The organism is Paenibacillus filicis, assembly GCF_038070315.1.
GTDB lineage: Bacteria > Bacillota > Bacilli > Paenibacillales > NBRC-103111 > Paenibacillus_G > Paenibacillus_G filicis.
In genome coordinates, this window is sequence record NZ_JBBPCC010000003.1 from 57,672 (window position 1) to 288,357 (window position 230,686).

At 53.3% G+C, this 230,686-nt stretch carries 218 protein-coding genes, 2 pseudogenes and 2 riboswitches (2 of these 222 only partly in view); of the genes and pseudogenes, 61 read left to right on the plus strand and 159 right to left on the minus strand.

Annotation, left to right across the window (positions count from 1 at the left end):
- On the plus strand, positions 1-188 hold the end of the coding sequence (locus WMW72_RS06570) for a LysR family transcriptional regulator (RefSeq protein ID WP_341414639.1). Its footprint begins 712 nt before the window's first position; only the last 188 of its 900 coding nucleotides appear in the window; the start codon falls outside the window, past its left edge; the stop codon is at positions 186-188.
- A 204-nt stretch (positions 189-392) separates the two neighbouring features.
- Here WMW72_RS06570 and WMW72_RS06575 read toward each other — a convergent pair whose 3' ends face one another.
- The 11 genes from WMW72_RS06575 to WMW72_RS06625 form a co-directional block, all read right to left on the minus strand.
- Positions 393-5,849 (minus strand): glycerophosphodiester phosphodiesterase family protein, encoded by a 5,457-nt coding sequence (locus WMW72_RS06575; protein ID WP_341414640.1) that lies wholly within the window; start codon positions 5,847-5,849, stop codon positions 393-395.
- A 233-nt stretch (positions 5,850-6,082) separates the two neighbouring features.
- Positions 6,083-6,649, minus strand: a complete 567-nt coding sequence (locus WMW72_RS06580) for a glycerol-3-phosphate responsive antiterminator (RefSeq protein ID WP_341414641.1) — start codon at positions 6,647-6,649, stop codon at positions 6,083-6,085.
- Positions 6,650-6,803: 154 nt separating this feature from the next.
- Complete coding sequence (locus WMW72_RS06585; protein WP_341414642.1) at positions 6,804-7,238, minus strand: DoxX family protein; 435 nt, start codon at positions 7,236-7,238, stop codon at positions 6,804-6,806.
- 2 nt (positions 7,239-7,240) lie between these two features.
- Positions 7,241-7,846, minus strand: coding sequence for a TetR/AcrR family transcriptional regulator (locus WMW72_RS06590; protein WP_341414643.1), 606 nt, complete (start codon positions 7,844-7,846; stop codon positions 7,241-7,243).
- A gap of 180 nt (positions 7,847-8,026) precedes the next feature.
- A complete protein-coding gene (locus WMW72_RS06595) occupies positions 8,027-9,676 on the minus strand; it encodes a b(o/a)3-type cytochrome-c oxidase subunit 1 (protein WP_341414644.1) in 1,650 nt (549 codons plus the stop codon).
- Positions 9,677-9,712: 36 nt separating this feature from the next.
- Positions 9,713-10,183: a cytochrome c oxidase subunit II gene (locus WMW72_RS06600; RefSeq protein WP_341414645.1), complete on the minus strand. Its 471-nt coding sequence runs from the start codon at positions 10,181-10,183 to the stop codon at positions 9,713-9,715.
- Between the two features lie 38 nt (positions 10,184-10,221).
- Positions 10,222-10,383, minus strand: coding sequence for a cytochrome c oxidase subunit 2A (locus WMW72_RS06605; protein WP_341414646.1), 162 nt, complete (start codon positions 10,381-10,383; stop codon positions 10,222-10,224).
- A 272-nt stretch (positions 10,384-10,655) separates the two neighbouring features.
- The gene (gene tenA, locus WMW72_RS06610; protein WP_341414647.1) at positions 10,656-11,333 is read right to left on the minus strand and encodes a thiaminase II; all 678 of its coding nucleotides are present in this window, start codon (positions 11,331-11,333) and stop codon (positions 10,656-10,658) included.
- Between the two features lie 110 nt (positions 11,334-11,443).
- Complete coding sequence (locus tag WMW72_RS06615) at positions 11,444-12,262, minus strand: energy-coupling factor transporter transmembrane component T family protein (protein ID WP_341414648.1); 819 nt, start codon at positions 12,260-12,262, stop codon at positions 11,444-11,446.
- Positions 12,228-13,772 carry an ABC transporter ATP-binding protein gene (locus tag WMW72_RS06620; protein ID WP_341414898.1) on the minus strand — a complete coding sequence of 515 codons (1,545 nt, stop codon included), beginning with the start codon at positions 13,770-13,772 and terminating at the stop codon, positions 12,228-12,230. The genes WMW72_RS06615 and WMW72_RS06620 overlap by 35 nt, the downstream gene beginning before the upstream one ends.
- A 22-nt stretch (positions 13,773-13,794) precedes the next feature.
- On the minus strand, positions 13,795-14,376 hold the full coding sequence (locus tag WMW72_RS06625; protein ID WP_341414649.1) for an ECF transporter S component: 582 nt from the start codon (positions 14,374-14,376) through the stop codon (positions 13,795-13,797).
- A 132-nt stretch (positions 14,377-14,508) separates the two neighbouring features.
- A riboswitch (TPP riboswitch) is annotated at positions 14,509-14,614 on the minus strand.
- A gap of 183 nt (positions 14,615-14,797) precedes the next feature.
- Here WMW72_RS06625 and WMW72_RS06630 point away from each other — a divergent pair.
- From WMW72_RS06630 to WMW72_RS06640, 3 genes are all read left to right on the plus strand, one after another.
- Positions 14,798-15,004 carry a hypothetical protein gene (locus tag WMW72_RS06630; protein ID WP_341414650.1) on the plus strand — a complete coding sequence of 69 codons (207 nt, stop codon included), beginning with the start codon at positions 14,798-14,800 and terminating at the stop codon, positions 15,002-15,004.
- 173 nt (positions 15,005-15,177) lie between these two features.
- A complete protein-coding gene (gene asd, locus WMW72_RS06635) occupies positions 15,178-15,978 on the plus strand; it encodes an archaetidylserine decarboxylase (protein ID WP_341414651.1) in 801 nt (266 codons plus the stop codon).
- Positions 15,979-16,145: 167 nt separating this feature from the next.
- Entirely contained in the window at positions 16,146-17,399 is a 1,254-nt protein-coding gene (locus tag WMW72_RS06640) for an MFS transporter (protein ID WP_341414652.1), read from the plus strand.
- Between the two features lie 171 nt (positions 17,400-17,570).
- Here the strand turns inward: WMW72_RS06640 and WMW72_RS06645 are convergent, their stop codons facing one another.
- From WMW72_RS06645 to pdxR, 4 genes are all read right to left on the minus strand, one after another.
- Positions 17,571-18,446, minus strand: a complete 876-nt coding sequence (locus WMW72_RS06645; protein ID WP_341414653.1) for a tetratricopeptide repeat protein — start codon at positions 18,444-18,446, stop codon at positions 17,571-17,573.
- Positions 18,447-18,538: 92 nt separating this feature from the next.
- Positions 18,539-18,991, minus strand: a complete 453-nt coding sequence (locus WMW72_RS06650; protein WP_423227521.1) for a Uma2 family endonuclease — start codon at positions 18,989-18,991, stop codon at positions 18,539-18,541.
- 209 nt (positions 18,992-19,200) lie between these two features.
- Positions 19,201-19,383, minus strand: coding sequence for a hypothetical protein (locus WMW72_RS06655; RefSeq protein WP_341414654.1), 183 nt, complete (start codon positions 19,381-19,383; stop codon positions 19,201-19,203).
- Positions 19,383-20,834, minus strand: coding sequence for a MocR-like pyridoxine biosynthesis transcription factor PdxR (gene pdxR, locus WMW72_RS06660; RefSeq protein WP_341414655.1), 1,452 nt, complete (start codon positions 20,832-20,834; stop codon positions 19,383-19,385). The genes WMW72_RS06655 and pdxR overlap by 1 nt, the downstream gene beginning before the upstream one ends.
- A gap of 147 nt (positions 20,835-20,981) precedes the next feature.
- Here pdxR and WMW72_RS06665 point away from each other — a divergent pair, with 147 nt between their 5' ends.
- Both WMW72_RS06665 and WMW72_RS06670 read left to right on the plus strand, forming a co-directional pair.
- Complete coding sequence (locus tag WMW72_RS06665; RefSeq protein WP_341414656.1) at positions 20,982-21,482, plus strand: GNAT family N-acetyltransferase; 501 nt, start codon at positions 20,982-20,984, stop codon at positions 21,480-21,482.
- Positions 21,470-22,087 carry a pyridoxamine 5'-phosphate oxidase family protein gene (locus WMW72_RS06670; protein WP_341414657.1) on the plus strand — a complete coding sequence of 206 codons (618 nt, stop codon included), beginning with the start codon at positions 21,470-21,472 and terminating at the stop codon, positions 22,085-22,087. The genes WMW72_RS06665 and WMW72_RS06670 overlap by 13 nt, the downstream gene beginning before the upstream one ends.
- Before the next feature lie 381 nt (positions 22,088-22,468).
- On the opposite strand, the gene WMW72_RS06675 is transcribed toward WMW72_RS06670, so the two are convergent.
- Positions 22,469-24,187 (minus strand): ABC transporter ATP-binding protein, encoded by a 1,719-nt coding sequence (locus WMW72_RS06675; RefSeq protein ID WP_341414658.1) that lies wholly within the window; start codon positions 24,185-24,187, stop codon positions 22,469-22,471.
- 390 nt (positions 24,188-24,577) lie between these two features.
- Here WMW72_RS06675 and WMW72_RS06680 point away from each other — a divergent pair, with 390 nt between their 5' ends.
- Entirely contained in the window at positions 24,578-25,090 is a 513-nt protein-coding gene (locus WMW72_RS06680) for a hypothetical protein (protein ID WP_341414659.1), read from the plus strand.
- A gap of 57 nt (positions 25,091-25,147) precedes the next feature.
- On the opposite strand, the gene WMW72_RS06685 is transcribed toward WMW72_RS06680, so the two are convergent.
- The 5 genes from WMW72_RS06685 to WMW72_RS06705 form a co-directional block, all read right to left on the minus strand.
- The gene (locus tag WMW72_RS06685; RefSeq protein WP_341414660.1) at positions 25,148-26,029 is read right to left on the minus strand and encodes a response regulator; all 882 of its coding nucleotides are present in this window, start codon (positions 26,027-26,029) and stop codon (positions 25,148-25,150) included.
- A gap of 198 nt (positions 26,030-26,227) precedes the next feature.
- Positions 26,228-28,060, minus strand: coding sequence for a cache domain-containing sensor histidine kinase (locus WMW72_RS06690; protein ID WP_341414661.1), 1,833 nt, complete (start codon positions 28,058-28,060; stop codon positions 26,228-26,230).
- Positions 28,061-28,215: 155 nt separating this feature from the next.
- Positions 28,216-29,001, minus strand: coding sequence for a carbohydrate ABC transporter permease (locus WMW72_RS06695; protein ID WP_341414900.1), 786 nt, complete (start codon positions 28,999-29,001; stop codon positions 28,216-28,218).
- 127 nt (positions 29,002-29,128) lie between these two features.
- Positions 29,129-29,998 (minus strand): carbohydrate ABC transporter permease, encoded by an 870-nt coding sequence (locus tag WMW72_RS06700; RefSeq protein WP_341414662.1) that lies wholly within the window; start codon positions 29,996-29,998, stop codon positions 29,129-29,131.
- A 100-nt stretch (positions 29,999-30,098) separates the two neighbouring features.
- Positions 30,099-31,430 carry an ABC transporter substrate-binding protein gene (locus WMW72_RS06705; protein ID WP_341414663.1) on the minus strand — a complete coding sequence of 444 codons (1,332 nt, stop codon included), beginning with the start codon at positions 31,428-31,430 and terminating at the stop codon, positions 30,099-30,101.
- Positions 31,431-31,674: 244 nt separating this feature from the next.
- On the opposite strand from WMW72_RS06705, the gene glsA reads away from it, so the two are divergent.
- The gene (gene glsA / locus WMW72_RS06710) at positions 31,675-32,616 is read left to right on the plus strand and encodes a glutaminase A (protein ID WP_423227525.1); all 942 of its coding nucleotides are present in this window, start codon (positions 31,675-31,677) and stop codon (positions 32,614-32,616) included.
- 82 nt (positions 32,617-32,698) lie between these two features.
- On the opposite strand, the gene WMW72_RS06715 is transcribed toward glsA, so the two are convergent.
- From WMW72_RS06715 to kduI, 10 genes are all read right to left on the minus strand, one after another.
- Positions 32,699-34,126, minus strand: coding sequence for an NAD(P)-binding domain-containing protein (locus tag WMW72_RS06715; RefSeq protein WP_341414901.1), 1,428 nt, complete (start codon positions 34,124-34,126; stop codon positions 32,699-32,701).
- 46 nt (positions 34,127-34,172) lie between these two features.
- Positions 34,173-35,417, minus strand: a complete 1,245-nt coding sequence (locus WMW72_RS06720; protein ID WP_341414665.1) for a pyridoxal-phosphate-dependent aminotransferase family protein — start codon at positions 35,415-35,417, stop codon at positions 34,173-34,175.
- Complete coding sequence (locus WMW72_RS06725; RefSeq protein WP_341414666.1) at positions 35,414-36,709, minus strand: Zn-dependent hydrolase; 1,296 nt, start codon at positions 36,707-36,709, stop codon at positions 35,414-35,416. The genes WMW72_RS06720 and WMW72_RS06725 overlap by 4 nt, the downstream gene beginning before the upstream one ends.
- Positions 36,706-38,097 carry an allantoinase gene (locus WMW72_RS06730; protein ID WP_341414667.1) on the minus strand — a complete coding sequence of 464 codons (1,392 nt, stop codon included), beginning with the start codon at positions 38,095-38,097 and terminating at the stop codon, positions 36,706-36,708. Before WMW72_RS06730 ends, WMW72_RS06725 begins: the two co-directional genes overlap by 4 nt.
- Positions 38,098-38,133: 36 nt before the next feature.
- Positions 38,134-38,511: a hydroxyisourate hydrolase gene (gene uraH, locus WMW72_RS06735; RefSeq protein WP_341414668.1), complete on the minus strand. Its 378-nt coding sequence runs from the start codon at positions 38,509-38,511 to the stop codon at positions 38,134-38,136.
- Entirely contained in the window at positions 38,508-39,035 is a 528-nt protein-coding gene (gene uraD / locus WMW72_RS06740) for a 2-oxo-4-hydroxy-4-carboxy-5-ureidoimidazoline decarboxylase (protein WP_341414669.1), read from the minus strand. The genes uraH and uraD overlap by 4 nt, the downstream gene beginning before the upstream one ends.
- Positions 39,036-39,071: 36 nt before the next feature.
- Complete coding sequence (locus tag WMW72_RS06745; RefSeq protein ID WP_341414670.1) at positions 39,072-40,121, minus strand: Rieske 2Fe-2S domain-containing protein; 1,050 nt, start codon at positions 40,119-40,121, stop codon at positions 39,072-39,074.
- A gap of 37 nt (positions 40,122-40,158) precedes the next feature.
- Positions 40,159-41,172, minus strand: coding sequence for an aromatic ring-hydroxylating dioxygenase subunit alpha (locus WMW72_RS06750; RefSeq protein ID WP_341414671.1), 1,014 nt, complete (start codon positions 41,170-41,172; stop codon positions 40,159-40,161).
- Between the two features lie 328 nt (positions 41,173-41,500).
- On the minus strand, positions 41,501-41,836 hold the full coding sequence (locus WMW72_RS06755) for a Na-translocating system protein MpsC family protein (RefSeq protein ID WP_341414672.1): 336 nt from the start codon (positions 41,834-41,836) through the stop codon (positions 41,501-41,503).
- 224 nt (positions 41,837-42,060) lie between these two features.
- Positions 42,061-42,894 (minus strand): 5-dehydro-4-deoxy-D-glucuronate isomerase, encoded by an 834-nt coding sequence (kduI, locus tag WMW72_RS06760; RefSeq protein ID WP_341414673.1) that lies wholly within the window; start codon positions 42,892-42,894, stop codon positions 42,061-42,063.
- A 362-nt stretch (positions 42,895-43,256) separates the two neighbouring features.
- Between kduI and WMW72_RS06765 the strand changes: the two genes are divergently transcribed.
- Positions 43,257-44,564, plus strand: coding sequence for an aminotransferase class I/II-fold pyridoxal phosphate-dependent enzyme (locus WMW72_RS06765; RefSeq protein WP_341414674.1), 1,308 nt, complete (start codon positions 43,257-43,259; stop codon positions 44,562-44,564).
- A 246-nt stretch (positions 44,565-44,810) separates the two neighbouring features.
- Here the strand turns inward: WMW72_RS06765 and WMW72_RS06770 are convergent, their stop codons facing one another.
- The 7 genes from WMW72_RS06770 to WMW72_RS06800 all read right to left on the minus strand — a co-directional run bounded on the left by WMW72_RS06770 (position 44,811) and on the right by WMW72_RS06800 (position 51,363).
- Entirely contained in the window at positions 44,811-45,332 is a 522-nt protein-coding gene (locus tag WMW72_RS06770; protein ID WP_341414675.1) for a hypothetical protein, read from the minus strand.
- A gap of 148 nt (positions 45,333-45,480) precedes the next feature.
- The gene (locus WMW72_RS06775) at positions 45,481-45,996 is read right to left on the minus strand and encodes a hypothetical protein (RefSeq protein ID WP_341414676.1); all 516 of its coding nucleotides are present in this window, start codon (positions 45,994-45,996) and stop codon (positions 45,481-45,483) included.
- A gap of 42 nt (positions 45,997-46,038) precedes the next feature.
- Positions 46,039-48,174, minus strand: coding sequence for an ABC transporter transmembrane domain-containing protein (locus tag WMW72_RS06780; protein WP_341414902.1), 2,136 nt, complete (start codon positions 48,172-48,174; stop codon positions 46,039-46,041).
- A 117-nt stretch (positions 48,175-48,291) separates the two neighbouring features.
- On the minus strand, positions 48,292-48,951 hold the full coding sequence (locus WMW72_RS06785) for a response regulator (protein WP_341414677.1): 660 nt from the start codon (positions 48,949-48,951) through the stop codon (positions 48,292-48,294).
- Entirely contained in the window at positions 48,914-50,185 is a 1,272-nt protein-coding gene (locus WMW72_RS06790; RefSeq protein WP_341414678.1) for a sensor histidine kinase, read from the minus strand. The genes WMW72_RS06785 and WMW72_RS06790 overlap by 38 nt, the downstream gene beginning before the upstream one ends.
- Before the next feature lie 62 nt (positions 50,186-50,247).
- Complete coding sequence (locus WMW72_RS06795; RefSeq protein WP_341414679.1) at positions 50,248-50,691, minus strand: CcdC protein domain-containing protein; 444 nt, start codon at positions 50,689-50,691, stop codon at positions 50,248-50,250.
- Between the two features lie 90 nt (positions 50,692-50,781).
- Positions 50,782-51,363: a TetR/AcrR family transcriptional regulator gene (locus WMW72_RS06800; protein WP_341414680.1), complete on the minus strand. Its 582-nt coding sequence runs from the start codon at positions 51,361-51,363 to the stop codon at positions 50,782-50,784.
- A gap of 362 nt (positions 51,364-51,725) precedes the next feature.
- Between WMW72_RS06800 and WMW72_RS06805 the strand changes: the two genes are divergently transcribed.
- Positions 51,726-52,883 carry an MFS transporter gene (locus tag WMW72_RS06805; protein WP_341414903.1) on the plus strand — a complete coding sequence of 386 codons (1,158 nt, stop codon included), beginning with the start codon at positions 51,726-51,728 and terminating at the stop codon, positions 52,881-52,883.
- Between the two features lie 140 nt (positions 52,884-53,023).
- Positions 53,024-53,911, plus strand: a complete 888-nt coding sequence (locus tag WMW72_RS06810) for an alpha/beta hydrolase (RefSeq protein WP_341414681.1) — start codon at positions 53,024-53,026, stop codon at positions 53,909-53,911.
- Positions 53,912-54,057: 146 nt separating this feature from the next.
- Here the strand turns inward: WMW72_RS06810 and WMW72_RS06815 are convergent, their stop codons facing one another.
- Together WMW72_RS06815 and WMW72_RS06820 are read right to left on the minus strand one after the other, a co-directional pair.
- Positions 54,058-54,618, minus strand: coding sequence for a sugar O-acetyltransferase (locus WMW72_RS06815; RefSeq protein ID WP_341414682.1), 561 nt, complete (start codon positions 54,616-54,618; stop codon positions 54,058-54,060).
- A 12-nt stretch (positions 54,619-54,630) separates the two neighbouring features.
- Complete coding sequence (locus tag WMW72_RS06820; RefSeq protein WP_341414683.1) at positions 54,631-55,227, minus strand: DUF1349 domain-containing protein; 597 nt, start codon at positions 55,225-55,227, stop codon at positions 54,631-54,633.
- A 352-nt stretch (positions 55,228-55,579) separates the two neighbouring features.
- Between WMW72_RS06820 and WMW72_RS06825 the strand changes: the two genes are divergently transcribed.
- A complete protein-coding gene (locus tag WMW72_RS06825; protein WP_341414684.1) occupies positions 55,580-56,683 on the plus strand; it encodes a LacI family DNA-binding transcriptional regulator in 1,104 nt (367 codons plus the stop codon).
- Positions 56,684-56,709: 26 nt separating this feature from the next.
- Here the strand turns inward: WMW72_RS06825 and WMW72_RS06830 are convergent, their stop codons facing one another.
- From WMW72_RS06830 to WMW72_RS06855, 6 genes are all read right to left on the minus strand, one after another.
- A complete protein-coding gene (locus WMW72_RS06830; protein WP_341414685.1) occupies positions 56,710-58,218 on the minus strand; it encodes an ABC transporter substrate-binding protein in 1,509 nt (502 codons plus the stop codon).
- A gap of 135 nt (positions 58,219-58,353) precedes the next feature.
- The gene (locus tag WMW72_RS06835) at positions 58,354-59,565 is read right to left on the minus strand and encodes an MFS transporter (RefSeq protein ID WP_341414904.1); all 1,212 of its coding nucleotides are present in this window, start codon (positions 59,563-59,565) and stop codon (positions 58,354-58,356) included.
- Between the two features lie 37 nt (positions 59,566-59,602).
- Positions 59,603-60,733, minus strand: coding sequence for a Gfo/Idh/MocA family protein (locus WMW72_RS06840; protein WP_341414686.1), 1,131 nt, complete (start codon positions 60,731-60,733; stop codon positions 59,603-59,605).
- Positions 60,734-60,753: 20 nt separating this feature from the next.
- Positions 60,754-61,557, minus strand: coding sequence for a sugar phosphate isomerase/epimerase family protein (locus tag WMW72_RS06845; RefSeq protein ID WP_341414687.1), 804 nt, complete (start codon positions 61,555-61,557; stop codon positions 60,754-60,756).
- A 104-nt stretch (positions 61,558-61,661) separates the two neighbouring features.
- Positions 61,662-62,546, minus strand: a complete 885-nt coding sequence (locus WMW72_RS06850) for a carbohydrate ABC transporter permease (RefSeq protein WP_341414688.1) — start codon at positions 62,544-62,546, stop codon at positions 61,662-61,664.
- A 13-nt stretch (positions 62,547-62,559) separates the two neighbouring features.
- Complete coding sequence (locus WMW72_RS06855; protein ID WP_341414689.1) at positions 62,560-63,492, minus strand: ABC transporter permease; 933 nt, start codon at positions 63,490-63,492, stop codon at positions 62,560-62,562.
- Between the two features lie 552 nt (positions 63,493-64,044).
- Here WMW72_RS06855 and WMW72_RS06860 point away from each other — a divergent pair.
- The 3 genes from WMW72_RS06860 (at position 64,045) to WMW72_RS06870 (ending at position 66,749) form a co-directional block, all read left to right on the plus strand.
- Complete coding sequence (locus WMW72_RS06860) at positions 64,045-65,169, plus strand: ROK family transcriptional regulator (protein ID WP_341414690.1); 1,125 nt, start codon at positions 64,045-64,047, stop codon at positions 65,167-65,169.
- A gap of 128 nt (positions 65,170-65,297) precedes the next feature.
- The gene (locus tag WMW72_RS06865) at positions 65,298-65,909 is read left to right on the plus strand and encodes a TetR/AcrR family transcriptional regulator (RefSeq protein WP_341414691.1); all 612 of its coding nucleotides are present in this window, start codon (positions 65,298-65,300) and stop codon (positions 65,907-65,909) included.
- Between the two features lie 78 nt (positions 65,910-65,987).
- Positions 65,988-66,749, plus strand: a complete 762-nt coding sequence (locus tag WMW72_RS06870; protein WP_341414692.1) for a CPBP family glutamic-type intramembrane protease — start codon at positions 65,988-65,990, stop codon at positions 66,747-66,749.
- Between the two features lie 34 nt (positions 66,750-66,783).
- On the opposite strand, the gene WMW72_RS06875 is transcribed toward WMW72_RS06870, so the two are convergent.
- From WMW72_RS06875 to WMW72_RS06920, 10 genes are all read right to left on the minus strand, one after another.
- The gene (locus WMW72_RS06875) at positions 66,784-67,614 is read right to left on the minus strand and encodes a hypothetical protein (RefSeq protein WP_341414693.1); all 831 of its coding nucleotides are present in this window, start codon (positions 67,612-67,614) and stop codon (positions 66,784-66,786) included.
- A gap of 174 nt (positions 67,615-67,788) precedes the next feature.
- Entirely contained in the window at positions 67,789-68,340 is a 552-nt protein-coding gene (locus tag WMW72_RS06880) for a GNAT family N-acetyltransferase (protein ID WP_341414694.1), read from the minus strand.
- A gap of 130 nt (positions 68,341-68,470) precedes the next feature.
- Positions 68,471-69,010: a hypothetical protein gene (locus WMW72_RS06885; RefSeq protein WP_341414695.1), complete on the minus strand. Its 540-nt coding sequence runs from the start codon at positions 69,008-69,010 to the stop codon at positions 68,471-68,473.
- 12 nt (positions 69,011-69,022) lie between these two features.
- Complete coding sequence (locus WMW72_RS06890; protein ID WP_341414696.1) at positions 69,023-69,541, minus strand: GNAT family N-acetyltransferase; 519 nt, start codon at positions 69,539-69,541, stop codon at positions 69,023-69,025.
- Positions 69,542-69,673: 132 nt separating this feature from the next.
- On the minus strand, positions 69,674-70,180 hold the full coding sequence (locus tag WMW72_RS06895; protein ID WP_341414697.1) for a DUF1361 domain-containing protein: 507 nt from the start codon (positions 70,178-70,180) through the stop codon (positions 69,674-69,676).
- A 158-nt stretch (positions 70,181-70,338) separates the two neighbouring features.
- Complete coding sequence (locus WMW72_RS06900; protein ID WP_341414698.1) at positions 70,339-70,800, minus strand: NUDIX hydrolase; 462 nt, start codon at positions 70,798-70,800, stop codon at positions 70,339-70,341.
- A 166-nt stretch (positions 70,801-70,966) separates the two neighbouring features.
- Complete coding sequence (locus WMW72_RS06905) at positions 70,967-72,274, minus strand: aminotransferase class I/II-fold pyridoxal phosphate-dependent enzyme (protein WP_341414699.1); 1,308 nt, start codon at positions 72,272-72,274, stop codon at positions 70,967-70,969.
- A gap of 61 nt (positions 72,275-72,335) precedes the next feature.
- The gene (locus WMW72_RS06910; RefSeq protein ID WP_341414700.1) at positions 72,336-73,184 is read right to left on the minus strand and encodes a carbohydrate ABC transporter permease; all 849 of its coding nucleotides are present in this window, start codon (positions 73,182-73,184) and stop codon (positions 72,336-72,338) included.
- A gap of 16 nt (positions 73,185-73,200) precedes the next feature.
- Positions 73,201-74,061 (minus strand): carbohydrate ABC transporter permease, encoded by an 861-nt coding sequence (locus WMW72_RS06915; protein ID WP_341414701.1) that lies wholly within the window; start codon positions 74,059-74,061, stop codon positions 73,201-73,203.
- A gap of 66 nt (positions 74,062-74,127) precedes the next feature.
- Positions 74,128-75,462, minus strand: a complete 1,335-nt coding sequence (locus WMW72_RS06920) for a sugar ABC transporter substrate-binding protein (protein ID WP_341414702.1) — start codon at positions 75,460-75,462, stop codon at positions 74,128-74,130.
- Positions 75,463-75,610: 148 nt separating this feature from the next.
- Here WMW72_RS06920 and WMW72_RS06925 point away from each other — a divergent pair, with 148 nt between their 5' ends.
- Positions 75,611-76,531, plus strand: a complete 921-nt coding sequence (locus WMW72_RS06925) for a LysR family transcriptional regulator (RefSeq protein WP_341414703.1) — start codon at positions 75,611-75,613, stop codon at positions 76,529-76,531.
- 14 nt (positions 76,532-76,545) lie between these two features.
- Positions 76,546-77,508 carry a nucleoside hydrolase gene (locus tag WMW72_RS06930; RefSeq protein ID WP_341414704.1) on the plus strand — a complete coding sequence of 321 codons (963 nt, stop codon included), beginning with the start codon at positions 76,546-76,548 and terminating at the stop codon, positions 77,506-77,508.
- A gap of 127 nt (positions 77,509-77,635) precedes the next feature.
- Here WMW72_RS06930 and WMW72_RS06935 read toward each other — a convergent pair whose 3' ends face one another.
- The 5 genes from WMW72_RS06935 to WMW72_RS06955 all read right to left on the minus strand — a co-directional run bounded on the left by WMW72_RS06935 (position 77,636) and on the right by WMW72_RS06955 (position 85,830).
- Positions 77,636-78,253: an HD domain-containing protein gene (locus WMW72_RS06935; RefSeq protein WP_341414705.1), complete on the minus strand. Its 618-nt coding sequence runs from the start codon at positions 78,251-78,253 to the stop codon at positions 77,636-77,638.
- A gap of 173 nt (positions 78,254-78,426) precedes the next feature.
- Complete coding sequence (locus WMW72_RS06940) at positions 78,427-79,005, minus strand: hypothetical protein (RefSeq protein WP_341414706.1); 579 nt, start codon at positions 79,003-79,005, stop codon at positions 78,427-78,429.
- 226 nt (positions 79,006-79,231) lie between these two features.
- Positions 79,232-80,197 carry a LacI family DNA-binding transcriptional regulator gene (locus WMW72_RS06945; RefSeq protein ID WP_341414707.1) on the minus strand — a complete coding sequence of 322 codons (966 nt, stop codon included), beginning with the start codon at positions 80,195-80,197 and terminating at the stop codon, positions 79,232-79,234.
- Between the two features lie 98 nt (positions 80,198-80,295).
- The gene (locus tag WMW72_RS06950) at positions 80,296-83,640 is read right to left on the minus strand and encodes a GH36-type glycosyl hydrolase domain-containing protein (protein ID WP_341414708.1); all 3,345 of its coding nucleotides are present in this window, start codon (positions 83,638-83,640) and stop codon (positions 80,296-80,298) included.
- Positions 83,641-83,664: 24 nt separating this feature from the next.
- Positions 83,665-85,830, minus strand: a complete 2,166-nt coding sequence (locus tag WMW72_RS06955) for a glycoside hydrolase family 3 N-terminal domain-containing protein (RefSeq protein ID WP_341414709.1) — start codon at positions 85,828-85,830, stop codon at positions 83,665-83,667.
- Positions 85,831-86,239: 409 nt separating this feature from the next.
- On the opposite strand from WMW72_RS06955, the gene WMW72_RS06960 reads away from it, so the two are divergent.
- The 3 genes from WMW72_RS06960 to WMW72_RS06970 all read left to right on the plus strand — a co-directional run bounded on the left by WMW72_RS06960 (position 86,240) and on the right by WMW72_RS06970 (position 89,360).
- A complete protein-coding gene (locus WMW72_RS06960; RefSeq protein WP_341414710.1) occupies positions 86,240-87,499 on the plus strand; it encodes a sugar ABC transporter substrate-binding protein in 1,260 nt (419 codons plus the stop codon).
- A 94-nt stretch (positions 87,500-87,593) separates the two neighbouring features.
- Positions 87,594-88,481 carry a carbohydrate ABC transporter permease gene (locus WMW72_RS06965; RefSeq protein ID WP_341414711.1) on the plus strand — a complete coding sequence of 296 codons (888 nt, stop codon included), beginning with the start codon at positions 87,594-87,596 and terminating at the stop codon, positions 88,479-88,481.
- Between the two features lie 21 nt (positions 88,482-88,502).
- The gene (locus WMW72_RS06970; RefSeq protein ID WP_341414712.1) at positions 88,503-89,360 is read left to right on the plus strand and encodes a carbohydrate ABC transporter permease; all 858 of its coding nucleotides are present in this window, start codon (positions 88,503-88,505) and stop codon (positions 89,358-89,360) included.
- A 130-nt stretch (positions 89,361-89,490) separates the two neighbouring features.
- On the opposite strand, the gene WMW72_RS06975 is transcribed toward WMW72_RS06970, so the two are convergent.
- From WMW72_RS06975 to WMW72_RS07000, 6 genes are all read right to left on the minus strand, one after another.
- Entirely contained in the window at positions 89,491-90,021 is a 531-nt protein-coding gene (locus WMW72_RS06975) for a GrpB family protein (protein WP_341414713.1), read from the minus strand.
- 178 nt (positions 90,022-90,199) lie between these two features.
- On the minus strand, positions 90,200-90,763 hold the full coding sequence (locus WMW72_RS06980) for a GNAT family N-acetyltransferase (RefSeq protein ID WP_341414714.1): 564 nt from the start codon (positions 90,761-90,763) through the stop codon (positions 90,200-90,202).
- Between the two features lie 327 nt (positions 90,764-91,090).
- Positions 91,091-92,650: an extracellular solute-binding protein gene (locus tag WMW72_RS06985; RefSeq protein WP_341414715.1), complete on the minus strand. Its 1,560-nt coding sequence runs from the start codon at positions 92,648-92,650 to the stop codon at positions 91,091-91,093.
- Between the two features lie 63 nt (positions 92,651-92,713).
- Positions 92,714-93,628: a carbohydrate ABC transporter permease gene (locus WMW72_RS06990; RefSeq protein WP_341414716.1), complete on the minus strand. Its 915-nt coding sequence runs from the start codon at positions 93,626-93,628 to the stop codon at positions 92,714-92,716.
- Positions 93,629-94,573, minus strand: coding sequence for an ABC transporter permease (locus WMW72_RS06995; RefSeq protein WP_341414717.1), 945 nt, complete (start codon positions 94,571-94,573; stop codon positions 93,629-93,631).
- A gap of 92 nt (positions 94,574-94,665) precedes the next feature.
- Positions 94,666-97,428, minus strand: a complete 2,763-nt coding sequence (locus WMW72_RS07000) for an alpha-mannosidase (RefSeq protein ID WP_341414718.1) — start codon at positions 97,426-97,428, stop codon at positions 94,666-94,668.
- A 222-nt stretch (positions 97,429-97,650) separates the two neighbouring features.
- Here WMW72_RS07000 and WMW72_RS07005 point away from each other — a divergent pair, with 222 nt between their 5' ends.
- On the plus strand, positions 97,651-98,721 hold the full coding sequence (locus tag WMW72_RS07005) for a LacI family DNA-binding transcriptional regulator (protein ID WP_341414905.1): 1,071 nt from the start codon (positions 97,651-97,653) through the stop codon (positions 98,719-98,721).
- Between the two features lie 74 nt (positions 98,722-98,795).
- On the opposite strand, the gene WMW72_RS07010 is transcribed toward WMW72_RS07005, so the two are convergent.
- The 16 genes from WMW72_RS07010 to WMW72_RS07085 form a co-directional block, all read right to left on the minus strand.
- Positions 98,796-99,734: a cation diffusion facilitator family transporter gene (locus WMW72_RS07010; protein WP_341414719.1), complete on the minus strand. Its 939-nt coding sequence runs from the start codon at positions 99,732-99,734 to the stop codon at positions 98,796-98,798.
- 224 nt (positions 99,735-99,958) lie between these two features.
- The gene (locus WMW72_RS07015; protein ID WP_341414720.1) at positions 99,959-101,194 is read right to left on the minus strand and encodes an ATP-binding protein; all 1,236 of its coding nucleotides are present in this window, start codon (positions 101,192-101,194) and stop codon (positions 99,959-99,961) included.
- Positions 101,195-101,326: 132 nt separating this feature from the next.
- Positions 101,327-101,878, minus strand: a complete 552-nt coding sequence (locus WMW72_RS07020; protein WP_341414721.1) for a TlpA family protein disulfide reductase — start codon at positions 101,876-101,878, stop codon at positions 101,327-101,329.
- Positions 101,879-101,896: 18 nt separating this feature from the next.
- Positions 101,897-102,619 carry a cytochrome c biogenesis CcdA family protein gene (locus tag WMW72_RS07025; protein WP_341414722.1) on the minus strand — a complete coding sequence of 241 codons (723 nt, stop codon included), beginning with the start codon at positions 102,617-102,619 and terminating at the stop codon, positions 101,897-101,899.
- Positions 102,612-103,109 (minus strand): hypothetical protein, encoded by a 498-nt coding sequence (locus WMW72_RS07030; protein WP_341414723.1) that lies wholly within the window; start codon positions 103,107-103,109, stop codon positions 102,612-102,614. Before WMW72_RS07030 ends, WMW72_RS07025 begins: the two co-directional genes overlap by 8 nt.
- A 154-nt stretch (positions 103,110-103,263) precedes the next feature.
- Positions 103,264-104,349, minus strand: coding sequence for a sensor histidine kinase (locus WMW72_RS07035; RefSeq protein ID WP_341414724.1), 1,086 nt, complete (start codon positions 104,347-104,349; stop codon positions 103,264-103,266).
- Positions 104,336-105,019 (minus strand): response regulator transcription factor, encoded by a 684-nt coding sequence (locus WMW72_RS07040; RefSeq protein WP_341414725.1) that lies wholly within the window; start codon positions 105,017-105,019, stop codon positions 104,336-104,338. The genes WMW72_RS07035 and WMW72_RS07040 overlap by 14 nt, the downstream gene beginning before the upstream one ends.
- Before the next feature lie 172 nt (positions 105,020-105,191).
- Entirely contained in the window at positions 105,192-105,608 is a 417-nt protein-coding gene (locus WMW72_RS07045) for an HIT family protein (protein ID WP_341414726.1), read from the minus strand.
- A 175-nt stretch (positions 105,609-105,783) separates the two neighbouring features.
- Complete coding sequence (locus WMW72_RS07050; protein WP_341414727.1) at positions 105,784-106,419, minus strand: histidine phosphatase family protein; 636 nt, start codon at positions 106,417-106,419, stop codon at positions 105,784-105,786.
- Positions 106,416-106,952, minus strand: coding sequence for a GNAT family N-acetyltransferase (locus WMW72_RS07055; protein ID WP_341414728.1), 537 nt, complete (start codon positions 106,950-106,952; stop codon positions 106,416-106,418). The genes WMW72_RS07050 and WMW72_RS07055 overlap by 4 nt, the downstream gene beginning before the upstream one ends.
- A gap of 83 nt (positions 106,953-107,035) precedes the next feature.
- The gene (locus tag WMW72_RS07060) at positions 107,036-107,539 is read right to left on the minus strand and encodes a dihydrofolate reductase (protein WP_341414729.1); all 504 of its coding nucleotides are present in this window, start codon (positions 107,537-107,539) and stop codon (positions 107,036-107,038) included.
- 4 nt (positions 107,540-107,543) lie between these two features.
- The gene (locus tag WMW72_RS07065; protein WP_341414730.1) at positions 107,544-108,077 is read right to left on the minus strand and encodes a histidine phosphatase family protein; all 534 of its coding nucleotides are present in this window, start codon (positions 108,075-108,077) and stop codon (positions 107,544-107,546) included.
- Positions 108,078-108,096: 19 nt separating this feature from the next.
- Complete coding sequence (locus WMW72_RS07070) at positions 108,097-108,957, minus strand: aminoglycoside phosphotransferase family protein (protein ID WP_341414906.1); 861 nt, start codon at positions 108,955-108,957, stop codon at positions 108,097-108,099.
- 117 nt (positions 108,958-109,074) lie between these two features.
- The gene (locus WMW72_RS07075) at positions 109,075-109,533 is read right to left on the minus strand and encodes a GNAT family N-acetyltransferase (protein ID WP_341414731.1); all 459 of its coding nucleotides are present in this window, start codon (positions 109,531-109,533) and stop codon (positions 109,075-109,077) included.
- A 212-nt stretch (positions 109,534-109,745) separates the two neighbouring features.
- Positions 109,746-110,684, minus strand: coding sequence for a hypothetical protein (locus tag WMW72_RS07080; protein ID WP_341414732.1), 939 nt, complete (start codon positions 110,682-110,684; stop codon positions 109,746-109,748).
- A 61-nt stretch (positions 110,685-110,745) separates the two neighbouring features.
- Complete coding sequence (locus WMW72_RS07085) at positions 110,746-111,606, minus strand: DMT family transporter (RefSeq protein WP_341414733.1); 861 nt, start codon at positions 111,604-111,606, stop codon at positions 110,746-110,748.
- Between the two features lie 134 nt (positions 111,607-111,740).
- Between WMW72_RS07085 and WMW72_RS07090 the strand changes: the two genes are divergently transcribed.
- Positions 111,741-112,193, plus strand: a complete 453-nt coding sequence (locus tag WMW72_RS07090) for a MarR family winged helix-turn-helix transcriptional regulator (RefSeq protein WP_341414734.1) — start codon at positions 111,741-111,743, stop codon at positions 112,191-112,193.
- Between the two features lie 123 nt (positions 112,194-112,316).
- Here WMW72_RS07090 and WMW72_RS07095 read toward each other — a convergent pair whose 3' ends face one another.
- On the minus strand, positions 112,317-113,081 hold the full coding sequence (locus WMW72_RS07095) for a phytanoyl-CoA dioxygenase family protein (RefSeq protein WP_341414735.1): 765 nt from the start codon (positions 113,079-113,081) through the stop codon (positions 112,317-112,319).
- Between the two features lie 126 nt (positions 113,082-113,207).
- Between WMW72_RS07095 and WMW72_RS07100 the strand changes: the two genes are divergently transcribed.
- The 3 genes from WMW72_RS07100 (at position 113,208) to WMW72_RS07110 (ending at position 115,328) form a co-directional block, all read left to right on the plus strand.
- Positions 113,208-114,080: a helix-turn-helix domain-containing protein gene (locus tag WMW72_RS07100; RefSeq protein ID WP_341414736.1), complete on the plus strand. Its 873-nt coding sequence runs from the start codon at positions 113,208-113,210 to the stop codon at positions 114,078-114,080.
- Positions 114,081-114,260: 180 nt separating this feature from the next.
- Complete coding sequence (locus tag WMW72_RS07105) at positions 114,261-114,698, plus strand: hypothetical protein (RefSeq protein WP_341414737.1); 438 nt, start codon at positions 114,261-114,263, stop codon at positions 114,696-114,698.
- A gap of 165 nt (positions 114,699-114,863) precedes the next feature.
- Positions 114,864-115,328: a cysteine hydrolase family protein gene (locus WMW72_RS07110; RefSeq protein WP_341414738.1), complete on the plus strand. Its 465-nt coding sequence runs from the start codon at positions 114,864-114,866 to the stop codon at positions 115,326-115,328.
- Positions 115,329-115,456: 128 nt separating this feature from the next.
- Here WMW72_RS07110 and WMW72_RS07115 read toward each other — a convergent pair whose 3' ends face one another.
- Entirely contained in the window at positions 115,457-116,338 is an 882-nt protein-coding gene (locus WMW72_RS07115) for a helix-turn-helix transcriptional regulator (protein ID WP_341414739.1), read from the minus strand.
- A 180-nt stretch (positions 116,339-116,518) separates the two neighbouring features.
- Between WMW72_RS07115 and WMW72_RS07120 the strand changes: the two genes are divergently transcribed.
- From WMW72_RS07120 to WMW72_RS07130, 3 genes are all read left to right on the plus strand, one after another.
- Positions 116,519-117,643, plus strand: a complete 1,125-nt coding sequence (locus WMW72_RS07120; protein ID WP_341414740.1) for an amidohydrolase family protein — start codon at positions 116,519-116,521, stop codon at positions 117,641-117,643.
- 2 nt (positions 117,644-117,645) lie between these two features.
- Complete coding sequence (locus tag WMW72_RS07125; protein ID WP_341414741.1) at positions 117,646-118,017, plus strand: Rieske (2Fe-2S) protein; 372 nt, start codon at positions 117,646-117,648, stop codon at positions 118,015-118,017.
- 405 nt (positions 118,018-118,422) lie between these two features.
- Positions 118,423-118,866: a cell wall hydrolase gene (locus WMW72_RS07130; protein ID WP_341414742.1), complete on the plus strand. Its 444-nt coding sequence runs from the start codon at positions 118,423-118,425 to the stop codon at positions 118,864-118,866.
- Between the two features lie 524 nt (positions 118,867-119,390).
- Here WMW72_RS07130 and WMW72_RS07135 read toward each other — a convergent pair.
- From WMW72_RS07135 to WMW72_RS07145, 3 genes are all read right to left on the minus strand, one after another.
- The gene (locus WMW72_RS07135) at positions 119,391-119,891 is read right to left on the minus strand and encodes a sigma-70 RNA polymerase sigma factor region 4 domain-containing protein (RefSeq protein ID WP_341414743.1); all 501 of its coding nucleotides are present in this window, start codon (positions 119,889-119,891) and stop codon (positions 119,391-119,393) included.
- Entirely contained in the window at positions 119,891-120,328 is a 438-nt protein-coding gene (locus WMW72_RS07140) for a hypothetical protein (RefSeq protein ID WP_341414744.1), read from the minus strand. The genes WMW72_RS07135 and WMW72_RS07140 overlap by 1 nt, the downstream gene beginning before the upstream one ends.
- A gap of 195 nt (positions 120,329-120,523) precedes the next feature.
- Positions 120,524-120,793: a hypothetical protein gene (locus tag WMW72_RS07145; protein ID WP_341414745.1), complete on the minus strand. Its 270-nt coding sequence runs from the start codon at positions 120,791-120,793 to the stop codon at positions 120,524-120,526.
- 173 nt (positions 120,794-120,966) lie between these two features.
- On the opposite strand from WMW72_RS07145, the gene WMW72_RS07150 reads away from it, so the two are divergent.
- The 8 genes from WMW72_RS07150 to WMW72_RS07185 all read left to right on the plus strand — a co-directional run bounded on the left by WMW72_RS07150 (position 120,967) and on the right by WMW72_RS07185 (position 130,742).
- On the plus strand, positions 120,967-121,869 hold the full coding sequence (locus tag WMW72_RS07150) for an aldo/keto reductase (protein WP_341414746.1): 903 nt from the start codon (positions 120,967-120,969) through the stop codon (positions 121,867-121,869).
- 147 nt (positions 121,870-122,016) lie between these two features.
- Positions 122,017-123,840 (plus strand): sensor histidine kinase, encoded by a 1,824-nt coding sequence (locus tag WMW72_RS07155; RefSeq protein ID WP_341414747.1) that lies wholly within the window; start codon positions 122,017-122,019, stop codon positions 123,838-123,840.
- Positions 123,818-125,458, plus strand: a complete 1,641-nt coding sequence (locus tag WMW72_RS07160; RefSeq protein WP_341414748.1) for a response regulator transcription factor — start codon at positions 123,818-123,820, stop codon at positions 125,456-125,458. Before WMW72_RS07155 ends, WMW72_RS07160 begins: the two co-directional genes overlap by 23 nt.
- 100 nt (positions 125,459-125,558) lie before the next feature.
- Positions 125,559-126,950 carry an ABC transporter substrate-binding protein gene (locus WMW72_RS07165; RefSeq protein WP_341414749.1) on the plus strand — a complete coding sequence of 464 codons (1,392 nt, stop codon included), beginning with the start codon at positions 125,559-125,561 and terminating at the stop codon, positions 126,948-126,950.
- A 33-nt stretch (positions 126,951-126,983) separates the two neighbouring features.
- Positions 126,984-127,922 carry a carbohydrate ABC transporter permease gene (locus tag WMW72_RS07170; protein WP_341414750.1) on the plus strand — a complete coding sequence of 313 codons (939 nt, stop codon included), beginning with the start codon at positions 126,984-126,986 and terminating at the stop codon, positions 127,920-127,922.
- Between the two features lie 64 nt (positions 127,923-127,986).
- Complete coding sequence (locus WMW72_RS07175; RefSeq protein ID WP_341414751.1) at positions 127,987-128,829, plus strand: carbohydrate ABC transporter permease; 843 nt, start codon at positions 127,987-127,989, stop codon at positions 128,827-128,829.
- 41 nt (positions 128,830-128,870) lie between these two features.
- Positions 128,871-129,809 carry a dihydrodipicolinate synthase family protein gene (locus tag WMW72_RS07180; protein ID WP_341414752.1) on the plus strand — a complete coding sequence of 313 codons (939 nt, stop codon included), beginning with the start codon at positions 128,871-128,873 and terminating at the stop codon, positions 129,807-129,809.
- Between the two features lie 15 nt (positions 129,810-129,824).
- Entirely contained in the window at positions 129,825-130,742 is a 918-nt protein-coding gene (locus tag WMW72_RS07185; RefSeq protein WP_341414753.1) for a dihydrodipicolinate synthase family protein, read from the plus strand.
- A gap of 381 nt (positions 130,743-131,123) precedes the next feature.
- Here WMW72_RS07185 and WMW72_RS07190 read toward each other — a convergent pair whose 3' ends face one another.
- From WMW72_RS07190 to WMW72_RS07230, 9 genes are all read right to left on the minus strand, one after another.
- Positions 131,124-131,522: an HIT family protein gene (locus WMW72_RS07190; protein ID WP_341414754.1), complete on the minus strand. Its 399-nt coding sequence runs from the start codon at positions 131,520-131,522 to the stop codon at positions 131,124-131,126.
- Positions 131,523-131,673: 151 nt separating this feature from the next.
- Positions 131,674-132,033: a RidA family protein gene (locus tag WMW72_RS07195; RefSeq protein ID WP_341414755.1), complete on the minus strand. Its 360-nt coding sequence runs from the start codon at positions 132,031-132,033 to the stop codon at positions 131,674-131,676.
- A gap of 172 nt (positions 132,034-132,205) precedes the next feature.
- On the minus strand, positions 132,206-132,652 hold the full coding sequence (locus WMW72_RS07200; protein ID WP_341414756.1) for a GyrI-like domain-containing protein: 447 nt from the start codon (positions 132,650-132,652) through the stop codon (positions 132,206-132,208).
- Between the two features lie 5 nt (positions 132,653-132,657).
- On the minus strand, positions 132,658-133,056 hold the full coding sequence (locus WMW72_RS07205) for a VOC family protein (protein ID WP_341414757.1): 399 nt from the start codon (positions 133,054-133,056) through the stop codon (positions 132,658-132,660).
- Between the two features lie 234 nt (positions 133,057-133,290).
- Positions 133,291-133,818 (minus strand): GyrI-like domain-containing protein, encoded by a 528-nt coding sequence (locus WMW72_RS07210; RefSeq protein ID WP_341414758.1) that lies wholly within the window; start codon positions 133,816-133,818, stop codon positions 133,291-133,293.
- Positions 133,819-134,022: 204 nt separating this feature from the next.
- The gene (locus WMW72_RS07215; protein ID WP_341414759.1) at positions 134,023-134,778 is read right to left on the minus strand and encodes a VOC family protein; all 756 of its coding nucleotides are present in this window, start codon (positions 134,776-134,778) and stop codon (positions 134,023-134,025) included.
- Between the two features lie 66 nt (positions 134,779-134,844).
- On the minus strand, positions 134,845-136,395 hold the full coding sequence (locus WMW72_RS07220) for an RNA polymerase sigma factor (protein WP_341414760.1): 1,551 nt from the start codon (positions 136,393-136,395) through the stop codon (positions 134,845-134,847).
- Between the two features lie 284 nt (positions 136,396-136,679).
- Entirely contained in the window at positions 136,680-137,453 is a 774-nt protein-coding gene (locus WMW72_RS07225; protein ID WP_341414761.1) for a magnesium transporter, read from the minus strand.
- Positions 137,454-137,497: 44 nt separating this feature from the next.
- Positions 137,498-138,202, minus strand: coding sequence for an MgtC/SapB family protein (locus WMW72_RS07230; protein WP_341414907.1), 705 nt, complete (start codon positions 138,200-138,202; stop codon positions 137,498-137,500).
- Positions 138,203-138,692: 490 nt separating this feature from the next.
- A riboswitch (M-box (ykoK) riboswitch) is annotated at positions 138,693-138,864 on the plus strand.
- Between the two features lie 370 nt (positions 138,865-139,234).
- On the opposite strand from WMW72_RS07230, the gene mgtA reads away from it, so the two are divergent.
- A complete protein-coding gene (gene mgtA, locus WMW72_RS07235) occupies positions 139,235-141,880 on the plus strand; it encodes a magnesium-translocating P-type ATPase (RefSeq protein WP_341414762.1) in 2,646 nt (881 codons plus the stop codon).
- Positions 141,881-141,946: 66 nt separating this feature from the next.
- Here the strand turns inward: mgtA and WMW72_RS07240 are convergent, their stop codons facing one another.
- From WMW72_RS07240 to WMW72_RS07285, 10 genes and pseudogenes are all read right to left on the minus strand, one after another.
- A complete protein-coding gene (locus tag WMW72_RS07240) occupies positions 141,947-142,639 on the minus strand; it encodes a YjjG family noncanonical pyrimidine nucleotidase (RefSeq protein WP_341414763.1) in 693 nt (230 codons plus the stop codon).
- A 56-nt stretch (positions 142,640-142,695) separates the two neighbouring features.
- Positions 142,696-143,394 carry a hypothetical protein gene (locus tag WMW72_RS07245; RefSeq protein WP_341414764.1) on the minus strand — a complete coding sequence of 233 codons (699 nt, stop codon included), beginning with the start codon at positions 143,392-143,394 and terminating at the stop codon, positions 142,696-142,698.
- 69 nt (positions 143,395-143,463) lie between these two features.
- Positions 143,464-144,108, minus strand: a complete 645-nt coding sequence (locus tag WMW72_RS07250) for a cysteine hydrolase family protein (RefSeq protein ID WP_341414765.1) — start codon at positions 144,106-144,108, stop codon at positions 143,464-143,466.
- A gap of 27 nt (positions 144,109-144,135) precedes the next feature.
- Complete coding sequence (locus WMW72_RS07255; protein ID WP_341414908.1) at positions 144,136-144,666, minus strand: O-acetyl-ADP-ribose deacetylase; 531 nt, start codon at positions 144,664-144,666, stop codon at positions 144,136-144,138.
- 61 nt (positions 144,667-144,727) lie between these two features.
- On the minus strand, positions 144,728-145,183 hold the full coding sequence (locus WMW72_RS07260; RefSeq protein ID WP_341414766.1) for an NUDIX hydrolase: 456 nt from the start codon (positions 145,181-145,183) through the stop codon (positions 144,728-144,730).
- Between the two features lie 50 nt (positions 145,184-145,233).
- Positions 145,234-145,680 carry a hypothetical protein gene (locus tag WMW72_RS07265; protein ID WP_341414767.1) on the minus strand — a complete coding sequence of 149 codons (447 nt, stop codon included), beginning with the start codon at positions 145,678-145,680 and terminating at the stop codon, positions 145,234-145,236.
- Between the two features lie 13 nt (positions 145,681-145,693).
- Positions 145,694-146,161: a hypothetical protein gene (locus tag WMW72_RS07270; RefSeq protein ID WP_341414768.1), complete on the minus strand. Its 468-nt coding sequence runs from the start codon at positions 146,159-146,161 to the stop codon at positions 145,694-145,696.
- A 501-nt stretch (positions 146,162-146,662) separates the two neighbouring features.
- Positions 146,663-147,010 (minus strand): annotated as a pseudogene (locus WMW72_RS07275) (helix-turn-helix transcriptional regulator); the annotation flags it as partial.
- A 115-nt stretch (positions 147,011-147,125) separates the two neighbouring features.
- Positions 147,126-147,560 carry an NUDIX hydrolase gene (locus WMW72_RS07280; RefSeq protein ID WP_341414769.1) on the minus strand — a complete coding sequence of 145 codons (435 nt, stop codon included), beginning with the start codon at positions 147,558-147,560 and terminating at the stop codon, positions 147,126-147,128.
- Positions 147,561-148,493: 933 nt separating this feature from the next.
- Positions 148,494-149,216: a DUF1266 domain-containing protein gene (locus WMW72_RS07285; RefSeq protein WP_341414770.1), complete on the minus strand. Its 723-nt coding sequence runs from the start codon at positions 149,214-149,216 to the stop codon at positions 148,494-148,496.
- A gap of 753 nt (positions 149,217-149,969) precedes the next feature.
- Here WMW72_RS07285 and WMW72_RS07290 point away from each other — a divergent pair.
- Positions 149,970-150,203 (plus strand): annotated as a pseudogene (locus tag WMW72_RS07290) (aminoglycoside phosphotransferase family protein); the annotation flags it as partial.
- On the opposite strand, the gene WMW72_RS07295 reads toward WMW72_RS07290, so the two are convergent.
- The 4 genes from WMW72_RS07295 to WMW72_RS07310 all read right to left on the minus strand — a co-directional run bounded on the left by WMW72_RS07295 (position 150,156) and on the right by WMW72_RS07310 (position 153,100).
- Complete coding sequence (locus WMW72_RS07295) at positions 150,156-150,560, minus strand: GyrI-like domain-containing protein (protein ID WP_341414771.1); 405 nt, start codon at positions 150,558-150,560, stop codon at positions 150,156-150,158. The pseudogene WMW72_RS07290 and the gene WMW72_RS07295 sit on opposite strands and share 48 nt — an antisense overlap.
- Before the next feature lie 2 nt (positions 150,561-150,562).
- Positions 150,563-151,576 (minus strand): hypothetical protein, encoded by a 1,014-nt coding sequence (locus WMW72_RS07300; protein WP_341414772.1) that lies wholly within the window; start codon positions 151,574-151,576, stop codon positions 150,563-150,565.
- Between the two features lie 28 nt (positions 151,577-151,604).
- On the minus strand, positions 151,605-152,417 hold the full coding sequence (locus WMW72_RS07305) for an RNA polymerase sigma factor (protein WP_341414773.1): 813 nt from the start codon (positions 152,415-152,417) through the stop codon (positions 151,605-151,607).
- A gap of 176 nt (positions 152,418-152,593) precedes the next feature.
- Positions 152,594-153,100, minus strand: coding sequence for a P-loop NTPase family protein (locus tag WMW72_RS07310; RefSeq protein WP_341414774.1), 507 nt, complete (start codon positions 153,098-153,100; stop codon positions 152,594-152,596).
- A gap of 266 nt (positions 153,101-153,366) precedes the next feature.
- On the opposite strand from WMW72_RS07310, the gene WMW72_RS07315 reads away from it, so the two are divergent.
- Genes WMW72_RS07315 through WMW72_RS07325 form a run of 3 tightly spaced genes read left to right on the plus strand, consistent with a single transcriptional unit; the run spans position 153,367 to position 156,667 of the window.
- Positions 153,367-154,242, plus strand: a complete 876-nt coding sequence (locus tag WMW72_RS07315) for an ABC transporter ATP-binding protein (RefSeq protein WP_341414775.1) — start codon at positions 153,367-153,369, stop codon at positions 154,240-154,242.
- Positions 154,239-155,870, plus strand: a complete 1,632-nt coding sequence (locus tag WMW72_RS07320) for a hypothetical protein (RefSeq protein ID WP_341414776.1) — start codon at positions 154,239-154,241, stop codon at positions 155,868-155,870. Before WMW72_RS07315 ends, WMW72_RS07320 begins: the two co-directional genes overlap by 4 nt.
- Positions 155,867-156,667, plus strand: coding sequence for a DUF4097 family beta strand repeat-containing protein (locus WMW72_RS07325; RefSeq protein WP_341414777.1), 801 nt, complete (start codon positions 155,867-155,869; stop codon positions 156,665-156,667). Before WMW72_RS07320 ends, WMW72_RS07325 begins: the two co-directional genes overlap by 4 nt.
- Here the strand turns inward: WMW72_RS07325 and WMW72_RS07330 are convergent.
- From WMW72_RS07330 to WMW72_RS07360, 7 genes are read right to left on the minus strand one after another with little or no spacing between them, the layout of a single operon-like run.
- On the minus strand, positions 156,655-157,770 hold the full coding sequence (locus WMW72_RS07330) for an ATP-binding protein (protein WP_341414778.1): 1,116 nt from the start codon (positions 157,768-157,770) through the stop codon (positions 156,655-156,657). The genes WMW72_RS07325 and WMW72_RS07330 overlap by 13 nt on opposite strands.
- A complete protein-coding gene (locus WMW72_RS07335) occupies positions 157,767-158,501 on the minus strand; it encodes a response regulator transcription factor (protein ID WP_341414779.1) in 735 nt (244 codons plus the stop codon). Before WMW72_RS07335 ends, WMW72_RS07330 begins: the two co-directional genes overlap by 4 nt.
- Before the next feature lie 35 nt (positions 158,502-158,536).
- Positions 158,537-159,139 carry a stalk domain-containing protein gene (locus WMW72_RS07340; protein WP_341414780.1) on the minus strand — a complete coding sequence of 201 codons (603 nt, stop codon included), beginning with the start codon at positions 159,137-159,139 and terminating at the stop codon, positions 158,537-158,539.
- Between the two features lie 17 nt (positions 159,140-159,156).
- The gene (locus tag WMW72_RS07345) at positions 159,157-159,780 is read right to left on the minus strand and encodes a hypothetical protein (protein WP_341414781.1); all 624 of its coding nucleotides are present in this window, start codon (positions 159,778-159,780) and stop codon (positions 159,157-159,159) included.
- 1 nt (position 159,781) lies between these two features.
- Complete coding sequence (locus WMW72_RS07350) at positions 159,782-160,462, minus strand: hypothetical protein (protein WP_341414782.1); 681 nt, start codon at positions 160,460-160,462, stop codon at positions 159,782-159,784.
- A gap of 55 nt (positions 160,463-160,517) precedes the next feature.
- Positions 160,518-160,982, minus strand: a complete 465-nt coding sequence (locus tag WMW72_RS07355) for an NUDIX domain-containing protein (protein ID WP_341414783.1) — start codon at positions 160,980-160,982, stop codon at positions 160,518-160,520.
- 15 nt (positions 160,983-160,997) lie between these two features.
- A complete protein-coding gene (locus WMW72_RS07360) occupies positions 160,998-161,822 on the minus strand; it encodes an aminoglycoside adenylyltransferase domain-containing protein (protein ID WP_341414784.1) in 825 nt (274 codons plus the stop codon).
- An 83-nt stretch (positions 161,823-161,905) separates the two neighbouring features.
- Between WMW72_RS07360 and WMW72_RS07365 the strand changes: the two genes are divergently transcribed.
- On the plus strand, positions 161,906-162,322 hold the full coding sequence (locus WMW72_RS07365) for a GNAT family N-acetyltransferase (protein ID WP_341414785.1): 417 nt from the start codon (positions 161,906-161,908) through the stop codon (positions 162,320-162,322).
- A gap of 42 nt (positions 162,323-162,364) precedes the next feature.
- Here the strand turns inward: WMW72_RS07365 and WMW72_RS07370 are convergent, their stop codons facing one another.
- From WMW72_RS07370 to WMW72_RS07385, 4 genes are all read right to left on the minus strand, one after another.
- The gene (locus tag WMW72_RS07370; RefSeq protein WP_341414786.1) at positions 162,365-162,817 is read right to left on the minus strand and encodes a GNAT family N-acetyltransferase; all 453 of its coding nucleotides are present in this window, start codon (positions 162,815-162,817) and stop codon (positions 162,365-162,367) included.
- A 496-nt stretch (positions 162,818-163,313) separates the two neighbouring features.
- A complete protein-coding gene (locus tag WMW72_RS07375; RefSeq protein ID WP_341414787.1) occupies positions 163,314-164,288 on the minus strand; it encodes a cation diffusion facilitator family transporter in 975 nt (324 codons plus the stop codon).
- A gap of 331 nt (positions 164,289-164,619) precedes the next feature.
- Positions 164,620-164,817 (minus strand): HAD hydrolase-like protein, encoded by a 198-nt coding sequence (locus WMW72_RS07380; RefSeq protein ID WP_341414788.1) that lies wholly within the window; start codon positions 164,815-164,817, stop codon positions 164,620-164,622.
- Positions 164,817-165,044 carry an HAD hydrolase-like protein gene (locus WMW72_RS07385; protein WP_341414789.1) on the minus strand — a complete coding sequence of 76 codons (228 nt, stop codon included), beginning with the start codon at positions 165,042-165,044 and terminating at the stop codon, positions 164,817-164,819. The genes WMW72_RS07380 and WMW72_RS07385 overlap by 1 nt, the downstream gene beginning before the upstream one ends.
- 401 nt (positions 165,045-165,445) lie before the next feature.
- On the opposite strand from WMW72_RS07385, the gene WMW72_RS07390 reads away from it, so the two are divergent.
- Positions 165,446-165,910, plus strand: coding sequence for an RrF2 family transcriptional regulator (locus WMW72_RS07390; RefSeq protein ID WP_341414790.1), 465 nt, complete (start codon positions 165,446-165,448; stop codon positions 165,908-165,910).
- Positions 165,911-166,437: 527 nt separating this feature from the next.
- Here WMW72_RS07390 and WMW72_RS07395 read toward each other — a convergent pair.
- The 7 genes from WMW72_RS07395 to WMW72_RS07425 form a co-directional block, all read right to left on the minus strand.
- Complete coding sequence (locus WMW72_RS07395) at positions 166,438-166,965, minus strand: nucleoside deaminase (protein WP_341414791.1); 528 nt, start codon at positions 166,963-166,965, stop codon at positions 166,438-166,440.
- Between the two features lie 125 nt (positions 166,966-167,090).
- A complete protein-coding gene (locus tag WMW72_RS07400) occupies positions 167,091-167,546 on the minus strand; it encodes a hypothetical protein (protein ID WP_341414792.1) in 456 nt (151 codons plus the stop codon).
- 34 nt (positions 167,547-167,580) lie between these two features.
- A complete protein-coding gene (locus WMW72_RS07405) occupies positions 167,581-168,564 on the minus strand; it encodes an ABC transporter ATP-binding protein (protein WP_341414793.1) in 984 nt (327 codons plus the stop codon).
- On the minus strand, positions 168,548-169,564 hold the full coding sequence (locus tag WMW72_RS07410; protein WP_341414794.1) for an ABC transporter ATP-binding protein: 1,017 nt from the start codon (positions 169,562-169,564) through the stop codon (positions 168,548-168,550). The genes WMW72_RS07405 and WMW72_RS07410 overlap by 17 nt, the downstream gene beginning before the upstream one ends.
- Before the next feature lie 33 nt (positions 169,565-169,597).
- The gene (locus WMW72_RS07415; protein ID WP_341414795.1) at positions 169,598-170,491 is read right to left on the minus strand and encodes an ABC transporter permease; all 894 of its coding nucleotides are present in this window, start codon (positions 170,489-170,491) and stop codon (positions 169,598-169,600) included.
- A gap of 41 nt (positions 170,492-170,532) precedes the next feature.
- Entirely contained in the window at positions 170,533-171,489 is a 957-nt protein-coding gene (locus tag WMW72_RS07420) for an ABC transporter permease (protein ID WP_341414909.1), read from the minus strand.
- 132 nt (positions 171,490-171,621) lie between these two features.
- Positions 171,622-173,205 (minus strand): ABC transporter substrate-binding protein, encoded by a 1,584-nt coding sequence (locus tag WMW72_RS07425; RefSeq protein ID WP_341414796.1) that lies wholly within the window; start codon positions 173,203-173,205, stop codon positions 171,622-171,624.
- Positions 173,206-173,424: 219 nt separating this feature from the next.
- Between WMW72_RS07425 and WMW72_RS07430 the strand changes: the two genes are divergently transcribed.
- The 4 genes from WMW72_RS07430 to WMW72_RS07445 are packed head-to-tail and all read left to right on the plus strand — an operon-like array spanning position 173,425 to position 178,718.
- The gene (locus tag WMW72_RS07430; RefSeq protein ID WP_341414797.1) at positions 173,425-174,972 is read left to right on the plus strand and encodes a carboxypeptidase M32; all 1,548 of its coding nucleotides are present in this window, start codon (positions 173,425-173,427) and stop codon (positions 174,970-174,972) included.
- Between the two features lie 2 nt (positions 174,973-174,974).
- Entirely contained in the window at positions 174,975-176,219 is a 1,245-nt protein-coding gene (locus WMW72_RS07435) for a M20 metallopeptidase family protein (protein WP_341414798.1), read from the plus strand.
- A complete protein-coding gene (locus WMW72_RS07440) occupies positions 176,176-177,966 on the plus strand; it encodes a M28 family peptidase (RefSeq protein ID WP_341414799.1) in 1,791 nt (596 codons plus the stop codon). The genes WMW72_RS07435 and WMW72_RS07440 overlap by 44 nt, the downstream gene beginning before the upstream one ends.
- Complete coding sequence (locus tag WMW72_RS07445) at positions 177,963-178,718, plus strand: SDR family NAD(P)-dependent oxidoreductase (protein WP_341414800.1); 756 nt, start codon at positions 177,963-177,965, stop codon at positions 178,716-178,718. Before WMW72_RS07440 ends, WMW72_RS07445 begins: the two co-directional genes overlap by 4 nt.
- A 121-nt stretch (positions 178,719-178,839) precedes the next feature.
- On the opposite strand, the gene WMW72_RS07450 is transcribed toward WMW72_RS07445, so the two are convergent.
- The 8 genes from WMW72_RS07450 to WMW72_RS07485 form a co-directional block, all read right to left on the minus strand.
- Positions 178,840-179,745: a LysR family transcriptional regulator gene (locus WMW72_RS07450; protein WP_341414801.1), complete on the minus strand. Its 906-nt coding sequence runs from the start codon at positions 179,743-179,745 to the stop codon at positions 178,840-178,842.
- A gap of 260 nt (positions 179,746-180,005) precedes the next feature.
- Positions 180,006-180,935 (minus strand): SPFH domain-containing protein, encoded by a 930-nt coding sequence (locus tag WMW72_RS07455; protein WP_341414802.1) that lies wholly within the window; start codon positions 180,933-180,935, stop codon positions 180,006-180,008.
- The gene (locus WMW72_RS07460; protein WP_341414803.1) at positions 180,936-181,370 is read right to left on the minus strand and encodes an NfeD family protein; all 435 of its coding nucleotides are present in this window, start codon (positions 181,368-181,370) and stop codon (positions 180,936-180,938) included.
- Positions 181,371-181,616: 246 nt separating this feature from the next.
- On the minus strand, positions 181,617-181,784 hold the full coding sequence (locus WMW72_RS07465; RefSeq protein ID WP_341414804.1) for a hypothetical protein: 168 nt from the start codon (positions 181,782-181,784) through the stop codon (positions 181,617-181,619).
- Between the two features lie 76 nt (positions 181,785-181,860).
- A complete protein-coding gene (gene ilvA, locus WMW72_RS07470; protein WP_341414805.1) occupies positions 181,861-183,114 on the minus strand; it encodes a threonine ammonia-lyase IlvA in 1,254 nt (417 codons plus the stop codon).
- Positions 183,115-183,264: 150 nt separating this feature from the next.
- On the minus strand, positions 183,265-184,506 hold the full coding sequence (locus WMW72_RS07475) for an S-layer homology domain-containing protein (RefSeq protein WP_341414806.1): 1,242 nt from the start codon (positions 184,504-184,506) through the stop codon (positions 183,265-183,267).
- Between the two features lie 245 nt (positions 184,507-184,751).
- Positions 184,752-191,159: an Ig-like domain-containing protein gene (locus WMW72_RS07480; protein ID WP_341414807.1), complete on the minus strand. Its 6,408-nt coding sequence runs from the start codon at positions 191,157-191,159 to the stop codon at positions 184,752-184,754.
- 12 nt (positions 191,160-191,171) lie between these two features.
- Positions 191,172-194,681, minus strand: a complete 3,510-nt coding sequence (locus tag WMW72_RS07485) for an S-layer homology domain-containing protein (protein ID WP_341414808.1) — start codon at positions 194,679-194,681, stop codon at positions 191,172-191,174.
- A gap of 228 nt (positions 194,682-194,909) precedes the next feature.
- On the opposite strand from WMW72_RS07485, the gene WMW72_RS07490 reads away from it, so the two are divergent.
- The 3 genes from WMW72_RS07490 to WMW72_RS07500 all read left to right on the plus strand — a co-directional run bounded on the left by WMW72_RS07490 (position 194,910) and on the right by WMW72_RS07500 (position 198,673).
- Positions 194,910-196,526, plus strand: coding sequence for an FAD-dependent oxidoreductase (locus tag WMW72_RS07490; RefSeq protein WP_341414809.1), 1,617 nt, complete (start codon positions 194,910-194,912; stop codon positions 196,524-196,526).
- A 150-nt stretch (positions 196,527-196,676) separates the two neighbouring features.
- Positions 196,677-197,105, plus strand: coding sequence for a MarR family winged helix-turn-helix transcriptional regulator (locus tag WMW72_RS07495; RefSeq protein ID WP_341414810.1), 429 nt, complete (start codon positions 196,677-196,679; stop codon positions 197,103-197,105).
- 50 nt (positions 197,106-197,155) lie between these two features.
- Complete coding sequence (locus WMW72_RS07500) at positions 197,156-198,673, plus strand: DHA2 family efflux MFS transporter permease subunit (RefSeq protein WP_341414811.1); 1,518 nt, start codon at positions 197,156-197,158, stop codon at positions 198,671-198,673.
- Between the two features lie 91 nt (positions 198,674-198,764).
- On the opposite strand, the gene WMW72_RS07505 is transcribed toward WMW72_RS07500, so the two are convergent.
- Both WMW72_RS07505 and WMW72_RS07510 read right to left on the minus strand, forming a co-directional pair.
- Entirely contained in the window at positions 198,765-199,301 is a 537-nt protein-coding gene (locus tag WMW72_RS07505) for a hypothetical protein (protein ID WP_341414812.1), read from the minus strand.
- Positions 199,302-199,325: 24 nt separating this feature from the next.
- Positions 199,326-200,840 (minus strand): DEAD/DEAH box helicase, encoded by a 1,515-nt coding sequence (locus WMW72_RS07510; RefSeq protein WP_341414813.1) that lies wholly within the window; start codon positions 200,838-200,840, stop codon positions 199,326-199,328.
- Positions 200,841-200,999: 159 nt separating this feature from the next.
- Here WMW72_RS07510 and WMW72_RS07515 point away from each other — a divergent pair, with 159 nt between their 5' ends.
- The gene (locus WMW72_RS07515; protein WP_341414814.1) at positions 201,000-201,647 is read left to right on the plus strand and encodes an MOSC domain-containing protein; all 648 of its coding nucleotides are present in this window, start codon (positions 201,000-201,002) and stop codon (positions 201,645-201,647) included.
- Positions 201,648-201,672: 25 nt separating this feature from the next.
- Here the strand turns inward: WMW72_RS07515 and WMW72_RS07520 are convergent, their stop codons facing one another.
- Positions 201,673-202,521 carry an alpha/beta hydrolase family protein gene (locus WMW72_RS07520; RefSeq protein WP_341414815.1) on the minus strand — a complete coding sequence of 283 codons (849 nt, stop codon included), beginning with the start codon at positions 202,519-202,521 and terminating at the stop codon, positions 201,673-201,675.
- Between the two features lie 85 nt (positions 202,522-202,606).
- Between WMW72_RS07520 and WMW72_RS07525 the strand changes: the two genes are divergently transcribed.
- Entirely contained in the window at positions 202,607-202,867 is a 261-nt protein-coding gene (locus tag WMW72_RS07525) for a DUF2573 family protein (protein WP_341414816.1), read from the plus strand.
- A gap of 20 nt (positions 202,868-202,887) precedes the next feature.
- Here WMW72_RS07525 and WMW72_RS07530 read toward each other — a convergent pair whose 3' ends face one another.
- The 5 genes from WMW72_RS07530 to WMW72_RS07550 form a co-directional block, all read right to left on the minus strand.
- Complete coding sequence (locus WMW72_RS07530) at positions 202,888-203,664, minus strand: SDR family NAD(P)-dependent oxidoreductase (RefSeq protein WP_341414817.1); 777 nt, start codon at positions 203,662-203,664, stop codon at positions 202,888-202,890.
- 96 nt (positions 203,665-203,760) lie between these two features.
- On the minus strand, positions 203,761-204,219 hold the full coding sequence (locus tag WMW72_RS07535; RefSeq protein ID WP_341414818.1) for a chemotaxis protein CheX: 459 nt from the start codon (positions 204,217-204,219) through the stop codon (positions 203,761-203,763).
- Between the two features lie 128 nt (positions 204,220-204,347).
- Positions 204,348-205,184, minus strand: a complete 837-nt coding sequence (locus tag WMW72_RS07540; protein ID WP_341414819.1) for a VanW family protein — start codon at positions 205,182-205,184, stop codon at positions 204,348-204,350.
- Positions 205,159-205,605 carry an NUDIX hydrolase gene (locus WMW72_RS07545; RefSeq protein ID WP_341414820.1) on the minus strand — a complete coding sequence of 149 codons (447 nt, stop codon included), beginning with the start codon at positions 205,603-205,605 and terminating at the stop codon, positions 205,159-205,161. The genes WMW72_RS07540 and WMW72_RS07545 overlap by 26 nt, the downstream gene beginning before the upstream one ends.
- Before the next feature lie 34 nt (positions 205,606-205,639).
- Positions 205,640-206,947: a serpin family protein gene (locus tag WMW72_RS07550; protein ID WP_341414821.1), complete on the minus strand. Its 1,308-nt coding sequence runs from the start codon at positions 206,945-206,947 to the stop codon at positions 205,640-205,642.
- 311 nt (positions 206,948-207,258) lie between these two features.
- On the opposite strand from WMW72_RS07550, the gene WMW72_RS07555 reads away from it, so the two are divergent.
- Positions 207,259-208,206 (plus strand): transposase, encoded by a 948-nt coding sequence (locus WMW72_RS07555; RefSeq protein ID WP_341414822.1) that lies wholly within the window; start codon positions 207,259-207,261, stop codon positions 208,204-208,206.
- 45 nt (positions 208,207-208,251) lie between these two features.
- Here the strand turns inward: WMW72_RS07555 and WMW72_RS07560 are convergent, their stop codons facing one another.
- From WMW72_RS07560 to WMW72_RS07570, 3 genes are all read right to left on the minus strand, one after another.
- Entirely contained in the window at positions 208,252-208,440 is a 189-nt protein-coding gene (locus tag WMW72_RS07560) for a hypothetical protein (RefSeq protein ID WP_341414823.1), read from the minus strand.
- A gap of 131 nt (positions 208,441-208,571) precedes the next feature.
- Positions 208,572-208,754, minus strand: a complete 183-nt coding sequence (locus tag WMW72_RS07565) for a hypothetical protein (RefSeq protein WP_341414824.1) — start codon at positions 208,752-208,754, stop codon at positions 208,572-208,574.
- Between the two features lie 222 nt (positions 208,755-208,976).
- Positions 208,977-209,471, minus strand: a complete 495-nt coding sequence (locus WMW72_RS07570) for a cysteine dioxygenase (RefSeq protein ID WP_341414825.1) — start codon at positions 209,469-209,471, stop codon at positions 208,977-208,979.
- Positions 209,472-209,695: 224 nt separating this feature from the next.
- Here WMW72_RS07570 and WMW72_RS07575 point away from each other — a divergent pair, with 224 nt between their 5' ends.
- From WMW72_RS07575 to WMW72_RS07595, 5 genes are all read left to right on the plus strand, one after another.
- Positions 209,696-210,388 (plus strand): response regulator transcription factor, encoded by a 693-nt coding sequence (locus tag WMW72_RS07575; protein ID WP_341414826.1) that lies wholly within the window; start codon positions 209,696-209,698, stop codon positions 210,386-210,388.
- Entirely contained in the window at positions 210,381-212,204 is a 1,824-nt protein-coding gene (locus tag WMW72_RS07580) for a sensor histidine kinase (protein ID WP_341414827.1), read from the plus strand. Before WMW72_RS07575 ends, WMW72_RS07580 begins: the two co-directional genes overlap by 8 nt.
- Positions 212,205-212,224: 20 nt before the next feature.
- A complete protein-coding gene (locus tag WMW72_RS07585) occupies positions 212,225-213,016 on the plus strand; it encodes an HAD-IIA family hydrolase (RefSeq protein ID WP_341414828.1) in 792 nt (263 codons plus the stop codon).
- A 140-nt stretch (positions 213,017-213,156) separates the two neighbouring features.
- Positions 213,157-213,588: a MarR family winged helix-turn-helix transcriptional regulator gene (locus WMW72_RS07590; protein ID WP_341414829.1), complete on the plus strand. Its 432-nt coding sequence runs from the start codon at positions 213,157-213,159 to the stop codon at positions 213,586-213,588.
- Between the two features lie 50 nt (positions 213,589-213,638).
- The gene (locus WMW72_RS07595; RefSeq protein WP_341414830.1) at positions 213,639-215,264 is read left to right on the plus strand and encodes an MDR family MFS transporter; all 1,626 of its coding nucleotides are present in this window, start codon (positions 213,639-213,641) and stop codon (positions 215,262-215,264) included.
- A 98-nt stretch (positions 215,265-215,362) separates the two neighbouring features.
- Here WMW72_RS07595 and WMW72_RS07600 read toward each other — a convergent pair whose 3' ends face one another.
- A complete protein-coding gene (locus tag WMW72_RS07600; RefSeq protein WP_341414910.1) occupies positions 215,363-216,223 on the minus strand; it encodes a helix-turn-helix transcriptional regulator in 861 nt (286 codons plus the stop codon).
- 159 nt (positions 216,224-216,382) lie between these two features.
- On the opposite strand from WMW72_RS07600, the gene fabF reads away from it, so the two are divergent.
- Positions 216,383-217,621, plus strand: coding sequence for a beta-ketoacyl-ACP synthase II (gene fabF, locus WMW72_RS07605; RefSeq protein WP_341414831.1), 1,239 nt, complete (start codon positions 216,383-216,385; stop codon positions 217,619-217,621).
- Between the two features lie 68 nt (positions 217,622-217,689).
- Here the strand turns inward: fabF and WMW72_RS07610 are convergent, their stop codons facing one another.
- Positions 217,690-218,253: a PadR family transcriptional regulator gene (locus tag WMW72_RS07610; protein ID WP_341414832.1), complete on the minus strand. Its 564-nt coding sequence runs from the start codon at positions 218,251-218,253 to the stop codon at positions 217,690-217,692.
- 15 nt (positions 218,254-218,268) lie between these two features.
- Positions 218,269-219,831 (minus strand): MDR family MFS transporter, encoded by a 1,563-nt coding sequence (locus WMW72_RS07615; protein WP_341414833.1) that lies wholly within the window; start codon positions 219,829-219,831, stop codon positions 218,269-218,271.
- 177 nt (positions 219,832-220,008) lie between these two features.
- On the opposite strand from WMW72_RS07615, the gene WMW72_RS07620 reads away from it, so the two are divergent.
- Together WMW72_RS07620 and WMW72_RS07625 are read left to right on the plus strand one after the other, a co-directional pair.
- Positions 220,009-220,911, plus strand: a complete 903-nt coding sequence (locus WMW72_RS07620; protein ID WP_341414834.1) for a LysR family transcriptional regulator — start codon at positions 220,009-220,011, stop codon at positions 220,909-220,911.
- Between the two features lie 9 nt (positions 220,912-220,920).
- Entirely contained in the window at positions 220,921-221,727 is an 807-nt protein-coding gene (locus tag WMW72_RS07625) for a histidinol-phosphatase (RefSeq protein ID WP_341414835.1), read from the plus strand.
- A 165-nt stretch (positions 221,728-221,892) separates the two neighbouring features.
- Here WMW72_RS07625 and WMW72_RS07630 read toward each other — a convergent pair whose 3' ends face one another.
- From WMW72_RS07630 to WMW72_RS07665, 8 genes are all read right to left on the minus strand, one after another.
- The gene (locus tag WMW72_RS07630; protein ID WP_341414836.1) at positions 221,893-222,414 is read right to left on the minus strand and encodes a hypothetical protein; all 522 of its coding nucleotides are present in this window, start codon (positions 222,412-222,414) and stop codon (positions 221,893-221,895) included.
- Between the two features lie 147 nt (positions 222,415-222,561).
- On the minus strand, positions 222,562-224,196 hold the full coding sequence (gene nagZ, locus WMW72_RS07635; protein WP_341414837.1) for a beta-N-acetylhexosaminidase: 1,635 nt from the start codon (positions 224,194-224,196) through the stop codon (positions 222,562-222,564).
- Between the two features lie 4 nt (positions 224,197-224,200).
- On the minus strand, positions 224,201-225,829 hold the full coding sequence (locus WMW72_RS07640; RefSeq protein WP_341414838.1) for a response regulator: 1,629 nt from the start codon (positions 225,827-225,829) through the stop codon (positions 224,201-224,203).
- A 6-nt stretch (positions 225,830-225,835) separates the two neighbouring features.
- Entirely contained in the window at positions 225,836-227,638 is a 1,803-nt protein-coding gene (locus WMW72_RS07645) for a sensor histidine kinase (protein ID WP_341414839.1), read from the minus strand.
- The gene (locus WMW72_RS07650) at positions 227,635-228,981 is read right to left on the minus strand and encodes an extracellular solute-binding protein (RefSeq protein WP_341414840.1); all 1,347 of its coding nucleotides are present in this window, start codon (positions 228,979-228,981) and stop codon (positions 227,635-227,637) included. Before WMW72_RS07650 ends, WMW72_RS07645 begins: the two co-directional genes overlap by 4 nt.
- A 280-nt stretch (positions 228,982-229,261) precedes the next feature.
- The gene (cyoD, locus tag WMW72_RS07655; RefSeq protein ID WP_341414841.1) at positions 229,262-229,621 is read right to left on the minus strand and encodes a cytochrome o ubiquinol oxidase subunit IV; all 360 of its coding nucleotides are present in this window, start codon (positions 229,619-229,621) and stop codon (positions 229,262-229,264) included.
- Position 229,622: 1 nt separating this feature from the next.
- Complete coding sequence (cyoC, locus tag WMW72_RS07660) at positions 229,623-230,240, minus strand: cytochrome o ubiquinol oxidase subunit III (RefSeq protein WP_341414842.1); 618 nt, start codon at positions 230,238-230,240, stop codon at positions 229,623-229,625.
- Positions 230,240-230,686, minus strand: the 3' portion of a protein-coding gene (locus tag WMW72_RS07665; protein WP_341414843.1) for a cbb3-type cytochrome c oxidase subunit I. 1,548 nt of this gene lie beyond the right edge of the window; only the last 447 of its 1,995 coding nucleotides appear in the window; the start codon falls outside the window, past its right edge — the gene reads right to left on this strand; its stop codon occupies positions 230,240-230,242. Before WMW72_RS07665 ends, cyoC begins: the two co-directional genes overlap by 1 nt.

The following is a 230,686-nucleotide window of genomic DNA, read 5'->3' on the forward strand; positions in this document are numbered from 1 at the left end:
CCGTACTTCCGAAAACCCCGGGGCTAATGCTGGAGGGACTGGTCTGGATTCCAGTCTTGGAAGAGGGCTGGTTCTGGGAAGTCGGCCTGACCTGGAGAAAAGACCGCTACATGTCGCCCGCGGCCAAGCGGTTTGTCGAGTATGTCGGGCATTCTTCTTCGGCTCGCATAGCTGAAACTCTTTCCTGAGGATCACTTCCAACCACCTAGAGTTTCTTTTCATCATTAGTTATTCCCTGCAAGCCCGTTCTCAAAAACAGTCTTGGCCTGCAAATATACACCCTATCTCATTCCATGCAGCATTGGCCTCTATATAGAATGAATCATTGCATTTTCAAAGGATGCAAAAGACGGTCTAGGGCAAGCCCCAGACCGTCCAACGTGTACGAATTCTTACTGAATAAAACCAGCCTTGCTCAAGAAACGCTTGATCATCACCGCAGCTTGGGCGCGGGTAGCCTGACCCTGCGGCATCAGCTCGGAATCAGTCATACCGTTCATCAAGCCTGCTTCGATGGCAGCAGCCACCTCGGCCTTAGCCCAGATCAGCTTGCCCGCATCGCGGTAAGCACCCAGGTTCTTCTCCTGCTGGGCAGCGGAAACCGATGTCCCTGCGCCTGCGTAAGAGAGGGCGCGCATAATCATCGCGGCCTGCTCCTCGCGCGTGATAGATTGCTCCGGACGGAAGGTCCCGTCCTCATAGCCGCCGATAAGCCCTGCACCAGCCGCAGTCGTCACATCAGACGCGTACCAGGCAGTCTTGGCGACGTCGCTAAATTCACTCTTCGCCGCAGCTGAACTCAAGCCCAGCGCGCGGATGAGCAGCGCCGCAAATTCCGCACGGCTGACCGAACGGTCGCCGTCAAAGCGGTCTTGGCTAACCCCATCGACAACCAGCTTGCTTGCCAGCAGCTCGACATCGGCTTTCGCCCAATGTTCTGCCAGATCGTTAAAGCTCTTCTCATGCTGGATAACGGTATACACGCTGTTTCCGTTGCGCTTCATAATTGCCGTCATTCCACCATTCTTGGCTGCAAAGACGGTCGGAACAAAGCGGAATTGTCCCGTTTCTGGAATGAATTGAACACCAGTCGCTTTGTTCGCATCCACCGATTTGTTCAGAGTTATTTCACGCGTCACATACGCCTGGCCGAATGGAATACTTACGGCTCGGCCGTCTTGACCCACTGCCTTCACATCAAACTCTACAGCGTCAGCCACTTGGCTTGCGCCCAGTCGGGTGGCAGCGCCTCGGATAGCCGTTTGCTCGCTACTGTTCAGTGTCTCTATGGACACGCGAATCGTAAGCTCAGAAGGCTTGACATTCAACTGACTAGCCAGAGCTTCAGGATTAATCAGAGAGAGCGGAAGTTGATAAGATGCGCCATTGCCGATCATCGTAAGGATGCGGCCGCTGTTCTTGCTTGTTTCCAGCAACGCCGCGGACGGGATGTCCACTTGCGTCCCGGTCAGCTTCACCTCGACCTTGGCGTCAGACTTGAGGGCGCTCTGCAGCGCAGCCGCATCTATTTTACCATCCTTAGCCTCAATACTTACTGTTCCGGAAGCTGGAGTTGGCTGATTCCCGTTGTTGGAACCATTCGTATGGTTGGATTCGCCTGAATTTCCATTGCCTGAATCCCCATCGCCGCCATTGTCGCCCGGTACATCGGAACCGGCTACTTCCACGGTCACCGGCTGCGAATAGATATCATACTTGTTCGCAGCATCGATCGTCGTCGTATACCGCATTAGAACATGCGCCGTTCCCGGCTTTTTAGCCGTAATCTTGGCACCGTCTACACTCACCACATCTTGTCCGTCCAGCAGAACCAATTGCGGGGTTTCCATCGCCTTGCGGCCCTCCGCATAGCGGTATACCTCAGCCGTAACCGTCAGGTTTTCATCGGCTTTCAGCTTGTAGCTGTTCTGGCCTGGCTTAATTTCCGCCGCCCAGTCGGAAGCCCACAACGCGAAATCCGTCGTAATCCCATAAGCCCCCAGCTTGAAGAATCGGTAAAAGTCGTTTTTGCTGTTGAACGTCCATGGCGAGATAATAATACCGCGGTGCTTCGCCGCTTCCATGAATTTCGGACCGAGATCCGTGTAGCTCGTATTGAACGTCGCATTCAGCGGCTGCAGAAGTCTTAGCGTCTCGCGCAGCGAACGGCTGACGTTCTTTTCACTCGCGTATCCGCTTGTCAGCAACCCGACAGGCATCTCCGGCATCTGGGCCGCCAAACGCTTCAATTGGTTGACGTCAAAGGACATCGCGTTGACATCCGCCTCGGCGTTCATCTTCTTCAGCAGGTCGACAAAGGCGCCAACCGCGGCCGGGGTAGATGTTTTGATCTCTGCCATGACCATCTTGTTCTTGGACTGAGCCAGCTCGATCTGCTCATCCAGCGTCGGAATCGGCAGGCTTCCATACTTGCTCTTATGTGTCTTATTGGCGTCGAGCTTTCTCAGCTCTTCAAAGGTGTAATCCTCTACCAGTCCGGTTCCGTTCGTCGTGCCGTTCAGTGTAGAATCATGCACGATAACTAATCGCCCGTCCTTGGATAAAAAGATGTCATTCTCAATAAAGTCCCCGCCGGCTTCAAGACCCAGCTGATTGCTCACAATCGTATTTTCCGGAGCGCCATCCATCGTGCCGCCTGCAGGCATTCCACGGTGCGCGATAATATAAGGCTTGCGAACGAGCGTTGTTTCGTTATCGTAGACACGATAGGCCGCTGCCAGCGCAGCCGGAGAGTCGGTGATGATGCCGTTGCTTCCCGCCGTAATCTGGCTGTGCAGCGTCAGATTTTTATTAGCGGAATCCGAAGCATCCTTGGTCCAGACGACGAGTGCGCGCTGCTGCAGGTAGGCTACGTGTTCACGAGTAGCTGCCGACTGCGGCAGCAGCGCAATTTTGGCCAGACTGAGGGTCGTTTCCCTGCGGATGTCGAGCAGACTTTCCCGGGTCAACTGCGTGCGGCCGCTGAAATCGACAACCCCGCGAATGATTGGGTAGGCCGTTCTTGCCTTCTTGACCAGTTGCCCCTGATCCGAGATGATGAAGGCATCCTCAAGTCCACGGTTCTTCAATTCTTCTACCAAACGCTCTACGGTAGTCTCGTCGGACACATAGAACGCAGGGATCATCCGGTTGGCCAGTGTAGTCAGCACCGAGTCTACCGAGCCGATTTCCTTCTGCCCCGAGGCATCCGTCACCTTGAGCTCGCGGTTGACATGCAGGATTACCGTCGCCGGCAGGACCGCACCAGTCAGACCAGCCAGTGCTTCCGTGCTGGTGATGTCGGTGATGATCGAAGGCGCCATCGAAATTCGGGTTTCTGGCTCCGTCACCTGCACGAACCGGTCGGAAGCCAACGGAGGCAGATCATCCTGCTGCAGCGTAACGCGAATATTGTCTACCTTGGTCCTGCTGCCATTGGCTTGAAGCCCGATCCGGCCTTTGGCATACGACGTTGCCGCATCGGTATCGACCATCAGCTTGTCCCCGATAAAATGCTGAGCCCGGTCGCCTTTGACTTTCACCATATAGTGGTACATCTTGCCGGAGTCGATCACTTCGCTGTACGAGCCCCGGTCCATGACGTTCCAGGCATTGGTCGGTGTACGCTCGGCAAATTCCACGCCGTTGGCCGCCGTCGCATCCTTCCTGACCGCCATCTGGTAGTAAGGATAATCGTTGTTCTGAATCCGGTACATCAGAGAGTTCCAGCGGGCCGCATCATTGGTTGCGAGATGGGTGACGTCCGCTTCGATCTTGTAGTCGCCGAAGCGTCCGAGATACTCAGGCAGCAGCACCCGGGAAGGGTTGTCCGGCGAAGTGAGCGCGCTCAGCTCGAAGGCTCCGGATTTCACGACAGCCGCACCGGGAGTCGTCCCTTCCTTCCTAGTCCAGCCCGGAGGCAGTGTTCCATCTGTTAAGCTGTTGAAGTTTTCTTCGTACAGCACATAGTCCCGGTCTTCGGGCTGCTTAACCACAACGAGCAGACTGACGGTCGCGTCATCCTTCTTCCCTGTGACGGTGTAGACGCCCTTATGCGCAGCTTTCAGAATCCCGCTGTCAAGGCTAACGTCAGCATTGGCAGAGGTCCATGTAAGCTGGTCCCCCTTCAGCGTGCTGGAGGTAAAATCGCTGAACTCCGCATCGAAAGACAGAGCGCTCAGTGGCTGCGGCTTGCCGGATTCTGCCAGCACATACCCTGCTTTATGCTGAAGGGACAACACCTTCGCTCCGACAGCGGATGGCGTTACGATCACTTCCTGCGCATACGTCAGGTTGGCATACACGGCTTTGACCATTGACGTTCCCGCCTTCAGCGGGACGAGCTTGTTGTTCACGATCTTCAGCACATTGGAGTCGGAAGAGTACAGCTTCATGCGTTCGCCATATACGGCATCGGTGATGCCGTCTGAGTAGTAGACACTACCCGTGACGGAAATACTGCCGCTCAAAGCTTCCACTGTGGACGGAAGTGTCATGTTAAGGCGATCCGCCGTAATCCGCGTCACCTTCAGATTATCGAAGGATACCTTGCTTTGGTCAGCCTGGAAGCCGATCTTGCCTCTCTCGAGCAGATTGGCGTCGAAGCTCTTGTCGATCAGCAGCGTGTAAGCCGATGCTTCCTTGGCTTTGATGTATTCCTTGACATTATTGTCGAACACTCTGACCTTCATCGTGTAGTCCTTGCCTAGCGCCAGCGGCTGGGAATCCCCGCTCGCGATGACGTTCCAGGCGTTGTCCGGGGTTCGGTAGGCAACCTCGAACTTGCCGTTTTGGCGGATCGCCATCTGGTTGTACGGCTGCTTGCCGTTCGAAGCGCCCCGGAACATCAAGGAGGCCCATCGGCCCGAATCGAATACAGATTCGAACCTTACATCCGCCTCGATCGTATAGTTATCCCACTGTACGGGCGCGGTAACCCGGGCTTGCTTCCCAGAGGCTTTGCCATCGAAGAGCATCCGACCACCGTATGTATCCTGGACGACCGTGAACGGCTGGCTTCCGGCATTCACATCGGATATCCACCCGTAAGGGAGAGAGCCGGCCGGATACGCGTCGAAATTCTCTTCGAGCAGCACCGGATTAACAGAGCCGGCAACGGGATTGTTATCCACCAGCCGAATATCCCCATAACCCGTCGTATCGTTCCAGAAGGAAGTGGAGTTGTAGGCACTCCAAAAGCTGTTTCTTTGCTTGGACGGCGTAGCCGCATCGTAACGGTCCGTCACGCCGATATTAAAGCCGAACTGCTCCTGCAGCACCGGGTCAATGCTCAGCATATCCCATGGAATCGCGACCTCCAGAGCCCAGCCGGTAGCCGTCTTGTCGATGGCGCGTAATATTTTCTTCTGATCCTTGGAGCTCTGTCCGTTGGCTGCGGCTCCGAAGTTGAACAACGGGGTCTTGGAGTCAGGCTGGTAGACGAACCCTAACTGCAAATCACCAGCCGCAAATGGTGCCGAATGATGACCTGTCGCGTCGAAGAACAGGTTGATATTATCTTGATCGAACCAATACCCCTTATCAGGATTATAAATAAGCGTATCGTCCTCAGCCTTCACGCCGACATACAGGTACTGGTTGTCCCACAGCATGCCGAACCTGGCATCCTTAAACGGGCCATCCCCGGTGCGGTTTGTCAGCGGCTGATCGATGCTCCAGACGGAATCATCGAGCTTGCCGTCAATGACAGGGGCGTTTAGCGTCTTGCGTGCCTCCAGCAACGGCCTTGCGGCAGCGGCAGCGGCTTGTTCGGGAGCACCGATGGGCAATATCCCGCTAACTAAGGAAGCGATAGTTAGCCAACAAGCGAATTTCGAACGAGTTTTCATGAATCACGGTTCCTTCCGTCTCATTTTTCCGGAGAAAAGCACAAAAAAACCCTCTATCCAGCAAACGGAAGCGGCGCGCCAAATCAGCTCTTCCATTTGTTGCATAAAGGGTGTTCTCCTCGTCTCCAACCCTTGGCTATTCAATTGTCCTTGCATATCCTACTTTATCAGGCCTTTGTTAACGGAGCGTCATGCCGATATGAAGGCTTTGTAAATATATCCATTCGCCGTCCTCAAGACCACAGCTGCCGGTTGCCCATCGAGACGGCACTGGCTCCGGCCTGCAGCGCAATGTCGATCTCGCTGTGCTCCTGGATCAGCCCGCCCGCAATAATCGGCAGTGCCGTACGCTCGCGAAGCTGCGTGATGACCCGGGGAATCAGTCCCGGCATGATCTCCACGGCATCCGGCTCACTCTGCTCGATGTTATGTATGCCCTGCTCCAGAGCCGACGTGTCGATCAAGAACAAACGCTGAACGGCAAGCAGCCCGTTCTTCTTGGCGTGCTTCACAAAATGGCTCTTGGTCGAAATGATGCCCGTCGGCCGCAGCCGCTCCGCGATATATTTCATCACGATCGGATCGCCGCTTAGCCCGCCTATGAAATCGACATGCAGAAATACCTTCTTCCCTGCACGAAGCACCTGCCCCACATAATTCTCCGAGGTTAGCAGATCCCCAATCAGCAAGAAAATAACCGGGCAATCGCTGCGGCACGCTACCAGCAGATCCTCCTGCTTGCGAACAGCCGGGATAATCCGGGCCGGTCCCCAATAATCATGCAAATTCTGACTCAACATTATGTCCCCCTCAGGACGACCTCGCCGTTCCGGCAGCAAGCTCGCTCCTCCGAAAATTTCCTTATTCTGCTTCATCATAGCAAAGCATTGTTTGTGGAATGTTAAGCGCGGTTTTTTTCTCAGGGGAAGCCAGACGCCGCCTGCTGCGACCTCCTTATCCGGCCAACCAGACGGCAGCGAGGAACAACAGCTGCATCAGGGTCCGCGGAATCAGGCGTGGGGTCAGCGCTCCCGCAATTGTCAGCCGCTCGCGGGCAGCGCGTACGTTGGCCGGGAACATCAGGATCAGCAGAATCACCAGCAGAACAGATGCGAGGCTTGACGTTGCCGGCAGCAGGATGCCGACAGCTCCGGCAAGCTCCAGCAGACCCGTCAAGGTCACGAGCAGCTCCGGCTGCGGCAGGGACGGGGGCACCATCCTCACCAAATCGGGCCGTCTCCGGCCCCAGTGAGCGGAGGCGGTGAGCAGGAACATCACGGCTACCGCGCCCTGCAGCGAGGTATGCCAGTCATTCATATAGGTCCACCCGGCGAGGCCTAGCAGACGGAATACCAGGAAGGATGCGATTAATGCGATCAAGGGTGCCACGGTCAGTCTCCTTTCCCCTCAGGGGCCAGCATCGTCTGAATAAAATCCGAGAAGTCCACAGCTCTGAATGTGTGGGAGCCGGAAGGGATCATGGAGCGGGTCCGCAGGCCAAAGGAAATGAGCACAAACAGCTCCGCCGCCCAGCCGGCCCTGACCGTGTCAGGGATGACGCCGTGCTGCTGTCCGGTCTCAATCCATGTCCGGGACAGCCTGACCCAGTACTCATAGAAGGCCTGGAGCGATGCGGCGACGGGCGGCTGCCCGCTCTTGCCGAGCAGGTACATGAGCATTTTATTCGTCATCTCCTCCGGGTCCTCCAGCTGTGCCAAGCCTTGCGTGATCGCTTGAAACGGACCTTGGAAATTGTTCGTTTCCATGTCCACCCGCTCCATAAATCTGTCGTTCACTTCCTCCAGATGCTTGTTCAGGACCAGCGCGAAGAGCTCCTCCATGCTGTTTACATAATGAAAGACCGCGCCGGTCGACAAGCCGGATGCTCGGGTAATGTCCTTCATCCTGATTTCGTCGCAGCTCTTCGTCCCCAGCAGCGTATGCACCGTAGCAATCAATAGGCGTATCGTTTCTTTCCTTCGCTCTTCTTGCTTCATGCAGCGCCTCCTGTCTAGCAGATAGATGCTCCAATTATACAAACCGATAGTCGGTTTGTAAATGAGTTTATCTGTTTGCTTGCAGCTCTGCATGCTGCCGCTTCCGCCCACCCGCTATATAATAGAAAAAACATGCAAACCGTCCGAATGACGGCCTGCATGTTAGGTTGTCTACCCCACTTACCACGTCCTGAACCCCTTGGCTCCAATTCCTGCGTCATTAATAATATCCATCACCGGGATCGAGTAAGCCACCAGGATGAGCACGACCAGTACACTCACCCAGACGCCCCACCGCTCGAAGATCGCAGGGGCCTTCTCCGCCTGCTCGCTGACCTCGGCGATCGGGTATTCCGTCTCGCCCTTCGGTGCGCTCATCAGCATGCAGATGTTGACGATCATCAGCACGACGGCGAAGAACAGAATTACGCCGCCAATCGCCATCGCTACATTATAAGGCATCCACAGAATCGTATCCGGGTGATCCTGATAAGTGGTGAACGATGTCCGCCGTGGAGAACCCAGCAAGCCGAGCGTATGCATCGAGCCGGACATGAAGAACATGCCAACCAGCCACAGGATCGTCTGGATGATGCCCAGCCTATTCATCAGCGGGGTCATCGCCCGGCCCAGCATGGACGGGATGAGCCAGTACGTGATGCCGAAGAAGGTCAGCGCCACGCTGGTCGCCACAGTCAGGTGGAAGTGCCCCGTAACCCACAGCGTATTATGCACGATCGCGTTGAGCTCGTGACTCGCATTGATCAAGCCGCCTGCGCCTGCCGGGATGAAGATCAGCATCCCCATGAACGGGGCGAAGAAGCGGACATCCTTCCACGGAAGCTTCTTAAACCAGCCGAACAACCCCTTGGCTCCGACGGAACGGCCATGCATCTCGAAGGTCGCGAACAGCGAGAATGCGGTCATCAGAGATGGAATGACGACCATGAAGGTCAGCACGACCTGGACGAACTTCCAGACATTCGAGATACCCGGCTCCATCAGCTGATGGTGGAAGCCGACCGGGATGGAGAACAGCAGGAACATGATGAATGACAGGCGGGCCAGCGCGTCGCTGAACATTTTGCCGCCGATGACCTTCGGAATGACCACGTACCAGCACATGTAGGCAGGCAGCAGCCAGAAGTAGACGAGCGGATGGCCGAAATACCAGAAGAGCGTCCGCGACAGCGTCACATTGACCGTCTCCACCCAGCCGAATGACCAGGGGATAAGCTGGAACAGCACCTCGATGGCTACGCCTAGCGTCGCGATGATCCACATCAGCATCGTGACCACCGCCATGAAGGTGAACAGCGGTGTCGTTTGACCCGGATTCGTCCGTTTCCAGTAACGGTAGTTCAGAAATACCCCGATGCCGCTCATCCAGCTCCCGACGACGACGAACACCAGCGATACGTAGAACCAGGGGTCCGCCTTGAGCGGAGCGTAGAACGTATACAGTACGGTCGCTTTATTGAGCAGGATGAGCACGGTAGCCAGCAGCGTACCGAACGTCATCAGTGCGAAGCCGAGCCATCCCAGATTGCGCGCGATCGGCAGCAGCCGTCCGCCGAGGGTCCGGGCGACGCCGGAGTAAATAAAGCCGATGATGAAATACGTCGTAAAGATCAGCGCCATCAGCACGCCATGCGCCGTCAGCAGCTGGTAGTAGCCGATCCCCATCGGCAGCGTCACCATGCCCCCGCGAACCAGACCCTGCAGCACGCCGGCGACGCCGCCCATGAACAAGGCGAAGAACGCGAACAGAATATGGGCCAGCACCAGCGACGCATCGCGCCGGTCAAAGCTTTGGATTTCCTTTAGCATCAGTCGTACACCCTTTCCGGTTCCGATGGCTTCCGCCTATTTCACGATGATTTTCATCATCATCACTTCATGTGCCGCTCCGCAATATTCGTTACAGAGCACCAGGTACTCACCCGGCTTGTCGAACGTATAAGTCATGTGGTTCACTTCGCCCGGAATGACCATCATATTGATCGTCGTCCCGTTGACCTGCATCCCGTGCACGACATCCTGGCTGGTCACGCTGAAGTGAACCTTGGCACCGAGCGGAATTTCCAGCTTATCCGGCGTAAAGCCGAACGCGAAGGCGATCAGGTTCGCCTCGTACTCCTTCTCCCCGACCTGCTTGAGCCCCGGCTTATCGAACGGCGGCGTCTCCGCCAGTCTTGACGGGTCCACGGTATGCCGGTGCCCGCCCGGCGGCTCCATCCCCAGTGAGAACGCGCCTACGCCCACCACGGACAGGAACACGATCAGCATGGAAACGCCAAAGATCAGCCAATATTTTTCTAAGCGGTGAATATGCATGCGCTTGTCAACTCCTCCGACCCATCGGTTTCATCGTTCTAACCCCTCGCCAAAAACAACAGAAATACGCCTACCCAGCTGATCACCAGAAACAGTCCCAGCAGCATGACCGAAGCGAAAGCTCCCTTCAGCACCGGCTCGTTCCGGGTTTCTTGGGCCGGTTTTTCGACGTGCCGTTCCGTATCTTGCAGCTTTGCCATCGTTTACTCCTCCCCCTTCGTAAGGGCTAGTGCTTGATGTCCTCATTGTAGGGGGAGCGGGCCGGCCGGCTCTATGATGTGGATCACACCGATTGTGAAGGAGTCGTGAACAAGCGCACAGTCGTGGTGTTGCACCGACAAACGTCCACTGCGAATAATTGGCATATTCTTGCGCGCAAAAAAGGGCCGCTCCGTCTACCGGAACAGCCCCGCTCGCTTATCGTTTCTTATCGTATGAACTTATGATGACTTAGGATGATGCCTCTGGCTGCCTATAGTACCGGCCAAGCTTCCTTTCTATACGCCATATCCCAGAACATGTACTCGTACCGGCTGCTGAGGATAAAATGCTGGCGCATCCGCGCCCGGTCGGCTTCCCCCGCCTGTGCCGCCAGTTCGTTCAGGCGGTTGATCTGCTCCTCCACCAGCACGCGGAACCAATCGCCGCCGTATGCCGCGATCCACTCGCGGTAGATCGGCTCCTCCGGCGTGCAGTGCTGCAGCTGTTCGCCGATCTCGTAGTACAGCCAGTAGCAGGGCAGGATCGCGGCGATGATGTCGCCCAGCGAGCCGCTGTAGGCGGCGCGCAGCATATGGGAGCTGTAGGCATAGGAGGTCGGGGCCGGCTCGAACGCCTCCCGCTCTTCCTCCGTGATGCCGAGCAGCTTGGAGAACTTCTCGTGCAGCGATAGCTCAGCCTCATAAGTGCTCTGGGCATGAACCGCCATCCGGCTTACCGTCGGCAGGTCATGCGCCTTGGCCGCTCCGAGCGCCTGTACCCGGGCGAACTGGGACAAATAGTAGGCGTCATTGAGCACGTAATGCCGGAAGCTGTCGAGCGGCAGCGTGCCGTCTGCGATCCCTTGCACGAACGGATGGCGGAAGCTGGCCTCCCAGCTGTCCCGTACCGCTTCTCTCAGCTCTGCCGAAAAGGTTGTCGCTGTAATCATAAGAAAACTCCTCCTTAGAATAAGTATTGATCATGGTATGAGTCAAGCTTGCCCATTGAATGAAGCCTAGTGAAGCTTTCATCCGGCGTAGTCTTATGCCCAAGCCAGCTCTAGCGAACATCCGTGATGCTAAAATGCGGCAGCTGCGCAGCGAACCACCAGGCGCAGGCCCAGATGCCCAGCAGCACCGCTGCGAGCAAGGCGTCGCTGGCCGACCAGCCGACGCGGTAGTAGTAGGTCCGCGCAGCCGACGCGGCAAAGCGCTTGGCTTCCATGGCCACGGCGATGCGCTGGGCGCGCCGGATGCTCTGCGCCAGCAGCGGGATCGCATACCGCTGGACCGATTGGGCGAAGCCACGCAGCCCGCGAGGCGTCTTCACGCCGCGGACGAGGTAGGCCGCGCGCAGGGTCCTGTATTCCGCCGCAGACAAGCCGATCAGGCGGATGGCCGCCATGAAGCTGTAGGCGTACTTGGCCGGCAGCTTCAGCTGCTGCATCAGCGAGTAGAACAGCAGCACCGGGTTCGTCGTGAGCGCCAGCAGCAAACCGACAAGCGCCGTATCGACCGTCTTGAGGCCCAGGTGCATGCCGCGGAAGAAGCTCTCCTCGGTGATATGAACCGGTCCATAACGGAACCAGGTCGTCTCTCCCGTCCCGAACAGCACCATGGACGCGCCTGACGATACGAACAACAGGATGAACGGCAACAGGATGAGCAGCAGACGCCGGGTCGGCTGCCCGCTGGACGTGAACAGCAGCACGGTGTACATCCACGTGACATGGATCAATATATTGATGTTATGCGTAAACAGCACGACCAGGAAGGCGGCTATCGACAGCAGCAGCTTGAAGCTCGGATTCACCCGGTGCAGCCAGGTGGTTCGTCCGGTCAGCTTATCCAGCATGGCGGCCAGCTCCTTCTGCTGCATGCAGCGCATCCTCATGGTCCTGGAGCAATCCGCTGCTCAAGGCCCACCCCTCGGCATCCGCGGTAAGGAGGCCGTTCTTGACCTCCCACACTCGCGTAGCGAAGCGCCGGACGATGTCCTCATCATGCGTCACCATCACGATGGTCATCTTGTCATGCTGCCTCCAGGCCTCCAGCTTCTCCAGCAAGGCAAACGTATTCGCCGCATCCTGGCCGAATGTCGGCTCATCAAGCAGCAGCAGCCGCTGCGCCTTTACCGTGGCCGCCGCCACCGACAAGCGGCGCTTCTGGCCCAGCGACAGCTGATAAGGATGCTGTCCGCGCTGCGCAGCCAGCCCGAAGCTGTCCAGCAGCTCGGCCGTCCTCGCCAGCACCGCCTCTTCCGGCTCGCCGTCCCTCCGGAAATTATAGGCCACTTCCTCGAACACGCTGCTTCCTATAAATTGCAGCTCCGGGTTCTGGAACACGTAAGCCGCCTTGCGGACGACATCGTCCAGTCCCTGGACTTGTTTTCCTTCGAGCCAATATTCCCCCTTGGTGGGAATCAGCTGCATCAGGGACGATAGCAGCGTGCTTTTACCCGCTCCATTCTCTCCGACGACGGCGATCCATTCTCCGGGCCATATGCTGGCATGGGAAGCCTCCAGCTTCTTCTCCTTGCCGTGATAGCCGGTGAACGCCTTCAGCGAAACAAGCGGCTCTCCCGTCCGCTCGGGTGGAAGTCCGGCCGTAGCAGGCAGACGGTAGAGGAGCTCTCCACCCTCTGCCCGCAAGCTTCCATCTGCATAATCTTCCCAGACGCCCGGATACCAGATGCCGAAGCTCTGCAGGTCACGCCTATGCTCCCGGAATACCCGGTCTGGCTCTCCATCCGCGATGATGCATCCGGACGCATCGAACAGCACCACCCGATCCACGAAATCTACGATTTCATCAATCTTATGCTCCACGATGAGCACTGTCTTGTCCGAAGTTATCCGCTTAACCGTATCCCAAATCTCTCGGGTGCCTTCCGGGTCAAGCAGCGATGACGGCTCATCCAGAAACCACACATCGGGCTCCAGAGCCAGCAGCGAAGCCATCGCGAGCCGCTGCTTCATGCCGCCGGACAGCGAAGCGATCGGCGCATGACGCAAGTCCTTGCCGAGACCGACCCGCTCCAGTAGCTGGTCAATCCGCTCATCCATCTCCCCGCGGGCGACGCACAGATTTTCCAGCACGAATGCTAGCTCCTCGTCGACATAAGGCATGCAGAACTGCGCATCCGGGTCCTGGAATAAATACCCCCAGGAGTCGGGCCGCCCGGCATCCTCCGACTTCATCGGTATCTCGATGACCGACGGAATGAGTCCCGCCAGCACCTGCAGCAGGGTCGACTTGCCGCAGCCGCTCGGACCGAGCAGCAGCACCTTCTCCCCCGGCCGCACCGCCAGCGACAGCCTATCGAACCATAATCCTGAGCTTCCGGGAAATTTTAACCGCAGCCCGGTTATCCACACGGAGGCTTCCATCATCCGCTCCGCCATCTCCGGCTTACTTGCCGAGCGCATCCAGATCATCCTGACTGACGGGCCGGACGAGCTGCGTCACACCGGTCTTCTCCAGCGCCTTGACCAGCCCGTAGGCCAGGGTACCGCAGATCAGGAAGGCCCCGACGAACCGGTACAGCACATATTGAACGACGAGCCATGGCGAGTATTCCATTAAATAATTGCCGAAGATATCCATCACGAGTGCGCCCAGTCCCGACGCGATGCCCGCGAGACCGGCGACAACCAGCGAATGATTGCGGTAGCGGAAGGCCGCGAATGTCAGCTCCGCGCATAATCCCTGCACGATGCCGTAAGTCAGCGAGGCTACGCTATAGTGGGACCCTAGCAGCATCTCGAACAAGGCAGCAGCAACCTCAGCGAGCAGGGCAACTCCAGGCTTGCGGATAATGAGGAAAGCGACCGTCGCCGCCATGTACCACATGCCGTAAATCAACTGTTCCAGCGGAATGCCCGGCACCTTGAACACATTGTACACATCGCCCCATACCCGGTATATAATCCCGAATACGACGGCAATCACGATCGTGACCAGAATATCGGTCAGCTTCAAACCTTTTGACATCTTGTCGCTCATCTCCTTTGTTTGTCTATGGGGCTTGCCGCAGCATCGCGGTCCTCTTCCAGCGGATTATGCCAAAAAAGCCGCCTCCCGGATCGGAAGCGGCTTGTGAGCACAAGTGAACGTACTGGTTCTTATCTACGCTCTCCACTTCCCTACGCTGGCATCACCCAGATCAGGTTCAGAGGGTCTAGGATCTAGCGATCCAATCTCAGCCGGTTAGGCTCCCCTAGTGACATAAACATAGTAACATGAATACAATAAATGTCAATATCATGTTTTCTTAATCAAAAATTTACTAAAAATTCCTAGTGTTATCGGATAATGTCTGATAAGATAACTTTATTCCCAGTTGAAGGAAATCGATCATTATATGAATATGAAAGCGTTATCTTCATGGACGATGCCGAGGGGGGCCCATGATATGCAAGAAATGATTCCAAGCGAGTTACCGATTCCAGAAATCATACCTGTATCCGTCAGGCTAGTGGCCGATTGCCGGTTCTGCACCTATGTTCAGTATGACCCGCATGCCAGGACTCCTGTACACTGTACCAAGTGGTCGGGAGCCCTCAGTCCGATCCAGGTGAATTTGAATGCGTGCATGACCTGCGGGGAATACAAAAAGTAGAAGAAATGGGGCAATGTGACGAAAATCAGCGGTCTACATCCAATGAAGGCTCCTTCCAGGAGCCTTTCCGCTTTTTTGCCTGCGTTTTGCGGTTGCTTTGTCCTTCGTTCTGTGTCAAGATAATCGGTAGGTTCTAACAATGATTATGTAGAAATAGGTGACATCCGACCCTTATGAAGATAACGTTTTTTCGGCTCCTAACTGAGCTTTCGTCGCGCAAAAGCGTATCCCGCATCACGGGAGCCTTTGCCAAGTCCCGCGCCAGCCGCGCCTTTATTCCCCAGTTTGCCAAGACATACGGCATCCGGATCGAGGACGCGGAGAAAGCGGTTCAGGAATATGCCTCGCTCAATGATTTTTTTACCCGCCGTCTGAAGCCCGGCTTGCGTCCGATTGACCGGTCGAGCGGAATTGTCGTCAGCCCCGTCGATGCGATGATCACCGGGATGGGCCAGATTCGGGAAGGCACGATGCTGAATGTGAAGGGACAGGACTACACGGTTGAGGAGCTGCTTAATTTCAGTCCCCGCCGTATCAATTATACGAACGGGTTCTTTTACGTCCTATACCTGAGCCCGACGGATTACCACCGCATTCATACGCCGGTGGCCGGAGAAATCATCGAGAAGGAGCATGTGCCTGGCAAGGTGTACCCGGTCAATGACTTCGGTCTAAAGCATATGCGTCGTGTGCTTAGCCGCAACGAGCGTCTGATCACGTACATGCAGCACGGAGCCGGTGAAATCGCGGTTGTAAAAGTCGGAGCACTCAATGTGAGCTCGATTCAATATGTCTCCCCTCTGCCGAACAAGGTAGAAGCGGGCGATGAACTCGCTTACTTCGAATTCGGGTCTACCGTCGTACTGCTTCTGGAGAACGGCACCTATGAAGGCCGCTCCGATCTGAACGTCGGCAGCAAGGTGAGAATGGGCGAGGCGCTCGGTGCTTTGACACGCCATTCAATGGGCACTTAGCCTAGTTATACAAGATTCATAGCTGCACCATCGATCCCGCTTTGGGACAGCAGTACGCTTGGAAGAGGCAGGCGGGCGACAGCCCTCCTGCTTCTGGCATTCCGGGCGATTTTTCTCATGCTCAGACCTCTCGGTTCTCGTGCATACCTAGGAAGGAGTCAGACCGCATGAACGTTTCCGCCGGAGCAGCAGGCCGCCCGGCCTCGCCTCAGACCACGAAGACCGATGTGAAGCCGACCGTCTTTCGCATTCTGCTCTTAATCAGTCTAGTCCATCTGTTCAATGACACGATTCAAGCCGTCATTCCTGCCATCCTGCCGATCCTGAAGGATACGATGCAGCTCAACTTTACCCAGTCCGGCATTATCGTCTTCGCGCTCAACATGACGGCCTCCGTCATGCAGCCGCTCGTCGGACTGTACTCGGACCGCAAGCCAAGACCTTATATGCTGCCAATCGGGATGGGCTTTACCTGCATCGGCGTACTGGGACTCGCGATCGCTCCAAATTACTGGCTCGTGCTCCTCTCCGTGCTGATGGTCGGCATCGGCTCCGCGATCTTCCACCCGGAAGGCTCTCGGGTAGCCTATATGGCCGGAGGCAGCCGCCGGGGACTGGCGCAGTCGATCTTCCAGGTCGGCGGCAACTCGGGACAATCGCTCGCCTCCATCATGACGGCGCTCGTCTTTGTCCCGTTCGGACAGTTCGGCGCGATCTGGTTCACCGCTGTAGCTGCCATCGGTATCGTCGTACAGCTAGCGATCTCACGCTGGTACAGCGGTTATCTGGCCGCCAACCCGCCCGCTGCCCGCAAGAGCGGCGCCCGGGCGATGGACCCGAGCCGCAAGCGGCAGATCAGCTTCGCCGTCTGCATGCTGATCTTCCTCGTGTTCGCCCGTTCCTGGTACCAAGCCGGCATCACGATTTATTTCCCGTTCGAGCTGATGGAGAAGTTCGCCATGACGCTGGAGCATGCACAGATTTACATCTTCCTGTTCGCTGCAGCCGGGGCTGTGGGTACCTTCATGGGCGGGCCGCTGTCTGACAAGTTCGGGCGCCGGAATATCATCTTCTTCTCCATGCTGGGCTCCGCTCCGCTGGCGATGGTGCTGCCATATGCCAATGAATTCTGGTCTTATATCATTTTGCTGATTAACGGCTTTATTATCTTGTCCAGCTTCTCCGTGACCGTCGTCTATGCGCAGGAGCTGATTCCGGGCAAAATCGGCACCGTCTCCGGTCTCATTACCGGTCTGGCCTTTGGCCTCGGAGCACTCGGTGCCGTGGCGCTCGGTGGACTGGCCGATACCTTCCATCTACAAGCTGTGATGGGCTGGGTCAGCTTCCTGCCGCTGATCGGACTGCTGACGTTCTTCCTTCCATCCGACCGTAAGCTGAAGGAATGGTCCAGAGAAGTTTAATCATCGCGACCGGGCACTGTCCGGCACGAAGCAAGGGGACCATCCGATTGTCCAGACGGTCCCCTTACTTTCTAGCTCTCCGAACATGACGCGGCTGATATTCATGGGTATAAGAAGATCCATGACTTGCTTCTCTTCTCTCCCATAGCCCGAAGGAACCGAAAGCTCTTCTCAGCCTCTATCAATCGACGACTCTCCCGCAAGCGGTCCTTCATCCCTGGATTCATGGTCCGGGTCCGCTTGTTTCAACTGCTCCTCCAGCCGCTCCAGATCGGCGCGGGTCAGCGGAGTTACAAGCGCCAGATCGCGGCTGATGGCCTTCTCGCTCTGCTCGCGCGCCTCCTCCAGCCGCCCGAGCTTCTGCAGCGTAAGCGCGTAGAAATAATACGATTCCGCATGCTTGGGGGACTTGTCCATCACCTTGGCGTACATATCGGCGGCTTCCTCCACCCGGCCCAGCAAGTAATAGTTCTGCGCCAGGTTGTCCAGAATCGTGACATCATTGTCGTTGAATTCATACGCCTCCTGGTTCAAGACGAGAGCTTCCTCCAAATCCCCATTCAGTACCTTGAAATAACCCAGGTTCCCGTAGGCCAGCGTGTTCTTGTACTCGCCCATCACTTCCTCCATCAGAGCGAGAGACTCGCTGTGCCGGCCCTGGAGCCAGTAGGCCGTGGACAAGTTAATTCTCGCCTGCATCAGGATCTCGCGGGGAGGCGACAGGCGCTGTATCTCCTGAAACACCCGCTCCGCCTCCTCTGGCTTGCCGGCCTTCATCAGCAGAAATCCGTAGCCGATCCGGTGCTGCGGAACGACCCGCTTGAACCCGTTAGCCTTCTCCAGTAGCTCCAGCGCCTTGGCCTGATCGCCCTTCATATAAGCCATGTTGCCCCGCTGGGCATACAGCGCAGAGCGGTTTAGAAACACAAATACCCCGATCGATACGACGACGACACCCGTCCCAAGCGCCCAATGGAGCTTGAAGAGAAGCACCACGACGATGACAACGGCAGCAATTTTGAGTAAATTTTTAACAATGGGCGGCATGCGCTTCCCTCCTTCAAGTTCATGTTCCCATTATACTCAAGCAGCGGGGGAAGAAGCCACTCTGCTGACGCGGCATTGTCCAGAGCTGCTCCTTATTCCAGACTGAACAGCGTGTTGATCGGAATCTGCAGGTCTTTAAATAGAATCGATTGAATCGTTTCCTGCTCCATATATAAATGACGAATACTGTAGCTTCCGTCCTTCAGTGTATTCACATAAACCGTCCGATTTCCCGGATCGACGATCCAATACTCCTGTACCCCATAGCTTTGATACAAGTTGAATTTTTCGTTAAAATCCTTCAATGCCGTGGAGGGTGACAGCACTTCGATGATTAACGCCGGAGCACCCTGGCAGCCATTTTTCGATAGTTGGTCCTTCGAACAAATCACAGAGAGATCAGGCTGCGTGATATGATCGGGCGAATCATATTCTTCGCTTTCGCTAAAAAATATATCGAACGGAGCCACAAACACCAAGCAATGTCGATTCTGAAAAAACGTCCGAAGGGCAACATGCAGCTCTCCTACAATGAACTGATGCATAGCGGTCGGTGCAGGCGACATATTGTAGGCTTTGCCATCAATTAATTCCCATGTTCCACCCCATAATTAACATGATTTATATGGTCTGGTCTGTTCTAATAGTATTTCAAAGTTAGGCTTGGTTACGTGCTCCATGTAGTTGGAGTCCACTGGAATCCAAACAAGACCAAATTTATAGTAGAATGAAATCTCTGCACTTGTTGTTGCCGTTAAAAACACGGAAAAAGCCGCCCCGGCTGCTGCCCGCACTGCGGCCCGGACGGCCTCAAGATAACTATTTCTTCATAAATTCTAGCCTGCAGCAGGCGGTTGAGCAACCGCATCTCCAGCTCAAAACTAAATCCTGCTGCATCGGCAAATCCGGAAACGGCGCCGCGAACTGAAAGCCTCATTAACCACCGTTCAAAATCCGGCTCATCCGCCCTACCCCGTCCTTCATCTCCTCTTCCGTCAGATCGGAGAAATGAAAGTAAGCCCCCCGCCGTCCGCTGCGGGTGTCATGCCCGGTAGGAGCCATATCAGCCCAGAGAACCCCTGCCTCGTGACAGGCGGACCGATAGGACAGATAATCCTCCTCGCTCCCCTTCCACCAGCCGAACAAGTGCAAGCCCGCATCGCTCGGCACCCAGTCAAAGCCCGCGGATAATTCCGTCTGCAGCAAGTCCGCCAACTGGCTGAACTTGCGTCCATAGCTGCGCTTCATGCGGCGCAGATGCCGTTCGTAGCCTCCGCTGGCCATGAATTCGGCCAGCGCCCGCTGCTCCAGCACGTTGGCCGCGTATGGCTCATACAAGGCCTGGGCACGGACGAACGGCTCCACCAGCGAGTCGGGCAGCACCACATAACCGATCCGCAGCGAAGGCGGCATCGTCTTCGTGAAGCTGCCCACATAGACGACCCGCCCGTCGCGATCCAGCGCCTTCAGCGGCTCGATGCTCCGCCCCCGGTGGCGGAATTCGCTGTCGTAGTCGTCCTCGACGATGACTGCACGCTCCCGGACGGCCCAGGCCAGCAGCGCTTGGCGCCGCTCCAGGCTGAGCACCGCCCCCGTGGGAAACTGCCGCGATGGCGTGACGAAGAGCGCCCGAGCATCCCATGCGGCAGGTATAATCCCGTACTCATCTAAAGCCGCTTCAACCACGGTGCCTCCCGCCGTGCTGATCGCCCGGCGAATTCCCGAGTAGCCCGGCGATTCGGCAACTGCCGATTCCCCCGGATTCAGCACCAGCTGCGCGATCAGTGCGAGCGCCTGCATCGAGCCATGGACCACGGCGATCTGCTCGGCCGAGACGCTCAGGCTCCGGGATCTCCGCAAGTACATCGCGATCGCCTCGCGCAGCTTGTAGTCCCCCTGCGCTCCGGTCCGCTCCGTGCTCCAATCGGTACCCGCCCGAATCTGGGCGTACAGGCACCGGTTCCAGGCTTCGTGCGGGAATAGCGCTTCATCCGTATTCATATTGGCAAAGTCAATGACCCCATGAAGCGCTCCTACCGGCGACATCCTCTCTAGACGGGGCGGAGCCACGAGGCGGGAGGCCCATTCGGACAGCCGGAAGTCAGGGACGGAAGCTTCCCGTGCTTCAGGCTCCGCATAGCGATAGGCGACGGTCGTACCGCTTCCGATCTCGCTGACGATGTAGCCCTCCGAAGCCAGCGTCTCGTATACTTGATTGACCGTGCCGCGCGACAGGCCGTACTGCTCCGCCAGTTTGCGTGTCGACGGAAGCTTCATGCCGAGGAGCAGGCTGCCCTCAATAATGGCGTCGCGCAACGCCTCGTACAGCGCGGCATGTTTCGTAGGCAGCCGCTGCATATAAGAATGGTAAGGAATGAGTAAATCCATCGTTCGCGCCCCTTCGGCTTCGTGATTGCTACAAATAGATGAAGTCTGACAAAATGGTACAATCAAATCTGTCATAAATGGATCTTTTCTCAGGCCAATAAATCCATTATAGTTCCAATATCTTAAGTTTGGAAAGGAGCTTGACCGATGTCAGCCGTTGATTCTATCGTTTGCCGCCAAGCGGACCTGAACGACTTAGCCGGACTAGCACGTCTATTCGATGCGTACCGCCAATTTTACCGGCAGCAGCCGGATATCTCCGGCGCGGAAGCATTCCTGCGCACGAACCTGGAGCGGCAGCGGGCCGTCATCTACCTCGCGCTGGAGCAGAAGCCGCAGCCTGACGGTAGCCCATCCTTTCTTGGCTTCGCCCAGCTGTATCCGACTCTATCCTCCGTTTCAATGCGAGAGGTATGGACGCTCAACGATCTCTTCGTCGCTGCAGAAGCACGCGGACGCGGCATCGGTGGACGTCTGCTGTCCGCCTCCGCAGAGCATGGCCGTGCAACGGGAGCGGCTTTTATTCAACTCTCAACCGGTACAGATAACGGCACCGCACAGCGATTGTACGAAAAATCCGGATATATCCGGGATACGGAATTTCTTACTTATTCTTTGAAATTGGAGAACCAGCCATGCGTAGAGTAGACTTCGAAATCAGCGAGCAGCAGGAGATTGAGCCATTTCTGAGGGAAATGACTTTCGGGGTACTGGGCACACATGCCGAGGACGGATGGCCGGAGCTAACCCCTCTCAACTTCGTATATCACGAGGGTGCCGTCTATTTCCATGGCAGCAAGATCGGGCAGAAGATGACCAACCTGAAGAAGGACAACCGTGTGACCTTCTCCGTCGCGCAAGAGTTCGCCATCATCCCCTCGTATTTCCTCGATCCGAAGCTGGCCTGCCCCGCGACCGCCTACTTCAAGTCGGTGCTGATCAAGGGCTACGGTGAAATCGTAGAGGATTTGCAGGAGAAAGCTTCCGCACTGGGGGCTTTCATGAGCAAGCTCCAGCCGGAAGGCGGGTACGAGACCATCGATGCGGCAGATCCCGACTATGCCAAGCAGCTTCGCGGAACCGCCGTCGTGCGCATCCGGGTCGAATCGATGTCGGCCAAGTTCAAGTTCGGCCAAAACCTGACGGACAGCAAGCGGGATAAGGTGACCACAGGGCTGGAGGGGCGGGATGCATCGATGGATGCAGAAACGCTGGCACTGATGAAGCAATATTGTCCGCATCACCGCGAGTAGCCGCTCTGCTGGGTGGCAGGTCGGAGCAGCTAACGGCGGGCCTGGCTTACTTGACTGACTGGGATGAGAGAAGGAGCGTACAAGCCTCTGCAGTTGCTAGAACTCCTCCATGCACGATTCAACAAGTCTCGCCTCCGCTCCCTGATATGCACAAAAAAAAAGGCCCGGCTCTCCGGCAGGAAATCATCCTGCTCAGGAGCCGGGCCTTTTGAGCCATCCGGCCGTTCCATCTGATGTTCGATGTCACTTACTCTGCCGGGCTGACAGCACTGCGCCCTGCCATCATCAGCCCGTCATATGAAGGTATCGTCCGTACGTCTACGGTTCTGCGGCTATGCAGCTAACCGATGCGTTCCCGGCAAATGCCAGGGCTGCTCTGGGCTAAGCGTGCTGAGTCTGGACGTTATGCAGCCTGCTGTAGATACCGCCGGCGGCTACCAGCTCGCGGTGACTGCCCTGCTCGGCAATACCGTGCTCGTTCACGACGACGATCCGGTCCGCATTGCGGATCGTCGATAGCCGATGTGCGATAACCAAGGTCGTGCGCCCTTGCGACAGCTCAGACAGCGATTGCTGGATGGCGGCTTCTGTTTCCGTATCGAGCGCCGAGGTCGCTTCATCCAGAATCAGGATCGGCGGATTTTTCAGGAACATCCGGGCAATGGATAACCGCTGCTTCTGGCCTCCGGACAGCTTCACCCCGCGCTCCCCGATCATCGTATCCATTCCGTCAGGCAGCTTGCGGATCAAATCTTCCATCGAAGCTCTGCGTGCCGCCTCCCAGATTTGCTCCTCGGTGGCACTGAGGTTCCCGTAGGCGATATTCTCGCGAATCGTTCCTGCGAAGAGGAATACATCCTGCTGCACTATCCCGATATGCTTGCGCAGGGATTCCAGCTTGATCTGACGGACATCCAGGCCGTCGACCGTAATTCTACCGCCGGTGACATCATAGAAGCGTGGCAGCAGGCTGCAGATCGTCGTTTTACCGGCTCCAGACGGACCGACGAAGGCAATCGTTTCACCCGACTGAATGTTCAGATCGATCTGACTCAGGATATCCCGGCCCGGCTCATAGCCGAACGTCACGCCTTCGAAGCGGATATTTCCCTTCACGTTATTCAGTTCCACCGCATCCGGCACATCGGCAATATCCGGCTCCGTATCGATAATCTCCGTATAACGCTTGAACCCTGCGATGCCCTTCGGGTAGCTCTCGATGACGGCATTGATCTTCTCGATCGGGCGGAAGAAAATATTGGACAGCAGCAGGAACGCCATAAATTCACCCATCTCCAGCTTGCCCTGAATAAAGAACCAGGCGCCGCAGATCATGACGAATACCGTGATCAGCCGCATCATCATGTAGCTGACGGAGATGCTTTTGGCCATCGTCTTATAGGCCAGCAGCTTGGTCAGACGGAAGTTCTGGTTATCGACAGCGAACAGCTTCTTCTCATGCGCTTCGTTGGCGAAGGATTGAACGACGCGGATGCCGCCCACATTATCCTCGATCCGCGCATTGAAGTTGCCGACATCGCCGAACAAACGGCGGTATGTAGTGGTCATCCGGCGGCCGAAGAAGATGATCAGCCAAGCCATGATCGGAATAATAATGAAGGTTAGCAGCGCCAGCTCCAGATTGATGTAAGCCATCAGGGTGAAGGCCCCCGCCAGCGTCATGATGGCAATGAATACATCCTCCGGCCCATGATGCGCAACCTCTCCGATGTCATTGAGGTCATTGGTAATCCGGCCGATCAGATGGCCGGTCTTGTGGTTATCGAAGAAGCGAAACGACAGCTTCTGGATATGCTCGAACATCTTGCGGCGCATATCCGTCTCGATATTGATCCCGAGCATATGCCCCCAGTACGTCACGATATACTGCAGTGCCGTATTGAGCACATAGATGGCCAGCAGTCCCAGACACGCGAGCACAATTACCTTCCAGTCCTGCCCCGGCAGCAGATCGTCGATAAACTTGCTAACCGCCAAGGGAAAAGCCAGCTCCAGCAAACCAGCAATAATTGCGCAGGTGAAGTCCAGTATAAAGAGGCCCTTATACGGACGATAGTAAGAGAAAAAACGACGAAGCACCCTTATCCCTCTCTTCCCTTTCCGAATATGGAGATACGTTCGCGAGCTGTGCAAACCATTCGTTCCGGCAATCATAGGCATCTATCGGATGCCTTGTGGTTATTAAAACGATTCAAGTCCGTGCAACTCGCCCTGCCTGCCATCATATCGGATATATCGGAATCCCGCAATACTTTGGAGGTACAAATAATACCAATTTCGTGAATTGGAAACAGCATGCATATGGACCGTACTCTTACAAGTCATTCACGGTATACCGGTTTATGCGGGATTCTATATTCCTTATGTCGCACGACACTTTACTCCAATTTCATTTGATTGACATCTTTATGGAACTTTTTTACGCACCGTACGTCCATTTATTGAGGTTGGATATCGGAGGTGATCTGTATGCTTAAGAAGAAAAGATGGCTTTTAGCTGCAACTGCTACTTTAGTGATCGTGGGTACTATCTGTTGGCCGAAGGGGGATCTGCTGGAGGTTGCTGCTGAGCAACCAACAGGTCCGCAAGCCGTCCAGGCTATAAGCGCTATAAAGGATGAGTTCCAACAACAAACGGAGCTTGCAGAACGGGTACAACGTGAGCAGATAAACGAGCTTGAACTTAAGCGGGCTGCCTTGCAACATGCCGATTCGAAAACGGCTTCTGAGGCGTTTGCTTCTACCTTTGCCGCTTACAAAGAAATGCATGCAAAGCATCGTAACTTATATGCAAATAAAAACGATAGTGATCATCCAAGCAACCAAAAAGCACGGGATGAAATCGAGAAAAAGGAACAGCTTATCGCAGATTTTGAACATGAATGGGCAAGCAGCTCCAAAACGGATGAGCAGCTTCTTAACGAATTTATTGCCGCAGCACGTCAGCTAAATACAGAGCTTCTTTCAGAAGGGGCTGAATAACATGCATAAAAAGCCGGGATAACGTCTACTCCGGCTTAACTTATGCGTACATGACGATCATTCCTTTGTCTCCCCGGCCAAAAACCGGTTGCGGTACGTATTCGGCGTCAGCCCCGTGAACCGCTTGAAAATTTTAATAAAATAGTTGTCATTCTCGTAGCCGACTCGCATGCCGATCTCCGCTACCGGCAGATTCGATTGCTCCAGACGCCGCTTCGCTTCGGTGATACGCAGCTGGTGCAGATACTGAATGACATTCGTGCCCGTTTTTTTCTTGAACAGCGTGCTGATATATTTCTCATCCATCGCCACCAGGCCCGCCAGCGTCCGAAGCGATATGATGCTGCGGTAATTTTCCTTCATATATAGGATAAGCTTATCGACTTCCTTGTGCCCCGTCTCCGCTTCGAGCTCGCCCTCGCGGTTCGGGCCTCCCGAGAGCTTATCGTGGCCCAGCTCCCCAGCGGGGTCCCGCCCCTGTTCCCCTTGTGGGGCTGCAGCGGACGCTGCGTCGTGGCCTTCCCGTCCGGTACTTGAAGGCAGACCGGCTTGCCGCCTCCGCTTCCCGAGCTCCGACTCCACTTTGACGAGCGCATCCATCAACGACTGTACATTCATCGACAGCTTCAGAATATAGTTGGATGCGCCGAGCTCCATCGCTTGCCGGACGTATTCGAAGTCGCTCAGGCACGACAGCATGATGAACCGGCTGTCGAGCTCGGCCTCCCGTACCTGCCTCAGCACCTCAACGCCATTCAGTCTGGGCATCAGGATATCGCAGATGACCAGATCCGGCTGCAAGCTTCGGATCAGCTCTAGCGCCTCCTCGCCGTTGCCAGCTTCTCCGATCACATCGAAGCCCAGGCTGTGCCAATCCACAATGCGCCGAACGGACTCCCTGACAAAGACCTCATCCTCCACAAGCAACACGGTCCACATGCTGTCCACCTCCGCTTACGATCATCATCCGCTTGCTGAATCTATGAAATCATGGCTTCTGATTCCATGTCCTCTAAGGTCGATAGAGACCTCTATCGTATCACAGTACAGACAGCCTGAAACATGAACAATATTCCGCAACCGCTAGAACGGTAGTGAGCATTCCCCCGAAATCCAGTCTCTCATCGACTTGGAAGACTAGCCCTCTTCCCCAGCGTGCAGCTCCTGCTTCCCGATCACGGGTTCCTCATACGGCTTGGACAGCAGCAGCGGCAAATAAAACCTCACCCTCGTGCCTTGGTCCAACGACTCGACCTCCAGTCCTGACCGTCCCTTGAACAGCAGCTCGAGCCGCTCCCGCAGATTGCTGATGCCGATCCCCGGTCTGCTGCGCCCGCCCGGCTTGCTCATCCCAGTAGACATCCCGGGCTTGAGACCCGCGCCGTTGTCCTCCACCTCCAGGTACAACCGGTTATCCCGCGCATAAGCCCTGACGGTAATCAAGCCCTGGCCCTCCAGCTCCATGAAGCCATGCTGGATGCTGTTCTCTGCGAGCGGCTGCAGGCTCAGCTTCGGAATCAGCGCATATTCGAGTCCAGGCTCCGCTTCATACCGGACCTCGAAGAGCTGCTTGTAACGGAAGTTTTGAATCGTCACGTAAGACTCCACCAGCCGCAGCTCTTCCTTCACATGGATCAATTCGAGCTCGGAATTAAGCCCCGCCTCCAGCAGCTTGCCCAGACTGACGCAAATCTCCGCGATATCTGACTGCTGTTCAACCAGCGCCAGCCACTTGATCGTGTTCAGCGTATTGAGCAGGAAGTGCGGATTGGTCTGCGACAGCAGCACCTGGAAGCGGACCGCCTCCTTCTTCCGTTCCTCTTCGTTGAGCCGCTGGACCAGCTCCTCAATGTCGGCCATCATCTGATTGAAGGCGCGCGTGAGCTGAAGCACCTCGCCGTGGCGGTTGCTCTCCGGCAGCTTGACGCGGAACCGCTTGTCGACCGCATCGGCCATCCGGCGCTGCAGATGCTGCAGCGGCTTGGTGACCGTCGAAGCGATCAGCAGTGTAATAGTCAAGAAAGCCAGGGTCAGCGAGACCGATACGGTGAAGAAGGACCGCTTCAGCCGGTCCACCTCTGCGTACATAATATCAAGCGGAACCTGCTTGATCAGCACTTTATCCAGCCGGGGCAGCTTGGTATAAATATTCAGATAAGAGCCTGAGACATAGTAGCCTTTGTCCTGGTTCGCCAGGGCGGGCAAGCCCGTCAGGCGCTCATCCTGTACGTCTCGGCCCAATTGGCTGTCGGCTAGCACCGTCCCGTCCGGGTGGAGCAGCAGGTACTTTTCCTGCGAGAATTGCGTGGCCAGCCGGAACCACTCGTACACATCGACGCTGACGCGCAGTGCCGCATAGGGCGTATTGTTGCGGTTCTTTAGCGATGTGGCGTAGGTCAGCAGCTCGGGAGAGCGCGACACATCCCGGCTTGTATAATTGTCCTCCCAGCTCCAGGCATAGACATTCGGCTGCCCGACTGCCTTGGCGTACCATTCCTCTCCGATCATCCGCCCGTAGGACAAACTCTCATAGGGCTGGTAGGAGGCATATACCTGCCCCTTGAAATCCACGATCGTATAGTACACCGGAGACAAGCTAATGAACAAGCTGTTCATGATCGACTTAAACTTCGTATCGATCAGGTACACACGCTGCAGGGTATCGTAGCGTTCGGGAGCTTGCAGCACGGAGGAAACCGTATCGTCCTGCTCCACCAGAATCACCGATTTGTACGCAACGTTGAGGACATCCTCGAGCGACTTGTTCAGCGAGAGCATCTGGTTTAGATTTTGATCGGCCGTCTGCTTCCTCAGCACCGCCTCCACCCGATTGAAATTATACAGGTTCAAGCCTGCATGAGGAAGCAGGATCAGCAGCGCGAACGCCAGAAACAGCCGGTTCTTCAATGTTTGGGGCAGCCAGGCTGACGGCCTGATTCTCGCCTTGAAGCCTTCTCCTCTTGTCCCCATCGCTTGGCCCGCCCCCCTTCGGAGCCGCTTCTAGATCCAGCGTCCCCTGTTCATCCAGCTTATTATACGTCCGCGGACAAAAACAAGCCTTCTGAACAGAAGGCTTGGCAGACCGCCTGCGCCCAGGGACACCTCATCCTGCGCAGCACGGCTCATTACCCTTTCACGGCCGTGCTGGATAAGCCCTGGATGATAAAGCGCTGTCCGACGAGAAACACAGCGAGCATAGGCAGAATACCGGCCGCAGCCGCAGCCATCATGCCATTGTAATCCACATTGAATTCCATGATAAAGTTCTGCAAGCCGAGCGGCACCGTGTAGAGCTCACGCTTGATCAGGAACACGAGCGCATTCTCGAAGTCGTTCCAGTGCCACGAGAAATCGATGATAGCCAGCGTCGCCAGCGCAGGCTTGGCTAGCGGCAGCATGATCTGCGCGAAGATACGCAGATGTCCGGCGCCGTCGATGAACGCGGATTCGGAGATTTCCTTCGGAATCGAGTTCAGGAACTGCCGCATCATAAATACGCCGAAGATCGTAATCATCCCGGGCAAGATCAGCGCCCAGTGCGTGTTGAAGATGCCCAGCCATTTGAACATAATGAATTTGGGTACGAATAGCACCTGAGGCGGCACCATCATCATCGCGATATAGATCATGAACAGCGTGTCCCGGCCTTTGAACTCCACCTTCGTAAAGCCGTAGGCCGCCAGGGCCGACAAGAAGGTCGCCCCAAGCATGCTGAGCAGCGAGACCTTGAGCGAGTTTAGATAATAAGGGACGAAGCTGCTCTTGCCCGTCCAGATCTTGATGTGATGCTCCCAAACAGGATGTGCCGGAATCCAGGAGATCGGATACTCGAACACTTCGCCCGGCGTCTTGAACGATGTGGAGATCATCCAGATGAACGGCAGCACCATCAGCACCGCGAAGAACAGCATGATCAGGGTAACTGCGCCTTTGCCGAGCAGCCTGCCGGTCTGTGTCTTCAAAGCTAGAGCTGCCGGGCGGCGGCGCGGGGCGGCATAGCCGGTATTGGCCTTCATGGCGTTCTTCCTCCTTTGACTGTTAATCATGCACCCACTTCTTCTGTCCGAACCATTGAAGGGCCGTGATGATCAGAATGACTCCGAACAGCGCCCAGGACACGGTGGACGCATAGCCCATCTCGTAGTAGCGGAAGGCCGTCTTGTACACATACAGCGACAGGATGAGCGAGCTGTTGCCCGGTCCGCCCTGGGTCAGCGCTTCGATGATGCCGAACGTCTTGATCGTCATGATCAGTCCGGTCACGAGCAGCATGAACGTCGTCGGGCTGACGAGCGGCAGCATGATCCGGAATACCGTCTGCCGGACCGAGGCGCCGTCCATCTTGGCCGCCTCCATCAGCTCGGGCGATATTTCCTGCAGGGCCGCCAGATAGATGATCATATTGTAGCCGAGCATAAACCAGATCCAGATGATATCGACCGCCCCCATGACGGAATCCGGAGAGGTCAGCCAGCCCGGCGGATGTGCGATGCCAAGGTTCATGAGCAAGCTGTTAATCGGCCCCTGCTTCGGCTGGAACAGCAGCATCCAGACGAAGGCAACGGCCACGCCGCTCGTAATATACGGCATGAAGTACAGCGCACGCAGCAGCGTCTTCATATAGACCGAGCGGTTCAGGATGACCGCGACGATGAAGGCCAGCGCGACGGAGACCGGCACGCTCGCGAGGAACAATACGGTGTTCTTGAGCGAAATATAGAACAGCTCGTCGGAGAAAAGCCGTTTGATATTATCGAAGCCGACGAAGTGAAAGGTCGGACTCGTAAATTGCCAGTCCGTAAACATCAGCACGGCCGAGAATAACGCCGGGATGATGAAAAAGAGAAGCACGCCAATCAGATTCGGCATAATAAAGGCGTATCCGATCCATAGCTGTCTTTTGCGCATGGTGTTCTGCTCCCATCCGGGCCGGGAATCAGGGAAGAGCAGGCGAACAGGACGCGGTGAATCCGCTTGTTGTCCCGTTCGCCGCTTCTCTGGCTTCCGGCTATTTTTTAGCTTGCTTCAAATAATCGTTATGCCGCCTTGCGATCGACTCGAGTGCAGCCTTGGCATCCTTCTTGCCCGTGAAGAAGTTCTCATACTCCTCTTGGCGAAGATCCAGCACCTGCTTAGGCAGCGAGCGTGTGTACTTGGACGAGCTGTTGAACAGGACCTTCTTGAGCGACTCCTGGTCGTAGGTGGCCGCATTGTCCCCGAGCAGCAGCTTCAGCGTCTCATCGGCATTCACGACCTTGGAGGCCGGGAATCGTCCGCCGGGTACCATAGGCAGCATCCCGCCGTCCGCATACCATTTCAGGAACTCCCAAGCCGCTTCCTTATGCGGGGATTTGGCATTGATCGATACGGCATCACCGGTGCCTCCGCGTGTTATGAAGTCTCCGGTCTGCTCCGTGAGCCTCGGCACTGGGGCGAAGGCGATCTTGAACGTTCTCGGATTATCCTTCATATTGTTGGCACTGCGGAAAATCCAGGTTCCGGCATTCAGCATGGCGGCTTCTCCCTTGAGAAATACCGTATCCACCGGCATCTTGGAGGTAACCTGCTCCGAATATGGAACCGTGGTCCGGCCATCCTGCATCATCGCCTTCATGATCTCCAGCCATTGCCCATACAGCGGATGGTCCATGTTGGAGCTGCCGTCAGGCTTCGTGTAGCCGTACTTAGTCGACACCGAATCCAGCGGGTCCGGGAACGGCTCCAGATGCTGGACGAGCCCGTAGCGCTTGTCGCTCTTCAGCTTCTCAGCAAAGGCTTGCATCTCCTGCCAGGTCCAGGCGTCCGGCACCTTCAAGCCGGCCTGATCCAGCAGATCCTTGTTGAACCAAACGAAAAACTGGCTTTTGCTCGTCGGCATCGCGTAATACTTGCCATTCGCCTTCCATTCGGCGGCACCGTCGATTTTCTCGTCAATGTTGTAATCCTTGTAGGCACCCAGCTCCTGGGTAAAACCGGCATCTACCCGGCGCTGCAGCAGCGTCTGGGAGTAGTTGACGAACAGGTCAACGTCCTGCTGGGTCGCGAGAGCAGTATCCAGCTTCATATTCCCCGCGTCGTCATTGACGAACCGCTCATATTTCACTTGAATATCCGGGTTCTTCGCATTCCACGCATCCACCACGGCCTGCGGACCGGATTCGGCCGGCACGCCTCCCCACATCGTCAGCGTAATCTTCTCACCCGGCTTGGGTGCAGGCGCAGTCGTCGTGCCGGATGGAGCAGGCGTCCCTTCCGTGGTCGCCGTTCCCGTCGAGCAGCCTGCAGCGGTTGCACATACCGCGATTGCGGTCAGTACCGTCATCGTCTGTTTCTTTATCATCAAGATCCCCTCCAGCAGTTGATATGCTTTGGTTTCCCAATCTCCCTTGCCCCTTCACTATAACACCCGCGATTCGGACCGGTAATGAACGATTTCCTTGGATTGATGGAACGATGTCGTGAGATTGGGGATGTCTCCATAGAACGATTTCGTGAAGCTCTCTTGGCAAGGGAGGCGTGATGGGAGTATGCTAAAGGAAAATTAGTGCGCGGTCTTGGTGCCGCAAGGAGGCTTAGGACAGATGATGACAACGAGCGAATGGGACAAGCTGTCCGAGCGGCTTCCCCTCTGGCTGGAGGAAAGCCGCCGCCACTCGGTCAACGGCGCCCCGGCCAGCTATATCCCTGAACTGGCCCATGCCCCGGCCGATGCGCTGGGCATTACGATAGCGTCGGCAGACGGACGCCAGCTCACCTTCGGCGACTGCGGGATTTCCTTTACTTTGCAAAGCATCTCCAAAGTGTTCACCCTGCTGCTCGCGCTGATGGATCAGGGCGAGGAAGGCGTCTTCCGCAAGGTCGGCATGGAGCCGACAGGCGACGACTTCAATTCCATGCTCAAGCTAGAGCTCGTCGAGCCCGGCATTCCGTTCAATCCGTTGATCAACGCCGGAGCGATCGTGATCTCCTCGCTCATCCGCGGGCAGACCCCGGCTGAGAAAACCGGACGCATCCTCGCCTTCTTCCGCGAGCTGACGGGGGACCCGGCACTAACCTGGAACGAGCAGGTACGAGCCTCCGAAGCGTCCACAGCCCACCGGAACCGGTCGCTCGCGTATTTCCTCAAGGATAACCGGGTGCTGGACGAGGACGTGGAGGAGGTGCTGGACGTGTACTTCCGGCACTGCTCGATTGAAGCGACCTGCCAGCATATCGCCAAGCTCGCCCTCGTGCTGGCACTGGGCGGCAAGGACCCGGCTACCGGCCGCCAGCTCGTCCCCCGGCGCTATGTGCAGATCGCCAAGAGCTTCATGATCACCTGCGGCATGTACAACGCCTCCGGCGAGTTCGCCATCAAGGTCGGCCTGCCCGCCAAGAGCGGAGTCGCAGGCGGCATCCTGGCCCTCGTCCCGGGCCGTTACGGCATCGGGGTGATCGGGCCTGCACTGAACGACAAGGGCAACAGCGTAGCCGGCGTTCAGCTGCTGCAGACGATGTCCGAGGCTTGTGACTGGAGTATTTTCTAACAGCGAATAACCCCGGTTCGGCGCGAAGGTGCCGGAACGGGGTTATTCGCTGTTAGTTGACAGATCGGTTAAGGCCATCGAATCATAACTGCCTCTGCAAGATTGGCCATTCCCCGGTAAATTCGGCTTCGTCATACGCAAAGAAGCTTCTCAGAATCTCTTGGCGATCGTCGTGAAACAATTGATCCGCTATCGCCGACGCCAGTCTGGGGATGGCATATTTCATGCCCGAGATCGCCGAAGCGGACAGTCCACAGCTGACGAGGGCCGAATAGTTAAAAGCAAAAATGCCGTGCAGACGTCTGCTCCCCTCGTCATCCCGGCTTAGGAAGGCGAAGCCCGGACTCAGATACGGATGCGCATCCAGCAATGGATTGGCGCCTCCTTCCATAGCCTGATAGCGGTCAGCCCAGCGGGCAATATGACGCTCGACCAGCTTCAGCTCCGGGCGCAAGGCCGGATCGGAGAGAAGCCCCGTGCTGATGATCAGGAAATCGAAGGCGAAAGAGCCCTCTGATGTAGTTACAACGGCCTGCTTGCCTGCAGCCTCCACATTCAGCCAAGGCGCGCCCAGGTGAAGCCGGAAGCCGGGCCATGCCGCCGCGCGGTCAAACGTATCCTGGGTCGGCGGCTGGTTAAGCTGGAAGAAACGGGAGATAACCGCATATTTCTCGGCGTCCAACAATACGGAGAACCGTTCGATCATCCCGGACACTTCCATCTGACGAATCGGATTAATACGGGGCAATTCCTTCCGCCGGACAAAAACATGCGCCTCCGCCACTCCTTGGGACAATGCGAACTGGGCATTGTCGAAGGCCGAAGCCCCTCCGCCTAAGATAGCGATCTTCTTGCCCTTCAGCCCTTCAAAATCAATCGGTTCCGAGGTGTGGGCATACAGGCTGTGAGGCAATTTCCCTTCAATCATGGGCGGTACATGCCACTGACCGCCGCCTTGAATACCTGTCGCCAGCACGACCTTACGCGCCAGCAGCAGGCTGACCCAAGCTCCCTTCCCTTCGATATGCAGACGGTGAATTCCGTCTTCTGCAGGCTCAATCAGCTTCAGCTTCACCTCATTGACGACCGGCAGCTGAAGAACCTTCCGGTACCAGCGCAAATAATTCATCCAGTCGCCCTTCGGAATCTTGCCGACCTCATCCCACCCCTTCGGACCGGTCTGCGCTTCCCGCCAAGCACGGAAGGTCAGGGAAGGAACACCCAGGTCGATGGAAGTCAAGTGCTTGGGCGTCCGCAGCGTCATCATGCGAGCATACGTTTCCCACGGCCCTTCCAGCCCTTCCTTATTTTCGTCGATGACGAGGATGTTCTGCACCCGTTCTCGCAGCAGGCCGAAGGCGGCGCCCAAGCCGCATTGGCCGCCGCCGACGATCACAACGTCATAGACATGCCCCTCAGGATGGGTTAGAGGACGAACCCAGCTAGGTCCCCCGAAGCTCAGATAAGAAAGATCGGTTTTCACCCGTTTGTTTAAAGCATCCAAGGTCATGATGGTTTCCTGCCTTTCTGTGATGTCTTTTTCCAGCCGCTCCGGTTTATCCCTGCGCATCCACCTTACTATCGTACACATCCAAGGCGGCCTGTACGGCAGCGCCAGTAGGAATGGACACGCCATGACGGAGCAGTGCCGCGTCGAGCGCTCCCAGCAGGTGCAGCACATTTTTTTTATTGCAGCTGAATCCCATCGTGCCGATCCGCCATATCCGGCCCTTTAACGAGCCGAACGAGCTGGCGATCTCGATGCCGAATTCATGAAGCAGCATGGACCGGACCGATTCCCCATCCACCTGATCCGGAATATTCACGCAGGTAACCATCGGCATCTTACAGTCAGGGTCGCCGAACAAGGTCAGTCCCATGGCCCGGAGACCAGCCACCAAGGCCGCTTCATGCTCGAGATGGCGGGCGAACCGAGGCTCCAGTCCTTCTTCCAGCACGAAACGCAAGCCTTCGCGCAAGGCGTACAGCATCGAAGTCGCTTCGGTATGATGATTGAGACGCGCGGGGCTCCAGTAGTCCTGAAGCTGACTGAGATCGAAATAATTGCTCTGGATCGGCCGGCCTCCGCTGTCTGCTTCCTGCTTGGGATCGCGAAGCCCGCGTTCGATCCGCTTGCGCCTCAGCAGCTTGGCCTCCGCTCGTTCGTTGTACGTGATAGGGGCCATGCCTGCCGGAATGGACAGGCATTTTTGCGTGCCGCCGATGACAGCATCGAGCATCCATTCATCCGCTGCGATCCTCGTTCCGCCAACCGTCGCAACGGCATCGACGACGAGCAGAGCGTCCGACGCCCTGCAGGCCTTGCCGATCTCTTCCAGGGGCTGCAAGCAGCCCGTGGATGTCTCGCCGTGGACGATCGCCACAAGATCCGGACGCTCTCTAAGGATCGCTTCCGCCACTTGCCCGCGGGCAAAAACCTGCCCCCACTCCTGCTCCAGGGTTGAAACCTGCGCGCCGCAGCGCTGAGCAATCTCCACCAGCAGATGCCCGAATCTGCCATAGATTGGCACCAGCACGCGGTCTCCGGGTTCTATCAGGCTCGTCAGCACGGCTTCGATACCAGAGCGCGACGTGCCGTCTATCGGGTACGCCCAGCGATTGTCTGTCTGGAACAAAGCTCGGATCATGTCCATCGTGTCATTCATGATGTCGGTAAACTCCGGGTCAAACTGTCCCAATATCGGCAGCGACATGGCCCGCAGCACCCGCGGGTCGACCTCCACCGGTCCGGGAGTCATGATCGTACGAAGGGACGGCGACAGCTCGCGATACCTTTTCAAAGCGCTCCCTCCTTGTCATAAGCTAATCCATATAGCAAATCCGTCAGCACGGAAACTCCTGCCGCAAGCTCCTCCGCTGACGTATATTCATCCGGCGAGTGACTGACGCCGCCCCGGCTCGGCACAAATACGAGCGCTGCCGGACAGATGGACTGCATGACTTGCGCATCGTGCCCGGCTCCGCTGAACATCCGGACACGGCTCCAGTCTCGTTGCGTACAGATGTCTTCCACCCACCCCGTCAGCTCCGCATCCATCATGACCGGCTCCGCGTTCATCCATTCGTGGGAGGTGAGGATCAGCCCCCTCCTGGCTGCAAGGTCCCCGAGGCCTGCTGCCGCCTCGCTGCAAAAGGAGGAAAGCTCGCCCCCATCGGAATGCCGCGCATCGAGCGTGAACGACACCTTGCCCGGTATGACATTGGCTAAATTCGGAGTGAGCGTCAAGCTGCCGACGGTCGCTACCATCGGAGGGCCGTAGCTCTGCGCCAGCTTCTCCATATAGCCCACCATCTCGGCGGCTCCTGCCAGCGCGTCACGCCGCCAGGCCATAGGCGTCGTTCCGGCGTGATTCGCTTCGCCGATGACCTCGAAGGTCAGCCGCTTTTGACCGACGATGCCCTGGACGACCCCGATGCTGCTTCCCTCTCGTTCAAGAACAGCTCCTTGCTCAATATGAAGCTCTATAAACGCCCGCAGATCTTCCCGTCTGACAGTCCAGGCCCGGCTCGCCTGGGAACAAAATCCGGCCGCCAGCATGGCTTCCTTCAAGCTCAATCCCGCATCATCGTAGATATCCGGCACCCGGTCGGGGGAATAGCGTCCCGACACATTGCCGGAGCCCCAATACGTGAGCGGGAACCGGCTTCCTTCTTCTTCGCAGAACGAGACGATCTCGAGATTGTATCTAGGCTTACCATAACGTTGCGCCAGATACAAAAGGGCCGTTAGCCCCGCGGCAATGCCGTAAGCCCCGTCGTATTTACCCCCGTGCCTGACCGTATCGATATGGGACCCGGTGAGAATGGTGCCCAAGTGCGGCTGAGCTCCTTCGATGCGCCCATACAGATTCCCCACTTCGTCATAGTAGACCTCCAGCCCGGCTTGCTGCATCCGCTCGGCAAGAGCCGCTTGCGCCTGCTGCCAGGAGTCCGTGTAGAGCAGGCGTGTAACGCCTCCCTCGCTGTCCGCACCGTATCGGGACAGCCAATGTATCGCTTCTTCGAGTGAATCAGACAAGCGGCTGATATCCGGCGCCTCCTCCGGCAAGCGTGAACTGCCAGCATGCCTCATCTTCTTCCCCCCTTGGTGTTAACCGGGTGAAGCAGCAAGCCCCGCTTGACGGGCGAAAGTCCCTCGCCGAGCTTATACACCACCTCGCCACGGCATAAAGTCGCGACTACCCTGCAGTTGAACGTCCTGCCTACATAAGGACTATGCGGATGACGGTAATACAAATCTTGCTCGGATAGGGTATAAGGGCTGTTCAAGCCGACAATAGCCAGGTCCGCATCCGCTCCTACCTTAATCACGCCCTTGCGCGGGTACAAACCGAATCGGCGAGCCGGGTTCTCCGACAGCAGCCGGGATAAGAAGGGCAGCGGAATATTTCGTTTCAGGTATCCTTCATCCAGGATCAATTCCATCGAGCTCTGTGCGCCGGAGATGCCTCCCCAGGCCTGAAACCAATCACCGGATTGTTTCAGCTCGCCTGGACATGGGGAATGATCTGAGGCGATCATGTCAATCTGCCCAGCGGCAACCGCCTGCCACATCTGCTGGCGCTCCGCTTCAGTCCGGAGCGGCGGCGCGCATTTGGCCACTGGACCGAGCGCTTCCAGCTCATCGCAGGTCAGAGTCAGATAATGCGGACATGTTTCCAGCGTCACATCCATCCCCCTGCGCTTGGCCTGATCGATCAGCAAGGCGGCCTGCGGGCTGCTGATATGCACGAAGTGCAGCGCGCATCCCGTCTGCTCCCCATAGAGCAAGGCGCGTTGAACAGCTTCCACTTCGGCGAGCACCGGCCGGGATGCGGCATAGTCGCGAGCCCCAGTCTTGCCGGCACGCTTGGCTTCGGAGCCAAGCTCTGCGACCAGCGGCTCGCTTTCCGCATGAAGGGCCAGAATCCCGCCTAGGGCGGCAATACGCTTCATCCCTTCGACTAGGGTGAGATCATCCACCTCCCGGAAGATATCATCCCCGTCACCTCCCGGGTCGGACATAAAGGCCTTGAACCCGGCAACCCCCGCTTTCGCCAAGCCTTCCAGCGCATCCAGATTGCCTGGCACCAGCCCTCCCCAGAACGCGTAATCGACATAGGAACCGCCCGCAGCCAGGCCGGCTTTCTGATTTAAGGCGCTGACGGAGGTTGTCGGGGGACGGCCGTTCAACGGCATATCGATGTAAGTCGTACAGCCGCCCGCAGCGAGGGAGGCTGAGCCGCTGATGAAGCCTTCCCAATCTCCCAAGGACGGCTCGTTGAAATGAACATGAACATCGATCGTGCCCGGTAATACAAGTTGCCCTTCCGCATCAATAACTCGGCACGACGGAGACGGCTCCAGCGACGGCCGAAGCGCGTGAATCTTTCCGTCTTTGATTCCGATATCGAGCACAGCCACCTCATCCGGCAGCACGATCCGTCCGCCACGTACGATGACATCCAGAGACTCCGCCATATGCATCCCCCTCTTCGTCAAACTCGGTTCAAGCGATCAGCTTCCCCGGTATGTGCTATACCCTCCCGGAGCGACCAGCAACGGTACGTGATAGTGGCCGTCCGCATCCCTCACGCGGAATCGGATCGGGACGCGGTCGAATATAGAGGACTCTCCCTGCTCAACTCCCTGCTCCTGGTAATAATCGCCGACGCAAAAAACCAGCTCGTAAACCCCCGGGCTCAGCTCGCTGCCCGACAGCATAGGCGCATTCACGCGCCCGTCCGCGTTGGTGTCGGCGAGGCGCAGCAGCCTTCGTTCCTCCACTTCCCCGATCCTCCACAGCTCCAGCTTCATCCCACGCGCCGGCTGTCCACAGAATAGATCGAGCACGTGAGTCGTGATTCGGCCATTTCCAGGATGAGCGTCCTTCATGGTTGCGGCCTCCCGGCCTCGTCCGGCTTTAGGATCAGATCGCTTAACCGGAAGGAGACGATTTTGAAAACTTCCTGGAGGGCTGTCAGCTTCTCATCCTCCAGGCTGCCATCCAATCGCTTGTTCAAGGCTGCCTCAATCGAAACCCGGTTCTGATCGCGCACCGCCATAATGAAAGGAAAGCCGAATTTCCCCCGATACGCCCGAATACCGGCCGTTAATCGCTCGAACTCCTCTGTGGAAAGCTCATGCAGACCAGCGCTGCGCTGCTCCCCGACGGAAGCCTCCGTCATTTTCAGCTTGGTGGCGAGATCCGGGTGGGAACGGAGCAGGGCCAGCCGCTCGTCAGACGAAGATTGCTTCACAGCTTCCTCCATAACACTTGTCAGCTGCTCCAATGAAGCAAAAGGACGAGCAGGCCATGCACGTTCCGCCACCCAAGGCGAATGCTCGAATACCCAGCCCACAGACTCGACAAACTGCTCCCGATTCATCTGATTCACTTCTTCTATGGTGAATGTCATTCCAGATCTCCCCCGCATCTACTGAGATAGGTGCCGTCAGGCCGTGTAGGATCTTCCGAGCCCCAGCTCGCTGAGCAGCTGCCGGTAAGCGATTGAGGTGCGGTCTGCGGGGATATGAACCTCCGCCATCAGATCGAGCGGCAGCTCTTCTGGGGTTTGCGCCTCGACCATCTCCCGGTCTTCCTGAAACACCTGCAGATTAAACTTGATCGTGTCCTCCACAGGCGCATCTTTATCAAAATTTCGCGAAATCGGACAAAATAACCGGGTATACCGCGCCGATACCGGCGAAGCGCAGTTCAGAATCCTCAGTCTGTCCTCGTTCGGAAAATAGACGGTGAGCGATGCCGCGAACGGAGGGAATACACGAAATTCACGAAGCCATTGAAAGCCTTCCGGAGCAAGGTTCTCCTGGCCTCTTCCGTAATTGCTGACCGTGCTCCAGTATTCGGCCAGCAGTTCGCCGCCTTCGCGCTTGACGGTGTACTGGGGGACAGACGTATTGCTGCGGTCTCCGAAGGTATCCGTATGCACGAAGGCAAAGTGCGATACATCGAGGAAGCCTTCCATCTGGCGTCCCGCCGAACCGGCAATATCGAAGCTAGGCGGCAGTACATTCAGATAATCGAGGTCCTCCCAGGCCGGAAACTCAGGAATTTGTTCTTCCGTAGACGCGAGCGACGTCCAGACCAGGCCGTAGCGTTCCACGGCTGGATACGTGATCAGCTTCAGCTTCGGCGAGATTTTGGCGTCGGGGTGAGCTGGAACCGACGTGCATCTGCCTTCGCAATTGTAACGGAAGCCATGATAGGGGCAGACGATCTCCCCGTTCTCCACCCAGCCCTTGCTGAGTGGAGCGCCCCGGTGGAAGCAAAGATCGCGGGCTACGACTACCCTGCCGTTGCTCCGATAGCACACAAGCTTCACATCCAGCAGCGTCACGGCCACCGGTTGATCCGCAACCTCACCCGCCTGAGCTACCGGATACCAATACTGCGACAGCACCTGCCAATCCTGGGCGGAAAACGTACAGTCCCGCGGAAGATGAACCTCATAGGCATCGTTTTTCCTCGTATTAGCTGTCATGCGATCACTCACCTTTTCCGTTTGATGGACAACAAGGTCAAGGGTTAAAACTTGGCTGGGAGACGACGGACACATCGCTGCCGTAGGTCACGCCGAGCTCTTTGAGCCACCGCCGGTACGCAATACTGACCCGGTCCGCCTTCAGATGAAGCTCCGCCTGCAGGTCCAGAGGGAGCTCCTCGGGCCGTTGGCTCTCCACAATGGCCGCGTCCTGCTCAATCACCCGCTTCTGAAACTCCCTGAAATATTCGTCAGGCTGATCCAATGCGTAATTTCGGGACACCAGGGCGAACACGGTCGTTTTTCTTTCTTCATGAGGAAGCACTGTGAACAGCATAGACAGCACCTGGTTATTGGCGTAGTTCACTTTTTTGAGCCGGGCTGTCAGAGGCCGCAGAATTTCGAACGTATAATAGATCGTTGCATACTGGCCCGAGCCGTCCGCATCCGCGTAAATGGCGATTTCATCGGAAACGTAGCGGTCTCCCTCCCAACTCACACTGTAGTCTGGTATTTCCGGATAATTGGAATCCCCCAGCAGCCCGTCATGAACGAAGGCCAAATGACTCGCATCCAGAAAATTCTCCACAACCCTCGGCGCAGCTGCATGCAGAAGATATGGCTCCGCGTGTACTGTTTGAAAGGAAGGATCGTCAAACTCCCCGTAGAAGGGAACCGGAGGGTCTTGACTTGAAGCCGCATCGAATTTCACCCAGATTACGCCGTACTTCTCTATACAGGCATATACCACCGCCTTGGCCTTCGGAGGAATGCTTTGCCTCGCAGGCTGCTGGGGGATTTTGACGCATTCTCCCTCCGCATCGTACTTCCAGCCATGGTAGGGGCAAACGATGCAATCATCCTCCACCTTGCCAAGCGATAATGCGGCCCCCCGGTGTATACAAAGATCCTTAAAGGCATGAACGCCTCCCCGAGTCCGAAAGAGGACGATCCGTTCATTTAAAATCGTCACCTGCAATGGATTTCCCTTCAAATCATGCGCATACGCTGCCGCCAACCAGTCCTTGACTAACACGGGGTCTTGGTTCAATGGGGTGTCCTCCCTCTGATGTAGTCTGAATAATCAGTAAATTAGTTAAAAAAAAGAACGCCTGTTAGAATGAAGGATCTAACAAGCGTTCTTTATTTCGTATACGAAAATAAAAACAGCTTTGTTTAAAGCGCGCTGTACAGTTCCTACAGATAAATCTGATAAGATAAAGGATCAGACGCTTTATGCTATTCAATTGGGGTTTCAAGTTAAAGGATATTTAATGTCACTTATAATAACATTAAATTTCACGTCAGTCAATCAAAAATCATTCTCAGACAAAAATAGTCTGTTACATGTTATTTTATCTAACATGAATTGATGCGAGTTAGTCCAAGATAATGTGGGTCAGCGCCGTCTCGCTCCCAGGATCAAAATCCCTAAATATCGTCTGGATTCGAATCCCGAACTCAGACTCCATTTGTTCGGTCAGAGCCTGTTTATAAATTTTGGTTATTTCATGATCGACTTGCTCCCTCATGGCCGGGTTCACCACGCCCAGCTTGGCGAGAATCGGCACTTTGCGGTGCTTGGCGAAGATCGAAATCTGATGATTAGAGATATCAACTTTAATTTGACTGGTACCTACCGTGAATAGCTCCTGGGTAATGCCATTATAGATCAGCGAAATTTTCTTGCGAATTTCTGCAGAATTCTCAATCATAGGCCATCTCCAGACAAAGATTTTTTTGATTTTTATACTAACAAATCAAAAATGAAATGGCAAGATTCCTCACTCATCTGTTACATAAATCGGTTAATGCAGAGTTTCGAAATGTCACCCTGATGCCCGGGGACGCTTTGTATCCAGATATTCAAAAAAAGCCATCCCTCCGCTCGCCAGTCGAGCAGGAAGGATGGCTTTTGTTTGCTGAGCAATGCTGCTGATTACTTCAGGTCCGTCATCGCGACATGGTCCATATCGGAGAACTCCTGGTTCTCTCCAGCCATCGCCCAGATGAACGTATAGTTGCTTGTACCCACGCCGCTGTGAATCGACCAGCTCGGGCTGATGATCGCCTGTTCGTTGCGGACCACCAGATGGCGGGTTTCCGTAGGCTCGCCCATCATGTGGAACACAACCCCGTCTTCCGGCATATCAAAGTAAAGGTATACTTCAGAGCGGCGATTGTGCGTATGGCAAGGCATCGTATTCCACATATTGCCCGGCTTCAGCAAAGTCATGCCCATGACGAGCTGACAGCTTTGAACGCCGTTCAGGTGAATGTATTTGTAGATGGTACGCTCGTTGGAATTCGTGATCGAGCCCAGATGCGCAGGCTCGGCCTCGCTGATCGCTACCTTAACTGTAGGATAAGACTTGTGTGCAGGCGTGGAACTCAGATAGAAGCGGGCCGGATTGGCTGCGTCCGCACTGTGGAACTGCACATCCTGGTTGCCCAGGCCCACATAGAGACAGTCCTTGCTTTCCAGCGTGTACTCGGTGCCGTCCACCGTCACAACGCCGGCTGCCCCGATGTTGATGATGCCGATCTCGCGGCGCTCCAGGAAATAATCCGCGCCCATATCATGCTTAGGCGCTTCCAGCTTGATGGCTGCGCCAGTCGGCACGGCACCGCCGGTGATGAAGCGGTCCACGTGGCTGTAGACGAGCTTGAGCTCGCCAGGCACGAACAACTGCTGGATCAGGAATTCTTGACGCAGACGCTCGGTATCGTAGTGTTTCGTTTCAGTCGGATTTGTAGCATAACGGATTTCCATGAACATTCGTCCTCCTTAGGATACAAGCTTGGGAATGATAGCGTTAACAGTTGAACCTTGCCAGTCGCAGAAACTGATCCCTTTGACTGAACAAGCAGCCTGTGGCGGGATAGCCAATTTATTTAAACGTTTAAATAAAAGCGTTTAAATAGCCGCTAACCTTGGCTCCAGATATAATTCTATCCTAACACAGGTGACTCTGCCGTGCCAAGCTCGAAAATTTAGTATGTCCGCCCCTCTACATGCCGGTCATCCTCTGCCGTTTCTTTCCAGGGGGAAAAACCACCGTGACGCTCTTGCTTTAAAGTGGTATAATATGGGCTGATATCGCAAGTAATGAATAGTTGGAAGGATGGAATTTCATGAACCCTCTTGCTCAGAAACTGAACGAGACGATCAGCCAGGAAAATCCCCACGTATATGAGATGCTGTCTGACATCGGCCGCCAAATTTACTTCCCTAAGGAAGGAATCTTGAGCCAATCCGCCGAAGCGAAGACCAAGGCCAAGAAGTTCAATGCTACGATCGGTACTGCTCTGGAGAACGGACAACCGATGCATCTGAAAGTGATCCAAGACACATTGTCCGCCTATCAACCGAAGGACATTTACGAATATGCCCCTCCGGCAGGAAAGCCGGAGCTTCGCGCCGCTTGGCGCGTCAAAATGCTGGAGGAAAATCCTTCCCTTCAAGGGAAAGGTCTCGGCAATCCGATTGTGACGAATGCACTCACCCATGGTTTGAGCATCGTGGCCGACCTGTACGCAGGTGCTGGAGACGCCGTCATCATTCCAGACAAAAACTGGGAAAACTACGAGCTGACCTTCGGCATCCGCCGTGGTGCCCAGCTCGTGTACTACCCGCTGTATAACGAAGAAAACCGTTTCAATGCCCAGGGTCTCCTGGATGCGATTCTGGCCCAGAAGGACAAGGGCAAGGCGATTGTCGTCCTCAACTTCCCGAACAACCCGACCGGCTATACGCCGGATGCCGAGGAAGGACGCTCCATCGTGAACGCCATCCGCCAAGCGGCAGAGGCCGGGATCAATGTCGTGGCGGTAACGGACGACGCTTACTTCGGTCTGTTCTTCGAAAACTCGCTGCAGGAGTCGTTGGCAGGCCAATTGGCAGATCTGCATCCACGCGTCCTGTCGGTCAAGGTCGACGGCGCGACGAAGGAAGAGTACGTATGGGGCTTCCGCGTCGGCTTTATCACGTATGCCGGTCAAAGCGACGCTATGCTGGCTGCGCTGGAGCAGAAGACGATGGGCATCATCCGTGCGACGATCTCCAGCGGACCGCATCCGTCTCAAACCTTCGTGCTGCACGCGCTGCAATCCCCGGATTTCCCAGCACAGAAGCAGGAGAAGTTCGACATCATGAAGGGCCGCGCCAACCGTGTGAAAAGCCTGCTCGACAGCGGCAAGTACGGCCAGGTGTGGGACTACTACCCGTTCAACTCCGGCTACTTCATGTGTCTGAAGCTGAACACCGTTACGGCCGAAACGCTCCGCTCCCATCTGCTTGATCAATACGGCGTCGGCACGATCGCCCTCGGCGATACCGACCTGCGCGTCGCATTCTCGTGCATCGAGGAAGCGAATCTCGAAGAGCTCTTCGATACGATCTACCAAGGTGTACTGGATCTGCAAGGCGTAGCAGCAAAATAAAATTGGAGCTCTTGCTTCGTTAAATAAAGAAGATCGTCAACCCATGTGCTTAAACAAGGGTGGGCGATCTTTTTGCCGTTCCGGCAGTCGGCCCTATATCGGTCTCGGCTGGCGGCACCCGCCCGGGTAATGCCAGCCTGCTTGTCTTTGCATGCCAAAAAGACCATCGGGCACCATGACCGACAGTCTGACTCGAGCTCTTCTTTCATTCGGTCCCGCAGCCTGCCATGCAGGTGCAGTCTCCCTTCATCTCGCGTCCCGGAAACGACCGCAGAATGTCTCCAGCTCGTGGAAGGGGATCTGGTAATACGCCAGCGCTTGGACTTCGGAACGGGCTGCACCGGGCAGAGCGGTGAACTTGGCGAGCAGGCCGTCCAATTCTCCGGCATCCGCAGACGTCCAGAATTGGACCTGCCGGACATCCGGGTTGCCGGCCTTCATCAGGCGGACAAGCTCCTGCATCGCCCGGACGAACAGGAAGGGATGCCGATGATCGTTCTCAATAAAGACCGTCTCCACCTGGCAAACATCCCTATTCTCATATTCATGGGAACCGGTGCCATACACGAAGCCGGCCGCACCGACGATCCGGTACAGCTCCTCTTCATAGATCAGCAGCCCCTTGCCGAACATGAGCGGACTGCTGACAAAGCTGAGCTTCTGAGCGAAGGAGTAAGGTAGATTCAGCTCGGCATGATGAGCGATGAGGAACTGCACATAAGAGGTAAAGTCGATTTCAAGCTCGCACGGGCGGCATTCGTAAGTCATTACTTCGGTTGAACGCGCAGCGAATCGTTAAGAATCGAGATTCTGCCGAAGCCGCCTCCTTTTTGGGTCCCTTTATTAATATCTGGTTTTACTGGGAACATATGCTTCTCCTCCGTTTCGGTTACTGATTATTTTCCTTACTTCTAAATTATACTTTATTCCATTTTTTGAGTATAGATGTTAAGTTGTTAACTTTACCACAGAACAACATTTCTTGGCCGGAAGAACCTTCCCGAGTACCGGCTTGCTCCAAAAACTTGCCATACAGCCTGCAGGTATAAGCATTCTTGGCCTGTGCGACGACCCGCACCTCCTGTACCTTGGGATGATGCTCTATGATTTGGCCGATCATGAACGTCAGCCCCTTGAGAAACAGCCGCGTTCCCCGGTGGTTCCAGTCCACAAGTGCCATGTCGATGAGAGCAGTCTCCTCATCCTGAGCGGCTTGTCCGCGACTTCCGTAATAATACGCCCCGATGGCGATCACGCGGCCTTCCCCATCCAACACCTGGATCAGATGTCCTTCGGTGATATAGGTATACATCAAAGCTACTGCATCCAGCGTCGTCATGGCCGGGTCCAAATCAAACCGGTGCTGCAGCATAAACGAGCTTGCCTTTGCAAAATCATCGTCACTCTCGCAGCGCACAAAATGAATCGTCAAGCCTCAGCCCTCCTCAAGATTAACGTTATGCCCAGGACGGGTTCAGGAACGCTGCTCCAGGGTGCGCTGGAGCGATGCCAGAATCTGCGGCGACCTGTCCGTCAAGCTGTGGAAGGCCTCCTGCCGCACCGCCAGTACCACCGCAGGGCCGAGTGCCCTGACCGTGGCATTCCGGGGCGTATTCCGCAGCAGCGCGACTTCCCCGAAGTGGTCGCCGTCCTGCAGGATGGCGACTCGCTTCTCTTCGTCCGCCAGCTTCTTCACCACCTCGAACTTGCCGCGGACGATAATGTAGAATTTGTTGCCCTCGTCGCCTTCGCGCACGATAGCTTCGCCCTCCAGGCAGGTCTCGGTAGAGAACAGCACGGCCAGCTCCTGCAGAAGCGCCCGTTCCACCCCCTGGAAGAATGGCAGCTTCTCCAGCCGTTCCACTTCAACTGAAGCATGAAGCCCGTCCTGGGACAAGCGGAAGCCCTGCTGCTTCTCCCACAGTGCGCTGTAAAGCCCTTGCCGCTCCAGCAGCTCCTGATGAGTACCGGATTCTGCAATCCGGCCGTCCTGAAACACATAGATCGTATCCGCCGCAGCCGCAGCCGCCAGGCGATGAGTGACGGACAGGATGGTCCGGCTCCCGCGGAGCCGCCGGATTAGCTCGTTGACCGCCGTCTCGGAAGCCGGATCGAGGGCGGAAGTCACCTCGTCCAGCAGCAGCAGCTGCGGTTCCCTCAGCAGAGCCCGGGCGAGAGCAATCCGCTGCCGTTCGCCCCCGGATAAGGTCGCCCCCTCCGATTGAATAACCGTGTCGTACCCGGCAGGCCAGTTCGCGATCACCTCGTGGATGCCCGCCTGCTTGGCCGCATCGAACATGTCGGCCTCTGTCGCCGCACTGTTGTCCAGCAGCAGGTTGTCCCGGATCGTCGAGTTAAACAGAAAGGTATCCTGCGTCACCAGCACGGACAGCTTGCGCAGCGAAGCTTCGCTGACCTCGCGCAGGTCCAAGCCGTCGATGCTGATCCGGCCCTGCCGCGGATCGTAGAACCGAGATAATAGCTGGAGGGCCGTGCTCTTGCCGGAGCCGCTCGGCCCGACAAAGGCCGTATAGCTGCCGGCCGGAATCTGCAGGCTGACCTCCTTCAGCTGATCGTTCTCCTCGGTATACCCGAAGGTCACGTTCTCCATCCGAAGTGAGGCTACGGGAGAAGGCAGCTCGAGCGGCTGAGCCGGCTCCGGCAGATCAGGCTTGTGCTGCAGAATCGCACTGATCCGCTGGAAGCTGATCCCGGACTCAATCAGATGCGGAATCAGGAATGACAGATTGGAGCCGGATTGTCCGACGGTCATGAATAAAGTAAAGAAGGCCATAAAGCCGCCGATCGTCATCTCGTCTTCAAATATCAAATAACCGCCGTAGCCGAGCATCGTTCCATTCAAAATCATCAAGGCCGTCAAAGGCAAGCGCTCCATGAAGGCATTGGTCATATGTAGTCTGAAACCTGCGGCAAATAGCTGCTGGATGCGCTGCCCGGCCTCCGACCGGAATCGGCCCTGCTGATGCAGCGCCTTGATGGTCGCCTGCCCCTTAACCATCTCGTCGATGGTATTGGTGAAGCGCTCCTGCGCTTCTTTGTACTTCAGATTGTCAGACTCCGCCCGTCGCTGCAGCAGCTTGGGCCCGGCGAGCATCAGCACGGAGCCCGCCAGCATGACTAGCGTCAGCTTCCATTCGATGGAGAACAACAGGAAGAGCCCGAGCAGAACACCCAGGGTCTCCCTCAGCAGCAGCGGGCTTGTACCGCGGATCACGCGCTCTACGGAAGCCATATCCGACGAGAAGCGCGTAACCAGATCACCCACGCGGTAGCGCCGGTAGAACGGAGCCGCCTGCCGAAGCAGACTGCCCAGCAGCTCCGTTCTCAGCTGCCTGATGCCCTCGCCGCTCAGCCTCCCCAGGGCATAATCACCGCATACGCTTACAACAATGTGCAGGAGGCCGCCGCCGACCAGAATAGCCAAAATCAGCAAGAATATGTGGAAATCCTTCGGCGTGAACGCCTCATCCACCAGGTACTTCAAACTTATAGGGGCTGCCACCCCATAGGCCACCTCAACAACCACACTTCCCAGAAAAACGCCTAGCAGAAGCTTATATGGCGTAAAATATTTCAGCATCGTCCGCATCGCATTCAAGGGTTCAAGCGCCTCCTCTGTACGCTTAGCTTACAGCAGAACGCACAGTGTGTAAATCAGGATCGAAAGGCCGCCCCGCAGCACTAGGGCTCCGGGCCTCAAGCCCCGTTACAGTACGATCCGGTTGCGGATGGCGTAGACAACGGCCTGTGTCCGGTCTTCCGCCCCGATCTTCTGCAGAATGCGGTGAACATGCGTCTTCACCGTGCTTTCGCCGATGAACAGCTTGGCGGCGATCTCTTCATTGCGCAAGCCGTAGGCCATCTGCTGCAGCACCTCCAGCTCCCGCTCCGTCATCGGCTGGGTCAGCGGAGTCTGCAGCTCTGGAGGGGCTGCCGGATGAACGGCTTGACGAATCGCCCTCGCCGCCGCAGCGGTGCGGAATACCGCCTCACCCCGGCTGGCAGCCCGGATCGCCTCGACCAGCTCGTCTGGCGGCGCATCCTTGAGCAGATAGCCTACCGCTCCGGCACGAATCCCGTCGTACACATATTGCTCCAGATCGAATGTCGTGAGAATAACCACCTGGCTCTCGGGCAGCAGCATGCTGATGGCCCGCGTCGCCTCAATACCGCTGCATACAGGCATCTGCACGTCCATCAGCAGCACATCGGGACGAACCCGCTCCGCCTGTGCGATCGCTTCCCGGCCATCCCCCGCTTCCGCGGCTACCTCCATATCCGGCTGCGCGTTAATAATAACCCGTAGCCCATGCCGGATCAGCGGCTGGTCATCTGCGAGCAGCACCCGGATCGGCTTCTCCATCATTGCGCTCCCCCCTTTCTTCCGTTCTAGCTTCAATCGGGATTCGAACCTTGAGTTCCAGTCCTTGCGGCTCCACCGCCGCGACGGTCAGGACCCCGCCTGCCCGCTCGCACCGCGCTCTCATCCCGGCCAGGCCGAAGCCCTCCGCCAGAGGCGGTTCTCCCCGATAGGTACCGTTATCCCGTACCGTCAAGACGAGCTCCGAGTCCGCTTCCTCCAGCTTCACGTCAACGCGGGAGGCATCCGCATGGCGAATTATATTCGTCAGCGCTTCCTGCAGCACGCGGTACAGCAGCTCGCTGTGCTCCTGCGTCCAGGCCCCTGACCGGGACTCATCGGTCCAATGAATCGGCAGCCCGCTCTGCACATGAAGCTGCTGAATCAGACTTTTCAAGGCCAAGGCCCCAAGGCCCGTTTCGTCCAGAGCCATATGATGCACAACAGAACGCACCTCCTGCAGGCAGCCGCGAGCAACATCCAGCACAGTGCTCAGAGTGGAATCCGCTTCGTCCGTCCCCGACCGGAGCATGTACGGAAGCGCCTGGAGCTGCACAATCACAGAAGTCAGACCATGGCCGATGCTGTCATGGAGATCGCGGGCGATTCTCGTCCGTTCCTCTAGAACCGCATAGCGAAGCGAGTGCAGCGAGGCTTCCTCCAACTCGCGGTGCGTTTGCTGCAATTCCTCATGCGCCTTGGCCAGTTGTCCGTGCAGCACCTGCAGCTCCGCATAATGACGCTTGCTTTCCTCGTCCGCTTCCCGGCGTATTCTCGCCCCCCATAGCAGCACATAGACACCCGCATGCTCCAGCGCATATACCCCGATCAGGGATAGTCCCTTGCCCTCCATGAAAAAAAGCAACGAATCCACCGCGATCATACCGCCAATCAGCGGCAATGACCCTGTCCACGGCAATCGTGTCACGCTGTAGCCGACCAGAAAAAAGATCAGAGCAAAGGCCGTCATCCCGGCGTCGAAGAACATCCAGAACAAGACAGTCCCGACCCACAGCCCAAGGATCGCAGCGAATCGGCCTATGGAGGTCCCTGGACGTTCTCTGCTCCAGAACAAGGCTGAATAAGCCACTCCCAGTCCAATCAGGAAGAAGGCCTCCGCCAGACTTCCCCGGCTGAGCTTCTCCAGCAGGATCAGGAACAAGACGATATGCAGGACAAGCGCCCTGGTCCAGCCGGGCAGCTGGCTGTCCATCCGCAGCAGATAAGATTTGATCGGCATAGAGCCCACACCTTCTACCGCCATGAGCCCGCAAGCGACTGCTGCGGGCTCATGGCGAATCGTTATTGGCTTTGCAGTTGGTGATATTTCGTATAGATGACATAGGACCGGGCGCACATACTGCCCAGCACGATGAATAGCATCCCGGTACCGACCGACACCAGCGCGTAATGGGCTCCCAGCGAGCTCACCGCCCACCGTAGCAGCAGGACGGCAATCACCAGAATCACACTCGCGATAGAGCCCTTCGACGTTACCTTGCCGGAGGCGGGGTTCACACGGACCTGCTCGATGCTCCCCCGCCATCCCCCGAGCGCAAGCCCGACGACCAGAAAAACCGCATCCAGCAGCAGGCCTGTCGGCGTCAAACTGCCGGTTTGGGCGACGCTCTGCAGGATGAACCACGTAAACAGCAGCGGCGTGATCCACAGCCGCCCAGGCCGGATCTCCTTCTCTCGCAGCATCATGAAGATTACAAGTACAAATACAATAATTGAACTGGCCATAGCCATGCTCACTCCCTTTGTTGTGTCCGTCTCAGGTACACAGCAAGCATACTGCATGCGCAGGAGAAGGGAGTCCACCTGGAGGTGGATTTAGTGCAGCAGGCTAAGAATACCCGTTACTGCATGGTCGGCAAAGGACCGCTCCGGGCGGGACTTCAGCATCACAGTCAGTCCGATGAGCGACACGACCAGCGTCTGTGCAAGCCCCTTCGGATTCATCCCGGTGGTCAGCTCTCCGGATTGCTGGCCGCGTTCGATCGCCTCCTGAAAAACCGCGGAGAGATACATCTGATGCTCCCTCGTTAGAATTTCAAACTTCTCATCATGGGGAGCCAGCTCCACCATCGTATTGATGCAGAGGCAGCCCCGATTCGGCCCTTCCTTGTATTCCTCGTCAACCAAGTTCTCGAAATAGAGTCGGAAGGCCTCTCGGACGGAGGATTTCCCTTGAAATTGGCCCCGGACCCGGGAAGCGTGGTTCGTCGTATATCTTCTTAATGCCGCTTCGAATAGCTGTAGCTTATCCCCGAAGGCGGAATATATGCTGGGGCGCTGGATTCCCATCCGTGCTGTCAACTCGGTCAGGGACGCTGCTTCATATCCCTTCTCCCAAAAAAGCTGCATCGCCGCATCCAGCGCCTTCTCCTCATCAAATTCCCGCGGACGTACCATGAGCTATTCCTCCCCTTCAGGTTTATCCGATTTAGTTATCATTTCATACCAATTAGTATATATAAATTGTAATTATCCACTCTTTTCTTGTCAAATTCTTAACAGTATTCGAGAGAGGAACTCACTCAAATCGTTCAATTTATAGGTTGACAGAAGGCCAACGCAGAGGTATATTTGCTGACATAATTACGTACCGATCAGTATGTTATAATCGCGATCTTGGCGAGACCCTTAAAGAGAAGGTGGTTAAAACGATGACTACGAAGCATGAACAAGCTTCGGATTTTACGGATACCGGCAATGCCGGGATTCGCCATATCCAAGATCGGCCGCGCCGTGCCGGAACAACTGGCAGCTCCCCGATGCCTGGTTATGCGGCTCTGCTGTTTGCCGTGGCCTGCGGAGCGGCCGTCGCGAATATTTATTACGCGCAGACGCTGCTGGACACGCTGTCCCATGTGTTCGGCATGCCCTCCTCCGCAATAGGCATGGTCATTACCATTACCCAGATCTGCTATGCCCTGGGGCTTGTCCTGCTGGTGCCGCTCGGCGATCTGGTCAGCCCGCGCAAGCTCGTCGCAGGCCACATGCTGGCCTCCGTACTGGCCCTTCTGGCCGTAGGGACTGCCACGACCCGCGTGCAGCTGCTGCTGGGTCTCGCTGCGGTCGGGCTGCTTGCCGTCGTGACCCAGACCTTGGTCGCCTATGCCGCCTCCTGGGCCGCGGCGGATCAGCGGGGCCGCGTCATCGGCCTAGTCACCAGCGGAATCGTCATCGGCATCCTCCTCGCCCGGACAGTAGCCGGCCTCCTGACCGATCTCGCCGGCTGGCGGTCGGTGTACCTGGTCTCGGCAGCCGTCATGCTGCTGATGGCCGTCATGCTGCTGCGGATCATGCCCCAACGCAGGGCAGAGCCGGCTGCCCTATCGTACAGGCAATTGCTGCAGTCGATGCTCCTGTTGTGGAGGCAGGAGCGGATTTTGCGGGTACGCGCCATGCTGGCTCTGCTCATCTTCACAGCCTTCAGCATCCTGTGGACGTCGCTGGTGCTGCCTCTGAGCGCAGCTCCCCTGTCGCTGTCCCATACGGCCATCGGCGCGTTCGGTATGGTCGGCGTCACCGGAGCGCTGGCGGCGGCCCGGGCTGGCAGATGGGCCGACCGCGGCCTCGGGCAGCGAACGACCGGGTGGGCGCTAGCCCTCCTGCTGGTATCATGGCCGCTCATCGGCTCCCTCCATCACTCGCTGCTCCTCGTCGTGCTCGGCATTATCGCACTGGATCTGGCGGTGCAAGCCGTGCATGTCACCAACCAGAGCATGATCTTGAGCGTGCGTCCCGAGGCGCGCAGCCGGCTGACCGCCGGGTACATGGTGTTCTACTCCATCGGCAGCGCTGGCGGCTCTATCGCTTCCACCCAGATCTATGCCGTATACGGCTGGAGCGGTGTATGCGGGCTGGGCGCCTCCGTTAGCGCCCTGGCCCTGCTGTTCTGGTCCTGGACCCGCCGTGAGCCGGCTTGACCTCTAATACCCTGCTTGGACGCGGATTCCTGTCCATGAAATCCGACACGCCGCCAATGGTTACCGGCGTAACAAATATGGAACCTCTCAAACGGTCTGGGCATAGGCTGAATCATATCGATTTGAGAAGAGGTATAACTATGTTTCCTTATAGGCCGGGAACTCATCAATTCCCTTATGCGAATTACCCGTTTATGCCCGGCGGGTATGATTACTCCCCCTATTCCCAGGGCGGCTGGCTTGGGCGGCATAGCGCGCCCGAAGCTGACGAAGGCTACCGGATGCCTGCGCAGCCGCGGCTTACCTTTGTACTCGTGCATGGCTCTTGGGCCGACGCGCACTTCTGGGACGGCGTAGCGGCGGCGCTGCGCAGCAAAGGGCATATCGTTCATACGCCGGAATATGCCGGTCACGGCAAAGATCCGAACAAACAGGTCACGCATGCGATGATCACTAAATCCGTCGTTGACTATATAACCAAGCTGAACCTGCGCGACATCATTCTCGTCGGGCACAGCTTCGGCGGAAGCGTGATCCAGAAGGTTGCCGAACAAATACCGGACCGTATCAAGCGTCTCGTCTTCTGGGACGCATTCGTTCTGAAAGATGGCGAGTCGGTTGCCGACGAGCTGCCGACCCAAACAAGGCAAGCGTTCGAGCAGCTAGCCGCCAGCTCGAAGGATGATACGATCATGCTTCCGTTTCCGCTGTTTCGGGATTTATTCGTCAATACGGCCACCTCGGAGGAGGCCAGACGGTTCTATGCAGGCGTAACTCCGGAACCGGCTAAGCCGCTTTTCGAGAAGCTGGATCTCAAAGCGTTCTACGCGCTGCCCACGCCCAAGAGCTATGTTTATTTCTATCAAGACAACGTATTCCCACAGGGTGAGGGCTACGGCTGGAATCCGCATATGTCCTCGAGGCTCGGCCTGTTCCGCCTGATCGTCAGCGATGGGGACCACTTCACGGACACGCGCACAAGGCCGGCCATGGTGGCGCAGAAAATTTACGAGGCGGGCCGTGACTGACCGGAATTCAGATTTATCTGGCCAGCCAGCAAGCCCAGCCAGACATCCAAACAGGCCAGCCGGAATTCGCCGGCTGGCCTGCAGGGCTATGATAGGGAAAAGAAGACCGCGGCGCAAGTCTGAGCTCTGATTTTGCCCAAATCAGGCTACAGCTCGATTTCCCGGATGATTCGGGCAGGATTGCCTCCCACGATGACATTGTCCGGTACATTCTTAGTGACGACGGAACCTGAAGCGATGACGACATTGTCCCCGACAGTGACACCCGGATTAATAATCGCTCCGCCCCCGATCCAGACACTGTTCCCGATCTTGATCGGCTTCCCGTATTCAGCCCCCGTATTGCGCTCGAACGGGTTAATCGGATGCGTAGCCGTATAGATCTGGACATTCGGTGCGATGAAGCAATTATCCCCGATCGTCACCTCGCAGACATCCAGAATCGTGCAGTTGAAATTCGCGTAGAAGTTTTCCCCGACATGGATGTTATAGCCATAATCACAGCGGAAGCTCGGCTCCACGAACAAGGTGGACCCGGTCGATCCAAACAACTGCTTCAACAGATCCGTCCGCCGGTCATATTCCGTTTCCAGCGATTGATTGAACAATCTGACCAGTCTTCTCGCGTTTTCTCTCTCCCTGAAGAGCTCGGGGTCGGAAGCTAGGTACAACTCGCCGTTCAGCATCTTTTGTTTTTCCGTTAGCATGATGATCTCTCCTTAATTCGCCGCTTCTTCCAGCACCAAGCGATCGACCTGGCATTTGAAGCTGCTGTTCTGGGGGCTGCACGCATAGACGCCCACCTGCAGCGACTCGGTCTCCCGGTGGAGATGCGCCATCCTCATCTGCATCCATTCCACACCCTGATAGGAGGACTCGATGATAAAATCTTGGCCTTTCCTGCTGATCCGGTAGTGCATGGTTCGGATTTCGGACGAGATATCGGTGGTCGCCCAATCGGAATACCCCAGGTTCGTGACGACCGAACCGAGCCGGCTGATGTCGGCATTTTCGTATTCCGTCGAAGCCTTAATCCAATTTTCCTCATCTAGTCTTACCAGAAGTCCGCACTGATCGTACAAATAAACGGGGGAAAATTCAAAACGTGCCGTCAGCACAAAATCGCCCTCCACTCTCGTAAGAAGGCTGTGCCCATTATCACGCCGAAAGCCGTAGCTTGTGCGCTGCCAAAAATCGGTTTGAGGCTCCGTTTCGATAAGCAAAGTCTGATCGTTTAAAAAAGCATGCGATCTGGGCACGTTAGTCCAAGTGAACCGGTCGAATATGCGTACGTCATGTTTTGGATTTTCGGACATGTCCTATTCCACCTTTCGAAATCATCTCGTTCCCCACCGCGCCGCCTACACGTACGCAGAAATGGTTGGAAGAAGCAATGGGTTGAACTTAATAAAACGTTGTAATCATGATAAGCTTATTATAATGACGATACATACCGTAAAACGAATGATATATCACCATAAAAATCTAATTTACAACGTTATAATCGTTTATATCATCGTGTACTTGAGTTGTCAATGTTCACCAAACATGAATCCAGCCTTCTATAGAACAGCAGATTGACAAGAGCGACCCTATTCTTTAAAATAATCCAAAGTCTATATTTACAACGTTATTCAGGAATCTATGTCGAAATAATGAGGTCTATTTATGACGCCCACACCGAAAAAAAGGGTTACCATTAAATCCATTGCCGAAGAGATGGGAATCTCCTTTTCTACGGTTTCCAAAGCCTTGAACGGCGACCCTCTGGTGAACAAGGAAACGGTCAAGCGTGTTCTGCAGAAGGCCGAGGAACTCAACTACTCCCCCAATCTGCTCGCCCGGGGCTTGCGCAGCAAGGGCACCAAAACCATAGGCATCATCTTGAACGATCTGGAAAATCAGGCTCATACCAATATTGTAAGAAGAATCTCGATCGATTTGGCCAAGCATGACTACACCACGCTGCTTTGCGACTCCCAGTTCGATCTGTCGATGGAGAGAAAAAATATTAAGACTGTCTTGTCCAGAATGCCGGACAGCATCATGATCTCACCCGTCAGCTCCCGTTCGGATAACTTGTCGCTATTGTCTCATATGTGGGACCGGACCATTGTTCTTGACTATATATCGAATTCAATTGACACCAATTATGTGAACGTGAACCATGCCAGGTCAGGCTATCTCTCCGCTGCTGCTTTGCTAAGCAGAGGCCACCTCCATAACCTGGTGCTGGCTGGACCTGTTGATTTTCCTGCGAGCACCTCCTATATCCAGGGCATCAAGCAAGCCTACAACGAGTACGGGCTACCGTTCCAAGAGGAAATGATCGTCCACGGCGTTCCTTCCATCGAGGAAGGCTACAAGTCCATTCTTGAGAAGTATGCAGCCCAGCAGACGGATCAGTCCTTTACGGGCGTCATAGCCTTCTGCGACACGCTGGCATTCGGGGTATACAAAGCCGCCGCCAAATTAAACCTAAGAATCCCAGAGGATATCAGCGTCATTGGCTACGACGATAATCCGTTATCCTCCTTCTCTTCGCCTCCCCTCACTTCCGTTCATTTCCCGCGAGAGCGGGTCGCAGCTCATTGTTCGGATATTCTCATCGAGAAGCTGGTCCATCAAGAGGACCGCCTCAGGTTTTATTCGCTAGAACCCCATCTTATGGAGAGAGGGTCCGTTCAGCAGCCAAATGACGCACCATTCCAGCCATTCGCGCGTTCGCGCCAGAGCCCGATCAACAGCACAAAACTGCCCCGCAAGCCCTGACGGGCCTGTGGGGCAGCTTCTGCCTGCTACTTCTTGCTTGCAGCCCAAGCATCGAGCTGCTTCTGCTTCTCGGCAATGACCTTGTCGATGCCCGATGCCTTCAGGGCGGCAACGAACTTCGGCAAATTTTCATCCGGATCCAGCGTTCCCGTCTCCAGTCCCATCCCATACTGCTGGATCACGCTATTAAGGGCAGCCAGCTCCGTCTTGACCGGCTCTGGATCGTACGTAAAGCCGAGGGCCTTCGATTTTTTGGAGGTCTTATTGAATTCGGCCATGTCCTTCCAGATATCCGGGCCATCGGTAACCCATGGAGTCGTCAGGAGCTGGTTGCCGAACATCCAGCCTTGTCTCAGGTTATAGCCACTCTTGGACGGCTCGAGCCCCTGCGGGAAGTCAGCGGTATTGTTCGGCTGCTTGGCATAGTGCTGCCCTTCGATCCCCCAAGCCAGCAGGTTGACGATGTCCTTGTTGGAATACATCAGGTTCAGCATCATCATGGCCCGCTGCGGGTCCTTGGAATTGGCTGCGATCCCGAACATGGCATTGGTAATCGCGACAGTATCCGTCTTGGCTGGCCCCAGCTTCACTTCCGTAATCTCCGAACCGATGACCTGGGAAGTTTGCGACGTGATGCCCGGCTTGCCCTTATTCGTTGTCGCAAAACCGATGTTCGCTTTCATATAATCTTTCCCGCTTTGCTTGGCTGTGGCGATATCTTTGGGGATGTAACCGGCCAAGTACCATCTTCTCAAGGTCTTGAGCATATTGGTGTAAGCAGGGGATTCATACATATTGACGACCTTCAGCTGATCCAGATTATCCATGACACCGATCATATCTCCGAGCGGGTCTACCGTCGTGATGATCAGCGAGTATGCGAGGGATGAAGCAGCGGTTGCCTTGCCGAGAAGGTTGTTCGTAGGGTAAGCTTCCTTGACCTTCTGGAACACGGGGTCCAAGTCGTCCAGCTTCTTCACGTTGCTGACATCGGCTCCTGCCTTCTTCAGCATATCCGTACGCATCAGGATCGTCGGATAGGAGGCAAAGTCGCGGATACTGGGTACCGCGTACGTCACGCCATTGACCTTGGAGGCCGCCAGTACCTCAGGCTCGAAGGAGGCAATGATGTCTTTGCCGTGAGTTTTCAGCAGATCGTCTATCGGAAGCAGCTTCTTCTGTGCAACCTCCGAGACGTACTGGTATTCGCCGGTGAAGATCAGATCGGCCTTCTCGTTGCCGGCCAGCATCAGAATTTTTTGTTGGGTCCAAGCAGCGGGCTCGATCCGGTTTAACTTAACTGTCGCGTTGATTTTCTCCTGCGTGATTTTATTGATTTCTTTCTCGACGAGTCCTAGATCACGCTGGTTATTTCCCCAGAAAGCTATCGAAACCTCATACGGAGGGAGCTTAGTCTCCTCCTTGGGTTCCGGCTTCGCCCCTTTATTATCTGCAGAGTTGGAGCCACAAGCGCTGAGCAGCACGCTTGCGGACAGAAAAGAGACTAGCAAAGAATGTACCGTTTTTTTGAACATAGAATGACCTCCCGGATCTTCTAATAATGTAGCTTGCTCAACTTCGGCATTTCTTGTTCGGTGCTACTCTTTTTTTGATAAAGGAAGGGGGGCGGATAAAGCCAATCCTTATCCGTCCCGTATTTCCCCTTGTTCTTACATAGGCAGCTCAGACTGCTTAGGCAATTCAGCTTGCTTTCTCACTTTCAGCCACATGATCAGGAAACCGAACACCCCGGCCAGTGACACGATCGCACTAATCTCATACATAAACCTCGGTCCCAGCTGATCGAACATCCAACCGCCTACCAGGCCGGCAACAATACCGGAAATACCTCCCCAGGTGAGGGCGTAGATCGCTTGCCCTGTCGCTCTGTATTCACCGGGGATGAGATGGGCGGATAGCGCTGTACCCACGTAGTAATAACCCCCGAAGGTAATGCAGTGCAGGATCTGGATGAAGATAATATGCATCGGACCTCCGACGACTGACATCAGCAGCCAGCGTATCGTAAACAACACGCTGATCACGACCAGGCAGCCGATCATCATCTTGGTGGATTTTTTCAAATACCGGTCAAACAGCAAGAAGACCGGAATTTCGAAAATCGCCGACAGAAACACGGACCACCCGATCAATTCCTTGGAGCCCCCGAGATTCGAGATATAGAGGGACACGAAGGTCTGGTTAATCGAATTGGGCACCGAGATCAAGACACCCAGGACGACGAAGACAAAGAAGATTTTGCTCGAGAACATCACTTTCCAGTAGCTCTGTCTCTCTGCCTTCGGCTTGGTCGTTACATGCCCACGGGGCAAGCCTATCGTGAACAACAGAGAGATTAGCATCATAATGCCGTAGAGAATCCACAGGTTCAGCAGTCCCATCCAGCTGAGCACAGGTCCCGCCAGCACCGCAATGATCGCCCAGCCCAGCGAGCCCCACACGCGGAACGCTCCGAATTTGTGCTTGGTATTCTCGATAGCGTTCAGAATAAGACTGTTGCTCTGTGAGAAGGTCGGGCTGTTGAAGAAGAAGAAAATCAGCATAACCGCAAAGATGATCGCGTAGTGCCTCAATTGAAAGACAACGATCGTAGTCAACAGATTCCCGACGAGCAGGAAAATAAGAATTTTCCGTACATTTTGCAGCCGATCGCTCCAATATCCCCAGAACGGATTGGCAAATATCGAGATGAAGGGGCCTCCGGCCATGATCATGCCGATCTCGATTTTACTCAGTCCGATCTCCTGGAAGTAAAGTGGAAAAAAGGATGTCAGGATGGCAATCGTTCCGTACAAAAAGAAATTGAAGCGCTTGAGGACACCCAGTGACTTGGCGCTTTCCGCTAAGGGCTGCTCTGACATGGGAAGCACACGCGTCACCCCTTTCCTGCTATCCGGCTTACAAACTGATAGCGGTCGATTTGGAATGCTCCGTAATTTCTTCTACGCTGATCTCGCGTCCGAGCTGATCGGACAAGTAGATGCCTTCGCTGATCAGCATCGTCTGCAGAGCGATATGCGCCGTCGGCAGCAGATCTACCCGGCCCTGAAGTACGGCGACCCAGTGATGCTGGGAAGACTGGTAAGCATCGTAGTTTTCCTTCAGATGATTCCAGCGTCCATCCATTTCATCCAGATTGACGGTACAATTCAGGTCAATATCGCAGGCTGTCGTATGGTAGCTGAAAGGTGCGAGCACCGCCTGATCCGAGTAAGCCGGCATCTTGACTCCACCCTTGGAGCCTACGATACTGCAGCCCTCAATGCCGCCCAGATGGATGCTCCAGGCTTCATATACATCCAGCGTAGCGCCGCCCTCGAACTTGATGAACCCGAGCCCCAGCTCCTCAACGTCGAATACCGCTTCCTGGGAGCGCTTCGGATCCATGTCGATCTCCCGGTACCCTTTGCCGGAAATGCGCAGAACCTTCGGCGTATCCATCAGATACAGCATCTGCGCGATATGGTAAACACCCATGTCGATCAACGCCCCGCCGGCCGCAATCGATTTATTCAGGAATGCCGGTGTACCGTAGCCGTCGATAAATGGACGCCCTCTGCGGCGATGCCCGGTAGCCCGCGCATGATAAATATTGCCCAGCATGCCGCCGTCGATCAGCGCCTTGGCTGCCTTGGTTTCCTTGCGGTACAGCGTGCCGAGCTGAATGTGCAGCAGCTTGCCGTATTCCTTGGCCGCCTCCAGCATCACGGCCCCGTCCTGGTAGGAGCCTGCGATCGGCTTCTCGCAGTAAACCTCCTTGCCGGCCTGGAACGCTGCGATCGTAACGGGTGCATGCAGATTGTTATGCAGGCATACATCGACAGCTTCGATGTCGTCGCGCTTCAGCAGCTCCCTGAAGTCCGAGTACACGTTGGGGATCTGGAACTGCTCCGCCACCTTGCGGGCCTCCTGCTCGTTCAGATCGCAGATAGCGACCACTTCCGCATCCGGTATATTCGCATAATTACGCAAGTGCGCCTTGCCGATCAAGCCTGCTCCGATAATACCGATCCGTACTTTTCTACCCATCCAACATCTCTCCTCTATTCTTATTGGTTGTTTGTTTGGACTTTCGCTAGTGTACGTTTAACCGAGGCAATGGCCCATTCCATCTCCAGATACTGATTGCCGGGAGCGTTGTACTCGATGCCCCAATATCCGTCATAGCCCGCATCCAGCAACGTTCGGACCAACTGCTCGCCCTGCTCCGTTCCGGCCGTCCGGCCGTCGAAGTGCGTATGATACACCCAAGGAGCTACCAGACTATCGCCAATCTCTTCATCCTCTGACCAACGGCCCATATGAAGCAGAATGCCGAAGTTCGGATGGTTGACACCTTCCGCTACCTTCTTCAGATAATGCGGGCTCTTGGACGAACCCATATGATTCTCCGGCCCGACGATGAGTCCGAGATCGGCTGCACGTACCGACAGCTCATGGAAATGCTTGATTACATACTCGACCTGCTCCTCAGTCGCAGGCTCAGAGGTCTTGTCGCCGGTATCGATGCGCACTGTCTTGGCCCCCAAGATAGCGGAATAGCCCAGGTAGGCGACAGCATTGTCATATAGCATCTTCCGGCGATCAGGATCGGCGTCCCACAGATGCGCGCCGTCGACGGCGATATTGACGACCGTCATGTCCTTCTCATCCAGCGCCTGGCGTAACTTATGGATGTAAGCCTCATCCGGCACCTTGAAAATATCTTCCATCACGCCCGGGAAGGTCCCGTTCCACAGATCCACCGTGCTCAGGTTGTACCGATACTTGGAGGATTCCAGGTACCCGAAGGTATCCATCTTCCCCTCCTTCATCGTGTTGCAAAAGGAATAGCCGCCAATGCTGATCTTCATCTGTCTTATCCTCCCTAATGGTTTAAACTTGAGTGGAATTGCCTACACTTGCTGCGCTTGCCGGCGCATCACCTCCCTTCCATTTCTTTGCGGTCTGCGACCGTCTAGCCCTTGATCGCGCCTACCGTCAAACCCTTCACGAAATATTTTTGGAAGAACGGGTAGGCGATCAGGATCGGAAGTACGCCGATCACGGCGATGGCGAGCCGGACCCCTTGCGTCGGGATGACGCCCGAATCCTCTACCCGGCTGGAATAATCCGCATTCTCCAGCAAATACTGCACATTCAAGAGAATCGTATTGAGCAGCACCTGAATGCTGTAATACCGGTTGTCGGTAATGTAGATCAACCCGTTGAACCAATCGTTCCAATAGTGGATGACCTGGAACAAACCTACGGTCGCCAGCACAGGAAGCGACAGCGGAAGCACCATTTGAAAGAAAATTCTGAATTCTCCAGCGCCGTCGATATGTGCCGATTCCAGTACAGGCCCCGGTACGGATACCGAGAAGAACGTCCTCAGCAGGATGACATAGAAGGCATTGACCAGAAGCCCGGGTACGATTAGGGCGAAGATCGTATTTTTAATATCAAACACATTGGTGTACATCAGATAGGTGGAGACGAGCCCGCCGTTGAATAGCATCGTGAAGAAGATGAAGAAGGACAGCGGATTACGGAGCGGTAAATCTTGTTTGGATAACGGGTAGGCGAGTAGAGTCATGATGATGAGGCTGGCGAAGGTCCCGACGACCGTAACCAGGATGGAGATGCCATAAGCACTGAAGATAAGCGATGAATCCTCGAAGATAAAGCGGTAGCTTTCCAGACTGATCTCGGCAGGAAAGAAGGAGTAGCCATCCCGGATGATCATGCTCTCATCGGTCATCGATGCGGACAGGAGCAGCAGGAATGGGATCAGACACCCGATGGCGATGAGTATAAATAGCACATGGATGACGGTTTGCTCGATGCGGTTATGCTTCATTAGCTTCGCCTCCTTAGAACAATGCGTTGTCCGGATTGATTTTTTTGACGACGTAGTTCGAGATGAGAATCAGGATGAATCCAACCACCGACTGGTACAAGCCCGCAGCGGAAGCCATTCCGATATCACCGTTCTTGAGCAAGGCGCGGTATACGTACGTATCCAGCACATTGGTCGTCGGCTGCAGCGGTCCTGAATCCAGCGGTACCTGATAGAACAACCCGAAATCCGCGTAGAAGATGCGTCCGATCTGCAGTAGCGTCATGATGACAATAACCGGAGTAATCGAGGGAAGCGTCACATGCATAATTTGCTGAAATTTATTGGCGCCGTCGATCGTGGCAGCCTCGTAGTATTCATGGTCGATGCCTACCACGGCAGCGAAGTAGATGATACACAAGTAGCCTACGCCACTCCACAGCTTCACAATCGTCAGAATGTACGGCCAGTACCCCGGCTCGGTGTACCACATGATCTCATCCATGCCGAGCATCGGCAGAATGGTTTTATTGATGAACCCTGTCTCCATGCTCAGCATGGAAAACACCAGATAGCCGATAATAACCGTCGAGATCAGATAAGGCAGCAAAATGACACTCTGGTAAAACCGGGATAAAAAGCGGTTCTTCAACTCATTCAGCAAGATCGCCATGGCCACAGAGAATAATAAGTTCAGTACAATGAAGGCCACATTGTACAAAATCGTATTGCGGGTAATGATGTAGGCCTCGGTCGTCTTGAACAAGTACTCGAAGTTTCTGAATCCGACCCAGTCACCGCCCAGAAGTCCTTTGGTAAAGTCAATATCCTTGAACGCGATGATGATCCCGAACATCGGAACATAGTTATTGATGAGCAGGTAGATGATGCCTGGAAGAATCATCAGATACAGTATCTTGTACTTTCTCACACTCTTAAAAGCCGCTTGGTTCAACCATGATGACATGGAACTTCCCATCCTCTCTGTGTAGTAGCTGTCAACATTCCCTTCGGCCGCCCCCCTAGCGCTGCATCCCGATCATTCAATCAATACCCCTGCACCCCCTCAGCTTTCTAAACGAAGGCCCAATTAATAAAGCGGTTACATTTTGTCTTACTCTGAGCGTTTACGATTTCTTTTTGTCTAAGTTTAAATTATTCCATCGAACAAATTAATTGATTAAAAAAATATTATTTTTTCCCCTGTCCGATTTGAGATCATTATATTTGCTCCTGGTTCTATTTGTCAACGGTATATTTTTTTATAAAAAACAGGGGTTTGACCGTCTTTTTTCGTCAATAACGGGCAATTTCTGTTGACAGTTAGTTCTCTATTCCTCTAGAATCAATAAATAACGACATCTTTTTATTTAATTATTCCATCGGGTAAATTAATTTAAAGAATAGGCAGCCGTTGCCACTCTGAATGACTTTCCGCTTCAGCGTGATATAATGGAACCACCATATTCTGGAATTGATTGCAGGTACACAAAAAACATATTGGACTTGGAGAATGACCATGATCAAAATAGGAAACCAGCAAATGCTGAGGGAAATTAACAAATCCACCCTGCTTCACACGATTTTCAGCATGGGACCGATCTCCCGGGTAGACTTGTCCCGCAAAACCAAGCTCAGCCCGACGACCGTATCCGTACTGATCGAAGAAATGATTCGTGAAGAGCTTGTCCACGAAATCGGAACGACCGGCAGCGGCGTCGGCAGGAAGATGACGCTCCTCAATATTAAGGCCGGGGGCGGCTACGTGCTCGGCATCGATCTATCCAGCTCACCCGCCCACTGCGTGCTGCTGAACCTGCACGGGGAGCTGATCGCCAACCAGGGGCTGAAGTCCCTAATCGGCGAGGAACAGCTCCGAACGGAGATGGTCGAGCTGACCCTGGCCTTCCTCCAGAAGCATCAGGTCCCTCTTAGTCTCGTCAAGCGCATCGGGATTTCGCTTCCCGGCAGACTTGACGATACACAAAGCACCGTCCTGACCTCCCACTATCTCAAGCTCGATCATTTTCCGCTACTCCCCGTACTGGAGGAAGCCTTCTCCATCCCTGTGCTGCTGACCAATGATCTGGATGCCGCCGGCTTTGCCGAGCGCTTCAGCGGAGCGGCCAAGGGAGATCAAAACACGCTGTATATTATGATCGATTATGGAACAGGCGCCGGACTCGTGATCAACGGTCAAGTGTATCACGGTGCGCATGGAACGGCAGGCCGTACCAAATATTTCGAGCCGTATTGCACCCCTATCCTAGCTAAAAAGCTGAAGGAGGACTACCCGGAGACCTTCGGCGCCCTCTCGGTCGACGAGACGATCCGGACGTTCGTCGATATGGCCTTGTCAGGCATCGAGCCTTACAGCGAGCTGGCCGAAAGCATCATTCAGGACATTGCCAGCCACTGCGCCCGCAATCTGCAGCTGCTGAATCCGCAGAAGATGATTCTCGGAGGCTGGATCACGGATAATGGCCTGTTCTTCGACAAGCTCGTCACCGCCATCAGCAAGCTGGAACGCTCCACTTACGGCGCCACCCCGGTCGTCGCCTCGCACTGGAAAAAATACGGAGCCGCCATGGGCGCCGCCACACTCGGCCTGCACGGCATTTTCAAGCTGAAGACCGTTCAATAAGCACGGATCGTCAATTAGTGCCGCCGGCATATGCCGGCGGTTTTTGTTATGCGTATTTCTTTAGTTGAAGTGTCGATGCTTGCTATGCTACGATTAGACTGACCGGTCGGTTTGAAGGAGTGAAGGGCATGGTTAAAAAACGTACGGATGCCGAAGACACCAAGCGGCGGATCGTGGAGAAGGCTGGACAACTGTTTGCGACTAAAGGTTACAACGCCGTGACGATGAATGAAGTGTGCGAGTCGGCTGCCGTTAGCAAGGGTAGCTTATACCATCATTTCCCCAGCAAGGACGAGCTGCTGCTGTATGTGATCGAGGAAGACGCTGCTGAGTGGCAGTACCGATGGGAAAGCCTGCGCGTCGCTCATCATTCACTTGAAGAGCAGCTTAGCTTACTCGCCGAGCATTATGCCGACGATTTTCAGAACCCGTTGTCTAAGGCGCTCGAGGAATTCGCACGAAGCCAGGTGATCAGCGAGGACATTCTTGGGCGAATCCTATCTATCAATGAGCTGACCGTCCAGGCTTGCCGCACGTTGCTGGAAGAAGGTATGAACCGGGGAGACATTCAGAGCGGCCATCTAGACGAAAAAGTCATGATCGTTAGCAGCATGCTGGAAGGCCTGGGTAAAATGTATTATGTGTACGATCGGGACAAGGAGAAGGACAAAGTCAAACATATTTACCGTCATGCCGTTCATATTCTGCTTAACGGTATGCGTGCTGGCGAAAGGCCGTAGCAACGCCTTTTGCTTGCTAACGATTAGACCGGACGGTCGGTTTAATGATCAATTATTCGCATGGAGAGGGAGGATGTCATGCTTTCATTAACCTTATGGCTGGTCATTACCGGGCTCTGTCTCCCCGGAATCTGGCTGATGACCCGATATACGGTCAGCGATCTAGCGGCCAAGCCGGATAATCACCTGTCCGAGCGAACGCTGGGGATCGTGGTATCGGCACAGACGATTCTTGTGGTAGCTATAGCCGCCGCTGCAGGCATTTATTTTGCGCCTAAAGTCGGAATCACTGACCGGTTTCTTGTCGATCTGAGTCAGGGAAGGCTTGCTTGGGCAGATCTCTACCGTCAACTGTGGGCGGGGTTAGCCGGGGGCATCGTCTGTGCGCTAGTCTGGATGGGAAGCTATTACGGGTTTCTCCGGCCGAGGATCGACCGGGAGTCGGTGCGCATCTCCGAGAGCACCCGGCATGAGCTGGGACTATGGACGCGAATAACCTCCGGCGGAATGACCGAGGAAGTTCTGTTCCGTTGGGGGCTGCTCAGCTTCACGATGTGGGCGATATCACTGACCGGCACTTCCCCTGCGGCGGCATTCTGGATCTCGATCATCATTACGGGCGTCCTATTCGGACTCGCCCATCTGCCGGGTCATTTCGCCATGGGCTGCAAGAAATCGCCGATCCTGATCGGCACGACGGTACTGGGCAACTTGTGGGTATCCATCCTGTGCGGCTTTCTTCTATGGCAATACGGGCTGATCGCCGCCATCCTCGTGCATATTCTGTTTCACGTCATCTGGTATCCTTGGGACCGGGCGGCTGCGCTCCAATCGAGCTAAGTCCAATGGATGAATCCACGATACAGATGTCCGGCTATGGCACTCTCTCCAGCACACCTTGACGATACGTATAAGCATAGACCAGTTCAGCCTCCGTCCAGACGTTGCCGATGGATATAACGGGTGGGGTCCTTTCCTGCTCAAGCCGGGCGAAGTCCCAGGAATTCCGGCCCAAGGCGGTCACCACAGATTCGCTTTTCTCCAGGACTCCCTCGGTTGCTCGGATGAAGAACACGTCTGGCGGACTATTGTGCAACCCCTGAAATTGGATGATCAGCTCATCACTGCCATCCTGATCCAAATCCACGAACACCACTTGCCCCCAGTTGTCGAAGACTTGCAGCTTGCGCTCGTCTCGGTCATCCACCACATTGGCATGCAAGCCCGGCCCATTGGCAAATAACTCAATGCTTCCAATCAACTCCACCCGTTCCTGTCCGGGGAGTACACGCTGAAACAAACAGACCTCATCACAGCCAGGCTGCCTCTGCTCCAAGAAAGAACGCGATAAATCGCGAAGCAGATATTCTCCCCCCGGCAGACTGAGGATGCCGTGCACAGACGACGACAGAAGCTCGTCTGGAGAGCTCGCTTCATAGATGTGCAGCATCCCCTCGGACGGTCCAATCTGTCCGAAGGGGATGGATTGCCGGAGCTGCCATTCCGGTGAAGGCTCCCCCTTCTGCAGCTCGTTCATAGTCAAGGGTTCGAAGGATGGGCGGATTGTGTCCGGCAGCGGAGGCAAGGGCTGCCTTTCTAGAATCTCCTGGCCGGGCGGTGAAGTCTCCCCCACCTTCTCGGAACTTACGTGGGTACAGCCGATCAAGAGACCTGCCACAAGCATCAGCACGCCCAGGTGTTTCATGTCATCATCCCCCTATTCATCTGAACATTAGACGACGTCAGAGCGGCAGGCGTTTCAGCTCAGCTAATCCGGTCCGGGCAACGATAAAAGTCCGGGCGGCTTATCCGGATTGCGGATCAAATAAATCTGGTGAATCTGCTGACCTTCGGCATGCACCAAATGGCATTCTACCCTTCATCGGCGATCTGCTCCTTTATACTCGATGAGCCAGCAATCTCGATACTCCCCCTCATGCCATTCATGCAGGGGCAGCAGCTTCTTTTTGACAAAGCCGCATTTCTCATAGACGTGTATCGCCCGCTCATTCCAGGCCTGCGGGTCCATGACAATCGTATCCGCTTTCATCTTATCGGTTAAGTAAGCCGCCATGGCCGTGATCAGCTCCGTTCCGATCCCCTTGTTCCAGTACGCAGGGTCGCCGATAAACTGGTCCATTCCGTATATAATCTCATGATCGTCCCCGTACCCATACTCGCTTCTTTCGTCTTCTTCCAGCGGGTAAAACTGAATATAGCCGATGTCCTGGCCCTGATATTGAATGATACAAGCGGTAACCCCGTCCCGGTCTTCGTAGAAATGCTTCCTGACCAGCTCCAGATCAAGCGGCCGGTCTCGTCCCTCATAATACTGCAGGACCTCCGGGTCGCTCAGCCACCGGCTCAGCCGCACATCATCATCCTCCGCCAAGTACCGGAGCTTCAGGTTCTCAGATTGAAATAAAGTCATACCGCATAAACCTCCATTCATGAGAGTCTTTTATGCCGCAGCCCGGCTGCAGGCTGTGGCTTGCTTGATGGCAGAGCTTCGCTTGGCTGTCTTGATCGCCTGTTGCACTAAGCTTACATCAAGCCGGAAGCTACCTCCAGAATGGGCGGATCGCCTCGTCGTCCCAGATCTGAACTTCGATGTACCGCTCCGGCCCGTGAGCCCCGGCCCTGTTCCATTCCTGCGGCCAGCCGAATTGATCGATGATACCGCCGATCTCATCCTTCACGTAAAGCTTCTCCCGGTAAGGCTTCCCGTCCACATACCTCATCGTGGGAAACAAATCCCCATAGGTGAAGCTGATAACAGCCGGATCGAACGCATCTAGAGGAATATGTAGATCCCGGGCATCCTGATACCATTCCCGGAGCCATTCACAAGGGCCTAACGTCATATAATGAGGATACGGAAGCACGGGCCTGCCGCCCTTCCCGATAAATAGCTCCCTTGCACGGGCCTCCAAATTCCTGCGTATGTCTAGATAATCGTCGGACCTTTTGCCTGCAAATGTCTTCCCTTCCTGCTTCAAGCGATGCATGACTCGCTCGGCCTCTTCGGGGGCTAATGCCGATACATTTCTAAACGGTCCATGGGCCGCTTCATAATAATGATACAAGAGCCAGTCGCTCATGAGTCTCTCTCCTCACCGTGCAAACCGTAGATCATAGCACATCAACGCCTCATCATACCCCTGACCTTGATGCACCAGTGCGTTCTTCTCGATGCCGTACGTCTCGAAGCCCAGCTTCGCGTATAGCTCGACGGCGCTCCGGTTCGTCGTCACGACCCATAAGTTAATCTGCTGTAAGCCTTCCAGCCGCTTTCCCCGGTCCAGCAATTCTTCAAACAGCTTGCGTGCAATCCCTTGCCCCCGGTATTCTGGCGATACATACACGCCCCAAATCATGCCTTTATGCCCGAACTTGATGCCCTTCTCCCGGTAAAAGCCGACCGTGCCTGCGAGCTGCCCGTCCTCCATAAACGCCCCGAGCACATAACGGTCATCGGCCGCTTCCAGCATGGCCTCCACCTCCGATAAAGGCTTGGACACCGCCTCCTCATAAGAGGCTCCGAAAGCCTCGGGATGCTTATGCAGAGCCTCCAGCCGCAGCTTCCAGAAGGACTCGGCCTCATCCGGCCGGATGTTTCTAAGTTCCATCATGCTCGTTCCCCCTTCTCCACCTATCTTTTTCTATATTATACCTTTCCGCTTGTGGTCGAGGAAATAAAAAGGGAGACAATTGGGTCCATACCCACATATTCCACGATGAAGTCGACGGCTTCCCTATCCATACTAGATAACCCGCGAATCAGATCGTTCATCAACGGGATTTTTCGTTTTGTAAAGGGTCGGACGGATAACGAGGACATAACAAAAAACTTGTATGATCCACAGCAGCCTAACAAACTCGCCGAGCATACTTCCCTCTTGGAGCCAATCCTTCACAAGCTCTTGAACGATGACATGGGGCTGATCGAGAATATCCCAGCTATTCCACCGGTTAAACCGCCCGATATAAACCCCCAGAGCGCTTAACAGGAAAGCACCCCCTGCACACAGCCAACCTATAGCCCGATGCGCTGCCACACATAGCCATTCTTTCATCTGGTACACGGTATACACGGATAGCAGTAACCCGATCAAGGCCGCAGTAAAGGCGATAGTCAGGCTATACCAAAAATCAATATGCATCCAGAACTTCGCATCGCCCTGAGGCTCCAAATACCTGAACAGATGCAGCAGCTCCGTGAACAAATAAGCCGAATTCGGCAGAAAAAACAGCCAGCCCAGGCTCATCATCAAGGCTGCAATGCGCTTTACGAATGTCCATGTCGTATGGAATTAAGTAGCGGATAGCTGCAGAGAGCAGCAGTGGAATCCAAGCCAGCAACATATCCCTTGGAATGTAGATTCGGTTTCATATCGGCTCCTTGTGAAAGACGCGAAGGAGTTTAAGCCTAAGATTCTCCATGCTTATCCATAAAATCCCGAATCATCTTCTTATGGCTGCCTACCATACCCTCCGGCAGCTCATGCGGATGAATATATTCGAAGGTGATGGCCTCCGACTGGTCTATGATAAGCTCTCCAGTTACCTTACGGGTGTAAAAGGCCGTGGTGACTGCATAAAATTCATCCCCGTTGGCAGCCCGGATGAATTGATCCGGACCGGAGTACACGCCTATGAGCTTTAATTCGCCTGCCGTCAATCCCGTTTCTTCAAATAATTCTCTTCTTGCCGTATCTTCCACGGACTCTCCCAGCTCCATCAGTCCCCCCGGCAATCCCCAGCGGCCGTAAGGAAATTTTCTTTGCTGGAGCAGGATGCACCCCCAGGGGTCTACAACGATGACAACAGCTCCTACCAATATAAGAGGCCTATGGCCAACCAGAGCCCGGATTTCTTCAATATAACCCATGTGATCCTCCCTGTAGACAAAAAGAATGCAGTACCTCACTAAATGTACTATAGGAAAACAAAAATTGGAAATACCGAAGCCGCATCTTCCGAAACAGCAAAAAGACCCGGCCGAATCACAATCCGGCCAGGCCTTCCTTACAAGTTGTTATCCTTACTTCAACTCTTCAGCTCTCGGAGCCCTCCAGCTCCTTCACCCCTTGGTAAATCAGTCCGAGCAGATCCTCCCAGTGCTCCGCCTCGATACAAGGGACGGCGAGCCGCAAATCCGTCGCGTTCAGCGCGATCGTGCCGATCTCGTAGCGGTCGAGCAGGTGGCGGCGCAGTACTTCCGCATCCACGGTCTTCAGCTTCAGGCACAGGAAGTAGCCCGAATTGAACGGGTACAGCGTCCACGCGTCGTCATACGCGCCGCTCTGCAGCAGCTCCTTGGCCCGCGCAGCGCGGCCTTGGATAATCTGCACCTTCCGGTTCTTCTGGGCCGGATAGGCGGCCGACTTCAGCGCATGCAGCACGAAGGTCTGCGACGGATGCGGTCCGCTGGAGATCGTCGCGCGAATCAGCCCCATCGTCTTCTGCTCCAGCACGTGCAGCGCCTCCTCGGAATCCGCGGCGAAGGTCAGGAACCCGACCCGCAGGCCGGTGACGTACTCCTCCTTGGTCGCGCCGTCCACACGGACGGGCAGTATGCGAGGATGGAGGCCGGCCAGGCGGCCGAACAGCGACTCATGCAGCGAGCCTGCGTCGTAGAACAGGCCGAAGTAAGCGTCGTCGACGAGCGCGACGATATGGATCCCGGCCTCGGCTGCTTCGCGGATGGCCTCCACGATCCCACGCGCCTCGTCCTCGCTCGGCGTATAGCCTGTTGGATTATTCGGGAAGTTGATCACCACGATCGCCTTGCCCTTGTCCTGCTGCGCGAGCAGCGACTGGCGAAGGCCTTCCGTATTGTATCGGCCATCCGCTCCGTACAGCGGATACTCCACGATCCGGCTGCCCCGGCGGATGCCGAAGGTGATCTCGTAATTTTCCCAGATTTTATCCGGCACGATGACGGCGTCGTCCTCGCCTGCGAACAGATCGGCTACGAGGCTGAGCCCGTGGGTCAGACCAGTCGTCGCGATCGGGAGACCGAAGATTTTACCTGCCAGCGACGGGTTTTCGCGCAGCGCCTTATCGCGCCACAGCTGGCGCAGCTCTGGCTTGCCCGCAGTCGGCGCATACTCGTAGATGTCCTTCGGCGAATAGGCCGACAGCGTCTCCTGGATCGCCTCCAGATGCATCGGCTGTCCGTTCTCCACCGCTGTTCCCAGTGTAGCGTTATACCGCTTGGCCCGGGCCTTCGCTTCCGCCGACTGGCTAAGAATGCCCTCACGGACATAATAGATCTGGCGTCCGAGCGATGACAGCATGTCGTACACATCTGGGCTCGCCGCCTTTAATTGTTCATTGAGCTTAATGGCTAATGGCTTCATGAATGTTCCATCCTCACTTTATCATGTCGTTAGAACGCTGGAGTCCGGCGGGTTGATCCGCCTACTCCTTCAATCCGCTGGAGGTCATCCCCATGACGAAAAATCGCTGCAGAGGCAGAATCGCGACCACCGGGATGATCATCGCGATGATCGACGCCGCGAACAGCTCGTTCCAATAGGTGCCGAACTCCGTCGTGAAGTCGCTCAGCGCCACCTGGATGACCTTGTACGCCTTGGAGCGCGTGGCCAGCAGCGGCCACATGAAGCTCTCCCATTGATGCACGAACACCATCAGTCCCGCACTGAGCGTGACCGGCTTGCACAGCGGCATGATGATGCGCAGATAGATCCCGGCCGAGCTGGCTCCGTCGATCCGCGCGGCCTCATGCAGCGACTTAGGCATATCCAGGAAAAACTGCCGGTACAGGAAAATGACGAGGCCATTGGCCAGTCCCGGCACGACGATCCCTGCGTAGCTGTCGATCCAGCCCAGCCTCTGCACCAGCTCGTATAGCGGAATCGCCGTCACCTCGAACGGAATCATGAAGGCGACCAGCACGACCGCGAACAGCAGCCGCTTGCCCTTGAACTCGTAGAAGGCGAAGGCATATGCCGCCAGCGAGCCGATCAGCAGCGCTCCCGCTACCTCCAGCGCCGAGGTATAAAAGGTATTGAACAGCACCCGGCCGAAGCCGCGTTCCGTGAACAGATCCACATAGGCGCCGACGGTCAGGTCCATAGGCGCAGGCACGAAGGTCCGCCACGACACCGGTGAGATGTACTTGAAAATATCCTCCAGCGGCCGGAAGGAGGAAACTCCTACGAAGGCCAGCGGCAGCAGCACCACGAAGGCCAGCACCGCGTGGATCAGATATAACGGCCAACGGCGAAACCCGCCCTGATCTTCCATCCTGCTCTCCTCCTCCCTAATGCTTGGTGCGCAGCAGCCGGAACTGCAGCCCGATCATCGCCAAGGTCAGCATGATCAGGACGACGACGATCGCGGACGCACGGCCCGGGTCCGAATACAGAAAGGCGCTATTGAAGCTCTCCAGCATCAGCGTCGTCGTGCTGTGCTGCGGCCCTCCCTGGGTCATAATATACATCGGCGAGAACAGGAAGAAGTGATGGCTGGTGACCGCTACGGCCACGAACGTGATCGGCCGCTTGAGCAGCGGCCATGTCACATGCAGGAACTTCTGCCAGCGTCCTGCTCCGTCGATGGAAGCCGCCTCATACAGATGCGCCTGCACCTCCTGCAGTCCGGCCAGCAGGAAGATCGCCCAGTAGCCGACGCTCTTCCAGGCCACGATGCCGATGATCGAACCCAGCGCCTGCGTATCCGAGGAGAGGAAGGGCTGCGGAGGAAGTCCGAGCCCAGCCAGCATGGAATTCACCACGCCCTGCTCAGGATTCAGCATGATGCCCCAGAGCACGCATGCAGTCGGGATCGAGACCGCCACCGGGATGAAATGGATCGAGCGGAAGATTGCCGTGCCGCCAATCCGCCGGTTCAGCAGCAGGGCCAGCGCGAAGGCCAGCAGCACCGTCAGCGGATTGAGGATCAGATTGAAGACGAGCGTCGTGCGCAGCGACCTCCAGAACATCGCATCCTCCCACAGCGCCCGGTAGTTGTCCAAGCCGATGAAGGTCTGTCCGCCGGCGGCGAAATTCAGCTGAAAGAGGCTCGTCCAGCCCGCGGACAGCATCGGATAGATCTTGAACAGCAGCAGTCCCGCCAGCGCTGGTAATAAGAATAAGTAAGGCGCCACCGCCACTTTTCGCATCGTCTTCACTCCCCTCTCCGGCCGGTTTGTCCGGTCCGGTCTCGTTCACGTTCTGCATAACCCCGCTTATTTGCCGGCTGAGCCGTACTTACGCAGCTGCGTATCGATCAGCCCAGCCGTATCATCCAGCGTTTTCTTCGGATCGGCGCCGTTCTTGATGTCTTCGAGGGCCTTGTTGAAGTTATTCTCCCACTCCAGATAGCCGGGTGTCAGCGGGCGCGGAGCGGCCGTTGTCCTGGACTCGGCAGAGATCAGCTTGAGCACGCTGCCTGGCAGCTCGTTGTATTTCGGGTCCTTGTCAATCTGATCGAGCAATGACTTCAGCGCAGGCAATTGGCTGCTTTCCTCGAACAGAATCTGAGCGCCCTTGCCGCTCGAAACGTACTGGATAAACTTGGCTGCGGCATCCTTCTTGGTCGAGAACCGGGAAATGCCCAGGTTCAGGCTGCCTGTCGGAGTCGCAATCTTGCCGCCTTCAAAGTAAGGATGCGGAGCAATGCCGTACGGGATGCCGGAAGCTTGAATTTTAGCCAGATTGGCCGTATTGGACAGGAACAGCGCCACCTTGCCCGACGTGAAGTAATCCGGCGACTCCTCGCGCTTGATCTTCGGGCTAACCTTGGATGTGTTAAACAAATCGTAGTAGAAGGTTAAGGCCTTAACGCTGGCAGGCGAATTGGTATACCCTGTCGAGACCAGTCCCGTCTCGTCCAGCGGACTCGCGTCCTTGCTCTGCAGCAGAGGCAGCAGCTGGTAAGCACGTCCGATCTGATCGACGCTGAACCCATAGACATTGTCATGCGTCAGCTTCTTGGCCATCTCCAGCACCTGCTCCCAGGTGAGGCGGTCCTTCACATCGGCGGACGGGAACGGGATATTGGACTTGGTTAGCAGGTCCTTGTTGTAGAACAACACGACGCCGGAGGAATTCATCGGTACGGACATCAGCTGGCCCCGATATTCCGCCGCCTGAAGCGCGGAATCGACCCACACCTTCCGGGCATCGTTCTTGAAGTAGGCGTCCAGCGGCTCCAGATAGCCCTTGACCGCATAATTCGCATTGAGCGGAACGTCCACGGTGACAACATCGAGATCCGCCGACTTGGCGGCCAGCTTGATCTCGTTGGTCTCCATCAGCTTCGCGTAAGGATTATACTGCACGTTCACCTTAATCTCCGGGGATTCCTTCTCGAATTCGGCGATCACCTTGGTGAGCGGCTTTTCCCAGTTGGAATGCGTGACGAAGCTGATCTCTGTGACTTTAGGCGCTTCCTTCGCTGCTCCTGCGGCAGTCGCTCCCGTAGATGGGGCGGGCTTCGATTCAGGCTGGGAAGAGGAGCAACCGGCGAACAGAACGGTCATGGAGAGAAGAGCGGAAGCCATGGCTGCGGGTTTTAACATATTGGAATGCCTCCATTAATTCATATTTTTCTGACTTATTTACTTTGAATTAATCTCATGATACCATGGTCTTATCAATTAATAAAATATATGTTTATTATGATTTTCATAACTAGCAGGAATGAATAAGGAAGGAGGTGCAAGCTTCATGGAGGTACGCAAGCTTCAGCATTTCGTCGAGGTGGCGGCCGCCGGCAGCTTCACCAAGGCTTCCGAGCGGCTGCATGTCGCCCAGCCGGCGATCAGCAAGTCGATTCAGAAGCTGGAGGAGGACCTGGAGGTCACCCTGTTCGACCGATCGGAGAAATCGGCCATTCTCACCCCGGAGGGACGGGTGCTGCTGCGCCATGCACACGCGATTCTGGAGCGGGTGGAGGAAGCGCGCCATGAGATGCGCGAGCTGCGAGGCTTGCAGAGCGGCGAGGTGCAGATCGGTCTGCCCTCCATGTTCAGCAGCGCCTATTTCCCTCCCATTATGAAAGCGTTCCGGGAGGACTATCCTTCCCTGCGCATCAATGTAGTCGAAGAAGGCACCGTACAGATCCGTTCGCTGCTGGAGCAGAAGAAGGTCGATCTCGGCATTATCGCCTATGACCCCGAGGAGCAGGAGCTGGATGTCGATCCGCTGCTGACGGACGAGCTCGTCGTCTGCTTTCCTGCGGATCATCCGCTCGCCGGCCGCAACCGGGTCACCCTGCAGCAGGTGCTGGCGGAGCCGCTTGTGCTGTTCAAGGAAGGGTATTTCCAGCGCAAGCTGCTGGAGGAGGCCAGCGCGGCATCAGGCTTGCCGCAGAAGATTATCTTCACCACCAATCAGCTCTCGCTGATCCGGTCACTCGTCCTGGAAGGCGTCGGAGTGACGCTATTTCTAAGCATGCTTACAGCCGGGGACCCGCAGCTGCGCGCAGTCCCGCTGGACCCTCCGGTCTATGTGCACCTCGGCATCGGACGAAGAAGGCATACCTACCTATCCATTGCAAGCCGCACATTCCTGGATTTTCTGAAGCGGCACTTTGCCGGCTCCGCCTCACCGGCGCCTGAAGCATCGGGCCGCCCATCTACTACATAAAGGAGTCCTATCCTATGAGTCTATCTGACACATCTATCCCCCTGCTGCTCGATGTTGACACCGGCACGGACGATTCGCTCGCGCTGCTGTACGCGCTCCGCTCACCGGAGGCCCGCATCGTCGGCATCACCACCGCGGTCGGCAACGTCAGCGCGGAGCAGGCCACCGTGAATACGCTGAAGGTGCTGGAGCTGGAAGGTTCAGGCCGGCAGATCCCGGTCGTCAAGGGCGCTGATCGTCCGCTGCGGCGAGAATGGCCCGGCACCAAGACAGCCTATCATGGGGAGAACGGCCTGGCCGGCTATGAGCTGCCGGAGCCCGGACTGGACCGATCCGGCGAGGATGCGGCTGCGTTTATCGTACGCCAGGCGGACGCCCTGGCCGGCGAGCTGACACTGGTCTTCGTCGGACGCCTGACGAATCTCGCCGAGGCGATCCGGCTCGATCCAACCCTGCCCGGCAAGATCAAGCGGCTGGTCATCATGGGCGGCGCGCTGCGGGTGCCCGGCAACGTAACCCCGTATGCGGAATCGAATATTCATGGCGATCCGGAAGCAGCCGCCATCGTCTTCGCTTCCGGCATTCCACTGACCATGGTCGGGCTGGATGTCACGGCTTCGACGCTGTTCCGCGAAGCGCATCTCCAGCAGCTCCGCAGCCGCTCGCCGGAGGGCAATGAAGCGGTGCTCGCCTTCGCCGAGCACCTGCTGACCTTCCGCATGCAGGCTTATTTGGGGCGGAAGGGCATCCTCGCCTGCCCAATCCATGATCCTCTGGCTGTCGCGATTGCTCTGGACCCGGCGCTAGCCGAGACCGAGCAGGTGCGAGTCTCCATCGACACCACCGACACGTACACGCTCGGCGCGACCCGGGAGGTCCGGGGGACTGGCGAAGGCCACCCGGTTCTCGTATGTACCAAGGTGCAGGATGAAGCGTTCCTCCAGCGCTTTGTCGGGAGGCTGACGCTATACGCCTAACAACCTCAGGCCATGACACAAAGAAGCAGGAGCTCGTCTGGAGCTCCTGCTTCTTTGTGCGGCTAACGCTTTCTTTTCCCGCCTTGAATCTCATGCTCCTCTACATAATTGCGATAGTCCCGCCTACTTACTTCAACTGAAGCCGCAGCTCCTCATGCGCGTCCTTCAGCCACGGATGAACGACCTTCAGCGTCTCCTTCCGCTGCCACAAATAGTCGATATAGGCGAAGGCCCCATGTGCCAGCGACTGCTCCAGCCCGTCATTCAGCTCCTTCTGGAAAGGAGGCACCCCAGTCTGGTCCCAAGCGATCTTATCGGCCACGAATAAGACTTGGTCCAGCAGCGTTGATCCTGCCCGCAATGTTGTATGACAGCCCACCGCATCCAGAATCGCCTGATCGGTGATCTGGAAAATATCCCGGGCCATCGCCTTCGACAGCTTCTGATGAATGATCATCGGGAACTGTTCTTCTTCCGGCAAAACCTCGATTTGCAGCTGTCTGGCTGCTTCAATGCGGTCCTTGTTCGGAATAACCGCGCTGATGTCATGCAGCCACCCTGCGGTCTCCGCCGCGTCGGGATCGGCTCCGAACCGGATCGCTACGCGCCTCGCCTCCGCTCCCACATCCATGCAATGATCCGCCGTTTCGGAACAATGATGAGTGGTCAGGAACAATTGAACATTGCGTTTCAGATCATGCGTAAACTCAACAGACGCGGTCAGTTCTTGAAAAATCGGATGCATCACGCATTCACACTCGCTTTTCTTCAGAATTAGTCTAGCTAGGCTAGGCAAAACCACTGTTCTAGCTTACGGGTCAGTTCTTGTCCAATAGCCGGGTCGCGTTCGCTGATAAATCGGTGCAAGGGCCCCCGAGTAGTTGCCGGCTCAATCACTCCGTCTGATTGCACGGGATATCACTCCTTCACCCGGAAAGAACCCAGAATCGTCTTCACCACCGCTTCATCCACGCGGCCCTTCTCGAAGTAAAACCCGTACGAGATCCCTCTCTCCTTCATCGCGATATACCACCGTGTCTCCCGGAGACTCCAATTCGGGTCATTCTGGGCGGCAGGCTTCGTATGAATGAGTTCCACGCTGTACAGCCGAGCATCCACGTCCTTCAAGGCAACGAAATCCGTGATTTCACGAAAATCCTTCTTATCCGTATGATTGGGCATCAGACTCCGCCAGGTTTTCGCATCCAGCCAGTCGGATACTTCAGTCTCGCCTACCTGCACGCCGTCCTTATGAAAGATCAGAGCCTCCTGGCTTTCGCCCGCCGTAATCTGCCAGTCCTGCGGCACTGCAAACCGGAACGACTTCGTTTCCGCCATCTGATAGCCCTGTGGAGCAACCAACGGCTCGGAGGCCGCAGGTTCTTTTTCCTTCTGAGCGGCAGAGCTGGACAGCGGCATATCCTTATTGGGCGTACATGAAGCAACCAGCAAGGCGGCGGCAACGGCCAGCGTCAAGCCTGAAACCACCCTTTTCATCCGTCTCACCTCTAATTCCAACGAGCATATCGCTACTTGTCTTCCGTTCTACCCTATCTATGACGAAAACAAGCTCAGACAAGTTTCAAATATTTGGGGCATTTCCCATCCCGATCACCCGGTAACCTTACCTAAATCAACGCAAAAAAGGACTCCCGAAGGAATCCGTAAGGACCGAGGGACCAGATGGTCTGGGCATCTGCTCCTCGTCTTCTTGCTATACTGTTCAGCCTTTTCCTACGGACTCGCCTTCGACCAGGGTCACATAGATTCGCTCATGCTCCACCGCTTCCCCTGCGATCAGCTTGAGCACCTGCTCCGAAGCCAGGGTGCCCCACTTGCGCTTGGAATAATCGATCGTGGCCAGGCGGGGCTGCGTGTATTGGGTCAGCTCGATATTATCGAAGCCAATGAGGTGAATGTGCTCGCCGATCCGATAGTTCGCTCTCATGACCGTATTGTACACACCGATAGCCATCTCATCATTGAGACAAAAAACGGCGGCAGGTTCCTTATACTCACCGATGATCTGCTCAGCGGCCTTTTCTCCCGATTCCTTATCGAAATTACCCTCGATTTCGATGCACTCCACCTCCGGGTGACGCTCGACCGTTTGCTTGACGGCCTGCATCCGCTGCCTGGAGTCATAGGAACCCTTCGGTCCTGATACGACGTACAGCTTACGGTGGCCCTTTTCGATCAGAAACTCAATGGCCAGCGAAGCACCCGCCTTGTTGTCCAACAGAACCTGATTCACGTTCGGGTGGTTCAGCTCCCGGTCCAGCACGACCACCTTATGTCCGTTCCCGGCAAGGTGCAGCAGCTCTTCGCTAGCGAAGGAGTGATCAAGCACGATTGCGCCGTCGATCATCCGCTGCGGCAGCCACCGATGAGAGTAAGAGCCGCTGCACACGATCAGGTCATAGCCCCGCTTGTTCAGCACTTCCTTCATGCCCTGCAGCACTTCCCCGTAGAAGGCTCCGCTGAAATCACTTAAATAAACGCCGATAATTTTCGACACCCGGTTTTTCAGCGTTCTCGCGGCGGCATTCGGCACATAATTCAGTTCCTGGGCAATCTTCAATATACGCATGCGGGTTTCTTCCGTTACCTTCGGGTTGCCGTTCAGCGCGTAAGAAACTGTCGAAATGGAAACGCCCGCTTTTTTAGCAATATCTTTAATGCTGATCACAACAACCGCTCCTTACTTGTGTACGCTCTCATTCCTAGTATATCACAAAGCTGTTTGCTTATAGGGAAACAGGCGACCCCGAAAGATCGCCTCGAACCTTACATATAGATGTCAATTACGTTCATATCTTCGGTCAAAAGACCGCTCAACTGCTGCTGCCGGATGCGCAGACCGCCCGTACGGTAACGGTTGGTCGTGACTTCCGCTGCGGCTTCCAGTCCGTTCACCGTCACGCGGTTTGCGGATTGCCCTTTCAGGTGATAGATGAACACGACCGGGTGTCCCTTCACCTTGAACTCGAACCGCAGCCCGTCCAGCTCCTCAGGCAGGACCGGGTCAACGACCAGATCGCCTCCATCAACACGGATGCCCAGCACGCCCGAGATCAGCTGGTTCATATAGATCCCCGGACCGCTGGAGTAAATTCTCCATCCGCCCTTAACCTCGACGGAGCCTTCCTTCAGCTCGCCGAAGCGCTCCTGTGCTTCATAGCGCGTATTGAACTTCCCGTCCGAGCTGCTGAAGTAGGCATTGCTCTGACGCAGCTCCGCATTCGGCACCACACCGCGGATGTCGACAGGGTTGATCATCTCGAGCCCCTTCCAAGCCTCGTCGGCCTTACCGAGCTTGGCCATTGCCTCGACGAAGCGGATGTGGGCATGGACATACTGCAAGCCGACCTCGCGGCCGAAGTTCGACGCCTGCTCTGCACGCTTGAAGTTGGAGCTGACGCCTCCGGCATATTGGGCTGGGCGGTTCATCAGACGGACGCCGTCCGGGCAGTACAGCTCTTCCTTGATAATCCGGTAATGAGACTGTGCCTGCTCCTCCGTCAGCAGCTCACCGATCATGCTGCGCGTCATCGGAAGCAAGCGGTACTGAATCCCCGTCTTCGTATCGGTCGGGTGCAGCATCAGCTCAGCCTTGCCAGCCTCCTCCATATAGACAAAGCCCGGGATCACATCGGTGCCCAGCATATAGCGGTTGAAATCCGCGCGAATCCCTTCCGCCAGCGTCCGCAGCTCCGCTGCCAGCGCAGCTTCCGGCTCCGCCAGCGCCGCGGACAATTGGTTGAACGTCTGATAAGTCAACGCAACCGTCCAACTGCTGATCATGTATTGCTTGAGCTGTGCGTTGGCAGGCTGCAGCGTGTCATCCCAGTCACCATCCCCATAAGAAGAGAGATGTGTGCCATGGAGGAAATGGTTCTGGATATACGCAATTTCTTTTCTGGCATGATCCAGAATGGACGTCTTCTTGTCCGTGAATTGGCATGTATGACGATCGGTATACGGCACTTCTTCCTGCAGAATCCCGTAATCCCGGGTTGCGTTCAGATAATCGCCGAGCACCTTCAACGGCCATACGATAATATCGCCGTGGCTTTCTTCCTGCTGAATCGCGGCATATCGATCGAACATAAACCACTGCGGCCAGTTGCCATCATCCTCATATTGGTGGGCGTAGACCGTCTTGAGAATGTCGCGGACTTCGCCGTATTTATGCGTCGCCAGGAAATATTCCGTCGGTCCCTGGCACACGTCGCGCGTGCCCCAGGCCGCTCCGCCATACTGCTCCAGTCCATGAGGGACCGAGTAGTGGACGAGCATGTTATGCGTATACCACCAGGCGAGGGTGTTTACTTTATCCAGCTTGTCAGGTGTAGTGCCGTCCTGAGACAGATGGAATCCGTTCATGACCGTGGCAAAGAAATCCCGGTACCGCCCAATCTCTGCGGCAGAATCGACTTCCTTGAACGGCAATCTGCCATCCTGCAGCAGTCCCTGGATCGTCAGGCTCCACTCGCTGCTCTCGCCTAGCTCGAGCACAACGAGAGATGCGGCAGGCTGCTCGAGCCCGTGTACCAGCAAAGACTCGTCGCCGACCTTCATGCTCGCTCCCGCCACGTTCATCCGGTAGCACAGCTCCGGGAAAACTTTAGCGCTGTCCGAAGACTTATCCGCATAGAAAGACAACGTCTGCCCGTCCTGCCGGAACCGGAATGGCGCTTCATACTCATTATTATTCATCGTAACTTGATTCGTCACGAGGAAACGGTACGCCTTGCCGCTGGCCGAACGAACCTGCAGGTGAATTTCCGGCGTATCTACAGCCGTCAGGTTGGTGATGACGATCGTATCGCTCGCGGTCTTGTAGTACCAGCGGGCGTAGTTGAAGCCTAGCTCGAACATCGACGGCATCGTCAGCAGACGGTACTCGCCGTCCACTTCCACATAAAGCCGCTGCCCCGAAGTTTTCATCACGTTGAGCGCATTCCGGGCGTTCGTCAGCATTTTATTGAACGACGTATTGCCTACAACGACCTGGGAATTGAAAATCCCGTACATGTAGGACGTCGTCGTGATGACATCTTCCTTCAGCCGTGCATTATCTCCGGACATCAGGATATGACCGTGCGGACGCTCGACGAGCAGCTCCTTCTCCTTGAGCACGACATGCTCATGGGTCTCGGTGAAGAAGGATAGCAGAGCCTCACCGTCACGCTCTTCCTGACGGCGATGCGGGAAGTATCGGTCCAGCTCCTCCTCAGTCATCGACAAGGTAGCAAGCGGAGCTCCTAGCTTGGCGGATAGCTTCCCCTGAATGAGCGGCTTGCCTGGCTCGCGGCTTCCGGCTTGGGCCAGCTTCCACGCGTCCTGCACTTCCGTGTCAAACTCCAGAGCGGTAACTGCCGCCGGATAATCCGGCCGGAACAGACCGTAGAAGACGAACTGGGCAGCGCCATTCAGCTTCACCCGCTCGGATTGCAGAGCCGTATAGGCGAATTCGTATTGATAAACCTCGCTAGCCAGCTTAGCCCGGCTCAGCGCCTCCGGCTCGTTCGTTTCCTTGTACGATAAGCCGAAAAACTGGAATCCGTCGGTCGAGTATCCGGCTACCGGAGATATCCCGCCCTGCTGCAGGTAAGGGAATTTCCCTTGCTGCGGCATGTTCTGACGGGAGCAGACGGCGTAGCTCTGCTGTCCCCGGTTGAATACAGCGTGGTCGATATATTGGGACAAATACGCTTCGTTACTGCGGACGGCACCTTGATCGGCTAGGCCGATATCCTGCCCGTAGACGATGTCTACCTCGGCATCGGCCCCCTTGATCTGAACTTCCCAGAACCAGATATGCTGAGGCGTCAGATGAAAGGTCAGCTCGTAATCCAATCCGAATGCCGAGCCCTCCCAGAATACCCGGGCTTCCGAAACCTGCACGCGGCTGTCAGAGCGAACTCCCATCAGCGGTGCCACTTGAATTCCTCCGGCAGTATGCAGCCGCAAATACAGGTTGTTTAAAGAACCGTCAACGGGGTTGGCGATCCATTGGTTGATCATCGTGTTGCCGTAGGAAATCTTGCGGATTTCCCCGCTGCTGAGGAAGGAGAATTGTAAATCTCCCGCCTTCAGTTGAAAATCAGTATGTTCTGCAACTGTCATGCTGCTCACTCGCTTTCCTATGACTTACTTATCTAGTCTAAACCCAAGCTCCTGCACGTCCCTGCTGTTCGCCCCGACAAATACGGAGAACTTCCCGGCGTCGCTCGTGTAGGCCAGATCGGCATGATGATACCGAAGCTGCTCCTCCGTCAGCTGGAAGGACACCTCCTGCGTCTCGCCCGGCTGCAGCTTGATTTTACGGAAGCCCTTCAGCTCCTTGACCGGACGGACGACCTCGCCGGCATGGTCCCGCACATACAGCTGCACGACTTCTTCTCCAGTGATAGAGCCGGTATTCGTTATGTGAACGGTCACGGTAAGCGGCTGATCCACGGTCATCACTCCAGATGAAATCGAGGCTCCGCTGTAGCCAAAGGTCGTATAGCCGAGACCGTATCCGAATGGATACAGCGGTTCGTTCGGAATGTCCAGGTACTGGGAAACATAGCGTACCTGCGCATCAGGCGCCCCCTGCGGGCGTCCCGTATTGAAGTGATTGTAATACACCGGAACCTGCCCTACGGCAAAAGGAAACGACATCGTCAGCCGCCCGGATGGGCTCTGGTCCCCGTACAGCAGATCGGCGACCGCAGCTCCGCCTTCGGTTCCCGGATACCAAGCTTCAAGCACCGCATCCGCCACCTCATAGACGCCATGCAGATCGAGCGGGCGGCCATTGAACAGTACCGCCACCATCGGCTTACCTGAGGCCTTCAGCCGGGCAGTCAGCTCCAGCTGCGCCTGCGGCAGCCGGATATCAGCCCGGCATCCCGCCTCGCCGCTCATATCGGAATGCTCGCCAAGCGCGAGCACGATCACATCCGCCTGACGAGCCGTACGCAGCGCTTCCTCCAGCTGCTCCTCCGTCACCGTCTCGATCCCGCTGCCTTCGGCTGTGAGGATGCGCGAAGCATCCGTCTTGGACCTGAGGCCGTCTACCAGCTTCACGGCCTCATCCTTGGAGCCGAGCCACGCCCACGGACCGAGGATATCCCCGTTCTGGGCAAACGGACCGATCACCGCAACCTTTTGTTCCCGGTTTAGCGGAAGCACCGAGTCGTTCTTCAGCAGAACGCACGACTTAGCTGCAATCTCGCGGGCCGCCTGCCGATGCTCTGCACTCATCACAACATCGCGCTCCCGGTCAACATCGGCTCCCCGGAATGGATTGTCGAACAGCCCGAGCTTCTGCTTCAGCTGCAGGATGCGGAGCACAGCTTCGTCGATCATCGTCTCCTCGATTTCCCCGCTTTCCACCAGTTCCTTCAGATGATTCTCATAGCAGGTCGTCATCATCTCGATATCGACGCCCGCCAGCATAGCCTTGCAGGCTGCCTCCGCTTCATCGGCAGCGATGCCATGCGGGATCATCTCCTTCACAGCGCCCCAGTCCGAGATCACCACACCCTGGAAGCCCCATTCCTGACGGAGCAAATCCCGCATCAGACGTTTATTTCCCGCGGCAGGAATGCCGTCGACCGTATTGAAGGCCGTCATCACCAGCTCCGCTCCCTCATCCAGGGCAGCTTGATACGCTGGCAGGTAATACTCGCGCATCTGACGTTCAGACATATCTACGGTGTTATAATCGCGCCCGCCCTCGCCAGCGCCGTAAGCGGCAAAGTGCTTCACACATGCGGCAAGCCGGGTCAGGTCTTGCTTCAAGTCCTTCCCCTGGTAACCGCGGACGAAGGCTCTGGCGAATTGGCCGTTCAAATACGAATCTTCACCTGTCGTTTCCATGACGCGCCCCCACCGGGGATCGCGCACCAGATCGACCATCGGGGAGAACGTGACATGCACGCCGGCCGCGGACGCTTCCGCCGCTGCAATCTCCGCGCTTCGCTCAGCGGCCTCCATATCCCAGGAGCAGCCGATCGCCAGCGGTACCGGGAAAATCGTTTTATAACCGTGGATGATATCCGCCATGACCAGCAGCGGAATCCCTAACCGGTTCTTGTTCATATGAGCTTGCTGGGCAGCGATCGTTTCCTTGGCCCCGGACAAGCCCAGGACGGAGCCTGTATGTTTGACAATATCTTCGGTAATCCCCATGGATGCCATCGGGCCAGTAATCTGACCATCGGTGCCCGTTCCTTCGAAGAAAGGCGCAGCCAATTGCAGCAATTGGCCAATCTTCTCCTCCAGAGTCAGCTTCTCCAGCAGGTCAATAAGCTGTTGATCCGTCATCGTAGGATGCCTCCCCTTGTATGGTTTTCGAATTCATCGAAACGTTTCTATGGTTTATTATAATCACTAAAAAAATAGTCGTCAATGTATGTGTGTTCATATCGAAGGTCTTTCGAAACGTTTTTATTGATAAAAAATAACTAGTTGAAACCGATAACAACTTGTTTTATAATGATATCGAAACGTTTCTATAGAACATTATGAATGATTTTAACGCTTTATTTAGACACATCGAAACGTTTCTCTTCATTATGCGGCTTACTGGCTGCGCATCTCTTTTATTTTGCAGTAGGGCATACGTTTCTATTCCTGAAGGTACAGGTTAAAGAAAAAAGTGTCATTACTTATATTTTCCGGAATAGCGTGCACCCTATGAAACAAACCATGAACAACCGGGGAGGAACAAAACATGCGTAAATCAATCACTACCGTATTGGCCGGCACCCTGCTGGCAACCGGCGTCCTTGCAGGATGTGCTTCCAAGACTGACACGCCGAAAGACTCAGGAAATTCCGCTGCAGGCGGACAAAAAGTAACACTGAATGTATGGGGTATGGGGGAAGAAGCCAAATCGCTTCCGAAAATCGCAGAGAAATTCATGCAGGAAAATCCGAATATTGCGATCAACGTCCAGGCTCTGCCATGGGATACGGCCCATGACAAGCTGCTGACAGCCGTTGCTTCCAAGAAAGGTCCAGACGTTCTCCAGATGGGTACGACCTGGATTCCAGAATTCGCTTCCGCTAAAGCGCTGATGGATCTGAAGCCGGAGCTGAGCAAATATCCGGAGTTCGCCGAAGCTAACTTCTACCCGGGTGCTGTCGCAACAACCAAGCAAGGAGACGCTGTCGTCGGTATTCCTTGGTACATCGATACCCGCGTTCTGTACTACCGTACGGATTTGTTGAAAGCTGCCGGTTACAATGAAGCGCCTAAGACTTGGGAAGAGCTGTCTGAAGTCGCTTCGAAGCTGGCTGCCCGCGGCAACGGCAACTACGGCATGAGCATCGATACCAAAGAGCAGTCCCTGGCGTTCATGTTCGCTCGTCAGAACGGCTCCAAGCTGCTCGATGGCAACAAGCCGCTCTTCAACCAGCCTGAATTCGTCGGTGCTGTGGAATACCTGAACAGCTTCTTCAAGAATGGTTCCGCGCCTAAGGATCTCGGCATGGATATCGTTCCAGCCTTCCAGAAAGGCCTCACGCCTATGTTCATCAGCGGTCCATGGATGATCAAGCTGATCAACGATCAGGCTCCGGACCTCAAGGACAAGTGGGCAACAGCCGTGCTGCCTAAGAAACTGAACAACACTTCGTCGCTGGGCGGCTCCGATCTGTCCGTGTTCCAACATACCCAGCATAAGGACGAGGCTCTCAAGTTCATCGCTTACATGAGCAAGCCGGAAACACAGCTGGAATGGCTGAAGCTGACCAACACACTGCCGGCTACGAAGAAAGCCTGGGAAGATCCAGCTCTGACCAGCGACCCGAACTACAAAGTGATCGGCCAGCAAATGAACGATTCCGAGCCAATGCCGCTGGTTAAACCGTTCGAGGAAATCGCGCAAAACTTCCTGAAGAGCTTTGAAAACATCTACCGTGCCAATAACAACGTACAAACCGAATTGGACGCTTTCAACAAAAAAGCTGAATCCATCTTAAACAAATAACAGCTTTACCTGAAAATGAACAGCTAGCCGGTGCCCACCGGCCTGCTGTTCATTCCTATACGCGATCCACCCCTCGCAAAGGAGAGGACTTGTCATGAAGGGATTCACTAACAACAAAGCGCCCTATTTCTTTATTGCACCTACCTTGATTTTACTGACGCTGTTTTCCCTGATACCGATTCTGATCGCGCTGGTCATTAGCTTCACCAACATGGATTTAGCCGGACTGGCCGACTATTCGAACATCAAGTTCATCGGACTGCAAAATTACAAAGACGTGCTGACCGACCCTATATTCATCAAAGCGATCTTCAACACCTTGTTCTACGTCATCGTCGGGGTGCCTCTGGTTATTCTGTGCTCGCTCGGCGTTGCCTTGCTGATCAACTTCGGAACCTCGCGTATTTTCAAAGCGTTCCGGGTGATTTATTACCTTCCTTCCGTAACGAACGTTGTTGCGGTTGCCGTCGTTTGGTTTTACCTTTACAACCCGACCTTCGGGTTGCTCAACTACTTACTTAACCTGGTTCACCTGGGTCCTGTGCCTTGGCTGACTGACCCTATTGTTGCGAAAATATCGCTGATCTTCCTGGCGTTGTGGCGAGCCATCGGCCTGAATATGATTATTTTTATCGCCGGCCTGCAGGGCATCCCTAAATCGTACTACGAAGCAGCCCAATTGGACGGCGCGACCCGCTTCCAGCAGATGAGATACATCACGATCCCGATGCTGCGCTTCGCCATCTTCTTCGTGTCCATCACGACCATGATCGGCTGGCTGCAGTTTTTTGAGGAGCCTTTCATTATGACGCAAGGCGGCCCTCTCGACAGCACGACCTCCGTTGCTTTGTTCATCTACCGCAACGGCTTCCAGTTCAGCCATTTCGGTTATGCGGCTGCCGGATCCTTCGTTCTGTTCATTGCCATCATCATTGTGACCTTGGTCCAATTCCGGTTCCAGAACAAGGACACAGATCTCTAACCGAGAAAGGAGGTACCCATCATGTCTGCAAAATCTCTACAAAATCAGCCTGTCGGATCGGGGAAAAACGACCGACTGTTCCAATGGCTCGCCGGTATCTGCTTGACCGTATTCGGGCTGCTCATGCTGCTGCCGTTTATCTGGATGGTCTTGTCCACCTTCAAAACAGACAGCGAGGTGCTCAGCATCCCGCCTACTCTATGGCCGAAGGTCTTTACACTAGCTAACCTGGAAAAGCTGTTCGTCAGCATGAACTTCGGTGTCTATCTCAGGAATACGCTTATCATTGTCGCCTTCTCGTTCGTCGGCATGCTCCTGAATGCCATGGCAGGGTTCGGCTTTGCCAAGTACGAGTTCAAGGGGAAGGACCCGCTCTTCTATCTGGTGCTGGCAACCATGATGATTCCGGGTCAGGTTACCATGATTCCCGTGTACCTCATCCTGAACTCGATGAACCTGACCAACACCATGCCGGGCATCATCCTCCCCGCTCTGGTCGGAGCGTTCGGCATCTTCCTGTTCCGTCAGTTCATGGCGACGATCCCGAATGAGCTGCTCGAAGCGACCCGACTGGAAGGAGCCAGCGAGCTGCGTATTTTCCTGCAGATCGTGCTGCCCATCTCCAAGCCGATCCTGGCCGTACAAGGCATCCTGACGTTCATCGCCGGGTGGAACAGCTTCCTCTGGCCGCTGATTATCGCCAACGACGAGAAGTTCTACACCTTATCCGTCGGCTTGGCCCTGATGCGAAGCCAGTCCAACCAGAACTTTGCCTTGCAGATGGCTGGAGCCACACTGATGGTCGCTCCGATCATTATCATCTTCATCATCTTCCAGAAGCATATTATCGAGAACTACACGACTTCCGGGTTAAAGTAGATACAGCGCGCTTCTCCCACCTTATAACGGGTACGAGCTATCCAAGTCCGAGGAATCCCCTCGGGCTTGTTTTTCTACCCTGGCAAACGACGCCAAATAAGCGAAGCTGATGCTTCGCCTGAATGTTCCTTCACGATTGGCTGCATGAATTAGCTTCCAGCCGCGCTTTTCTCAAGATCTCCTCAATAAATGGCGCTTTGGCCTCGGTGTAGGCCACCCGGTCCGCCTTGTGCCGTGCCTCCAACCCTTTCTTCAGTTCGCTGTAAGCCTCCAAGACTTCGGGGTACTTCGTCACATATTGTTTAAATAAGAGCTGATTATTCCAGTGATCGCTACCGTACGCATAGATATGCAGATGATGCGTCCCCGCCCGCCACTGTCCCTTGCGGAAAAACCTTCTTTCCGGGAAGTGGGCATGATCGACGAATTCATAACCAATCTCCCGGAGCCTGTCCTTATACAGATCGGTGACATCCTCCAGAAGCTGCACACCTGCCATCATATCAATGACCGGCTTCGCTGCTAAACCTGGGATTGCTGTGCTCCCGATATGCTCCATTCCTATTACAATGCCATCCAGGGCTTGGACGATCTGCTTGCTTTCCGCCTCATACTGGTCCGCCCAAAGCGGGTCGTAAGCGGATACCGTTACTTGTTGCATAATGCCCGCTCCTTTGCCTGTATTCGCTGAAAGGCACACCTAGCCGGTGTGCCCTCTTTCTTGCTATTGCTTCTCCCAGGGACTAGCCGTCCAAAGATTGCATCCGGCGGTAAAGCTCTGACACGCTGGATATATGCGCTCACGTCCCGCTCCTCCTGGAACGGGTGAATCGAAGAGGCTATTCCCGCAGCCAATACCAGAAAAGCGCAATTTCATCGCTGTGCTTATTGAAGCCCTTGTATAAGAAAGAATCGAATCCGCCCAGGACAAAGCCGCAGCTCTCGTACAACCGGCACGCGCCAACATTGTTGTTTTGGGTCTCCAGCATGATGCCGGGAAGCTCCTGCTCCACTGTCCATTGCTTGGCTTGTTCCATGAGACGCCGTCCAATCCCCTGCCTCCGGACGTGCTGATCCACTTGAATATCCTCGATATAAGCATACCGATTCCAGTTACGCCTCAAAACGAGCTTTCCGACCGCCCGACCGCCGGAGAACGCCACATAAAGGACCCGGTCCGCGCTATCGAGATCCCCAGCAGCCTCTGCTGAATGCTCTGTGTTTGCTGCGTCTGGGGAATCCTCCGCATACCTTTTCACATAATGGGGCCGTTCTTGTACCGTATATGCAAGCCGATGATCCTTGAGCGACAAGACCAGTGCCGAGTCCACAATAAAGGCTTCTTCGATATCGATCAGTTGGTCTTGATCCTGAGCCGTCATTTGCCGAATATGGATGTTCATAAGTTCAGAAGGAATCTCTCCTTCATTCCCCTCCTCTTCTTCATGTAGAGAACCATCAATTCGGTCATGAACGGCGGAGCGCGGACTTAACGGAAAACCTGTTGTTCCATCATTCTGAACAGCCTCCTCCAATAACAGCTTTTAGAATATTTTACTAGGATGTCCCTGTCTCTTCAAGCAAATAGGGCGCATCCGGGAGTGTCCCGTACGCGCCCGACTAGTCGATCTGCGGATCGGCTAATTAGCTTGAATGACTCTGATCTTAGCTCTGCCCTCATCAGCACATCAAAAAAGCGGAGTCCGCTTCATGGACTCCGCAATAATCGGTTATTTATACATCGGCTTGGACTTATCCTTCTGATTAGCATTGACTTCTTCCAGAATTTTGCTGCCTCCGGCCTTCAGCCAATCATCTGTCTTCTTCTGCCAGTCTTCCCGGGTTGTTTTGTGATTGATCACCACGCCGCTGACCAGCGTATTCATATTGTCTTCGAATATTTTGGAGCCCAGGCTGTCGTCGGTCTGGCTGCGGATGAACGGATTCCGGTAATCCGGGAAGGAATTCTTGGCGTACTCCTCATACTTGCTCTTATACGTGTCATACAGATCGGAGAGCCCCAGGCTGGTCATCCAGTCGCGGTTGCGCTCCCAATCGACAATCCCCGCGTCGCTGAACGGAATCAGCGTCCAGAATGGCTCCATCTGCGGACGCTTGTAATCATCCGGGATTTTATCCTCCGCGAAAGACAGCTTCTTGCCATTCTTCACCTCGTAGTTCTTGCCTTCCACGCCGTACTTCATCATATCGTGTCCCTCCGTCAACTGCCAGCTCAGGTACCGGAAGATCCCTTCAGGGTCCTTGGCCGTGGCGGAGAGATAGAAGCCCCGGTCAATGGGCAGCACGGAACGAACGCCGCCCTTGATGCCGGTAGGACCGGTCAGCGGGGAAATGATGCCGACCTTTGCCCCAGGCTCGACCTTCCGGACATCATTCACAATAGCCCCATATTCATTGTAATGGGAAGGGGTAACGGCAACCTTGCCGGACTTGAACTTATCGATGGATTTACTGGAGTTCGGACTCACGATAAAGTCCGGATCGATGAGCCCCTTCTTGCTAAGCCCCTGCATCCAGAAGTAGAAGTCGATCTGCTCGGGAGCCTGGAAGAACTGCACCAGCCGGTTCGGATCGCCCTTGGCCGGCTGCCAGCCGTTCAAGCTGGCTCCGAAGGACGTAGCGAGATCCTTCATGCTCCACATGTCATTGCCCGTAAACGGAATCTTCTTCTCCCCGTTGATCGGTGTATCCTTGATCTTCTGCAGCGCATCCTCCAGGTCCTGGATTGTTTTCGGTTCCGGGATATTGAGCTTCTCGAACCAATCCTGACGGTAATACAGCATGAACTGCACATCCGGATTCAGCGTGTTCGGGATAAAGTAGATATTGCCGTCCTTGTCCTTGAGCATATCCCAGATCGCGGCAGGAACCGCTTGCTTGACAGCCGGGTATTTGTCCAGATACTCGTTGATTTTCAAGAAAGCGCCCTGCTCCTGCGTCTCCAGGAAAAACTTGTCTCTCGGGCCGGAGCCCCACATCACATCCGGCAGCTTGCCGGCGGCGATGATCGTCTTGACCTTCGTGTCGTAGTCGGTCACCGGGATGATCTGCACATCGATCTTGACGTTGGCTTTCTCGAACAGCTCCTTCTCGAACGGACCTCCCTTCTGATAGGTGGCGGGTCCCCAGATGGGACGCAGATACGAGAAGGTGGTGACCTGACCGCCAGACTCACCGGGCTTCCCGGCAGCAGGTGCCGAATCGGTCGAGCAGCCGACTGTCGCGAGGGTCAGCACAGCAGCCATCATGGGCGCAACGATTTGTTTCATACAATTACCAGCCTCCATATATGAATTGATGAGAATCCGTTATTCATGGCCGTCCTCTTCGGATCAGCCCTTGACCGAACCGATCATGATGCCCTTGACGAAATATTTCTGCAGGAACGGATACACCAGCATGATCGGAGCGATCGCGAACATGATGGCAGCCGCCTTGATATTCTCCTGAGTGACGACCATCTTGGAAGGGTCCATAATCTGGGGCAGAGCCCCCATATTCATCATGTTCTGATCGATGATGATCGAGCGGAGCACCACCTGCAGCGGCCACTTGGAGCTGTCGTTGATGAAGATCAGGCCGGTAAAGTAGTCGTTCCAGTGACCGACTGCATAGAATAGTCCGACCGTAGCCAGTACCGGCTTCGAGAGCGGAATAATGATTTTCCATAAAATCGTCATCTCCGAAGCGCCATCGATCGAAGCCGATTCCTCCAGCGCCTCCGGGATCGACCAGAAGAAGTTGCGCATCAGGACGAAATTAAACGGCGAAACTAAACCGCTTACAACGAAGATCCATAGCGAGTCGACCAGGCCGAGATTTTTGACGAGCAGATAGTATGGAATCAGGCCTGCGCCGATCAGCATCGGGATGATGATGAGCCAGGTGAAGAACGAGTAGCCGGGAACCTTGGACTTGGACAGCCCATAGGCGGCAGCGCTGGTGAACAACAGATTGAAGAAGGTCCCTGCCGCCGTAACCCATACCGTGATCAGGAAGGAACGGGTCAGCACCGAGGTGCCGAATATATATCCGTACGCGCTGAGGGTCGGCTGCTTCGGAAACAGCATCATCGGATTGAGCCGGATCTGCGACGCTTCGCTGAAGGAAATGGCGATCACGTTCAGAATCGGGATAAAGGTGATCAAGCCGAGCAGCGTCAGCGCCAGATAGATCAGAAGCTGGGCCCACCAGGGATTCTGGCTGAGAGAGGAGGCGGATGTTGACTTTGAAGAACGCGCGTTCATTTACCACATCGACCTCCCTTCCCATTTCTTGACGAAGGCATTGGCTGAGATAATCAGCACGCAGCTCACGACTCCCTTGAAGATACCTACCGCCGTCGCGACCGAGTAATCATTGGATAGCATCCCGATCCGGTAGACGTACGTGTCGATAATATCTGCGACCTCATAGACCGAAGGATTATACATGTTGAACACCTGATCGAAGCCGGCGTCCAGCATGCTCGCGAGGTTGAGCACGAACATCAGGATAATAATAGGCCGCATCCCCGGCAGGGTAATATGCCAGATCTGCCTGAGCCGCCGAGCTCCGTCGACTCGCGCCGCCTCGTACAGCTCCGGATCGATCCCGGACATGGCGGCTAGATAAATGATCGCCCCCCAGCCAAATTCCTTGATGATACCGGTAACGATCAGAACGGGCCGGAACAGCTGGGTATTGGTCAGAAACTCGATCGGCTGCAAGCCCGCGCCCGTGAGCAGTGTGTTGATGACCCCAGTCGGGCCGACGAAGTTGATCGCGATCCCGGCGAAGACGATCCAGGACAAGAAGTGCGGGAAGTAGGTAACGGTCTGCACCGTCTTCTTGAACGCCATGGACTTGACTTCATTCAGCAGCAAGGCGAACAGGATCGGGATCGGAAAGCCGAAGATCAGACCGTACATATGAATGATAATCGTATTCTTCAGCACCGTGAAAAACTTATCTGACGTGAAAATGTACTTGAAGTTATCCAATCCCACCCAAGGACTGGCCATAATCCCCTTGAAGGCCATGTACTTCTTGAACGCAATCGTCAGTCCATAGAAGGGGATGTAAGCGAATACAATAAAATAAATAATCGAAGGAATAAAGAGCAGATACATGAATTTGTATTTCCAGATGTTCTGGAGAAGCGTATTTTTTCTTTTCTGGGGTCGCACCCCCAGCGTTGCTTCTGACATCATGACACCTCATTTCCCAAGGATTCAAACAGGAGGCCCGTCGAACGCCGGCTCCAGTGTGGCGTTCGACTTGCCTGTCTTTCCGAGTTTGCGAGCTACAGCTCAGCGCCGATCGTCACGATCTCATACGGCTTGACCGTTAGACCGTCCTCTCCGATCCGCTCACCCCGCTCCTCCAGTACATTGCTTCGATACCAGCCTGTCACTCCGTCAGCCGATACGGTAAGCGCGACGTTCTCGGCCGTCATATTGAACCAGCGGAAGACGGCCTCGCCGCCCGGCTCGCTGACCTTCACGGCGGACAGCGCCAGTCCCGGACCGGACCAATCCAGGAAGCTAAACGATGCGGGCAGCTCACCCTCCGTCAGCTCCAACTGGCGGGTTACCCACGGCACTTGCTCCTGGTAGGCGGCGGCGAAGGTCTGAAGTCTGCCCGAGTCGTCCGTATGCGGAAGCACGGCATACTCGAGCACGTGCTCGCCGAGACACTGGGCCTCCGGCGTCGGGAACACGCCCCAGTCTCCTACCTCTCCGACCGAGCGAAGCAAGGTCAGAGCGATCGTATTCCGCCCGTCGCGGAGTACTTCGTACTCGTTGAGACCGTGATTGGCGACCGTGAGTCCCCCGTCGTCATCGCTGACATTGACGAAGGCCTGCTGATGCTGGCAGTTGCTTGGATTGATCCATTCGGGTGCGGGCACATTATCCCGGATTGCCACCTCGAAGACCGAATCCGCCCGGTGAATCTCCGTTGCCGTATCCGTTGGAAACAGAACCCGCAGCCTGTGGTCCTTGGCCTGATTGTTCAGCGAGGTGCGAATTTGAAGCTTCGCCGCCCCTCTCTCCAAGGTCAGAACCGAGCGAATCTGAAGCTCCACATGCTCCTGTCCTCTTCCGGCCCTTCTCTCCAGAAACGGAACAAACTCGCGAATCTCCTCGTCAAGCTTCTCATCTGCGGAGGCAGGCACGATCAGCGCATACCGGATCTCATACACCGTCCTTCGCCCGGATCGCTCTACCAGCCTTATATCCGCCGGCTTCCCTTTGGTCGTGATCGCTTCATCCCCGTCCGGCTGGCGGAAGATGTATTCATTGCCGATGTCCCCGACATTCTCGAACACATGCAGGTCCTCATAGTGCCGTCCGTTGCGCTTATCCGTCATATGAAGCGAGCCGTCGTCCTGAATGTCCACGGTCAGATAAGCGTTGTCCATCCGATGTGTGACCGGTGACGGACTCTGCGCTTCGCTCGGTGCCGCATCCAGCACCTGGCCAGCCGCCTGCTCGACGGCCACGCTTGCCGCCACCTCCGAATATCCATCCTCCGACGGAAGCAGCGCATAGGTCCGGTAGCCCGAGGCCGGGACCTGCTCAGCCAGCAGCGTCACCCGTACCTTGCGCGCGAGGTACGGCTGTCTGAACCTATCCTTCGGAAGCGTATAGCCGAAGCCGATCCCGAGATCCTCCAGCTGCGCTTCCAGCTCGGCCCCGTGCTCGTCGATCACGCGCAGCCCTTGGATAGGCAGGCTCTTGAGCTGGCGGACCGCCTCCTCCCGGTCATATCTGTCAAGCGAGATCCTCTGAAGCTCCAGCTCCACCGACAGCACGCCGCTCCGGTCCCAGCCGGATGTATTGAATACGGCGAACGGCCGTGCATCTTCATACCGGCCAAAGACGGCAGCGGTATCCATGCGGGCTGTCAGATAAGCCAGACTCTCCCCGATCATCTCCTCCGCCACCTGGCCGCTCTTGGCAAATCGGACCATCATCTCCTGGTGCACCTCGTCTACGCTGCAGCCGCAGATGCTGTCATGCGGATGATTCTGCATCAGTGTCCGCCACGCATAGTCCAGCAGGTGATGCGGATAAGCGCTTCCATACCGGTAGGCGAAGGCGGCCAGCGGCTCTGCGACCTTCTCCAGCAACGTCTGCGTCCTCTGATTCGCCTGCTTGATATACACGCGGGCGGATGCCGTATTAACCAGTGTGAACCAGCCGTCGGTGCGCTGGCTTCTTAGTTCCCCATGTATGGTGGACAGATCGGATGGTAACGCTTTCTTCAGCTCTCCGATATACGCGGGGAAGCTGGAGTGCACGAACTGCACATCCGGCATCACCTGCTGCGCCGTCCGGATCGCGGCGGTTAGATCGGTCTGGAGCGGCTGGTGATCGCAGCCGTTCATGAATAACAAGTGCGGCGTGGAAGCATACTGCTTCGCGGCTGCCAGCCGATCCCGCCAGTACCGCTCAGACGACTCTGCATCGACCGGAATTTCCATCCCGTTGTGGTACCAGTTGGCGAAGAGAATGCCGAGCACCTCAGAGCCGTCGGGCGATCTCCAGATCATCTCGGAGTATGAAGATTCATAATTCCCTGCGACCTCGTTATTGAAGCCGACAGGCTTGACGCCGCGGCCGAACACCGCATTATCCATACCCGCCTGCTTGAGAATTTGCGGAGCCTGCCCCATGTTGCCGAAGGAATCCGGGAAATAGCCTACCTTGCAGACGGCCCCGTATTCCCGGGCATCGCGATGGCCGATCAGCAAGTTCCGGATATTGGCCTCGCTGCTGGTAAGAAACTCGTCCTGCAGAATATACCAGGGACCAATATGCAGCTTGCCGGCCTGAACCAGCCGCAGGAGTGCTTCCTTTCGTTCAGGTCTGATTTGGAGGTAATCCTCCAGGATGATCGTCTGACCGTCGAGATGGAAGCTTTGAAAGTCAGGATCACAGTCAGCCAGGTCAAGCAGTTGATCCAACAGCTCAATTAAGCGGACCCGGTGCCTCTCGAAAGGCATATACCATTCCCGGTCCCAGTGAGAATGAGAGATGATGTGAGCGGTTAGCTGTTTCACTCCGCGCCTCCAGTTGTATATTTGTATACATTTATTATTACATGTATACATCTTGTATAAATGATATTATCATCATCAATTCAACTGGTCAACAATATATTTACAACCACGCAATCAAGTTGTATATTTGTAATACAACATGCAAGGCTTTTCTATCGCTTAACTAAACTGAGAGGGTTGTCAGCATTGGACAAATCATCATCAAAACGCATTCCTCACTATATGCAGATCCGAGCCTACGTCATGGATCTGATCCAACACAAGCATTTGAAGGCCGATGACCGGCTTCCTTCGGAGAATGAGCTGGCCACCCAATTCGGCGTCAGCCGGATTACCGTTAAGCATGCGCTGGACAGCCTGGTCGAGGACGGTACGATCTATCGAATACAAGGACGAGGCTCCTTCGTTGCCGAGACTGGGGGGGAGCCCCTTCTTTATACGAAACAATCCGCTGCTCCTGGTTCCTTGATCGCATATATCGCTCCATACCTGGATAATTCCTTTACGGCGCGGCTGCTGAATGGCATTGAGGACGAGCTTGGGAAGTCAGGCTATAAGGTTATCTTCTCGAATTCGAGGGGATCACAGGAGAAGGAAAAACAACTGATCCGCGAAGCGCTGGCCCTGGGTGTGGCGGGCATGCTCGTATTTCCCGTAGATGGGGAGAAATATAACGAGGAGATTGTGCAGCTTACGATGTCGGGCTTTCCCATTGTGCTGATCGACCGAGACTTGCCCGGTCTGTCCACCCACTGCGTCTGCTCCGATCATGCCGGCGGAGCTTATATGGCTACCCAGCACCTGCTGAGCCTAGGGCACCAGGCCGTCGCGTTCGTATCCGCCAGTACGCCGTCAACAGCAAGTACCGAGGAACGTCTGGCCGGGTATGAGAAGGCCTTGGCCGATGAAGGCATTCCGATTTTGCACCGTCACCGCCTTCAGGTCTCGAGGATTGACGATATCATCGCTCTGCTGAACGATAATCCGGAGCTGACCGCCGTCTTCGCGGAGAACTCCGGAGTCGGCCAGTCCGTCTTCGAAGCAGCCGCCAAGATGGGCCGCTCGATTCCCGGGGAATTGTCCGTCACCTTCTTCGACGACTTCGAATTCTCGAATCTGTCCAAGACGCCTCCGACCGTCATCGTGCAAGAGGAGCAGGCCATCGGTATGGAGTCGGCCAAGCTGCTGATCTCCGTCATCTCGAGCAAAAATCCGGAGAAGCAGAAAATTCTGCTACCCACCCGGCTGCTACAGCGTCAGTCTACAGCGTCCCCTCCGCCGGCCAAGCCTTGACCGGCAATCTACAGAAGCGGTTCATCTGGAAGCGCACCAAAAAAGCGGAGTCTGCTTGGCAGACTCCGCTTCCTCTACTTGCGGGTATCCTGGTTATTCCCCTGATTTTCATCATCGATACTGTCCGTCTCGTACCATGGGTTGAGATGAACGAGAACCTCTTCTACAAGAGGGTTTTGCTCTCGAATGGCCTGCTTGATTCTCCGGGAAATATCGTGACCTTCCTGCACGCTGAGCTCCGCCGGAATCCCTACCCTAACATCAACCATCATATAGTGGCCATGCTCCCGTGCCCGGATGCGGTCAATTCGTTTGACTTCCGGCACCAAACGCACGATCTGATAAATTTCTGCCATCTTGTCATCATCGATGTTCTTTTCCATCAGCACATCGATCGAGGTCCGTCCCATGTGAATCGCCAGCTTGAGGACGAAGTAGGCCACGATAATCCCCGCCACGGGATCGCCGTATTTCAGAATATGAATGTTGTAAGCCTCTCCGAGCATCGCCAGGCCGATACCGATAACAGCAGCAAGAGACGCATACACATCGGCCAAATGATCATAGGCAGTTGCGATAAGTCCGCTGCTGTTGATTTTTTTGCCGATCCGTATTGTATATACGTACAACCATTGCTTCCAGATCAGCGAGATCGCCGCTACGATTAGAACGAGGACCGATGCTTCATGAGGCGGCTCCATCAGAGCCATGACTGAGTGATACCCCATATACACGCCGGCCAGAATCAAGACAACCGCTACGATGCCGGCACCGATGACCTCCGCCTTACCGTGACCATACGGATGATCCTTATCCGGCGGTCGCTTGGAGATGATCATGGAAATAAGTGCCGCCGCGGTAGCAAAAACATCCCCGGCGTTGTGAACGCCATCCGCGATCAGCACCTGGCTGCCAAAAAGCAGTCCCACCACAAGCTTCATGGCGGTTAATACAATATTGCTGATCAGACTGATCCAAATTGCAAAAGTAGATTGTTTGTTCGTTGATTCCATTAACCCGTTCCTCCATCAAGCTTCGCGCCCCGCATGTCGAAAAAATCGAGGCTTTGAATGATTCCTGTTCCCAGCAACGAATCCGCCTTAGACATTCTGTCTTAAGGTGTCCTCAGGAAGAATTTCTCATCCGCTCGGGTACCGTGTCATTATACAAAACCACATTCATGTGGGTCTAGAGAAAAAGTCTTGCCTTACAACAAGATGTTCGAGCTCTAAATTGGTTATGGCTCTCTCACCATCGGCAGACTTATGATCGCATCCGTCCCCTTTCCTTGCTTACTTGTATACTCCACATGCCCTCCGATAGCTTGAATAATTCGGAAAGCCACCATCAATCCAAGACCTGTGCCGTTATTTTTGGTCGAGTAGAACGGAGTTCCTAACCTCGTCAATTGTTCTGTTGTCATGCCTTCTCCGGCATCGCTCACTTGGATATGGACCCGGTCAGACTCGCGGCAAGCCCGTAAGCTAACCTTTCCTCCCGCTATGGAAGCCTCAATGGAATTTTTGAGAATATTCACAAGCGCCTGCCTGACTTTGAACGGATCTGCCTGAATCCACAGCTTTTCTGTCACCTCGATAACAACCTCCACCTGGTGCAAACAAGCCAGAGAGGATACAGAATGCTGGATTTGTTCGAATAGGTCCGCGACCGATAGCGTGTCGGGTTTCTCCAGCTGCGGCTTGGCATAATTGAGAAAATCATTGATGACATACTCCGCACGGCCCAGCTCAGCCAAGGACGTTTCAAGGTACATTTTATGTTTACCTTCCGAGCTGCCCGCGGCCAATTGCAAAAAACCTTTAACCACGGTTAACGGCGTCCCAATCTCATGAGCCACGGATGAGGCCAACTGGCTGGCTAGGTTCATTTTTTCCGAGGACATGACTTGTTCTTGCAGCCGCTTGGTCTGAAGGGTAACCTCTATGAGAAAAGCGGCCATGCACATCGCAGCCAGATGAATGAGAGCAATTTGGATAAAGGTCATTTCCAAGAGCGAGTCTTGTGGGGATGAGATGTACCAGGAAATCACCGACGAAACCGACGATAAACTGATCGCGATGATAAATCTCCACGCAGGTAAGCGGTTAGCAAAGCGAGGACGAAACAAGGATGACAGCGCAAGCACAGTCACCGCGGTAAATATGGCAAGCATCAGCCCTTCTACATCCATCCAACCTCGCACAAGCAGCAGACAAAGAAAGGACACGATTCCGGACATATACCCGCCATACAATACGGACAGAATGAGCGGAATATTTCTTAAATCCCCGCTAATGTCATCCGAGATCGTATCAGGGAAAAGCATCGTGGAGATGATCGCAATTCCGCACACGACCCCGAGTCCGATCCGGTCCTTCCAGCTTCCGGTTGGAATCCACTTCGTCAACGATGCAAATTGATAGAATAGAATGGGGAATAAAATAGATAGAACGTCCAATAGGAGATCCTTCATCCAACCACACCTCCGAGTTTGAGACAACCATTAAACCCATTTTATACCATCTCTAATCATTCGGCTATTTGCCGTCACAAAAGCTCCGGAAATGATTTCCGGAGCTGCTGGGTGATAGGGACATGCCTCTATTTATCTTAGTTTGGAAACGGCATCTTTCATGATTTCGTAGTTAATGGCTCCGCGGAACTTTTCCCGGATCACGCCCCTTGCGTCCAACAAGTACGTGGTCGGATACGCGACAACCTGGTATTGCTGCGTGACACTTCCATCGAGATCCATGACGATAGGGAACGTAAGCTGCTGGTCGTCCACAAAGGTTTGGATCTTATCCCGCTTCTCCTCCGTATGCGTCAAGTTAACGCCTACGATCACAACGTCCTTTGCTGTATAATCCTCATAAAACTTTTGCATATGGGGCATTTCTACTCGGCACGGCGGACACCAGGTCGCCCAGAAATTGACCAGCACCGTTTTGCCTTCCAGATCAGACAGATGAACGGGATTCCCCTTCAAGTCATTCAATACAAAATCCGGCGCAAGCTGCCCTTTCTGAGTACCTGTCTCCAAGTCCCCCGCCTCCACGGCTTTACCCGTATCCATAGCAGACTTGCTATAATAATCGTACCCTCCATACACGACGAGCCCCGCTATAAAAAGGATCGCAAGCATGCCTTTCTTCATCCTCATCATCTCCCTCCGTTAAAACTGGATGTCCCAGAACGTATACCGGGCAAGCCATGCACTGATCCGCTGCAGTTGTCCGGTAAACAACAGCAATCCCATTCCGATAAGCAGCCAGCCGTTGACTTTGGATAGAAAGGGCATCCACCCATTCATTTTTTTCATAATGTTCATCGAGTACGTCAGCAGCCATGAAATCAATAAGAACGGAACTCCCAATCCGAGTGAATACACGGCTAGCATCCCGATCCCGCTCCACAATGTCTCCGTCGATCCGGCCAGCAGTAAGATCGAGGATAGCGCCAGTCCTACACAGGGACTCCATCCCGCGCCAAATGCGATCCCTGTCAGAAGGGAGCGGATAGCCCCGCGCTTCATATCCGATTTGGTTTCCCAGGTTTTCCCGGACATCAGCAGACGAAGATTCAGGAAGCCTGCCATCTGCAGACCAAATACAATGATCAGCAGACCGCTAATTTTTTGGACCAGGTCGCGTTCTTGGGCAAAGAAGCGGCCGATAAAGCTTGCTGAAGCGCCCATCGCGATAAAGATCAAACTGAACCCGATAATAAAACTAAGGGACTGAGCGATCAATTTGCCGCGATGCACGATCAGCTTGCCATCCTGAAAGGATGAGCCGGTTAGATGGGACACGTAAGCGGGAATGAGCGGGAATACGCAAGGTGACAGAAAGGATAGCATTCCCGCCGCAAAAGCTACGATTATCGTGATGTTACTCATAGGCACTTCCTTTCCGGGATATCCATAAAGCTATCAGCAGCCCCGCAGCCACGACAGCGTTCACGACATACAACCCGTAGGGCTCCTCGCCCAATACCAGTAAGAAGATGTGATAGACCAGCCAGCAGCCCAAAGCAAACCAAGCCCCTATGTCGATCCATACCTTCATAGGCAGCTTCTGTTTGGAGAGCCGGTACCCCGTATAGGCCGCTGCGATCAGGCTAGCCATCCATTTCCCGCGCGCCCCTCCATCGAAATACAGCAGAGAGACGGGCTGATGGATGAATTCAGCTAGATGAAACAGCACAAAGCTCGCTTTCCACACGATCACCCACAGCCAGAAAGCATTCCCTGCATAAGAGACAATGACACTCCGCTCCGGCCTGTGCCGAAGCCGGTATTGCAGCACCAGCCAGCCTGCTGCCCCATAGATCAGGTATAGAACCAGCTGTCCATTCAGGACTAAGGCACCGATCTGTATATTGTGCAAGCCCTCCGCCTCCTTCTAGAACAGAGTACCTGCCTTATTTAAAGAAATGATAAAGTAACAAAAAAAAACGGCTCATCAAGCAAGAACATCCGCTTGTAGGCCGTCTTTCGGAATGATTAGAGTACAGGCAGATGCTTGCGCTCTGCCTTGCCTTTCATGAATGGCGCGGGATCGTCACCCAAAATGAATGCTTGTTATTCTCTGAGCTTAACCCCACACTGCCCCCGTGCTTCTTCACGATTTCCTTCACTATGGACAAGCCAAGACCGCTTCCTTGGGTCGCTTCTCCCCGGTGTCTGGATGGATCCGCTTGATAAAAACGTTCAAAAACAAGTCCCTGGAGTTCTTCCGGCAGCGGATCACCCACATTGCTGACCGTGACCCGATAATGCAGAGGCTCGATGACGCCGGACACCCAAATCATACGCCCTGCATTGTAGTTGATGGCATTTTGTATCAGATTGTTTAATACCTGTCTTAATCCATCCTCATCACCGGTGACGATTTCTTTCGCTAGAGATAGCTCTAGCTCCATATTCTTGCTCTGCAGCTCCATCTGAAACGATTGCGTGCTCCGGACTATCAATTCATCCATCTGAATAGGGCTATAGCTCATACTTGCTGCTTGCCGGTCTTCCCATACAGAGAGCTGATGCAACTGCTCCACGAGCCGGGTAATATGTTGAGTTTCCTCCAGCAGAGACAGGTATAAGTCCTTGTCCCCCACGATCACGCCACTGCCCAAGGCCTCCAGATAACCGTTCAGATTACTCAGTGGCGTGCGAAGATCATGAGACACATTGCTCAGCATGCGTCTGCGGTTGTCTTCCGTCTGCTTCAAGGTCAACGTCAATGCATTAAAATGCCGGGTCAACTCGCCAATCTCGTCCTCTGACGATGCTTCAATAGGCTCCGGGTAAGATCCTGCCATCAGCTGGCGCGTCGATTGAGTTAATCGTTTTAACGGAGATAAGATCTTCTTGATGAACACGAAATGGATGATAGCCGCCACTATAATCGCCAGCAAGCTGGCCCGGATCAGATAAAAATGCATCGTTCGTTGGAAGAAGAAATTCCTCTCTTCTCCAACCAGCTGATACTTGGCCACAAGCACGCAGGCAAAATCTTTGACCGACACACCCGCAAGCCAGATAACAATAAGCATGACCAGAACGTTAACCCCGATTAACTTCCAGGTGACATGCTGCTTCCAGATTTGGAGCTGCTTAATGCGTGACAAAGCGGTACCCCATTCCACGGACGGTTTCGAAATAACGCGGTGCTTCGCAAGACGTTTCGATCTTGTCCCTTAGCTTGCCCACATGAACATCCACCGTGCGGTCGATCACACTTTTCTCTTCGTTCGGATACAGCTCGCCCAAAATCTGCTCCCGCGATAAGATCTGATTCGGATGTCTCATAAGGAAGTACAGTAATTTAAATTCATGCTGAGTCAGAGAAATGGCAGTTCCGTGATAGCTGACTTCTCCGTACGAAGGTTTGATGGTCAAGCCTTTGTAGCTGATCTTGCTGCATCGGTTAGAGGCCCGCCGGAGCACGGTATTCACGCGCGTGACCACTTCTTGAGGGCTGAACGGCTTGATGATATAATCATCTGCCCCCATCTCTAGTCCTTCGATCCGCTCAGCTTCCGTAATCTTGGCCGTTAGCATGATGAGCGGTATATCGCTTTTGAGTTCGAGACGAATCCATCGGCACAAGTCTTCCCCGCTAAGCTTGGGCATCATCAGGTCTGTGATGACAAAGCAGGGATCAAAATTCAAGAAAATCTCCCGGGCTTCCTCCCCATTCTCAGCCTCCAGCACGTCATATCCGTCTCTTTCCAAATATAGTTTAAGAAGCTTTCTTATCTTCGAATCATCTTCGACGATCAAGATGTTTCTCTCCAACCTGCATCACCCTTCCTTCCCTAGTTCTTTATTATAAAGGGAGATTTTAAAGAAACGTTAAAGTTAATTGTTGGTTGATCAGCCGCATAGACAAATAAAAGACATCAGGTCTAAGAAACCCGATGTCTTAAGTCACATCTTAGCCCTGCACTCCGGGTGCAGCCGGATAAGATTACTTCAACAGGATGCTGCGCAGTTTCTCTCCGGTCTCCTGTAAGCGATCCTTGTGGTTATGAACATCCTCCGGCTCTACCCAGGCAAATCCGTCCGCTTCGTATCGCGGGAACACGTGCATATGGTAATGCCCGAGATCGTTAAACTTCCCGCCGTTCTGCATAATGGTGATGCCGTCAGGGTGAAAAGCAGCCTTTAACGCCCTCACTAGTATAACCGAGGTCTTCATGATAGCGGCTGAGGTGGCTTCATCCAGATCATCCACATCCAAGTAATGCTGTTTGGGCAGGATCAGGATATGCCCTTCATGGATCGGAGCGATGTCCAGGATACAGGCAACTCGTTCATCCTCATACACGACTTGAGCCGGCAGTTCCCCATTGGCCAATTGGCATCCCAGGCAGTCGTTATTCATCGGCGGATTCCTCCTTGGGCTTCGTTTCTTCAGAGCTGGGCCGGGGTATGCGGAGTTCCTACGACCAACATAGCCGCAAATAGACATTGGAATGAAAATATCGGAATCGGGATCGTCAGCTGCTTGCGTTTTCCGCTCAATGAGAACCTACTCCGCCTCACAGGCGACGTTCGGCTCAGCCCTCTACGGCTTCCTCACGGTAATGCCCGATGTCTCCATGCAAGATAATTTCCGGTATGCCGTTCCGCACTTCGATTTTGCACAAGCAAGCCGGATGAATATAAGGGAGATTCCAGAGCTCATTCATCGGCCGATTCTCAAAATACGCCATGAGAAGCTTTACCACAACCGTATGTGTGACCAGCAGAATCGAACGGCCAGGATGGGCTTGTAATATTTCATCCAGCTTGGCCGCAGCCCGTTCTCGGACCTGCCGGAAGGTCTCGCTCCCCTCCACTTGAAAGGCCTCCGGATCACTCCAGAACTGATCGAATTGCACAGGGAATAGCTCCTTAACCTCAGCTTGGGTCCGGCCTTCCCAGATACCCAGATTGATCTCTCTAAATTCGTCGCTTTCCTGAACAGGCAGCTCTCTAGCTCCACGAATAAGCTCAGCCGTTCGAACAGCCCGCCGACTAGTGCTGGAGAAGACCGTGTCGATCCGTTCGTTTTGCAGAGCATCTCCTAGCCAATTCGCCTGCCTGATGCCTAATTCGGTCAAGGGAGAATCCTGATGCCCCTGCATGCGATGCTCCACGTTCCATTCCGTTTGTCCATGCCGCACGAGGTATAGAGTTGTTGTATCCTTCATGTTGAAAGCCTCCCCTTCTGCGATGATTCGTTCAATTGCTTCGTTAAATAGAGGGTAAGATCATCGTCGATCCGTACCTGCTCACCGTATTGTACATAGCCGCTGCCATTGTGAATCCCCCGGCCATCCGGGACATAGCCGCGCTTGGCATACAGGATCTGGGCATGCCCATAATCGGAGAATAAGCCGACTCCGATACCGGCAACCGGCGACCGTTCTCGGACAATCTCCTCTGCCCGATCCATGAGCCTGGAGCCGATCCCTTGACGACGGTATTGGATCAGCACATTGAAATCTTGAATCTCCGGTATCGCCTGCTCCTGGAACGACGGATAGTTCGACTTCCACAACACATTGACATACCCGGCAAAGCAGCCGTCCACTTCAGCTACGATGGGTACCCGCTGACCGCTCCGCTGCTCTTCAAGATATGTCCGGTAGAGGCTGGCAGGCTTGTTCCAGCCCTGGTCTTGAAATGCCCCCGAGATCACCTCAGGATCTTGTTCGTGTAATTGACGGATGAGTACGTTCATTGCTATCACCTTCTATGAAATATTAAAAACAAATATACCACTACCTTCAAAAGATGGTAATAGCATATTTGTTTTAAATTCATTTATCCGCGAAAAGCATCCCTAACATTTCCATACCTCTCATACGTGTAATACGTATAAGGAATCTCTCCCTCGACCCGCTGCCGGTAAGTCACCTCAAAGTCATCCTCATCGAACTCCGGGAAATAAATATTCCCCTCGATCTCCCGCTCGATAACCGTTAAGTACAGCTTACGCGCATGCGGCAGAGCTTCCCTGTAAATCTCGCCGCCCCCGGCAATAAAAATTTCCGGTTCATCCTTCAACAAAGCATAAGCCTCGTCCAGCGATCTGACCGTTAGGCAGGAAGGCCCTGCGTTGATGTCCTGGCTTCTAGATACGACAATCGTCCTTCGGCCGGGCAGAGGCTTGCCGATCGACTCGTAGGTTCTCCTTCCCATCACGATGGTTTTGCCGATTGTCAGCTCCTTGAACCTCGACTGCTCGCCTGGTATGCGCCAAGGAATCTCCGCATCCCTGCCAATAACCCGATTGATTGAGAACGCTGCAACAAGTGAAACGATCATATCATTATCCTCGCTTGAATGAGTAGATTTTATAGTCTCCGTTGTCAGAGGAATATCTTAGTATGTTGCCGTCTTCGGGCAGGCCATCGAAATAAGCTCCGATGCAGCCTGTCGTACACCGGTGGCCGGATATTAAAATCCTTACATCCTCGTTGCCGTACTCCCTCTCCAGGTCTTGCATAAACCCGAATATCCGGTTCGCATACGCTTGAACATCTTCAACGCCTTGATATACACGAGGATCGGGAATCGCTCCGGCCAGCTTCACTTCGCTTTTCTTCAGCCCGTCTGCCTCGCCCAGTCCGAAGACATCCAGCCTGGCATCAATCGTTGCCGTTTGGCCGGTCGCAATCTCAGCCGTTTGCACCGCCCTCTCCTGTGGAGAGGAGAAGATTGCATCGAAACGGATGGTCCCCAGCCTGCTTCGCAGCGCCTCCGCTTGCCGAATGCCTTCCTCATTTAACGGCAGGCCCTGTCTGCCCTGCAGCCGGCCATCCTTGTTCAGATCGGTTTGTCCATGTCTGACTACATAGATCATCTCAGTTCCCTTCCCCTCATCACAAGATGCCATCCTCTGCATACCAGGCGGGCTTCGCTAATTCGAAGTATCGGTGATCGTCTAACACCTTATCGATCTTGTCCATCATGATCGTGGTCTCCTCCGGCTTGACCTGGATAATCCAGACCACGGAGGAGATCATACACATCGCCATATAGAGCGAGTATAGCTTCCAGAACAGATCATCGGGCTCTTGCCCCTGATGGTAGCCCCTGATCTGACCGATAGAGAACGGGATGCTGACGTCCGCGCTGAACATTCCTACCTTTAAAAACTCATGGACAGGGTCACCCCAATCCCAGCGGTTAAAATCAATGACACCGGCAAGCTGCTTATCACGGGTGATCAGATTATTCACATGAAAATCATCGTGTTGAAACCGATTCGGCCGTCCCTTCATCAAGTGCAGATGCTGCTCGATCCACGAAATGATCAGCTCATCTCCCTTGATCCTGACACCAAGCTTGAGATACGCTTCCATATAGCGCTTATGCTTGCTTACCTTCCGGTCATACCAGGATGCGATATGAGCCGGGGCATGGTACCGATGCATCTTAAGCAATTCGCTTCCCGCTTCGCAGCCAATCCGGTACTGGTCCTGACTCGAGTAACCAGGCAGCTCCTCCGCTGCATCCTGGCCCTCTATGAAGGTCAAGAGCATATACCCGATTCGAAGAGCCGGGATGCTGCCGAACTCCAGCGGCCTCGAGCATCGGACCTGGAGCTCCTTCATTTTCTCCAATGCCTGATATTCCATCTGCTTGGCTGTATTCTGCTGACTATCGAAGGTTCTGAGGAGATAGCTTTGGCCCGCCTTGCGAACCAGATATTTACGATCACTGGAATATCCCTTGGTGATGGGGAGGAGCTCGGCATCCTGTTAAAGAAAGGAAATATGAGCTTGAAAGCTCAAGTCTTCGTGATTCAGCTCCATAACAGCCTCCTTCGTCTTATTGCGGTAAGGTCCCTATCCAGGCTAAGACTTGCCCGCTCCAAGCTTCTTGCCCATCATAACCATATGTCCGTTCACATCGTAGTTATTTTTCTTATAAAAGGCCTCCGCCTGCCCTGCGCGCATCGTCAACAAGTAAATCCGGCTGACTCCAATATGGCTCAGATGCTGTTCCAGGTGGTGCAGAAGAGCACTGCCGTACCCATTTCCCTGCCTGCCTGTTCGGATGCAGAATTCCACCAGGTCGAAGTGCTCGCTATCGAACCATTGCTCCCGGTAACCGGCGACGAACCCGGCCAATTCCCCTTTCTCATACAGACTGAATCCCACAAAGCCCGGTGTAAGGGAAATATGCCGCAGCCGCTTCAATGCGGTATCTTCCGTCCAGCTATCGTTCCAAGGCTCCTGGTTAAATACTTCAATGTATAAGTCCGTGCATGCGTTCAGCACGTCTTCCGTTATCGCTCTAATTTCTTGAGTCACGGGCTTCATCTCCGGAGTATGCAGATTTTGTTGAAGTAGGTATTCGCTATTCTGTGTAGATAACCTTTTTTTGGTTAAAAAATCAGACCACTGCCAGCGCTTGTTTGCTAAAGCTTCTTGCGACCGCAGAAACGGCAATAACGAAGCCCATGTGAACCTCTTCGCGTTCCATTTTCATGACTCGATCGTGCGACCGGGAAATTGCCCCTGCCTCACAACCCTATCGGAGATGAGGAGGCTTTTGGTTTTCCGGCTCGCCTCATTTCATACTTTTTATACAGCAGTACGGAGGTAAACATAAACAAACATGTAACCAGCGAACCTAGTGGCAGGTTCATGACATTTTCTTCGGGAAAAATAAACGCAAGCAGCGGGAAGGCGTAAATCGCAGGGATACGGATACTAACAATCAGGGACAGTGCAAGCATCAAGATCATGTCCAACAGAGCTGCCAAGACCCATGAATCCATCGCAAAGTACAATAGCGTTCCGATAGCCGTGGATAAGGTCAGCACAAGCCCTTGCTTAAAAGCCATCTTCCCATTGTACATTGGTTTTTGAAGTGACTCATACACAACAACAAGAATAGGCGGGATCACTGCGATATGTTGATAACCGGCAACCCAACATACACCAATCCAGAAGAAAGTCAGAACAAGAAATATGAGCATATACTTGTACTGTATAGTTACTTTCTTTTCAAGTCCTTTATTCAATCCAAAGGCGAGAACCCCAATCATCAATATGATTGTAAACATGAAAACGATCATAACAAAAGACCATTCATGAGTATTTATCACCAATGGCAGTAACCCTGTTGCAATGGACGGTGCCAGGTTCGATCGAATGCTTCGCAAAAAGAGCATCATCAGCATTAAAGTCAGGAAGACTTTTCCTACATATGCAATCTGGAGCTGATTAATCATAAATCCGATCCCCGCAGTTACAGTAGGAGCGATAAAAATTTTTGATGGTTGCCTGATCCATCCGGCTTCCCGGTACACCCACATAGCAATTGCCATTGCCGCAATTTCCGGTAAAATGATTTCGTGATTACGTAACAATACTGAAGCCGTAATCATCGCGACAATAAATGATAGGGCAATCGCATAAGATATCATCGTTACTTTATTTGAATCAGCGGAATTCACGTTTGTATACTCCTCTCTTCAAACCCGAAAACGATCATGATCACCTCTTGATTCATGTTTGTCACAGCAGGTAAATCATAGAAATCCCTACGAACGTACAGCTAATTCCCACCCACTGATTCCATGAAGGTTTTTCACCGCCTATAAACACACCCCAAAGCAGAGTCACAACGGCAAACAAGGATGTGGCTGTAATCACAATCGAGGTATCATCTAAGCCTAGCCCAAAGTTATAGCAAATAAGAGCCCATGCATCAAGAATGCCAACGATGATGATCAAGCCTGCGTTCTTTTTATCCGGGAATACTATACGCTTCTTGAAACATGCATACACAACAGGAAGCAGGATCGTGGCTTGCAGGCGACCGATCCAAACCGTTACCAGACCGCCTAATTCTGCTTGCGGATAACGCAGTCCAAAGAACGCCGTACCCAGAAACAGGGCAGCAAACATCGCCCAAATCGCCCCACTCACCAGTTTCTGGCCAGATCCGCTCTTCCCTCTTTCAGACAAGACCCATGTTGTAAGAACTACGCCGACTAGCGTCAGGATGATAGCAGCCAGTTTCGCTGCGCTGAGCTGCTCTCCAAAAACAAAGGCCAGAATAACGGTGAAGACCGAGAAACTGGACGCGATAGGTGCGACGACGGAAGACTTGCCGGAAACCAGACCTTGATACAAAAACAGAATACCGATCAGGTCCAGTGCCATCCACAAGCTGGCTGCGGCTACATGCGAAAAAGAGTTCAAGTTATGCCACTGTCCATACCAAGTCAAAGCTGACGTCAGAAAGATGAAACCAACAAACTGCATGTAAAAGAGGGTAGAGAAAACTCCTGTTTTTTTGCTTGCTCTACCCGCAAAAAAATCAGCGGTACCAAATGAAAATGCCGACAAAAGTCCGAACAGTATACCATTCAAGAAAGATTCCTCCTTCACCATATATTTGTTTGAGCAATTATTTCTCACGCAATGAAATTACCATGGATTACTTGCGTAGTCAACAATAAGTCAAGTATGATATATATAAGCGAAGATTCAGGAGGCATTACCTAATGCATCGACTTGAAGAAGAACAGCTGTCCGTATGGCGAGCATTTATGAATGCACATGCGTCCGTAATTGAACGAATTGAAAAAGATTTATCCGAGCAACGAAAAATACCGCTGACGACTTACGATGTATTGGTGGCCTTGTATCAGTCCCCGAATAAAAAGCTCCGGATGACCGATCTTGCTAAAAAAGTGGTTATAACCCGCAGCGGTCTGACGCGTGTTGTCGAACGATTGGAACGTGAGGGATTTGTAACCAGAGAAAGAACGGAAGAAGATCGGAGGGGCGCTTTTGCAATTTTGACGCGGGAAGGCAAAAAGGCTTTTCTTGCCACATGGCCTACATATGCGGACGGGATATCAAACTATTTTCTCAGCGTCCTAGACGAAGAAGAACGTAAGACCATCGAAAATGGGCTGTCCAAAGTATATCGCGCCCTGCAGGACGAACGCTGATCGTATTGTGCTGGTGACTTTGACTCTGGCTGATTTACCCTCATTCCAAAAGGCTGCCGAGTCAATCGGCAGCCTTTTGAAATGAGATTGATTGCTGAACATTTGTTTGGTTATTAAGACACACTAATGCGCTCCCGTATAAGCTTTGAAAATCGGATTCTGCCCGCATACCATCAGGCCCTGCCCCCAATTGACATGCGTGTTCTCGGACGGAGCGTCCTCGGCATCGCGATACTGGAACAGCACGTTGCGGCGTGTCCGGTCGCTGCGGTTTGGTCCCGAGCCATGGATCGTCAGATAGTTGAAAAACAGCACATCGCCCGCCTTGGCTGGGCAAGGCGTTCCCATCGAGATCGGATACTCCTGATGATTCAGGAAGTGCCGCCCCACATGCGCGATTGGCCCTTCCTTATGAGATCCGGAGACAACGCACAGGCAGCCGTTCTCTTCATCGGTGTCGTCCAGGTGCACGCTGGCAGCCATCATCGTATGCCGGTCGTGTGGGAAGTACGGCTGGTCCTGGTGCATCGGGAATGCTGCCCCGTTCTCCGGCGGCTTCACCAGCATCTTGGAATGATGCAGCTGCACATTCGGACCGATCAGCATCGAGAGGATCGACACCATGTTCGGATGACACAGCGCCCGGGTAAAGCTCGCATCATGATAGTGCACGTCGTGGAACCCTTTGAGCACCAGCTTCTTCAGCTCCTCGGGCGGCAGATAGTCGCCCTGCCAGGCAGCGTTGTGATCCAGCGTCGTACTCGCCGCCCGCTCGATAATCCCGTCCATCGCCCTGCGCATCGTCTCCACCTCGTCGGCCTTGAAGACACCTTTCACCAGCAGATACCCGTTCTCTTGGTAAAAATCCGCTTGTTCCTTCGTAATCATTGTATCGGCTCCTTCTCCTCTTGTAGATCGTGGTCTTTCGATGTTATTGTAAAATGAAATGCACATCCCCGTATTTGACGGGATCGGACGGTTTTTTGCACTTTTGGGACAGAGGAGAAGGATACGATGAAGGCGCTCGAGATCAGGGATCGGGAAAATTGGCTTAACCTCGCGGCGGAGCGTACGGCGGGAGACCGGCTTTCCTTTCAGGTTCAATACTGGGGCCTCAACCCACAGCATTACGACAACCCGCTGCACAAGCATTCCTTCTACGAAGCGTGTTACGTGCGAAGCGGCGAGGGCATCTACCAGGATCACAACACCGAGTATCCGCTCATGCCAAATACGCTGCTCCTGTCCAAGCCCGACATCCAGCACCAGATTCGCAGCCGCAGCGGCCTGGATCTATGGTATGTCGCGTTCGAGCTCGACGAGCCGAATTCGGCTCCTGAAGCCGCCGCACACTACCGGGAGCTGGCTAGCTCCCCATGGTGCGTGCGCTACGGGATCGGTGAGACACCGACTGCCTTGATCTGGCGCGCACTGGTGGAGCAAGCCCGGGGGTACGATGCGCAGAACGCCCCGCTGCTCAGCAGCACGGCGCATGCTCTCCTGCTTTCCCTGTGCGGAGCCTTCACCGAGGGCAGCGACGCAGAGCCCGCGCTGCCTCCCCACAAGCTATCGGCGCATTCCATGCGCAGTGCGGTCCTGTACATCCGCGACAACCTGTCGGCCGACCTGACCGTCACGGATGTCGCCCGGTATATGCACCTGTCGAGCCGCAGCCTGTCGCGGCTTTTCCAAGAGAACCTGCAGGTCAGCTGCCAGGCCTACATCCAGCGGGAGAAGCTGAAGCGCGCGGCGCACCTGATCCGGCACAGCGACCTCGGCTTCTCGGAGATCGCTGAGCGGGCGGGATACGCGAGCGTTCACTATTTTACAAGAGTCTTCACCAAGACCTACGGCATTCCGCCCGGTAAATTCAGAAGCAGCCGTTAAGGGCTGCTTGGTCACCTAACATATTCGATTCATTCTATTAAGGAGTGCATTTCCATTACTTTATCGTCGTTGTTGCGTAAAATTTTATGGTACATCTTTATTCTTCTCATTTACTCTGCTTTAACCTATTTAGGGACGCCTGGAGTCTACGTTTTCATAACTGTATTCGTACTTGTTTGCTTGCCAATTGTGCAATTAATGTATTTACTCTTATGGGAGAACCGCATCCATCGGCTAGAACAATTTTTAACCAAGCAACAACGAAATCCCAATCTTTATTTGTATTATTTGATGGCCAACAATCGAACAGCAGAAGCAGAAGCACTGCTGGAGAAGCTACTGGCTAAACATAAAAACCAGGCCCGGAGGTCCCTCTATACCGCCATGTACGCAACGCATCAAAAAAATACGGATGCTATCCGAAACGTGCTGGCCGACCTTCCAGCAGGCCAATTACGATCCTATTACGAAGCGATTGTGCGTATTGAGGAAGGCCATCTGGAGGAAGCGCGACGCTTGGCTGGAGTACAGAACCTCGAAGTCCTCTTCAACAGGCTGATACAATTCACCTTAAATCGGCAACAAAAATCAGAGTCATTAATCGTAATAATAGGATAATTCGAACACAGCTTCATCGATTGGTGGACATCTTAAATCGCTAAACATTGCAAAAACCCGAGGAATGCTTGCTTATTCGCAAACATATCCTTGGGTTATTTACCTATCCTCACCTTTTCAATTTGACTGCATAAATTAGGTAACATCTAAGATGCCAAGAGGTGGATGGAAGTGACGATATGTAATCATCCTCGCTGTATAGCATCCATCTCAACTATCAATCCGTTACTGGCGAAAAGCCGTGAACGGGGCATGTTAGTTGTCTATAGCCTTACACATAATGGAAATGCCTCAGATATTGCTCCTCAGCTTTCTCCCTTGCCCCATGATCCCGTTGTGAAATCTAACGTTGATAAATTTTATGAAACCGATCTCGATCAAATCCTAAAAGAGCACGGCATAAAAACCGTGCTCGTTACCGGATATGCCGCTAATGGTGCAGTCCTTCATACAGCGACAAGCGCTGCTTTTCGGGGATATCATGTCATTGTTCCTGTTGACGGAATTTCAGCATTGAATCCTTATGCCGAACAGTATACATCTTGGCATATGTTGAATAGTCCGGGGACCCGGAACCAGGCCGTTTTAACCAAAGGAGATTGGATACAATTCAGTCATCCTTTTAAGTGATCCAATTTTAAAATCTCTTTACGAATATTTCCTTAAGAACATTAAAGGTAAACATATGACCGTTACGCAAACGAGGAATGTTAGAGAAAACAAACAGGGAGCACTGCTGCGGCAGTTGCTCCCTGTATTCATTGGAGAACTTCATCCTTCCCAAAATTTGCTGCAAGTTCGCGCAGTTTACTCGGAGATGCTGCGTAATATTTGCTGAACGCCCGGCTGAACGAATATAAATCGGGATAACCGAGCGTCAATGCGATTTCCGAGATCGAATGCCGTGTTTGCTGCAGAAGCTGAAGCGCTCTCTCCATGCGGAGCTTTTGCAAATATTGGATAGGCGTCATTCCGGTCTTCTCGGCGAATATTTTTGAAAAATAAGCCCGGTGAACCGAAATATATGCAGCGACGTCTTGCACGTTTATATTTTCGGTGTAATGCATATTCATGTACTCTATGCTTCGGCGAATCCAGCCAGCAGGTCCTGCATCCGACTCGTCGGCGCTATTTTGCGGGATCATAAGTCCGAATATACGGTAGATAGCTGCAATCAATTCTACTTGTCTCCGACTGCTGTTATCTTCCTGTTGACTGAACAGATGGACGAGCGATGTTTCGAGCTCTTTCCCGATCACACCCGAGACATGAGGGGCAGACGGACGGAAGCCAGCTTTCTCGAGCAGCAGCGGCGTCTGCCCGCCATCGATGGACAGCCAAATCATGTCCAAAGGCTGGTCGGACGGAACAATGAAATGGTGGTATACGACACCCGGATATGCGCAAAAAACATCGCCCTTGGATACCTCGATGTGCTGATCTCCATAGAGATGACGAATCTTTCCGTTTATAACAAAATGCAATGCGTAATAATCGATCATACGTTGCGGAAAGCGATGTTCCGGTCCTGCTTTGATACGTCCCATCCGGACTGGCCATAAGCCGCCGTTCAAGGCCAACTCGTCTACAACATAATTACGTGATTCCTCATAGTTGTCAGGATGCTGCCGCTTGCGCATGACCTCGTCTGCACCTCCTGAAATCAGTCTGTTGACAGTAGGATAAAGTATAGCATTGACCTTACAAAATGACAAACCACAATGACGAAATACTATTTTCGGCCGGACCGTTTAGGTTTTATGATAGATATGTAAATCATGAGCTTGCACATGTGCCGAAACAAAGAGGGGGATGAAAGCATGAGTTTGATAGAAGCAACGGCCAAGAAGACAAAGGAACGCAAAGGCGTTGGAATTATTGATTGCGATATCCATCATACGTTTAAGGACATCAAGCAGCTGTTCCCTTACTTGCCGCGAACATACAGGGAGCGTATTGAACTGTGGGGATCGAATTTTGGCGGGGGGCCGGGTACGATGAACGGAGGCAGCATCGGAAAAAGAGCCGATTCTTTCCCTCCAGACGGCGGTCCCGCCGGTTCGGATCTTAACTTCATGATCGAGCAGCTTTTGGATCCCTTCGACATCCGTTACGGAATTTTGACAGGCGAATTTATAGCGTGCACGAACACTGCCGATACATATTACTCGGCCGCATTGTGTTCCGCTTTCAACGATTATACGATTGAGCATTGGCTCGATAAGGAGCCCCGGTTCAGAGGTTCCATCTACTTGCCGATTCACGATGTAGCTGCATCGGTTCGGGAAATCGAACGGCTCGGCTCTCATCCCGGAATGGTTCAGGCTTATGTTCCGTCGGGCTCGCATCATCCTTATGGAAATAAAATGTATCATCCGATCTATGAGGCTTGCTTGAAGCATGGAATCAATTTCACCATGCATGTAGGAGCTATCGGTGATGGGATGAACGCACCCGCTACAAATGTCGGCTATCCATCTTACTATATTGAATACCGCGCTGCCCGTACGCAAGCTTACATGGCCCATATGGCCAGCTTTATCTTCGAAGGCGTATTCGAAATATTTCCGGAGCTGCAGGTGGCGTTTATTGAAGGCGGAGTCTTCTGGGTCGCTCCTTACTTGTGGCGTCTCGACCAGGATTGGAGAGCACTGCGCGAGCAGACGCCTTGGGTGAAGAAAAAACCTAGCGAATATTTTCTTACCAACATGTACATCGGCTCCCAGCCGATTGAGGAAGCGCCGAACCGTCAAGCGTTCGATGTGCTGTTCGAGGCTATGCACGCCAAGGATAAGCTGCTCTTCTGCAGCGATTACCCGCATTGGGATTTTGACTCGCCAAAGCTCGTTTTCCCAAAAATGGACAAAGAAACGACAGATCATGTGTTTTACTATAACGCTGCCAAGTTCTATGGTCTGCCAATTCAGGACAAAACGGAGGAATAGCGATGGCGTTACATTATTTGGGAACCGTTGATGAATTCACGGACTGCGAACCAAGGATTGTTGATGTAAAAGGGCGGAGCATAGGCATTTATAAATTATCCGGAAAGCTCCATGCGATTCTTAATTATTGTCCTCATCAGGGGGCTAGTCTGTGTAAAGGACCGGTTACTTCATGGGTCACATCGCCGCTGCCCGGGCAATTTGTTTACGAACAAGAGGGGGAGATCGTTCGTTGCCCCTGGCACCATTGGGAATTTGACATTAAAACCGGCCGTCTTGTTGTAGACCATAAAGTCCGCACAAAAACCTACGAGGTTGTAGTAGAAACGTTTGATTTGTCAGTAGAGCAGGAAAAAGTATACATCGAGATGTAGCAGTGCCAATGAATTCTTATCCTGAGAACCGGAAGACAGTTTGCAGGTCTTGCGCTCGGATAAGGTTCTTTGGACTTCACTCAACCACGTGAAACCTTACAAAATGACAATCATGCCTATGACTTTCGAAAAAATTGAACAAGTGGATCACCCCACAGCGAGGAGCTTCATTAGCGCTCTTTTTTACAAAGCTGAAATTTATCCATCTACAGGAATTTCTAACAGGGAACGATAATACAATAACAAACAGGGGGCAGATTGCCGCAGCAGCTCCCCGTTTGCATTCAAGTAACTGGCGGAAGAGTGCGGTGGACCGGATATTTATTATCTCTCACTATTTTGCCAAAGTCACACATCCGCTTCACCTACAATATGATGTGTCTAGAAATCTAAAGAGGTGAGCCAATGGCAGTCGTAAAAGCCAGGAAACAGGATATTGATATGTTGGCAAGGTTGCTTCGAGCTGAAGCTGAGACCGAAGGCGAAACAGGCATGCTCCTTGTTGGAAATGTTGGCATTAACCGAATAAGAGCGAATTGCTCCGATTTTAAAGGAATCCGGACAATTCCCCAAATGATCAACCAGCCGCATGCGTTCGAAGCGTTGCAACATGGTATGTACTATCAAAACGCAAGAGAGAGGGAACGCCGTCTGGCGCAACGGACTGTGAATGGGGAAAGGAATTGGCCAGCCGAATTCTCCCTATGGTATTTCCGTCCAGGATCGTTCGAAAATCCCGGACCATGTCCGCCAACTTGGTATAATCAGCCGCTCGTAGGACGATGGAAGAAGCACTGTTTTTATCAACCGACCGTGACTGAATGTGAAAATATATATAATACGTATTAATTTTTATAAACGTTAAGACTCAGGAAATCTTAACCTGACTTGTCACAGCCACGTGTCGGTTGACAAGAACTTTATCTCCTTAAGTGCCGCGTACATCGCGGCTTTTTTGGGTTTAGTGGAAAGATACTTTGTCTTATTGCCGATATACATAAACTAATCCGTTACTAGCAACTATGACTAAAATAATAACTAAAATGATCAAACCAATTCTTTCTTTGACTTTTACAGAACTATGGAAAAAGACCAAACGTATTAAATTACAAATACTAGTATAAATGCTATTATGGATGATTTGAGCACTCTTGAATTCTTCTTCTGTAGAAATCCTTTTATTGGTTAAAATTCGGACTAACCCCAGTCGAAGACGCAGTATAAAAGGAGTCCCGCAGGACCCCTAATGGATGTATTGCCTTTGTTACAGGTACGCCCAGATGTAAGCCCTAACGTTTTCAGGCTAAGCTTTCTGCCTTACGTTTTGGCTGCTTACAGTATCCTCTTTACTGACTTCTGGTTTCACTTACAGTCTATTCAACACTATCACCGAAATACTCAAGCAATTTCTGTTTCAAATCTTCTATTACGCCTTGGACCTGAGACTGCGAAATTACAAGTTTATCGGATATACTATCAATGCTCATACCCTCCATAAGCATACAAACAACAATCTTATCCATTTCAGCCAAACTTTCCATAAACCATGTTACATCTACTATAGAATCATCCAGGTAAGCGGCTCCTATACCTGTACTAATACCTGAAAAAGCATCTAAAGAAAAACGGGAATCCAGCCTTCTAGAAGACCACGCTTTTCCATTTTGGGCCTGCATAATTCTTCTTATTTCAGAAGCAGCATATTCTTTGAAGTAACCATGCTTTGTTCTGTAAGTACGAATGGCATGAAGCAATGCAAGATTGCCTTCGGCCACGCGGTCCTCCCAGTCAAGCCCTTTATACGCATGTTTACATTCTCGTTGAACAAGAGGTAAATAATACTGAAGGACATCATCCTCAGTAACTTTCCTCATCACCTATTCTCTTCTTCCAACAAAAGAGATTTGAGCCCATTTTTCCTGGGTTTTTTAGGCGTTTTTTTGTTCTGCGCTGGAGACTCTGCAATAGGTTCAATGATAGCAATCCAGCAATCACCTTCCCGTTCTGCTATATAACGAGCTGGCAGATTAATGCCTCGACGTTTTATTTCATTGCTTACAAAATGGGCCTTTATGTTTCCATTCTTAGGCACAAAAAAACCTTCAGGCTGCTCTTTAAAACACAGTTCCCTTCCGCCTGGGCCTACTCCAATTGTTATTCTCTTCCATAATTGCTCACGCAATGTCTGATTTACGCTAAAGCTATTAGCACTCGTGACAGTAATTACAAACTCTTTCTTTCTCTCAGTAGGCAAAAACCATTCGAAATCAACATAGCCTGTTGGATTACTTTCAACCGATCTACCGTTCATTGCATAAACCTCCCAAATTTTATATATTAATCCTTTTAAAAATAACATATGAGGTATTATCATTTTGTCAGATAGATTCTTATCTGTGGATTGAAATAATATCAGTGATTGATGCCTTATTAAAAGCTAAAACAGAACAGCCCCTGGGTTCCAGGGGCTGTTCTGTCAACCTTTTGAGCTGTCTCATGACGATATTTATTCTTTTCTATCATGTCCAGCGTGCTCCTCCAGCTCCCTCTCGATCTCCTCATCACTCACGGGAACCTTCTCAAAATCCTCCTCCGTCGCAATACCGAGCTTTTCTTTGATCAGCTGAAGATCTTCCTGAATCTTCTTAGTCCTCTGGTAGTTGCTCAACGTCAATCCGAATAGTAGCGATAAGAACAGCAGTCCGCCTAACGGACCTAGAAAATAAGCCAATAACACAGCCAGCACTGTACCTACGATGGTCCTCTTACTCGTCATACTCGTCCGTGCCTTCTTTCTCCCCAGTAACTATACCCTTATATTACCATAAATATGGAGCCCGCAATGTACACCATAAGATATTGAACCCATCCACTGAAGATATTGTATTTACTTTGCTTCTCATCATGCTACTCTTAGGGTACACACATCATGGATGGGAGCGATTAATCATGGAACGGGTTCAATTGGCAGAAGGCCTCTCCTTCTCCAGGCTGGTGCACGGGCATTGGAGATTAGCGGATTGGAGTCTGCGCCCGGAGCAAATTTTGGAGCTGGTCGAGTATGACCTGGAGCTGGGTATCAGCACGTTGGATCATGCAGATATTTATGGCAACTATAGCTGCGAGGCATTGTTTGGGCAAGCGCTGGCGCTGAAGCCGGAGCTTCGCAGCCAGATCGAGCTGGTGACCAAGTGCGGCATCATGCTGCGGTCGGACGAGCGTCCCGCTCATAAGCTTAAGCATTACGATACGAGCCATGCGCATATCATCGCTTCGGTCGAGAGCTCGCTGAGCAACCTGCAGACCGATTACATCGACCTGCTGCTCATTCACAGACCTGATCCTCTGATGAATCCGAGTGAGATCGCCGAAGCCTTCGCCAAGCTTAAGCAGGAAGGTAAAGTCCGCAGCTTCGGCGTATCCAACTTTACGCCTGCGCAATTCAATATGCTGCAATCGTACCTGGATATTCCGCTTGTCACCAATCAGATTGAGATTTCGGCAGCTACGCCCGAGCCTTTCTTGGACGGTAGTCTCGATCATTGCCTGGAACGGCGCATCCTTCCGATGGCGTGGTCGCCGCTCGCTGGCGGGCAATTATTTCAGCCGGATAACCTGAAGTTCCAAGGATTGCTGTCCGCCGTCTCCCGGGTAGCCGAAGAGCTCGAGGCCGATTCCATCGATCAGGTGCTGTACGCCTGGCTGCTCCACCACCCGGCCCGCATTCTCCCGATCATCGGGTCTGGCAACAAGGACCGGATCGCTGCGGCCGCTGCATCTCTCCGCCTTCAGCTAAGCCGACAGCAATGGTTTGAGATCTGGCAAGCCTCCCTAGGACATGAAGTCAGCTAGAACCGGCAGCGTACGAAACAAATAAATGACAAACCTAAAGCCGGATCTCCTCATACCAGTTGGGATATTCGGCTTTAGGTTTATTTGCCTGCCGGATGATGCAGCCAACAGCCAACGCACATTTAACGAATCGAGGTGCTTGTGGACGTGAAACCGATCTCGCTCAGCATCAAGCACAAGCTGATCTTATATTTCTTCTTCTCCATCGTGTTGCCGATGACGATCATTTCGATCATTTTCTATATCAAATCTTCGGAAATTCTGACCAAGAAGATGGAGCTCTCCATCATGAAAAATCTAAACTCCGTCGAATCGATTCTGGTGCAGAAGCTCGACTCCATCAACGATTTCTCCATGCTGGTCACCTTGAACCCGGAGCTTCAATCGATCATCAGTTCACCCTCCCGGACGCTGGATATGGACCAAGCGGTCGATGAGATGCTGCGGCTCAATAAAATACTGGACAGCTATTACTTGTCCGACTTCTCCGCGCTGACGCAAACTGCACTGTATCCCAAGATCTATATGATCAACCGTCCGCTGTACCGCTCCATCTCGATCGCCGATAAAGTGTTCGATATTAGCGTTGCCGAGAGCCAGCCATGGTACAGTAAGCTGACCAATCAGCTGAACATTGTAGGCGTAGAGAATATCACCGTTGCAGGACGAAGCATTCATACCTTAAAAATAGCCAAAAAATTAGTGGCGCTGCGCTCCGAGGAATTGGCTCCCTACACCGCTTTATTGACGACCAATATCGATACCTCCTATTTCATCCATCTGCTGAAAAACTATAAGATCACGGCGGGCAGCTCAATCTCGATCGTCGATGCGGCCGGACAAACGCTGCTGGCAAGCGATGAGGCCGTCGATCAGCAGCAGCTGCTATCCGCAGGATTCGGAAAAACCAATCCGAAGGAAACGTTCACGATCCGTTCCTTCGAAGGGAAAAAAACACTCGTCTCCACCAATTACATCGAGCCGCTGCAATGGACCATTATCTCACTCATTCCGCTAGATGAAGTCAATATTGAGCAGAGGCGCTTGAACACCTACATGTACGCAGGCATTCTGATCTGTATGCTCGTCGCCTTCTTCGCTGCTTCCTTGTTCGCGGGCAATATTTCCAAGCCGATTCTGGCGCTGGTGAAGTCCATGTCGTTCATCGACCACGGCAATTTCGATATTAAGCTTACTTACCGCAAGAAAGACGAATTCGCCATTCTCATCGAGCAGTACAAGAAGATGATGGAGAAGATCAAGGATCTGGTCGAGCGGCTGTATGTCAGCGAGGTCAGCAAGAAAGAAGCCGAGCTGAAAGCCAAGGATGCGGAGCTCAAGGCGCTGCAAGCCCAGATTAATCCTCACTTCCTGTACAATGCGCTCGATTCGATCAACCTGTATGCCATGAAGTACAACGTTCCGAACATCAGCAGTATGGTCAATTCGCTCTCTAACTTTTTCCGTTACGGACTGAGCAAAGGGAAAAGCGTCATTACTTTACGGGATGAGAAAAAGCACGTCGAAAGCTACCTAGCGATCCAAAAAATGCGGTTCGGCCATAAATTGGACTATTCGATCGAGATCCCGAACGATATTCTGTCGTGCCTGACCGTGAAGCTGATCCTGCAGCCGCTCGTCGAGAATTCGATTATTCATGGCATCCAGGAGAAGGCAGGTGACGGCCTGATCCGCATCTCCGCATGTAAGCGGGAGGAGCTGATCCAGATCACGATCTCGGATAACGGCGCCGGCGCCGACGTGGAGGAGCTTCATGACCTGCTGAAGACGGCGGAGGCAACCTCGCGAGCCTTCGGCATACGGAATGTCAATGAACGCATCCAGCACTTGTTCGGCGCGAGATATGGACTGCGGTTCTTTCTGAATGAACTAGGCGGGTTGACCGCTGTCGTGGAAATTCCCCAACTTCGAACCATGGAGGGCTATCATGTTGAGAATGATATTAGCTGACGACGATGAGCTGGTTAGAGAAACCTTGAAGGAAGTCGTTCCCTGGGAGAAATACGGGATCACCATAGCCGGAGAAGCCGATAACGGGCAGACCGCTTACGAGCTGTGCCTGGACCTGCAGCCGGAAATCTTATTCACTGACATCAAGATGCCGTTCATGGACGGCCTGGAGGTTGCCATGCGGCTGAAGGAAGCCGGCAGCAAAACGAAAATTATTATCATCAGCGGAATTCAGGATTTTAATTATGCCAAAACCGCCTTCGACATTCATGCCGAGGGGTATATTCTCAAGCCGATCCAGATCACCGAGATTCATGAGGTCATCACGAAGGTCGTCAGCAATATTGATATGGAACGCAATATGCACGAGAAAATTCAGCATCTGAAGCAGCAGCTATCCGAGAATGCCACGCTCATCCGGGAGAAGTTTATTAGTAACCTGCTGCTGGGCATTACGACCAATAAGCAGAAAATCCGCGACAAGCTGGACTACTTCCAGATTCCGATCGGGGCTCAGGACAGCCTGCTGGCCGCCGTGCTGCAGATGGACGATTATAACAGGCAGATGGAGAACAAGAATGAAGCAGAGAAGCAATTAATCAGTTTCTCGATCTACAATATCATGAATGAGATTGTGCACAATTATGAGGCCGGTCTCTGCCACAGCTTGGCGGAGAACGAGTTCGTCATCTTGTTCAACGAGAAGGCGCACGGCGATAACAAATACATCCGGATCTGTGAAGAGATCATCGAAGCTCTATTCAAGTATCTGAAAATTTCCGTCTCCATCGGCACCGGCGACCGGATCGGAAGCATCGACCAAGTCGAATCCTCCTACCGGAGCGCGGTCCGCGCGATCCAGCACCGCTTCTATATGGGGAAGCGCTCCGTCGTCAAGATTGAGGATATTACCGTCATGTGGAATTACAGCTCCAGCCCAGGCGTGGACTTCACAACCGTCCTTCAACTGGAGAACAAGCTGATCCATTATGTGACGTTAGGGGATACGGACTGCGGACTTCAGCTGCTGGATGAGCTGTTCAGCACTTTCCGGCAATCGGATATCGCATCGATCCAAGGCTTTGGCATCGAGCTGGTGAGCGCCTTATACCGCAAAGTATGCGAGATGGGTGAGGATCAACAGTTGGAGCCTATCCTGCCGCAGCGGAACAAAGTCTTTATTCAGATGCTGCAAGTGGAGAATATTCACCAGATGAAGGAGATGATGGACTCCCTATTCACCGGGGTCTCCTCCTATTTCTCCAATAAATACAACCAGAAGCATCTCGATCTGGTCCATAAGATCAAAGCTCTCGTTCAGCTGAACTACACCCAGGATATGTCCTTGTCTGATATTGCGGATGAGGTATTTATGTCCACGAATTATATATGCTCCGTGTTCAAACGCGAAACCGGCATGACGATCAATGATTATTTGACCCAGGTGAGAATGAGCGAGGCCAAGACGCTGCTGCTCACGACTCGCAAGAAGGTGTGGGAGATCGCCGAAGGACTTGGCTATGAGAACCATAATTATTTCAGCACCGTCTTTAAGAAGCACACCGGCATGCAGCCCCAGCAATACAGGACGAAGGAAAGCAGCTCCGGAATAAATTGAAGAAGATTTTAGAGGGTTTGTGATAAGTTCCTGCACTGACTTTTGTGCAGCGCTGGCTTAATCTTAAACATGTAAGAACCATACAAAGGGTGGTGCTAATATGAAAGGAAATATTCGCAAGTGGGGGCTTCTCTCTCTAACCGCAGTGACGGCAGTCTCCCTATTGCAAGGATGTAGCTCCGGCAAACCGGCTCAAGAAAGCGCTACCGGAAACCAGCCTCCACAGGGCAAGGTCGATACGATCCGCATCTGGCACGATGACAAAACCGACGTATTCAAGAACAACATCCAGAAGTTCAACGATACGATCGGCAAGGAGAAGGGCATCCACATCGATCTGCGCGTCATGGGCGGCTCGGACTATGCCGATTCGCTGAAGGTGGCGCTGGCCGCCGATCAGGGACCAGAGCTGTATAAGTTCGTCGGCACCGTCAAGGACCAGTTCGTCAATGCGGGCTGGATGCAGCCCTTGGAGGATTTCCCCGGGTCGAAGGAATTTCTGAAGGGCTACGAGGGGGAGATTATCCCCGAGTACAACACCTATAAAGGCAAGGTGTACTCCGTCCCCTACATCGTCATTACGACCAAGATGCTGTACAACAAGCGGCTGTTCGAGAAGGCCGGGATCACCAAGGTCCCCGAGACTTGGGATGAGGTTGTCGAGGCAGCCCGGAAAATTACGGAGAAGGGCGAAGGCAAGGAATTCGGCTTCGGCACGCATCTGAAGGACGCGACGACGATGGGAGGCAAGTGGTCCTACGCGGTCATGTTCGCCCCTTCGGTTGGCCATATGGGCTATAACTTCAAGACCGGCCAATACCAGTTCAAGGATTTCCAGCCGATGCTGGAAAAGATTCTCCTGATGAAGAAGGAAAAAAGCATCTTCCCGGGAGCCGAAGGCATGGAGCTTGACAACCTGCGTGCTCACTTTGCCGAAGGGCGTGTCGGAATGATGCTGGGCGCCAACTGGGAAGTGACCAACCTGAAGAATTCCTTTCCTGCCAAGGATGACTGGGGCGTAGCTCATGTGCCTGTGCTGGATCCGAGCAAGAAGTACAAGGAATACGCACAGGTCGGCGATTATCTGGTGATCGGCCCAGCTGCCAAGAAAAACCCGGAGAAAACCTTTATCGTGTACGAGTACATTCACAGCCTTCAATTCCAGAGGGACATCCTGGAGGCCGGCAACAACTTCATGGCGAAGAAAAGCGTCGTCGAGCAATCCAAAATCCCGGATACGAAGGGCTGGAAGGAATTCTCAGATCTCTCCACCTCCTACTTCACCAAGACGCCTCCGGACGGCGTGCTCAAGCTTGAGGGCGACAGCTACCAGAAGACGATTGCGAAGATCGTAGCCGGTGGTGCGCCGGACATCGGCAAGGAGCTCGAAGCACTCGACAAAAGATACAATGATGCCCTCGCACGCAGCTTGAAAGACGGGTTCGATATCGCTCCCTTCAAGGACGAGAAGTGGGATGTCAGCAGGAAATAACGAACGGAATACAGATGACAAAGGAGCGCCTTCATGAAAACAGCCGTACTGAAGCATAGGCTGCGCAACCCTTCGCGTACGGGAAGATGGCTCGGTAAAGACTCCACGCAGGCTTACCTGATGCTGTCCCCGATGCTGATCGGCTTTACCCTGTTCACGATTTACCCGATGATTTGGCTGATCACCTGGGCCTGGTTTGATTATGACGGAATTACCGCCGCCAAGTTTATCGGCTTGGACAACTTTGTAAGGGCTTTTACAAGGGATGCGGACTACTGGAGAGCCTTGCTGAACACCTTCACGATCGTTGCAGTTAAGCTGCTCTTCGTCTTCCCGCTCGCCCTATTCCTGGCGGTATTGCTGAATGCGGATACGAAGCTCAATGCTATGTTCCGGACCGTGTTCTTCATGCCTGCCATTATCAGTACAGCCGTCATCGGTCTCGTGTTCTACCTGATGTTCGAGCCATTCCAAGGCATTGTGAATAGGATGCTGCAGGATGCCGGCCTCATCTCGCAGTCCATCGAGTGGTTCGGTTCCAAGGGGCTGGCCAATGCCGTCATCATCTCTGCGAGCATCTGGCAGAACTTCGGGATTAATATGGTGTTCTTCCTCATGGGACTGCAGACGATATCCAAGGAGCTGTATGAGTGCGCCGAGATCGATGGGGTTACCCGCTGGCAGAAATTTTATTACATCACGCTGCCGATGCTCTCTCCGATCATGAAGATACTGATCATGCTGGCGCTAGTGTCCAGTATGAAGATGGCAGACCTCGTATTGGTATTAACCAACGGTCAGCCAGGAGGCCGCACGGAGGTCGTAATGACCTATGTATTCAAGTACTTCTTCTCGTACGGAGCGGCAGATTCGACCAATCAGTTCGGCTACGCGTCCTCGCTTGCAGTCATCACGGCAATCATCCTGGCGATCATTACGGGCTTCTACTACAGGATGACCAAGAACATGTAGGAAGCCGCATACAGAAAGCCCGGATCATGCACGAAATTAGCGGGAGGAGGTTCGCTGGAAAGCCATGAGTATTAGCAAAGGTTTCTTAGGTACGGTTCGACTCTGCTTTTTAACCGGATTGGCGCTTGTAACGCTCTTTCCAATCCTGTATGCGGTGCTGTCATCCTTCAAGTCCAACATGGATGTTCTGGCCTCGTCGAGTCTGATTCCTACTTCGTTTCATATCCAGAATTACACCGATGCGTGGAAATTGGGGCACTTCGACCGGTACATCTGGAACAGTATGTACATGACATTCTTCATCGTAGTCGGCACGGTTCTTACCTCGACGATGGGAGGCTATGTGTTTGCCCGTGGCAAGTTCCGGGGGAAGGATGCGATCTTCGCCATGCTGGTATCGACCATGTTCATATCGGCAGGCACGCTCTATCTGTACCCGCAGCTCAATATGGCCAAAGCCTTCAATATCCACACCTCCCTCTGGGGAGTCATCATCATCAACATTCTGAGCTTTAATATTACGCAGCTCTATCTGTCCCGCAAATACATCGAGACGATATCTCCCGAGATCGATGAGGCGGCCAAGATGGATGGGTGCAGCTTCTTCCGGATTTTCTGGAATATGATGTTCCCGCTCGTCCGGCCCCTGATCGCTACGATCGGCCTGCTGTCCTTCATGCATGCGTGGAACGACTACCTGCTGCCGATGGTCTTCACGATCGGCAGTCCACAGAACGTGCCGCTGATCGTCGGCGTCATCGGCCTCAAGAGCCAGGGACAGACCGTGACCTCCTGGAACCTGATGCTGGCCGGAACGTCCATGTCCATCGTGCCTATGCTGATTGTGTTTCTGTGCCTGAACCGGTTTTTCGTAGCCGGACTGACTAGCGGTGCGATCAAGGGATAGCTTGAAAAATGCCTACCATTACTGAAACAAAGGAGCCGGATATGATCATTCCTCAAGGTGTGTGGCCGACGATGGTAACCCCATTCAAGGCGGATCAACAAATAGATTACGCAGGGTTAGAGCAGTTAATCGAATGGTACTTGGCACATGGCGTACAGGGCTTGTTTAGCGTCTGCTTATCCAGCGAAATGTATCAGCTGTCGCTCGCCGAGCGCGTCAAGGTAGCCCGGTTCGTCACCGATCAGGTCGCCGGACGGGTGCCTGTCGTTGCATCGGGGCATATCTCCTATTCGGTCGAGGATCAGATAGATGAGATTAAGCAAATCTCCGCTGCCGGGGTCACGGCCTTCGTGTTGAATACGAACCGGCTGGCCCGGGCCTCGGAAGATGATGAGGTGTTGAAGCAGCGGGCAGCCTTCATCCTGGAGCAAGTCCCGGATGTGGCATTCGGCCTGTATGAATGCCCGGTTCCGTATAAGCGCTCCTTATCACCGGAGCTGCTCGGATGGCTGGCCCGGACTGGGCGGTTTTACTTCCTCAAGGATACCGAGGGTGTGCCTGCACATATGAAGGCTAAGCTTGAGGCGGTACAGGGAACACCGCTGCGAATCTTCGATGCTGAGTCCGCTACCCTGCTAACGTCCTTAGAGGCTGGAGCATCAGGCTACAGCGGCATTATGGCCAACTTTCACCCGGACTTGTATGTGGAGCTGATCAAGAGCTACACCGTTCATCCAGAACGGGCGCATCGCCTGCAGAATTATATTGGCTTGGCCTCGGCCATGGGACGTGTGCTGTATCCGGTCGGCTCCAAATATTATTTGCAGTTGGAAGGCTTGGAACTTTTACTGGACGGCCGTACCCAGCACAAGGAAGCGTTCACGGTCTACATGCAGCATGAGATTGAACATTTACGAAGGTCTGATCAGGACATCCGCAGCCAGATAGCCGCGAATTCATCCGATAAGCTACACATTTGACGAGGAGGAATAGAAATGAGCACAACATTAACAGGCATTTTACCGGCTTTGGTGACACCGTTTGACCGTGAGGGAAATCTGATTCATGCCTCAGCTGAGAAGCTGCTGCAGAAGTATAAGCAAGAGCAGGCAGATGGCCTTTATATGCTCGGCTTTACAGGCGAGGGCAGCGTGATGAGCGTCAGCGAGCGCAAGGCGTGGACCGAAACCGTGCTGAGCACGAATAGCGGCATCATCCCCGTGCTGGTCCATGTCGGCTACTCGACAGAAGAAGATGCGCTGGAGCTGGCTCATCATGCAGTCCGGCACGGAGCAACGGCGGTCTCGTCCGTCCCTCTGTCCAACTCGGCGACCTTGCAGCAGAACACCGTGTATTTCAAGAAGCTGGCCGAGGCTGCGGAGCTGCCATTCTACATCTACTGGAACCAGGAAATCATCGACGAGCGGACGGGCAAGCGGGCCGCAGCGGAAGAGCTGGTGGAGGCGATGTCTACGGTGCGGAACTTCGCCGGTATCAAGTATACGGACAGCAACTTCTACTATCTGGAGCGGATTAAGAATTATAACCCGGACATCAACATCCTGACCGGCTTCGATACGGCCGTCATCGCAGGCAGGCTGATGGGCTCCGACGGCGCCATCGGCGCGCTGCAAAGCGTGACCTGCGGCCATATGAAAGCGATGTGGGACTATTACAGCGCAGGCAATCTGGCCAAGGCGCAGGAGCTGCAGTTCCGCGCCAACCATCTGTACGAGGCGATCGACCGCCCCGAAGTCGGCGTCATCGCTGGGCTGAAGGCAATCCTGGAGCATGAAGGCATACCGGGATTGCCGAAAACGCCGGTTCAGCCGGTGCTGGACCCGGCTGTCCGGCGGGAGCTGTTGGACATCTACGAACAGCATATCGATAACCGGCTTCAGCCGGTAACCTAATTCAAGGCCCGATCTACTCTATGAGGGAGGATCGGGCTTTTTCCTTTGACTGGCCTCCAGAAATTCCCTCGTATTTAGCAAGTGTCCGAAGAAAATAAAGTTATAAATTGGATGTATTGATCCTACGCGGATTTCCGAATTGCTAAACCGTCAGGCCACAAATAATAAGTATTAAACTAGCTCCAATATAAAACTAGCGACAGCCTTGGACTGAAAAATATAGTCCTAGGCTGTCGCTGGTAGAATGAACTAATGTACCCGAACTTATTTTTACCCAATCCTCTGGTAAGACCCACGTAATCTCTGGTTCATCTCCTACTAGGGCTATCATTCGCTCTTCCTAGACCTTAAATGTTTTCCTTTATCCAAGAACGCAACTTATCAGCATAGAAAAAGTTGATCATTCTCATATCTCGGGTAAACATGGAGATGATAATGCCACACGTCTTGATTGCCAGCAGGCTCATTATGTTGCCGCGTAGAAATCCCATCACATCCATATGTACTTTTCATTGCAAACGCTGTAAGCTGAGCCGCGCGGTGAATTTCAACAGCGTAATCTGCAGGGAGTTCAAAGATGTTCTCGAAATGTTGATTAGGAACAACAAGAACGTGTCCTTTATTGTTTGGCCACCATTTGCTCGCTATAAATGCCGTTACCCTTTCATTCTGATAGATGATATCCCTTTGTTTTGTTCCCTGATTAGGTCGCTCGATACCCGAAACTGAACAAAATGGACATTCGTATCCTTCGGGCTTATGCGAAAATGATGCTTTCATCTTTCTCATTCAACTCCTTTCACATTTCTCCAACCAACTATTTGACTCAAGCAACTTCCTGTTCGTTGCGTTATTCTGCCCGTTAACGTAATAACCGGCTGCTCCGCAGCAGCCGTTCAAGCATCGTTCCCTCCCGTCGTAATCTCCAGGTTTATTCGATAATAGCTACTACATCAATTTGAACATTGAACCCAATATCGCTTCTTACAACAGTTCTGGCTGGATACGGGGATTGGAAATACTCCGTATAGACCTTTTCAAAAAGTTGGGGTGTTACATAATCATAGTTAAGAATTGCTGTAACTTTCACTACATCCCTTAAATCTAATCCCACTTCTGCAAGAACACTTCGTACATTTTCAAGTGTTTGCCTGACCTGCTCTTCTGCCGAACATTCAAGAGTATTGGGACCTTGTCCAGAAATATAAACAGTATCCTTCACTCTAACTGCCTGTGAGTAGGCTACACCAACTGAATTTTCTACGCCGAAATATTCCTTCACATCATTCACCCCAATTAGGTAATATAAATAAATAAAACAAACATTTTTTACCTTATTTTGGTAGTTATCGTTAAACTAATCTCCCGATAGTTCAACGAGGCTGCCGTTTCATGTCGGTAGCCTCGAATTGGTGATTGTTAAGCTATAGTGCCCCGAGGGAATTTAAAGCTCCTCACGCTTCTCAAAGTATCGGCACAAAGATATCGGCGTTATTAAAGTGTTGTTCTTCTCCAAATCTGAATACTTCAAGTGCAAGCGATCTTGGATTATTATCCAAACCTTTTTCTTTTAAAAAAGATTTAATTAGCGCATAAGGATCTTGATCGATTGATCTTACCTTCGCATAACGTTGACTTGGTACACTGAATCCGATCATACCTTTCGGAACACCCTCAATTCCTGTTACTTCCATACAATAGATGTAAGTGAAAAGTACCTCGTTCGCAAAATGAGGACATACATATACGTGCGGATTCATAATCTCTTTAATCTCGCTTTTTCTAACAAGAAATACTTGATTTGCTTCTTTAATGCTTTCCGGCTCAACCCTTTGGAAAACATTAGTCACGGGGACTCCGACAAAATGCTTCTCTTCAAGAGTAACGATCTCGATTTGATTGTTCTGCATGAACCTCACTCCTCGCAATATGAGTGGGAAGATATATGATGAACATCAAACATATTTCCGAACGGATCATAAAAAGTAAAGAACTTACCAACAACCCCTTCGTCTTTAATTTCATTGACTTTTGTTCCTAATCCTTTTAAGTAATTATGAAATCCTTCTATGTTTTTCACTTTAAATCCAATGGAATAATGATCTTCCCCATTTACGAGAAAGGTAGATGTTGTTTGATCACTCGTTTTAACCAAAAACAAACTAGGACCTGTCATAAAGTCAACTGCCGCCAATTCTGTGTTTTGGAATAAAACCTTTGCCCCTAATTTAATGCAATACCAATCTAAAGCCATTTCAAGATCCGAAACTGGAACTTCCGTGTATTCAATACCTTCAATAAAGCTCTCTTCCAAACGGATTCTCCTTTCAAATGCAGTTATTTAGGGCTAATATCTCTTCACCTACGTTATCAAATACTCATTATTATGTAAATGTTTTCCTATTATTCCAGTCTGCCCGTTAACGTAATAACGGCTGCTCCGCAGCAGCCGTTTAAAAATCGTTTCCGTTAGTTTCATAAAATGAGCAGGCTGCGGTGGCCTGCACAACATTATTACCTGGTATCTCAGTTTTTCTTTATATTTCTTTTACTTAATCGCCCAGTGTAATCGTATCTCCTGAATCGAACTATCATCTGACCAGTTGTAAGTCTCTTCCGGATATAGCTCGAATCCGTATCCCTGCCACATATCGATGGGTTCAAAGCCTTCTTCCGTAATGACACCCGGAATACTTCTATGGAATTCATCATATTGATCCAACTTTCCATTGAAAGTTGAAACCGCATATCTTTGCTGAGGGATAGATATCGTTTCCATACCCTCCGGTAGATTGATTTCTCCTGCCACTTCAATACCAACAAACAAGATCGGAAGCTGCGGGTCAAGAATCTGTGGTGGAATCAAACAGTAAATATCTTTATTGACCCGATTGGGAAGGAACTCCAGATGGTCATAAATTTTCTTCACAGAAGTCCGAACATTCTTACCAAGTTCCGGAAAAGGGACTTCTAAACGATACCCCGCAAGAATAAAAGGATCCTTTGTTATGATTTTGCTCAGCACTTTTTGCTTGAACATAGTATCCAACTTCTCGTTTGCAAAAACTTCTTCCATAGTCTTCAACAGCTCCTTTTTTAAATGTTTTCTTGATCTTCGAATTCTACTCTCAATGCCATCAGGAGCAGCTCCTTGATCGTTTATATATAGAGTGCTTCATTGAACTAACGTTTCCGTTAGCTTAATCCACATTTGCGAAATGCCATTACTTCTTGCGATCGGTATGCAGAAACTTATACAATTTTGCTGATTCTATCCAAATTAGTTGTTTTCACATACCATTAATCCATTACCATCTGGGTCATAGAACGTGAAGAAACGAACTCCCAGTCGGGCTTCTATTCCTCCATCTTTTGCTCCTTTGGAACGGACAAAGTCGAGTGCGGCCTCGATATCTTGGGTCTCAATCACTGCGATTGGATTTACTCGAAACTCCAGCTGCATACGATCGTAAAAGACACGAGGGGATTGACTTAATCGATTATCATCGATGAGTACATGCGCACCTCTGTCCATTCGAATGAGTGGAAGCTCCTTGGTCCAAGGGTCGGTCTCTATCTTACGCTGCAGAAACGTTTCGTACCATTCAACGCTATCCTGCAGATTTTCCGCGTGAATGATGACTCGGCTGATACGGCTTAATTGTGCATGTGCAGGCTGCGGTTGATCAGGTTCTGGCGCTCGGTGAGCTTGACAGACCATGTTGGAGTTAATATTAAAAAAGGCAACGTCGTTAAATCTTTGTACGTCTGTAATAAACCCGTTGGGATGCGTTTCGCAGAATGCACGCGACTCATCAATATTTTGCGTATCGAACATGATCGTCGGCGGAAATCCCCAAGCATTACTATCCAATATGAGGTCCGTTCCATCAAAATTGAAGTAGTATATAGCTCCGCCATCCTGCTTAGGTACAATGGGTAGTTCCAGCAAGTCCGCATACCATTCGGTAGAGCGTTTTAAATTACTTACTGGGATAAAAACTGCTGGCATATACGGCAAAATCGGGTGTGTCATGGTTTGATTCCTCCTATTTTTTAACTTCATCCTATAGACACAACTAATCGTTATTTTCTATCAAACTTAATGAATTAATGATTCCAAAAATGAAATACCCTCCATTTCTGCTTCGAACGCTGTGAGCAATCCCCCACGAATGATTGAGAAGCGGTCGGCGTGACTGCCTCCGTAACCGAACGGAAATGATGGATACATCTGGGCAAACGCATCGCTAACGCGTCGATAGCATGCGGCGGCTTCCGCCAACCGTTGTTGTCGTTCAGAGGAATTTGTCCTCTCCGACAAGTTTTGTAAATATAGGGCACCTTGATGCCGGGCTTCAGACAAAATGGCCACCTGATAAGCATGTCCATGAAGATCGAGCCTTTCACTCTCTACGGCTTCAAGCCAGAGACGGTAACCCTGAAGACCATACTCGAAACCTGGAATTGGTGGCTCTTTCCCTTTGGCGTGATTGACGATTGAGGCAAGTATTTCGTTTTCGGAGACAGGTGAAGCCACACGTTGTCGTATGGCCGCTATGAAAAGGGCAGGTTCTTGTCCTGAACGTCCCAATTGTTCATATCGAAACTTTCGGATTTTACGATTATAACCAAAGTAAGAGATCGTGCGGTCCTCATCGTTATAACCGTAAACAAAACCGAACTCGTTAATCTCCAAATTCCAGATAATCACCGGCAAGCCACGGACTATTGTATCCTGTATCGTGGATAGAATATCTATTTGTTGTTCCGGCGAAATGGATGTTCGGCCAGGTCTGCCGAAACAGGTACCGCTTAGACCTAATCTTTCTAACGTACGGTAAGTCGAATAACTCCAATCAAACGTCGAAATACTACGCCAGTTGCAGTCATTTGTAACATTTAAACGAAAGGCATCACCAGAAATGCCCATCAGATTGGTAAGAGTCCAGTCAGGCTCACCTGCCATCCGAAGTACCTCGCCGATTAGTATAGATATCAGAGCATAAGGCCGGCCATAACAAGGAGGCTGCAATTGGTGGGAAGAAGGTAACCCAAGGCGTCTTCGTTCGCGAATATGTTGATCGACTTCACAGCGGAACCGCTCATCATTCGCTTTTGCTCGAGAACGGGAGAGAATGTTGTAGACATTGCTCTTATTCATTTGGAAACGGATTGCTAATTCTTCCGGTGTTGCATCCTTTAAAGCAAACGAAGTTAACAACGAGCGAGCTTGCTTGGATAGGGAATAAAGCGAGCTCCGTAATAATTCTTGTTCCTTTTCATGAATAAGCATTTGGTGCAAGGGATCGGATTCCGCGTTCGTTTTCCTAGAGGTGTTCACATCTGTCTCTGGAATATCTCCTATCGGCAATATGCTTTGGGACAAGCCGCGAATATGATTGATTGCTATTCGGCGTACCAGTTGTCGGAACCATGAATTAAACTTACTAGGGTCTTGCAGGTTGCTGATTTTTCCTTTCATCTGGAGGAACGATTCTTGAACTACATCTTCGGCTAAGTGGGAATCTCGAACAATCCGTATTGCCCACATCTGAGCTTGTTCGCGGTATGTATTGACAAGAATATCGAAGGCCTCTATATCTCCCAGCTGTAAGTTGGAGACAGTTTCCACCTGCTGTTTGGGTCCCACCGTTCAGTTCTCCCCCTATAGGATTGGATATTATTTTCCAGAACCTTTCTCACAAGGTAATTCGCTAGAAGTGGATAATTCCCTTCAATTCCTTTTCTAGTCAATCATTAAATTTAATGATTCTACTCAAAATTGCCCGCTCGTTAAAGTAATAACGGCTGCTCCGCAGCAGCCGTTCAAGTTTCGTATTCCGTTAGTTCAACAAAAAGGATGCTCCCGCGGCTTCGCTTGGGCTTCGTCCTCCTCATGATGTTCCATTTCCAATTATCAATTAATAACATACTCTACAGAAAAGAAACCACGTCATCAAACGTGATAATCCCGAGAAGCACATCATCAGGTGTAACCACGGGAACGGCCAGCAGCCCGTATTTCTTGATAATCTCCAGAACCTCCACCCGTTGTGCTTCCGTCGGAACCGTAATCAGCTTGGCGTTCATGATCTCCGAGATGACGCATTCAGCGGGAGCAATGATGAGCTGGCGGAGCGATACGACCCCGAACAGCCTCTCCTGATGATCCGTTACATACAAGTAATAAATCGTCTCGGCGTCCGTTTTCTTGTACCGCAGCCGATTCAGCACCTCGGCCGCCGTATCCGTCCCGGCCACTGTAAACACATCGGCCGTCATTAACGATCCTGCCGTCCCCTCTTCATAAACGAGCAGCTGCTTGATATCCTCGGCCTCTTCCTGCTCCATTCGGGTGAGGAAAAAATCAGCTTCATAATGCGTAAGCAGACCGATGAAATCAGCGGCATCATCCGATGGCAGCTCATTGAGCATCTCCACCGCATATTCACGTGCAAGCTCCGTGATGATCCTCTTCTGCATCTCGGCCCGAAGCTCGCTGAATATCTCCCCGAACTCGACAGGTGTCAAGCACGTGTAGAGCCTCATGCGCCTGTTGTCGTCCAAGCTGAGAAAAAATTCGGTTTGATCCGAAGGATGCAGATCCAGGAAATCCTTGCGGAAAGCCTCGCCTCTCCCTTCTTTCAAGGCTTGCAGCATGTAGTAGGTGTATTCTTCTTTATATTTGTATTGATGCAATTTGATCATGATACGATTCTCCTTTCAGCGGGCCGATGCACAGCCTGTTGTTCTTACAAACGCTCCACTTCCACGCTTTGAACGTGATCTATCTTCTTGATGTAGTAGTAAATCTCTGTGGTGTACTGATTGTCCGGTACGGAGAGAGTCAGGTCGATCAGCTGACAGTTATTATCGAGGTCCTTCAGCTTCATATACCGGATTTTGTACTCTCCTTTCTTGGTTTGCTCGGCTTGATCCTTCCGCTCGATAGTTTTAATTAATTCGGTCATCCGGTAGTTGGGCTCCACGACGATCTTGACGGCGACATCGTGACGGCTCAGCGTTTCCGGTCCCAGGGATTTGATCAGTGCCGGGATCACATTGACAGCGGCTATCAATAACACAACACCGCACACGGCTTCCGCATAAAACCCCGCCCCTACGGTAATTCCGAGAGCTGACGAAGACCAGATCAGCGCAGCCGAGGTCAGTCCCGAGATCACCTCATTGCTTCTCCGCAGAATGACGCCCGCTCCGATGAAGCCCACCCCGCTCACAATCTGGGCGGCCAGTCTCATAGGGTCCATATTCGGATGATTGGAACCGCCGAATTTACTGAAAGCATGAATCGAGACGATCGTAATCAGGCAGCTTGCTACGGAAATGACCATACTGGGACGCAGTCCCAGCTGTTTTTGCTTCAATTGTCTGTCAATCCCGATAAGCAGCCCGAATACTAGAGCTAGAACAAGCTTCATGACCATTTCAAATTCCATCATCATAGTTATCACTCCTTGGCCTGTATATCATCGTTGCAACAAAAAAAGAGCTCCCCTGTAAAAGAGAGCCCTCGGCTTGCATCCTGTTCATGATCTGCTCGCACATGTCAAATAAACCTGCCTGAACATACCTGCCGGTTACCCGGAACCGTATCTATCCAAGCATGGGGAACATGGAAGCAGAACGCGTACAGCACTTCTCTCTTTACAGAAATTTAACCGATCAGATAAATAACTCGTACTACTGTCCATGCCATGTTCCCCCTTTCTTATATCAAATAAACTTCTAAACTTCGAAACCATCGTCTCCCCCTGGCTGGCTACCTGTATAGCGCGCAAGCCTCACCTACCGGGGGCGGTTTGGAGCACACATGGATTCTACCCCTCCTGGTTGAACCTGTCAATAGGCACTTCAGAGCCGACAAAGTCATTAAAAAATAGGCTTGACAAATAGAAAACCAAGGCTTACGATTGCAGAGGAAATTGAATATGTCCTCGTTAGGTGAGGCTCCTATATAAACATAGGCCACTGCCCAGAAATATCGAAAGATGCCCATGGGTAGAACAGGGATTGCCGGATTAAGGCTTTTCATAAGGTGGCTAAGAGATGCAGGTCTCTTTACGTTATATAGTGCCAAAACTCGACTAGGGGGAGACGAAAGAGCTTTTTTGTGCGCTTTTTTTAAACCCTCTGGCTGCCTGGAGGGTTTTTCTATTGTCACTTGATTGCAGTTAAAGGGGGGAATACCGTCATGGATAGTAGTCCGAGTTGTATGTCCGATTCACATTCCATTTATTTATTTTCTGCACAGAGGGAGAACCATGCTTTCTTTGCACTCCAATCATTAACATACGTATTCCCCCGCGAAAAAAATCACGCTCGGTGGGTTTATTTAAGTATGCTTACTTGATCTGTGAGTGCACAGCATCGGTTCGGATGAAGCTCTCTCTGTTACACAGGGAGAGCCTTTTTGTGTGCCATTCGATTCAGTAAGCAGACTCTCACAGTCTGTACGAGGAGGAGTTCCAATGAACAAATTGGCGAAAGAAAAAGAAAAAATGACCCGCGAAATCGCAGAACGTCTCATCCAAGCTTCCATCTCCGCCGAAGAGGATGTCTTGGAAGATTTGAATACCCAGCCTCAAGGCCTTTCCGAAGCCGACGCGAAGGCTAAGCTGGATAAGCACGGAAAAAACCAGATTGCCCACGACAAGACGCCAGCCTGGTACATTCAGCTGCTGTCCTGCTTTAAAAATCCGTTCATTCTTATCCTGCTTTCCCTGGCCGCGTTTTCTTATTTTACGGACGATGATCTTCAAGGGGCCCTTATCATCACAACGATGGTTTCCGTCAGCATCATCATTACTTTTACCCAAGAGTTCCGCTCAGCCCGGACCGCCGATAGACTCAAGGCAATGGTCAAAACAACGTCGTCCGTCATCCGCAAAGGAGAACGCAGAGAAATCGACATGGAGCTTCTCGTACCAGGCGATATCATCCATCTCTCTGCTGGCGACATGGTACCGGCCGATGTCAGGCTGCTCGTCTCCAAGGATTTATTCGTCGGCGAATCCGCCTTGACCGGTGAAGCCATGCCCGTTGAGAAAGTCGATTCCCTGCCGCGCGGCGCCTTGAAACTGGTACGCAAGCAGCCAAATAAGTCTGTGAATGCGCTGGAATTGAACAATATGTGCTATATGGGAACCAATATCGTCAGCGGCACAGCTACGGCGGTCGTCGTGGCGACGGGCTCCAACACGTACTTCGGCTCCATGGCCAGCACGCTCGTCGGCAAAGCGCCGCTGACCAGCTTCGACAAGGGCGTGAAGAGCATTACCTTTGTGCTGATCCGTTTCATGCTCATTATGGTGCCTATCATCTTTGCCATCAATGGCTTTACGAAAGGCGACTGGTGGGAAGCGATGTTGTTCGGTCTATCCGTCGCGGTCGGTCTGACACCGGAGATGCTGCCGGTGATCGTAGCCGCGAATCTCGCCAAAGGCGCTGCGACGCTGGCCCGCAACAAGGTTGTCGTTAAGCGGCTGAATGCTATCCAAAACTTCGGAGCGATGGACATTCTGTGTACGGATAAAACCGGCACGTTAACACAGGATAAGATTATTCTTGAGGAGCATCTGGATATTCAAGGCAGAGAAAATGTGAAGGTGCTGGAGTACGCGTTCTTGAACAGCTATTATCAAACCGGTCTCAAAAATCTGCTGGACATCGCGGTGCTGGAGCAGGCCGAGCATACACAAGTCGCAGGCGCAGCCAACGATTACACGAAAATCGACGAAATTCCGTTCGATTTTAACCGGCGGCGCATGTCCGTCGTGCTGGAAACTAGAGAACGCGAGCATCTCCTGATCACCAAGGGAGCGATGGAAGAGATGCTCAGTATCTGCTCGCATGTGGCCGGCGAGCAAGGGGAACTGATTCCTATCTCCGCTGAAATCACCGAGAAGGTACAATCGCTCGCCCATGCTATGAACACAGACGGCTTGCGCGTGCTGGCAGTTGCCACGAAGAGAATGGCCTCCAGACAGGAGCCTTATGGGCTGAAGGATGAGCGCGATCTCGTGCTTGTCGGCTATCTGGCCTTCCTCGATCCACCGAAGGAAACCGCTAAGACCGCGATCCGTGCCTTGAAGGACAACGGTGTCGACGTCAAGGTCATCACCGGTGACAATGCGGCAGTTACCCGCAAGGTATGCAAGGATGTCGGGATCAAAGTCAATGATATGTTGCTTGGCCCTGCGATCGATGCGCTCACCGATGAGGAACTGGCCGACATTGCGGAGAAGACCACGGTATTCGCCAAAGTCAATCCGCTGCAAAAAGCAAGAATTGTCCGTGTGCTGAAAAGCAAGGGGCACACCGTAGGCTTTATGGGAGACGGGATCAATGACGCCGTATCCTTGAAGGAAGCCGATGTAGGCATTTCCGTCGATACGGCCGTCGATATCGCTAAGGAATCGGCCGATATTATTCTCCTGGAGAAAAGCCTGATGGTTCTGGAACAAGGGGTCATTCAGGGACGGATTACATTCGGCAATATGATTAAATATATCAAAATGACGGCCAGCTCAAACTTCGGCAATATGTTCAGCGTCCTGGTAGCCAGCGCATTTATCCCGTTCTTGCCTATGCTGCCGATTCACTTGCTGATCCAGAACCTGTTCTACGATATTTCACAGCTCTCCATTCCTTGGGACAGAATGGATAAAGAGTATCTGCGCAAACCGCAAAAATGGAATGCCAAGTCCGTCAGCCGCTTCATGGTGTTCATCGGTCCGATCAGCTCTATCTTCGATATCACGACCTATGCGGTGATGTGGTATATCTTCTCGGCCAACTCGGCCGCTCATCAGGGATTGTTCCAGTCCGGCTGGTTTATTGAAGGACTGCTGTCCCAGACACTTATCGTGCATATGATCCGTACGGAAAAAATTCCGTTTATCCAGAGCAGGGCAAGCACCCCTGTCGTGCTCTTGACCAGCTTGATCATGGCACTTGGGATTTATATTCCATTCAGTGGCTTCGGCGCAAGTATAGGTCTGGAGCCGCTGCCGATGGCTTACTTCCCTTGGCTCGTAGCTACCCTGTTGGCCTATTGCGTGGTGACTCAGCTCGTCAAGAGATGGTATATTCGCAAATTCAACGAATGGCTGTAAACTAGGTAGAAGCAAAACAAAGCGGTACAGATCCTCCGTTCCCGGAAGGTCTGTACCGCTTTGCCCTTAGACCACCTGCAGCAGCTCCTTCAGCTCATGAATGGCGTACGCCGGCTTGATATCGACCGGAACGGGCTGCTTCGCTCGGTTATAGAAGCAGAAATCGATCCCTGCATTAAGCGCTCCCTGATAGTCATCGCTCAAGGAATCTCCGACAAACAGAACCTCGCGGCGGTCTACATTCAGCTCCTGCAGAGCGATGTCGAATATCTCTTTCCTAGGCTTCCGGAACCCGGCTTTATCCGAGACGACAATGGATTGAAAGTAGTCCTGTATCTGACCCGCGAGAAGTCTCTTCTGTTGTGCTTCATGGATGCCGTTAGAAATAATGCCGAACGGATAGCTGGCACCCAGCTTATTCAGAACCTCTAGCGCTCCCTCTTCAAAGTAACAGGTATTGCAGAAATAATGCCAGTACGTATTGGAAAGCTCATCATGAAGAGACTGGCTCATATTCAGCGTGTCGCGAAAGGAACTTCTCAGCACATCGTGAATCGACGCATGAGGACCCAGGTTATGGACGAAATCCATCCAGTGCTTAAAGTTATGCTGGAGATAGGTCGGCCAGAACACTTCCCACTTCGCCTCTTCATCAATGAACAGGTTATGGTCCCTTACTGTTTGCCGCATGGAATCTAGCTCACTCCGCGTATAATCCAAGAGGGTGTTGTCCAGATCAAAAATGATAGCTTTGTACATCGTATCCTCCCCTACTTTACTCATCATATTTCAGTTATCGTCCTAGTAACTCGCCTTTATAGCTGCGAATATATGTCCAAGGAGCGATAGACGAGATCCTGAGCCATTCCTGTTCGTGTATGTATTCTTTCTGCCCATTCTTGATTATTGATTAATTTCGACTCGTCTACTAGCCCCTGGTTGGAGCTTATAAAGCTGCGCCATCGATCAAACTCCCAATGCAAGACTTCCCCAGGCTGAAATAGCCTCATCTCAACGAGCGGATGCCTGAGCAGAGATTGGGAGTGATTGGCAGCATCTAGAAGCTGGTCGTAGGGAATCGGTTCTAGATCAAACTTCTGTCTGCTGACTTTGCCATTGGGCCTCAAGTAACTGAATTGGACTTCATGGGAGCCAGCGTCCACCTTGATTCTCCCTCCGGTCACAAATCCTTCTAACGCATCCTCACAGTAAGAGTCGCGGTTCTTTTCAATTAAGATAGGCTGAATCCACTGATCACCCAAATCACAGAAATATCGATGCCCTTCTTCATTTAAGGTCACCACAGCCACATGGGCATCTGGTGTTTTCAAATCATGACCGACAGCATAAGAAGTAATCCCTTCTTGTGAAAGCTCATGCATGAACCAAATCGCTAAATCAAAGCAATTGCCCGATGTGCCAAATTGCTGCCTATGCTCCTTCATCAGCTCCACGCTTCTTTGCTTCCTTTGACCGGACTGAGCGAAATACCAAGCTTTGGTGATCGTTTCCATAGGATGCTCATCGAACATCCGCCATACCTGAAGAATTTCCTGTGGCGCTTGCATGACGGTCGCCCTTTCTTAATCCGAATTTAATGCTTGGATCAACTGATCCGTCGTATAAATGCTTACGCCAATGTTCCTGATTTCTTCAATTCCTTTAGCGTAAACGCCGGATATGGCATCCTCGATCATAACCACTTTAAAATCCCGTTCGCTGGCTTGATAGATGCTTGTTCTGGGGCAGTTCGGGAAGTTGCATCCCGTGAAGATAAGCGTATCAATGTCATGTTCTCTTAAAAACCGTTCCAAATCGGTCTGGTAGAACGCTCCCCATCTGGGTTTATATAGAGCCCACTCCTGACTTCCGATAGATTGGATTTCTCCCTGCAGCAATGCCCGGTCATTCAATGCCTCGGCATTCTCAGGCTTAATGGATTGAACCAGGTCAGCTCCGTAGGATCCAGGGCTTGCAATATGTACCCCTGATTCAATGAGTGCTCTTCGGCAAATATCCACATTGGACCCATCGGTCTTATACAGTCGGATCACATGCACGATCGGCACTTGCTTCGCCCGGCAAGCCTCAAGAATTCTCTTCATCTGAGGAATAACCTGTTCCGTACCTGGGATCTCAGCCACTGCTCCTGGCAAACTAAAATCATTTTGTGTATCTATGGTAACAAGAGCGCATTTCAGGAAATTAGGTTTGGTATATGTATCCATTTTCTTGAATCTCCTTTTTCAATGATTTCACAAATAACACTTTAGTCTTTCGACATATAGGCTATAGTTCTCTTCATCGAAGCAAATAAACTCGATCTTTTTTATGGTATTCTCCAGTAAATGAGTCTCCACATAACGGGCTGTTTCTGAAACTGCAATTTCAGCTGCAAGCGGCTTCGGAAATTTATAGATACCGGTACTGATACTCGGAAAGGCAATACTTACGACTTTATATTTATTAGCTAACAAATAAGTGTTTCGATAACAATTCTTTAAATGCACATCCTCCTCCTTGACCCCGCCATTCCACACGGGGCCCACGGTATGAATCACATAAGAGGCAGGTAGCTGACCAGCTGTGGTGATGACGGCCTCTCCTACCTGACAACCGCCCTGCTGGTTCCTAATCTTCACACATTCCTCTAGAATTTCTTTTCCACCCGCTCTATGAATAGCACCATCTACACCACCCCCACCGAGCAAGCTAGAGTTAGCTGCGTTCACGATGACATCAACGGTTCTTTTCGTAATATCTCCTTGAACGACTTGTATGGAAATGCCTTTGTATAAAATCTCCAAGCTCCTCATCTCCGTATCCATGAAACAATCTTTAGTTGTTCTATTTATTGTCAGGACGTTTTAATACTTCCGTATAAGCTTGCTCAGCCAGCTCTAATATTTGTATTCTTGGGCCGGCCCCTTCGATTCTAGTCACCAATTGCCGCGCTGTCTCAAAATTCATGACAACCCGACCTGTGGTTTCAAAGCCTTCAGGCATGGCAACATACTCACTCACCTTGGCAACAACAAAAACCGTATACGTATCCGTATGCTCCCAATACCAGGAAGCAAACGGTATGCGCACAGCATCAAGAAGAATGCCCGCTTCTTCAACCGTTTCGCGGTCCAGTGCCTCATGAAGATCCTCTTCGTTCTCCAGCCTTCCTCCAACCGTCGTTAGAGCAAGTTCATGTTTGTCCCAAACCATGATCACCATGCCATCATCGGTAATGGGGACACTATGAATACCGGCAATTCTCTTATCACACGGAAACTCGCTAATGGGCTTTAACAAGCCTTCACCTGCTTTGTCGGTTATAGTAGAGCTTCGATTACTTCTAATCCTCACAATACGATAGGTTTGTATCGCAATATTTCTTCAACGATTTCTGCTGGAGTTAAATCCTCATAAAATATCAAGTCAGATACTCCCGGCATATTTGTATTCGCCATCAATACCTCCAAATAAAAACGAGTATCGCTGCCGTAAGTATCCACGTCCTGAATTCTTCGTACTAATTCGATGAGTTCATTGGTTTGAATATCACTGACTTTCACGGGATAAGGATTGCACGCTTCATCCACAAACTCTTGAATGGAGATCGAACGCCAATAATGCCGAAAATAATCATCATCATAGCTTCTTCCTGTCAGGTTGTTAAAGGCATCGATGGCTTCATCTGCCGCTTGATTAGTTTCAAGCAAACGTTCAATTTCTTCGATTTTAGACTTTAATCCTTCTTTATATTCTTCCGTTCTTTGAACGGGTTCCAGCTGTCCACGCAAGTTCATGAGGAACCTCCATCTATTTCTTCTTTACCAGCTCTTCAGGCAATACCCGAATCATATTTTCCGCTTTTCTAACGGAAACATGAATAGTTCGTTGTTCCCCTTCAGTAATACTTTTATAGCTTGTCCCCATCCCGTATAAGCTTCTTCCCGGTATAAATCCGATTTCACTTACTTGTCTGTTTTTATAAACGACAAGGTACTCTTTTGCCTCTATGACCTGTCCTTCAACAAAATCCTGCCCGGACTTGTTCCAATTGACCCGGATAATCTTTAACTTTGTAGAGACCAACTCTCCATGTATGTCGTGCGTGCCCGTGCCTTCAACGACTAATTCTGCATCCGCGTCTAACTCTAAGAATTCATAAATCCCTAGTTCCTGGTCCGTTCGATCAAGCACGATATAGGCATTCAAAATCAAATACATACCGACTATTCCACCTAACACGAGAATAACGGCTAGTGTTTTTTTCTTGGCCTTCATCCAAAACCTCCGTATTTAAGCCTACGTAGGCTTCTTCTTCAAAAAGAATAGAGCCAGCCTATTAATGGTGAGAACTACTCATCAATTCGTCTGGCAATGTTGACCGAAATATAAATAAGTAGTGGCTACTTGGGATGTGTAAATTAAGTTCTATAATATTGCCAACGTTATGCAACTAACGTTTCCCGTAAGTTCCTTCCTCTCCCTTCCACCTGGTTCTGATTGTATGCTGATTGTTTTGTGACTCCTGCTCAAGAACCTCGAATTTCCGAGACGATGGAGCTGAGAAATTTTTGCTGTTCAATGCTAGTTTTTTCACATAGGCCCCATAGCAATTGATTCTCATGCTCAGTCAGATCCCGTTTGAGTGTTGAACTCATTCTTTGTTTCAAGTCGAAGTACGCGCCTCTTTCTTCGACCGCCCGAATATAGTGCCCGTTAGGATCATAAAAGGTGAAATAACCGAAATCATTAGTAAATACAGGTTCTTTATCAATATGGGCTCCAGCTTGGATAGGCCTCTAGAGACACGCCTTTATCGCGCAGATATCGGCATGATCCCATGGAGATTTTTGAACGCCCGTGCGAACGCTTCCGGCATTGGTATCCATATTTCATGGCTACATCGATAACCTTTGCATCGGTTGTCTGCAGTTCAAAAGCCGCCAATGTCAATCGTCTACGTCGGATGTACTCGGATAACGAGATTCCAGTAATGAACGGAAGCATTCGTTGAAAATGATACGTAGAGCAACAGGCGATCTGCGCGATGTCATCATATGAGATATTACCAGCCAAATTCGTTTCGATATAATCCATGGCGCTATTCATCCTCTCCAACCAACCCATCGTTTACATCCCCTGAAGATCGATCCCAGCTGGCTGCCGCTTGATTAATTTCACTATCGTGGCCGTCGTAACGTCTTGTTGCTTTGTCCCTTGCACTCGGTTTGTAACAAATTAGTTATTTGACCCCTTCAAACGCATAAAAAGCCATTGATTTGTTAGCATTGGAGTTTATTTTAAGCATGTCAAATAAGGATGGCATTAGTTTCTTCACTGTTTCGATATTTGCCCATTTTACTTCGGCTATATCATTATCCGGGTCCATAATATCAATTGTTCCGTCGACGACTTTTGCTATAAAAGTAACAATAACAGCATGGTGCTTTGCTTCCGAAAAGAACATTTCTCTTACTGAATTTAAGCCAGTAATGACTATGTTAAATCCGGTTTCCTCTTTAACTTCACGGATTGCAGCTTGTTCTAGTGTTTCTCCTTCCTCAACTGCCCCCCCTGGAAGCCCCCAATAGAATGAGTCTCCCTTTTTATTCTTAACTATTAGTATATTTCCGCTGTTGTCTTCAATTAAGGCAGAAGCTACATCAACTCGTTTCAAAATAACCCTCCTTTTTGGCTAATAGATAGAAATTCCATATAGACCCGTTATCGTAATAACGACTGCTCCGCAGCAGCCGTTCAAGTATCGTCCCTTGTTAGTTAAATAGTCCTATTATTCAAACCACTGTCTCAGTCCAATAATATGGAACAAATGATTACTATTAGTATTCAAAGCATCCTGTATACGTGAAATGGTAAAGTCACTAATAGGTCTAGGCAAATCGTCTACTTTGAAAAATTTACATTCGGTTACTTCCTCCGCATCTGGCTGAGGTTGTTGAATGTCGACCACCTTACAAATAAAAACAAAATGATGCATATCGTTTTTGGGTTCATAATATACGCCAGTTAAGCGACCTACAGCAGCTTCTAGACCCGTATTTGGTAAAATGCTCCATTCTAATAAACGATAATTCTCTTATTTTGTTTCGGTCTTATTCAACTATCCTGCCCTTTAATTCAACAGGATGCCGATTATCCGGACAGCCTGTTGTGCTTCATAACGGGATTGCCAGTGATCGATCGGGCGGCCTCTTAAGATAAAGGCAGAATAACGCAACTAATAGCTTGTACAAGACGTCGTCTTAAATAACAAACATCACTTCGTTTTGAGAAGGAGGCATTTTATTAAACTAGCGGAGAACGATAATTGAACATACGTCAGGCCGCCGAGTAGCTCGGCGGCCTTCAGTGCATGTGTATGAAGGCTTGATCATAGCACTTGGATCGGGTATAAAAGATTGACAATCCTGTGACGCGGCAGCTCCTTTCGTTTTTTCGCCGATCCCCCCGTTAAGCTGAACCGTATCACAAGTAGGGCGAAGTGTAAGTAGAAAATGCGAGAATTTCGGCCATAGAGCACGTAAGGTATAGCTTATCCTTAGGCCCTCATTTTGAGATAGAATTTTGCAAATGCTAAATTATCGGTTTCCTATTTGGACCGCTTAATGCTAAATTCATTCCAGATCGAGTCCGCTTCACCCAGCAATTCTTTTCCATTCCAAATGATATCGTATATGTAACCCTCATAAGCAAGGGCTCGGCCAAAAGCAAATGAAATAAAGTAGTCTTTCCAGGATTGGAAGATACGGCTGGCGTCATCAGCAGCTCTTTCTATATAGCCCCATGCCTGTTCTTCGGTTATATAACCGAGCACATGGCTCCATCGTGCAATATTTACAGCTCGGTCAAAATCCCAGGCAGCAATGGTATTCACTCGGTCAAAATCGGATTTCGCAAAGGATAGCCTCTTCTTTATCGCGTCTTGGGCTGATTCATAGCATTCCTGGGATTTCCCCACTTCGTCCTCTGTAAAAGACTGGCCAGCTTGAAGCGCCATGAGGAGTTGATCATACTTCGCACGATGCCCTTCCGTAAGCAGCCATTCCAGGGTTTGTACAGCCTCCTCCGGATTACTAATGTCCCAGGCTGAAGAAAGGCCTTCCTTTAAAGTTTCATGATCCACCTTCACCGGCAGTATCCGTGGCGACTCAGAACGGTAAAGAGCGAGATTGGCACCGTAGGCAAGCAAATGTTGTTTCCCCTTCGGTAAAGGGTTAGCCATCTCTATTTCTATTCGCAATTTTTTATTCTTTTTCTCAATTCGCTTGCTCGCTGTAATCAGACCCAAGATAAGTAAAATCACAATCGTCACAATAATTCCCACGATCTTCAAATCATCACGTTCCTCTCGAAGTTTTATTTGGCGCAGTTTAAAGGTGTCGTTAATTACAAACGATTGTTCTAATAATATAATTCAACAAAAACGAATGTTTGCATTTTGTTGACTTTGTTTTACATTCCGTTTATCAAATTGCTGTTGCTCTGACTGAACTTAATAAAGCTAAAAAGGTAATTATTGGTGCAGATTCTGCAAGAGTCCTAGCCATTGAATTGCAGCGGAGCAGTGGAGAATTAACGCTTTTGGAATACATTTGTGAAGCTTGGTTCCGGGACGAACTTAGCTGCCCCTACTGTGAGGCACATATAATACAACCCAACCTTTCATATGTAGATATAAATTGTATCGGAAAACTATAGGTAATTTATTACACCAAATGGCAAAGATGGGCTTGCGATGCAAAGAAAACTAGAAGAACGAGAGCTATAGCCGTGTAAACGGTCTAATAGTTAAGGAATTACTTTCATCTTTCCAAAATTCAATTAATAAGAGCAACGATATGATCAATATACTCGTTGGTGTAGCTGTAGGCTTCTTTAAGATAGAACACTAAGTTGATTGAAGTAGTCCTGGACTTGGACGAGTAGCGCCGCAGGAACACTTCCGCTTGACGCAAAATGACAATGTCCTGCTTCGTTTTGATGAGGGCTTTAGGTCATGAGTATGATAGATGTACCAAAGATTGTTTGAACATATTTTCCGAGCAGGAAATTACAGGGAAAATATCACATGGTCGAATACTACCAGCGATGTGTCCCCGCGTATTACAAAGGCTTTTCGGAGTATGCGGATGTATCCCCTATCGCCGATCATTGCGTCTACGAGCTGATCCTTCTCGTATTCGGGTACAGGCTTGTGGAGTGGTATCTCCACACAGAGGACGATGACAAGAAGTCGAAGCATGTCCATACGCTACAAAAAATCTATGAAATGAAGACCAGTCCTGTCGAATGGGAGTAATGGAAGAAACTCCGAAAACCCACTACATTCAAAGGTTTTCGGAGTTCTTTTTTTGGAGTCAACCCTGCGCAGGATCGTTGCGTATTTCTGGGCTGGGATCGTGAGCGAGTCCATGCCTTCGGGGATATGTCCGAACTCATCAACCTCGACGCACACCCAATATCCGTCATCGGCTTCGGATAATTCCTCCACCACGAATGCGCCTATGAAACCTTCAGGATTCGCGACGCAGGAGATTTCGTTCAATCGGTTTTCGAGCTGAAGCGTCGCCTTCGGGATTTCGATCGCGTACTGATCGCCCGGGCAAACGACGCGAAGCCCGACCAGTTTCATTTCGCCGAGTTCGACGACTCTCATGGTTAGATCACCCACTTTTCAGAATGATAAGCCTTCATGAAATTGAGGAAATGCTCCAACAATGCGACTCCCTTCGTCTCCGCTTCTTGAGCCGCCTTCAGCAATGCGATTGCCCGGTCTGCGGTCTCCGGGTCTTTCGGCGTGCCGCCTTGCGGGAACGGGAACATCATGCGAAGCTCTGCAAATGCAGCGGCAACGGCTTCGTAATGGATTTCGGCCGCGGCGGCGTACTCACGGACTTTACGTTCGACGTGGTTCGTCCCGTTCCACTTGGTGACGAGCTCTCGCAAGAACTGCGCCGCGAATTCGCGGGCGTCAGCGATGACTTCCATATTATAGGCATTGCCCAATTCGTCGGCGGAACGATTTTCCATGGCTTTGATCCAGGCATCGTAGCCGGCGAGCCCCATGGCGAACCGATTCTTGAAAAAGTCGCCGTCGTTCCATTCCCGTCCCCGCGCATGGTCGACAATCATGTCCAGTGCCATCCGCAGCATCTCATACTTGGAGTGCGGCAAGCTCTCGCTGATCGTAATGAGGAATAGTACGTGGATTTTCGGATTCGCGAACTTCTCGTAGGAGATGGTGCCGTCCTGGGAGACGTCCTTGGCGTAAAACAACTGCTGATCGTCGTCATATCCGTAGATCAAGCCGAACTCCGGAACGAACAAATCGACGGCGATCGCGGGTACGCCTTTGTCTATCGTCTCCTGAACGAGCGACATCGTCCGTTCGAGCAACTCCGGCGTCGGCGGGGCCGCAGCTTCCCCCATGTTACTAATAAAGCCCAGATTGGCAAGATTTCTTCTGAAGATATAGCCGCCCGGAAAAGACGTCGGCCCCGAAATATCGACCCGCTGCGGATCGATGTTCATGCGGAACGCATGTCCGGTCAATCCCATCACGTCGACGAGCGATAAATGTTTTTTGTCGGTATAGCTGACGGCTCCATGGAGCGCAAACCCCGCCGACGTCCACGTCTCGTTCCATTTGTCTTTGCGTTTGATTTCTGTCACGGATCATTCCTCCTAAGTGGGTGCCGATTTACAGAGGGGGCGTGAGCACTTTGCGGCGAGGCAAACCTTGCTCCGCTCTGCGCTTAACGTAGAGAGAGAGGGTGACACGAGTACGCTCTTGGCGTACTTTCACCCGGGCGCGGGAGAGGCTGTTGTATACGCTGGCGGACGTCGTGCCGAGCAGCTTGGCGATCTCCGCGGGCGACAGCTGGTCGAAGAAGTGCGCCTCGAATATCCTTCGCTCGCGCTTGCTCAGCACATGAAGCAAATCCCGTAATCCGCTGAGCATCTCGCTGCGCACCAAGCAATCGGACGGATCAATGAGACTCCGCGACTCTTCGGACGCCGCCGATTGCAGCCGGAACAGGATGCAGTCAATATCCGTCCAATCCATCTCCCCGCCTGCATCGGATGCGACGCGACGGTTCGTCGGCCCTTGTGGCGAGCCGCCTCCCGCCGTTATGCCGGAGAATGGTTGCTCCTTGGCGTAGGGGCCTCCGCGCCGCAGCTTCAGCAGCGCTTGGTTTCGGACGATGCGGTGCAACCACGGCGCGAATTTGCCCGCGTCCATGAGCGTGCCGAGATGGATGAACGCTCGAATGAGCGCGTCCTGCACGACGTCTTCAGCCATATGGACATCTCGAACCATTCGGTTCGCGACCCCTAATGCCGCTGCCCGGTGCTTCCGAACAAGCTCGCCAAACGCCTCGCGGTTCCCAGCGCGCGCTTGTTCGACCCATTCGCTCTCCGTCGCTCGCGGGAGTGCCATCTCGGCGTCCTCTTCCGACTCGTCAGTCCGCAGAAGTACCAGCTTAACGTCCTCTTCGCGCGCACTTTTCAACCGCCATTCCAACGATTTCATCTCCGCTCTCCCCTGAACACATTCGAATCTCCCCTACTTCGATTGACACCAAGGGCAGGAAAAATCTAACGCGCCTTAGGAAATTTGAATTCTTTTTCGATGCTCGCTATTGCTGGTTCTCAGATCAATTCCGAGTAGTTGAGGCAGCAGCTTAGTCAGCACGCGTATTTTCTCTCTTGGATGATCCGAATAATTTCCTTTTTATGTTGAACGACATACCTTTTACTTGGATAAGCATGGGTTTCTTCAAGAAGTTTTTGAAGATCGTATCCATGGTTCCACTTTACGATCATTTTAATGAGATTATGGACGGATTGCTTATAGTTCCACGGTTCAATCCCGGTTCTTGACCGTATGAATCTTCTTACAATCCTATAATCTCGGATTAACACATGAGGGTTCAAGATAAAGATGAAGTCAGATTCATGAATGCTGTCCCAAGTCCAGTCCTGATATTGAACCCCCTCTATGATCCAGCTAGGCTGAGCAGCGATATCCTTCAAGGTTTGATTGCGTACTTCTTGCGGATATTTGAGACCTTCCCTGCTTCGATCCCAGATCATATTGTCCAGTTCGTAATAGGGGATACCGTAATGCTCAGAAAGCTCGCGCGCCATCGTAGACTTCCCGCTTCCGCAAGAACCGATAATTCTGATCCTCATGCCAATCTCAGCTCCCTGGAATTCCGATCTCAAAGACGATATGGGTATATATTACATTAAACACTTAGACTTGGAAATGTATACCTGACATTTAGCTATATTCCCCCTCTCGGATGATTCCGAATACTACCAGCTAGAGCTTAATCGCCGAGAATTTGGTTTTAAATTTATTTAGATTTTTATCTGCTTTTACTTTGCTTTAGTACACTTTGTAGAAGACAGCGAAAACATAGGAAGTAAATCTAGGCATGCCGGAGGAGAGCTTCATGGAACTGATTATCGACAACGTCACGAAGGCTTATGGATCCAAGCAAGTCTTGCATGGCATTCAGTTAAAATTAACACCGGGTATTCTCGGGCTGCTGGGCCCGAATGGGGCAGGAAAATCCACCTTGATGCGAATGCTCGCTACGATCGAAAAACCTACCGGAGGAACGATCACCTGGAACGGTGTGGATATCGCGAAGAATCCGGACCAGCTGCGCTTCGAGCTCGGTTATCTGCCCCAAGACTTTGGTGTGTATCCCAATATGAATCCCTTAGAATTCCTGGAATATATGGCGGCGATGAAAGGATTAACGATGAAATCGGCCCGGAAGCGGATTGATGAGCTCCTGGACCTGCTTAATCTGTCCCAGGATCGCAAGCGGCTTCTGGGCAGCTTCTCTGGAGGGATGAAGCAGCGGGTGGGGATAGCCCAATCCCTGCTCAACGATCCTTCCTTGCTGATCGTCGACGAGCCGACCGTCGGGCTGGACCCGGAGGAGCGGATCCGGTTTCGGAATCTTCTCTCGACGTTATCTTCCAACCGGATTGTGATCCTATCCACTCACATTGTGACCGACATCGAGTCGATTGCTCCGCACATCGCGATTCTGTCAACAGGCCGGCTTGTGATGTATTCGACACCGGAGAAGCTTATCCAAGATGCGGACAATAAAGTGTGGCTCAGCATCATTCCATCGGTCGGCTTGCAGAACCTGCAGGAGAAATATACGGTCAGCAGCGCGATCCACCGGAGTGATGGGGTCCATGCCCGAATTGTATCTGACCTTAAGCCTTCACCGAACGCCTCACCGCTGCCGTCTTCCTTGGAGGATGCATACCTTTACGCCGTATCTTCGATAGGGGCCAGATCATGATTCAAACCTCGTGCATCTTTTATTATTTAGTGAAGAACCATCTGATCAAACAGATGCGAAGCTATTCCTTCCTGATGGTGGCGGCTTTAAGTATCTTTCTCGGCTATGTTTGTGTGCCAGCCGCTTCCGACGGATACGAGGTCTTCTATATCGGTGGCGTAAGGGGAATCTATAATTCCGCTTGGCTGGGCGGCATGGCGGCTATGCTATCGACCCTGCTTCTATGGTTATTTGGTTTTTATATGCTGAGAAGCCAAATCTCCGAGGATGGAAGATTAAAGGTCGGACAGATTATCGCCTCTACGCCGACCAGCAACTTTCGATATATATTCAGCAAAGTCCTGTCCAATTTCGTGGTCCTTGCCGTCATGGAGGGGATTTTGCTTCTAGCGTTTATAGGCATGCAGCTGCTCCGCGGGGAAGATTACAAGCTGCAGCTTGGAGGCTATCTGCTGCCGCTGCTCTTCATTGCCCTGCCCTCTTTGCTTGTACTTGCCGCTCTGACCGTTTTGTTCGACGTGCTTCCAGGGATGAAGGGCGTTGTCGGAAATATTGCATTTTTCACGCTTTGGATGTTGTTCAGCGTCATATCCATAGCCGCTCCGAACAGCTTCTGGGATGTCTTCGGTCTGGATATCATTCGAGCTGACATGGTCCAGGAAGCGGTGGAACATTACCCGTTTCTAGAGTCGAGCCAAGAAGGGGGAAGCTTTGGTTATTACCCAGTAGAGGGAAGTATTCCTACCTTCGAGTGGCAGGGGGTTGAATGGGCTCCGGAGCTGCTGGTCATGCGGTTAGCTTGGGTAGGTATTGCATTGCTGATCGTGATTCTTTCCTCTCTGCTGTTCACTCGTTTTAGTACCCCGAATAATAGCCAGGCTTCTGGGAATCTAATAGCGGTTGAAGGCTTCAAGAAACCACAGGCGAAGTCGGGGGGCATCACGGATTATCAGTTATCACCGGTGGTTAAGGATACGCGGATTCGAATCACCCGTCTCATCAGGGCGGAATTGCTCATCATGCTGAAGGGATATTCCATCTGGTGGTACCTGCTCGTCACAGGTGTCATAGCGGGAAGCCTTCTCATCCCGCTGGATAAGGTTCAGAGCTGGCTGCCGATCACCCTGATACTCCCTATCGCGATCTGGTCACAGATGGGTACTCGAGAAAAGCACTTCTTTACAAGAGACTTGCTGCTGTCCAGTTGCCCTCCCCTCTACAAATTCATGGCCGTCCTGATCGCCGGTATCCTTATCACTTTGTTGATCTCGTCAGGAGCGCTAATTCACTATGCATGGGACGGACGCTGGACATCATTTGCCGCCTGGGTGATCGGCGCCCTATTCGTACCCACGATAGCTCTTGCTCTTGGGTACATCAGCTCCTCCCGCAGGCTATTTGAAGTCATCTACCTGTTATGGTGGTATCTCGGACCCGTGAATGATATCCCTTATCTCGATTTCCTGGGGCTTTCCAGATCGTATATCGGATTGTATTCCATACTGACCTTGTTGGCGCTAGGTGTGGCAATGATCGCTCAGCAGGCGAGGGATGGCGGAAGCTTGAGGATCAGGACCGCTCCCGCCAAGGACTTCAAAAACCAATACACTGAAGGAGAATCCAAATGAACAAACCAAGCTTTAAAAAACTTGCCGTTGTTAGTGCCGCTGCCCTGATGATGATTATGACAGGATGCGGTTCAGAGGCAGGCTCAGCCAAGCAGACCAAGACCTTTGACGGAAAGCAGGTGCAAGAGCTCGTAATCCAGACAGAAGGGCAACATATTGAAGTGCGGCCCTCCGGCAATCAGGAAATAAAAATCAGTATGGACGCAAATCAGGAAATCCCAGCGGCGCTGAGCGGTGATGTGCTGTCGATCAAGCTTGGTTCTTCCTCAAGCGTTATTAACTTTAAGACCGCCAAGCTCCAAGTGGATCTGCCATCCAAGACTTACAGGAAGCTGAGTCTGATGACCGCCTCCGGCCAGATTACGGGTGAGGGGCTTCAAGCACAAGAGCTTCAGCTCTCGTCGGATTCGGGGAACATCGAAATTAACGGATATGAAGGGAACCAGATTAAGGGGGAAATCGTGGCCGGAAACCTTGACTTAAAAAGCGTTAACGGGGGCCTTATCCTCAATAACGATACCGGTCATATCCAAATCTCGCATAAAGGAAAGATGGGGATGGAAAGCCGGATCAAAACCGGATCAGGCTCCGTTGACTTGGTCTTTGAGAATAGACCTGCTGCCCTGCAACTCGATGTTTCGACGGAGTCCGGGAGTATTCAATCTTCTCTAACCTCTCCGGGCGATATGACATCCAAAGGGGCGGGCAGTCAATTAACAGCAGTCTGGGGAGCCAAGGAAGGAGGAGCTCCGCTGCTCTCCATTCGTTCCTCGTCTGGCAGCATTCATTTAAAATAAGCTGTTTCGGAGGAAGGAAGAAGAATCGTAAAGGTTGTGCCTCCTCCTGGGGTGCTTTCTACCAAGATTTGACCGCCATGCGCATGTATCAAGCTTTTTGCAATAGCCATACCGAGTCCTGTGCCAAATTCGGACGAATTCGTAGTGGTTCCGCGATAGTATTTTTGAAACAAATTGTTCAACGTCTCCTGATCCATGCCTATGCCGTTATCTGAAATCGTGATCAGGATGGACTGATTCGATTCCTTGCGTAGGGAGACTTCAATCGCTGTACCGGGAGGATTGTGGAGGATCGAGTTCATCAAAAGATTCTGCAGGGCCCGGTACATCAGTCGTTCATCGAAAACGAAGGATAAGCACTCTTCCTCCGAGAGAAATTGCAGCTCGTATGAAAAGGCCCGAGGATCATTCCATGTATCCGCCAACAGGTTTTTGAGAAATACGATGAGATTGGCTTCTTTGGGGTTGAGAGGAACTGGCCCTTGAGTATCGATCATTTGAATCGATACATTTAGATCTTGAATTAAGGCCTCCAGATGCTGGCCTTTTTTCTGGATTTCGTGCAGAAAAGATCTTTTTTCCTCTTCGCTCCACGTATATTCCTCATTCAGAAGCAGGGTTGAATAGCCAGTGATGTAGGTCAGAGGGGTCTTGAGGTCATGGGAAATGCCTGCAATCCATTCCTTCTTAGCTTCCTCCAATCGGTGCCGGTCCTGTTTGGCCTGCTCAAGGGTATCTGACAAGGCGTTTATATTGGAAATCACCTCATCGTAGAGCTGATAGGGCTTCCTAAGCTTATGGCTCTTCGTAAATATGGATCGTTTGAGTGCCGGAGGTGAATAAACTCCTTGTGACAAATTGGAAACCCACTCCATTATAAATGAGAGAGGACTCGCGAAATACCAACCGAAGATGAGGCTGCAGGCGATGATGTGAACAAGAAACACAAGAAACACCCAGAAATCATAGTAGGGATCCCCATCGGCCATGCCAAGAAGAGGAAAAACAAATTCAATCGTCCCCATCATGGATAATCCCATGCTCAGCAGCCAGATCAATAGACCGGCAACAAAATGGATGCCGAACCGAAGCTTGATTTTCATCTTAGCTCTCCTTGAACAGGCGGTACGAATTTATACCCAATCCCCTTTAAATTGATGATCACCTCAGGAGATTTGGGGTTGGACTCCAGCTTTTTTCGGATTTTGGAAATATGCATGGCCACCGTCTTTTCATCTCCGTACTGAGGAGGTTCTTTCCAAACCAATTCATAGATTTGCGATGACGTAAAGATGCGATTCGGGTTTCTAAAAAAGAAAAGAAGCAAATCCAACTCCTTCGCCGTGCATTCCAGGCGATGCTCGCCCACGACCAGTATCGCATCGTCCGGCAGCAGGGCGATGGGCCCAAAGCGTAACTCTTTTTTCTCAATCTTCTCGGCAGGGAGAGACCTTAGTAAGTGTTGTCGTCTTAACAAAGAATGAATGCGGGCTACAACTTCTAGAGGGTTAAAGGGTTTGGTAATATAATCGTCCCCTCCAATGCCAAACCCAGTCAATTTATCAAAATCACTGGAGCAGGCGGTAACAAAGATAATAGGGGCGTGTGTCAGGCTGCGAATCTGCTTGCATAATTCGAGGCCGTTGATATCCGGAAGCATGATGTCCAGCAGGATGACATCGTACACCTGATTCTTAACTAAACTGAGTGCTTCCTGGCCCGTTGTGCAGGTAGTAATGAACTGGTACCGCTCTTTTTTTAAGGTGATCTCGAGCAAAGTGAGGATGCCCTCTTCATCGTCCACCAAAAGGATCTTTTCCTCTTTTAGCAACATGTCATCCTCCCCATAGTTCCGTTTCATAATTTGGTCTATTTAAAGCTTGTTACTTCAAAGCTCACTTTTGAATACTTGGAAAAATCGCCAACTTCCCCGGCCTCAACACGTTTGATTTCGCCCGTACCAATAGTTTTTTTGTCCATGGAAGATCCCGATCTTGAATATCCCAATGCCGTTCCGATTAGCTTATCGTTACCGTCAAAAAATGTTAACCTGAACTCGATGTCATATTCCTTTTTGATAGCAGGATCTTCTAATTGATCCACTGCTAACATTCCTCTAACTCTTGTATATCCTCCATCTAAATAAATGTCCATAAGACTGAAATGAACGTTAGGATATTGAGGATCTGTCAGTATTTCCTTGCCGGGTGGGAAGTGATTTATGATGATATTTTTATCCTTATCGTTGTAATCAATAAATGCTCCTAGCTGCTCGGCAACAAACCGAATAGGAACATAGGCTTGGCCGTTATAATTAAGGACCGGGGAGTCTTGATTTGTATCTGCGTATTGACCATTGATAGTAAAGTAAGCGGGAAATAAAAATGCTTGGACTGAATCCGAAGCAACTACGACCGTAGAAAGAGAGAGCATGCTTCCCAGTACTACACCCATTACAAATTTCTTCATCATGGAACCTCCCAGGTAACTTATACTTCGGCCAAATGATTCCTGTTTATGAACAGGAATCCGCTTCTTTTTATGGAAATGACTTCTATCGAAGAATGGAACTCTCCCATCTTCTCAAAGTCTTCGTCTCTGACTATACTGATTGGACGTATGGATGGTTGAGAGCCCTTTTTGATTTTGTTCATACTGATTGGCCCACCATCCATTTCCAGGCAGGTTTGTATGTGTTCTACCGGACTTTCTGTCCACAAATGTTCACATAAGTTCTTAATAGGCTCGATTTTAGCCGCGTCAAATGTCCAGATATCCTCATCTACCAGCACGTCGTATTCAGGAATAATGATGCTGGCTCTTATTTCGTCCTCCGTATACATCCAGAAAAGTCTCATTTCACTATATAAATTACTGAGCAATAAAACCTGCTTATAGTTGTTTTGTGCGGGTTCATAAAATCCTAACCTAAACCTTTTCTCAAGTAACCTTTGATTCCACACGATAATCTCTTCCAAAGATTCTCCCTCACTATTCCAATAACCGGACTTAAAGGGAAATTTCGAAAATACCATATCATATAGATCTCTGACCAAAGAAGGATAAAAAAATTTATATGGAAAGGCCATTTCGATTGAAAAATATGGCGGCATGCTATGCACTCCTTTGTTCTAAGAAGCACCTCAACTCCGTTACCCGGTGCTGCTCATTCACGGCAAATTGTATTTCCGTACAAAAGGTACTCAAGAACCGAAGCGCTGCTCTCTGCTTCATCCAATCGTTCAAGCTCCAATCACTTACATAGACCCCGAAGCTATCGCCATCCGTCATATCGCTTTCTTTCAGAAATCTTGCCAGCTTCTGCTGATTGTCATCCAATACTAACTTCTCAATCTGACTCAAATCAACGGAAAACCAGCCGGTAATCTTGATTTCTCTCGGCAAGTCGGAATAACGAAATTGCTGTCCAAACATATCGTAAGCGATGGAGTTGACTTCGCGCTCTGCAATAACCTGTTTGAGCAAAGTCTCGCTTGCCTCTTGAATATAGATCATGTTAATCTGGGTAACTTGGCCGGAATGGCTAATGATGCGGATATCCTTGAAGTGTGGGGCTATTTCTGTCATAACCATGGCATAAGCTTCATCCGTATTAATAGGAATCTGAATCAATGTATTCGTCCCGAGCGTAACGGCGCTTAGACAATAATACTGGGCCAGATAGGAAATATCCGTCATGGCTTCCGAAGGGAATAAACGTTCTACCCTCATATCCTCCATAGATCTGGAGTCTACAGGGGAATCTTTAAACTTGGTCGGATAATACCACTCCATGGAACTTCCTCCTTCTGCTTGGTGTGAAATGACCTTCTAATCCAATCGATCGGTTCTATCTGCGTAGAATTCCTGTTGTGGCTTCCTTTAAATCCGCAAAGACAGGCTTCTGCACTTTATTGACAACAGCCAGATCGATCTCTTCAAGAAATTGAAACATCAGTTGCAACGATTCATTGTTCGCATCTGCAAATCGTAGACTGCGGCCATCGGCTCCAAGCTTTCCTGTCAAATCGGCCGTGGCATGGAATAAAAACATCACAAAGACGACTTCATTGCCGTCAGGGTAGGTATACATCATCCTTGGTCCTGAATATACGGCGTATAGCTCGTAGTCGACAAGATCAAGCCCAGTTTCCTCCTTAACTTCCCTGACCATCGTTTCTTCTATCGATTCACCAGGCTCCATGCCTCCACCTGGCAACCCCCAATCCCCGTAATCGGACCGTTTCTGTAATAAAATTCTTCCTTGGCTGTCTTTAATAATTGCCCCGCCTGTCACAATGATGCGTCTAGTCATCCTCTCACCTAGCCCTTAACTTTCTGAAGTTTCCCTCCGCAAGAGTCCGTATCTGTTGTTACAATAGCTAATGCCATACCTAATAAACGCCTGGGCCGCATCGGCCCGAGCTTCTACCGAAGCAAAGAAAGATTCTTCATGCATAGCCTCACGTATTCTCAAAGCTTCAGCAATAATCAGATTCCATTCGTTACTGCAAAAATTCAATGCAAACTCGCCTGCTTGTCTCTTCGGAACGATGGACTGATGCTCGAGCGTATAGATGATCCGGCAGAGCGTCAGCACACCGAATTCTATCCATTCCTCATGCATATATAAACCTCTATCCTTAACCTTGCCTGTCCAATAGGTATGCAAATTAAACTTCATAGTATCTATCACTTCTTGCCAGCTAACCTTGAGATTAAGCTCCGAAATTGGCTTTCCATACAGAGCTATGCCTTGCTTCTTAAGCAGCCATAAGGCCGTACTGTCTATATATCCATTCGTGCATCCCCGGAACATCCCCTCGGCAAATCGCGGGAATACGCCGTCTATACCCAGCAGGCTTCCGCTTATGATTCCCTCGCAAGTAAATTGTTCCTCTAGCCTTGCATATAGCTCATACTTCTTCTTTAATCTCTCATGCAAGCGGATAATCTGCTCCAGCTCTGTAGGCTGAATCGGCCTGTTCACAACCGTAATCAAATCCACATCACTTCTGCGCTCATGAAATTCATTCAAGCATATAGAGCCATGCAGATAGATGCCTGTTAAGATCGTCGGCAGCTCCAGCTTCATCCCTTCGGCGTAGTCATGCAGGAGAGGATATACGATGCAAGGCACCTTTTCTTTCATCATTTCACTCCATAATCACATTGAATATTTATACATTATTTTGTATTATTATTTATAATGTGAATTTCTTAGAAGGAGTGAACCTCATGGTATCCTATCTCCCCCATCTTCCTGATAAATCGGAACTCCACCAATTATTCCAAACGACTGGCTGGAAAGGTATCATAGAATTAAGCGAACATAAACTCTACGAAGCGGTATCATCCAGTTGGTTCCTACTCGCTGCTTATGACGAACATCAATTAATCGGGTTTGGCCGAGTGATCTCGGACGGTGTGTTTCAGTCATTTATTTGTGATCTTATCATTCATCCCGATTATCAGAACCAAGGGATTGGCAGCACCCTATTAAAAGCCTTGCTGATTGAATGTAAGAAGAATCATATCATATCCGTTCAATTATGCTGCGCTTCAGGCAAGTCTGAGTTTTATAAAAAGTTCGGCTTTTCCGAGCGTAATCCGGATGCTCCCGGCATGTACTGGGCAAATCGGGAGGTTATTTAGGGAGCTACGAACAAGAATTTCTTCGATTCGGTTAATATTTGCTCAGTTGAATTTCTTCACAAATCCTGTTTTCAATCCTTTAATAAACCCGCTTTTTTCGTAAAAGGTATGTATCTCTTCTCTCTTAGAGCCTGTCATCAGCATGAGTTTGTAGCATCCATATTCTATAGCGATATGACTTGCTTCGTCTAAAACCATCCGAGCGTATCCGTTATTCCTATGTTCTTGGTGCGTAACCACATTCTCTATAAGTCCATATGGCCTTGCATTTCTGGTTAGATTTTTAATAATAGTCAACACACAGGTTGATACCAGGACTCCTTCTTTCTCTACCACAAGGATCTTCATGTACGGGTCATTCATGATTTCATCCCAAAGCTTCTCAAGTCTGTGATCTTGAATTAATTCAGGATCATGCTCGTGCATATGTTTGTATAAACTAAGAAGTTCGTTCAATTCATCGTGATGAATGAGTCGCACAGGCCCGTTAGTCATAAAAATACTCCCTTGCCAAGTAAGTTACATCTTACAATTCATAATGCTAGGCATGCTTCTGGTCCATGAATCGTTATTAATTAATCCTTGAATACAACGAAGTAGCAACTCCAATCGTTACAACGAAAGCAAGTGCTTCATAGTTTTGGGTACCTCACTTTTTAAGTTAGTTTTCAAATTATAACATTATTCGCAGGTTCAGCGGGTTAATAAACCAATCTCAGGCGTATCCGTATATCCCCGGCTCAAGCACCATTCCACCCTCATCTGCGGTGCCTCATTTTCAAGTCCCGCAAGGGCCGTCTCCGATGGGGTACGTGGCTTCCAACAAAGGTACGATCATCGATCTCGGAATCACGCTCCAACTTGGATAGATTAAACGAATACCACCAACTACTTCCAAGTATAACGAACCCGCTTCTTTTGGTCTACCGGGGACTACGGGTTTTGAATGCCTTTAAACCTACGACGGCATGTTGTCTCACCCCAAACGCGATTAATGATGATGGTGCGCATGCCCATCGGGCACATCGGCTTTGGTGGTGCACAATACGGACGTGTCGTGCAGATGGTTCTCCGACTCGACCTGCAGGGTTACGTGCTTGATCTCTTTATGCTCCAGCATGTGCTCGATCTTCTGCACGAGTGCTTCCGCTTTATAGATGCTTAGCGTTCCGTCGACCACGACATGAGCGGTCAATGCATTGAGATTGCTCGTGATGGACCAGACATGAACGTCATGAACCCCTTTCACGCCGTCCACTTGTTGGATCGTCCGTACCAAGTCTTCGACGTTCACGTTGGCTGGCGTGCCTTCCATCAGCACATTCAGCGCCGATCTGCTGACATGGAAGCCGCTGCGCAGTACAAGTACAGCCACGATAACACTGGCGAGCGGGTCGGCCCAGCCCCATCCGAAAAACATCATGAGCAGAGCTGCGGCGATAGCTCCGATGGAGCCCATCATGTCACTGATAACATGCAGGTATGCACTGCGCATGTTAAGGTTTTTCTCCGTGTCGCTCCCGCGCATCATGATCCATGCGACCAGAATGTTAATGAGCAAGCCGATAGTGCTGATGATCAGCATGCCGAGCGTGGCAACCTCAGGAGGGTTGATGAAGCGATCGATGGCTTCGTAAAAAATGTAGATAGCAATCGCGATAAGCGTGATCCCGTTCAGGGCCGCGGCCAAAATCTCGAAGCGGCGATAGCCGTACGTTTTTCCCTCGTTAACGGCCTTCTGGCCGAAGGTGAACGCCAACAAGGCGATCCCAAGCGCAATGGAGTCAGACAGCATATGTCCCGCATCGGAGATCAAGGCCAGACTGTTCGTGACAAAGCCGCCAACGGCTTCGACAAACATGTATCCCGTAATGATGATGAAGGAAAACAACAGTACTTTTCTGTTGGCATTTTGACCATGGTGATGCCCATGGTCATGATTGTGATCTTGTTGATGTCCGGACACGGGAATCCTCTCCTTTTGAATAAGCCGGGTCGAACCGGTACCAGATTGGAATGGGGAATTCATTCATGTATTCACCATTTATATATGAACATATTAGCAACTGTTCATATGTTTATTATAGAGTGGCATAATATTAGTGTCAACCATATGTATGCTAAATTATGCTTATGGATTTGTCGTCCCAGTTCAATGAATAACTACTATAAATAGTAGAAAAAAGTCTAACGTGATCCTGCTATCCTTCAATCGTTTTGACTTCTGAAGTTGCCTTATGCCCAAGCTTCATCACACAAAAAACCATCCCCCGTGCGGAGGATGGTTACAGCACTCGCTATTTCTTCAACTTATCGTATAGGTCTACTAAGCTTGTGATCGTGTACGTGCTTTGGATATCTGCTGAGCTTTTTTGTGCCTTTCTGTTAATCCAGCAGGTATCAATTCCTGACAGAAGGCCACCTTTTATATCTGTATTTAATGAATCCCCGATAATAAGGGCTTCCTTTCTATTAAAATCCTTAATATGACTCATCACATAATCGAAAAACTGTGTTGAGGTTTTTTGAAATCCAATGCTTTGGGAGTCAAAATATCTTCGAAAAAATCATATAAACCTGCCTGTTTCAATCGCTTTATCTGCGTTTGGGTTATACCATTCGTGATAACAAACAGTCGATGGGTTGCTGATAAGCTCTGGCAGACCTCCAAAGCTCCTTCCATGAGCAATTGCCTTCCATTGCCCAATAGTTCTCTGTACATGTTCTCCCATTCGATACCATCTGCAACTTTTCCCAGTCTCAGCAAAGTTTCTGAAAACCTTGAATGTAGCAAAACATCTAATCCGATGCTACCATTTTCATAATCAGTCCATAGTTGGTTGGGTCGATGTACAGGGATTCGCCTGCATAAATTTCGTTATTTACGCGCGGCTGGCTGATATTCCCCAGGCACCATGCCCGTTGAAATCGCCATTCGATTCCAACAGTTGATCGCATTAATCGCCATAATCAAATTGACCCTAAGATCCTACGTGTACACCTTCATCGTTAGAATTGGGCTTGCATGGATAGGACTCCATTTCAAGTTTATGATCCTCTCCTCCTCGAACATAAGTTTTAGCTTTTCTCAAACAATAACGTCGATAAAACTTATCGCATTGTTTGGTCTATTTAATTGATATTCCGCCTGATGCTACCATTGGTATTAAAGAGCTTTCTGCGTTTCAAGGTGTTTCGGAAACCTATCTGTCAAAAATTTTCGGTAAATTAACTAAAGCTGGTATCGTAAGCTCTGTCCCTGGTGTTAAAGGGGGCTATAGATTGGCCAAGCCTCCTGAGGACATTTCTTTTTGGGATGTAGTTGAAGCGGTTGAAGGTACTACCCCCATTTTCCAATGTAAAAACATCAAAAATAATAGCTATTTATGCCGCGATGAAGACTATTTAGCATGCACCATGGCCTCTCCTTGTGTAATTAATTTAGCTATGCTCGAAGCTGAAGAAAGTATGCGCAATGTTCTGCGTAACAAGTCACTTATTTGGTTAAATGAAGAACTCGATCGCGTATTAACCCCTCAATCGCGTAAAGATACTCGTGAATTTTTTGCTAATAGCAACAATGCTTAATGCTCAGATCATGTGTATGTCTGCTCTCGCCTTGAAAATAGCCTTGAGTCTTGAGTCCCTTGAAGCATAACGAAAGGGTGCGGTTCGCTATGTTCTGAAAAACAATAAAAAACGGTAAGAAACCTGTAATGGTTCTTACCGCTTTATGTGCATGCATGTCCGTTTGTTCAAATCATACGGATTGTAAAAGCCTCTTCGTTTTTGTTTCATTGTTAATCGCATAAGCATTCAACTTCGTGTATCCGATTGTCACTTAGCAGATCGATGAATTCAGTAATATGAGTTTGCAATTGTTCAGGCACCTGATACTTTAATATCTGTAATTCAGTTATCAGGAGTGGAATTTCTTTCACTGAAATAAGATGGTCACTGTAATAATCTTTAAGTCTGGCTAAGATAGGAAACTTAGGCACTTGAAAATTTCTGCTAAACAGACTTTTATGTAAGGAATCATGGATCGGGTAGTGAAAAATCCTAGCTCCTGTTCTGTCCTTAAAGTAACAATCTAATGCCACCTGGACTCACCTCTATTCATCTACCCCGATTTCCTGATCATCCCGCCAATACGTATCCGTATATCCCCGGCTCAAGGTCCATTCCGCCAGCATCTTCCGCTGCTTCTTTTCCAAGTCTCTGAAAGGTGCAGCTACGTATGAAATCTGATCGAAGCGGTCGAGAAAGTGCGGACCTTCTTTAAACTTCCTCATTGCCCCCATATCCTCGTCATTGGCAGCCCATACAACCCTTTTAATGCTGAAGCATAACAAGATGGTGCAAGTGCACATCGGGCAAGGCTCGCAGGTCGTGTACAGCGTGTAGTTCGCCTTGATAAACTTCTTCTGGGTAAGATCCAGCATCTCTGTACCGCATTGCCGGATCGCATCCACCTCGGCATGTGCCGTTGTGTCGCCTTTTGAGAAAACCCGATTGCGTCCTCGGCTTAGAATCCGCCCCTCTTCGTCGACAATGACGGCCCCGATGGGATACGTGCCTTCTTCCTTCGCTTTTTCCGCTTCCAGGAAGGCTTCCAGGAGATAGGTACGATCATCGATCACGGAATCACACTCCCGTCTGGATAGATTGTAAAAAAAAAGAGCGTCCAACCATGATCAGGAAGACGCTCTTCTTCTATGAAGTTTAAGCTATTCATCGTGCAAAATCAACATCAGCCGGGTAGAGACTAAACTTCGGCATTCAGCCTGTCCAAATAAACGATAGAATCATCTGCAACTGTCCCCTGCACGCGAATGGACCAGAATGAAGGCAGTCTCTGCTGGAGCCATTCGATACCGTCCGACTTCAGTTGAAGCGGTCCCAATGACCCTTCCTTCACCTCGTACGCCCCCTCACGCGGAAAGCCGAATCGCGCTTCCAGCAGGAACTTCAAGCCATTCACGGTCAGGAAGGTAAACTCGTATCCCTCACTAATCGCACGTCTAACCCGTTCAGGATGCTCGGCTGCATATTCCAGCAGCCCCTCCACTTTGAATACAGAATTGAAGGACTCCAGAAATTCCCGGTCACCCTTATCAAGCGCCTTCAGCAGCAACTCGTCATCCGCTCCCTTGGAGCGCGCGAATTCGATCCACAATGCGTAAGGCTGCGGCAGCTTGGCCTGAATCTGTTCGGTAGCCATACTCTGTCCTCTCTCTCTTGAAACAATCATTGCGTTACTGATACAAATGACACTGCACCTCATGCCCTGTGGCAACTGTCAGCTTCAGAGGCCTCTCTGTCCTGCAGCGGTCCAGCACATAGGGACAGCGGGTATGAAACACGCAGCCGGAGGGCGGATGCAGCGGCGAAGGAACGTCCCCGCTCAGAATGATACGCTCCCGCTTCACCCTCGGGTTCGGTACGGGAACCGCGGACAGCAGCGACTTGGTATACGGATGCAGCGGCGAGGAGAACAACTGCTCCGTGGGAGCCTGCTCCACCAGCTCGCCCAGATACATCACGCCCACATGATCGGATATATGCCGAACAACGCTCAGATCGTGCGCCACAAATAAATAGGACAACTTCAGCTCACGCTGAAGCTCCTGCAGCAGGTTGATAACCTGTGACTGGATGGACACATCGAGGGCCGAGACGGGCTCATCGCATACAATCAGCTTGGGATTCAGTGCCAGCGCCCGGGCCAATCCAAGCCGCTGACGCTGCCCGCCCGAAAATTCATGAGGAAACCGGTCGTAATGCTCCCGACTGAAGCCAACCTTGTCTAGCAGCTCCAAGGCCCGCTCCGTCCGTTCCCTGGCTCCTCCTTGTCCATGAATCAACAACGGCTCCTCCAAAGTATAACCAATCCGTTTCTTCGGGTCCATCGAAGAATATGGATCCTGAAATACCATCTGCAGCTCTCGCCGGACCTCGCGCATAGCGGCTCCCTTCAAGCTGAAAATATTGCGCCCCTGGTACAGCACCTCGCCGCCTGTCGGCTCCAACAGCTTGAGAATCGTTCGTCCGGTCGTGCTTTTGCCGCAGCCGGACTCACCGACAAGCCCATAGGTCTGGCCTTCCTGAATATCGAAGGAAACGGAGTTTACCGCTCTGATATAGCCCTTGGTCCAGCCAAAGCCGGACTTAACCGGGAAGTGCTTCTGCAGTCCTCGCACGGCCAGCAGCGGCGCCGGCTTCTCAATGAACGGCGGCATATACGCTCTCTCCCTCCTGCATTCGAATCTGTTCGTGATGCCAGCAGCGAATATGACCCCCCTGCTCCGCACGCTCAAGCTCCGGCATCTCCGACTGGCAGCGCTCGTCGGCATACGAGCAGCGAGGTGCAAAGCGGCAGCCTGCCGGGATATCGTGCAGCGACGGCACGGTGCCTTCGATCACATGCAGCTTGCCGGTCCGATCTCCATCGATCGTCGGCATCGACCTCATCAATCCGATCGTGTACGGATGCAGCGGGCGTTCGAACAGCGTGTGGACATCAGCCTCCTCGATCACCTGGCCCAAATACATGACCACAACACGCGTGCATACCTCGGCCACGACTCCCAGATCATGGGTAATCAGCACAACACCCATACCCGTGCTTGATTTCAGCGAGTGAATCAAGTCCAGGATCTGAGCTTGAATCGTTACATCCAGCGCAGTCGTCGGCTCATCGGCGATCAGCAGCTTCGGCTGACAGGCCAACGCCATCGCAATCATGACCCGCTGCCGCATGCCCCCAGATAGCTCATGGGGATGCTCATGCACCCGCTGCTCCGGCGATGGTATGCCGGTCAGCCGCAGAAGCTCGACGGCGCGGCGTCCTGCCTCCTTCCGGGAGCAGCCTGTGTGAAGCCGGACGCTTTCGGCAATTTGACTGCCAATGGTATGCACCGGATTCAGCGAAGACATCGGGTCCTGAAATACCATGGATATCTCGTTTCCGCGAATCGCTTCCATCTGACCGGTTGAAAGCCCCATGAGATCCTTTCCCTGAAAAAGCACCTTCCCGCCGTACCGGGTTGCTCTCTCATCGAACAGCCGCAGGATCGCTTCGGCCGTGACGCTTTTTCCACAGCCGGACTCGCCGACGATGCCCAGCGTCTCCCCTTCATCTACCCCGAAGGATACACCGTCGACCGCGGTCACCATCCCCTTTTCCGTAGGGAAGGATACCGACAGCCCCTGGACCTCCAACAGACGTTCGCCTGCCATGTTGCTCACCTCCTGTCTCACATCGGGTACAGCTTATTTGCCCCGGCCGCTCGTTAACTTCGGGTCCAGTAAATCTCTCAGCCCATCGCCGAACAAATTCAGACCGAGCACAATCAGAATGACCAGAATGCCGGGAAACACCGTCATCCACCAGGCGCTGTAAATAACAATCTTGCCGTCATACAATATATTGCCAAGGCTCGGCTGGGGAGCAGGAATGCCAGCTCCGAGAAAGCTAAGCGCCGCCTCCGTCAATATCGTCACGGCAAACACGAAGGAAGCCTGAATAATAAGCGGAGATAGCGTGTTCGGCGCAATATGAAGCCAGATGATTCGCCAAGGCCCCGCCCCTTGCGCGTGTAGCGCTTCAATGAACGTTTTCTCCCTCACGACCAGGGCGGCGGAGCGAATGATACGAGCGATCGACGGGATGAAGATGATGCTCAGCGCGATGACCACATTACTGGTTTTAGGCCCGAGCGTGGACATGATCGCAATGGCGAGCAGAATGGACGGAAATGCGAACAGGCCATCGCAGATCCGCATCAGAATATGATCCAGCAGCGCGTAATAAGCCGACAGCAGTCCGACGAGCATGCCGATCAGGGAGGCAATCACCGTGACGGACAAGCTGATAATAATCGAGGAGCGCGTACCGTAGACGACACGTGAGAAAACATCTCGACCGAAATTATCCGTACCGAATAGATGCGTCCAGCTCGGCCCGGTCAGACGATTGACCGCATCCATCTCGAGCGGCGTATACGGAACCAGCACAGGTCCGAGAAAGGCAATGGCAACCACCAGCGCTATAATACCCGATCCGGTCGTCAACAACCGGTTGTCCAGCCATTTCCGGAGCAGCACCCGGCGCCGTTCCTGGCGGTAAGTCCTGAGGGGGAGCGCACTCTCAGCTACGGTGTTCATCTTATCTCATTCCTTTGTTTTTGATGATTACATGATTCCGCCTAGGAGCTCTTCTTGTTCAAACGTATCCGGGGGTCCACCACGCCGTACAGCAGATCGACCGCCAGATTAACCAGTACGTAGACTAACGTAATGATCAGCACCGAGCCCTGGATCATCGCATAATCCCTTCGGCTGATGGATGTGACGACGAGTTGTCCCACCCCTGGAATATTGAACAGCGTCTCGATAACGGCAGCGCCGGTAATCAGCGACCCGAAGGATTCTCCGATCACCGTCAATATCGGGATGAACGCGTTGCGCAGCGCATGGCCGTACACGATTCCGCGCTCTCTGACACCCTTAGCCTTGGCGGTTTTAATAAAATTCTCGCTTAGCGTATCCAGCAGGGAAGAGCGGGTCATTCGCGTCAGGAAGGCCGCCTGAATGACACCCAGCACCAGCGAGGGCAGCAGCAAGTACTTCAGATGGTTCCACAAACCCGCCGAGATCGGCTGGTAACCCGCAACCGGCAGCCATTTCAGCTTGACGGCGAATAACAGGACCGCCAGCGACCCGAGCAGGAAGCTCGGGATCGAGATGCCTAGCATCGAGAAGCCCATAACGGCTTCATCCACACGAGTTCCTCTTCTTCGGGCAGCCCAGATGCCAAGAAACAAGGCCAGTCCAATCGCAATAGTCTGAGAGAGCAGCGCAAGTGACAGTGTCGGAGCCAGATGCTCGACAAAGGCGCTGGATACCGGAACGTGCAGAAAGTAGGACTGCCCAAGATTGCCGCTCAGTATGCCCAGCAGCCATTGGCCGAATTGCTCGTATAGCGGACGATCCAGCGCAAGACGCTTGCGCAGCTCCTCAACTTCTCCCGCAGTCGCTTCATTGCCCAGCATGACGGCAGCAGGATTGCCTGGGGTCAGATGTACGAGAAAAAAAATAATGATGGCGACCACCGCCAGCACCGGAATTAGCGACAGCAGACGGCGGACGATGTAACCGCCCATTCCTTCAACCTCCATTCAGGGATGCTCACCCCGCACACTCCCGCTTCTCCTGTCTAGCACACAAGAACGGAAGCGGGACGAATCCTTCGCTTGCCGGCCCAACAAACAGGCCGGATGCTTCTATATTTCGCCTTACCGGGTCACGCTGATATTCCAGAAGATCGGACCTACCACATTCTGGAAGCCCTTCACTTTATCCGATATCGCGGTAATCTGCTCGGTCTGCCCGATAATCGAGAATGGCAGATAGCTCCATACAAACTCATGCACCTGATCAACCTCGGCGCGGATGTCCTTAGTGGAGGAGGCCAGCTTGATCTTGTCGAACAGCTGCTGTACCTGGTCGTTTCGCGGAAAGCCGGAGGTTCCACCCCAGAATCCGTACTGCAGGAAAGTCGGACGGTAGGCATAATTCAACGGGTTAATATCCCAGCTTTTAGTATCGGTCAGCTTGGTTTGGAGAGTCGCCCAATCATACACCTCCAGCTTCACCTTAATGCCGATCTTCTCCAACTGCTGCTGCACCACAACCGCAACATTATATTGGTCGGCATAATCACGGGTTGTGAAGATACGCAGCTCCTTGCCGTCATAGCCGGCCTCCTTCAGAAGCTGCTTGGCCTTCTCGGGGTTGTTCTGATTGTAAGCTTCCTTGCCCTTGTCGCTGGCCCAGTCCGTGTGCTGAGGAAGCACCAGGGAGGAAGTTGCGGTGTAGAAGCGCTTGTCGCGGAAGGCCGTTTTCAGAATTTCCTCCGAATTCAGCGCCGCATTCAAGCCTTGACGAGCCTTGGGATCCTTGAACAATCCGTCAACGGTATTGTAGTAAAGGTTTATAATACCTCCATGCGTCGGGAAAGCCTTAATCCCTGGGGTGTTCTCGACCTGCGCCACGTTATCGAACGAGATGTTGAAGGCCAGATCGTATTCACCAGACGCAATGCCCGCCAGGCGGGTCGACTCGTCAGTTACGAAGCGGAAGTAGATCTCATCCACCAAGGCTTCGCGCTTCCCCCCGGCGCCGCTGGCCGGCTCCGATCGAGCCGCGTAATCCTTGAACTTATTCAAACGGATGTACTGATTCTGCTTCCATTCTCCAAGCTCGAACGGACCGGTTCCGACGAAGGTTTTAATCTCGCCGCTTCCGGCCTCGTCAATAGATGTCTTCGGATAGATGACCGCCGGCTGTGCCGGGTCGGCCAAGATATCCGGGGTAAGCAGGAACGGCGTCTTCAGCTTCAGCTCCAGCGTATAGTCGTCCTTCTGCGAAGCAGCAGCTCCACCCAGATTGGTCTTGGCGATATTGGCCCTATTCAGCCAGCGGTTCAACGAAGCGACTGCATCCTCCGCCTTCAGCTCCTTGCCATTATGAAACTTGACGCCTTTGCGCAGGATGAACGAGTACGTCAGCTTGTCCTCGCTCACCTGATAAGAATCGGCCAGCAAAGGCACCGCCTTGGCATCCTTGTCAAGCGTCACCAGCGGCTCGTAGATCGGCCGGGTAATATCCTTGACTGCCGTATTCTGCGAGGTTTGGGCATCCAGGGTAATCGGTTGGGTCGGATAACCCACATTCAGCGTGCCTCCCTTGGGCTTTGCCTCGCTTGCCCCAGAGCTCTCCGCCCCCTTCCCTTTCTCTGACTGAGCACCTTCGCCGCAGCCAGCCAGCAGAAGCAGTACCGTCACAGCGAGGGTCATCCATTGGGTCCGTCTGTTCAATATGAACCTCTCCCCTATTTAGAGTATAGAAAATTTATTAAACCAAGCGGAATACTTAGTATAAGGTCATTCTATCGGTCACCCCGCACTTTGTAAATTTCGAAAAAGTAAACTGTAGCATCAGAAATTGTATCGTGTTTTCGCCAAGAGGCCGTGGTATTATATCTTTAATTCTGATCGGAATTATATACTTTGAAATAGAAAGGAAGTCCATCGCCCATGTCATTATTGGAAGTATCGCTGCTGGACAGGCTGGACCCCGCCCTTGCCAGCCATATTCGCCGGATTGAGCATTTCAAACAAAGCTTGACGCTTCTCACCTGGGACTCCCGTACAGGTGCCCCGTCCAAGGGTTTGGTCCAGGGGGCCCGTGTAAGATCCACGATCAAGCACGAGCTGTTCCTGCTGCAGCGCGATCCGGAATTCGGCAGGCTGCTGCATGCGCTGAGCGAAAAAACTTCTGAAGACCCTTTGGTCAGCCGCATCGCAGCCTATCATCTGAGAAGCTTCCAGCTTGCAAATTCCATCCCGATTAAGGAATTTCAGGCGTTTGCCAATGAGCAATCCCAAACCTCTGTCGTGCTGGCTGAGGCCAAGAAAACAAGCAATTTCGCTCTCGTAAAGCCTTATCTGGAGCGAGTATTCGATTATCACCGTAAATTTTCAGCGTATTGGGGTTACCAGGATCACCCTTATGACGCCCAGATCAAGCAATTCGACCCCGATGTGGATACAGCCACGCTGGATCAGGTATTCTCTGAACTCAAATCAGGGCTGCTGCCTCTGATCCAACGAATCAGCAGGGCTTCGAAGCAGCCTGACCGATCCATCTTCGCACGGGAGTTTCCGTATGAGCAGCAGCGAGAGCTAGCGACCCGGCTCATCCAGGTCATCGGCTATGACTTTGATGCCGGCAAATTCGGGGAAACGCTCCACCCCTTCAGCTCCGCGATCAGTCCAGGAGATGCCCGCGTAGCTACCATCTACAAACGGGATGTACGCGTATCCGCTCTGCTGGCTCTGCATGAAGCCGGTCATTCGATATACACCCAGAATATCCATCCACAGCTTGTCGATACGGGGCTCGGCATCTTTACTTCGTACGGAATTCATGAATCGCAATCGATCTTCTGGGAGAAATTTATCGGGCGTCACCGCGGTTTTTGGGAGCAGAATTACGGGCTGGCGCAGTCGTTATTTCCTGAAGCCTTCGCGGGGGTCAAGCTGGATGATTTCTTCTTTGCACTCAACGAGGTCCGTCCATCCCTGATTCGTTATGAAGCTGACGATCTCACCTATAATCTTCATATTATTATCCGCTACGAGCTGGAGAAAGCGCTGCTGGAAGGCAGCATCTCAGTAGACGAGCTTCCTGAGCGATGGAATGACAAGTACGAGGAATACCTCGGCATCCGGCCGGCTAACGACCGCGAGGGCGTTCTGCAGGATGGTCACTGGATAAGCGGCTTCGGCCACTTTGCTACCTATTCGCTAGGCTTTATCTTCGCCGGCCAGCTTCATGGACAATTGGTCAAGGACAAGCCAGATTTCGATCGTCTTGTAGCCGAAGGGCGCAACGATGTCATTCTCGACTGGCTGCGGAGCCATGTCCATCAATATGGCAGCAGCAAGTCTGAATACGAGCTGCTTCGCGATATTACCGGTGGCGAAATCGATACCCGGCCGCTCCTGTCCTATTTGACCCGGAAATACGAAGACCTGTATGAGCTGCAACCATCAAGTCAACCTGCGATCAATGGAGAGTGAGAATGATGACGGCAACCAATGTACAGTCACTGACCCGCATTACAGAAGAAACGGTGCGCATCCGCCGCCAGCTCCACCAGCACCCGGAGCTCAGCTCGCAGGAGTTTGAAACCTCGGCGCTTGTCGCCAAGGTCTTGCGCGAGGCTGGTCTTGACGTGCAGGAGCAGATCGGCGGAACGACCGGCGTCGTCGGCCTGCTCCACGGCTCCCGGCCCGGACGGGTCTTCGCCTTGAGGGCCGATATGGATGCTCTTCCGCTTGAAGAGAAGAGCGGGCTCCCCTTTGCCTCGCTCCACAGCGGGGTCATGCATGCCTGCGGCCATGATATGCACACCGCTATATTACTCGGAACCGCACTTGCTCTGAGCGAGCAGAAGTCTTCGATACAGGGCAGCATAAAGTTTATTTTTCAGCCAGCCGAGGAAACCGGGAAGGGTGCGCGTCAACTGATCGATGCCGGCGTGCTGCATAATCCGCAGGTAGATGCCATCGCAGCGCTGCACTGCTGGCCCGACCTGCCGGCTGGCACAATCGGCGTCAAGTCAGGCACCCTGCTGGCCGCCAGCGACGGTTTCTCGGTCCGCCTGCACGGGAAGGGCGGTCACGCCGCCTACCCGCACAAAAGCGTAGACGCGGTCGTCATCGCCGCCGCCGTTATTCAGGCGCTCCAGACGATCGTCTCACGCAATATATCGCCGCTGGACCCCGTTGTCATTTCCGTGACGCAGTTGAACAGCCAACCGACAGCCGGCAATGTCATACCCGCCTATGTCGACCTCGGAGGCTCGGTTCGCAGCCACGACCCCGCTACGCGAGCCTCCTTGCCCTCGGCGATCGAGCGCATTGTGTCAGGCGTCGCCTCTAGCCTAGGGGGTAGTGCGGAGTTTACGTACCGTCACGGCGTTCCATCCCTGCACAATGACCCGGAGGTTACGGAGCTGATCGCCCGGGCTGCTGCACAGGTGATCGGGCCTGAGCAAGTGGTTCGCTTGGCGCAGCCGTCGATGGGAGGAGAGGACTTTGCCCGGTATCTCGATCACGTTCCCGGCGCGATGTTCAGGCTAGGCACCGCCAATGACAACGAAGCATCCAGGCTGCCCTTGCACAGCCAACGGCTTATCTTCGACGAACATGCCATCGAGACGGGAATTTCCATACTGACGGAAATCGCACTGCAGTTCTTGACAGGAGGCTCCGCTCATCATGACTCTATCCGGACCAACGAGCCATCGACAGCAGCCGATTGACCTTGAGCAGACACACCCTCTGAACGAGCTGCTTGCCGAAGTCAGCGGCGAGCGGCTGGAGGCGTATGCTCGGCGAATTGCTGCTGAGGTTCGACTATCGGGAAGTGAAGAGGAGCTTCGCGCCTTCGACTATGTACGCCGGACGCTTGAAGATTTCGGCCTCTCGACGAAGCTGCTGTTCTCGGATGCCTACATCAGCCTGCCCAAGGAAGCGGAGCTGCTGGTGAATGGCGTACCGGCAGCGGCTATTACCCACTCCATGACACCCTCCACGGATTGGATGGACAGCGAGCTGGTTGGGCTTGACCCTGGGTTACCCGCCGATGCCCCACAGCTTGCCGCCGTTAGAGGACGAACCGTGCTGACGGCCGGCATTGCCAACCCTGTCACGGTGCGCAAGCTGCAGCAGGCAGGAGCGGCAGCCGTCGTCTTCGTCAATCCGGGTGAATATGCACATGAGATGATCGTTTCCTCGGTCTGGGGCAGCCCTGCGCCTGGACAGACCCGTGATTTGCCCGGTATTCCCGTGATTTCGGTCAATGCGCCCACGGGAAGCCGACTGCGGGAGCAGTTGGATGCTACCGGGAAACCTCTTCCAGTCAGGCTGCGTACCGCCGTGGAGACAGGCTGGACACGCATCCCTACGTTGATTGCCGAGCTGAGAGGAGAAGAAGAGCCGGATAAATTCGTACTGTTCAGCGGACATATCGATTCATGGCATTACGGAGCGATGGACAACGGTTCGGCCAATGCCGTGATGCTGGAGGTGGCCCGCATCCTGGCCGAGCAGCGCCCTCTGCTGCGCCGTTCCCTTCGTCTTGCCTTCTGGTCCGGTCATTCCCACGGCCGGTATGCCGGGTCGGCCTGGTATAGCGACGAGCATTGGGACGACTTGCATGAGCATGGTGTCCTGCATCTTAACATTGATTCGGTTGGAGCGAAGGGAGCGACGCAGCTGGCAATCGGCAGTACCATGGCACAGACACGCGAGCTCTCCACACAGGCGATCCGTATCGTGACCGGACAATCGTTTGAGGGTACACGGTTCGGACGGTCTGGGGATCAGTCCTTCTGGGGCGCGGGCCTCCCCTCAGCCTTTATGGGGCTTTCTTTCCAGCCGGAGGGCTGGTTCGGCTGGTGGTGGCACACCACCGAGGATACGCTGGACAAGCTGGATCCGGCTAACCTGATCCGCGACGCGAAAATCTATCTGGCCTCCGCCTATCTGGCCCTCTCCTCTCCTGTGCTGCCTCTGGACCAGCTCGCCGCCGTACGGGAGCTGCGCAGGTTCATCGAGGACTACCAGGAGCAGGCCGAGGCACGGCTGGATCTCTCCCGACTGGCAGCCCAGGTCCAACTGCTTGAGGAGCTGACGGAACGATTCCACGGGCAGCTGTCCCGCCTGCAACTCCCTGCACCTGCCGCCGAGGAGGTCGGTCACAGAGGCTTGCGTCTTGCGATCAACGAGATCCTGCACCGGTTATCGCAAATCCTCGTGCCTGCCGTCTATGTGTGCGGGAGCGTATTCGAACATGATCCGGCCACTCCCCAGCCGCCGATACCATCCCTGCAGGAAATCGGACAGCTTGCGGCAGCTCCAGTTGGGAGCGATGCTTATTATGAGCTGAGAACGCTGCTCGTTCGGCGGGTCAATGCCCTGCATGCGTCTCTGAAACAGGCCACGGCACTCGTACGTCATGGTCTTGAGCTGTTTGGCGAAGCTAACCGGGAGGAAGAACCCCGATGAGCCTGCAGCGTTTCAGCGGAAAGAAGGTTGTTATTACGGGGGCTGCGGGGGTATTCGGGGGATGGATCGCCAGAGCGTTCGCTGCCGAGGGCGCTTCTCTCTACCTGTCCGATATTCGCCCGGAAGCGTTGGAACAGACGGCCCGACGGCTCCCTGGAGTGGACATTTGGCAGCATGTCACCGATCTGACCGATCCCGAGTCGGCCGTGGATTTGATTGACAGCGTCGAACGCGATTGGTCGTCGCCTGACATTGTCATCAACAATGCCGGTATCTATCCGTACAGCAGATTGCTGGAGCAGACCACCGAGCAGTGGAACGCGACGATCGATCTGAACCTTCGAGCCCCGTTTCTGCTTATTCAAGGGTTTGCCAGGCTGATGATCGCCCGCGGGATTCAAGGCTCCTTCATCAATATAAGCTCCGGAGCCGCCTCCATGGCCGGTCCCGGTATGGGCAATTACAATGTGTCCAAAGCTGGACTTGAGATGCTGACCCGGGTATTCTCCTTGGAACTGGCCCCCCATTCCATTCGGGTCAATTCCGTGGTGCCAGGGTATGCCCCCGGCAGCGAGGTCAGCGTGATGACCGATGCGCATACGAGCTCTATGATCGAAAATACGCCGCTGAAGCGGACTTCAGGGCCTGATGACGCCCCACAAGCTATCCTCTATCTCAGCTCGGACGCCGCCTCCTTTATTACCGGGACGACCCTTTCCGTGGATGGGGGACGTACAGCCCGGGTTCGTTGATGGACGCAACCTGCACGGCAGCCTAAGAAAGCCAAGGCAAGCGCACCTTGGCTTTAGTGGCGGTCCGCTCAGACCCTTCGTCTTACGCGAATCACGACAAGCCAAAAAGCCCGATCAAGGATCAGGCCATCTTGGTACGAATCGGGGTTCCCCGTGTCATGGTTTTAATCTGCTGGATCATCTTCTCGCTGGCCAGCCCCAGGCTTGCATGCCGCTTGGTCAGTATGCCGACCTCTGGTCCTTCCTTCAGGTCGGCGATGGTCTTCACCAGAGTACCCGCTACGGGATGCAGAGTCGTGACTACGGGTACGATAGAGATCCCGAGCTTGGACTGGACAAAATATTTATGTGAGTTGATATTGTTGATCTCAGTTCCCGTGTAAGCCCCGCCAAGCTTCTCCGTCAGCGCCAGATCAATCCAGATGCGAATCGGACAGCTGGCAGACGTCAGCAGGAAGCTTTCACTGCGTAGCTCCTGAAGCTTCACCTCCTTGCGGCTGCTCAGCGGATGCGTATCATAAAGCAGCAGAGCCATCTCTTCAACCAGAAGAGGCTCGAATACGGTATCTACGGTCGTCTGGGGGAAAGCGCAGACGGCAAAATCGATCATCTCATCCACCAAAAGCCGGTGAAGCCGCTTCGGATCCCCGATATGAACACTGACCTGAATCTTCGGATTCCGTTCCCGAAAAGAGGACAGAATACCGGGTATCCGGTTGCTGGCCGTCGGCTCGGATACCCCGATCCGAACTAATCCGGCTTCTCCCTGAGCCAGATCCGTCAACGTGCTGCTAAGAGCCTCATGCTCCCGAAGAAGTAAATCTGCGCGCTGATGGAAGATGCGGCCGGCCTCGGTCAACTGGATTTTTTTGCTGTCTCTTTTCAAAAGCTTGACCCCTAGGTCCGACTCCAGCTTCTTGATGTGCATCGTAATCGTAGGCTGGGAATAGAGCAGGACTTCCGCGGCCTGCTGGAAGCTCCCCAGTCTGACAATGGTTTGAAAAGTCTTGATCGTTCGCAGCTCCAAGTTATAACCTCCTGACGTTAGATGTTCGGAGAAGCCTGATAACAGGCAGCATTCCTGCCTGCCTTGAGGATGTGGAATAACGTGGAAATTGATGAAAGTATAGCACAATATTATCTAGTATTCCAATCGGATTTTATTAAATAATACATAGATTGATATACTTCTTTTATCTCAACTGCATCCAAAACATAAAAGCCTGCACCGTCGTCATGACGGCGCAGGCTTCCTGAAGCTGCGATACCTTGTAAAAAAATTACCGCTTAACTGCGTTCCCCTTTCAGCATCTCGCCGATGGCGCCGATGCTGCCCAGCGTCTCCACCGCCTTGGTCGGGATGAATACCTTATTGGCGGCGCCGCCGGCAATATCCTTGAGCGCCTCCAGCGAGCGGTAGGTGAGCACCTGCTCATCCAGACCGCCCTCGCGGAGCAGCTCGATCCGCCGCTTCTCGGCGGCAGCCACGGCCTCGATCGCCTTCGCTTCCCCGAGCGCCTCCAGCTCCTGCGCCTGGCGAAGCCCCTCCGCCTCGCGGATGCGGGCTTCCTTGTCGCCCTCCGCCTTCAGAATCTTGCTCTGCTTGTCGCCCTCGGCGCGCAGGATCATGTCCTGCTTGGCCGCCTCTGCCTCGAGGACGATGGCGCGCTTGCTGCGCTCGGCCTTCATCTGCTTATCCATCGCGTCCTGGATGTCCTTGGGCGGCTGAATGTCGATGACCTCGACGCGCTCGATGCGGACGCCCCATTTCTCGGTCGCTTCGTCCAGTGCCATCCGGATATCGGTGGAGATTTTTTCCCGGCCGGACAGTGTCTCGTCCAGCTCCATTTTGCCTATAATCTGCCGCATGGTGGCCGTGCTGATATTGCGCACCCCGTACACATAATCCGAGATGCCATAGGTCGCCTGCTCCGGTCCGGTGACCTGGTAGAAGATGATCGTATCGATCTGCACCTGTACGTTATCCTTGGTGATCACCGTTTGCGGCGGCACATTGGCCTGCTGGATGCGCAGATCATGATACGTGCGCACATGATCGATCACCGGCACCAGCACATTGACCCCCGGAGTCAGCAGCCGGTTAAATTTACCGAGGCGCTCGACGACCCCTACCCGCTGCTGTGGAACGATCTTGATCGACATCGCCGCAAATACAATGACAATCAGCAAGATAATAAGAACGACCCATACGCCCATTCAATCATCTCCCTCAGCTTTTTGGACAAGCAAGTGTGCGCTCCCTCTGGCCGTGACGATGACCTTGTCTCCGTCAGACAACTGCTGCTCCGCATGGGCACTCCACGTTTCATTGCCGACCTTCACAATGCCGGGCTTCCCGGGAACAATCGCTTCCAGTACGAATCCCGTCTTACCCACCAGGTCATCTACCGCATCCTTGTACTCTCCGCTCGTGCGGAAGCGACGAGTGATCGGCTTGGTGTACAGGGTCAGCACCACGACCACCAGACATCCGGCCAGCACCTGCCAGATCAGCGAATCGGGCACGACCAGCGCGATTACCGCGGCAACGGCTGCTCCGATGCCGATCCATAACAAGTAGAACGTAAGCGTCAGCATTTCAGCAATGAGCAGCACGCCGGCAACGATCAGCCAAATCGCCCAAAGCTCCATGTGGGCTCATCCCCCCTCCAGCCTGCGAAAGGCCAGGCCAGCCCTCTCTGCGAGGCGGCCCTTCCTTCCCGTCATAACAAGATATGTCAGCTGGAGGACGGCTATGTTTGAATGCCAAGAAGATTTTAATCCTGGCTTGCAGGTATTCCTTCTATTGGCGGCTTAGGGGTTTGGCGGTAACGCCAAAAAGACGACCGATCAATCAGTCGTCCTGTTGGAACCTATCCTTCTAACCGCCAAACCAGGTTAACACCAGGCCATGCCGCAGCGCCGGGCTCTCCGTCCCTTACGGTCATGGACGCTGCCCTGCTCGGACTGGCCAGCCGGAACCCAGCGGTCATCATCATCGTCATCGTCGTCATAATCCTCGAGGATGGTGTCCGTCACCGGCAATTCCTTCTCCTGCACCGTCATAGCCTCCTTCCCGCTTCGACTGCCTGACTACTCCAGCTCCAGCGCTTCTCACGTTGCTCTCGCCCCGCCGTCTTGCTCAGATCAGCAGATTGAACAGATAAGGATCCTTATTGATTTCGCTGTACTGCAGTCCCCGCTCGTTCATCCGCTCCAGCAGCGGGCCGTAGTCTTCCTTGTTCTTGAGCTCGATGCCGACTAGTGCCGGGCCATTCTCCTTGCTCGTCTTCTTCGTATATTCGAAGCGCGTGATGTCGTCATTCGGACCGAGTACGAATTCCAGGAACTCGCGCAGAGCGCCTGCACGCTGCGGGAAGTTCACCATGAAGTAATGCTTCAGCCCCTCGTAGATCATCGAGCGTTCCTTGATCTCCTGCATCCGGTCGATATCGTTGTTGCCGCCGCTGATGATACACACTACGTGCTTGCCCGCGATTTGCTCACGGTAGAAGTCCAGAGCCGCCACCGGCAGCGCGCCAGCGGGCTCGGCGACGATCGCATTCTCGTTGTACAGCTCGAGAATCGTCGTGCATACTTTGCCTTCCGGCACGACGACGATATCGTCCACCACCTCGCGGGTAATGCTATAGGTGAGCTCGCCGACCCGCTTAACAGCCGTCCCGTCCACGAACTTATCGATCTCGCCGAGCGTGACGATGCCGCCTGCCTCCAGCGACTGGCTCATCGACGGAGCACCGGTCGCTTCGACCCCGATCACGCGGGTGGAAGGACTGATATTTTTCACATACGTCCCCACGCCGGCCATCAGCCCGCCTCCGCCGATGCCGCCAAAGACAAAGTCCACCGGCTCCCTCATATCGGTGATCAGCTCCATGCCGACCGTCCCCTGTCCAGCCACAACCTTGGGATTATCGAACGGATGGATAAACGTCGTGCCTTCGCGCTCGCTGCTGGCTACCGCCTCGCGCAGCGAATCGTCGAACGTATCCCCCATCAACAGCACCTCGACAAATTCGCCTCCGAATAGCTTGACCTGCGAGATTTTCTGACGGGGCGTTGTTGTCGGCATGAAGATTTTCCCTGGAATTTGCAGGGCCTTGCACGAATAAGCCACGCCTTGCGCATGGTTGCCTGCACTCGCACACACGACACCCTTAGCCAGCTGCTCATCGGACAAGCTCCGGATCATATGGTAGGCACCGCGGATTTTGAAGGAGCGGACAACCTGCAGATCCTCCCGTTTCAAATACACATGGCAGCCGTATCTTTCGGATAGGATAAAGTTTTTTTGCAGCGGAGTGTGCGTCACGACGTCCTTGAGCACGTGGCTCGCCATCATGATATCCTCCAGCCTAACTTGGTTCTCGCTCATGTTAACACTCCTCCTGCCTGTCTCTCTAGTCATCTCTCTATTATACACGTAGAACACCCCTTTCCGATAGCCGTCCGGCTTTCGAAAAGGGGTGCTCAATCGTTTGCAAATCTAACCTTTATCTCTCTATATAGCTTCTATGTCTAAGATTTATTTAATGATGATGGTGTGCACGGATTGCTGCTTGCCGCGCAGCTCGATGGAGCGTCCGGCCGTCAGCAGGCTGACATCGCCGGAGATGTATACGTTCTGTGCGACGTTGTAGACGGCCGTTTGCACGCCGCCGTTCTCAAGCTTCTGGTTGATCGAGATCGTCCCCAGCGAGCCTTGGGAATTCAGCGTGTAGCTATTGAGCGTGCCGCTCACAACGAAGTCTACTGTCTGCCCGTTATCGCCGGCCATCTTGGTCACTTCCACGAAGATCGCTTTGCCGCCATATGTACGGACAAGGACCTGGTCGCCGGTAACGATCTGGCTAGGCGATACGCGAACGCCATTGCGGAAGATGTAGGCGGTGCCGTCAAGCTCCACGTTGATGGGCTCATTGTTGGCAGCTTTCACAGACAGCAGATTGCCCGCCACAGGGCCAGTTACTGTGCCCTTGTACGCAGTATTGTCCGGCAGTTGGCTGCCTGTGCGGTCCAGCAGCGCAGCGAGCTCAGCACGTGAAACCGCCTGATTCGGACGGAAAGTGTTATCGTCGTAGCCATCGATCAGACCTTTCTCCAGCGCTACAGCCACATAGCCGACGGAGCCCGCAGGAATTTTATTCGCATCCTTGAACGGCAGATGAGCGTTCATCTTAGCCTTGGCCGCATCCTGGAGCTTGAGTGCCTTCACGAGAAGCGTGGTCGCCCACAGACGATCCGCTTCCTTATCCGGCTGCACCGCAGCATCCGTCTCGGCGAACAGATCGTTCTGCAGCGCTACGGAGACGTAGCCTACCGCCCAGGAGTATTTATCTTTCACTTTATTCGCGTCAGTAAAATTCAGGTTGGCTTGCTTGGCTTCCGCCGATTCGGCCTGATCGCGCAGTCCCATCAGACGAACCGCAGCCGTGATCGCCTCAATACGGGAAATCGTCTTGCGTGGCTGGAAGGTACCATCCTCATAGCCCTCGAATACCCGCTTGGAAGCCAGACTGGCAATATAACGGGCCGCCCATTCCACATCGCCGCCCTTCAGATCGTCGAAGCTCAGCTTGATTTCAAGCTTGCCCTTAGGCCCTTGCTTGACATCGGCCCATGTACGGGACTGCTCGGATTTCTTGTCGTCCTTCTTATTGCCCTGTCCCTTGTCCTTGTTGTCCGAAGCAAATGCCGCAGTGGACCCGCCCACCATCATTACGAGCGCAAGACCGGATACAATCGTTTTCTTAAGTATAGGATTCATGTTCATAGCTCCTCTTGATCATATTTGTCCAAAGATAAGCTCAGAACCTTCGCGAAGGGTTTCTGGATTCACTAGAATACGTTCGCCAGGTGGAAATTTTTTGTGGGGGTGCGGGCCGCTGAAACTAAAAAGCCAGGTTGCTCCCTTTCCGGCAAGCGGCATCTCCTGTCAAAAAAAAACCGGAGCTTGACCAGGCATATTGCCTGGTCAAGCTCCGGGAGCAGCGGGAAATCAAGGTTTGCTCGTTATTTGGTGTGCTTGCCGAAATACTCATAGGTACCCTTCGGGAAAGTATTCCATTCACCGACCTTGGCGAATGCCGACGAGCCGGTATAGATGCCCGACTTCCGTATAATCGTGCCACCGCTAGGCAGGATCGGGTCTTTTCCATTCGGGTCGCCCAGTACGTCCACGATGTTGCCGTTCCGCTTCAGCACAAGGGCTACCGTATTGAATTCATTAGGACTATACATCGAGAGATCATCATTGAAGTACCAGATATTCATAATATCAAATGCATCGTAGAAGACCGAATCGATCACGATATAAGGCTCGACAACGCCTTCGAATAGAGCCTTGGTCGTCACTTTCTTCGTGTTGGTCTTCTTCATCCACTGATGAATCTCAACGGAATAGCCTTTCATGGCCTCGGTCTGATCCCCGTTACCGGTGTAGCTGATCTGGAAGGCTATCCTTCCGTCGCCGCCATCGAGATATTGCGAGAAGAACCGCTCCGCCGTGCCTTGCGGACTAGACTTGAATTGAAGAACAACCGCCCGGCCATCTGATCCCACTACCCAGGTATGCAGGCCTACATCTGTGTTTGTAAGCGTCAGAATGGTTCCATTCAGCGCAGTTGGCCCGGTAAATGTCGAGTCCGGCGTTCCCTTGTAAACCTTGAAGGACGATTGCCCGGGGAATAAAGCCGACAAGTCATACGTGACAGGGTCCTTCACTCCCTGCTTCGTCACGATGCTCAGTTGACCGTTCGGGACAGCCTGAGCCGTCCTTACCGTTAATTCGTAGGTGCCCTGGGCACCATCGCCATCTGTCGCCGTAATCGTCACCTTGGTGCTGGCGCTGCCTGTCCCTGGCGTCAACGTCAGCATGCTTCCCGAGACGGAAGCTGTGGCGCCGACGGCAGATGCGGATACCGCCGTGAACGTAAGCGCATCGCCATCCGGATCGCTGAATAATTGGCTCAGGTCGAATGTACGGGCATTGGTCACCCCCGGCGTTAATACCTGCTCGTAGATGGAGCTTTCAACGACCGGTGCATGGTTCACTTTGGCCGGGTTCACCGTAATGGCTACATTGGCTGCCGCCGTACCGCCGCGACCGTCGCTTACGCTGAGCTGTACGGTTGTTTTGCCCGGTGCTGCTGGAGTCAGCAACAACGTCTTGCCGGTTACACTCACGGCTGCTACGGCCGCATCTGGCACCGCCGAGATCGATACCGTCAAGCTATTCGCGTCCTCCGGGTCCGGATCGGATAAGTACGGGGTTAGATCGACACTTAGCGTGCCGTCCCCGGCCTTCATCACTTGCTCGGGAATCGCTGCGATGGCCGGAGGCTGATTTTTCTTGACGGTCACCTTGATAGTTGCCGTCGCCTTCCCGCCGCGTCCGTCGCTCACCGTCAGGTTGATCTGAGCCGATCCTGCCGTTTCCGGCTTGATCGTCAGCTTCTTGCCCGCTACGGTCACGGAAGCAGCCCCCGGAGCAGAGGAAATCGCGGAGACGGATAGATTCGGCACATCCTGCGTATCCGGGTCGGTTAGCAGAGCTGTCAGATCCAGCTCCTTGGCCCCTTCATGCAGCCAGATCACCTGGTCAGCTATAGAGCTGATGGCGGGCGGCTGGTTCACTGTGATCTTCCATGTCGCCGTCGTCTGACCTCCCTTGCCGTCGCTCGCTTGGAGCAGGATGTCCGCGGTGCCGGATGCGACCGCATGTACGGTGAGCTGACTGCCTGCGAGAGCAGCGGAAGCAACCCCCGGAGCGCTGGAGCTGGCTTCATAGGTTAGCGTATCCTCCGTGTCAGGGTCCGAGAAGACGGCGTCCAGGTTCAGCGTACCGTCAGCCTGTCCTACCGTAAGCACGGAGTCAGGAATCGGCTGCTGAACGACCGGGTCCTGATTAGGCAGCGTGACCTTGAGCGGGAAGGAAGTCCGGGTCGTGCCTCCGCGACCGTCGTAAACGGACATCGTCACCGTCGTATCCCCAAGGCTCAAGGGTGTCATCGTGAGCAGCAGATCTTGAAGCGACAGAGAGACAATCGTCGCATTGTAAGTAATCCCCGTCACGGTCAGCTCATCCTGCTCTTTATCCGACAGGTAGCCCGACAAATCGAGCGTGCGAGAATTTCCAGGCAGCTTCAGCTTCTGCAGCGGGATAGCGGTAACCGTCGGCGGCTCATTCACCGTCACAGTGAATGCTGCGCTAGCCTGGCCTCCACGTCCGTCCATCGCTTTAACAGTAATCGTAGCCGTTCCCGACTCCAGCGCATGCGTCTTGACGATGCCCCCGTTCTCGCTGACCGTCACGAAGGACGGATTGGACGATACCGCACTGTAAGTCAGCGTATCCCCGTCCGGATCGGCGAAGAGCAGCGACAGATCGGTCAGTCCGTCCTCCTCGCCGACCGTCAACACCTGCGGGCTCGGTTGCTGCTTGTTCATGGGAGCTGTATTGACAGTAAGTCGGATATTTGCCTTGGACTCGCCGCCACGGCTATCCGTAACGATGATCCCGATCTGGGCCAGCCCGGCGCTGACCGGAGTGATCGTCAGCTTGAAGCCGTTCACCTGCACCTGAGCGATTGCGGTGTTGTTAGCAGCCGCCTGCAAGGTCATCGTATCCTGCTCCAGATCGTGGATATATGGCAGCAGGTTTAGTTCTAATGGTGTCCCATTCAACTGGATCAACTGATCCGGTATAGCCTGAATCTCAGGAGCTGCGTTTACCTCTACGTCGAAGCTGGTGCTCGTCTCGCCGCCACGGCCATCCTTGGCCGTAACCGTGATCTTCGCTGTACCGGGAGCCAATCCCTTGACGGAGAGCCGGCCCCCGGCTTCACTGCCGGTCGCCAGCGCAGGCTGAGAAGACGTAATCTCATACGTGAGCGTGTCCAAATCCGCATCTGCAAACACAGGAGCAAGATCCACCAGACCCGGCGCTTGTCCCGCCGTCACGATCAGCTTGGGCAGCGTCTGGCTCACCGTTGGCGCTGTATTGACTTCCAGATAGAGTGTCCCCTTTGTCACACCGCCTCGCACATCATTCAGGGTCAGCTTAACTTCAGCCTTGCCTGCCGCCACCGCAGTCAACAGCAGCTTGGGGCCGGTGACGCCTACGTTCACAGTCTGAGCTGGAAATGCATCAACCGTCACCGTCCAGGCATCATTCTCCTTATCCTTGACGTACGGAGTCAGATCGAACTCCTGGGCCGGAGCGCCAAGCTGGACGTATTGCAGCGGAATCGCGGACAATACCGGTCCTTCATTCACCGTCACGGTGAACGAAGCGCCCGCCTCCCCACCCTTGCCGTCCAGCGCCTTAATTGTAACCGTCGTCGTACCTGAGCCCTGGGCTCTGATGCCAAGCTTGCCCGACGCCTCGCTCAGTTGAACAATGCCAGGCAGCGAGGAGCTGAACTCGTAGCTCAGCGGGTCTTGATCGGGATCGACGAATACGGCTTTGAGATCGAGCTCGCCGTCTGGAGCTCCGACAGTCAAGTGCTGGTTGGCAGGCTGCTGCACCACCTGTGGCGCGGCATTCACCACCAGCGTGAGGACCGACGAAGCCTCACCCCCACGGCCATCCTTGACGGTAAACCGCACTTGCGTACGACCTGCGCTCGCGGGAGTGAACGTGAGAATCGTCCCGGCAGCGCTGACACCTGCGACTCCTGGGGTATCCACGGACGCCGTGAGCGTCAGCGGGTCATGCTCTTTGTCGGACAGGAAGCTGGTGAGGTCCACCTGCCTGGCACCTCCACCGAGCTGGATCACCTGTACCGGTACAGGTGCGATGACAGGCGCTTCATTGATGTTGACCTGGAAGCTGGTCACAGCCTCGCCGCCCTTGCCATCCTTGGCCGTGACAGTTATTTGTGCGTTCCCGCCGGATATGGCTTTTAGCGTCAACTTCCCTCCCGCTTCACTGCCTGTCACGATAGACGGCTGGGAGGTTTGAATCAGGTACGTCAACGGATCATGCTCTGCATCGGTGAAGACCCCGCTCAAATCCACGATCCCGTCCGCTGCACCGGCTGTCAGCCATTGGCCAGGTATAGCCTGTGCAAGCTCAGGTCTCGTATTGACATGCAAGTCCAAGCCTGCGGAAGTGATGCCTCCTCGCCCGTCGCTAACCGTGAACTCGATTCGGGTATTTCCGGCCTTGATCGGTAGGATCTGCAGTTGCTGCCCGCTAAGACTCACGGATGCAATGGCAGAGTTGTAAGTACCGAGCGTCAGAAATAACGCATCGCCCTCCTTGTCCGACAGGTAGGAGGTGAGGTCGATCATCTGAGCGCCCCCTCCCAGCTGCACGATACGCTGTGGAATCGGCTGAACCACAGGAGCCTCATTGACCGTTACGGCAAAGGAAATGCTTGCCTCGCCGCCCCGGCCGTCATCAGCTGTTGCTTTGATTATCGTCTGTCCCGAGGTCAGCGGTATAACCGTCAGCTTGCCCTCTACTTCCGTCACCTTGGCAATGTCCGGAGCAGAAGACTGAACCTTGAAGGTCAGAGCGTCTTTGTCCGGATCGCTGAAGATCTCGCTTAGATCAACCGCATGTCCCTGTGTTCCTGCCGTCAGCAGCATCGCAGCGGGCACCTTCGCCGGATTGGCCACAGGGAGTGCATTTACCGTGACCTTCATGTCCACCGTGAGCTTGCCGCCATTTTGATCGTCTGCGATGATACGAACGCTTGTCGAGCCTCCGGCGACCGGAGTCAGCGTCAGAACCGAGCCGGATAAAGCGCTTTTGACGACAGAACTCTTCAAGGAGCTAGCCTGATACTTCAAGATACTTTGCTCGTCATCCTTAAAGTATTGAGAGAGGTCCAGCTGCACAGCCGGCTTGCCAACGGTCAGCTCCAGCTCGGGGAGAGGCACCGCCAATCTCGGCGGCGTATTAGGACTCGGCTCGGAAGCCTTCTGGACATTGGAGGTCGAGGCTCCGTTCGCAGCCGTCACGTTGCCCACCTGCGTATTGGAGCTGGCAATCACTTTGGAATCTTTATTGTTGAGTTGAATCTCGGCCACCGAAGCCGAGCCTGTCAACGTAACGGTAGACCCTTGATCCACTGCCATCTTGCCGATGCTGGGGTTCCCGTTCACGGTGACCGGCTGTGTACTGGTCACCTTCACCTCCAGAATAGAACCCTGCAGATTGACAGATTGGGCTCCTTCCGTGAGCGTCAGCTTCTTGATGCTGCCTTCTGTCGATTCAATGGAAGCATCCGTCTGCACATTGACCGAAGCGATGCTGCTTCCCTGCCCGGCCACGAGATGAACATCCTGCTTCTTCACATCGACGTTCTGAAGGCTAGACTCTTCGAAAACAACCGTGTTGCTGTCTCCGCCTTCAATCACGGTATTGCCCTGCACCTTCAGGCCGGAAGCCAGGAAATCATGCTCCAGCTCACGCCGCAGGTGCAGATCCCCCTTGATCGTCAGGTTCGTCACGGTCATATAATCCCCACTCACCGTCAGGTTGCCGTTCAGCACGGCATGCTGCCCGTCCAGCTTGAGATTGCGGCTGAATTCCGCCTCTCCTTCCTCAGGTTCCGCCCCGCTTGCAACGAGCCGCAGCTCGGTGATGGATTGTATCGTGCCTCCGGAGCTTTGAAACTTCAGCTTGGCCCCTTTCAACGCTTTTCTATTGTTTTCCTGAAAAATACCCTTAACTTGATCGGAAAGCTGATAGGTCTTGCCGTTGATACGAATATGACCGTTCTGAATATCCTGCAGCAATGCCGGATTTTCATCGGGATAGAATGCCGAGATCAGCATCTGAGCGATATCCGCTCTCAGCACAGGTTCCTGGGGAGCGAATCTGCCTTGGCTGACGGGGACGATATCACCGCGAATCGCGGTTTTGACGAAAGATTCGGCCCAGGAGCTTACGCTCCCCCAGTCCGTTACCTCCCCTAGCGATTCATCCACGATGGGCGTCTGCTGGGACGCCCGCACCAGTACAATCGCGAGCTCCTCGCGGGTGATTAAGGCTGCCGGGTGGAATCTCCCCTGATCATCCCCCTGCATCAAGCCGGCCTGCTTCACCGCCGCAATATATGAGCTGCTCCAGCTCTGCGGGTCTACATCCGTGAAGCTTTCTACGGATTGCGGAATCGGCAGCTTCAGCGCTCTGACCAGCAGAGCCGCCAGCTCCTGACGGGTCAGAATATCGTCAGGACGGAACCGGCCTGACTCATCTCCCTGAACGAGCCCTAGGGTCGCGGCTTTCTGAATGGACTGCAGGCGGTCCAGTGAGACGGACTGGATATCTAAGAGGACAGGAACGGCGCCTTCGGACAGCAAGGCCCGTTCGCCAGCCGCAGCATAGCTTGCTCCCGCAGGAGCAAGCAGCGCTGTGACCAGCAGACCGGATAACATACTCATTTGCAAAGTTGAAGGTTTCATAGGTGCCTCCGATTACGGAATAATCCGGTATGAGTTAAGGCCATCGTACAAGGTATCGCTATCTTCGTTATCATTCCAATCCTGAGCATCATAGCTGCTTGGGGACCCTACAATCAGACCGTTCTTGCGGGATAAAGCATGGCCTCTGGAGATGACAGCTTTGTCGAGCAATAACCGGTGTCCCGCCCCGTCGTCGTAATAAAGCTCCAGATCAATAGGCGATTGAATGGTATCATCGGCTAGCTCCAAGCTGATCGAGCTATCCGAATCCACCTGAAACTCGTCCAGATCCTTATCATAAAACGCTTCGCTTAGAACAAAAGTCTTATTCGGCTTTATATCCGTCACCGTACTCTGATTGCTCAGATCGATTTCCGTCGCATCCGAACGCACGATACGCAATTTACTGCTATCCAGCGTCGCATTGGTCGGATTGTACAACTCAATAAATTGATAGAAGTCCGGCCCCCATACCAGCTCAGAGAAGAAAATGCCGCTTTTCTGGAAGGTCACCTGAAAGGAAACCGACACCGGAGCGCTCTTGCCATCCGTAGCCGAGAGAGTCAAGGTCGTGCTGCCGACTCCCAGAGGAGAAATCTTGAGCTCCGTTCCCTGAACGGCTGCGGTCGCCACCGCTGTCTGGGAAGAAGTGACGCTGTACGTCAATGCGTCGCCATCCGCGTCCTCAAAGACGTTTGAGATATCCAGCTTTTCGACCAAAGACTCGTACGGCAGAAGCGTGTCCAGCAGATTGAATGTTTTTGCTGTCAAGGCCTGCTTCACGGTCGGCTGATGATTAACCTGACCCGCGGTGAAGGTGGCTTGGAACGAGGTTTGTACCGTTCCCCCGCGCCCGTCATTCGCTGTGACAGTAATGGTCGCGCTCCCTGCACGGAGTGGCGTGACCTTGAGCGTACTGCCCGTTATTACGGCTTCGGCGACCGCGGTGTCAGACGACTCCGCGCTGTAGGTCAGCGCATCGCCGTCCTCATCTGCGAACACACCCACAAGGCTTAGCGTCTTCGCTCCGTCTTCCACCTGATGCGTCAGCGGGCTTGGCGCTGCCAACACGGTCGGCGCGTGGTTCGCCTTCAACGTCACGGTCAGCGGCGTCGTGACGGACGCTCCGCGCAAGTCTGTCGCTTTCAGCGTAACCGTCATGCTGCCTGCCGTCAGCGGCGTGACGATCAGATCGCTTCCGATCACCGCGACTGTCGCTACCGCGGTGTCAGACGAAACGGCGCTGTAGGTCAGCGCATCGCCGTCCTCATCTGCGAACACGCCGACAAGACTCAGCGTCTTCGCTCCGTCTTCCACTTGATGCGTCAGCGGACTTGGCGCTGCTACCACGGTCGGCACGTGGTTCTGGGGTAGCGCTGATACAGTCACATCCAGCGTTGTAGTCACAGCTGCATCGTGCACATCCCGGGCCGTGATGGTAATTACGGCATGTCCTGCTGCAACGGGAGTAACGGTCAACGTCGTTCCCGTTACCGTGACTGTCGCTACCGCATCTGCCGAGGACGCGGCAGACAACGTCAGCGGGTCACCGTCCGCATCTGCGAACACCGAGGCGAGACTTATCGTCTGAACCCCGGCGTCGGCTCTATAGGTCACAGCTGGCAACGGGAACGCTACAGTCGGCGCATGATTCACAGGGACGGCGGCATTCACCACCGTATTGAACACTACCTGCCCAATTCCACCTTTGCCGTCATCGGCTGTTACGACAACCGATGCGGAACCCAAGCTTCGCGGGGTCAGCGTCAATAGTCCCGCTCCATACACGGCTTCGACTACACTCGGCTGCCCGGAGCTTACGCTCAGGGTCCACACATCTCCGTCTTCGTCCGCGAACAAATCCGTCACCGGAATGGAGACAGGTGCAGCCCCTTCCACGAACGTCAGATCATCCAGCCACCGGGTCGGCTTGGGCGCATGATTGGTAGAGGGCCCTTCCAGCACGGTGAAGGTAAAGGAGGTCTGTGCGACCCCTCCCTTGCCATCGGCCGCCCTTAAGGTCACAATCGCCGTGCCTGCCTGATTCGGTATTAAGGACAACGAAGTCCCGTTCAGAGCCACATCCGCTACCGCCCGGTCCGATGATTGGGCACTGAGGCTGAGCGTATCCCCGTCTGCATCTGCGAACACAGACTGCAGCTCCACAGTAACGGAGCCTAGTCCGGTATACCCGGTCCGGTGATACACCGCATTCGCCACCGTGGGCGCATGATTGATAGGAACGGGGTCGGACGAGTCCGACGAATCTGATGAGCCTGACGGGCTCTGCGGCGTACCAGGAGCCTGCGAACTACCAGAGGGAGGCGTCACCGTGATTTGTTTTTTCACATCACTGTAGTTGGTGATCAGCTTATCTGCCGTTACGTTATCCGGCACTTGCAGCTTCTCGATCTTCACATCCTTGCCCAGGCTCAACCGGGCATCCGGTCTGGCAATGTTGAGCTCGCCCCAAGCGCCGCTTCCTTCCAGCTTGACCGGTTGATCCGTATCAACGACGACCCGGGCAACCTTGGCCTGCAGGTTCAGGCTTCCGGCTCCAAGCTTCAGGACAACCTGAGCCAAAGAATCTCCCTTTACGGCGATATGATCGGCGGCAATAACCAACTCTCCCTGGAATGGCGTGCCGCTCACATCCAACTGCACCGGCTTCCCATCCGTACCGCTTTTTGTTATTTCGATCCTGAGTAAATCATTCACGCTATGATTAACCGACCTGTACTTGAGCACCGCGCCTTCCAACGCATCGCGATTCCGGTCCCCGAGCAGATCCTTGAGTGCCCCGCTGATCAAATACGGCTTCCCGCCAATGATGACCATATCGCCATCAATGCGTTCGATCGTGGCCGTCTGCTCCTGGGCCTTGAAAATATCCAGCAAATACGATGCGATATCCTGGCGCTCCAGGTGTCCATGAGGGTTGAAGGCCTCACCATCGGCGCTCATCAGGCCGAGACGCAAGGCAGCGCTCACGGCTTTCTCCGCCCACGGGCTGATGCTCCCGTGATCGGTTAAGACGGGCTCCAGACCGCCTCTGGCTTCCACTCCGTTAACCGCCCGGACAAAGATAGCGGCGAGCTCTTCACGAGTCACTGGGTCCGAAGGCCTGTATGTATGCGTAGCAGCTCCGTTAATCAAGCCGGCCTCTGCCAAAGCTTCGATATAAGGAACAGCCCAACTATCCTCGATATCTGCAAAAGAAGAAGCTGTCCCCTCCTTGGGCTGCAGATGCATCACTTTGGCCAACAGTACAGCCAGTTCCTGCCTCGTCAACAGCTGGCTTGGCCGGAACGAAGCGTCCGGATAGCCCGACAATAGCCCCTGCTTAACCGCCTCATCGACGGCAGCGCGTTTGGCTGGCGAGATGTAGCTCTGGTCGCTGAATATGAGCGGAGCTTGCCCGCTGCGGTCCGTTATCTGACCCGCCCCTGTCGCTGTAGAGCTTATCGCCATGCTTAACATGACTGTGGTAAGCAGCCATTTGTTCCATTCCTGATTCATCATATCTCCCCTATGCTTTGAGACTTTAGTAACAGCTAGTACAGTACCGTTTCGACATTTTTTTCTTCACCCCTCCATCATTTTGTATTAAATAATTTTGATATCCGCTTAACGCATACAACTATTGACTTTTCACCAAATACGTGTTCACTACGGAATAGTTTTCTCGCTGAGCTGTCCAAAAGATGGTAAACTGAATAAGACTATGGTTGAAGGAGTGATTTTCCCCTCATGAATCGCAAAGGCAGGAGATTGTCCGCATGGCTGGTAGGAGCGGCACTCATCCTTATTGCAGCTATCTACGTATTTACCAATCAGGCGAACCCGGCCAAGCCCGGCAGTGAAAACAACCCTGGAGTCCAGCAGCCTGCAGCTCCTCAAGGCCAGAAGCCGGCGGATGCCCCTCCCCCCAAAGCCGAGCTTCCTACCGAAAAAGTAGACGTGCTCGTCGTCGGCACCGAGCTGGAAGGCTTATATCTAGCCAGAGCAGCAGCCGACGAGGGCCTCAAGGTTAAAGTCATCGATCCCCGGGCAGAGTTTGGCGGCCAGGTACTCCAAGGTGAGATGCTGTTTCTCGATGAAACACGGGACGACCAATACAAGCTGCTCGTGCAAGGCCGGGCCAAGAGCCTGTTCGATGGCTTCCGCAACGGCAAGATCCGCAAGCTGAAGGAATTCGAGACTTATTTCGCCGAGCTGGCGAAGGACATTCCGATCGAGCAAGGCGTCAAGATCGAAGGCATAGAGGAGCAGCCGGGCCAGTCCGCCCAGCAGCAGATCAAATCGCTGCAGTATGAGACGAAGGACGGACAGAAGAAAAAAATCGAGGCGGCCTACTGGGTGGAGAATACCGACTATGCGGCATTCGCCAGCAAGCTTCAGGTGAAGCGACTGCCTGGCCTGGAAGCTTTCTACGGCCAGTCCAATATCGAATACATGAGCGCCGGCATGATGATGAAGTTTAAAAATGTGGATTGGGCAAAATTCCAGAAGAGCTTCAATGAGATGAGCAAGGAGGAACGCAGCGCCAAGTACGGCTACGGGTCGGTGGATAACAGCTTTGCCATCGGACTGACGGGCATGACCAATAAATATAAGGCGACGAATGACCGCGTCTTCCTGCGCGGACTCAATGCCGTCTCCCAGCGGGACGGCGAGGTCATCATCAACGCGTTCCTGATCTATACGGTCGATCCGTCTGACGACGCCTCCGTGAAGGCCGCGCTGGACCTGGGCAAGAAGGAAATTCCGCTCATCCTGGAGCATTTCCGCAAAAATATCACCGGTTGGGAGAAGGCGGAGCTGAACGGCTTCCCAAACTATCTCTACATCCGCGAATACAATCATTACGAGACGGATTACGTGTTGAAGCCTTCGGACATGCTCGGAGCCAAGATGTTCTGGGACAACGTCAGTATCGGCGGATACCCGCTCGATCTGCAGGGTACCAGCGCCAACAAATGGGGCATCGAGATGGGACGGCCGGACAAATATGGCATGCCGCTTCGCAGCTTCCTATTGAAGGGCTACGACAACGTCATTCTCGCGGGTAAAAATGTCGGGGCCTCCGCGATCGCTTATGGCAGCGCGCGTATCCAACCCAACACCAGCCTCGCGGCCGAATCCATCGGCGTCATCCTCGGGCAGATTCAAGGCAAGAAGAAGCTGCGCGAGCTGAAGGAAGCGGATATGACGGGACTGCACCAGGTTCTGCAAACCAAATACGCGATTAAGCTTACAGGTGTGACCGGGAACAATAAGCTGGCGGGCTGGACAGCCGATGAGCTGGCCAAGCTCGACACCGGCGAGATCGTATACGCTTCTTATGTAAAGACCCGAAAAAAATAACCGCTTCATGAACAAATCCCCTGAACCTGGGACGCATTGGCGTCCACGGTATAGGGGATTTTATTTTGACAGGGAGGCAAGAAAGAGATACAATAGCATAGTTCATTTTGAAATAGTTTAAAACTAAATAATAAATAAAGGTGAACGATTATGATGTTTAATCCTCACGCCTCCACCCCTCTGGAGAAGTGGACCCGCCTGACCGTACGCCGCTGGCATGCGGAGATCACGGCCATGCTCCGGCAGACCTTGCCCCGCCAGCAGTACTATCTGCTCGAAACGCTGCGCGAAGGGGAGCCGATAACCTGCTCGGACATCGCCGAGCAGCTGCAGATCACACTGCCTGCCGTCACCAACCTGAGCCAGAAGCTGGTAGACAGCGGCTACGTAGAGCGAACCGGCAGCGACAAGGACCGGCGCCGCGTCTGCCTGCGATTGACGCCCGCCGGAGTCGAAATCCTGCATGAGCTCGATGCCGCAGCAGCCGAGATGGTGCGCCGGCTGTGGAGTCCGCTGGATACAGAAGAGCAAGAGCAGCTGACCCGCCTGCTGCAGAAGTCTTTTGAGCACTACACATAGACCGGTCAAACCGGCACCTACACACATTTAGGAGAAGGAGTAGTAAAACTATGTCTGCCAATCAACAAACTGCCGGCAAATCCGGTCAGCCGACCACAGAGCCAAGCTCTATTGCGTTCTGGCCCGTGCTGATCGGGATTTTCCTCGGATCGTTCGTATCTCTGCTCGGGATGAGTACGATCAATGTGGCCATTCCCGTATTGATGCGTGAATTTCAGACCGACCTCGGTATGGTCCAATGGACCTTGACCGGCTTCATGCTTGCTACCGGTATCATCTCACCCATTACAGGTTATTTGGGTGATAAGTTCAGCACTAAGTATTTGTATGTGATCGCCTTGATCGGCTTCACCCTGATGTCCGGTCTATGCGCCATTGCCTGGAATGTCGAATCCTTGATTGCCTTCCGTGTCCTGCAAGGGATTTTTAGCGGGATGGTCATGCCTGCTACGATGACGATCATCTATCAGGTTATCCCAAGAGAGCGTCAGGCATTCGCGCTGAGCATGTGGAGCTTGTCCGCGATGCTGGCTCCCGCACTCGGACCGACATTGGCCGGCTGGCTGATCGAGTCCCTGGACTGGCGCTGGCTGTTTCTGATCAACCTGCCGCTCGGCGTAGCCGCAGTTTGGGTAGCGTCGCGTCTGATTCCTTATTACAGATTGAGCACGCCGAAGTCCTTTGACCTGTATGGCTTTGTCACCGTCGTCATCAGCAGTGCTTCGCTGCTGATCGCCTTCAGTGAAGCACACCGCTGGGGCTGGACGGGATGGCAGACGCTGTCCTTAGTCGCCGTGGGGATCATTGGGCTGATTCTCTTCATCCGGCGGGAACGTTCTACCTCCCAGCCGCTGCTCAACTTGAGCGTGTTCCGCCAGAAACGGTATACGTTCACGCTGATCATCAGCTCCATGATTACGGTCAGCTTGTATTCAGGTACGTACCTGACGCCTGTGTTTCTGCAAAATATCCAGCATGTGTCGGCCCTTCACACCGGCCTGATCCTGCTGCCGTCGTCGCTCGCGATGGCGCTGTTTATGCCGATCACGGCAAAGCTCTATGCCCGTCTCGGACCGATGACGCTGATTATCTCCGGGATTGTGCTGATTGCGGTCGGTACGCTTGCCATGGCGAATCTGCGTGTCGATACAACTCAGACGTATATCGTACTGTGGATGACCGTGCGGAATATCGGGATTTCCCTGGCGATGATGCCTGCGTCCAATGCAGGGATGGAAGTTATCCCGCGTGAGCTGTCCGGCCATGCCTCCTCGGCGAACAACTGGGTCCGTCAAGGGTTAGGATCGTTCTCCATCGGTCTGTTTACAACGATGCTCGCCTCGCGTGTGACCACGCATACGACAGAGCTAGCGTCTGCCGGCGATATCAAGGATAAGACGCTGCTTGGCGCTACGGCCTTCACGAACAGTGTCAACGATGTCTACCTGCTGGCGACCTTCGTCGTGCTGCTCGGGATTCCGTTCGCTCTGCTGATGCGCAATCGCGCTAGTAAGTCCCAGCAGGGCACGAAAACCTCGGCTGAACAAACCGACCTGCAGGAAGCCTAAACCATCCGGAAACCATACAAAAATAGCGCGTGACCGACAGCAATGAAAGCTGCCGGTCACGCGCTATTTTTTTGCCATACAATCAATCCAGTTAACGCAGCTTGAGCTGCAGCATCAGCTGCTTGCCTTCGAAGGTGAGCCCCTTCACGCCCAGAGGACCCGGTATATAATCATCCGGCGCAATCCGAATCGGCGGAAGCTTGAACCAGTCGGCTGGAAGCGTCAAGCCGCGAACCTCGGTACCGGTATGTCGGATGACCAGATACGGGGCCTCCCAGGCTGAAGTGAAGAACAGCCTGGCTCCTACCGGCCAACGCTCATCCAGCAGCAGGTTCACATCCGCCTGAAGTCCATTATCCTGCATGGTAAACCGGGCGCCCGTAATCCGAACTTCCGGACGGATCTGCGGCTGCGACGAGAGTCTTTTCTTGATCAGCGAGTCGATCTCAGCTTCACTCAGCACAGCCTCGAATTTCCGGTTAAGCAGCATCTCCTTGACCTGGTCCTGAAGCCGCAGAGGCCGGTAAGCCAGATCCAGCTGCTCCTTAGGCCGGACCAGCCAGAGCAGAGCGGCTGCACCTACAGCTAGCAGCAGCGCCAGAATGATAATCTTCTTGATCCACCTCACGGCCTGCGGTTCCCCCTCCCGCTGCTACTTCGACTTATCCGGCCGGGCCGGCTTGTCCTTCAGCCAGCGCGGCGCTCCCTTGTTCTTGCGCTCGCGTTCGAGCTCAGCCTTGCTCTTGACCGTCGGCTTCGCCCCGCGGTCAGCCGCACGACCCTTGGCCCCCGCTGGCCTTGCAGCGGGCGGAGCTGTCGTCGGCGCCGCTTCGCGTCCGGCGCCGGCAGGCTTCACGCCGCCGCGCAGCGCAGCGCGTGCGGTCCCATCGCCGGGTGCCGCAGCACGGCGGGCGCCCGAAGCTTCAGGCGCGGACGCTGTGCGCACGTCCGGCGCAGCCTGACCCGCGCGGCGTTCCTCGCCGCCGCGTCTAACCCGGGCTGGGCCGGCTTCGCCTGGCGGCTGAGCGTCATAAACCTTCCCGTGGGACATGTATTTACGCTGGATGTCGATGCCTAGCGACTTGGCGAATTTGTCCACGATGAACTGCTCGCGGCGCGTAATGATGGACACAGCCGTACCCTTTCTGCCCATCCGGCCGGTACGTCCTACACGGTGTACATAGTGATCGGCATCGATCGGAGGGTCCAGATTGAACACATGCGTAACCTGCGGCAGATCAAGCCCGCGAGCGGCTACATCCGTGGCGAGCAGCAGCTGGAAGCGTCCTGCACGGAAGCCCTGCATCGCCCTCGCCCTCTCCTGCTTGTACGAATCCGCGTACAGTCCTTCTACCGACAAGCCCACGTACTTGAGCTTCGCTACCGCTTCGCCGATATCATCCGTCTCGTTAATAAATACAATGGCCTGCTTCGGGTTCCACAGCCGGACCAGCCGGCGAAGCGTATCGACCCGCTCGCGCTCCTCGCAGACGAAGTACAGATGCTCCAGCGTTTCCGCCGTACGCTGTGCCGGGTTGACTCTTACATAGGCGGGCTCCTCCATCCAATGATCGATTACGGCCTGCAGCTGCGGCGGCAGTGTCGCGGAGAAGAACAGCATCTGACGGCTGCGCGGCATTCCCTTCAGCAGCGCCTCGACCTCATGCATGGAACCCAGCTCGAATACCTGGTCGACCTCATCCACCACCACGGTACGGATACCGGCCAGCTTGAGCTTTCTAAGCTTCACAAGCTCCTGGATACGTCCTGGCGTTCCGACGACAACATGAGGCTTCAGCTTCAGCTTGTCGATCTGCCGGTCGATGGAGGCTCCCCCGATCAATTGCTGGACACGCACATCGGTTCCTTGCGTCAGCTGATCCAGCGTATGTACGATCTGCATCCCCAGCTCACGCGTAGGGACCAGCACCATCACTTGCGCTTCGCGCAGCTTCGTATCGATATGCTGCAGGGCTGGCAGGGCAAAGGCCAGTGTCTTGCCTGTCCCCGTCTGCGACTGGGCTACGATGTCCTTGCGCTGCAAAGCTAGCGGGATCGCATCCGTCTGAATCGGGGACGGCTCCACGATCTCAAGCTCAGCCAGTCTTTTTACATAAAACGGATCGATGCCAAGTAGCGCGAATCCGGTTGTATTCATTCTCATCATCCCTTTGCTTCCTATTCATTCTACCAGTATATCAAATTACGCTATGAATTGCCCTTTCCTCTTCTTGACCGCGCTTCACTTTTTCTATACCTTTAGAAATAACCAAGCCTATGCCGGCAGTCATTCCCTTATCCCATTCCGAAAAGAGGTACCAGAATCATGAGCTATTCGATCGTCTCGGTCAACATCGGTCAGCCTCAGCCGCTCGCTTACCAGAAGAAATTCGTACCCTCTGGCATTGACAAGAAGCCCGTGACCGGCAGCATTCAGCTTTCCTTCTTCAATCTGGACGGCGACGGACAAGCCGATCTCGTTCATCATGGAGGCAAGGATAAAGCCTTATGTGCTTATCCGCTAGAGCACTACAGTTATTGGGAGTCTACCCTTGGCAAAACCTTCACCTGTGGAGATTTCGGTGAAAATATGACGATTAGCGGCTTGCCGGAGACTGATATCCATATCGGGGATATTTTCCAGTGGGGAGAAGCAATCATTCAGCTTAGCCAGCCTCGTCAGCCATGCTTCAAGCTGTCCGCCAAGCACGGAGAGCCACAGCTGCCCAAGCTGGTCGAGGAGACCGGATACACCGGCTATTACTTTCGCGTGCTCCGCGAGGGGATCGTTTCCGCAGATGCCCCGCTGCAGCTTCTGGAGCTTCATCCGCAGGCAATCACAGTAGAGTACGCTAACCGCATCATGCATCATGAGAAGCAGAATGCGGCAGCCATGCTCCGCCTGCTCGAACTGCCGGAGCTGTCCGATAGCTGGCAGGCGACTCTCCGCAAGCGGCTGGCCGCGCTGGAATAACTTATCCGGCTCGTAGCAAGGACGGCTATGGCCGTCCCTGCATCACCAGCTCAGCCCGCTTGCGTGTGATCCAGGCAAATACAGCATCCAGCGCACGCTCATCCTCTTGCCTCGGGAACCGGTGACCGAGACCGTCGTACAGCTCCATCGCATAGTCCTTTCCAGCCGCTTCCAGCGCCAGAGCCAGCTGACGGGCATGACCGACGTCCACCTGTTCATCGGCCGTACCGTGAACGATCAGCACGGGCACATGAATCCGCTCCGCCCAGTACACGGGGGACCGGTCCTCATATGCCTCAAGCTGCTTCTTCGGATGCCCGACCACCCGCTTCAGCATGCGGCGAAGGTCGACTCGCTCCTCGTAGGTGTCGAATAAATTGCTGACGCCGCCCCAGACCACCACAGGACCTGCATCCTGACATTCCCTGGCGGCCAGCAAAGCCATCATCGCACCGCGTGAGAAGCCGATCAGCGCAACCGGTCCCGGTGCAGACTCCGGCAGTGCGCGTACCATAGTGATAGCATCGCATACGTCATGCCGGTCCTCCCCGGCAAAGTCTTCCCGTCCTTCTCCGCCTTCATTGCCTCGATAGAAGGGGGCAAATACCAGATATCCCCGCCGCGCCATGGAAAAAATTCTCCGCTTGCGGACCATGCCCACCTTTCGGATGCCTCCGCGGCAGAACATCGCAGCAGGGAACGGCCCCGCGCCCTCTGGCATAGCCAAGTATCCCTTAACCTGCAAGCCCTGAGCCATATACGTAAGCAAAAAAAGCGAAACTCCCTTGACCAGGCTTCTCAGCTCCTGGCGTTCGATCAGCGTTCCGTCCTTCGGCCTAGGCAACAGGCCCCCTGTCTCTCCCTGCATATCCATACTCAAGTTCCCTCACTTCATTTTGACACCTGCTGGTTCCCAAGGTACACTATAGCTTATTATGACCGGAAAGGCGGTTTTTCACATGAACCCCAATTTTACAACTGAATTCAACGCATTGGTCGAAAAGTTCTCCGAGCTGCTGACCGGAGATGCCTCTGAAGAAATGGTGGAGAAGATCAAAATCTGGTCGCTCTATAACCATATTCATAAAACAATGCCTGCTCTAGCCAGCCATTGGAACCAGAATCACCCAGAATCCAGAGCCGACATCCGCTCCCTGTATGAAGAGGTCCGGGAGTTGAATCAGAAGCTGAGGGAAACCAATAAGAAAACGGAGGAGTAACTCCACCGTTTTCTTATTGGCTATTTTTTATTCAATATACGCGATCCGACGGTGTCGAACAAGCGGGGAAACAGCTGAAACAGCTTCACGCCCGCCGCTGCTGTAAAGGGCAGGTTTACTTCAGGCGTGCGCCGCTCAATCGCCCTCAGTACCTTGGCTGCGACCTCCTCCGGCTTCAGCATGAACCACCGTACATTATTCACATAGTTCCCTGTCGGGTCCGCACGGTCGAAGAACGGCGTATCGATAGGTCCCGGATTCACCGCCGTCACCGCAACTCCCGTCCCGATCAGCTCCTGCCTGAGGGAGTTCGTTAGTCCCAGCACCGCATGCTTGGTCGCGGAGTAACCGGTTGATTTGGCGGACCCGACCTTGCCCGCCATGGAAGCGATATTGACGATATGACCGCTTCTCCTCTCCAGCATATGGGGCAGAACGGCTTTGATGCAGCGCACCGTTCCCAGATAATTAACATTCATCATATCTTCAAACTCGCTCAGCGGTGCATCGGTTAATTTGTCGAATACCCCGTATCCGGCATTGTTGATTAATACATCGATTCGGCCATACTGCTGTAAGATCTGCGATGTCACCGATTCCACCTGGTCCGACGACGTCACATCCAGGACGAACGTACCGTGAGGCCTCTGGATTCGTCCGGCCACCTCGGCGAGCCTTGCTTCCGACCGGGCGGCAAGTACCGGGACAGCTCCTTGCTCAGCCAGCATCTGCGCCATTAGCGCGCCTATCCCGCTCGACGCTCCTGTTATGACAACAACCTTATCCCGGAAAAACATGCGCATTCCTCCCCGTTCGTTTCAACCTTCGCAAGCAATAAAAAAAGCGAAAGCGTTCCACCCCCAACGGAGCAGGCACAGCCCTCGCTTACCACTTTAAGCAATCAACACTTGAATGTCCAGTTCTCCGATTCCTTCCATGATAAGAGGAATCGTCAACGCACGCTTGGCATCGAATCCAGCCAGGCTGGCCGAGTGCATCAGCTTAGGCGGAGTAATATCTACGCGTACTCCTTGATTAAACAGCATCGTACTCGCATTTCCACTAATCATATTGCCTAGTTCGGAAATGGCGCTTTTGCTCATCTCATCCATTTCTGTGATCAGGAAGCCGCCCATCATTGCAGACACGACCTTCAATGCGACACTCTCGTGGAGTCCGAAAACAATGTCACCTTGCATCTGCCCGGTCATGCCGATCTGAATCCATATATAATCTTCTACAAATTTGACATCCTTAATTCCTAACTGGCCGGTGGACGGTCGAATATTGGCGACCTGCTCGATGACGATTCTAGCGGATTCCAGAAAAGGATTAATTAACTCAGCTTTCATTCCGTGATCGGTCTCCTTTCGACAAAATCCTGTATTTCCGTAGGACCTCTTGTTCCTTCATTATACCTAAAACCAAGTCCTGCGTATAGGATTTTTTGCCAATCTGTGAACTTTAACACGAAATACCACTAGGTCCTAGTCCCTTCCCCTTCCGGCAAACACGGCTCGTACATCATCAGCGCATGATTTTCCGCCACGAATTCCTCATCGATCCAAGTCCCTTCCCGCTCAAAGCGATTGCGATAAATGGTATTATGCCTCACGTAACCACCCCACAGCTCCTGAGTGAACCAGTGGTTCTTCTCGATAACTTCATATGTATAAGGGCATGGACTATCCGATCTCCATTCACCGACGAGCTCGTCCTCTGTCAGCTCCAAACATAGCTGATAAGTGGATTCCGTCGGATTGAGGATTTGCAGATCGACATAGTTATAGAAGCAGGTAGCTCCGCTCCCGAATGGTTGGGTCCGCCCCGCATCGGGAAAAACATCATAACTGTGTCTGTAGCGTTCGGTCACGACCAGTGGAGTATGCAAGGTCATCCAGTAGATCAGGTTAGACAATTGACAAAGTCCGCCGCCTATGCCGACCTTAACCTTCCCGTGATGCAGCAGCATGCCCGGCAGGTACCCTTTTCTCCGTGACGGCTTGCCGATGGCCCGCCAGTAGGAGAACGTCTCTCCCGGTCTTAAGCAAACGCCGTGGATACGTCTAGAAGCGATCCTCAGATTCACGATCTTATTATGCTGGAGCCACATATCCACGTCCTGCAGCTTGCGCAGCAGGGGAGTTCTATGCGTGTGTACGAGATAAGGCAATGGCTGCTGCAGCCTCTTGGAGCTGACATGCGAGTTCATACGCAACCATTGCCAATACCTCAGAAGTCTGTAATAGGCGATTCCGCTGGCTAAGCGCAGCCGTGATCGCTTCCTGGGCTTAGGTATCGAAGCCGATACTGTCATAGACCCCTTCCCCCCGCCGGATTTTGTCGATCGCACGTCGCACGTATTCAATCGTATCAGAAGGCAGGGAATCCACCGGAAACCAGTCCATCTCCGAGCACTTATCCGGCTCCCGGTTGCTCGGTTCCCCTTCCCATGACCGGACAGTGAGGAAGAAATCAATCCATTCTCCCGAATCAGAATTCCGATGCAGCACCAGTGCTACTTCCAGATCCTCCCGCCGCACGACAAGCCCGCTCTCCTCATAAGCCTCCCGTATGGCCGCCTGCCACACATCCTCCCCGCCATCCAGCTTACCTGCTACTAGGCTGAACTTCTCGTCTTGAAAGCCGGTGTTAGCTCTTCGGAGCAAGAGGATCTCCCCCTCCTGAATAAACAATAAATAAACGGCGCTATGCAGCCGAAACCATGAATTGGACATCGATCTTCCTCACTTTCATCTAGGACTTCTAGACCTATTTGAGGGGATCGCGAATCGTCCCCAGAAATAGTAGGCTGCCCGTTTCCGTACTTTGAATAGCCACGATAAACGGCCGGTTAACTGTCATGCTCACCGTATCCGACGCTGGAGGCGCGGAGCCAGCCATCTCAGCAGAGGTAACCGCAGCCGCCACCGTCCCTTTTTCATCAACCTGCAAGTATGTTTTGTGCAGCACTTGATTGATACTCAGACGCATCTGGTCGCTAATTCCCCCAAATTGCGCCTGCTTAGCATCGAAGACCTCCTGCAAACCAAGCTTTTGCAGAGCGTCATTCAGACTGTACTTCCCCTCTAGCTTAAACCGGGGCAGCTCCAATAATACCTGCTGCGGTTTAAGCTCGCGATTCCAGAGCTCGGTGTCCGCCGACAGCTTCTCCGCCACAGCGTTTACACTCGTATGCTCAGCAGGCAGGACAATCGCCATAGACAGCTTCCCGTCCCCATACGGAAGCCGTACCCACTGAAAGTCAGGCGTCTGCGTGTACTCCAGGCTGCTTCGCTGCTTCATCATGGGTACCTGTACCCGTTTGTCCGGCTTGACAGCAAATTCAGCAGGCTTCGTCTGACTTTCCGGGAAAGGATGCTGCCATTTACCATTGAAATAAAACGTATTCACTATATACAGAAGGGTTTGTGGAGAAACAGGTTCTTCTAGAATACCACCAATCTTCCCATCCGTCTTCCGGCTTACCCAATCATTGATCGTTTGGACAGCCTTGCGGCCCCTGGAAAAATCAAGTTCCTTTGCCTCAGCAGCATACTGTGTATGCAACTGTTCTATGTATGTGGGCTTAATCGTAGCTCCCTTCCGGATCCATAACGAGTTGGCCGTGAAAACCCGCGCCTTGCTGTCTGACTGCTCCAGCAGCTCGCGGAGAATCCGGTGCCCTTGGATTCGTGCTTCGGGACTCAACTGATCCGTATGAAGTACACGGTCCAGCTCCTCCCGCGTCGAGCCCTCCGCTCCCAGTTGTACCATCGCCAGTGCCATTGCTACGCTATAAGGAGACATCACTACATTCTGTTCTGGCTGGGCCTTGTTCATTTGTAGATAAAGCTCCAATCCGAACCGGTTGTCCGCCCTCACAACGGCTGGCTCCAGCTCCGTGAGATTGGGCTTCCTTTCATTTATATTTCGGCTATCCGTGTTCCCCCCGCTTCCGCAAGCGGCCAGCAAAAGAACGGCAGTACTGAATGCCACCATCGTATATACCTTCATCATCTTGCCTGCCCTAACCGCTCCTGACCTGCGCTTTCGGCTTGTCGATACCATTTCATGCATTCCCCCTCTCTCGACTCTAAGCTCCTAACGCATCATTTGCATCCGATGTTGCAAAGATGTCATAGCATCAAGTCTCTTAATGCCCTCTGATGCCCTGTAGGAACATCTCTTACGCTCACCTTATGAATACTATCCCCTTCGCTCAGGTCCAGGAGTTTGTCCAGCAGGCACATAAGATTCTAGTACTTGCGTACGCTTCTATTACTGTGGTTTGGAAACACAGATTCCAATCCGAAAATCTAATTTATTTATTATAAGGGAATTTATTGAATTACAAACATAATTCATGTATAATAAGAACAAATGTTCCTATGAATTTGATTTTGGGGGTGAAATCCATGTACTTGAGCTTAATGGCGCAGGAAACGGAGCTTGATTTCAGCTCCTTGGAAGCATGCATCCGTGCTCTGTACGCAGCCAGATGGCCGGAAGGGTTTCGCTGTCCTTACTGTGAGCACTCCCATGCCTACGAAATCAATACCAGGAAGCTCCCCCTCTATCAATGCAGTCTGTGTGAGCGCCAAACATCCCTAATAGCCGGCACAGTTATGGAAGGAAGCCACACCGATCTTCGAAAATGGATGCAGACTATGCAGCTTGTCGCCCATGCTTCCCCTGGTATCAGTGCTTTGCAGCTGAGTCAAATCATTGGTGTGACTTACAAAACAGCCTGGCTCATGCTCCACAAGCTCAGAGCAGCGATCGATTCCTTTAACGGCAGGGAGGAGCCGCTTCAGGGACATGTTCAGATCAACTCTGCCTTTTATGGCAAACCTTACGGCTCCGTCATTCATGAGCACCCTCAACGACAGCCTCTTCTGATAGGCGCTTCTATTGACATGCTCGGCGTGCCAACCCGCATTCAGATCATGCATATACCAAAACATCATATGAACGGAACTACGGTCCGCGGCAGTGGTGTCCAAGCATTTATTCGGATCCATGTAGATCCTGTAGCTTTGCGAGTAGAATGCAACACTGCACATTTCAGCAGCCGTCGCTTTCGTTCGTTACTAGCTGTTGCTGCACAAGCCTCTCAATGGATGAACCTGACTTTTCATGGAATTGGTCCAAAGTATCTCCAGCGATACTTGGAGGAATACATATATCGCTATAACATGACGGCCAAACAACTCCCTGTATGGTCGAATTTAATTCGACTATGCGCTTCTTCGCCTCGCACAACCTACTCAGCCCTAACCGGAAATCGCTCCGGTTCTTCAAGCAAAGCTTACTATCGCGATAACCTGGCTTCCTGACCAATCCTCGTCATAACAATCCTGGAACTAATCAAGTGGCAATTTTCACTTCTCAGCTCTTCCTGCTTCCCAGATCTCAAAGCCTTCCTCGATCTCCATATCTTCCTGGATTTCCATATCTTGCTCGTTATTCATATCTACCTGGATCTCCATACCTTGCTCGTTCTCCATATCTTCCTGGATCTCCATACCTTGCTCGTTCTTAATGCCTTTCTTATTCTCCAGACCTTTCATCAATCCTACCTTCCTTTGTTCTCCCTACTTTCCTTGTTCTACTGTCTTTCCTTGCTCTCCTTACTTTTCTCGCTCTTCCTACCTTCCTTGTTCTCCAGACCTTCCTTACCTTCCTTACCTCCTTGCTTTCCTTATCTTCTTGTTCTACAGACCTTCCTTACTCTGCTTACCTTCTTGCTCTTCTCGTTCTTCTTGCTCTTCTTACTCTTCTTGCTCTTCTTGCTCTTCTTGCTCTTCTTGCTCTTCTTGCTCTTCTTGCTCTTCTTGCTCTTCTTGCTCTTCTTGCTCTTCCTACTTCTTTGTTCTCTATGCACGGTTCAGTCGAGAATATCTTGCATTCCTTTGAATCGGCCTTATCTTTGCATTCCATCGAGAGAGCGCACGCGATCTTTACTCATCCTGAGCCAAGGGGATAGTGGACATATACCCGCTAGAGGGGCTACAGCACATAGAGCATCCAAGCAGCATCCCCTCACCCTCACCCTCCCTTCGGAGCTACCCACGCCCGCGCTGCGCTTCCCTACCTTCAATCTTAGTCAGATCACAAAATCCAGTGCATCCTCATACTCCCGGAACTTTCGGGTGTCTTTAAGCGCAGGGCTGTAAATATGAAGCGATACCGTGCGGTCCGGACCCGCATTATGCATTTGATGAATTTGCCGCTTAGGAGCCAGGAGGCATTCTCCCGCAGCTAGGGAGTATTCTTTTTGAAGCTGCGGGAACCCATAGGTATCAAGGGTAAAAATCCGATTGCTCAATCGGCCTTCCAGCACGACCGCACAGCCCACGGAACGGCCATGATCATGAATCCAGGTCTGGGTTCCCGGAGGCAGATGGACGAGCACGACATCCATGGCATCGCTGTGAAACAAGCTTTTTCTGCCGTAGGGCAGCTCATAAGGCTCGGGAATCTCCCCCAATGCTTCCATCGGGACCTTCCAATCCTGAATCCATTGCTGGAGCATCCGTGGCGAAGATACAGCTTGATTGCTTGATCTGAGCGTACACTCGAGCGTTTCGAAGCAGACCATTTAAGATCACCCTCCATGATTCAAATCATTGATCAAAACAAGTTCATTTATCTTATATTTACCTATTCGTATGCCGGGCTTTAGGTAAATGTCCCTGCCATTCGATCCCTTCTTCCGAATAAGTTCAGCGATTTTAAGAATGTTTTAAGAAAAGGGCACTGCACTTGTTAAGATTTAGAAGCTATACTGAGTAAAAAGTTTGATAAAAAGGAGGCCAGCCTTTGATGGCGCAGCCAACTATTTTATTGGTGGATGATGAACAGGAAATCATCGATCTGCTGGAAATTTATTTAAAAAATGAAGGGTACCGCCTGCTTCGGGCGGGCAATGGCGTGGAGGCTTTGTCTGTTTTGCAGAAAGAAAAGGTAGATCTGATCGTACTGGATATCATGATGCCCAAGATGGATGGGATCGAAGCCTGTCTTAAAATTCGCCAGGATCAAAATATGCCGATCATCATGCTCTCTGCCAAAAGCCAGGATATGGATAAAATTCTGGGCCTCAGTACGGGGGCTGACGATTATTTGTCCAAGCCCTTCAATCCGCTAGAGTTGATCGCCCGGATCAAATCTCAGCTGCGCCGGTACACACGCCTGAATGTCGGTCAACCACACAAGGATCATGAGCTGGAGGTTGATGAGCTGACAATTAACACGGCTACGCATGAGGTGAAGGTGGACGGCCGCGAGATCAAGCTCACACCGCGTGAGTTCGCCATCCTGGAGCTGCTCGCCCGGCATCGCGGTACGGTCTGGAGCATCCAGAAGATTTATGAGGCGGTCTGGAAGGAAGCTTATCTGGATTCTGACAATACGGTCATGGTACATATCCGGAAAATTCGTGAGAAGATCGAGGATAATCCGCGTAAGCCCAAATTCATTAAAACGGTGTGGGGAGTTGGATATAAAGTTGAATAAGAATAAGAAGGCGCATCTTCCAAAGCTGAAAAAACCGGTGCTGCAAAGGTTTCCTTTCAATTGGTTTCCGTTTAATCTGATCCGGGCACTGATCTACTTCCTCATGGACATCTACCGGATGGTCCGCAAGCATGTGGAGCAGAGCATCCGCCTGCAGCTTGTTCTTACCTTCGCGGTCTGTTTCTTGGCAGCACTGATGTTCTATGGCCTCAGCTCTGAGCTATTCGGCAAGCTTAATAAAGGCACCGTCATCGATTATTCCTCCGGCATCCGGCGGATCGATGGTGAGGCCCGGGAACTGGTCAGGCTTTTGGAGCCTGCCGATGAGCACGATATCGAGGAATTTGTTCCGCATGAGGTTCCGAACAATATTCCCCCCAGTATCGAACCTGCCGCTTCCCAGTCTGCCAGCCAAGCAATGGCTACACCAACGCCATCCGGCAGCTCAGCGTCTCCTTCAAGCAGCTTGAACACCCCTACTCAGGAGGGCACCTCAGGAGCTTCCGGCAATCCAGCTCAAGGGAGCGGACAACCAACGGCAACACCGCCCGCTTCTGCGAACCGGCAAGCTTCGCAATCGGCGGAGAAGTTGAAGAAGATCAACGATTTCAGGCTGCTTTCTTTTCAGAGCAATGTCAAAAGACTGGCTACTAATGAAAAATATAAGGTCGTGATCACCAATCTCGAGGGTAAAGTCGTATTCCGAAGCGATAATGCGCCTGAAACCTATGTAGATGTGCACAGCGTAATACGCAATGCCATGGATACCCGCAACAGCTATGACCGCTACTCCCGATCTGAGTTCTCCAGCTTCTATCCCGTGACTTACAACAACCAAAAATCGTATCTGGTCGTAAGCGCCATCCCTGAGCCTCAAATCAGCTTTACCAAAGAGCGAAGCCCGATTTCTTTGCTGAGCGCGCTGGCTCTCTTCATCTTTCTCTTTTACTTCCTCACTCAGAAAAAAATGCGCTATGTGGAGGAATTGGCCGGTGGACTCCGGATTATCGCGACAGGCAATCTCGATCACCGGGTCGTAGAGCGTTCGCGGGACGAGCTCGGGGCACTGGCCCGCGGCATGAATCAGATGGTCGACGACCTTCAGTTCAAGATGGAAGAGGAACGCCGAGCCGAACGGCTCAAGAATGAATTGATCACGAACGTCTCGCATGACCTGCGCACCCCACTTACACTGATCATGGGTTATTTGCGGCTGCTTCATGACAAAAACTACGATTCCAAGGAGCAGGAAGCCTCCTACATCTCCATCGCCTACAATAAGTCCGAGAAGCTCAAGGGCTTGATTGACGATCTATTCGAGTATACGAAGCTGTCGAATCAAGATGTGCCCCTTAACAAACGCGGTGTAGCCATCAATGAACTGCTGGATCAACTGCTCGAGGAGTATGTCACCTTGAGTGAGGAGAACGGTTTGAAGCTGGTGCGCAGCATTCCTCATGAACGGCTGAAGGTGAATGCCGACGTGGACAAGATGATACGCGTCTTCGACAATCTCCTGGGCAATGCGATCAAATACAGCCCGAAACCCGGTACGATAGCTGTCGGGCTGGCCAAAGATGGAAACTGTGCCGTGATCCGCGTCAGCAATAAGGCCGATGCCATGACCCGGGAGGAGCTTGAGCAGTTATTCGACCGCTTCTACCGCATAGATCCTGCCCGAAGTTCGATAACCGGGGGCTCCGGTCTGGGGCTCGCTATCGCGAGGAGCATTATAGATTCGCATGATGGAGAGATTTGGGCCGAATCGGCTGACGGCGAGATTCATTTTTATGTTAAACTGAAGCTCGTATACTAAGGAAAGGAAGAACTGATCGTATGCCTGGCTATTTATTGGATTTAGATGGAACTTTGTACAACGGAGACAAACCGATAGCTGGAGCCGCCGAGTTTATCCGTCATTTGCGCGACAAACGTCATCCCTTTGTGTTCCTGACCAACAACTCCTCACGAACACCACAGGAGGTGGCTCATCATCTCAAGGCGACAGGCATCGAGGCGCTCCCAGAGGAAGTACTGACCTCCTCCCAAGCTGCTGCCCGGCACCTGCAGCAGCTCCGGCTTCCCACTAGTCGCGTGTTCTGCATTGGGGAGTTGGGCCTAAGGTCAGCCTTGGAGGAAGCCGGCTTCGAGCTGGCAGACCCTCAGGACGAGCCCGGAACCGTCAGTGCTGTCGTCCAAGGCATCGATCGGTCATTCGATTACGGGAAGCTCAAAGCTGCAACCTCCTATCTGCGGAGAGGAGCGGTGTCCGTCCTCACGAACCCTGACCATCTCCTGCCATGGAATGGAGAGCTGACACCAGGGGCTGGCTCCATAGGAGCCGCGATCGAGCGGGCCTCGAGTGTAAAGCCTATCGTGATCGGCAAGCCTTCGCAGATCATCATGCAGGCTGCCGTAGACAAGCTGGGGTTGCCTGTTTCGGAGATATGGACCGTCGGGGACAATTTATCTACCGATATACAGGGCGGCATTTCGATCGGCAGCAAGACCGCTCTCATGCTGACCGGGCTGATCACGGACCCTGCGGCTGCCGAAGAACAGATCGGTCGTCTGGGCATTCGGCCAGACCGGATTTGCATGCATTTGCAGGAATTGATTGAACCTTGACCTAGCAAGCAGAGCTCCTTCGTTACGACGAGGGAGCTTTTAGCTGTGTCGTTGACTTTTTAGAAACGAGGTGATACTATTTATTTTAATAACTAAAATATTTTGTTTTAAAATTTTAAATAAAGAAAGGATCGATTCCATTGTCCCCTCGCGAGCCGCACATCGAACGTTTCGAGCGTTCTTTTTTTACGTTGTTCCGCAAGCTGGGTCCGGAGCTGGGTCTTCCTGAGCATATCAGTCTGACCGGCCCTCAAACGATGATGCTCTATACGCTTCGCACGATGGGTCCCTGCCCCGGTGGCAAGCTAGCCCAAAAGATGGAGGTTACGCCAAGCGCGATCACCGTTATGATTGATCGGCTCGTTCAGCAGGGCTTCGTGGAGCGTACCCATGACGGGCATGACCGCAGGGTCGTCATGCTTTCCATCACCGATCAAGGTATGGATGTTCTGCAGCAGCTGCGGGTGATTCGGGATGAAGCGCTAAAACAGTATCTTGCTTACGTTGAACCGGACGAGCTGGAGTTATTCCTGGCGATCTTCGAGAAAATTGTTAAAAAAATCGAGGAATAGCTAAAGCCCTCCTACAGGAAACTAACCTATAAAAACGGGAGGAATCGAACATGTCGGAAACGCTGCAAAGCACACCGGAGGATGCAGGTGTTGAGCGCCGCGGCTTACTGATTGCCGGCTTGATTATTGCGATGCTGTTCGGTGCTCTCGAAGGTACGATTGTAGGAACGGCCATGCCCCGCATCGTCGGGGAGCTCGGCGGCCTGAGCCTGATGACCTGGCTCACGACAGCTTATATGCTGACTTCGACCACAGTCGTTCCTATCGCAGGTAAGCTGGCCGACCTGCTGGGACGCAAGTCCATTTATGTAACAGGCCTCGTTATCTTCATGATCGGCTCGGTCCTGTGCGGGATGTCACAGACGATGGGACAGCTTATTTTCTTCCGGGCATTGCAAGGAATAGGCGGCGGCATCATGATGCCGATGGCGATCATCATCATCGGGGATATATTCACCGGTGCACAGCGTGCCAAGTGGCAGGGTGTGTTCGGCGCCATCTTCGGCCTCGCCTCCGTCATCGGTCCCCAGATCGGCGGCTGGATCGTCGATTCCTTGAACTGGCACTGGGTGTTCTACATCAATCTGCCTGTCGGTATTATTGCTACCCTGCTCATCTCGCTTGGTCTACAAAGTTACAAAGCCACCGGACCAGTCAAGTTCGACCTGGCCGGCATGTTTACCATGATCGTAGGCGTGGTATCGCTGCTTCTGGCTCTGACCTTCGGAGGAACGGAATTCCCTTGGGCCTCCTTGCAAATTATCGGCCTGTTCGTGCTGGCAGTCGTGTCCCTTGTCTCCTTTGTCAGGATCGAATCCAGAACTCCTGAACCGATACTGCCGGTGCAGCTGTTCAAAAACCGGACATTCACCGTGGTGAACGGCATCGGTTTCTTCATGAGCGTAGGCATGTTCGGCGCCATCATGTTCGTTCCTCTATTCATGCAGGGCATCGTCGGCATCAGCGCTTCTGCTTCGGGTACGGTTATGACCCCGATGATGGTTACGATGATTATCGCCAGTATTCTCGGCGGCCAGTTGGTTTACCGAATCGGAGCTAGACTACAGATGATGGCTGGGATGATCATCATGTCCGGCGGTTTCCTGATGCTGACGACCTTGAACATGACGACTACCAAGCTGTATGCGAGCGGTATTATGATGGTGATCGGTCTTGGGATGGGCCTTGTGATGCCGCTGCTAACCCTAATCCTGCAGGAAAGCTTCCCTAAGAAGGATCTCGGCGTCGTCACATCATCCAGCCAGTTTTTCCGGCAGATCGGGGGAACCTTTGGGATGACGATTCTCGGGGTGGTGATGAACAATCGTTCGGATACTCTTCTCAGCACCACGCTTGTTCCGATGCTGCAGAAGCTGCCTAAGGAAGCCGGGGCTATGGTTGACAAGCTGACCGCTTCGATTCATACGAATCCACAAGCGCTGTATTCGGCCCTGTTGAATCCGGAGACACTGAAGCAATTTCCCCAAGAACTGACGAACGTCATGGTTCCTGTGATCAAGTCTGCGCTCGTCGATTCTCTCCATGCCGTCTTCTGGTTCGGCCTTGGATTCGTGCTTATTGGAGCTATCCTAACCCCGCTGCTTGGCAAGGTGAAGCTGATCAAGCGCGGCAAAGAGAGCGGCGACTCTGTGCAGCCTGAGGTTGCTGCCAGATAAACGTAGCTTTGAGCCAAGGCAAGCAGCCTGTAAGCCCTCCTGCCCCGCATCGTGCGGAGTGCTGGAGGGCTTCTTGCATGAGGTTGCAGACACCATAATTAGCTTTTTCCGGTGTTAAGCCTGTCCATGACATGCTTCAGCTTAAGCGCCGTGTCCGAGCCCAAAGAGGGTGTGTAGACGCTCATGCGCAAATCCGTCTGTCCCTGAACTTGTAGCGAACTAAGGTCAAAAAGCATTTTTCCCGCTTTCGCATGGCGGAATTCGATAAACACCTCGGGCCCCGGACTCACGTCGTTCCGGTTCCAGAGGGAGACAAAGTCTGGATTCTGCTTGCTAAGCCGTTCAATAAAAGCACCGTACCAAGGGTCACCGACATATCGGCCGTAATAGTAACGGAATATCGCCAGGAAGCCGCAAACAAACTCATACCAGTTGGCGGCCAGCGCCCGGAACTCCTTACGGGTAAATAACAGCCAGATGAGATTGCGGTCCTCCGGCGGCACAAGGTTAAAATCCATAAATATGGCGGCGGCCGCTTCATTCCAGCCTACGATCTGACAGCGGCGATCTGAGATAATGGCCGGACAAGAAGCTAGCTCAGTCAGCAACATTTGCAGCGACGGCGGGATCGGCGCCGCTGTTTCCGTATCCGTGGCAACCGTCGGTTGGATCGGCTGCTCAGAGGCCAGGGTGAACAAATAATGCCGCTCGTCCTCATTCAGCCTCAGCGCGGAAGCAATACACTCCATCACCTGGGTAGATACCGTGATCTCTCGGCCTTGCTCCAGCCACGTATACCACGTCGTACTGACGCCTGCAAGCTGAGCGACCTCTTCTCTGCGGAGTCCTGGAGTGCGCCTTCTCGTACCCGCTGGAAGCCCGACATCAACAGGCTGCAGACGGGCCCGGTGGGCGGACAGAAATTCGGCCAATGCCGAGAGGCGGGCATCCTTGTTCATCGTCACGGGTTAGAGACCTCCTTGTTTGACTTGGATTCGATGCTTCATCATGTTATTCATTATACCAGGATAACTAGCAACTTGTAATAGGATAACACTTCTGTCATGATTAGAACATAGGATCTGGTCCTAACACTAGGCCAAGGAGGCTGATTTGGAATGGTACCAAGAGTTGTCGTTACTGGAATGGGTGTCGTCAGTCCGATCGGGCAGTCCACGGAGACGTTTTGGAATGCACTGACTGCCGGAACGTCCGGGATTAGCCAGATTGATACTTTTGATGTTTCGGCTTATAAAGTACGTATCGCAGGGAGTGTCAAGGATTTCGATCCTGAAGCGTCCATGGACAAACGAGAAGCCCGCCGGATGGACCGTTACTGCCAATTTGCTGTCGTCGCTGCCAAGCAAGCCATTGCCGATGCTGGACTTGAGATCTCCGAGACGAATGAAAGACGTGTCGGCGTCTACATCGGAACAGGCGTCGGCGGCCTGCATACGATGCTCGATAATTATAAAACACTGCTAGAGCGAGGTCCTGGCCGCGTCAGCCCGACCGTCGTGCCGATGATGATCGCGAACATGGCCGCTGCTCAAGTCAGTATCTTGACCGGCGCCAAAGGCCCATCGCTTGCGCCGGTGACGGCTTGCGCGACAGGCAATACCGCTATCGGCGAAGCGTTCAAGCTGATTCAGCGTGGAGGTGCCGACGCCGTCATCGCCGGAGGTGCCGAAGCGACGACGCACGGAATTGCGCTCGCAGGCTTCGGTAACGCTTCGGCAGCATCGATGCGCAATGACGCACCCGAGCAGGCAAGCCGACCATTCGATGCCGGACGAGACGGATTCGTCATGGCCGAAGGCGCCGGCGTGCTTGTCCTGGAATCGCTCGAGCATGCAAAGGCGCGCGGTGCTCATATCTATGCGGAGCTCGTGGGCTATGCCGCCACCTCGGATGCTTACCATATCGTCGCTCCCGACCCGGAAGGCCGCAGTGCCAGCGCCGCGATGACGCTCGCGCTGCAGGACGCCGGACTTCCGCCCGAGGCCGTCGATCATGTCAACGCTCATGCCACCGGCACGGAGGTCGGCGACATTGCAGAGACGATCGCCGTCAAAGCAGCCCTAGGCCAGCATGCTTATCATATCCCGCTCACGGCCAATAAGTCGATGACCGGCCATATGCTGGGGGCGGCAGGTGGCGCGGAAGCCATCGCCCTGATCCAGACGATCCGACACGGGCTGATCCCGCCGACGATCAACCTGGATACCCCAGATCCGGCCTGCGACCTGGACTATGTACCGCTTAAGGCGCGGCGCGCTTCGGTAGAAGTCGGGCTGTCAAATTCCTTCGGCTTCGGCGGGCATAACGCCGTCCTCGTATTTCGCGCTTATGTCTAATGAAACAGGCAGGGCTTCCCTCTTCTCACGAGGGAAGCCCTGCCTGTTCTGTTAAGCGCCTAACGGCGCTAATGATCTTCAATCGGCTGACCGACATCCTTCAGCTTGTCTTCTCTAGCATCGGCAGCCAGCCGCTCCAGCCAGCGCAGCTCGACCTCGGCATGCTCCAGGCGGCCTTTCATCATATGAAGCACGCTCCGCGGTACTTCGTCGATATGACTGTGATAGACCTCCTGAAGAGAACTTACCGCTCTGCGCTGCTCTTCGAGCTTAATCTGAAGCTGCTCATAGATCCGTTCTTGGTTACCGTACCTGGCGAAGGCCAATGCCGCATACAGCGGATGGTAGACCATCTTGGTATCGGCAAACTGCCCGTCAAGCAGCTCGTGGAACAGCTGCTTGCCAGCTTCCGTGATCCGGTACACGGTCCGATCGGGGCGGCCGCTGTCCTTGAGCGTAGCGGCCTGCTCCACCGCTCCGGACTTGGCCAGCGTATCAATCGCGTAGTAGAGCGAGCCTTCCTGCATCTTGATATAATGCAGCATGGCCCGCTCCTTCATCTTCTGCCGCATTTCGTAAGGATGGCTGTCCGCTTCCATCAATAGCCCAAGAATAACCAGCTTCATCGACATCAGCGTTCGGCTTCCTTAGATGTGACCATGCTGAGGAGCGGGTATCTCGCCCTCATCAGCCTTGCCGGGCTTGCGGGCGCCGCCTGATGGGAGCTCCAGTCTGGACTTGCCGAGCAGCAGCACGAAGATAAAGCCCAGGATGGCGATAATAATTGAAATCTGGAAGACGTAAGCAATCGAATCTGCCAGGCTTTGCGTTAGTTTCTCAAGAACCGGCTTAGGTACCGCCTGACGGAACTGTTCGCTCAACAAAACCTGCGGATTGGCAGGCGCTTGGGCCGAGCTATTCCCCGGCAGCAGCTCTGCAATACGGTTTTTCAAGGCAAACGACTGCACCGCTCCAAGCACGGTGACTCCTACGGCCGAGCCGATGGTACGGAAGAATGAAACCAGCGATGTGACGACGCCGCGGTATTCGAAGCTTACGCTCTGGACGGAGGACATCGAAATAACCGGGAATTGCACCCCAATTCCAAGCCCAAGCAGGACCATGTAGCTCGTAATCAGCCAACGCGGCGTTTCGACCGACACAGTTCCGAGTAGAATTGTGGAGATCAGCAGCAGCACGGCTGAGCCTAGCATAATATTGCGGTAAGACGCCTTGGCGAGAAAACGTCCGCCAATGGCACTGCTCGCCACGACGCCCAGCATCATCGGCGTCAGCACCAGACCTGCGCTCGTGGCCGAGCCCTGGAACACGCCCTGCACGAACAGCGGGATATACGTCGCCGCCGAGATCATCAGCGTTCCGTAGAAGAAGCTCACGCCCATGCTGGCGGTAAACAGCTTGGACCGGAAGAGCTGGAACGGCACGATCGGCGCAGAAGCACGGCGCTCAACCTGATAGAACAACACCAGCAGCGCAGCCGCTGCGACAAAAAATCCGATAATCGTCGCCGAACCCCAAGCATATTCCTTGCCCCCGAGCTCCAGTCCGAGCATCAGCGAAATAACCGCTGCCGCGAAGACCAGGGTACCGAGCCAGTCGATCTTCTGGTTCGGGTTTTTAGGAAGAGCAGGATGATAGCACAGCGAAATGAACACTAGCGACAGCACGCCCAGCGGCAGATTGATGTAGAAAATCCACTGCCAATTGACGTAATCGGTGAAATACGCGCCGGCCAGCGGCCCGAGTACGCTCGATATGCCGAAGACTGCTCCGAACAGCCCCTGCATCTTGCCCCGTTTCTCTGGCGGGAAAATATCGAAGATAATGGCGAACGTAATCGGCATCAGCGCCCCGCCCCCGATCCCCTGGATCGCGCGGTAGATGATCAATTGCAGCATCGAATCCGACGTGCCGCACAACGCTGAGCCGATCATGAAGACGACCAGACCGATCAGGAAAAACAGCTTGCGTCCATACATATCCCCCAGCTTGCCGAAGATCGGCATCGCTACGACGTTGGCAATCAGATATGCGGAGAATACCCAGACAAACTGATCCAATCCCCCGAGCTCCCCCAGTATCGTCGGCATCGCCGTCGAGACGATCGTCTGATCCAGCGAAGCGAGCAGCAAGGCCAGCATCAGACCTGTGACCGTCCAGGGAATATTGGACTTTTTCTTAGCTTCCATCTGAAACCTCCATACCAATGAATAATTTAATCCTAAAGTGATTATACTCAAATTTGAGTAAGAAGCAAGAGAATAAATCAAGGAACTTGTCCTGTAGTTTGCCCTTCACTCCCCGTTATCATATAATTAAACGTGACAAGACCGTGCACGTTCACGCCTTTGGAGAGGAGGTACGACGTGAACCTGAACCAGTTGGAAACGCTTATTACCATTTCCAAAACGATGAGTTTTCGCAAAGCCGGAGAAGTGCTTAATTTGACTCAACCGGCCGTATCCGCCCAGATTAAAAGTCTGGAGGACGAGTTCAAGACCGTACTGATCGACCGGAACCAGCCTGTCACTTTGACCGATAGCGGACGTGTATTTCTCGACCATGCCGAGATGATTCTGCAAACTGTCGAGGATCTGAAGCAGCGGCTGGCTGACTTGAATCAGACCCCCCAAGGTCATATTCATCTAGGTACGACCACTTCGATCGCGATGCAGATCCTGCCGCGGGTTCTGTCTTACTTTCAAAATCAGTTCCCCCTGATCAAGACGACCATTCACTCGATGTCGACCTCACAGATTATGCAGAGTGTCGAGAACGGAACGATCGACCTTGGCATTACCTACTTGTTCGAGAAGCAGCCGTCTCTGGAGAGCTCGGTGCTGTATTACGACACCTTCGAGCTCACGGTAGCGCCTGCGCATCCGCTAGCCCGGTTCTCGCATGTGCCTATCGAGAAGCTTCATGAGCTGCCACTGATCATGCTGTCTCCCGAAACGGCAGGACGCCGATTCGTCGATCAAGTATTCAAGCTGCTGCACATCACGCCTCAGACGGTGATGGAGCTGTCCAGCAGCGAGGAAGTCAAACGGATGGTTGAGCTCAACCTCGGAGCCGCCATCATATCCAAGCTGTCCATTCAAAATGAACTGCGGCTTGGCACCCTGAAGATGATCAAGGTGAACGAGCTGGAAATCAGCCACCCTGTCGGTGTTGTGTACAAGTCGGGCCGCTACCTCAGCTCGGCGCTGCATCAATTCCTGCTCGACCTGAAGGGCATGCAGGAAATCCAATTCATAGGTTCGGAGTGAGCATAAGCTATGAAATTCGATTTACATACGCATCATGAGCGCTGTGGTCATGCGGTCGGCACGATCCGTGACTATGTTGAAGCCGGCATCCGGCATGGTCTTCAGGTCATCGGCATCAGCGACCATTCCCCCTACTTCGCCAGTCCCGAGGATCATGCACAGCCGGGCATCACCATGCCCAAGAGCGAATTCGCTCGCTACATCGATGAGGTCTTGAAGTTGAAGGCCGAGTACGCAGGGCGCATCGACGTGCTGCTTGGGGTTGAATCGGACTTCTTCCCCGAGCATGCTGAGGTGTATAAAGCGGTATACGCCCAGTATCCGTTCGACTACATCATCGGCTCGGTTCATCTCTCCGGAGGCGTAAGCATCTTCAACCGCAAACGCTGGAAAGGGCTGTCCGAGGCTGAGCAGGTCGAGCAGAAGAACATCTACTATGATCTAATCGAACAGTCTGCCCGCAGCGGCATGTTCCAGATTCTCGGACACATCGATGCGATGCGCGGCTTCTACCCTGCATTCGCAGACATTAAGACCGAAGCCGTCGACCGTACGCTGAAGGTCATCGGCGAGATCGGCGTCGCGATCGAGATCAATACCTCCGGCAAAACCAAGGATTGCGGCGGCTGGTACCCGATCCACGAGGTGCTGGAGCGGGCTTTCCACTTCAACGTACCAGTCACCTTCGGCTCTGATGCTCACGTACCGGATCGGGTAGGCGACGACTGGGACGAAGTCGCCGCCACACTCAAGGGCATCGGGTACAAGGAATGGGTCTACTTCAAGGAAAAGCGTCCGCATCGCGTAGCGCTCTAAGCGGGCCGCAGCAGGATAACGGCAAAAGGGCTGATGCCCCCGGCAGATTAATTCTGCAGGGGCATCAGCCCTTTTTTTGGCGACTTGCCTTCGCACTCTCTCCAACCCATGCTTTCCTTGCCCAGGCACGCAACTCGGCTCGGTTCGGTTCAAGCCTACAGCCGATTAGCGCAGGCTGCCCTTTGGCTTGACGCGGAGCCGATGGCTTGACGCAGCTGAGGAACGCCCCGCTGCTGCTTGGCGTGCCTTAGGCCGCCTTAGCGACGCCGTCTTCACTTGGCCGCCGAGACCAAGGCCACCTAGGCCGAAGCCGCCCCCGAACAGCTTGAAGATCGGACCAAACTGCTTGAAGATCGTCACCATCTTCTGCACTTTGCCCATCGTGGACAAGATCCCGTCCAGACCGCCCATACGATTGAAAAGTGCCAGGAAGTCTCCGCCTCCCGCAGCTCCGGCTAATTCGCCGGCACCTGCTCCTCCGGCTGCCCCAGCGGCGGCACCGCCGCCCAACGCCGCAGTCTGGCCTTGACCGAACGGTGAATATAAACCTTGGATCTCCGCCGTATTCAACCTCGGCTGAGGTCTGGCAATTCTCGGCTTACGGACCGGCCTGCTTCCCGCTGCCCTGCGTCCTGCCGCAGAGGAAGAAGCCCGATGCTTCCCGGATGCGCGTTGTTGTTTGCTCATACGTCGTACACCCTTCCTTCCGCTGACCACCGGTTCACCCCTACTCGTCTTGATCCAGGTGGCTCTACCCTAGCATATGTCCGGGCCTGCGGGTCCGATTGGGTCCCTTCCCACGTTCGGCAAAATAGGTCTTTGACACGAACCCGTTTAAGGAGTTAAGGTGCCGGCGTTGAGCGAAACAGGAAGCCGCCCTTGGGCGGTCAGATCGCCTGTAAGCACCAGCGCCAGCGCTCGCATCGCTGGCGACGTATTCTCATAGGCAGCCAGGTACGTCTGGACCTCGGGCAGCACATGGATGTCGAACGGAATCCGCGCAGCCGCGACAATCAGCCGGATGCCGGGCTGTGCTGCCAGTGACCGGATTAGCTGCGCCTGCTCCGGCAAGAAGGCCGCGTTGTAGCTGACGAATACGACCTGCTCCGTGCCAGCGGCCAGCTCCAGTACCTGCAGAGCTTCCTCTGCAGTCGGCCGTACTCCGATCCGCTCCTCGCGCACGTCGAGCTGCTTCGTCTCGAGCCAGTAGCCCAGCGACTGCTCGCGCGGCAGCACCTCATCGACCTCGGAGCCGACGCGCACCTCCGGCCAGACGACCAGCACCGGCTTGCCGCTATCCAGCGGAAGCTGCTCCGCGCCCCGGACCAGCGTAATGCTCCGCTCGCTCAGATGCTCGGCGAGCTTGAGCGATGTCTGCGACGCCAGGGAGCTACCCGGCTCCAGCGCCGCCGCGGACTCGAGCTCAGCTAGCGGCTGCTCGGCGGACACGCGGCGGTTCTTGAGCGCAAGCAGCCGCTCGACGGATCTGTCGATCCGCTCCTCCGTGATCCGGCCGGATGCCAGAGCCTGCACCAGCGCATCCAGCGCTTCGCGCTGAAGCCCGTAGCGGTGGCTCACTAGGATGAGGTCGGCCCCGGCTTCCACGGCCTTCACAGCCCCTTCTCCGACGCCGTAGAACTTGGCGATCGCATTCATCTCCAGGCAGTCCGTCACGACGACGCCGTCGTAACCGAGCTCTTGACGCAGCAGCCCGTCGATAACGCGGGACGACAATGTCGCCGGCAGCTTCTCCGGCTCTACCGCCGGGAAGAGCACATGCGCGGTCATCACCGCATCCGTCCCCTGCTCGATCGCCCGGCGGAACGGAGCCAGCTCCAGCGCATCCAGCCGCTCACGGTCATGGGGAACCGTCGGCAGCGCGTGATGCGAATCCTCGCCCGTATCCCCGTGCCCGGGGAAGTGCTTGACCGTTGCCGCTACACCGGCGTCCTGAAGCCCCTGCACGGCAGAGCAGCCCAGCTCGCCGACCAGCTCCGCGCTCCCTCCGTAGGAACGCACCCCGATGACCGGATTATCCGGGTTGTTATTGACGTCGAGAGACGGGGCAAAGTTCATATTGATGCCCATCTGGCGCAGCTCCGTTCCCGTCACCTTGCCAGCGATATAGGCCGCCTCGGGATCGCCGATCGCGCCCAGCGCCATATTGCCCGGCATGACGGTTACACCCCGCTCGATCCGCGTCACCATCCCGCCCTCCTGATCGACCGCGATCAGCAGCGGAGGCAGACCCGCCTGCTCGGCCGTCTGCTGCAGGCCAGCCGACATCGCCGCCACCTGGGCCGGCTCCTCCAGGTTGCGGCGGAAGTAAATAATGCCGCCGATCCCGTCTTCGGCAATTAGCTTCCGTATTTCCTCCGAAGGCGCCTTCCCCGGGAAGCCGCACATCAGCAGCTGCCCGATTTTTTGCCTCAAACTAAGTTCACCCGCCTGCCAGACCTTGTTCCCCATTTCCTTACTCCTCCGTCTCTTCGCCTGCAGCTCCAGGCTTGATTCGCTCCCGGAATTCCGAGGGCGTCATTCCTTCGTATTTATGAAAGACCTTCGTAAAATATCTCCGCTCCGCATAACCGACCTGCTTGCCGATCTGCGTCACGCTCTTCTCGCTCGTCAGCAGCATGTGCTTGGCCAGCTCCATCCGCTCCCGGGTCAGATACTCAAGAAAGGTCTCCTGATGGTGCTGCTTGAACAGCAGGCTGAAATAGCTGCAGCTGATGCCTAGATGCTGGGCCAGCTCATCGAGGCCCAGGTCCCGCGACAGATGCTTCTGCATATAGTCCCGGGCCGAAGCCATCAGCAGCTCAGGCGTCTTGCGGCGCCCGGCGCTTGTCTGCTGGCATTCCTGCACGAGCATATGGATGCACTCGACCAGACATTTCACGCCTGTCGACTCCTCCAGCTTCGTCCAGATCTTCTTCTCCTGCGCGCCGTCTAGCAGACCGATCGACCTCATCTCGCGCAGCAGATGCAGATTGAGGAAGTGCAGCATCTGCTCGATCCGCATCGAGCCCTGCCCCGCCAGCTCCTTCAAGCTGCGGTTCAGCTCCTCAAGCGATTGCTCGATCCGGGCAAGGTCCCCCTGCGTCAGCCCGCCGACCAGGCCATCCGCCACGTCCCAGTACGTATTGCCCGATCCGTCCGGAGCGGATGCCGACTCGATCCAGACGATCTGCTTGTTCTCCAGCGCGAGCTGGAGTCCCCGCTGCGTACGGCGATAAGCCTCCGCCAGCAGCTCAACGGGGACGACTGAGGGGTATACACCCACGCTGACCGACAGCTTAACGTACTGCTGGACGGCGGTCTGGATCTGCTCTGACCAGTGCCCAAGCATCTCCTGAGGGATTCCAGAGGCATCGTCCTTGTAAGAGGACGGAAGAGGAATCAGGATGCACCACTCCCCCTCGCGCGTCAGCAGCACCGCATACTCGGCCACCTCCGAGCGAAGCGCCTCCTGCAGCACGTTGCGTACCGCAAAGTGGACAAGCTTGCGCTCCCGCTCATCCTGCTTGGCGATCTGTGAATAATCGTCCAGATCGATCAGCAGTATCGCGTAATACGGGTCCAGCCAGGACCGGTCCTCCTCGTCAAGCAGACGGTGTAGAGGAAAGGACGTATAGTCCATCAGCAGATCCAGCAGCACCTTCTCATAGACCAGCTCGGAAATCTCCCGCCACTTGGTGGATTCTCTGAGCTGATGCTGCTTATATTCCCGGATTTCCCCGGCCAAGCGCCCGATCACCAGCTCCAGCTCCTCATAATCGATCGGCTTGAGCAGATAATCACAGGCTCCGTACTTGATGGCAGACCGGGCGTAATCAAATTCCTGGAACCCGGTCAGCATAATGAACTGCCCCTCATAGCCCCGGTCGCGAAGCTGCCTCAGCAGCTCGATCCCATCCATCACCGGCATCCGGATATCAGAGAGAATGAGATCCGGATGCTTCTCGGCGGCCAGCTCAAGCGCCTTAGCCCCATTGGAAGCAGTGCCGATCACATCGACCTCCAGCTGCTCCCAGGGGATGATTTTCTCCAAATTCCGGACGATGTTGATTTCATCGTCGACCAGCATTGCTTTGATCTTCAAGCCTTATCACCAGCTTTGTTTAGGTATCGAACAGCGAATCCACGTGCCCTTGCCCTTCTCCGTACAAATCATCAGGCCGTACCGGTTGCCATAATGAATGCGCAGCCGGTCGGCTACGTTGGGAATCCCCAGTCCGACACGCTCGGAGGGAGCCTCCTCCTTGCCTTTCGTCAGCATGGCGGCCACCCCTCCGCTCAGACGAAGCAGTACTTGCTCCGGGATTCCCGGCCCGTTATCCTCCACCCAGACGATCACGGCCTGCTCCGTTTCCTCGGCGGCAATGCGCAGGAAGCCCTTCTTGCCCCCAGCCCCCCAGTGCTCCTCGTCAGACTCCTCGAACCCATGCTGGATGCTGTTCTCCAGCAGCGGCTGCAGCGACAGCTTCAGAATCGGCGTCGAAGCGAGGTGGGCCGGTACATCGATCTCATAATCGAACCAATCCTCGAAGCGGTACTTCTGAATTTCCAGGTAATTGGTCAGATGCTCGATCTCCATGGACAGTGGAATTTCTTCCTTCTGATAAAAGCTTACCCGCAGCAGCGTCCCCAGACGCTGGACCATCCGGCTTACCTTGCGCCCTTCATTTTGAGCAGCAAGCGCATTGATCGACTCCAGCGTATTGAAGAGAAAGTGAGGCTTGATCTGCGCCTGCATCAGCATCAGCTCCGCCTTGTTCTTGCGCTGCTGCTCCTGCTTGACCTCGACCAGCAGCGTATCGATCCGCTCGATCAAGCTATTGAAGCCGCGGGCGAGCACATTGGTCTCATCCTTGCCTGCGGGCTTCACCCGGACCGAAAGATCGCCGATCTCGACTTTCTTCATGGAACCGGCCACGTACAGAATAAACTTGATGATTCGTCCGACAAACAGCAGGTTGAACATCAGCGCGCTGAGTACACACAGTGCCGTGATAATCCCGATCCATAGCATCACCTGCTCGGAGCGGCCGGACAAATACGCCCACGGAGTGACGGACACGACGCTCCAATTCATCCTTCCGAAGTTATCCAGAGCCAGATGATGCACGGAAACGACGCTTTCCACGTCCTCGAACTTTGTTTTGCGGCTGGTGTACTCGCCGGACAGCTCCAGCTTGTTCTTTGTCAGGGAGTGAATGCTCTGCCCGCCCAGCTTGCCTTTGTTATCGACCATGATCAAGCCGTCCTGATTGACGATCATGAAGCGGACATCGTCGCTATGGTTCGTTCCGAAATAGTTAAAAATTTCATGAAGCTCGTTGAATTGAAACTGCTGGAGCATGATCCCGATATTGTTCAGCGTGTAGATATCGTTGATCACACGGATCTGGGTAAACAGCGACGGATTGTTCGTAATCTCCGGGTCCTCGTAAGGCCCGATCCACCGCGGAATGCCGTTCAGCTGGAATGCCTCGAGCAGCACGGGGTGCTTGATGAGTGATTCGTACGGATAACGGCGGTATCCGATCTTGCCCTCACTGTACGTATTGCCGTTCAGGCTGTACAGCGTAATCGCATAGGAAGGAGAGAATTTTAGAAACGTGCGCTGCAGCAGCCGCTCATACTCCGCTTGGCTCACCTGATCCAGACGGTCGGACCGCAGCACCCGCTGGATATCTTCGCGAAGCATGGAATCCTCGGAGAAGTAGTTGGCCTCCTTCAGCACGTAGGTGATATTGCGGCCAACGGCCTTCAGCGTAAATTCCGACTGCTCGGCATAATTTTCTTGAATGATGTGCTGCGAGAGCAAATAGGTGATGGCGCCCAGCACGCAGAAAGGGACAAGGATAAAGGCGAGAAAGCCCAAAAATACTTTTTTTCTCAGATTCATGGCAGTCGCCTCAGCTCTTGGTTGGCCTCTTCCTGAACCCGCTGCATACGCTGAAGCACCTGCTCTGCCGTCAGCCTGCGGCCGAGCAGCTCCTGCATGGAGGTCTCCAGCGTCTCGCGCACCTTCGCCTGCACGATGGAATCGAAGGCCGGGAACGTCTTATTCTTCGACGCCTCAAGCAGCACTCCGATAATCGGATGAATACCCGTCATATCCGTAAGCTTCATCGCAGGCAAAATGCCGGATTCCTTCAGTTGGCGCTTTTGTATCTCGTCACTGTACATAATTTTGATAAATTCAACGATGGCTTTGTACTCCCGGTCGTTCAGGTTCGATGAAAACCCGTAGCCATTGGAATGGCTGCCGTTGATCAGATCATCACCCTTCCCCCCGGCACTCGGGAAGCTAAAGAAACCGATATCATCCATAATCCTGGACTGCTCGGGGTCCAGCAGCGAAGCATTGGCCCAGCTTCCGTCGAACAGCATCGCCGCTTCACCGGACCGGAACGTCTGATGTTGCTGCGCATACTTGCGGCCGAGACTCCCGCTCTGCAGATACTCCTTGTCGACCAACAGCTCGAAGCGCCGGAAGCCATCGAGCACATCAGGATCCGTCCATTTCCGCGACCCGTCCACAAAGCCTTCGACCGATTCGGGTCCTGCCGTGCGTACCCATAGCGTATTGAGCATCATGTTGATCGCCCACGCATCCGAAGAGGCATACGCAAACGGAGTAATCCCCGCTTCCTTCGCCTTGGACGCAATATCCAGCAGTTCTTGCCACGTCTGAGGGACCGAGACGCCCAGTCCCCGGAAGATGCGTTTGTTGTAAAAGACGCCCTCGACAAAGGATGCCGTCGGAAGCCCGTAGACATGTCCGTCGACCGTGAATTCATCCAGGCTGGAGAACTTGCTCTGAAGCCCCAGCTCCTCCAAAATCGGCGTCAGATCGAGCAGCCGCCGCGCCTTGACATATTTCCGTGTATCCGCCCCGCCGAACAAATCGAAAATCTTCGGGGGATTGCCAGCAGCCATCTCGGCCGGGAGCTTCTCGAAGCGGTTGACTTTATCCTCAATCCCCTCCAGCTCTACCTTCAGCCCAGGTACCTTCTCTTCCAGCTTGGCGGCCACATCTTCCAGAATACGGAGCCGCAGCCTGTCCTGGTCCTTCACCTGCGTATGCCTCAGCGTGACGGTAAACGGCTTGATATGCTGGGTCTTGTCGCTGGACGGCAGACCGGACTTAGCCGGAGTCAGCAGCCCGGAGCCGATGCTGCAGCCTGCAAGCATGCAGAGTACAACCACAAGCGTGACACACCCAGCGGCAGTTTTTGATTTCACCGGCTTCCCTCCGTCACTGGCTATCTTAGGTGTTCTTTTCGATTATAGTATGTCTTGCGTTGCGAGAGAGGGGACATTTTTCGCTGATGGCGGGATAAATTTCTCCAATCCGCTTTGCATTCGGCTGCGATCATATAGCTAGATTCTATTGCGCTTACTTGCTACTATAAACCAATTCAGGGAACCTGAACAATATGACTACTGCCGGACAAATACAAAAAAACCGATGCCGGGTATTCGCACCCGACATCGGTTGTGAGCTTAATCGTAGCTGGCCGGCTCAGTGAGCAACGGCGTTGTAAGTCATGATCCAGATCGAACCCGCGACGATGGTCAGCAGGATGATCAATCCCAGGACCAGGGCCATGATATTCCAGCGTGCATTGGGACCTTCCTTCACATGCATGAAGAACAGCAATTGCACGCCAAACTGCAGGATGGCTGCCAGCAGGATGATGATCAGCGTGCCGGTACGGCCTACCATCCCGTTCAGTACGATGACCAGCGGGATGATCGTCAGCACGATCGACAGAATAAAGCCGATCACATAGGACTTGAGCGAGCCGTGAGCGCCGCCGGCACCGTGATGCTCACCGCCATGTCCTCCAGCAGAAGGATGCGTTGTTTTGGATCCTGCCATCTTACATCACCCCCATCAGGTAGACGACAGTGAAGACGAAAATCCACACCACGTCCAGAAAGTGCCAGTACAAGCTGAGAACTTCAACCTTGCGCTTGGTGACCGGCGTAATGCCGCGCTTACGAAGCTGCAGCATCAGGCCAATCATCCAGATCAGACCGAGCGATACGTGAAGTCCGTGGGTCCCGACCAAGGTAAAGAATCCGGACAGGAATGCGCTGGTGCTGATCGTCGCGCCTTCGCCCACCATATGGACGAACTCGGTGACTTCAAGGGTAATGAACGCTGCGCCCAGCAGCGCCGTTACGCCGAGCCAGCCGATGAGAGCCTTTTTCTTGCCGGCGTTCATCGCCAGTACTGCCAAGCCGCTCGTAAAGCTGCTGGTCAGCAGGATGAACGTTTCGGCGATGATGCCCGGCATCTGGAACAATTCTTCTGGTGTCGGGCCGCCATTCGTATTGCCGCGCAGCACCACATAGGTGGCGAACAGCGTGGCGAACAGGATGCAGTCCGTAATCAGGAACAGCCAGAAGCCGAACGTCTTCAGCGATTCATGCTCATGCTCGTGATGCTCATCGTGACCGTGAGCCGCGTGTCCGTGCGAAGCCGCTTGTGCCATTAGACATTCACCCCCCGATAGCTGGCTTCCGTGCTTTTGATCTCATCGACCGGTATATAGTAATCCGTATTGTAGGTAAACGAGCGGACGATCATGCAGATTCCCACCCCGGCCAGCGCCGGGATCGCCATCCACATCCAATTCCAGACGAAGCCGAAGCCGACGAAGAACCAAAGGAACGACATGACGAACGGAATAGCCGAGTTGCGCGGCATATGAATCGGCTCCAGCTTGGCCTTGGCTCTCTCCGCATACAGTGCGGCAACCGCCTTCTCTCCGCCTCCCCGCTTCTGCTTAGTCTCCCACCAGTCGTCGGTTTCCTTGACCTCAGGCAGCACGGCAAAGTTGTACAGCGGAGCCGGCGAAGGAATGGACCACTCCAGCGTGCGTCCGTCCCAAGCATCGCCGTTCGTATCGCGCTCGTGATTTTTAATACTGTAGGCAAT

Excerpts from the sequence above, each read along its gene's own strand:
- WMW72_RS06575 (WP_341414640.1), bottom strand. The coding sequence starts at position 5,849 with ATGAAAACTCGTTCGAAATTCGCTTGTTGGCTAACTATCGCTTCCTTA.
- WMW72_RS06580 (WP_341414641.1), bottom strand. The coding sequence starts at position 6,649 with ATGTTGAGTCAGAATTTGCATGATTATTGGGGACCGGCCCGGATTATC.
- WMW72_RS06590 (WP_341414643.1), bottom strand. The coding sequence starts at position 7,846 with ATGAAGCAAGAAGAGCGAAGGAAAGAAACGATACGCCTATTGATTGCT.
- WMW72_RS06595 (WP_341414644.1), bottom strand. The coding sequence starts at position 9,676 with ATGCTAAAGGAAATCCAAAGCTTTGACCGGCGCGATGCGTCGCTGGTG.
- WMW72_RS06600 (WP_341414645.1), bottom strand. The coding sequence starts at position 10,183 with ATGCATATTCACCGCTTAGAAAAATATTGGCTGATCTTTGGCGTTTCC.
- WMW72_RS06605 (WP_341414646.1), bottom strand. The coding sequence starts at position 10,383 with ATGGCAAAGCTGCAAGATACGGAACGGCACGTCGAAAAACCGGCCCAA.
- tenA (WP_341414647.1), bottom strand. The coding sequence starts at position 11,333 with ATGATTACAGCGACAACCTTTTCGGCAGAGCTGAGAGAAGCGGTACGG.
- WMW72_RS06615 (WP_341414648.1), bottom strand. The coding sequence starts at position 12,262 with ATGCAGCAGAAGGAGCTGGCCGCCATGCTGGATAAGCTGACCGGACGA.
- WMW72_RS06620 (WP_341414898.1), bottom strand. The coding sequence starts at position 13,772 with ATGGAAGCCTCCGTGTGGATAACCGGGCTGCGGTTAAAATTTCCCGGA.
- WMW72_RS06625 (WP_341414649.1), bottom strand. The coding sequence starts at position 14,376 with ATGTCAAAAGGTTTGAAGCTGACCGATATTCTGGTCACGATCGTGATT.
- WMW72_RS06630 (WP_341414650.1), top strand. The coding sequence starts at position 14,798 with ATGCAAGAAATGATTCCAAGCGAGTTACCGATTCCAGAAATCATACCT.
- asd (WP_341414651.1), top strand. The coding sequence starts at position 15,178 with ATGAAGATAACGTTTTTTCGGCTCCTAACTGAGCTTTCGTCGCGCAAA.
- WMW72_RS06640 (WP_341414652.1), top strand. The coding sequence starts at position 16,146 with ATGAACGTTTCCGCCGGAGCAGCAGGCCGCCCGGCCTCGCCTCAGACC.
- WMW72_RS06645 (WP_341414653.1), bottom strand. The coding sequence starts at position 18,446 with ATGCCGCCCATTGTTAAAAATTTACTCAAAATTGCTGCCGTTGTCATC.
- WMW72_RS06650 (WP_423227521.1), bottom strand. The coding sequence starts at position 18,991 with ATGCATCAGTTCATTGTAGGAGAGCTGCATGTTGCCCTTCGGACGTTT.
- WMW72_RS06655 (WP_341414654.1), bottom strand. The coding sequence starts at position 19,383 with ATGAGGCTTTCAGTTCGCGGCGCCGTTTCCGGATTTGCCGATGCAGCA.
- pdxR (WP_341414655.1), bottom strand. The coding sequence starts at position 20,834 with ATGGATTTACTCATTCCTTACCATTCTTATATGCAGCGGCTGCCTACG.
- WMW72_RS06665 (WP_341414656.1), top strand. The coding sequence starts at position 20,982 with ATGTCAGCCGTTGATTCTATCGTTTGCCGCCAAGCGGACCTGAACGAC.
- WMW72_RS06670 (WP_341414657.1), top strand. The coding sequence starts at position 21,470 with ATGCGTAGAGTAGACTTCGAAATCAGCGAGCAGCAGGAGATTGAGCCA.
- WMW72_RS06680 (WP_341414659.1), top strand. The coding sequence starts at position 24,578 with ATGCTTAAGAAGAAAAGATGGCTTTTAGCTGCAACTGCTACTTTAGTG.
- WMW72_RS06685 (WP_341414660.1), bottom strand. The coding sequence starts at position 26,029 with ATGTGGACCGTGTTGCTTGTGGAGGATGAGGTCTTTGTCAGGGAGTCC.
- WMW72_RS06690 (WP_341414661.1), bottom strand. The coding sequence starts at position 28,060 with ATGGGGACAAGAGGAGAAGGCTTCAAGGCGAGAATCAGGCCGTCAGCC.
- WMW72_RS06695 (WP_341414900.1), bottom strand. The coding sequence starts at position 29,001 with ATGCTGTTCTTCGCGGTGCTGATGGTGCTGCCGTTCATCTGGATGATC.
- WMW72_RS06700 (WP_341414662.1), bottom strand. The coding sequence starts at position 29,998 with ATGCGCAAAAGACAGCTATGGATCGGATACGCCTTTATTATGCCGAAT.
- WMW72_RS06705 (WP_341414663.1), bottom strand. The coding sequence starts at position 31,430 with ATGATAAAGAAACAGACGATGACGGTACTGACCGCAATCGCGGTATGT.
- glsA (WP_423227525.1), top strand. The coding sequence starts at position 31,675 with ATGACAACGAGCGAATGGGACAAGCTGTCCGAGCGGCTTCCCCTCTGG.
- WMW72_RS06715 (WP_341414901.1), bottom strand. The coding sequence starts at position 34,126 with ATGACCTTGGATGCTTTAAACAAACGGGTGAAAACCGATCTTTCTTAT.
- WMW72_RS06725 (WP_341414666.1), bottom strand. The coding sequence starts at position 36,709 with ATGAGGCATGCTGGCAGTTCACGCTTGCCGGAGGAGGCGCCGGATATC.
- WMW72_RS06730 (WP_341414667.1), bottom strand. The coding sequence starts at position 38,097 with ATGGCGGAGTCTCTGGATGTCATCGTACGTGGCGGACGGATCGTGCTG.
- uraH (WP_341414668.1), bottom strand. The coding sequence starts at position 38,511 with ATGAAGGACGCTCATCCTGGAAATGGCCGAATCACGACTCACGTGCTC.
- uraD (WP_341414669.1), bottom strand. The coding sequence starts at position 39,035 with ATGACATTCACCATAGAAGAAGTGAATCAGATGAATCGGGAGCAGTTT.
- WMW72_RS06745 (WP_341414670.1), bottom strand. The coding sequence starts at position 40,121 with ATGACAGCTAATACGAGGAAAAACGATGCCTATGAGGTTCATCTTCCG.
- WMW72_RS06755 (WP_341414672.1), bottom strand. The coding sequence starts at position 41,836 with ATGATTGAGAATTCTGCAGAAATTCGCAAGAAAATTTCGCTGATCTAT.
- kduI (WP_341414673.1), bottom strand. The coding sequence starts at position 42,894 with ATGGAAATCCGTTATGCTACAAATCCGACTGAAACGAAACACTACGAT.
- WMW72_RS06765 (WP_341414674.1), top strand. The coding sequence starts at position 43,257 with ATGAACCCTCTTGCTCAGAAACTGAACGAGACGATCAGCCAGGAAAAT.
- WMW72_RS06770 (WP_341414675.1), bottom strand. The coding sequence starts at position 45,332 with ATGACTTACGAATGCCGCCCGTGCGAGCTTGAAATCGACTTTACCTCT.
- WMW72_RS06780 (WP_341414902.1), bottom strand. The coding sequence starts at position 48,174 with ATGCGGACGATGCTGAAATATTTTACGCCATATAAGCTTCTGCTAGGC.
- WMW72_RS06785 (WP_341414677.1), bottom strand. The coding sequence starts at position 48,951 with ATGATGGAGAAGCCGATCCGGGTGCTGCTCGCAGATGACCAGCCGCTG.
- WMW72_RS06790 (WP_341414678.1), bottom strand. The coding sequence starts at position 50,185 with ATGCCGATCAAATCTTATCTGCTGCGGATGGACAGCCAGCTGCCCGGC.
- WMW72_RS06795 (WP_341414679.1), bottom strand. The coding sequence starts at position 50,691 with ATGGCCAGTTCAATTATTGTATTTGTACTTGTAATCTTCATGATGCTG.
- WMW72_RS06800 (WP_341414680.1), bottom strand. The coding sequence starts at position 51,363 with ATGGTACGTCCGCGGGAATTTGATGAGGAGAAGGCGCTGGATGCGGCG.
- WMW72_RS06805 (WP_341414903.1), top strand. The coding sequence starts at position 51,726 with ATGCCTGGTTATGCGGCTCTGCTGTTTGCCGTGGCCTGCGGAGCGGCC.
- WMW72_RS06810 (WP_341414681.1), top strand. The coding sequence starts at position 53,024 with ATGTTTCCTTATAGGCCGGGAACTCATCAATTCCCTTATGCGAATTAC.
- WMW72_RS06815 (WP_341414682.1), bottom strand. The coding sequence starts at position 54,618 with ATGCTAACGGAAAAACAAAAGATGCTGAACGGCGAGTTGTACCTAGCT.
- WMW72_RS06820 (WP_341414683.1), bottom strand. The coding sequence starts at position 55,227 with ATGTCCGAAAATCCAAAACATGACGTACGCATATTCGACCGGTTCACT.
- WMW72_RS06825 (WP_341414684.1), top strand. The coding sequence starts at position 55,580 with ATGACGCCCACACCGAAAAAAAGGGTTACCATTAAATCCATTGCCGAA.
- WMW72_RS06830 (WP_341414685.1), bottom strand. The coding sequence starts at position 58,218 with ATGTTCAAAAAAACGGTACATTCTTTGCTAGTCTCTTTTCTGTCCGCA.
- WMW72_RS06835 (WP_341414904.1), bottom strand. The coding sequence starts at position 59,565 with ATGTCAGAGCAGCCCTTAGCGGAAAGCGCCAAGTCACTGGGTGTCCTC.
- WMW72_RS06840 (WP_341414686.1), bottom strand. The coding sequence starts at position 60,733 with ATGGGTAGAAAAGTACGGATCGGTATTATCGGAGCAGGCTTGATCGGC.
- WMW72_RS06845 (WP_341414687.1), bottom strand. The coding sequence starts at position 61,557 with ATGAAGATCAGCATTGGCGGCTATTCCTTTTGCAACACGATGAAGGAG.
- WMW72_RS06850 (WP_341414688.1), bottom strand. The coding sequence starts at position 62,546 with ATGAAGCATAACCGCATCGAGCAAACCGTCATCCATGTGCTATTTATA.
- WMW72_RS06855 (WP_341414689.1), bottom strand. The coding sequence starts at position 63,492 with ATGTCATCATGGTTGAACCAAGCGGCTTTTAAGAGTGTGAGAAAGTAC.
- WMW72_RS06860 (WP_341414690.1), top strand. The coding sequence starts at position 64,045 with ATGATCAAAATAGGAAACCAGCAAATGCTGAGGGAAATTAACAAATCC.
- WMW72_RS06865 (WP_341414691.1), top strand. The coding sequence starts at position 65,298 with ATGGTTAAAAAACGTACGGATGCCGAAGACACCAAGCGGCGGATCGTG.
- WMW72_RS06870 (WP_341414692.1), top strand. The coding sequence starts at position 65,988 with ATGCTTTCATTAACCTTATGGCTGGTCATTACCGGGCTCTGTCTCCCC.
- WMW72_RS06875 (WP_341414693.1), bottom strand. The coding sequence starts at position 67,614 with ATGAAACACCTGGGCGTGCTGATGCTTGTGGCAGGTCTCTTGATCGGC.
- WMW72_RS06880 (WP_341414694.1), bottom strand. The coding sequence starts at position 68,340 with ATGACTTTATTTCAATCTGAGAACCTGAAGCTCCGGTACTTGGCGGAG.
- WMW72_RS06885 (WP_341414695.1), bottom strand. The coding sequence starts at position 69,010 with ATGAGCGACTGGCTCTTGTATCATTATTATGAAGCGGCCCATGGACCG.
- WMW72_RS06890 (WP_341414696.1), bottom strand. The coding sequence starts at position 69,541 with ATGATGGAACTTAGAAACATCCGGCCGGATGAGGCCGAGTCCTTCTGG.
- WMW72_RS06895 (WP_341414697.1), bottom strand. The coding sequence starts at position 70,180 with ATGATGAGCCTGGGCTGGCTGTTTTTTCTGCCGAATTCGGCTTATTTG.
- WMW72_RS06900 (WP_341414698.1), bottom strand. The coding sequence starts at position 70,800 with ATGGGTTATATTGAAGAAATCCGGGCTCTGGTTGGCCATAGGCCTCTT.
- WMW72_RS06905 (WP_341414699.1), bottom strand. The coding sequence starts at position 72,274 with ATGAAGCCATTAGCCATTAAGCTCAATGAACAATTAAAGGCGGCGAGC.
- WMW72_RS06910 (WP_341414700.1), bottom strand. The coding sequence starts at position 73,184 with ATGGAAGATCAGGGCGGGTTTCGCCGTTGGCCGTTATATCTGATCCAC.
- WMW72_RS06915 (WP_341414701.1), bottom strand. The coding sequence starts at position 74,061 with ATGCGAAAAGTGGCGGTGGCGCCTTACTTATTCTTATTACCAGCGCTG.
- WMW72_RS06920 (WP_341414702.1), bottom strand. The coding sequence starts at position 75,462 with ATGTTAAAACCCGCAGCCATGGCTTCCGCTCTTCTCTCCATGACCGTT.
- WMW72_RS06925 (WP_341414703.1), top strand. The coding sequence starts at position 75,611 with ATGGAGGTACGCAAGCTTCAGCATTTCGTCGAGGTGGCGGCCGCCGGC.
- WMW72_RS06930 (WP_341414704.1), top strand. The coding sequence starts at position 76,546 with ATGAGTCTATCTGACACATCTATCCCCCTGCTGCTCGATGTTGACACC.
- WMW72_RS06935 (WP_341414705.1), bottom strand. The coding sequence starts at position 78,253 with ATGCATCCGATTTTTCAAGAACTGACCGCGTCTGTTGAGTTTACGCAT.
- WMW72_RS06940 (WP_341414706.1), bottom strand. The coding sequence starts at position 79,005 with ATGAAAAGGGTGGTTTCAGGCTTGACGCTGGCCGTTGCCGCCGCCTTG.
- WMW72_RS06950 (WP_341414708.1), bottom strand. The coding sequence starts at position 83,640 with ATGACAGTTGCAGAACATACTGATTTTCAACTGAAGGCGGGAGATTTA.
- WMW72_RS06955 (WP_341414709.1), bottom strand. The coding sequence starts at position 85,830 with ATGACGGATCAACAGCTTATTGACCTGCTGGAGAAGCTGACTCTGGAG.
- WMW72_RS06960 (WP_341414710.1), top strand. The coding sequence starts at position 86,240 with ATGCGTAAATCAATCACTACCGTATTGGCCGGCACCCTGCTGGCAACC.
- WMW72_RS06965 (WP_341414711.1), top strand. The coding sequence starts at position 87,594 with ATGAAGGGATTCACTAACAACAAAGCGCCCTATTTCTTTATTGCACCT.
- WMW72_RS06970 (WP_341414712.1), top strand. The coding sequence starts at position 88,503 with ATGTCTGCAAAATCTCTACAAAATCAGCCTGTCGGATCGGGGAAAAAC.
- WMW72_RS06975 (WP_341414713.1), bottom strand. The coding sequence starts at position 90,021 with ATGCAACAAGTAACGGTATCCGCTTACGACCCGCTTTGGGCGGACCAG.
- WMW72_RS06980 (WP_341414714.1), bottom strand. The coding sequence starts at position 90,763 with ATGAACATCCATATTCGGCAAATGACGGCTCAGGATCAAGACCAACTG.
- WMW72_RS06985 (WP_341414715.1), bottom strand. The coding sequence starts at position 92,650 with ATGAAACAAATCGTTGCGCCCATGATGGCTGCTGTGCTGACCCTCGCG.
- WMW72_RS06990 (WP_341414716.1), bottom strand. The coding sequence starts at position 93,628 with ATGAACGCGCGTTCTTCAAAGTCAACATCCGCCTCCTCTCTCAGCCAG.
- WMW72_RS06995 (WP_341414717.1), bottom strand. The coding sequence starts at position 94,573 with ATGATGTCAGAAGCAACGCTGGGGGTGCGACCCCAGAAAAGAAAAAAT.
- WMW72_RS07005 (WP_341414905.1), top strand. The coding sequence starts at position 97,651 with ATGCAGATCCGAGCCTACGTCATGGATCTGATCCAACACAAGCATTTG.
- WMW72_RS07010 (WP_341414719.1), bottom strand. The coding sequence starts at position 99,734 with ATGGAATCAACGAACAAACAATCTACTTTTGCAATTTGGATCAGTCTG.
- WMW72_RS07015 (WP_341414720.1), bottom strand. The coding sequence starts at position 101,194 with ATGAAGGATCTCCTATTGGACGTTCTATCTATTTTATTCCCCATTCTA.
- WMW72_RS07020 (WP_341414721.1), bottom strand. The coding sequence starts at position 101,878 with ATGAAGAAAGGCATGCTTGCGATCCTTTTTATAGCGGGGCTCGTCGTG.
- WMW72_RS07025 (WP_341414722.1), bottom strand. The coding sequence starts at position 102,619 with ATGAGTAACATCACGATAATCGTAGCTTTTGCGGCGGGAATGCTATCC.
- WMW72_RS07045 (WP_341414726.1), bottom strand. The coding sequence starts at position 105,608 with ATGAATAACGACTGCCTGGGATGCCAATTGGCCAATGGGGAACTGCCG.
- WMW72_RS07050 (WP_341414727.1), bottom strand. The coding sequence starts at position 106,419 with ATGAAGGATACAACAACTCTATACCTCGTGCGGCATGGACAAACGGAA.
- WMW72_RS07055 (WP_341414728.1), bottom strand. The coding sequence starts at position 106,952 with ATGAACGTACTCATCCGTCAATTACACGAACAAGATCCTGAGGTGATC.
- WMW72_RS07060 (WP_341414729.1), bottom strand. The coding sequence starts at position 107,539 with ATGATCGTTTCACTTGTTGCAGCGTTCTCAATCAATCGGGTTATTGGC.
- WMW72_RS07065 (WP_341414730.1), bottom strand. The coding sequence starts at position 108,077 with ATGATCTATGTAGTCAGACATGGACAAACCGATCTGAACAAGGATGGC.
- WMW72_RS07090 (WP_341414734.1), top strand. The coding sequence starts at position 111,741 with ATGCATCGACTTGAAGAAGAACAGCTGTCCGTATGGCGAGCATTTATG.
- WMW72_RS07095 (WP_341414735.1), bottom strand. The coding sequence starts at position 113,081 with ATGATTACGAAGGAACAAGCGGATTTTTACCAAGAGAACGGGTATCTG.
- WMW72_RS07100 (WP_341414736.1), top strand. The coding sequence starts at position 113,208 with ATGAAGGCGCTCGAGATCAGGGATCGGGAAAATTGGCTTAACCTCGCG.
- WMW72_RS07110 (WP_341414738.1), top strand. The coding sequence starts at position 114,864 with ATGGAAGTGACGATATGTAATCATCCTCGCTGTATAGCATCCATCTCA.
- WMW72_RS07115 (WP_341414739.1), bottom strand. The coding sequence starts at position 116,338 with ATGCGCAAGCGGCAGCATCCTGACAACTATGAGGAATCACGTAATTAT.
- WMW72_RS07120 (WP_341414740.1), top strand. The coding sequence starts at position 116,519 with ATGAGTTTGATAGAAGCAACGGCCAAGAAGACAAAGGAACGCAAAGGC.
- WMW72_RS07125 (WP_341414741.1), top strand. The coding sequence starts at position 117,646 with ATGGCGTTACATTATTTGGGAACCGTTGATGAATTCACGGACTGCGAA.
- WMW72_RS07130 (WP_341414742.1), top strand. The coding sequence starts at position 118,423 with ATGGCAGTCGTAAAAGCCAGGAAACAGGATATTGATATGTTGGCAAGG.
- WMW72_RS07135 (WP_341414743.1), bottom strand. The coding sequence starts at position 119,891 with ATGAGGAAAGTTACTGAGGATGATGTCCTTCAGTATTATTTACCTCTT.
- WMW72_RS07140 (WP_341414744.1), bottom strand. The coding sequence starts at position 120,328 with ATGAACGGTAGATCGGTTGAAAGTAATCCAACAGGCTATGTTGATTTC.
- WMW72_RS07145 (WP_341414745.1), bottom strand. The coding sequence starts at position 120,793 with ATGACGAGTAAGAGGACCATCGTAGGTACAGTGCTGGCTGTGTTATTG.
- WMW72_RS07150 (WP_341414746.1), top strand. The coding sequence starts at position 120,967 with ATGGAACGGGTTCAATTGGCAGAAGGCCTCTCCTTCTCCAGGCTGGTG.
- WMW72_RS07160 (WP_341414748.1), top strand. The coding sequence starts at position 123,818 with ATGTTGAGAATGATATTAGCTGACGACGATGAGCTGGTTAGAGAAACC.
- WMW72_RS07165 (WP_341414749.1), top strand. The coding sequence starts at position 125,559 with ATGAAAGGAAATATTCGCAAGTGGGGGCTTCTCTCTCTAACCGCAGTG.
- WMW72_RS07170 (WP_341414750.1), top strand. The coding sequence starts at position 126,984 with ATGAAAACAGCCGTACTGAAGCATAGGCTGCGCAACCCTTCGCGTACG.
- WMW72_RS07175 (WP_341414751.1), top strand. The coding sequence starts at position 127,987 with ATGAGTATTAGCAAAGGTTTCTTAGGTACGGTTCGACTCTGCTTTTTA.
- WMW72_RS07180 (WP_341414752.1), top strand. The coding sequence starts at position 128,871 with ATGATCATTCCTCAAGGTGTGTGGCCGACGATGGTAACCCCATTCAAG.
- WMW72_RS07185 (WP_341414753.1), top strand. The coding sequence starts at position 129,825 with ATGAGCACAACATTAACAGGCATTTTACCGGCTTTGGTGACACCGTTT.
- WMW72_RS07190 (WP_341414754.1), bottom strand. The coding sequence starts at position 131,522 with ATGAAAGCATCATTTTCGCATAAGCCCGAAGGATACGAATGTCCATTT.
- WMW72_RS07200 (WP_341414756.1), bottom strand. The coding sequence starts at position 132,652 with ATGCAGAACAATCAAATCGAGATCGTTACTCTTGAAGAGAAGCATTTT.
- WMW72_RS07210 (WP_341414758.1), bottom strand. The coding sequence starts at position 133,818 with ATGGAAGAAGTTTTTGCAAACGAGAAGTTGGATACTATGTTCAAGCAA.
- WMW72_RS07215 (WP_341414759.1), bottom strand. The coding sequence starts at position 134,778 with ATGACACACCCGATTTTGCCGTATATGCCAGCAGTTTTTATCCCAGTA.
- WMW72_RS07225 (WP_341414761.1), bottom strand. The coding sequence starts at position 137,453 with ATGATCAAATTGCATCAATACAAATATAAAGAAGAATACACCTACTAC.
- WMW72_RS07230 (WP_341414907.1), bottom strand. The coding sequence starts at position 138,202 with ATGGAATTTGAAATGGTCATGAAGCTTGTTCTAGCTCTAGTATTCGGG.
- mgtA (WP_341414762.1), top strand. The coding sequence starts at position 139,235 with ATGAACAAATTGGCGAAAGAAAAAGAAAAAATGACCCGCGAAATCGCA.
- WMW72_RS07240 (WP_341414763.1), bottom strand. The coding sequence starts at position 142,639 with ATGTACAAAGCTATCATTTTTGATCTGGACAACACCCTCTTGGATTAT.
- WMW72_RS07245 (WP_341414764.1), bottom strand. The coding sequence starts at position 143,394 with ATGGAAACGATCACCAAAGCTTGGTATTTCGCTCAGTCCGGTCAAAGG.
- WMW72_RS07250 (WP_341414765.1), bottom strand. The coding sequence starts at position 144,108 with ATGGATACATATACCAAACCTAATTTCCTGAAATGCGCTCTTGTTACC.
- WMW72_RS07265 (WP_341414767.1), bottom strand. The coding sequence starts at position 145,680 with ATGAACTTGCGTGGACAGCTGGAACCCGTTCAAAGAACGGAAGAATAT.
- WMW72_RS07270 (WP_341414768.1), bottom strand. The coding sequence starts at position 146,161 with ATGAAGGCCAAGAAAAAAACACTAGCCGTTATTCTCGTGTTAGGTGGA.
- WMW72_RS07295 (WP_341414771.1), bottom strand. The coding sequence starts at position 150,560 with ATGAGAGTCGTCGAACTCGGCGAAATGAAACTGGTCGGGCTTCGCGTC.
- WMW72_RS07310 (WP_341414774.1), bottom strand. The coding sequence starts at position 153,100 with ATGAGGATCAGAATTATCGGTTCTTGCGGAAGCGGGAAGTCTACGATG.
- WMW72_RS07315 (WP_341414775.1), top strand. The coding sequence starts at position 153,367 with ATGGAACTGATTATCGACAACGTCACGAAGGCTTATGGATCCAAGCAA.
- WMW72_RS07320 (WP_341414776.1), top strand. The coding sequence starts at position 154,239 with ATGATTCAAACCTCGTGCATCTTTTATTATTTAGTGAAGAACCATCTG.
- WMW72_RS07325 (WP_341414777.1), top strand. The coding sequence starts at position 155,867 with ATGAACAAACCAAGCTTTAAAAAACTTGCCGTTGTTAGTGCCGCTGCC.
- WMW72_RS07330 (WP_341414778.1), bottom strand. The coding sequence starts at position 157,770 with ATGAAAATCAAGCTTCGGTTCGGCATCCATTTTGTTGCCGGTCTATTG.
- WMW72_RS07335 (WP_341414779.1), bottom strand. The coding sequence starts at position 158,501 with ATGTTGCTAAAAGAGGAAAAGATCCTTTTGGTGGACGATGAAGAGGGC.
- WMW72_RS07340 (WP_341414780.1), bottom strand. The coding sequence starts at position 159,139 with ATGATGAAGAAATTTGTAATGGGTGTAGTACTGGGAAGCATGCTCTCT.
- WMW72_RS07345 (WP_341414781.1), bottom strand. The coding sequence starts at position 159,780 with ATGCCGCCATATTTTTCAATCGAAATGGCCTTTCCATATAAATTTTTT.
- WMW72_RS07350 (WP_341414782.1), bottom strand. The coding sequence starts at position 160,462 with ATGGAGTGGTATTATCCGACCAAGTTTAAAGATTCCCCTGTAGACTCC.
- WMW72_RS07355 (WP_341414783.1), bottom strand. The coding sequence starts at position 160,982 with ATGACTAGACGCATCATTGTGACAGGCGGGGCAATTATTAAAGACAGC.
- WMW72_RS07360 (WP_341414784.1), bottom strand. The coding sequence starts at position 161,822 with ATGATGAAAGAAAAGGTGCCTTGCATCGTATATCCTCTCCTGCATGAC.
- WMW72_RS07365 (WP_341414785.1), top strand. The coding sequence starts at position 161,906 with ATGGTATCCTATCTCCCCCATCTTCCTGATAAATCGGAACTCCACCAA.
- WMW72_RS07370 (WP_341414786.1), bottom strand. The coding sequence starts at position 162,817 with ATGACTAACGGGCCTGTGCGACTCATTCATCACGATGAATTGAACGAA.
- WMW72_RS07380 (WP_341414788.1), bottom strand. The coding sequence starts at position 164,817 with ATGAGTCATATTAAGGATTTTAATAGAAAGGAAGCCCTTATTATCGGG.
- WMW72_RS07385 (WP_341414789.1), bottom strand. The coding sequence starts at position 165,044 with ATGTACAGAGAACTATTGGGCAATGGAAGGCAATTGCTCATGGAAGGA.
- WMW72_RS07400 (WP_341414792.1), bottom strand. The coding sequence starts at position 167,546 with ATGGCTACCGAACAGATTCAGGCCAAGCTGCCGCAGCCTTACGCATTG.
- WMW72_RS07405 (WP_341414793.1), bottom strand. The coding sequence starts at position 168,564 with ATGCCGCCGTTCATTGAGAAGCCGGCGCCGCTGCTGGCCGTGCGAGGA.
- WMW72_RS07410 (WP_341414794.1), bottom strand. The coding sequence starts at position 169,564 with ATGGCAGGCGAACGTCTGTTGGAGGTCCAGGGGCTGTCGGTATCCTTC.
- WMW72_RS07415 (WP_341414795.1), bottom strand. The coding sequence starts at position 170,491 with ATGAACACCGTAGCTGAGAGTGCGCTCCCCCTCAGGACTTACCGCCAG.
- WMW72_RS07420 (WP_341414909.1), bottom strand. The coding sequence starts at position 171,489 with ATGGGCGGTTACATCGTCCGCCGTCTGCTGTCGCTAATTCCGGTGCTG.
- WMW72_RS07430 (WP_341414797.1), top strand. The coding sequence starts at position 173,425 with ATGTCATTATTGGAAGTATCGCTGCTGGACAGGCTGGACCCCGCCCTT.
- WMW72_RS07435 (WP_341414798.1), top strand. The coding sequence starts at position 174,975 with ATGATGACGGCAACCAATGTACAGTCACTGACCCGCATTACAGAAGAA.
- WMW72_RS07440 (WP_341414799.1), top strand. The coding sequence starts at position 176,176 with ATGACTCTATCCGGACCAACGAGCCATCGACAGCAGCCGATTGACCTT.
- WMW72_RS07445 (WP_341414800.1), top strand. The coding sequence starts at position 177,963 with ATGAGCCTGCAGCGTTTCAGCGGAAAGAAGGTTGTTATTACGGGGGCT.
- WMW72_RS07455 (WP_341414802.1), bottom strand. The coding sequence starts at position 180,935 with ATGGGCGTATGGGTCGTTCTTATTATCTTGCTGATTGTCATTGTATTT.
- WMW72_RS07460 (WP_341414803.1), bottom strand. The coding sequence starts at position 181,370 with ATGGAGCTTTGGGCGATTTGGCTGATCGTTGCCGGCGTGCTGCTCATT.
- WMW72_RS07465 (WP_341414804.1), bottom strand. The coding sequence starts at position 181,784 with ATGACGGTGCAGGAGAAGGAATTGCCGGTGACGGACACCATCCTCGAG.
- ilvA (WP_341414805.1), bottom strand. The coding sequence starts at position 183,114 with ATGAGCGAGAACCAAGTTAGGCTGGAGGATATCATGATGGCGAGCCAC.
- WMW72_RS07475 (WP_341414806.1), bottom strand. The coding sequence starts at position 184,506 with ATGAATCCTATACTTAAGAAAACGATTGTATCCGGTCTTGCGCTCGTA.
- WMW72_RS07480 (WP_341414807.1), bottom strand. The coding sequence starts at position 191,159 with ATGAAACCTTCAACTTTGCAAATGAGTATGTTATCCGGTCTGCTGGTC.
- WMW72_RS07485 (WP_341414808.1), bottom strand. The coding sequence starts at position 194,681 with ATGATGAATCAGGAATGGAACAAATGGCTGCTTACCACAGTCATGTTA.
- WMW72_RS07490 (WP_341414809.1), top strand. The coding sequence starts at position 194,910 with ATGAATCGCAAAGGCAGGAGATTGTCCGCATGGCTGGTAGGAGCGGCA.
- WMW72_RS07495 (WP_341414810.1), top strand. The coding sequence starts at position 196,677 with ATGATGTTTAATCCTCACGCCTCCACCCCTCTGGAGAAGTGGACCCGC.
- WMW72_RS07500 (WP_341414811.1), top strand. The coding sequence starts at position 197,156 with ATGTCTGCCAATCAACAAACTGCCGGCAAATCCGGTCAGCCGACCACA.
- WMW72_RS07510 (WP_341414813.1), bottom strand. The coding sequence starts at position 200,840 with ATGATGAGAATGAATACAACCGGATTCGCGCTACTTGGCATCGATCCG.
- WMW72_RS07515 (WP_341414814.1), top strand. The coding sequence starts at position 201,000 with ATGAGCTATTCGATCGTCTCGGTCAACATCGGTCAGCCTCAGCCGCTC.
- WMW72_RS07520 (WP_341414815.1), bottom strand. The coding sequence starts at position 202,521 with ATGGATATGCAGGGAGAGACAGGGGGCCTGTTGCCTAGGCCGAAGGAC.
- WMW72_RS07525 (WP_341414816.1), top strand. The coding sequence starts at position 202,607 with ATGAACCCCAATTTTACAACTGAATTCAACGCATTGGTCGAAAAGTTC.
- WMW72_RS07530 (WP_341414817.1), bottom strand. The coding sequence starts at position 203,664 with ATGTTTTTCCGGGATAAGGTTGTTGTCATAACAGGAGCGTCGAGCGGG.
- WMW72_RS07535 (WP_341414818.1), bottom strand. The coding sequence starts at position 204,219 with ATGAAAGCTGAGTTAATTAATCCTTTTCTGGAATCCGCTAGAATCGTC.
- WMW72_RS07540 (WP_341414819.1), bottom strand. The coding sequence starts at position 205,184 with ATGACAGTATCGGCTTCGATACCTAAGCCCAGGAAGCGATCACGGCTG.
- WMW72_RS07545 (WP_341414820.1), bottom strand. The coding sequence starts at position 205,605 with ATGTCCAATTCATGGTTTCGGCTGCATAGCGCCGTTTATTTATTGTTT.
- WMW72_RS07550 (WP_341414821.1), bottom strand. The coding sequence starts at position 206,947 with ATGCATGAAATGGTATCGACAAGCCGAAAGCGCAGGTCAGGAGCGGTT.
- WMW72_RS07555 (WP_341414822.1), top strand. The coding sequence starts at position 207,259 with ATGAATTTGATTTTGGGGGTGAAATCCATGTACTTGAGCTTAATGGCG.
- WMW72_RS07560 (WP_341414823.1), bottom strand. The coding sequence starts at position 208,440 with ATGAAAGGTCTGGAGAATAAGAAAGGCATTAAGAACGAGCAAGGTATG.
- WMW72_RS07570 (WP_341414825.1), bottom strand. The coding sequence starts at position 209,471 with ATGGTCTGCTTCGAAACGCTCGAGTGTACGCTCAGATCAAGCAATCAA.
- WMW72_RS07575 (WP_341414826.1), top strand. The coding sequence starts at position 209,696 with ATGGCGCAGCCAACTATTTTATTGGTGGATGATGAACAGGAAATCATC.
- WMW72_RS07585 (WP_341414828.1), top strand. The coding sequence starts at position 212,225 with ATGCCTGGCTATTTATTGGATTTAGATGGAACTTTGTACAACGGAGAC.
- WMW72_RS07595 (WP_341414830.1), top strand. The coding sequence starts at position 213,639 with ATGTCGGAAACGCTGCAAAGCACACCGGAGGATGCAGGTGTTGAGCGC.
- WMW72_RS07600 (WP_341414910.1), bottom strand. The coding sequence starts at position 216,223 with ATGAACAAGGATGCCCGCCTCTCGGCATTGGCCGAATTTCTGTCCGCC.
- fabF (WP_341414831.1), top strand. The coding sequence starts at position 216,383 with ATGGTACCAAGAGTTGTCGTTACTGGAATGGGTGTCGTCAGTCCGATC.
- WMW72_RS07610 (WP_341414832.1), bottom strand. The coding sequence starts at position 218,253 with ATGTCGATGAAGCTGGTTATTCTTGGGCTATTGATGGAAGCGGACAGC.
- WMW72_RS07615 (WP_341414833.1), bottom strand. The coding sequence starts at position 219,831 with ATGGAAGCTAAGAAAAAGTCCAATATTCCCTGGACGGTCACAGGTCTG.
- WMW72_RS07625 (WP_341414835.1), top strand. The coding sequence starts at position 220,921 with ATGAAATTCGATTTACATACGCATCATGAGCGCTGTGGTCATGCGGTC.
- WMW72_RS07630 (WP_341414836.1), bottom strand. The coding sequence starts at position 222,414 with ATGAGCAAACAACAACGCGCATCCGGGAAGCATCGGGCTTCTTCCTCT.
- nagZ (WP_341414837.1), bottom strand. The coding sequence starts at position 224,196 with ATGGGGAACAAGGTCTGGCAGGCGGGTGAACTTAGTTTGAGGCAAAAA.
- WMW72_RS07645 (WP_341414839.1), bottom strand. The coding sequence starts at position 227,638 with ATGAATCTGAGAAAAAAAGTATTTTTGGGCTTTCTCGCCTTTATCCTT.
- cyoD (WP_341414841.1), bottom strand. The coding sequence starts at position 229,621 with ATGGCAGGATCCAAAACAACGCATCCTTCTGCTGGAGGACATGGCGGT.
- cyoC (WP_341414842.1), bottom strand. The coding sequence starts at position 230,240 with ATGGCACAAGCGGCTTCGCACGGACACGCGGCTCACGGTCACGATGAG.